The following is a 220,777-nucleotide window of genomic DNA, read 5'->3' as shown; positions in this document are numbered from 1 at the left end:
GCGCGAAGACTTCACCGCCGAAGGCGAGCGCACCCGCGAGGAACTCGCCGCCTTCCTCGACGAGCTCGAAGCCGCCGCCGTCAAGTTCGAGGAGATGCGCGACCGCTCGCTGGCCCGTGAGGCCGCGAAGCGCGAGAAGGCCGGACTGGCCGTCTAGTACCGACGCACACCGGAACCCGTCGCGCCTCGCCGAGGCCCGGCGGGTTTCTTCTCGTTCGAGGCCGCCGCGGTTTGCCGGAACCGGCCGCCGCCAGCGATCATGGAATGAACGACCACGGGAGAGCACTGATGACCACAGCCACCACGACGCAGCCCAAGCTGCGCATCGGGCGGTTCGAGCTCGACTCCCCCGTCGTGCTCGCACCGATGGCCGGCGTCACCAACGTCGCCTTCCGCAGCCTGTGCCGGGAGCTGGAGCGCGCGCGCACCGGCACCGTCGCGGGGCTGTACGTGTGCGAGATGGTCACGGCCCGCGCCCTCGCCGAGCGGCATCCGGTGACGATGCACATGACCACGTTCGCCCCCGACGAGGACCCGCGCAGCCTGCAGCTGTACACCGTCGACGCGAAGTGGACCTACGAGGCCGCCCGGATGATCGCCGAGGAGGGCCTGGCCGATCACCTCGACATGAACTTCGGCTGCCCCGTCCCCAAGGTCACCCGCCGCGGCGGCGGCTCCGCGCTGCCCTACAAGCGGAACCTGTTCGCGAGCATCGTCGACGCCGCGGTGCGCGGCATCGCCGACGGCTCCCCCGCGGGCTCCCCCGAGATCCCGGTGACGGTGAAGTTCCGCATCGGCATCGACGACGAGCACCACACCCACCTCGACGCCGGCCGGATCGCCGCCGAGCAGGGCGCGGTCGCCGTCGCGCTGCATGCCCGCACCGCCGCGCAGCGCTACTCGGGCCAGGCCGACTGGGACGAGATCGCCCGCCTCAAGGAGCACGTGCACCACCACTTCGGCGACACCATCCCGGTGTTGGGCAACGGCGACATCTTCGCGGCGGAGGACGCCGTGACCATGATGGAGCGCACCGGCTGCGACGGCGTCGTCGTGGGCCGCGGCTGCCTGGGCCGGCCGTGGCTGTTCTCCGAGCTCTCCGCCGCGATCAACGGCACCCCGATGCCGGTCCCGCCGCACCTGGGCGAGGTCACCGACATCATGTACCGGCACGGCGAGCTGCTGGCCGCGCACCACGGCGAGGACAAGGGCATGCGGGAGATCCGCAAGCACGTCGCCTGGTACCTGCGCGGCTTCCCCGCCGGCGGCGAGCTGCGTACGCGGCTCGCCACGGTCAAGACCCTCGCCGACCTGCGCGCACTGCTGGACACACTGCCCCAGGACGTGCCCTTCCCCAAGGACGCCGAGGGACCGCGCGGCCGGCAGGGCACGCCCGGCAAGGTGGTCCTCCCCGAGGGCTGGCTGGACGATCCGTGGGAGTCGGACGCCGCGGCGATGCCGGGCGCCGAGGTGGAGACGAGCGGCGGTTAACCGTCGTTCACCCGTCGTTCATCCAACGCTGCGGTCGTGTATGAAAAGGCCGATATACTGCGCACATGCGTAACGCGTACATCCAGCAGATGGCTGCTTTCAACGACATCCTCGGCGACATCTGCGACAAGTCGGGCATCGCCATGGAGAAGGCCACCAACTCGCTGCTCCAGGCCGACCTCGCCCTCGCCGAAGAGGTCATCACCGAGCACGACGAGATCGTGCGGCTGAGCCGCCGCGCCGAGGAGGAGGCCTTCTCCCTCCTCGCGCTGCAGGCGCCGGTCGCCAGCGACCTGCGCGTCGTGGTCTCCGGCTTCCAGATCGTGGCCGACGTCGACCGGATGGGCGCGCTCGCCCTGCACGTCGCCAAGGTGACCCGCCGCCGCTTCCCGAACAAGACCCTCCCCGAGGAGGTCAACGGCTACTTCGCCGAGATGGGCCGCCTCGCGGTCGAGCTCGCGAACTCCGCCCGCGAGGTCCTGGTCACCCAGGACCCGAAGCAGGCCGCGGAGATCGAGGAGCAGGACGACGCGATGGACGACCTGCACCGCCACCTGTTCACCGTGCTCATGGACCGCGAGTGGAAGCACGGCGTCGCCGCCGCCGTCGACGTGACGCTGCTGGGCCGCTACTACGAGCGCTTCGCCGACCACGCCGTGGAGATCGGCCGCCGCGTGATCTTCCAGGCCACCGGCAGCCCCGAGCCCACCGCCGACATCTCGAAGTAGCACGCGCACGCACGGCCGCCCTCCGGGGCGGCCGTTCCGCTGTCCGAGGTCAGGCCGGGCCCGCGCTCAGGAACCCACGCCGTCCTGCAGCTGCAGGATCCTGCCCCCGAGATGGATGTCGGAGCCCACGCCGAGCGGCACGGGCTGCCCCGGCGGGAGACGCAGGGGCTGCGCCGCGCCCGGCGGCCGCACCCACGTGCCGTTCGCCGAGCCCACGTCGACGGCGAGCACCTGCCAGCCGTCGATGCGGATCTCCAGGTGGGCGCGCGACAGTGCGCCGCTGCGGTCCGGCAGGACGACGGGCGCGAGCCGCCCGGAACCGTCGAGCGAACGACCGGCGCGCTGCGCGACGAACGCTGCGGGGTCGCGCCCGATCACCATGTCGTTCTCCACGACGAAGGCGGTGCCGTCGTCGGCGACGAGCAGCCCCAGCGGCGGCCGCGGGCCGCTTTCCAACGGAGCCCGTCGATCGACGAGGGCGCCGCAGCGGGTGCAGTACGCGGCGACGGGCGCGTTGAGGTGCCCGAAGGCGCAGCGCCGGCCCTCGACCGTGGGCCCGGCCGCCACGGCAGCGCTCACGTCGCCGACGTCCACCTCGTAGTCGGTGGCCGCGAAGAGCGGGCTCACCCCGGTCGGCTCCTCGTTGGTGGGCGCGTCGGCGGGGAAGACGTCCGTCGCGATCTCGCCCTCCGCCTCGGGCTGCACGGACTCGTCCGACCAGATCACGACGCCTGCGCCGGGCACGGCACCGTCGTCGAAGTGGAGCGCGCCGGGCACGCACACCGGGGCGGGCGGGGGCGGCGGCCCGACGGTGACCGTGACCACCGAGCCCGGGGCCAGGGGCGCGACGCGCTCCGCGAAGTCGCCGCCGGCGTGCAGCACGTGACCGGGCGTCGCCGCCGCGGCGGACGGGAAGATCGCGACGGTGATCGCGAGCTCGACGTCCGCCCCCGCGATGCCGCGCAGCATCGCCCGCGCCGTGCCGTTCCTCAGCTCGACGACGGCGAAGGCCGGGCCGGTGATGGCGCTCAGGACGGGGGCGACGTCACCGTCGACCTCGAGCGCCGCGCGCAGTTCCGCGACCGCGGCGGGCCCGCCGACGGCCGGCGCGTCCACGAACAGGAACCGCTCGCGCGCGCGGGCCACCACGCGGTCGCCGGGCAGCACGGTGCTGTACCGGTCGCCGGTCCGGGGCTGCGATGTCATCCCCATAGGATACGGCCGATATCCGACGACGCCGTATCGGTGTGACCCGTCAGCCGAAGCGGCCCGAGATGTAATCCTCGGTGGCCCGCTCGTCCGGGTTGGAGAACATCTTCTCCGTCGGGTTGATCTCGATGAGCTTGCCGGGCTTGCCGGTGGCCTCGAGGTTGAAGAAGGCGGTCTGATCGGAGACGCGGGCCGCCTGCTGCATGTTGTGGGTGACGATGACGATCGTGTACTTCTGCTTGAGCTCGCCGATCAGGTCCTCGATGGCGAGGGTCGAGATCGGGTCGAGGGCCGAGCAGGGCTCGTCCATGAGCAGCACGTCGGGGCTGACGGCGATCGCGCGGGCGATGCACAGGCGCTGCTGCTGGCCGCCGGAGAGGCCGCCGCCGGGCTTGTTCAGGCGGTCCTTGACCTCGCCCCAGAGGTTCGCGCCGCGCAGCGACTGCTCGGCGACCTCGTCGAGCTTCGACTTGCTGCGGATGCCCTGCAGCTTGAGGCCGGCCACCACGTTGTCGCGGATCGACATGGTGGGGAACGGGTTGGGCCGCTGGAAGACCATGCCGATGGTCTTGCGCACGCCCACCGGGTCCACGCCGGTGCCGTAGATGTCGGTGCCGTCGAGCGTGATGTGCCCGTCGACGCGCGCGCCCGGGGTCACCTCGTGCATGCGGTTGATCGACCGGAGCACCGTCGACTTGCCGCAGCCGGACGGTCCGATGAACGCCGTGACCGAGTTCGGCGGCACCGTCAGCGAGACGTCCTGCACCGCGTGGAAGGCGCCGTAGTAGATGTTGAGGTCCTTGATGTCCAGGCGCTTCGCCATGTCGGTTCTCCTTGTTACTTCGTCTTGGGGGCGAGCAGCCGGGACATGAGGGCGGCCAGGCCGCTCGCGATGCCCACGAGGATCACCAGGGTGAGGGCGGCGCCCCACGCCCGGTACTCGCCGACGGCGCCGGGGTTGTTGCGGTACTGGTCGTAGATGAACAGCGGCAGCGACGACATGTTGCCGTTGAACAGGTCGTAGTTCATCCGGTCGCTGATGCCCACGAGCAGCAGCACGGGCGCGGTCTCGCCGACCACGCGGGCGATCGCCAGGAAGACGCCGGACACCATGCCGGACGCGGCCGTCGGCAGCACGATCCGCACGATCGTCTTCCACTTGGGCACGCCGAGCGCGTAGGAGGCCTCGCGCAGCTCGTTGGGCACGAGTTTGAGCATCTCCTCGGTGGAGCGCACGACGACGGGGACCATGAGCAGGATCAGCGCGAGGCTCACCGCGAAGGCGGACTGGGGCATGCCGAAGGTCGTGATCCAGATGCCGAAGATGAACAGCGTCGCGACGATCGACGGGATGCCGGCGAGCACGTCGACCATGAAGGTGGTGACCCTGCCCAGGCGGGTGCCCTCGGCGTACTCGACGAGGAAGATGCCGACCATCACGCCGATCGGCACGGAGAACAGCGCCGCGATGCCGGCCTGCACGAGCGTGCCGTAGAGGGCGTGCCGGATGCCGCCGGCGTAGGAGTCGGGGGCCACGCGGACCATCGACTTGGTCCACCACTCGGGATGGATGATCGCCGGGACGCCGTTGGCGATCACCATGTACAGCAGCGAGATCAGCGGCGCGAGGGCCAGCAGGAAGCACGCGCCGAAGATGATCGCGGCGGCGTTGTTCTTGATCCGGCGCGCCGTCGACGTGCGGTGGAAGACGGTGCCGCTCTTGGCGACGTCGTCGAGCTCGGTGGCGGTCATCCGTTCACCCGTCCCCCGCCGATCCAGCGGGCGACCGCGTTCACCACGAAGGTGAGCACGAACAGCACGAGGCCGGCGGCGATGTAGGCGCCGCGCTGATCGACGTTGTCGAACTCAGCGGCGGCGGAAGCGATCTTCGAAGCGAAGGTGTAGCCGCTGTCGAACAGCGACCAGATGGAGGTCTTGGTGGCGGCGAACAGGATGATGAGCACCGCGATGGTCTCGCCCAGGGCGCGGCCGAGGGCCAGCATGGAACCCGCGACGATGCCGGACCGGCCGTAGGGGAACACCGTGAGGCGGATGACCTCCCACTTGGTGGCGCCCAGGGCCAGCGCGGCCTCCTGGTGCGCGACGGGGGTCTGCCGCAGCGACTCGCGCGTGATCGACGTGATGATCGGCAGGATCATGATCGCGAGCACGATGCCGGCGGTGAAGACCGTCGAGCCGAGCGACAGCTCGACGTTGCCGGTCTTGAACAGGAAGAACCAGCCGAGGTTCTCGTTGAGCCACTTCTGGAGCGGCACCAGGAAGGGCGCCAGCACGAAGATGCCCCACAGGCCGTAGATGATCGACGGGACCGCGGCCAGCAGGTCGATCACGGCGCTGAGCGGCCGCGAGAGCCGCTGCGGCACGTACTGCACGAGGAAGGTCGCGATGCCCACGGCCACCGGGACCGCGATGATCAGCGCCATCACCGACGAGAGGACCGTGATCTTCAGCAGCTCGAGGATGCCGAACCGCATGTTCGACGGGGTCGTCTGCCACTCGGAGCTGGTGAGGAAGTTGACGTTGTTCTTGGTGAGCGCCGGGACCGCCTGCACCACGAGCTGCAGGAAGATCAGCGCGATCACCACGACGAGCAGGACGCCCGAGGCGTACGCCGCCCACTTGAAGATCTTCTCCATGCGGTCGTGACCGCCGGCGAAGGTGGTGCGGGTGGGAGCCCCGTCGGTGGCCGCTACGGCGCCGTCGGCGTCGCGGTCCGTCGAATCCTCAGTCGCCATGTTTCCCCGTTGTTCGGCCACGCGAAAATCGTCCTTCCGGCTGAGCCGGACGTCGTGCGAGTGCCATTGTGCCTGGCCGCCCGCACGACGCCCGGTGGTTCAGCAGTGTCTTACTGGATCGAGTCGATCGACTCGGTGAGCGTGGTGCGGAAGGACTCGGGGATCGGGGCGTAGCCCTGGCCCGCGAGCTGGTCCTGCGCCGGCTTGCTGGCGGCGACCTTGAGGAAGGTCTTCAGGCCCTTGCCGACCTCGGCGTCCGCGTACTTGGAGCACACGATCTCGTAGGTCGCGAGCACGATCGGGTAGGCGCCGGCCGCCGACGGCTTGTAGAAGCCCTCGGTGTCGATGACCAGGTCCTTGCTGCCCGGGGTCTTGAACTTGGCCGACTCGATGGTCTTGGCGACCGACTCGCTCGAGAGCTTCACGGCCTCGGGACCGGCCGAGGTGATGATGTTGGCGACCTGCAGCTTCTGCGCCTTGGCGAAGCTCCACTCGGCGTAGGTGATGGTGCCCTCGGCCTTGTTCACGGTCGCGGCAACGGCGGCGTTGCCGCTCGCGCCCTGGCCGGTGCCGCCCTTGAAGGCCTTGCCCTTCTTGTCGGCGGACCACTCGGCCGGCGCGGCGGAGCCGAGGTACTTCTGGAAGTTCTCGGTGGTGCCCGACTCGTCGGAGCGGAAGACGACGGTGATCGGCAGGTCGGGCAGCGCGGTGCCCTTGTTCTCGTCGGCGATCTCGGGGGCGTTCCACTTGGTGACGACGCCGCTGAAGATCTTCGCCAGGGTCGGGGCCGAGAGGTTCACGGCGACGTCGCCGGGCAGCTTGTAGGCGACGGCGATCGGGCCGAAGACGAGAGGGAGGTTCAGGGCGGGAGCGCCGCACTTCTCCTCGGCCTTCTTGGCCTGGTCGGCGTTGAGCGGCGAGTCGGAGCCGCCGAAGTTGGTCAGGCCCGAGGTGAACTCGGTGATGCCCTGGCCCGAGCCGTTGCCGCTGTAGTCGACGTTCGCGCCGGAGCAGTCCTGGGCGAAGGTGTTCTTGAAGACGGTCATGGCGTTGGCCTGCGCCGTCGAGCCGCTGCCCTTGAGCTGCAGCTTGCCGTCGCACTGCACGCCGGAGCCGCCGGCGGACGAGCTGCCCGCGGCCTCGCTCGACTCCTCGCCGCCACAGGCGGACAGGGTCAGGGACAGGGCGGCCACCATGGCCAGGGCCGATACGGATCCACGCTTGAAGTTCACCGAGATTCCTCCGGGTCGAGTCAGGACTGATCACCCCGGCACTTTGCGGGTGTCATCCAGCAACATAGGGAGGCCGGGTGTCCGAATCGGGTGTCCCGGGTGAACGGACGGGAAACTCGCCCGGTCGAGTGGATTACCGTAGTGCGTACGCGACGTGTCTTTCGCTTTCCTCAAAACCCAGCCGGGTATAGGTCCGCAGGGCCGCCTCGTTGTCGCCCTCCACGTACAGCTCCACCTCCGCGAGGCCGCGACCGGCCAGGTACTCCAGCCCGGCGGCGGTCAGCAACCGCCCCAGCCCGCGTCCCTGACCTGCGGGGGCGACCGCCACGATGTACACCTCGCCAAGGCCCGCGGCCGGATCGGCGACCTTCGTCCAGTGGAAGCCCAGCAGGCGGTCCTGCTCGTCGACGGCCAGGAACAGACCCGCCGGGTCGAACCAGTCGGCGCCGGTCCGCTCGTCGATCTGCTCGCCCGTCCAGCCGCCCTGTTCGGGGTGCCAGGAGAAGGCGGCGTTGTTCACCGCGAGGATCGCGGCGTCGTCGGCCGGGCCCGCGTAGGTCCGGACGGTCACCCCCGCGGACGGGGCCGGAACCGGGTCCAGCCCGGCGAGCGGGCGACGCAGGTTCAACAGGGTGCGCACCGCGGTCAGGCCGAGGCTCGCGGCGAGCGCGCGGGCGGCAGGGAGGTCCCCGTGCGCCCACACCGTGCCGCCGTCGCCCACGAGGTCGAGAGCCCCGGTCACCAGGGCGCGGCCCAGGCCCCGTCGGCGCTCCGACGGTGCGACGACCACCTCCGCCGCGCCGGGCCCGCCGGCCGGCGGCACCACGACCCCCGCGTAGCCCGACGGTGCGCCGCCCGCGCCCCGCGCGAGCACGTGCGGGCCGTCGCCCGCGATGCCGAGGCGGAACTGCTCCGAGAGCGGGCCGATGCCATCGGCGGCCTCCGCGGCGCCGGCGATCCCGAGCACCGCCTCCGCATCGGCGATCGGACCGCGCACCACGTCGACCATCTACATCTCCTCGAGATCCTCGTCCGTCGGTTCCATGTCCTCGACGGGGCGCTCGCCCTTGCCGCGCACGGGCCGCACCGCCTTGTAGCCCACGTTACGGACCGTGCCGATCATGCCCTCGTGCTCGGCGCCGAGCTTGGCGCGCAGGCGCCGGACGTGCACGTCGACGGTGCGAGTACCGCCGAAGAAGTCGTAGCCCCACACCTCCTGCAGCAGCTGGGCGCGAGTGAAGACGCGGCCCACGTTCTGCGCCAGGAACTTGAGCAGCTCGAACTCCTTGTAGGTGAGGTCGAGCGGCTTGCCGCGCAGGCGGGCCGTGTAGGTGCCCTCGTCGATGACCAGCTCGCCGAGGGTGACCTTGTCGGCCACCTCGTCCTCGCCGCCGGCGTCGCGCCGCGCGGCGACGAGCCGCAGCCGGGCGTCGATCTCGGCGGGCCCGATCGTGGGGAGGAGGAAGTCGTCGAGGCCCCAGTCGGCGCTGGCCGCGACGAGCCCGCCCTCGGTGAGCACCGCGACCACGGCCATCCGGCCCGCGCCCGTGCTGCCGAGCAGCCGGCAGAGGCCGCGCGCCGTCACCAGGTCGGTGCGGGCGTCCACGAGGGCGACCTCCGCCGGTCCGACCTCCAGCAGCGACGAGACGTCGGCGGGCAGCGTGCGCACCGTGTGCGGCAGCAGCGACAGCGACGGCAGCACCGTGTCCGGCTCCCGGTCGGACGTGAGCAGGATCAGATCCACATGCCCTCCCCACAGTGCGCGGCGGTCTCGAAGAAAATGTCGAATGTCAGAATAGCGGTGGTCAGAACGCCGCGCGTGACGGCGTCGGTGTCGACGAGAGGGTGCGAGCGTGGCGCAGGGGCAGGGACGGGCGTGGATCAGGCGGGTTCTGATCGCCCTAGCGACGCTCCTCACGGTCGCGCTGCTCGCCGAACTCGGATCCGCGGCGACGGCCGAGTACCGCCTGTCGCGCGAGCTGCGGGCGGCCGCGGGCCTGTCCGACGACCCCGAGGTGACGATCGGCGGGTTCCCCTACCTGACCTCGGGCGGGGAGCACCCGAAGCTGACGATCGCCGTCCCGGCGACGGTGCACGATCGCTCCGCCCGGCTCGAGACCGAGATGGCCGACGTCCGGATCCCGGGCGGCCTGCTGCCGACGTTCGCGCCGGACACCCCGATCGCCGCGGGGCACGTGGAGGCGCGCGTGCGGCTGGACCAGAAGACGGTGGGCCGGTACATGGACATCGTCGACCTGCAGGTGCACACGCCCGCCCCGAAGCGCGCCGGCGCGGGCAGCCCCGCCGACGGCTACGTGAAGGCGTCGAAGGGCATCGTCCTCACCGGCACCGTCCCCCTGCCCACCCCCGCCGAGCCGAAGCGCACCGTCCTGATCTCGGTCGCCGCGGACTTCACCAACGAGGGCGACGCGATCTCCGTGCGCGCCACCGGGATCTACTCGGGTCCCGAGGATCACGCGTCGGCGGACCTGCTGCCGGGCGAGGACCGGACGGTCCTGGCCGCCTTCACCCGGGTGCTGCCGCGGATGGCCCTGCCCTTCGGCGTCGCGCCCACGGGCGCGCGGGCGGAGAACGCCGACGTGGTGCTGCTCGGCGAGGCCGACGGGGTCACCGTCACCCCCGGCGCCTTCTACCGGCCGCTGGCCTGAGGCCCGCGCGCCGCTGAGGGCCCCGTGACCCTCCCGTGACGGAACCGCGCGGGTTGGGTATTCTCGGTCTCATGCGCAACCGCTGTGAGCTGCTGCTCACCCGCCGTCTGGCGGTCGATCTGTGCCGTATGGCCGGTTGTTGCTGTCTGGGCTAGTCCCGCCTCTCCCCGGGCCGGGTGCCCGATCCTCGGTGCATCCCCATGCCCTCCCAGCGCATCCGCGCACCCCTCGAAGTAGCGATTTCGCTGTCACTTCACGTCCATTAGGAATCAACGAAAGGGATCCTCATGGCTCGCTCCGACGTCCTGGTCTCCGCAGACTGGGCTGAGCAGAACCTCGACACCCCGGGTGTCGTCTTCGTCGAGGTCGACGAGGACACGTCGATCTACGACGACAACCACATCCAGGGCGCCGTCCGCCTCGACTGGCGCAAGGACCTGCAGGATCCGATCCGTCGCGACTTCCTCGACCAGGAGGGCTTCTCGAAGCTGCTCTCCGAGCGCGGCATCGGCAACGACGACACCGTGGTGCTGTACGGCGGCAACAACAACTGGTTCGCCGCCTACGCCTACTGGTACTTCAAGCTGTACGGCCACCAGGACGTGAAGCTGCTCGACGGTGGCCGCAAGAAGTGGGAGCTCGACGCCCGCCCGCTGTCGACCGACGCGGTGTCCCGCCCGGCCACGAGCTACCAGGCCAAGCCCGTCGACCTGTCGCTGCGCGCCTTCCGCGACGAGGTGATCGACTCGATCGGCAAGAAGAACCTCGTCGACGTGCGTTCGCCCGACGAGTTCTCCGGCAAGATCTCCGCGCCGGCGCACCTCCCGCAGGAGCAGGCGCAGCAGCGCGGCCACGTCCCCGGTGCGATCAACATCCCGTGGTCGACCACCGCGAACGAGGACGGCACCTTCAAGTCGGACGAGGACCTCGCGACGCTGTACGCGGAGAAGGGCTTCGACGAGTCCAAGGAGACCATCGCGTACTGCCGCATCGGCGAGCGCAGCTCGCACACGTGGTTCGTGCTGCAGGAGCTCCTCGGCAAGAAGAACGTCAAGAACTACGACGGCTCGTGGGTCGAGTACGGCTCCCTCGTGGGCGCCCCGATCGAGAAGTAAGGAAGACCATCATGTGTGGAGCACCGAAGCAGGGCCAGGTCCTGCCCGCAGGCGTCGACGTCGAGAAGGAGACCGTCCTGACCGGTCAGGTCCTCGACGGTGCCGGTAACCCCGTCGCGGGCGCGTTCGTGCGCCTGCTCGACGGCACCGGCGAGTTCACCGCCGAGGTCGTGGCCTCGGGCACCGGCGACTACCGCTTCTTCGCGGCGCCGGGCACCTGGACGCTGCGCGCGCTGTCCTCCGTGGGCAACGGCGACATCCAGGTCTCGCCCGAGTCGAACGGCGTCTACAACCAGGACATCACCGTCGCCAAGTAGGCCGGACAGGTGAGGGGCGCGCATCCGGATTCCGGGTGCGCGCCCTTTCCGTTTTCCGCTACCCGGCGGAAATCGGACGGGTAGCGTCGGGGATCAGTACCGATTCGGTACTACGTCGCGAATCCGCTACCCGAGGAGTCCCATCGTGCCCGCTCCCTCCGACGCCGAGTACTTCGAGCTCGGCGACGTCACGCTGCAGTCCGGCCACACCCTGCGCGGCGCCCGCCTCGCGTACAAGACCTTCGGCACGCTCAACGCCGACAAGTCGAACGTGATCGTCTACCCCACCTGGTACTCGGGCTGGCACACCGACAACGAGTGGCTCGTGGGCACCGACAAGACCCTGAACCCGGACGAGTACTTCATCGTCATTCCCAACATGCTGGGCAACGGCCTCTCGACCTCCCCGTCGAACGCCGCCTCGCCGTACGACCACGCCCGCTTCCCGCTCGTCACCTTCTACGACCAGGTCGAGGCGCAGCACCGCCTGCTCACCGAGAAGTGGGGCATCTCGACGATCGCGTTGGTCACCGGCTGGTCGATGGGCGCGGGCCAGACCTATCAGTGGGCGGTGAGCCACCCCGAGATGGTGCAGCGCGCGGCCCCGTTCTGCGGTTCCAGCCGCACCGCACCGCACAACCAGGTGTTCCTCGAATCCCTGCGCGAGGCGCTCCGGGCCGACGCGGCGTGGGCCGACGGCGACTACGAGCCCGCGCGCCCGCCGATCAAGGGCCTGCGCGCGTTCGCCCGGATCTACTCGGGATGGGGCTTCTCCCAGGCCTTCTACTGGAACGAGACCTGGCGCGAGCTGGGCTTCACCTCGCTCGACGACTTCCTCTACGGCTTCTGGGAGCAGTTCTTCCGCGACGGCCGCGACCCCAACAACCTGATCGCGATGATCGGCACGTGGCACGCCGGGAACGTCGGCAACACCCCCGGGTTCGACGGAGACCACGAGGCCGCGCTGCGCTCGATCAAGTGCCCGGTGCTGGCGATGCCCGCCGAGAAGGACCTCTACTTCCCGCCGGAGGACGAGGCGTGGGCCTCGCAGTTCATCGAGCACGGCGACGTGCGGGTGATTCCCGGCGTGTGGGGCCACTTCGCGGGCGGCGGCAAGAACCCCGTCGACACGGCCTTCATCGACGCCGGACTGCGGGAGCTGCTCGCCCGCCCCGGCTACACCGGGTAGCCCCTCGATTCTCCTGGAGATCCGGATCTCACGTTCCGCCCGCCCGCGGCGTCTACAGGGCAGGATCGAGACGAGGAGAGATCATGAGCACCAGGCACATCGTGGCGGAGACCACCCTCGGCGAGCTGACGCTCGTCGCCGAGGGACGCGCCGTGACCGGCGTGTACTTCCGCCACCACATCCGCCGGCCGGCGGAGTCGTCGTTCGGGGAGCGCGTCGCCACCGATGTCCTGCTCGACGAGGCGGCGCATCGGATCCGCGCTTACCTCGCCGGGGACCGCCGCGACTTCGACCTGCCGCTCGCCACCCACGGCAGCGACGTCCAGGAGGCCGTCTGGGCCGCCCTGCGGGAGATCCCGTACGGCACCACCACGACGTACGGCGCCCTCGCGGAGCGGCTCGGCTTCGTCACGTCGGCGTGGGGCGTGGGGCAGGCCGTCGGCGCGAACCCGCTGTGCGTGCTGATCCCGTGCCACCGCGTGCTCGGGTCGAACGGCACGCTCACGGGGTACGCGGGCGGCCTGCGCCGCAAGCGGATCCTGCTCGACGTCGAGGCCGCCGCCGGCGAGCCCTGGCTCCCGGGCATGGGCGCCCACACCCCGGGGGCGGCGTGAAACCACCGTTCGAGCGCCTCGTCGACGAGCACGCCGGCACGGTGCTGCGCGTCTGCCGCGCGATCCTCGGCCCGCACGACGCCGAGGACGCGTGGTCCGAGACCTTCCTCTCCGCGCTGCGCGCCTACCCGGACCTGCCGGAATCGGCGAACGTCGAGGCCTGGCTCGTGACCATCGCGCACCGCAAGGCCATCGACCAGGTCCGGGCGGCGCAGCGGCGCGCCGTCCCCGTCGACACCGTCCCGGAGCGCCCCGTCACCTCCGCCCTGCCCGACGGTGACCTCTGGGTCGCCGTCGCGGCCCTGCCGGACAAGCAACGGCAGGCCGTCGCGTACCGCTACGCGGCGGACCTGCCCTACGCCGAGATCGCCGAGATCCTCGGCGGCACCGTCGACGCCGCGCGCCGCGCGGCCGCCGACGGCCTCAAGAAACTCCGAACCACTCGCACCAGGGAGGAACTCTCATGAGCGAGAAGATCACCGACACCCTCTCGGCCCCGGCCGATACCGACGCCCTCGCCCGGCTCCGCGCCCGCCTCGCGGCGAGCGCCGAGGCGGACGGCCTGCTCGACATCGCCTACACCGTCGTCGACTCCCCCGTCGGCGGTCTGCTGCTCGCGGCGACCGAGCGCGGCCTGGTCCGGGTCGCCTACGCCCGCGAGGACCACGACGCCGTCCTGGAGACACTGGCGCAGAAGGTGAGCCCGCGGGTGCTGCGCGCGCCGCGACGGCTCGACGCGACGGCCCGCGAGCTCGACGAGTACTTCGCCGGCCGGCGGACCGCGTTCGACCTCCCGCTCGATCACGCCCTCTCGCACGGCTTCCGGCAGCTGGTGCAGAGCCGGCTGCCCGACATCGGCTACGGGACGACGCTGAGCTACAAGCAGGTGGCCGAGCTCGTCGGCAGCCCGGCGGCGGTCCGCGCCGTCGGCACCGCGTGCGCCACGAACCCGCTGCCCGTGGTGGTCCCGTGCCACCGCGTGGTGAAGTCCGACGGCGGCATCGGGCAGTACGTCGGCGGCGTGGAGGCGAAAGCCGCCCTGCTGGAGCTGGAGTCGGCCGCATGAGCGCCGCCCCGGGGCTCGACTCCGCCGACTGGGGCGCCGTCTCCGCCGAGCTCGACGCGGTGGGCGGGGCGCTCCTGCCCCGCCTCCTGTCCGACGAGCGCACCGTCGAACTGCGGGAGCTGTACGGGCGGGAAGAGCTGTTCCGCAGCACGATCGACATGGAGCGGTACCGGTTCGGCGCCGGGGAGTACCGCTACTTCGCCCGGCCGTATCCGGAGCCGATCGACGAGCTCAAACACGCGCTGTATCCGCACCTGCTGCCGATCGCGCGACGATGGTGGGAGCGGCTGGGCCGCGAGGCGCCGTGGCCCGACGACCTCGACGAGTGGCTCGCGATGTGCCACGAGGCGGGCCAGCGGAAGTCGACGGCGATCCTCCTGAAGTACGGCGCCGGCGACTGGAACGCGCTGCACCGGGACCTGTACGGCGACCTGGTCTTCCCGCTGCAGGTGGTGATCGCGCTCAACGATCCCGGTGTGGACCACGAGGGCGGCGAGTTCCTGCTGCTCGAGCAGCGGCCCCGCGCCCAGTCCCGCGGCACGTCCTTCACGCTGCCGCGCGGGCACGGCTTCGTGTTCACCACCCGCGATCGCCCGGTCCGCTCCGCGCGGGGCTGGTCCGCGGCGCCCGTGCGGCACGGGGTCTCGACGGTCCGCTCCGGCGAGCGGCACACGCTGGCCCTGGTCTTCCACGACGCGGCGTGACATGGGCTCCGACATGCTGTTCCCGCCCGACCGAGCCGTGGTCGACCTCGCGCCGGGCGCGTACCTGATCCGCGGCTGGCTCGACCTCGCGCAGCAGGAATGGATCGTCCGCCGGTTCCGGGAGTGGTCGACCGGGCCGGTGCCGATCCGCGCGGCGACGGTGCGCGGGCACCCGATGTCGGTGCGCACGGTGTGCCTGGGCTGGCACTGGCAGCCCTACCGCTACTCGCGGGAGGCCACCGATGTGAACGGCGCTCGCGTCCTCCCCTTCCCGGACTGGCTGGTGCTGGCCGGCCGGAGCGCGCTCGCCGACACCGGGCACGACGCCGGCGAGGTCGAGCGGTACACGCCCGACACCGCGCTGGTGAACTTCTACGACGAACGAGCCCGCATGGGCATGCACCAGGACAAGGACGAGGTCTCCCGCGCGCCGGTGGTCTCCCTGTCGATCGGCGACAGCTGCACCTTCCGGCTCGGCAACACGGAGAACCGGAACCGCCCCTACGCGGACGTGACGCTCGAATCCGGCGATCTCGTGGTCTTCGGCGGCCCGTCCCGGCTGGCCTTCCACGGCGTCACCGCCGTGCAGCCCGGGACGGCGCCGCCCGGCTGCGGCCTGGAGACGGGGCGGATCAACCTCACCCTCCGCGAGACCGGCATGGAGGGCTGACCTCGCAGCTAGGCCCCGTCGACGATGCGGTCCGCGCGCGGCGCCGTGGATTCGATGAGCCGGGCGTTGGTCTCGTCGGTGCCGTCGGCGCGTGCCCGGGCCTCTTCGGGGCCGCGGCCGAAACGCATGTGCCGCTCGATGAGTCGCTGACGACGCAAGGCGGGATCGATACGCAGGAACCACACCTCGTCGAGCGCGGCCCGGGCGCGGGGCCACGCGCCGGTCTCGGCGAGCAGGTAGTTGCCCTCGGTCACCACGAGCGGGACGTCCGGCGTCACCTCGATGGCGCCGCCGATCGAGGCCTCGAGTGCGCGGTCGAACCGCGGGGCGTAGACGGTGCCGTCGGCCGCGCGCAGGCGGTGCAGCAGCTCGGCGAAGCCGGCATCGTCGAAGGTGTCGATGGCGCCCTTGCGCCCCCAGCTGTCGTGCCGGCGCAGGACCGCGTCGTCGAGGTGGAAGCCGTCCATGGGGACCAGCACCGCGTCGTCGCCGAGCGCAGCCACCAGCTGCTCCGCCAGCGTCGACTTGCCGGACGCGGGCGCCCCGGCGATGCCGAGCAGAGCGCGCCCCGGCCGCGCGATCAGTTCCCGTGCGCGAGCGAGCAGCTCGTCCGTCACAGCGTCGCCAGCCACGCCCTCACCCCCGGGTATCGGCACTTCGCGGAGGCGTGAGCCGCCGCGAAGCGCAGTGCGTCGGCGACCGCCTCGCCCCGCGCGATCGCGAAGGCGTACGCGCCGTGCAGCACGTCGCCCGCCCCGAGCGTATCGACCACCGCCACCGCCGGAACGTCGACGGTGCCGTCGACCCCGCGGTCGCGGTACCGGATCGGCCCGGCACCGTCGGTCACGGCGAGGACGGGCGGCGTCGGGACATCCCCGGGCAGAACGAAGTCCGCGGAGCAGACGGCGTGCCCGGCGAGCGGCAGCAGGTCCGCGAAGACGGGGCGCCAGCGGCCGGCGTCGAGGATCGTCGTGACGCCCGCGGCTACGGCGCTGCGCATCGCGGACCGCGCGGAGGCGGTGCCGTGCCCGTCGAGCAGCACCACGTCGAAGCCCTCGGCGTGGATCGGCGGCACGGCGTCGGGGTACCCGGAACCGTCGAAGGAGACCACCTGCCGGTCGCCCGACGGGGCGTGGACCGTGACCGACGAGACGGGCGGCGCGAAACCCGGTGGGGCGAGGTCGAGGAGCTCGACCCCGCACGCGTAGAGGTCCTCGCACACGAGGCGGCCGAGGGCGGTGTCGCCGACCGGCGCGGCGAGCACCGCGCGCCCGCCGAGCGCGGCGAAGACCGCCGCGGCGTTCAGGGCGGGGCCGCCCCCGGAGACGTCCTGCCGGACCGCAGTGACCTTCCCGTTGCGGGGCGGCGATTCGTCGACGCGGGAGATGACGTCGACGGTGGCGAGCCCCACGAACAGGGCCCGGGGCCCGCTACGGCCCACCGCCCGCCTCCTCGTCGGTCGGCGCCAGCGCGCCCGTCATCAGCGCCACCACCTCGGACATGCTGCGCTGCTTCGGATCCACGACGGCGGCCCGTCGGCCGAGGCGGTGCACGTGGATGCGGTCGGCCACCTCGAAGACGTGCGGCATGTCGTGGCTGATGAGGATCACCGGCGTGCCCCGATCGCGGATCTGCCGGATGAGGTCGATGACCTGGCCCGACTCGCGAACGCCGAGGGCGGCGGTGGGCTCGTCCATGATGATCACCTTCTTGCCGAAGGCGGCCGCCCGCACCACCGCGACGCCCTGCCGCTGCCCGCCGGAGAGGGTCTCCACGGCCTGCGTCGGCGACGTGATGCCGATCTGCAGGTCCGCGAGGTACCCCGCCGCGGCGTCCCGCATGGCCCGCCGGTCGAGCTGGCGGAACACCGAGCCGAGGACGCCCGGCTTACGGATCTCCCGCCCCAGGTAGACGTTCGCGGCGATGTCCAGCGCGGGGATCACGGCGAGGTCCTGATACACGGTCTCGATGCCGGCGTTGCGGGCGTCCAGGGTGCTGCGGAAGTGGACCGGCGCACCGTCGAGCAGGATCTCGCCCTCGCTCGGGACGAGCGCCCCAGACAGGGCCTTGATGAGGCTGGACTTGCCGGCGCCGTTGTCGCCGATCACGGCCAGCACCTCGCCCGCCCGCAGCTCGAAGTCCGCGCCCGCGATGGCCCGGACCTGCCCGTAGTTCTTCACCAGGCCGCGGGCCTGCAGCACCGGCGTGCGATCGGCGGTGGTCACTGCTGCCTCCTGCGCGAGATCTGGTCCAGCGTGACGGCGGCGATGACGAGGACGCCGGTCGCGATGTTCTGGTACAGGTTGTCGATCCCCACCAGCGTGAGCCCGTTGCGCAGCACGCCGACGATGAGCGCGCCGACCAGCGTGCCCAGCACCGAACCGCGGCCGCCGAACAGGCTGGTGCCGCCGATCACGACCGCCGTGATGGTGTCGAGATTGGCCGTCTGGAAGGCGTTCGGATCCGCAGTCGGTATGCGGCCGAGCGCCGCCCACGCCGCGATCGCGGCGATGAGGCCGGACACCAGGTAGACGCCGAAGACCGTCTTGGAGGTCTTGATGCCGGCGAGCGACGCGGAGACGGGGTTGCCGCCCACCGCGTAGACGTGCCGCCCCGTGGCGGTGCGGTTGAGCACGTACCAGGCGGCGGCGTACACCACGAGAAGGGCGAGCAGGCCGAGCGTGAGCGGGAAGCCCGCGACGTCGAACCCCTTGCCCAGGAAGGTGAGCGGGCCGTCGGCCACGCGGTAGGTCTGCGAGCCCGCGTACAGCTGGGTCGCGGCCGCCACGATGGTGAACATGCCGAGCGTGACGATGAACGGCGGCAGCTTGAGCAGGGTCACGAGCGCCCCGTTGACCGCGCCGATCAGGAGGCAGACGCCGAGGGCGGCCACCATCGCCAGGATCGGGTCGGTGCCCGCCACCTTCGCCAGGACGACGGTGCCGAGCACACACGTCGCGCCGATCGACAGGTCGATGCCCGCGGTGAGGATGATGAGCGACTGCGCGACGGCGAGGATCCCGATCACCATGGACTGCTGCAGGATCAGCGAGATGTTGTAGCCCGTCGCGAACTGCGGGGTGAGGATGAAGAAGACCACGCAGGCGACGACGAGGGCGGCGAGCGGCCCCGCGAGAGGCTCCCGCAGGACGCCCGCCAGGGACGGCCGGGCCAGGCTCACGCCTGTCCCCAGCAGTTCTGCGCGCCCCACGCGGTGTCCTTCGACTCGACGCCGGCGACCGGCTTGTCGGTCACCAGTTGGGATCCCGTGTTGGTGAAGCCGGTCGGCTTGGTGCCGTCCTTGGCGAAGGCGACCACCGCGTCCACGCCCTGCTCGGCCATCTTCGCCGGGAACTGCAGCACGGTGGCGCCGATGACGCCCTTCTTCACGTTGTCCACGCCCGTGCAGCTGCCGTCGATCGAGCCGATCGCCAGTTGCGCCGCCTTGCCCGCCTTCTTCGCCGCCTCGTACCCGCCGGCCGCCGCGGGCTCGTTGATCGTGTAGAGCGCGTTGGCGTCCGGGACGCGCTGCAGCAGGTTCTCCATCGCCGTCTGCGCCTTGGTCTGGTCGCCGTTGGTGGTCTCCTTGCCCGCCACCTCGGGCGCGTTCTCCGCCAGCCCGATGCCCTGCAGGAAGCCCTGGTGCCGGAACTCGGAGACGGTGCTGCCCGGGGTGCCGTCGAGCATGAGCAGCTTCGCCGGCTGACCCGCGAGCGCACCCTTGACCCACGCGCCCTGCAGGCGGCCGGCCTCCTTGTTGTCGGTGGCGAAGGTGGCGTCCACGGCGCTCTCGGGGTCGGTCGCGGTGTCGAGGGCGATGACGACGACGCCCGCGTCGCGGGCCTTCTTGATCGCCGCGAGGATGCCCGTCGACGAGTTCGGGGTGATGAGGATGCCCTTGACGCCCTGGCTGACCAGGTTCTCGATCGCGGCGACCTGGCCCTCGTTGTCCCCGTCGAACTTGCCGGCGAGCGCGACGAGGCTCGCGCCCTTCGCGTCGGCCTGCTTCTTGGCGGCCTCGCGGATCTTCACGAAGAACGGGTTCGTATCGGTCTTGGTGATCAGGCCGACCTTGACGTCGCCCGACGAACCGCCGTCGCGGTTGCAGGCGGCCACCGAGGTGAGGCTGACCGTGAGGGCGCAGCACACCGCCGCGATGCGCAGGCTCTTCCGATTCGACATGAGGACTCCATTCGACTGTGTTGCGGATCACACGACTGACGAGTGGCTGCGACGCTATACCCGCAGCTGAAACCCGCGCAAGGGTTTGCGCAAACGCTTGCGCCACCGAATCGCGTGCGGGCAGACTGGGCCGATGGGAAACATGGCCGACGTCGCCGCCGCCGCCGGCGTGTCGATCAGCACCGTCTCCCACGTCATCAACGAGACCCGGCGCGTGGACCCCCGCACCCGCGACGCGGTGCTCGCCGCGATCGCCTCCACGGGCTATCGGCGGAACGCCCTGGCGGCCGCGCTCGCGACGTCGCGGTCGGGCGTCCTCGCGCTGAGCATCGCCGCCGGACGCAACCCGTACTTCGGCCCCCTCATGCGCGCGATCGAGTCGCGCGCCAGCGAGCTCGGCTACACGCTGATGATGGGCGACTCCCACGACGACACCGAGATCGAGCACCGCCTCGTCGGCTCGCTGCTCGATCGCCGTGTGGACGGGCTGATCATGGCGCCGTCGCCGGGATCCGAGGAGCGGACCATCCCGACCGTCCAAGCGGCAGGGACGCCCCTGGTGCTCATCGACCGACTCTCCCCCGCCGACGTCGACCAGGTCGCGTCCGAGGGCGCCGAACCCGTCGTCCGGCTCACCACCCACCTCGCCGAACTCGGCCACCGGCGCATCGGCGTCCTGACCGGCCGGCCCGGCATCCAATCCACGGAGGAGCGGACCGAGGGCTTCGTCCGCGCCATGGACGCCGCGGGGCTGCGCGCCGCGCCCCGACACGTGCGCTGCGGCGACTCGCGCGCCGACGAGGCCCGCGTCCAGACCCTGGCCATGTTCCGCGCGCGGGCGCCGCGGCCCACCGCCCTCGTCGTGCTCAACAACGAGATGACGGTCGGCGCGATGCGGGCTCTGCGCGATCTGGACCTGCGCGTTCCCAACGACGTCGCGCTCGTCGCCTACGACGACTTCGAGTGGTCCGACCTGTTCTCCCCCGGCCTCACCGCCGCGGCCCAGGACGTCGAGGCCATCGGACGGCGGTGCGTCGACCTCCTCGTCGAACGGATCGAGGGATTCGACGGTCCGCGGCGGGTCGAGAGATTGCCCACAGCCTTCCACCACCGCGACTCGTGCGGTTGCGAGCGGCCGCACGCCGGGGGTTAGTATCGAGGCCATGGTCATCTTCTTCGAGATCCTCATGGCGGTGGCGTCGGTCGCGATCTTCGCGTTCGCGATCTTCGTGATGTACCGCGTCCTCACCGACGGGCAGTAAGCCCGCCGTGACCGACGAGGCCACCCCCGACGCCTCCGTCTCCGCCGGTACCGGTCAGGAGGCGCTGGACGCCGCCGTCGAGCGCGCCGAGACCACCTCGTCGCGCAACATCTCGAACCTCCCCGGGCTGCCGCTCGCCGACGACACGGCGAACCTGCGGCAGGGCCCGGACCTGCATTCCGGCCTGCTCGGCCTGCTCCCCCTCGTCGGCATCTGGCGCGGCGAGGGCGAGGGCCACGACGCGGCCGGCGACTACCACTTCGGGCAGCAGATCGTCGTCAGCCACGACGGCCAGAACTTCCTCTCGTGGGAGGCGCGGTCCTGGAAGCTGGACGACAAGGGCGAGTTCTCGGAGCCCGACCTGCGCGAGGCCGGCTTCTGGCGCATCGGCGAGGACGACGAGATCGAGTTCGTCGTCACCCACGCCAGCGGCATCGTCGAGCTCTACTACGGCAAGCCCGTCTCCCAGACCGCGTGGGAGCTCGAGGCCGACGTGGTGATCCGCTCCAAGTCGTCGCCGCTCGCCGGCGCCGCCAAGCGGCTGTACGGCCTCGTCGAGCAGGGTGGCGCGCTCGCCTACGTCGAGGAGCGCATCGACGCCGACGGCGAGCTCATCCCCCGCCTGAGCGCCAAGCTCAACCGCTACGCGGGCTAGTCCCCCGGCGCGATCCCCTCGGGATCATTCGGCGCCGCAGCCCCCGGCGCGGGCGGAACCCCCAACCGACGCAGGGTGTCGATCGCGCCCGCGATGTGCGCGTGCCAGTCGTCCCCACCGCCGGCCTCGTGCCAGTTCCGCAGTGCGGCGACGAGGGACCACAGGATCGCGTTCGCGATCACCCGCGCCTCGTAGCGGTCGTACCGCCCTCCGGCGACCACGGATTCCGCGAGATGCTCGGTCGCCTCGTCGATCATGAGGAACGCCGCAGCGCGCACCGAGGGGATCTCGAACCAGAGCCGCGCGCGGATCGGGGCCGTCTCGTCGAGCTCGTCCTTCGTCTCGACCGACATGTCGATGACCGCCTTCGTCACCGCCTCCCAGGGTGGGACCCCTTGCGCAAGAAGATGTCCCATCGTCGCGAGCGATCGCGAGTCGAAGGCGTCGGTGAGGATGAGCCCCTCTTTCGTGCCGAAGTACCGGTAGACGGTGCTCGGTGAGACCTCCGCCTCGGCCGCGATCTTCTCGACCGTGACCCAGTCGAAACCCCGCTCGTCGATCATCCGCAGCGCCACCCGCTGGATGTGGACCATCGCGGCCATCTTCTTGCGCTCGCGGAGAGTCGGCTGCGGCGCCGGGCCGTCCGCGTGCCCGGCGGCATCGCGCACCGCGGTGTTCATCGGCTCCGGCATCAGGACCCCTTCCTTCGATCACCATCCATTCTGACAGTCACTCGCAGAATCATCTTCCCAAGGGCGGACGAAAGTCGTACAGTCACTGTCATGAGCAAGTCACTGTCAGTTTCCGCATCAGGCCTCCGCAAGAACTTCGGCCGGTCCGTCGCGCTGGACGGACTGGACCTCACCGTCGAGGAGGGCGAGGTGCACGGCTTCCTCGGCCCGAACGGCGCGGGCAAGTCGACCACCATCCGCGCGCTGCTCGGGCAGTTGCGGCTCGACGGCGGCGAGGCCCGGGTCTTCGGTCTCGATCCGCGCGCGGACGCGTCGGCGGTCCACGACCGCCTCACCTACGTGCCCGGCGACGTCTCGCTGTGGCCGGGCCTGAGCGGCGGCGAGTGCATCGACGTGCTCGGTGGCCTACAGGGACACCTCGACCCGCGTCGCCGCGACGAGCTGATCGAGCGCTTCGAACTGGACCCGCGCAAGAAGGCCCGCACCTACTCCAAGGGCAACCGGCAGAAGGTCGCGCTCATCGCCGCCCTCGCCTGCGACGCGGACCTGTACGTCCTGGACGAGCCCACCTCGGGGCTCGACCCGCTGATGGAGGCGCACTTCCAGGACGCGGTCCGCGAGCGCAACACCGAGGGCCGGACGGTCCTGCTGAGCAGCCACATCCTCGCCGAGGTCGATGCGCTGTGCCACCGCGTGACCATCGTCCGCGCGGGCGTCACCGTCTCCACCGGCACGCTCCGGGAGTTGCGCGCCGGCACCCGCACCGCGATCGACGCCGTCACCCCCGCGCCGCCCACGGGCCTCGAGGGCCTGCCCGGCGTCGCCGACCTCCAGACCGCCGGCACCGCCGCGGGGATCCGCACGCGGCTCACGGCCTCGCACGCCGGGCTGGCCGGCGCCGTCGCCGCGGTCGCGGCCGCCGGGCCCACCGAGCTCGCGGTGCACCCTCCCAGCCTGGAGCAGCTCTTCCTCGGTCACTACCGCGACGAGGCGGACGGCGCTGAGGCGGGCAGCGCCGAGACCGCGGGGAGCAACCGATGAACGGCCTCGTCACCGTGATCAGGCTGCGCCTGCGCTCCGGGCGGGTGGGCCTGCTCGCCGCGCCGGCGGCGATCGCGGGCCTGGTCGCGGTGACGGCCGTGAGCATCGCCGGCCTCTACGGCACCGCGGAGGCCCGCGCCGGGTACGCCGCCTCCATCGGCGACTCCGCGGCGGGCGCGGCCTTCAACGGCCGCGGCTACGACCTGGACACCGCCGGCGGCATCACCGCGCTGGAGGTCGGCCTGTTCGGCCAACTGCTGGTGGCGGCGTGCGGCATCGGCCTGGCGATCCGGCACACGCGCCGCGAGGAGGAGTCCGGCCTCACGGAACTCATCACCGCGACGCGCATCGCCCCGCTCGCGCCCCTGGCCTCCGCGGCGATCGTGATCGGCGGCGCGTGCACGGCCGCGGGCGTCCTTTCAACGCTCGCCACCGGAAGCGCCGGCTACGGCGCCGGGATCGGGCTGCTGATGGCGGCGTACGCGGGCGTCGGCCTCGTCGCCGGACAGCTCGCGCAGACCGCCCGCACCGCGTGGGCCCTCGCGCTGGGCTTCCTGCTCGCGACCTTCCTGGTCCGCGCGACGGTCGACGGCCGCGGCCTCGACGCCACCTGGCTGAGCCCACTCGGCTGGCCCGCCGAGATCCGCCCGTTCGGAGCCGCGCCGCAGCTGTGGCCGCTGGTGGCCCTCGCCGCGATGACGGCGCTGACGACGGCCGGCGCGGTGGCGATCGCGCGGCGCCGCGACCTGGGCGCCGGCGTGGTGGCGCCGCGGCTCGGTCCGCCGCGGGCGCGAGCGCGGCTCGCCTCGCCGCTGGGCTTGGCCGCCCGGCTCGCGGCCGGAACGCTGGTCGGTTGGGCGGCGTTCGCCGCCGTCTGGGCGGCGGTGTTCGGCGCCCTCTCGCACGAGGTGACCCGCCTCATCGACGCGAATCCCGCTCTGCTGGAGGCGATGGGGGTGCGGTCTGCGACCGACCTCGTGAGCAGCCTCGCGCTCCTGTTCATCGCGCTCAGCGCGGGCGCCGCGGGGCTCAGCACCGCCGGCACCCTCTCGGCGGAGGAATCGGAGGGCCGGCTCGGCCTCGTCGCCGCGACGCGCGTCCCGCTCCGGACCTGGTGGCCCTCCTGGGGCGCGGTCGCGCTCGCGGGCGCGGGCGCTGTCCTGCTCGGCGGCGCCGCGGTCCTGGGCGTCGCGACGGCGCTCGCGACCGGGCGCGGAGCGGAGGTGGGCTCGGCCCTCGCGGCGGGCGCCGGCTACCTGATCCCCGTGGCCGTCATCGTCCTCGTCGGGCTCGCCTCCCGGGCGGCAACCGTGCGCCCCGTCCTCCTCGGGTGGGTCGCGCTCGCCTGGGCGGGCGTCGTCGGACTGCTCGCGGAGACGCTGCGGCTGCCCGGCTGGGCGCGGGACCTGTCCCCGCTGCACGCGGTGGGGACCCTGCCGATCGACGCGCCGGACCTGACCGCCACCGTCGTCCTCGGGGCGCTCGCCGTCGTGCTCGGCGCGGCGACGCCGGCCCTCGCCGCGCGGCGGGACCTCGCCGCGGGCTGAGCCGCGCCGGCCCCGGAACGGAAACAGGCCCCGGGTGCGTGAACATCACGCGCTCCCGGGGCCTGCCGTATTCCAGGTGGGTGGCCGCCTAGCGGTCAGCCACCTCCTTGATCCTGAAATTCACCATTTCTTGGATCACCTCCTTTCCGTTGACGTCTTCGACGCTACGCCCGCTCCTGGGCGTCGGCAACGGAATTATCCGGAGGGCGAACATGCTGGTCAGGCGCCGTACCAGCCGGCGATCTGCTGCGAGGACGCCCATCCCGAGTAAGTCTCCTTCTGCGGCCATCCCTCGGGGGCGTCCTGCCACTTCTCCTGCCGGCCGTAGGGCAGCGCGTCGAGGATGCCGAACAGGTAGCTCAGCTGCTCCGAGCCGCGGCCCTCGGTGCCCCAGACCCGGTAGACGGTGTCGCCGTCGCGGACGAAGGTGTTGAGCCCGAAGCCCTCGCCGGGCCCCGCGCCCACGTCGGCCCCGAAGGTGCTCCCGGCGCTCGAGTACCAGGTCATGGTGTTGCCGACGCGCTGCTTGTACGCCAGCACCTCGTCGATCGGGCCGTTGGTGACGATCACGAAGCGCGCGTCCCAGTTCGCGAGCGAGTCGAGCCGCGTGAATTGCGAGGTGTACCCGGTGCACCCCGGGCACTGCCACTCGTTCCCGTCGGTCCACATGTGGTGGTACGTGAGCAGCTGCGAGTGGCCGTCGAAGACGTCGGCGAGGGTCACCGACGATCCGTCCTCGGCGATCAGCCGGTACTCGGGCAGCTCCACGGCGGGCAGGGCGCGCCGCTGCGCGGCGATGGCGTCGAGCTCGCGGGTGGCGGCCTTCTCGCGGATGCGGAGTGCGTCGAGCTCCTTCTGCCAGGTCTCGCGGTCGACGACGGTGGGAATGGCGTTCATGACGGGTTCCTCTCTCGGGGTGGGAGTCTCGGGACGGACATGGCGGGGCTCAGGGCCGGAAGCGGGTCTGAGCGAAGTGATCGCCGCGGGAGAACGACAGGACCTTGTCGGGGCGCACGCCGAAGACGGGGAGCGAGGCGGCGTCCGGGTTGGGCGCGAGCCCGTCGGCGTGGTGGCGGAAGCCGTCGTCGTCGACGTCGTAGGGCCAGTCCAGCCGGTCGCGCCACATCCGCGCGAGGGTCTCGAGCACGGCGCGATCGGTGCAGCGCTCGACGCGGCCCTCGACGACGACGTCGAGCCCGTGGCGGTACGCGTCGGTCCCGGTGGTGAGGACGCAGCGCTGATCGTGCACGAGGTTCCGCGCCTTCTGCTCCTCCCAGCCGGTCACGAAGTACAGCGCGCCGTCGAGCCACATCGCGGGCAGCGGGCACACGTGCGGCCTCCCGTCGGCGCGGACGGTGCTGAGCCGGAACATCTCGGCACCGTCGAGCGCCGCGGCGACCTCCGCCCACGACGTGGCGACGGCCCCGGGGCTGCTGAACTCCGGGTGCAGGACCGGCTCGGGCGTCGTGCTGGTGGTCATCGCGCCTCCTGGCATGTTCACAGCGTCCACATCTGTTATGTTCACACCGTACACTTGAGGGACGGGGGACACAAGGGCATGGCGTACCACCACGGTGACCTGGCGCAGGCGCTGGTCGACGCGGGCCTCGAGGTGACGCGCGCCGGCGGACCGTCGGCGCTGACCATCCGTGAGGTCACCCGCCGGGTCGGGGTCAGCCCCAACGCCGCGTACCGCCACTTCCCCGACCGCCTCGCGCTCCTGCGGGCCGTGAGCGCCGCGATCGAGCAGCGGATGGCCGACGCGATGCCCGTCAGCCCTGGCCAGGGCCCCGTCGAGCGCCTGCGGGCCGTCGGCCTCGGCTACATCGCCTTCGCGCTCGCCGAGCCGGGCTGGTTCTCGGTGTGCTTCTTCGGCGACGAGGCACCGGACCCGGAGTCGCTCAACGGGATCCCGCCGTACGTCGCGCTGTCGGAGGCCCTGGACCTCCTGGTGCACGCGGACCTGCTGCGCCCGGAGGCCCGACGGTCCGCCACCTGGTCCTGCTGGTCGATGGTCCACGGCTTCGCCGAGATGGCCCTGCGCGGCCCGCTGCACCACCTGCCGGGCGATCAGCAGTGGCCGCTCGCCGAGGCCGCGGTCGACGCGGCGATCGCGGGAATCCTGCGCGACTGAGCGCGGCGGAGCACCATGGGGTCATGAGCGACTCCCCCGTGTGGCTGGTGACCGGAGCGTCCAAGGGCATCGGCCTCGAGGTGGTGAAGGCAGCGCTCGCGAGCGGCGCCCGCGTCGCCGCCACCACCCGCAGCCCCGAGAAGCTCACGGCCGAGATCGACGACCCGAACCTCCTGGCCCTGCCGATGCGGGTCACCGACGAGGCGGACGTGCGCCGCGCCGTCGCGCGGATCGAGCAGGAGCTCGGCCGCATCGACGTGCTGGTCAACAACGCCGGCTACTCGCTGCTCGGCGCGGTCGAGGAGGTCGCGCTCGACGACGTGCGGGCGAACTTCGACGTCAACGTCTTCGGCGTCCTCGCGGTCACGCAGGCGGTGCTGCCGGGCATGCGGGCGCGCCGGTCGGGACGGATCCTCAACCTGGCGTCGATCTCCGCGAGCGTCACCGGCCCCGCGCAGGGGATCTACAGCGCGACCAAGGCCGCGGTCCTCCTGCTCACCGAGGCCCTCGACGCCGAGGTCGCGCCGCTCGGGCTGCACGCCGTCGCGATCTGCCCGGGCGGAGTGCGCACCGACTTCCTCGACGCGTCGTCGAGCCGCCGCCCCGCGACCGCCATCGACGACTACGCCGCCGTCGCCGGCACCCTCGCCGCGCTCGACCGGCTCAACCACAACCAGGGCGGCGACCCCGCGCTCCTGGCGCGGGCGCTCGTCGCGGTCGCGGCGATGCCCGACCCGCCGACGCGCCTCCACCTCGGGAAGGATGCGCTGCACGCGATCCTGCGCGCGACGGAGGCCCAGCACGCGGAGGCGGAGCGCTACGCGGACCTGAGCCGGTCCATCTCCCACTGACGCACGCCCGCGGGTGGCTCCGCGTGCCCCGCCACGACGACGGTGCGCCCGGGGAACAGCCCGGCGGGGTCGAGGATCTCGGCGAGGAGCCGCACCGCGTCGGCGGCGTCCAGGTGCTCGGTCGGCTCGTCCAGCAGGACGACGCCCGCGGGGCTGAGCAGCGCCCGCGCCAGGAGCAGCCGGCGACGCTGGCCGCCGGAGAGCGAGTCGGCGCCGTCCTCCAGCGGGGTCCGCACGCCGTCCGGCAGGCCGTCGATCCACTCCCCCAACCCGACCCGGCGCAGGGCCGCGTCGATCTCGGCGTCGGTGGCGTCGCCGCGCGCCACGCGGCAGTTCTCCGCCACCGTCGTCGCGAAGACGTGGGCGGCCTCGCCGAAGAAGCCCACCGACGCGGGCAGGTCCGCGCAGTCGCGCGCGGGCGTCCCGTCGACGAGGACCTCGCCGCCGCGGTCGTCGAGACCCGCGAGGGCGAGCAGCAGGGTCGTCTTGCCCGCCCCGGAGGCGCCGCGCACCGCCAGGCGGTCGCCGGGGTCGAGCGCCAGCGCGCCCAGCTCCAGCCGCGGGTGCGGGGCGACCGGGACGGTGCCGGCCGGCACCGAGGGCAGGATCAGCAGGGGCGCGAGCCGGCCCGCGGCGTCGGCGGAGCGCACGTACTGCCGCGCCGCGTCGGGCAGCACGGAGACGGCCTCGAAGGCGCTGAGCGGCAGCAGGATGAGGATGCCGAGGGTGGTCGCGGCCGCCGAGTCGATCCGCGCGACGGCGACGAGCAGCGCGGCGACCACGGCGACGCCGACGGCGAGCGGGATCGCCGCGTCCGCCAGCGCGCCGGTGCGGGCCGCGCGGTCGACGGCGGACCGTCGGGCGTCCTCGGCGCGGGCGGCGCGGGCCCGCACCTCGTCCAGCCGGCCCGCGACGGCGAGCTCTCCGGCGTGGTCGAGCACGGCCGAGGCCGCGGCGCCGAAGGCCTCGCTGCCCGCGGCCTCCGCGGCCGCGCGGTCGCGGGTGGCGCGCGCGGTCAGCCACGGCGCGACGAGCCCCGCCACCAGCAGGCAGGCCGCGAGCGCGATGCCGGCGCGGGGATCGAGGAACCACATCCAGCCGGTCGCCGCGACCGAGACCGTCGCCGCGACCGCGGCGGGGATCACGGTGCGCACCAGCGCATCGCCGACCGCGTCGACGTCGGCGCCGGTGCGGGCGAGGAGTTCGCCGCCGGAGAGCCGCACGGACTCCGCCGGCGCGGCCCCGGCCAGCCGCAGGTACAGCGCGGCCCGCAACTCGGTGAGCCCGCGCAGCGCGAGCCGGTGGCTCGCGAGACGCTCGATGTAACGCATCAGCCCGCGGGTGATACCGAGCCCGCGCACGGAGGTCACGGCGAGCGAGAGCACCAGCACGGGCGGCATCGTCCACGCCTTGGTGATGAGCCACGCGGAGAGCCCCGCCAGAGCGAGGGCGCTGGCGGCCGTGAGCACGCCCGCGCCCACCGCGCCGAGCACGGCGAGCGGACGGGTCCGCATGGCCCGCAGGCAGATCAGCAGGTCACGCACGCGTCACCTCCAGCGCCTCGTCGGCGGCGGCGAGCACCTGCGGGTCGTGCGCCGCGACCACGACGGTCGCGCCGGCGTCCGCGCGGGCGCGCAGCTCGGCGAGGACGCGCGCGGCGAGCTCCTCGTCGAGGTGCGCGGTGGGCTCGTCGAAGAGCAGCACGTCCCGGCCGAGCGCGAGGGTGCGGGCCAGCGCGAGCCGCTGCCGTTGCCCGGCGGACAGCCCGGCCCCGCCGGTGCCGACGGGCCGCTCCCAGCCGCGCTCCGCGACCACCTCGTCGAGGCCCGTCGCGGCGAGCACCTCGGGCACGGAATCCGGTGCGGGGGCGCCCAACAGCGTGAAGTTGTGTGCCAGGGTGCCGGGCTCCAGGTACGGGTGCTGCGGGCACCACGCCACGTGCGCCCACCACTCCGGGCCCCCGGCGAGCGGCGCACCGTCGACGGTGACCACCCCCGCGTCCGGCACCGCGAGCCCCGCCAGGACGGTGAGCAGCGTGGACTTGCCCGAGCCGTTGGGCCCGGTGAGCACGGTGAGCCGGCCGGGGGCGAAGGCACCCTCGAAGCCCGACGGTGCCGCCCCGTCCCGCCCGTCGACGGTGACGCCGCGGGCGACGAGCACGCCCGGGCGCGCGGTGCCGCGCACCGGCGCGGGCGCGGGCGCGTCGAGCAGGGCGAAGACCCGGCCGGTGGCCTCGAGCCCCTGCTCGGCGGCGTGGAAGCCGGCGCCGACGGCGCGCAGCGGCCGGTACACCTCGGGCGCGAGGATCAGCGCGAAAACACCGGCGAACAGGGTCATCTCGCCGTAGACGAGCCGCAGGCCGATGCTCACCGCGACGAGGGCGACGCACAGGGTGGCGAGCAGTTCCAGGGCGAAGGAGGAGAGGAAGGCGATCCGCAGCGCGCCCATGGTCTCGGTCTCGTTGCGCGCGCCGAGCTCGCGGACCGTGCGCTCGGGTCCGCGCTCGCGGCCCAGGGCCCGCAGCGCGGGCAGGCCGGCCACGAGGTCGAGCAGCCGCGCGGAGAGCCGCGACATCGCGTCCAGGCGGCGCCGCGTGCGGTCGCGGGTGAGCAGGCCGATGAGCACCATGAAGATCGGCAGCAGCGGGAGGGTGCCGAGCGCGATGGCGCCGGAGACCCAGTCCGCGAGGAACATCGCGAGGATGAGGACCGGCGTCGCGATGGCGCTCAGCGCGAGGGCGGGGACGTAGCCGGTGAGGTAGGGCGGAAGGTCGTCGAGGCCGCGGGTGAGCGCGGTGCGCAGCTCCTCCCGGTCGACGGGGGTCCGGCCCGGACCGACGGCGTCCAGTGCGGCGGACCGCAGTTCGGAGACCACCCGGTCGGCGGCGCGTCGCTCGATGCGGGATCGCAGGTGGCTCACCGCGACCCGTACCGTCACGGCGGCCACCGCCAGCACGACGGGCTGCGTCACGTCCGCGTTGCCGGTCACCAGGCGCGCCAGCGCCGTCGCGAGCGCGAAGGCCAGCGCGATCACCGCGGCGGTCTCCACGACGCCGCAGGCGATCACGGTCACCATCAACCCGCGCGAGCTGCGCGCGTACCGGAGCAGCCGCGGGTCGACGGGGGCCCGGGTGTCAGGCACGGGGGCTGAGGCCGATCGACGGCGGGATCTGCGCGACGGAGATCCGCTGGCGGAACACCCAGTAGGTCCACGCCTGGTAGATCATCACCAGCGGCAGCAGCACGACGGTGCACCAGGACATCACGACCAGGGTGTAGTGCGAGGACGCGGCGGCCTCGATGGTGATCGTGCGGGCCGGGTCCGTCGCGTTGAGCACGTTCGGGAACAGCGAGCCGAAGAGCAGGACGCTCACGCCGATGACGGTCAGCGAGGTCGCGAGGAACGCCGCGAGCTCCCGCCCGGCGCGGACGAGCGGCCCCGCGGCCAGCAGGCCGGCGGCGGCCAGGACCACCATCGCCCAGGTCCACGGCTTGCCGTGCTCGAGCTGCGTCCACACCGCGAAGACGGCGCCGATCGCGGTGACGGGCAGCCACATCCGCACGGCGAGGCTCCGGGCATCCACCCGGACGTCACCGTCGGACTTGAGCGCGACGAAGATCGCGCCGTGCAGGAGGAACAGGCCGAGGGTCGCGATCCCGCCGAGCAGCCCGTACGGGTTGAGCAGGTCCCAGACCTCGCTGGTCATGCCGCCGCGCTCGTCGAGGTCGACGCCGTGCACGATGTTCGCGAAGACCAGGCCCCACGCGAAGGCGGGGATCCAGGAGCCGAGGCCGATGCCGACGTCCGCCCAGCCGCGCCACCGCGGCTCGTCGATCTTGCCGCGCCACTCGATCGCGCAGACCCGGGTGATGAGCCCCACCAGGATCGCGAGCAGCACGAGGTAGAAGCCGGAGAAGACCTCGGCGTACCAGACGGGGAAGGCGGCGAACATCGCCGCGCCCGCGGTGATGAGCCACACCTCGTTGCCGTCCCAGACGGGGCCGATGGTATTGAGCAGCACGCGGCGGCGCTCCTCGGCGTCGGCGTGGGAGCGCTTGCGGCCCAGGATCGGCATGAGCATGCCGACACCGAAGTCGAAGCCCTCCAGCACGAAGTAGCCGGTGAACAGGAAGCCGATGGCGAGGAACCAGTAGTCGGGGAGAGTCATGGCGGCCTCCTAGTACGCGAAGGAGAGGTGGTCCGACGATGCCTTCCGGCCCGGCTCCGCGCCCTCGGGGGCGTCGGTGTCGGCGGGCGGATCATCGTCGTCGTGCGGCGGGTCCAGCGGACTGTGCAGGTTCGGGCCCTTGATCACGTACCGCCGGAGCAGGAAGAACCACAGCAGGTAGAGCGTGCCGTACACGGCGGCGAAGGTGACGAGTGAGAAGGCCATCATCGTCACGGAGTGGCCGGAGACGGCCTGCCCCACGGTGAGCCGGATCGTCGGGTCGCCGTTCGGGTTGGGCACCACCACCCAGGGCTGCCGGCCCATCTCGGTGAACACCCAGCCGGAGGTGTTGGCGAGGAAGGGCGTGGGCAGCGCGATGAGGCAGATCCGGCTGAACCACTTCTGGTTCGGGACGCGGCCGCGGCGGGTTACCCACAGGCCGGCCAGCGCCAGCACGCCCGAGCCGATCGACCAGCCCATCATCGCGCGGAAGGCCCAGTACGAGACGAAGAGGTTGGGGCGGTAGTCGCCCGGGCCGAACTTCTCGACGGCCTCGGCCTGCAGCTCGGTGACGCCCTTGAGCGTCGAGTTGGGGTCGCCGTTGGCGAGGAAGGAGGTCACGTACGGCACCTGCAGCACGTGCGTCACCGACTCGCAGTTGTTGTGCGTGCCGATGGTGAGCAGGGAGAAGCTGGCGCCGGTCTCGGTGTGGCAGAGCGATTCCGCCGAGGCCATCTTCATGGGTTGCTGCTCGAACATGAGCTTGGCCTGCGCGTCGCCGGTGATGCCCAGGCCCACGGCCGAGACGATCATGACGCCGAGACCGAAGCGGGTGACGGGACGCATCGACTGCGCCAGCTCGATCGCGTCGGGGTCGCCCTTGCGCATGCCCCGCACCATCCACCAGCCGCCGATCGCGGCGACGAAGGTGCCGGCGGTGAGCCACGCGCCGAAGACGGTGTGCGGGAACGCCGCGAGGGTGGTCGAGTTGGTGAGCACCTCCCAGATGCTCGTGAGCTCGGCGCGGTTCTTCTCCGGGTTGAAGGTGGCGCCCACGGGGTGCTGCATCCAGGAGTTCGCGGCGATGATGAAGAAGGCGGAGGCGTTCACGCCGAGCGCGACCATCCAGATGCAGCCCAGGTGCACGAGTTTCGGCAGCCGCGTCCAGCCGAAGATCCACAGGCCGAGGAAGGTCGACTCCATGAAGAAGGCGACGAGCCCCTCGAGCGCGAGCGGTGCGCCGAAGACGTCGCCGACGAACTTGCTGTACTCGCTCCAGGCCATGCCGAACTGGAACTCCTGCACGATGCCTGTGGCCACGCCCAGGGCGAAGTTGATGAGGAAGAGCTTGCCGAAGAAGTTCGTGGCCTTGAGCCACGCCTGCTTCCCCGTCACCAGCCAGAGGGTCTGCATGGTGGCGACCATCGGCGCGAGGCCGATCGTGAGCGGCACCAGGATGAAATGCATCACCGTGGTCATGCCGAACTGCCAGCGGGCGATGTCCAACGCGGTCATGCGTACTCCCTGGGCCGAGGGGTCGGGCCGGCATCGTCGCCAACCCTTCTACTACGTTCAGTAGTAATTACTACCGATGGTAGTAGAGATCGCCTCCGATCCCAAGTGTTGAGACACAGCCCACGTCCGCGCGCCCTGGCCAACCCGTTGTGTCCACCGTAGGCCCGCCGCGCCCCGCCCGCGGGGCGCACGGCGGATTCACCGACGCCCCTCCGCGCTCAGCGCGAGGTGACGGAGGACCGTCGTTCCATGCGCTTCTGATGCGCGACGCTGGCGGCGACCACGATCACGGCCAGCGCCGTCGACAGGCCGACCGCGCTGCGCTGGTCCGGGTCGACGATCATCGCGACGATGACGAAGACGATGAAGGCGATCACCGCGTACGTCGCCCACGGGAAGAACCACATGCGCAGCGGCGACGGGGTGCTCTCCCGGCGGCGCAGGGCGATCTGGCTGATCGCGATGACCAGGTAGACGAACAGGGCCACAGCGCCCGTCGTGGCCAGGAGGTAGCCGAACAGCTTCTCGGGCAGCACGTAGTTGCCGATCACCGCGAGGAAGCCGAGGATCATCGACGCCAGGACCGCGACGGCGGGGACGCCCCGCTTGGTGGTCCGGCCCGCGGCCCGGGGAGCGTCGCCGCGGCTGGCGAGCGAGTACAGCATCCGCGAGGCGGTGTAGAGCGCGCTGTTGAGGCACGACGCGACGGCCACGAGGACCACGACGTCCATGATCCCCGCTGCGGCCGGGATGTTCATGGCCTGCAGGACCGCCTGGTACGACCCCGTCGCCGAGTCGAGCGTGTTCCACGGGACGAGCGCCACCACCACGAAGATCGAGCCGATGTAGAACAGGCAGATCCGCCAGACCACCGAGTTCACGGCCTTCGTGATGCCCTTGGCCGGCTCGGGCGATTCGGCGGCGGCGATCGTCACGATCTCCGAGCCCATGAACGTGAACATGGTGGTGAGCATCGCCGCGATCACCGCACCGGCCCCGTTCGGCATGAACCCGCCCGTGTCCCACAGGTGGCTCACGCCGGAGACCCCGGAGCCCGGCAGCAGCCCGAAGATCGCGAGCGCGCCCAGCACCAGGAAGGCCGCGATCGCGAGCACCTTGATCAGCGCGAACCAGAACTCGAACTCGCCGTAGTTGCCGACGGAGAACAGGTTCGTCACGGTGAGGAGCACCACCACCAGCAGTGCCCACGACCACTGCGGGCCGCCGACCGTCTTCGACAGGATCACCGCGGCGGCGGTCGCCTCGACGGGGATCACCAGCACCCAGAAGAGCCAGTACAGCCATCCGATGCTGCAGCCCGCCCAGCGGCCCAGCGCCCGCTCGGCGTAGGTCGAGAAGGAGCCCGTGTCCGGGTGCGCCGTCGCCATCTCGCCGAGCATCCGCATCACCAGGATCACGAGCAGCCCGGCGAGGCTGTAGGAGATCAGCACCGCCGGCCCCGCCAGCTTGATCGCGTTCGCCGAACCCACGAACAGGCCCGCGCCGATGACGCCGGCGATCGAGATCATCGTGATGTGCCGGGGTTTGAGACTGGTGCCGAGCTGATCGCCCTCGGTGCCGGTGTCCTCGCGCGTACTCATCCCGCGACGCTATGCCCGTCGCGGCGCCGCCGCAGGCCGTGCCCGGATTGTCCGGAAGCGCTAGGGGGTGTTCGCGATTCCCGCCTCGATGAGGGAGCGGACCGTCGCGTCCATGGGCGCGTCGGGCAGGGCGCGGCCGTCCAGCGTGTGCACGCGCGCGCACAGCGTGATCGACGAGACCAGCCACACCCCGTCGTTCATGACCAGGTCCACGGGGAAGAGCGGCTCCACCGCGGTGGCGACGCCCTTGTCCTCCGCGGCGTCGAACAGGGCGCGGGCGGTGGTGCCGGGCAGGATGCCCTGCTCGGCGGGCGGGGTGACGAGGGTGCGGCCGCGGGCGACCACGACGGTGGCGCGGGGCGCCTCGAGGACGCGGCCCTCACTGGAGGTGAAGATCACGTCGTCGGCGCCCTGCTCCTCCGCGTACCGCGCGGCGGCCATGTTCACGGCGTAGGAGAGGGTCTTCGCGCCGAGCAGGAGCCACGGCGCGTCGGTGCCGAGCCCCGTCGAATAGCCCCGGCCGAGCGTGATGGCCGAGATCCCCTCGGTCCGCGCGCGCCGCGCCCGGTCGGGCAGCGGCGAGACCGAGACGTAGGCGGTGGGCGTGCCGGGCGCGGACTCGCGGCCCCGCGTGTAGACGAGCCGCAACGCGCCCTCGGCGCTCCCCGCCTCCTCGCCGTAGAGCATCGCGGCGCGCTGCATCGCAGCCCACCAGGCGCCGTCGTTGGGCGCCGGGAGGCCGAGCGCGGCGGCCGAACGGCCCAGCCGGTCGAGATGGGCGCGGCCCTTGAGCGGGGCGCCGTCACGGACCAGGACCGTCTCGAAGCAGCCGTCGCCGCGGACCGCGCCGAGGTCGTCGGCGTACAGCAGGGGCGCGTCGGGAGCGCGCACGGAACCGTCCAGGGTGACCACCACGGATGCCATGGCGGCAACAGTATTCGACGCCCCGAAGCGCCGCGCGGCCAGCGGGGTAGGCTTGAGGAGTGTCGACTGAAGAACATTCCACGTCCGGCATCATGAACCCCGAGGACACGCCGGACACCGGCGTGACCTGGCATTTCGGGGATCCGTTCGGGGAGCAACGCGCGGCCGAACGCGGCGCCGCGGTGATCGACCGCTCGCACCGCCGCGTGATCACCCTGACCGGCCCCGAGCGCCTGTCCTGGCTGCACTCGATCACCAGCCAGCACCTGACGCACCTGCCGGATCGCACCGCGACCCAGAACCTCAACCTGGACGGCAGCGGTCGCGTGCTCGACCACTTCCACCTCATCGACGTCGACGGCACGACCTACCTCGACACCGAGCCCGCTGCGCTCGCGCCGAAGGAGGCCCCGCTCAGCCCGGACCTCGCGACGTACCTGCAGCGCATGGTCTTCCGGGCCGACGTGCAGGTGCAGGCGCGGGACGACCTCGCGGTGCTCACCGTGATCGGACCCGAGGCCGAGACCGTCGCAGCGCAGGTGGAGGGCGTCCGCCGCACCGATCCCGGCGAGGTGAACCTCATCGTGCCGCGCGAGCGGCTGGGCGCGGACTTCGCCGCCCTCGTCGCCGCCGGGGCGCGCCCCGCCGGCACCTGGGCCTACGAGGCCCGACGGGTCGCCGCCGCCCGCGCCCGGCAGGGCGTCGACACCGACGAGAAGACCATCCCGCACGAGGTGGACTGGATCGGCACCGCGGTGCACCTCGACAAGGGCTGCTACCGCGGGCAGGAGACCGTCGCGCGCGTGCACAACCTGGGCCGGCCCCCGCGCCGCCTCGTGCTGCTGCACCTCGACGGCTCCGCCGACGCGCGGCCCGCGACGGGCGACCCCGTGACGCTGGACGGGCGCACCGTCGGGCGGCTCGGCACCGTCGTCGAGCACGCCGATTACGGGCCCATCGCCCTCGCCCTGATCAAGCGCTCGATCCCCGACGACGCGAAGCTCGACGCCGGCGGCGCCGCCGCCGCGATCGACACCGACGTCACGCCCTCCGCGGACGCCGGGCAGCAGGCCGGACGGTCCGCGGTCGACCGGCTGCGCGGCCGGTGACGCCGACCAGGGTCGTCGCGGTCTGCGTCGTCGGCGAGGAACGACGGCTCGACCCGCGCAAGCCGGAGCAGCGCACCGCCATCGACAAACGGCCGGCCGACGGCCCCGTCGACGTGGGCCCGCTGGGCCCGGTCACCGACCACGTCTGCGACACCCGGCACCACGGCGGCGAGGAGCAGGCCGTCTACGCCTACTCCGAGCACGAGGCGCGGCGCTGGGCCGACGAGCTCGACCGCGACCTCCCGCCCGGCTGGTTCGGGGAGAACCTGCGCCTCGACGGCGACACCACCGACCTCGTGGTCGGCACCCGGCTGCGGGTCGGGGCGACGCTCGAGCTCGAGGTGACGATCCCCCGGACCCCGTGCCGCACGTTCGCGCTGTGGTCCGGCGAGGACGACTGGCTGGCGCGGTTCATGGCCCGCGGCGATTCGGGCGCCTACTTCCGCGTCGTCACGCCCGGCCCCGTGGCGGCGGGCGACCCGATCGTCGTCGCGGAGGTCCCGGAGCACGGAGCGACCGTGCGGGACCTGTTCCGCGCGACGCGGCCGGACCGGCTGCGGGCCCTCCTCATGGCCGGTGACCTGCCCCCGAAGGTCGAACGGGACGCCGCGAAGGCCCTCAAACGCGCCGACTGACACCCAGGCGGCAGCACCATCGGCGCGAGCACGCTAAACTGGGCGTCAGGAAGAATTACTAAACGGAGAAAGGGGCCGCCACCCGCCGGGCAATCCGGTAGCTGGCCGCCCCTTCATTGCGCAAGGGGGTCCCCCATGGGCCGCGGCCGGGCAAAGGCGAAGCAGACGAAGGTTGCACGCGAGCTCAAGTACAGCTCGCCCAGCACTGACCTGAAAAGGCTGCAGGACGAGCTGACGACGGGTGAGAGCGACGAGGCGGACGTGATCGCCTCGCACCCCGAGTGGAGCGACGTCGCGGGGGAGCCGTATCGCGAAGAGGAGTGGCGCCGCGCCTGACGCGTCGCGCCTTCTCGTTTCGTACCGGAGCCGTTGGGCACCGTGACCGTGGGTCACGGTGCCTACGGCGTTCCTAGAACTTCGGGTGCGAGCCGCTCAGTACGGCCCGATCTCCCGCACCGTCGGACTTCTTGATCGTCCCCAGGACCCAGCTGTCGATGTGGCGTGCCGTGAGCACGGCCAGCGCGCGGTCCACGTCCTCGGGCGCGACGATCGCGACCATGCCGACGCCCATGTTGAAGGTCTTCTCCATCTCGGCCTGCTCCACGCGGCCGCGCTGGGCGATGAGCGCGAAGACGGCCGACGGGCTCCACGTGTTGCGGTCCAGTTCGGCGACGAGGCCCTCGGGGATCACGCGGCCGAGGTTGGCGGCGAGCCCGCCTCCGGTGACGTGGCAGAAGGTGCGCACCTGCGTCTCCTGCGCGAGGCGCAGGCAGTCGAGGGCGTAGATGGCGGTGGGCTCGAGCAGCTCCTCGCCCAGCGTGCGGCCGAACTCCTCGACGTAGCCGCCGAGGTCCATGTGGCCCCAGTCGAGCAGCACCTTGCGCGCCAGGCTGTAGCCGTTGCTGTGCAGGCCGGAGCTCTTCATGGCGATCACCACGTCGCCGGCGCGCACGTTGTCCGGGCCGAGCACCTCGTCGGCCTCGACGACGCCGACGCCGGTCGCGGAGAGGTCGTACTCGCCCTCCGCCATGAGGCCCGGGTGCTCGGCGGTCTCGCCGCCCAGCAGGGCGCAGCCGGCGCGGACGCAGCCCTCGGCGATGCCGCCGACCAGCTCGGCGACGGTCTCGGGGACCACCTTGCCGACGGCGATGTAGTCCTGCAGGAACAGCGGCTCGGCGCCCGTCACGACGAGGTCGTCGACCACCATGGCGACGAGGTCGATGCCGACGGTGTCGTGCTTGCCCATGGCCTGGGCCACCGCGATCTTGGTGCCGACGCCGTCGGTCGACGCGGCGAGCACGGGCTCGCGGTACTTCTTGAGCGCGAACAGGCCGGCGAATCCGCCGAGGCCGCCGAGGACCTCGGGGCGGGTCGCGCGCTTGGCGTGCGGCTTGAAGAGCTCGACGGCCCGGTCACCGGCCTCGATGTCGACTCCGGCAGCGGCGTACGAGGCACCCTGAGGCGGGTGGGTGTTGGAATCCGTCACGGATCCATAGGCTACCGGACCGGGAGCCCTCGGGCGCCCGGCGGAGTCGACGACCCCGCCGGGACGAGCGTGCTCAGGGGCGACGCAGCGCCGAGGCGTTGTCGTTGTCGGCCTGCAGCGGGTCGCCCTGCGTGCCCGCCTTGAGCATGTTCTCCAGGACCGCCTTGCCCATCGAGGTCGACTCGGGCAGCGGGATCGGGTAGACGCCGTCGAAGCAGGCACGGCACATCGATTCGCCGGCGTGCTCGGTGGCGGCCGTCATCTCGTCGAGGGAGATGTAGCCCAGCGAGTCGGCGCCGATCGCGGCGCGCACCGACTCGACCATGGCCTCCATGGAATCGGCGCCGCCGCCGTTGGCGATGAGCTCGGCCGGGGACGCGAAGTCGATGCCGTAGAAGCAGGGCCACTTCACCGGCGACGAGGCGATGCGCACGTGGATCTCGGCGGCGCCGGCCTCGCGGAGCATCCGGATCAGCGCGCGCTGGGTGTTGCCGCGGACGATCGAGTCGTCGACCACGACGAGCCGCTTGCCGCGGATCACCTCGCGCAGCGGGTTGAGCTTGAGCCGGATGCCCAGCTGGCGGATGGTCTGGCTGGGCTGGATGAAGGTGCGGCCCACGTAGGCGTTCTTCATCAGGCCCTGGCCGTACGGGATGCCCGACGCCTGCGCGTAGCCGACGGCCGCGGGGGTGCCCGACTCCGGCACCGGGATCACCAGGTCGCCGTCGGCGGGGTGCTCGCGGGCCAGGCGGCGGCCGATGTCGACGCGGGTCGAGTGCACGGACCGGCCGTGGATCACCGAGTCGGGGCGTGCCAGGTAGACGTACTCGAAGATGCAGGTCTTCGGAGTGGGCTCGGCGAACCGGGTGGAGCGCACGCCGTCCTCGTCGATGGCGAGCAGCTCGCCCGGCTCGATGTCGCGCACGAAGGAGGCGCCGACGATGTCGAAGGCCGCGGTCTCGGAGGCGACGACCCAGCCGCGATCGAGGCGGCCCAGGCTCAGCGGGCGCACGCCGTGCGGGTCGCGCGCCGCGTACAGCGTGTGCTCGTCCATGAAGGTGAGGCAGAAGGCGCCCTTCACCGTGGGCAGCAGCTCCATCGCGGCCTGCTCCAGGGTGCGGTCGGCCGCGGCGTGCGCGAGCAGCGCCGTGAGGATGTCGGAGTCGGACGTGGCCGCGCTGCGCGGGCGCCCGCCGGCGACGCCGAGCTCGACGGCGCGCTCCGCGAGCTCCGCGGTGTTCACCAGGTTGCCGTTGTGGCCCAGCGCCACGCCGTTGCCCGCGCTGGTGGTGCGGAAGATCGGCTGGCTGTTCTCCCAGGTGGTGGAGCCGGTGGTCGAGTAGCGGCAGTGGCCGATGGCCACGTGGCCGGGCATCGAGCTCAGCGTCTGCTCGTCGAAGACCTGGCTGACCAGACCGAGGTCCTTGAAGACCAGGACCTGCTGGCCGTCGCCGACGGCGATGCCGGCGGCCTCCTGGCCGCGGTGCTGCAGGGCGTAGAGGCCGTAGTAGGAGAGCTTCGCCACATCCTCCCCGGTGGCCCAGACGCCGAAGACGCCGCACTCCTCCCGGGGCTCCTGCTCCTCACCGTCATCGAGCGGGGCGTTGTTGACGACGCTGAGCGGAAGCTGCTGCACGGCTGACTCCTGGGGCTGGGGGCGTGGCCTGATCCGATTGTAGGACCGATCCGCCAGCGGAAACGAATCGCCGAGTAGGTTTCTTCCCGGAGACAGGGGGTTCGCGTGGCAAAGGCGATCGATCCGGCGGAGATGCGGGCCGCCGTACTGGCCGTCCGGGACTGGATCGTCGACGAGGACGCGCCCGCTCCCCCGCGCGCCGCGATCGCCGCCGCGGTCCGGTCGACGGCCCGCACCCTGGCCCAGGACGCGCCGGGCGGATCCGTCGAGGTACGGGTGCCGCCCTTCGTCGCCGTGCAGTGCATCGAGGGCCTGCGGCACACCCGCGGGACGCCCCCGAACGTCGTGGAGTGCGCGCCCCGCGTCTGGCTGCGGCTCGCGACGGGCCTCGTCACCGTCGACGAGGCGACGGAGGCCGCCGACCTGGCCGCCAGCGGCTCCCGCGCGGGCGAGATCGCCCGCTACCTGCCGATCCTGCGCCTGTAGATCCCGAGGCTGTGGATCCCGCGGCGGTAGCGCCTCAGCGCGCCGTCGAGCCGCGGGGCACGAGTCGCCCGACGCCGCCGGACGGACCGGGGGCGTCCGTGCCGCGCAGCGCCGCGACCAGCGTCGTGACCGCCCGCCGGGCAAGCTCCTCGGGCTGCAGGTCGACGGCGGTGATGTCCGCGGCGCGTGCCTCCTCGGCGTCGGAGCCCGCCGCGATCCGCACCGCGCCCGGCACCTCGTGGCCGAGTGCGCGCAGCCGGTCGGCCGCCCCGACGGCGGGCGCGGCGGCGAGGCAGTACACCGCGTCGGGCACACCGTCGACGCCCGGCACGGAGCCCTCCGGGAACCAGCGGTCGACCGCGTCGACGCCCGCCAGAGCGCCGAGCGCGTCGGCGTGCACGATCACGGTGGCGGGCATCCCCCGGTCCGCGCACCAGGCGCGGTACACCTCGATCGAGCGCAAGGACCACTCGTCCTGCTCGTCGGCCGCGAGGAAGGCGATCGCCCGGCTGCCGGCGGCCGCGAGGTGCTCGAGCACGTCGCGCGTGATCCGCTCGGTCTCGATCCCCACGTGCCCGGGCGCACCGTCGTCCCAGGTCCCGTCGGCGCGCGGCGGCAGTCCGACGGTCACGCACGGCGTCCCGATGCGCTCGCACAGGTCGATCAGCGGGTCGTCGCGGGTCGGTTCGGTCAGCAGGATCCCCTCGGCGGCGAGGGCGGCCGACGGGGCGTCGTCCCGCGCGGGGTCGCCGACCAGCATGAGGCAGTAGCCCGCGTCGAGCGCGGCCATCGCGGCGGCGCCGGCGAGCCGGAGGAAGTAGTCGACGCCGTGGAGGTCGCCCGGGTCGATCCGGTCAAGCGGGCGGACGACGAGCGCGAGCACGCTGAGCCGGTTGCGGCGCAGGCCCTGCGCGAGCACGTCGGGTCGGTAGCCGAGCTCGTGCGCCGCGGCGCGCACGCGCTCGCGGGTCTCCGCGGCGACGACGCCGTTGCCGCTGAAGGTGTGCGAGACCGTGGTGACCGAGACGCCCGCGCGGCGGGCGACGTCGGCGATCCGCGGGCGGCTGCTCATGACCCCCACGCTAGCCCCGCGAAGAATTCTCGCCCGCTCCCTTGTCCAAATCGATTTGGCTACCTAGCGTGATCCGCGCCACACAGCGCCGCCGCCCCGCGCGGCGCGACCGATCCCCGTGGAGGCCCGATGACGCCGATCCCGAAGCCCGCCCCGTCGGGAACGCCCGTGCCCGCCGCACCGCCCGCACCCGCCGCGGCCCCGTCCCGGCCCCGAGTCGAGGCGCGCGGCATCGACGTCATCCCCGCCGCCGAGCGACACGGCCGCGCCCGCGACCTGTTCACGCTGTGGTGCGCGCCCAGCATCAACTACCTGTCCGTCGTGGTCGGCGCGGCGCTCGTGCTCATGGGCCTCGAGCTGTGGCAGGCCATCGCCGTCGCGGTCGTCGGCTGCCTGTTCTCCGTGGTCACGGGGATCGTCGCGATCCCCGGGCCGGTGTCGGGCACGCCGAGCCAGGTCACCACCCGCGCGATGTACGGCGTGCGCGGCAACCGGGTCGCGATCGCGGTCAACGGCTGGTTCGTCTCGGTCTGCTACATCGCCATCAACTGGGCCGCGGCGGCCGCCGTCGGCTACACCCTGCTGCAGTACTTCGGGGTACCGCTCGGCACGCCGGCCGAGCTCGTCGTCATCGCGGCGATCGCCACGGCGACGGTGACCGTCGCCGTCTTCGGGCAGGGCGTGATCAGTCGGCTGTACCCGCTGCTGTCGCTGCTCCTCGGGGTCGTCTTCCTGGTCATGTCGGGTTTCGTGGCGGCCCGGGCCGACCTCGGCTTCGCGCAACCCGCCCCGCTGCACGGCTTCGACCTGTGGGTCGCCGTCCTCGGCGGTCTCACCCTGGTGGCCGCCGCCCCACTGTCGTACACGATCAGCTCGGACTTCGCCCGCTACCTGCCCGCGGACACCGGCCCCGTCTCCGTCGCCGCCGCGACGGCCCTGGGCGGCGCGATCCCCGGCGTCGTGCTCGTCGCGGTGGGCGCGCTGGCCGCGACCGCGATCGACATGTCCGACCCGCAGGCGGGCCTGATCTCGCTGATCCCGTCGTGGTTCGTGCCAATCTTCCTCGTCGCCGTGATCGTGAGCACCGTCTGCAACAACGCGCTCACCTCGTACAGCGCCGGCCTGGCCCTGCAATCCGTGGGGCTGCGCCTGAGCCGGGCGCGGGCGGTCGCGCTGACCGGCCTCCTCGGCGCACTGCTGACCCTGTACGCGCTGTTCGTGTCCGACTTCCTCGGCGCCATCAGTAGCGCCCTGTCGATGCTCGTCGTGCTGGTCGGCCCGATCATGGCGGTGTACGTCACCGACATCGTGCTGCGCCGCGGCCGCTACGACGGCGTGGCGCTCAGCGACGTCACGCCCGCCTCCAAGTTCTGGTTCACGGGCGGCGTGAACGTGGCCGGCGCCGTCTCGGTCCTCGCCGCGGCGGGCCTGGCCCTGCTGTGCGCGCACACCGTCGAATTCCGCGGACCGATCGCCGTCGCCCTCGGCGGGATCGACCTCTCGCTCCCGGTCGGCGTCCTCGTCGCCGCGGGCCTGTACGCCCTGCTCACCCGAGTCCTCTACGGATTCCCCACCCCTGCAACGGAGTAGACCATGACCACCACCCTCTACCGCGGCGGCCGGATCTTCACCGCCGACCCGGATCAGCCGTGGGCCGAGGCCCTCGTCGAGTCCGCGGGCGCCCTGACCTTCGTCGGCGCCGACGCCGCCGCCAACGAGCACTCCCGCGGCGTCGCCGACCTCCGGATCGTCGAGCTCGACGGTGCCGTCGTCCTGCCCGGCTTCGTCGACGCGCACACGCACCTCGTCCACCTCGGTGCCTCGCTGGGACACCTCGACCTGCTCGGCGCGCGCGACGCGGCGGACCTGCAGGACCGGCTGCGCGCCTACGCTGCGCAGCACCCCGACGCGCCGCGCCTGATCGGCGGGCAATGGCTGTTCGAGCCGCTCGCCGGGCGCGCCCCCGACCGGCACCTGCTCGACGAGGCGGTCGCCGACCGTCCCGTCTACCTGCACTCGAACGACATGCACTCGATCTGGGTGAACACCGCGGCTCTGGCGGAGCTCGGGATCGACGACGCCACCCCGGATCCCGTCGGCGGCACCATCGGTCGCGACGCGGCCGGCGCGGCGACGGGCATGCTCTACGAGACCGCGGCGCTGGGCCTGGCGGAGGATTTCCTCGCGAGCCTGGTCACCGACGCCGATCGGGACCGCGCCCTCGACGCCGCGGTGGCCGCCTACCTGGAGGCGGGCGTGACGGGCGCCGTCGACATGGGGATGCGCGGCGACGACCTCGCCGCCCTCGAGCGCGCCGCGGCCGACGGCCGGCTGGGGATCCGGGTCGCCGCGCACTGGCTCATCGCGCCGACCGGCGACCCCGCGGCGGACCTGGCGCAGGTCGGCGAGGCCCGCGCGCACGCCGAGCGGCTGGCCGACGGGCCGATCCGGATCGCGGGCGTCAAGATCATGGTCGACGGCGTCATCGACAGCTGCACCGCTGCGATGCGGGCGCCCTTCGCCGACGGCAGCCGGCCCGGCCCCATCTGGCCGCTGGACGCCCTGGAGCCGGTGGTCCGGGCCGCCGACGCCGCGGGCCTGCAGGTGGCGATGCACGCCATCGGCGACGAGGCCTCCGACATCGCGCTCACCGCGCTCGAGCGGGCGATCGCGGCCAACGGCCCGCTCGATCGGCGGCACCGCCTCGAGCACCTGGAGACGGTGGCGGAGGAGAACGTCGCGCGGCTCGCCCGGCTGGGCGCGGTCGCGTCGATGCAGCCCGTGCACGCCGATCCGGCGATCCAGGCGACCTGGCGCGCCAACCTGGGCGATCACCGGGTGGAGCGGGGCTACCCGTGGCCCGAGTTCACCGCCGCGGGCGCCGTGCTGGCCTTCGGCTCCGACGCCCCCACGGCGCCGCACCCGCCCCTACCGAACATGTTCGTCGCGTCCACCCGGCGGTCGGCGATCGACCCGGCGCTGCCGGCGAACCTCCCTGAGCTGGCGCTGCCGCTCGCGGAAGCCCTCGGGCACGGCACCCGCGACGCGGCGTACTCGTGCCGGTGGGAGGACGTCGCCGGGACGCTCCGGGCCGGCCTGGCCGCGGACTTCGTCGTGCTCGACGCCGATCCGTTCGTCGCGGGCGAGGCCGCCCTGCTCACGGCGAAGGTCGCGCGGACCGTCGTGGGCGGCCGGACGGTGGCCGGGCGCTGAGCCCCGGCAGGGCCGTCTACTTCGCGGTGCGGACCTTGTTCGTCGCCGCGGCGAGCGCCTGCGTGAAGCCCGCGCGGTCGGCGCGGCCGGTGTCGCTCACCGTGGTCGAGACCAGGAGCACGGCGTAGCCGCGGACCTGCTCGCCGCCGATGAGCTGCTCCTGCGCGAAGCGGGTGTCCTTGCCGTCGACGGTGACGGTGCCCGTGGCCCGGGTGAACACGGCACGCGCGCCCTTCGGGGCGCCCGGCAGCGCGACGGGCGCGGACGTGGCGTTCATGACGACCCGGTCGGCCGAGCCGGGCTTCGGGTTCATCTCGATGCGGATGTTCTCGCAGCCGGCGGGGATGCGGAGCGCGTTGTCCAGCGAGCCGGCGGAGGAGAGCGTCTCCGACAGAGCGGTCCGCTTCGCCTCGTTGACCGCCACGACGATCGGCATGCCCGCGGCACGGCCGAGGGCCGCCCGGTCGATCGTCGGCGCACAGTGCGCCGGGGTCACGCGGGCGCCGGAGATGCCGGTGCCGACGGAGTCGGTGATCTCGGACAGCTCCTTCGGGCTCACCTTCTGCACCTGGTAGCCGGCGGGGAACTCGCCCTGGGTCAGCAGGAGCTGCGCCGCGGGCGTGGTCGGCTTCGCGGGCGCGGCGGACGCGATGCCCGACGGGGCCAGAGCCGCGGGGGCGCCGAGGGCGAGGGCCGTGACGGCCAGGGCGGAACGACGGACGGCGCGCATGAGGATCCCCTATCGGTTCGACGTCAACGATGTCGAGAATAGTTCATCCCCCATCCGCGCCGGTGAAGACCCGACACCGCGGGCGGGCCCGATGACTCCATTCGCCCCCGCGCTCCGCGCCGCTTCTGCAAAGCTGCGAGCCATGGGTGCCGATGTCGATGCCAGGGTGTTCACACGCGAGGACCGCATGCGGTTCCGCCGTCAGGTCCAGCGCGGAACGGACGCCATCGCGCGCATGCTGGCCGAGGGCCTGTTCACGGACGACGGTGCGCCGCCGGAGCCGCTGCTCGGCATGGAGGTCGAGCTCAACCTCGTCGACGACGAGATGGAGCCGGCCATGGCGAACGCCGAGGCGCTGGACGCCATCGCCGACCCGGACTTCCAGACCGAGCTCGGTCAGTTCAACATCGAGATCAATGTCGCGCCAAGGCCGTTCGTCGACCAGAGCACCGAGAACCTGGAGGACTCGCTGCGGGACTCGCTGAACCGGGCCGACGAGCGGGCCCGGGCGGCGGGCTCCAACCTCGTCATGATCGGCATGCTCCCGACCCTCGAGGAGGAGCACTTCGGCAAGCAGTGGTTCTCCGCGAACCCGCGGTACGACCTGCTCAACGAACAGGTCTTCGCCGCCCGCGGCGAGGACATCGAGATCGACATCGAGGGCGCCCCGCTGCCCGGCGCGGTGGTCGGCGAGCGGCTCGACATCACCTCGGACACCATCCTGCCCGAGGCGGCGTGCACGTCGCTGCAGCTGCACCTGCGGGTGGCGCCCGAGGACTTCGCGGCGCACTGGAACGCCGCGCAGGCCATCGCGGGCGTGCAGGTGGCGATCGCCGCGAACTCCCCCTTCCTCGCGGGGAAGGCGCTGTGGCACGAGACCCGCATCCCGCTGTTCGAGCAGGCCACCGACACCCGGCCCATCGAGCTGCGCAATCAGGGTGTGCGGCCGCGGGTCTGGTTCGGCGAGCGGTGGATCACCTCCACCTTCGACCTGTTCGAGGAGAACACCCGCTACTTCCCCGCGTTGCTGCCGGTGTGCAGCGACGTGGACCCGCTCGAGGTGGTCTCCCGCGGCGAGTCGCCGGAGCTGCCCGAGCTGCGGATGCACAACGGCACCGTCTACCGCTGGAACCGCCCCGTCTACGACGTGGTCGACGGGCACGCCCACCTGCGGGTGGAGAACCGGGTGCTCCCCGCGGGCCCGACGGTGGTGGACACCATGGCGAACGCCGCCTTCTACTACGGCGTGGTCCGCGCGCTGGTGGAGGCCGACCGCCCCATCTGGACCCAGATGAGCTTCGACGCCGCCACCGAGAACCTGCACTCCGGCGCCCGCGACGCCTTCGACGCCGGCCTGTACTGGCCCAACGTCGGCTGGATCCGGCCCGATGAGCTGGTGCTGCGCCGCCTGCTGCCGCTCATGGACGCCGGCCTCAAGTCCTACGGCGTCGGTTCGAAGTCGCGCGAGCGGTACATGCAGGTGCTCGAGGGTCGCTGCATCCAGCGCCAGACCGGCTCGTCGTGGCAGCGGCAGGCCGTCGCGAACCGCGAGGCCGCGGGCGAGTCCCGCGAGCGGGCGCTGCGCGGCATGCTCGCCGACTACGTGCAGCTCATGCACGAGGGGAACCCGGTGCACACCTGGGAGGTGTGATCAGGACTCAGCGGCGCAGCACGAAGAAGAACGGCGGCACGTCGCGCAGGTCCATGACGCCCAGCAGGGTGGCGTCGTCGACGCGGCGGAAGTGATCGTTGATGGGCAGCGCGTCGTAGCTCATCGTCGCGGTGACGACGCCGCGGTGCTCCATCATCCGCAGCCGCGCACGGGGTTTCGACGTGCGCACGAGCCGCAGTCCGCGGCGGGCCAGGGGCGCCGTCGCGGTGAGCAGCGCCCGCGGCAGCCGCATCGACGCGCCCAGCGGCATCGCGGCGGGGTTCACCGGGTAGGGGCCGCGCGGACCGTCGAAGACGAGCGGCTGGACGTCGTTCGCGGAGGCGAAACGCTTGCCGTGCCAGCCGTACAGCTCGAGCAGCCCGTCCATGGGGTGGCCGGTGTCGAAGCCCTCACCCCGCCAGTCGCCGAGGATGTCCGCCACCTGCACCGCGGGCAGCGCGTCGTAGAGCGCGAAGGCCTCGGTCGCGGTGCCCGCGGCCTGCAGGCGGGCCAGTTCCGCCGCCGGTGCTCCGGGTGTCGTGGTCATCGGTCCTCCTCGTCGGCGCCGTCGACCCGACGGTACGCGCTCAGCCGCCGAGCAGGTGCGAGAGTGCGTCGTCGACCGCGGGGTACCGGAAGGAGTGGCCGCGTTCCTCCAGCACGGCGGGACGCACCCGCTGGGAGGCGAAGGCGAGGTCGTCCGCGCCCTCGCGACCGAGGAGGAGCGCCGGACCGAACGCCGGGACCGGGAGCAGGGTCGGCCGGTGCACGGCCCGGCCGAGGGCGCGGGTGTACGCGGCATTGCGAACGACGCCGGGCGCGACGGCGTTGACGGGCCCCGACAGGCCGGTGTCCCACAGCGCGCGGTGGTAGACGTCGACGAGGTCGTCGATCCCGACCCACGGCTGCCACTGGCGGCCGTCGCCGAGCCGGCCGCCGAGTCCCGCGCGGAACAGCGGCAGCAGCAGCTTGAGCGTGCCGCCCTGCGGCGCCTGGACGATCCCGGTGCGCACGGTGACCACGCGGGTCCCGTCGCCGGCCCCGTCGTGCGCCGCGGCCTCCCAGCGGCGCACCACATCGGCGAGGAAGTCGGGCTCCGCGGGCGCCGCCGACCCCTCGGTGAGGATCTCGTCGCCGCGGTCGCGCCCGTACCAGCCGACGGCGGACGCACTGACGAAGACGGGCACGCCGGCCCGAGCTGCGGCGCGGGCCAGGAGCCGGGTCGGCTCGATCCGGCTCGCCGCGATCCGCTCCTTGTGCGCCGGCGTGAACCGTCCGGCGATGCTCGCGCCCGCGAGGTGCACGACGGCGTCCACCCCGTCCAGGGCGGCGGGGTCCGGCGCAGCGGGGTCCCAGCGACGTTCGTCGTCGGACCGCGGTTCGCCGCGGACCAGCCGCAGCACCCGGTGCCCGCCGGTGCTGAGGAAGGCAACCAGGTCCGTTCCGACCAGTCCGGACGCGCCCGTCACGGCGATCGTGGACGGCCCCAGGCCCGCGTCGGCCGCCCGACGGTGTGCGGCGAGGTCCCCGGCGAGGCGCCGGTAGCGGAAGGCGATGACCTCGGACAGCAGGCGTTCGGGGACCGGGGTGTGCACCTCATCGGTCACCAGGGTGCGGGTCGCGTCGACGGGCTCGAAGCCGTGGACGTGCCGCCACGGGAACAGGCCCGCGGGCAGGGACCGGGCGCCGCCCGCGGAGACCTCGTCGACGAATCGCCGCCCGGCCACGTACTCCGACGGGACGTGCACCGCGCGCCACTGCAGGCCGCCGGGGAGGTCGATCACCGTCACCCCGTCGGCGAGCGACGTCGCCTGCGATCGGAGCCGCATCGGCAGCCAGGGCGCCTGGAGGCGGGCGAACGCCCCGGGGCGGGAGAACCAGTCGAAGACCTCGTCGACGGGGGCGTCGACGACTGCGGATCCGTGAATTCCCATGGCTCCACGCTAACCGCGCCGCGCCGGACGCACACGGTGAAAAATCTCTCCGCGCCCGGCCCCATCCGGCGGCGCCACGGCTCCGAATGACGGTCATGAACGATGCGAACAAGCGCTTCGCGGTGATCGGCAGCGGGGTCGGCGGACTCGTCGCGGCGCACGAGCTGAGCCGGTCGGCCCGCGTCACGCTCTACGAGCGGGACATCCGTCTGGGTGGGCACGCCCACACCCACGCGGTCGACCTCGGGTTCGCCGATCCGGTGCAGGTGGACTCTGGGTTCCTCGTGCACAACGACCACACGTATCCGGTGCTGTGCGGCCTGTTCGAGGAACTCGGCGTCGCCACGCGGGACGCCGAGATGAGCATGTCGATCCGCGACGACGCGCGCGGCGTCGAGTTCGCGGGCGGCAAGGGGATCCGCGGCCTCCTGCCCACGCCGCGCCACCTGATCGACACGGGTCACCTGCGGCTGCTCGCGGAGGTGCCGCGGTTCCACCGCCGCGCCCGCGACCACCTCCACGGCGACGCGACCGACCTGCCCCTCGGCGCGTTCGTCCTGCGCGAGGGCTTCAGCCAGCGTCTCGTGGAGGGCTTCCTCCGCCCGCTGGTCGCGGCCGTGTGGTCGTGCCCGCCCGACGACGTCGACGCCTACCCGGCCCGCCACCTGTTCCGGTTCCTCGACAACCACGGCATGCTCACCGTCGGGCGGTCCCTGCAGTGGCGCACCGTCGTCGGCGGGTCCGCCCGGTACGTCGAGAAGGTCGCTGCGGGCGTCGCCGACGTCCGGACCGGCACCGGGGTCCGCAGTCTGGCACGCACGGACCGGGGCGTGCGGATCGTCGACGATGCCGGGACCGCGGAGGAGTTCGACGGTGCCGTGGTCGCGGTCCACCCGCACCAGGCACTGGCGCTCCTCGACCCGCCGACCGCCCTCGAGCACGAGCTGCTGGGCGCGATCCGGTACACCCCGAATCCCGCTCTGCTGCACACGGACACCTCGCTGCTGCCGCGAACCCAGAACGCCCGCGGTTCGTGGAACTACCTCGCCACCGGCGACGGACGGCCGGTCTCGGTGACCTACGACCTGACCCGCCTCATGGGCCTGCCCCGCGGCCGCGAGACCGCGCTGGTGACGCTCGGGGGCGAGGACCTCGTCGACCCCGCGCGGGTGCTCGCCGAGCTGCCGTACGAGCATCCGTCGTTCACCACCGAGTCGGTGGCGGCGGCCCGGCGCCTGGACGAGATCTCCGGCCCGGGGCTCGCTTTCGCGGGGGCCTACCACGGCTGGGGCTTCCACGAGGACGGCGCGGCGTCGGGCCTGCGCGCCGCCCGCCGCGTGGCCGGGGTCGCGCCGTGACCCGCCCGCCCGCGATGTACGACACCGAGATCGGCCACCTGCGGCGCTCCCCCGTCGAGCACGGCTTCCGGCACCGGAGCGCGAGCTGGTTCATCGACGTCGACGCTCCGCCGACCGTGCCGCGGTGGCTGCGCCCGCTGGTCTCCTTCCGGGCCGCCGACCACCTGTCCCCCGTCGCCGACGGGGCTGACACCCTCCGCCGCCGGGTCGAGGAGACACTGCGCGCCAACGGCGCCGACGTTCCCGGCGGCCCGATCACCGCCCTCCTCAACGCGCGCTGCCTGGGCTACGTCTTCGACCCGTTGACGGTCTTCTGGTGCCACGACGCCGCCGGGGAGGTCCGGGCGATCGTCGCCGAGGTGCACAACACCTACAGCGGACGGCACGCCTACGTGCTGGGCCCCGGGGCGCGGGACGGCGCGTCGGTCGCCAAGGAGTTCTACGTCTCCCCGTTCCAGCCGGTCGACGGCGTGTACCGCCTCCGGATGCCCGAACCCGACGGGGAGCTGTCCATCGACGTGGTGCTCGAACGGCCCGGACGGGCCCCGTTCACCGCCCAGTGGCGGGGAACCCGCCGAGCCGCGACACCGGGGCGGATCCTGTTGTCGCAGCTGCGCGCCCCACTCGTGCCGCTGCTCGTCGCCGTCCGGATCCGCCGGCACGGCATCCGGTTGTGGGCCTCCGGCCTGCCGCTCGTCCCCCGTCCCGACACCACCGACCAGAAAGCGCATCCGTGACAGTCGAACTCGCACCCCGCAGCTCCCGCGCCGGCCACCGCGGCGCCCCCGTCCCCACCGGGCTCCGCGCCCGCGTCCTCGGCCGCGCGGCCCGCACCCTGCTCGCGCGCGCCGCCGCGCGCAGCGGCGTCGCAGTCACGACGGCGGGCGATCCCGCCCCCGGAGACCCGACGATCGTCCTCCATGCGCCGGATGCCGTGCACCGCAGGATCGGGACCTCCCGGCTCATCGGGTTCGGTGAGGCCTACGTAGCCGGGGAGTGGGACTCCCCGGACCTGGTCGCGGCGCTCACGGCCCTGGCGGAGCGGATGCCCGAGCTGGTGCCGCGGTGGCTGCAGTCGCTGCGCCGCCTCGCGGCCACCGCTCGGCCCCGCACGGAGATCGGCACGCCCGAGCATGTGCGGGACAACGTCTCCCACCACTACGACCTCTCCAACGAGTTGTTCGCGACGTTCCTCGACGAGACCCTCACCTACTCGAGCGCGCTGTTCTCCGCGGTGGAGATCCCCGACGGCGACCCCGGCACGACCCGCGCCGGGGACGCGGGCGAACCCCGTTGGGCGGCACTGACGGAGGCGCAGCACGCCAAGATCGACCGCCTCCTCGACGCCGCGGGCGTCGGCCCCGGCACGCGCCTGCTGGAGATCGGGACCGGCTGGGGCGAGCTCTGCCTGCGCGCGGCGGCGCGGCGCGCGACGGTCCGCTCGGTGACGCTGTCGACGGAGCAGCGCGCGCTCGCGCTGGAGCGGATCGCCGCGGCCGGACTGTCCGACCGGGTGCGCGTGGACCTGCTCGACTACCGCCGCGTCGACGGGACGTACGACGCGGTCGTCTCCGTGGAGATGATCGAGGCCGTCGGCGCCGCGCACTGGGACGAGTACTTCGCGACGCTGGCCCGGCTCGTGGAACCGCACGGCCGGATCGCGTTGCAGGCGATCACGATGCCGCACGACCGGATGCTCGCCACGCTGCGCACGTACACGTGGATCCAGAAGTACGTCTTCCGGGGCGGGATGCTGCCCTCCACCGAGGCCGTCGCGGCCGCCGCCGGAACCGCCGGCCTCGCCGTCCGCGCTCGGCACCGCTTCGGCCCGCACTACGCGCAGACGCTGCGCCTGTGGCGCGAGCGCTTCCTCGCGGATCCCGACGACCTGCCGCCACCGGCGGACGCACCCGAGTTCCGGCGGCTGTGGGAGTTCTACCTCGCCTACAGCGAGGCCGGCTTCCGGTCGGGCTACCTCGACGTGCAGCAGATCGTGCTCGCACCGGAGGCGGCGCGATGAGCGACTTCCTCCTGGTCACCGCCGCCTCGCTCGCGGCCCTCGCCGCGGTCCAGGCGATCACCTTCCTCGTGGGTCACCGCATCGGCCGGTACAACGTGGTGGACGTCGCCTGGGGCGCGGGCATCGTGGCCGTCGCGTGGATCGCGGCCGCGCTGGGCGACGGCGACGCGACGCGCGCCCTCCTCCTCGCCGCGCTCATCACGGTCTGGGGCGTGCGCCTGTCCTGGCACATGTGGGTGAAATCCGCGGGCAAGGGCGAGGACCCGCGCTACACCGACATGCTGAATCGAGCGGGTGGCGGCACCGCGACCGTGATCCGCAAGGTCTTCGTCGTCCAGGGCGCCGCCCAGTGGTTCGTCTCGCTCCCCGTCCAGGTCTCGGCCACCGCCGGGCCCACCACCGGCCCGTGGACCGTCGTCCTGGCGGCGGGACTCCTCCTCGCCCTGACGGGGATCGGCTTCGAGGCCGTCGGCGACCACCAGTTGCGCGCCTTCAAGGCCGATCCAGCGCACCGCGGGCTGATCATGGACCGCGGCCTGTGGGCCTGGACCCGGCACCCCAACTACTTCGGCGACGCCTGCACCTGGTGGGGGATCTGGCTCATCGCGGCCAGCGCGTGGCCGGGTGTGCTGACAGTTATCTCCCCCGTCCTCATGACCTACTTCCTGGTGTACGCCACGGGCGCCCGGCTCCTGGAGCGCTTCATGAGCGAGCGCCCCGGCTGGGCCGCGTACGCCGACCGCACGTCCTTCTTCGTCCCCCGACCTCCCCGAGGAGAGAACCGATGATCCGCACCGCCCGCTCCGCCGCCCTCGCCTGCACCGCCGCCCTCGCCGTCGCGACAGCCGTCGCGGGTCCCGCCGCCGCGGCGCCCCTCGGCCCCGTCGCGAAGGTCGACGTGGCCCGCTACGTCGGCACCTGGCACCAGCTGGCCACGATCCCCGCGCCGTTCAGCGCGCAGTGCGCGCGCGACACCTCGGCGACCTACCGGATCGTCGACGCGACGAACGTCTCGGTCCACAACACGTGCACCACGTGGACCGGGTCGACCTCCTCGATCCGGGGCAACGCCCGCGTCACCGACCCCCGCACCACGGCGCAGCTCCACGTCTCCTTCCCCGGCGTGCCGACCCAGGAGGCCCTCGACGGTCCGCCCAACTACGTGGTCGCGGCGCTGGCTCCGGACTACTCCTGGGCGTTCGTCGGCGATCCGGCGCGACGCAGCGCCTTCGTCCTGTCGCGGACGGCGGCCGTGCCGCCCGCCCGGTGGGCGCAGGTGCGCGCCACCGCGGAGCGGCTCGGCTACAACGCGTGCACGATCCTCAGCACGCCGACCACCGGGGGACTCGAGCGGATAGCGCCGCTGTGTGCGCTCCCCTGACGGTGTCGCGCCCCGCGGTCGGGGGCGGAATCCGGTCCGGTGTGCCGGGAACCGGTAACGTACCGCGGGACGAAGGAGGCACCCGGATGACCCGTGCGCGAACCGAGGCCGACGACCTGCTCGAACGCACCGCCGCCGGCGACGTCGGGGCCTTCCGCGAACTGTACGAGCGTACCGGTCGCCTCGTCTTCGGCACGGCGCTGCGGGTGATCGGCGACCGCGGCTACGGCGAGGAGGTCGCGCAGGAGGTCTACCTCGAGGCGTGGCGCAAGGCCGCCGATTTCGACGCCGCCCGCGGATCCGCCGAGTCCTGGCTCGTGACGATCGCGCACCGTCGGTCCGTCGACCGGGTCCGCGCCGAACGCTCCCGCGGGGAGCGCGAGAACAGCTTCGCCCATGCGAGTTACCAGCGCCCGCACGACGTGGTGGCCGAGACCAGCGAGCAGCGGGAGGACTCCGGTGCGGTGGTCGACTGCCTCGACACGCTCAGCGAACCGCAGCGCGACGCCCTGACCATGGCCTACTACGGCGGCCACACCTACCGCGAGGTCTCGGAGCGGCTGGACGCCCCGCTCGCCACGGTGAAGAGCCGCATCCGCGACGGCATCGCGCGCCTGCGCCGCTGCCTCGAGCCCCTCGGAGTGCTGTCATGAGCGACGTGCCGGCAGGGACCGGGAGCGGGGACGCGCTCCTCGACGATGCGGAGGTCTACGCCCTGCACGCCCTCGACGCCGACGAGCGGTCGGGCGTCGAGGCGGCGCGCGAGGCCGCGGCCGCCGACGTGCGCGAGGAGTTCGACGCCCGGGTCGATGCGGTGCGCGAGACGATGGCGGCGCAGGCCGCCCAGTACGGGGTCGAGCCGCCCGCGGAGGTCTTCGAGCGCGTCCTGGCCCAGGTGGTCGACGATCCCGGGGTCACGCCGATCCGCCGGAACCGCCGGCCGTCGCGCACGGCGCTGCGCGCGGTCGCCGCGGCGGCCGTCGTGGTGGTCGCCGTCGCGGCCGGCGTCGTCCTCGGCCGCTCCGTCCTCGCCGGACAGGACGGGCGGGCACCGTCGGAGACCGAGATCGTGCTCGCGGCGCCCGACGCCCGGACCACGCAGGCGCGGGTCGGCGACGCGACCATCTCGTTCATCTACTCCCGCGAGCGCAACGCCGGCGTGGTGCTGATGAACGACGTCCCGCCGCCGCAGGACGGCACCGTCTACCAGATGTGGCTGATGGACCCGGGCGGCGGCGCCCGCTCCCGCGGCACGATGACGCAGGCCGACGTGCGCCCCACGACGACGGCGGCGGTCACGTCGATCGACGGCGCGGTGACGTTCGGCATCTCGATCGAGCGCCCGGGCGGCGCGGCCACCCCGTCGGACCGGATCGTGACGACCCTGCCGATCGCGCCGCGCTGATCGGCGCCGGCCGGGCGCCCGCGGCGGTGCGGCGCGGGCGGCCCGGGCTAGTCGCGCCAGGGGTCGGTACGTCGCCACGGCGTCGGAAGGTACAGGGACACACCGTCCTCGGCCGCCAGCCGACTGAGCGCCGCCATCGATACGTCGAGGTCGTCGCCCGCGTAGGGCAGGGCGCGCAGCCCGCGGTCCAGCGGCCGGAAGAAGTCGTCCCAGTGCGTCAGGACCACCCGCCGGGCGCCGACGGTCCGGACCGTCTCGGTCCAGTACTGCTCGATGTAGGCGCCGGACTGCAGGCCCAGCTGGCCGATGCCCAGGTACACGACCTCCGCGCTGCGCCCCGTCAGCGCCCCGGGCACGAAGCCCGCGCTCCCGACGACGAGGGCCGTGCGCTCCGACGCGCGGTGGCGCACCAGCATCGACCACGCCTCCCCGCAGCGGTAGGCCGACGCGCGCACCGGCGGGACGACCGGGCGGGTGATCTGCCCCGGGTACCGGTCGGGCGGGCAGTGGTGGCCCTCGATCAACGTGAGGTCGAAGCCGCCGAAGCCGCGCGGCGCGGTGTCGCGCACCACCTGCACCTGTGCGGCGGGCAGCGCGTGACCCAGGTGCGCGACGGATGCGCCACCGACCAGGACCGCCCCGGTCCGCTCCGCGATCACGGCGGAATCCATCGCGTGGTCGAAGTGCGTGTGCACCGGCACCACCGCGTCGAGGCGCTCGACGCCCAGCCTCCCCAGCCCCGCGTCGATCCGCGGAACGGACGGCTCCAGGCGGCGCACCCCCACCGACACGAGCGACGGCCGCGAGAAGAAGCCGTCCGTCATGATGGCCGACGCGCCGTCGCTGATCAGCAGGGTGGTCACGCCGGCCCACGTCACGGTGACGGGCGCCGCAGGCGCCGCCGTGGAGTCGTCGACCAGGGCCGCGTAGTCCGACAACCTCGGACGGCCGGGCTTGATCCTCATCGGCCCATGATGGCACTGCCGCCCGTCACACGATCCGGCCCACGCCGACGTAGCCGTAGTCGCAGCGCAGCTGCGCCTCGGTGAGGGGGTACTCGGGACGCCACCGGCCGTAGCGCACCAGTCCCGGCTCGAGGATCTCCGTGCCCTCGAGCCAGGAGAGGATCTCCGCGCGCGGACGGACGTTCAGCGGCGTACTGGTGTGCTCGTAGCGCCGCCGCACCCACCGCAGCTCGGCCGCGATCTCCGGGTGGGCGGAATCGTCGGAGACGTGCGACAGGGCGATCATGCTGCCCGGGACGGCGGGCTCCCGGTACCGGCGGAGCAGCCCGGCCGGGTCGTCCCCGTCGCCGACGAAGACGAAGGTGCCGACGGCGAGCAGACCGATGGGCCTGCCGAAGTCGATGAGCCCACGGGTCACGGGGTGGTTCAGAACGGCGTCGGGGTCGCGGATGTCGACCTTGAGCACCCCCGCGTGCGGATCGTCGCCGACGAGTTGGCGCCCGAGCTCGAAGGCGATCGGCTCGCGGTGGACGAAGACGGTCCGCGCCTCGGGGTTGACCAGCCGCGCCAGCTCGTGGACGGTGCCGCCGGCCGTGATGCCCGAGCCGAGGTCGAGGAACTGGTCGATGCCCGCGTTCGCCATCGTCTGCACCGCGCGGCGGGCGAAGGTCCGGGTGAGCCGAGCGCCGAGCGCCCAGTGCGGGGCCTCCCGGGCGATCTCCTCGCCGGCGTCCCGGTCGACCGGGAGGTAGCTGGTGCCGCCCAGGAAGTAGTCGTAGAGCCGCGATCCGTTGGGGCGGTCCATGTCCAGCGGGATCGTCGACGGTGCGTCCGGCGGTTCGAGATTCGTCATTGCAACGTCGAATCTAACCGAACTCGGCGCCCCGCGTAGAGTGCTCGGACAGAACCGGGATCGAGGAGGGGCAGTGGGGGAATCCTCGTCACCGCTGGGCTTCCTCGCGCGCGGTGAGTCCGTCGTCGCGCTGCTGGTGGACGAGTTCCTCATGTCGATCGCGGACGACGTCTACCTCCCGCTGCCCGCCGCCGTCGTGCGGGCGGAGCTGCTCACCGCGTTCCAGTCGGTGATCGCCGCGCTCGGCGCCGACGACTTCGACCCGGCGGTGGGTCGCGACGTGGGCCGCCTCCTCGTCGCCCTGCAGATCACGGTGCCCGCGGGCGCCGCCGCCGGCGGACGGGCGATCGCGACGCTGCCCGACGCGCTGGTCCGGGAGCCGACGGCGGAGGTGCGGCGCCGGACCGCCCTCATCCTCGCGGAGTACACCGCCGGCTACGCCGAGGCCCTGACGCGCCGCATCATCGACGGGCAGGCCGTGGTGCACCGGGCGGCGCAGTTGGCCCGACGGTCCGCCGAGGAGGGCGAGCGGCAGGCGCAGGCCCGGCTGCGGGTGATGTTCGAGCACGCCCGCTCCCCCGTCTTCGTCGCCGACGAGCGGGGCCGGCTCCTCGAGGCGAGCTCCGCGATGACCCGCATGATGGAGTCCAATCCGAAGCTCCTCGGGGCGTCGGGCGACGACGTGCGGCCGCTCCTCGCCGACGACCCGGCCGACGTCGAGCGGGTCCTGCGGGAGCTGGCGGACGCGAACGACGAGGGGGTCACCCGCTTCCTCGAGCACCGGCGGCTGCGCTTCCTGGGCGACACCAGCGTCGGGCGCTGGGCGCTGAGCCGCGTTCCGGCGCAGGGCGACCGGCCGGCGCTGCTCGTGGGCGTGGGGCACGACGTGACGGAGCTGCGGGCGACCCACGCGGAGCTCAGCCATCTCGCCCATCACGATGCGCTGACGGGGCTACCGAACCGGCGCAGGCTGCGCGAGGACCTCTCCGACGCGCCCGCCGGCAGGGTCGGCTTCTGCCTCATCGACCTCGACGGCTTCAAGGCGATCAACGACCGGTTGGGGCACGCGGTGGGCGATCGGCTCCTCGTCGCGACGGCCACGCGGATCCGGACCGCGCTCGCCGGCGTCGGCACCCTGTACCGCGTCGGCGGCGACGAGTTCGCGGTGCTCGTCTCCCCGCCCTTCCGGCCCGACGACGCCGCGCAGCTGGTGCACCGCGCGCTGGCCACGCCCATCGAGTTGCCCGCGGCGGGCGGCGCCGAGGCGCACGCGGTACGGATCGGCGCGAGCATCGGCACCACCACGACTGCGGAGGCCGGCTCCTCGGTGGAGTCGCTGATCGTCGGTGCGGACGCGGGTCTCTACCGCTCCAAGGACGCCCGGCGGGCCTGAGCTCGCGCGTGCACGGTGCCGGCGATCCACAGCAGCGCGACGACCAGTGAGGTCGAGAGCACCTGGTACCGCACGTCGTCGTTGGCGATCGCGAGGACCACGATGCCCAGCAGCACCACGAGCACGGCCCACGAGAGGTACGGGTAGCCCCACATCTTCAGCGGCAGCCGGGTCCCGTCGCGCTCGGCGCGGCGGCGCAGCACGATCTGCGAGGCGATGGTGGCGAGCCAGGTGACGATGAGCGTCGACCCGACGACGGCGAGCAGCCGGTCCAGCACCTCGGAGCCCCAGATGTACGTCGCGGGCACGGCGAGGAAGCCGATGACCGAGCTCGCGAGCACCGCGAGGACGGGCACGCCCGACGGGTTCGCGCGCCCGAAGCCGGCGGGCGCCATCCTCCGCTCGGCGAGCGAGTAGAGCATCCGCGAGCTGCCGTACAGGTTCGCGTTGAGCGAGCTGAGCAGCGCCACCACGATGACCACGCCGAGCGTGGTGCCCACCGCGGGCAGCCCCGCGGCCTTGAGCACGGCGACGAAGGGTTCCTTCGCGACGGCCGGGTCGTCCCAGGGCAGCGCGAGCAGGATCACGGCGACGCTGCCGACGTAGAAGACCAGGATCCGCCAGACCGTGGCGCGGATGGCCCGCCCGACGGTGCGCTCCGGGTCCCGGGTCTCGGCCGCGGCGACGGCGACGATCTCGATCCCGCCGAAGGCGAAGGCCACCACCAGCAGGGCGGCGACGACGCCGCTGATGCCGTGCGGCGCGAAATCGGTGAGGTTGCCCAGCCCGGGCGAGGGCGCCGACGTCCAGCCGAGCAGGTAGCCGACGCCGATGACCAGGAAGAGCGCGACGAAGACGACCTTGATCAGCGAGAACCAGAACTCGAACTCGCCGAAGCCGCGGACCCCGGCCAGGTTCAGCGCGGTCAGCGCGACCATGAAGACCAGCGCCCACACCCACACCGGCGGCCCGCCGGGCAGCAGTCCGTTGAGGATGGCCGCCGCGGCGACGGCCTCCGCGGCCACCACCAGGCACAGCTGCACCCACCACAGCCAGCCCACGGCGAAGCCGGCGCCGGGCCCGAGGGCACGCCCGGCGTAGTAGGAGAAGGCGCCGGGGTTCGGGTCGGCGGCGACCATCTCGCCGAGCATCCGCATCACGGCGATGACGACGAGCCCCGCCACGGCGTAGGCGATGAGCACCGCCGGTCCGGCCAGCGCGATCCCCTTGCCGGCGCCGACGAAGAGCCCGGCGCCGATCGCGGAGCCGAGGCTCATCATGATCAGGTGCCGGGCGCGGAGCCCTGCGTGCAGCCCCTCCTCGGCGGGCGCGGCGGTGTTCTCGTCCGACGGTGCCGCCATCAGGCGAACAGCGCGGGCAGCGTGCCCTCGTGCGCGGCGCGCAGGTCGGCCAGCGTCACGCTGAACCGGCCCTGGACCTCGACGGAGTCGCTGCCCTGGTCGACCACGCCGATGCGGACGGCCGGGAGCTCGCGGGCCGCGCACATCGCGGCGAACCGGGTCTCCTCGGTGCGCGGGACGGCGACGAGGACGCGGCCCGTCGACTCCGAGAACAGCTGCACGAACGCGTCGGAGCCCTCGGGCAGCAGCAGGCGGCAGCCCGTCTCGCCGGCCAGCGCGGCCTCGGCGACGGCCTGCCACAGGCCGCCCTCGGACAGGTCGTGCGCGGCGGACACGAGGCCGTCGCGGGACGCGGCGGTGAGCACGTCGGCGAGCAGCTTCTCGCGGCCCAGGTCCACGCGCGGCGGCACGCCGCCGAGGTGATCGTGCTCGACCTGCGCCCAGATGGAGCCGTCGAACTCGTCGTGGGTGTCGCCCAGGAGGTAGAGGGTCTCGCCGGGCTCGGTGCCGAGGCCGGTCGGGATGCGGCGCCGCACGTCGTCGATCACGCCCAGCACGCCGATCACCGGGGTCGGGAGGATCGCGGTGCTGCCGGTCTGGTTGTAGAAGCTGACGTTGCCGCCGGTCACGGGGATGCCGAGCTCGACGCAGCCGTCGGCGATGCCGTGCACCGCCTGCTGGAACTGCCACATCACGCCCGGGTCCTCCGGCGAGCCGAAGTTCAGACAGTCGGTGACGGCCTTCGGGGTGGCGCCGGTGACCGCGACGTTGCGGTAGGCCTCGGCGAGCGCGAGCCGGCCGCCCTCGTACGGGTCGAGGTAGGTGTAGCGGCCCGAGGCGTCGGTCGACAGGGCGATGCCGCGCTGGGTGCTCTCGTCGATCCGGATGACGCCGCCGTCGGCGTGCTCGGCGAGCACGGTGTTGCCGCGGACGTACCGGTCGTACTGCTCGGTGATGAACTTGCGCGAGCACAGCGCGGGCGAGGCCAGCAGCTTGAGCGCGGTGGCGCGCAGCTCGTCGTCGGAGGCGGGGCGGCGCAGGCCCGACGTGGTGTCGGCGATGAGCGCGTCCATGAACGCGGGCCGCTCGACGGGCCGGGTGTAGACGGGGCCGTCGTGGGCGATCGTGCGCGCGGGGGCGTCGACGACGGTCTCGCCGTGCCAGTCGATGACGAGGTGCTCGCCGTCGGTGACCTCGCCGATGACGGTGGCCAGGACGTCCCACTTGGCGCAGACGGCCATGAACGCGTCGACGTTCTCCGGGGTCACCACGGCGCACATGCGCTCCTGCGACTCGGAGGAGAGGATCTCCGCGGCGCTCATGCCCTGGGCGCGGCAGGCCACCTGGTCGAGGTCGACGTACATGCCGCCGTCGCCGGCGGCCGCCAGCTCGGAGGTGGCGCAGGACAGGCCGGCCCCGCCGAGGTCCTGGATCCCGACCACGAGCTTCTCGCGGTACAGGTCCAGGCAGCACTCGATGAGCACCTTCTCCATGAACGGGTCGCCCACCTGCACCGACGGCAGCTTCTTGGGCTTCTCGTCGGCGTCGAAGCTCTCGGAGGCGAGCACGGAGACGCCGCCGATGCCGTCGAGGCCGGTGCGGGCGCCGAACAGGATGATCTTGTTGCCCTTGCCGGAGGCGAAGGCCAGGTGCAGGTCCTCGGTGCGCAGCACGCCGGCACACAGCGCGTTGACCAGCGGGTTACCCGCGTAGGAGGCGTCGAAAACGGTCTCGCCGCCCACGTTCGGCAGGCCCAGGGAGTTGCCGTAGCCGCCGACGCCGCGCACGACGCCGTCGAGCACGCGCCGGGTGTCGGGGGCGTCGGCCGGGCCGAAGCGCAGCTGGTCCATCACGGCGATCGGGCGCGCGCCCATCGCCATGATGTCGCGGACGATGCCGCCCACGCCGGTGGCCGCGCCCTGGTAGGGCTCCACGTAGGACGGGTGGTTGTGCGACTCGACCTTGAAGGTCACCGCCCAGCCGTCGCCGATGTCCACGACACCCGCGTTCTCGCCGATGCCCGCGAGCATCGTCGACCGCATCTCGTCGGTGGTGGTCTCGCCGAAGTACCGCAGGTGCACCTTGGAGCTCTTGTAGGAGCAGTGCTCGGACCACATCACCGAGTACATGGCGAGCTCGGCGTCGGTGGGTCGGCGGCCCAGGATCTCGCGGATCCGCTGGTACTCGTCGTCCTTGAGTCCGAGCTCGCGGTACGGCTGGTCGACATCGGGCGTGGAGGCGGCGTGGGAGACCGTGTCTACGTGCACCAGCCCAGTTTAGACGGGTGATTCACGGCCGGAGTTTCAGCCAGCGGTCCAGCACCACCAGCGCCTGTTCCGCGAGCTCCCCGTCCTCGGGCCGCAGCACCAGCTCGGGCCGTTCCGGCGCCTCGTAGGGCGCGCTGATCCCGGTGAACTCGGGGATCTCGCCGGCCCTCGCCTTGGCGTACATGCCCTTGGGGTCGCGCTGTTCGCACAGCTCGACGGGGGTGTCCACGAACACCTCCACGAAGGGCAGGCCCGCCTCCTCGTGCTGCGCGCGGATCCGGTCCCGATCCTCGCGGTACGGGCTGATCAGGGAGGCGATCGCCACCGTCCCGGCGTCGGCGAGCAGCTGCGCGACGGCACCCACGCGCCGCACGTTCTCGGCCCGGTCGGCGGCGGAGAAGCCGAGGTCGGCGTTGAGGCCGTGCCGCAGGTTGTCGCCGTCGAGCCGGTACGCGGGCACGCCGCGCGCAACCAGCAGGCGCTCGAGCTCGCACGCCACCGTCGACTTGCCCGACGCGGAGAGCCCCGTCAGCCAGACGGTGCCGCCCCGCGTCGCGCGGTCCTCGCGCCGCACGGCCGCGCCGTGCCAGACGACAGCGGTCGACTTGAGGGTGGGGCCGGTGATCATCCCCGCGGCGACGGTCTCGTTGGTCTGCGGATGCACCAGCACGAAGCTGCCGGTGGTCCGGTTGCGCCGGTACGGGTCGAACAGGACGGGGCGGCGCGCGGTGAGCTGCACCCGGCCGATGTCGTTGAGCCCGAGCTCGGCGGCGTCCTGATCGCGGTGCAGGGTGCTGGTGTCCAGCCGGTAGTCCAGCGCCTCCACCCGCACGGGCTCGGCGGTGTGGGCGTGCAGCATCCGGTACTCGGCGCCGACGGTGAGCTTCGCGGTGTCGGAGAACCAGCAGAGCGTCGTGTCGAGGTCCGTGGCGGACTGCGGGCGGTTCGCGGGCCGGCACAGCACGTCGCCGCGGCCCACGTCCAGGTGGTCCGCGAGCCGGACGCACGCGGCCTCCCCCGCCTCCAGCCGGTCGGCCTTCGCGCCGCCGGGCCGGTAGAGCTCGGCCACCGTCGTGGTGAAGCCCGACGGGAGCGCGACCACCTCGTCGCCGACCGCGAACGCCCCGGAGGCGACGGTGCCGGCGACGCCCCGGAAGTCGCTGTCGCGGGGCCGGATCACGTACTGGACCGGCAGGCGCGCGTCGATGAGGTTGCGGTCGCTCACCACGTGCACGTTCTCCAGGTGGTAGAGCAGCGACGGGCCGTCGTACCAGGGGGTGTTCGCCGAGCGCTCGGTGATGTTGTCGCCGAGCAGCGCGGAGACCGGGATGGCCTCCACGTCGTGCACCTCGAGCTTGGCCGCGAATTCGGCGAACTCGGCGCGGATGGCGTCGAACCGGGCGCGATCGAAGTCGACCAGGTCCATCTTGTTGACGCACAGCACGATGTGCTCGACGCCGAGGAGCGAGGTGAGGAAGGTGTGCCGGCGGGACTGCCGGGTGAGGCCGTGCCGGGCGTCGACGAGGATCAGCGCGACGTCGGCCGTCGACGCCCCGGTGACCATGTTGCGGGTGTACTGCTCGTGCCCGGGGGTGTCGGCGAGGATGAACTTCCGCGTGGCGGTGGCGAAGTAGCGGTGGGCGACGTCGATCGTGATGCCCTGTTCCCGCTCGGCCCGCAGGCCGTCGGTGAGCAGCGCCAGGTCGACGCCCTCCTCTCCCCGGGCGGCGGTGGTGGCGGCGACCGCGCTGAGCTGGTCCTCCAGCACGGACTTGGATTCGAAGAGCAGCCGTCCGATGAGCGTCGACTTGCCGTCGTCCACGCTGCCGGCCGTCGCGATGCGCAGGATCTCCATCAGAAGTACCCCTCTTTCTTCCTATCCTCCATGCCCGCCTCCGAGATCCGGTCGTCGGCGCGGGTCGCGCCGCGCTCGGTGATCCGGGTGGTGGCGACCTCGGCCACGACGGCGTCGGGGGTGGTGGCGTCCGATTCCACCGCGCCGGTGCAGGTCGCGTCGCCGACGGTGCGGAACCGCACGGTCCGGCGCTCGGGCGTCTCGCCGGGCAGGGGCGCGACGAGCGGCCCGGTGGACAGCAGCATCCCGTCGCGCTCGATCACCTCGCGCTCGTGCGCGTAGTACAGCGCCGGCAGGGCGATCGCCTCGGCGGCGATGTACTGCCAGATGTCGAGCTCGGTCCAGTTCGAGAGCGGGAACACGCGGATGTGCTCGCCCTTCTGGTGCAGGCCGTTGAAGATGTTCCACAGCTCGGGGCGCTGCGCGCGGGGGTCCCACTGCCCGAAGCGGTCTCGGAAGCTGAAGATCCGCTCCTTGGCGCGGGCCTTGTCCTCGTCGCGGCGCGCCCCGCCGAAGGCGGCGTCGAAGCGGTGCTCGCCGAGGGTGCGCAGCAGCGTCGCGGTCTGCAGCCGGTTGCGGGTGGCGCCCGGGCCGGTGGGCTCGACGACGGCGCCGGAGTCGATGTCGTCCTGGACGCTGCCGACGACGAGCCGGAGCCCGCGGTCGGCGGCGAGTTCGTCGCGGAAGGCGAGGACCTCGTCGAAGTTGTGCCCGGTGTCGATGTGCAGCACCGGGAACGGGATCGCCGCGGGCCAGAAGGCCTTGGCGGCGAGGTGCACCATGACCACCGAATCCTTGCCACCCGAGAACAGCAGCACGGGCCGCTCGAAGGTGGCCGCCACCTCACGGAAGACGTACACCGCCTCCGCCTCGAGGAGCCGCAGATGATCCGCGGCGACCGTCGTCTCCACCACTCCAACCTCCGGTTCATATTTGGACCATTGCGGTCCATTCTTGTTCCGAAGATTAGAACCTGTTCTCGCCGACTGTCAACACCTCAGCGCCGCGGCTTGCTACCCCCGATCCGGACGGTGATCCGGTCGGCGGCGGCGACGAGCGCGGCCGCCCGCTCCGCGATCCCCCGTTCGTCGAGCTCGGCGCTCACGTAGATGCTCGCGACCATCGCCTGCGCGCCGTCGCCGTCGAAGACCGGCGCCGAGATCACGCTGACGTTCTGCGCCGCGCCACCGTCTTCCGCCTCGCCCCGCAGGTGAACACGGTCGCCGATGCCCGCGACGACCTCCCCGATCAGAGCCCGCAGCTCCGCGGGGATGTCGCCGGGCACGCCGGCCATGAGCCGGTACAGCTGCTGCCCCGCGGGGGTGAGCAACTCGACGAGGTAGCCGTCGGCACGGCAGGTCTCGATGACGCGGGCGAGCCGGTCGCCGTCGGCGCGGACGTGATCACGCGCGAGCCACCGCTCCAGCCGGCCGGTGCGGTCCCAGAGCACGTACATGAGCCCGATCGGCGGGGTGAACGGGTAGCTGTCGCCGACCGTGACCATCGCCGGGCGCCCCGGGTCGACGGCCACGTCGAGCACCGTCACCCGGTCGCCGACGACGCCCGACAGCGAGACCGGGTGCCCGAAGGCCTCCCACAGCCCGGCGAGCACGTCGCCGCCCGCGGGGTCGGCCCGCAGCGAGGTACGAGCGGCCCGCCCGAGGGGGATCAGCGCCGGCCCGAGACGGTAGGTCTTGTCCCGGTCGTCCCGGATCAGATATCCCGATTCGACCAGCGTGGCGGCGATCCCGAGGCAGGTCGGCTTGCTCAGGCCCACCCGCCGCGCGAGCTCCGAGATGCCGAACCGCTCCCGCTCGTGCCGCGAGAGGAAGTCGAGCACCGCCACCACGCGCTCGGTGGGCGGCGAGGTCCGCCCCGCCGCCACGGCCCGCTCCGCCGATTCCACCGACTCCGTCATCGCCACTCCTTGACACTCGCCGACACCTGCGCCTACGGTCTGGAACAGGTTCTACCACATTGGTCCACATTTGTACCACTATCGGAGGTGGGATGTACAGCGATCCGCTCGTCGCGGCGATCACCGAGGCCGAGGGCCTCGTCGCCGCGGCACCGCACATCGAGACCGAGGCCGACCTGCTGGAGGGGCTGCAGTACCTCGCGCAGGGCGTGGCGGCCTGCGTGCACGGCGCCTTCCACTTCGACAAGGACCACCCGTTCCTGCTCAGCGGCACGGGGCCGTTCACGAAGATGGGCCTCGACAACCCGGACACGCTGTACTTCGGTGCGCGGGTCGACGGCGCGCACGAGTACGTGGTCACCGGCCGCCGCGGCACCACGTGCGACGTCAGCTTCCAGGTGCTGGGCGGCGGCGAGTACACCGACGACAACGTGCCGGCCAGCACCGTCGCCTTCGACGACCGCGAGCTGAACGTCGACGCCGACGGCCGGTTCGAGGTCCGCTTCGGCCCGGGCGAGGCCGTCCCCGGCTCCTACTACCGGCTACCTCCCGGCAAGGCGCAGTTGGTGATCCGCGAGGTCTTCGACGACTGGTCGGCGGAGCGCAGCACCTTCGCCATCGCGCGCGCCGATACCGCGGGCACCGCCCCGCCCCCGGTCACCCCCGAGCTCATGGCCAAGCGCTACGCCGCCGCGGGCAAGCAGCTGGTGAACCGCGTGAAGACCTGGCTTCAGTTCCCCAAGTGGTTCTACGACCCGCTCCCGGTGAACACGCTGACGGCGCCGCGGCTCACGCCCGGCGGCCTCGCCACCCAGTTCTCGTCGGTCGGGCACTACGACCTCGCCGACGACCAGGCGCTGATCATCACGGTCCCCCGCGGCGACGCGCCGTACCTGGGCTTCCAGCTCGGCAGCCTCTGGTACATCTCCCTCGACTACATCCACCACCAGACCTCGCTCAACGGGTCTCAGGCACAGGTGGACCCGGACGGCATGATCCGGATCGTGGTGTCGAACAACGATCCCGGCGTCGCCAACTGGATCGAGACGCTCGGGCACCGCCGGGGCTACCTCCAGTTCCGCTGGCAGCGCACCGCTTCCCCGCTCACCGCCGCCGACGGCCCCACCGCGCAGGTGGTCCCGCTCGCGGAGGTCGCGCAGCACCTCCCCCACCACGCGGCCAACCGCATCGAGGGCGCCGCGTGGCGCGCCCGCATCGCGGAGCGCGCGCGGCTCATCGGCGAAAGGATGGTCGGCTGATGGCCGGACTGGGCCTGGACGGCAGGGTCGTCGTCATCGCGGGGGCGGGGCCGGCCCTCGGCGCCGTGCTCGCCCGACGGTTCGCGGACGAGGCCGCGCAGGTCGTGCTCGTCGCGCGGACAGCGGAACGCCTCGAAGCGATGGCCGCTGAGATCGACGGTGCCGTCGCGATCCCCGTGGACATCACCGACGAGGACTCGCTCGCCGCGCTGGCGACGCAGGTCCAGGAGCGCTTCGGCCGGGTCGACGCGGTGGTCAACAACGCGTTCACGTACCCGTCGATGCAGCGCCTGGTGAAGACCGATCCCGCGCACATCCTGCAGAGCGTCGACCTCATGGCGCTCGGCGCGCTGCGCACCGTGCTCGCCTTCCGCGAGGCCCTGGCCGCCGCGGACGGCGGCGGCGCCGTGGTCAACGTGAACTCGATGGTGATCCGCCACTCCGACCTGCGCTACGGCGGCTACAAGGCCGGGAAGACGGCGCAGCTCGCGCTCGCGCAGTCGCTCGCCACCGAGCTCGGCCCCGAGGGCATCCGGATCAATTCCGTGGTGCCGGGCTGGATCTGGGGCGACACGCTCAAGGCCTACTTCGAGTACCGCGCCAGCACCAAGGGCGTCACGGTCGAGGAGGACTACGCCGACGCGGCGAAGAACTCCGACCTGCGGCGCCTGCCCACCGAGGACGAGGTGGCCTCGGCCGTCCTGTTCCTCGCCTCACCCCGCGCGTCCGGCATCACCGGCCAGACGCTCGACGTCAACTGCGGAGAGTTCCATGTCTGAGATCACCACGTCCGTCGGCACGGTCGACGATCTGCACGAGTCCGCGATGCGGCGCACCGGGCTGAGCGACTTCGGCGACCCGTCGGACGGCTATCGCGAGGCCCTGCAGGTCCTGCTGGACTCCTACCGCGACGAAGCGGCGCTCACCGAGCTCGGCTCGAAGCTCTCGCGCGTCTTCCTCCGGGGCGCGCTCTCCGCGCGCCTCATCAGCGAGGCGGCGTTCGCGGCGAACCCCGGCCACGCCGACGTCGCCGTCGAGCGGCCGATGTTCGTCACCGGCCTCCCCCGCTCCGGCACGACGGCCCTGCACCGCCTGCTCGACGCGGACCCCGGCAATCAGGGCCTGCAGATGTGGCTGGCGGAGGTCCCGCAGCCGCGACCCCCGCGCGCGACCTGGGCGGAGAACCCCGTCTACAAGCTCCTCGACGAGCAGTACGCACAGCACCACACCGAGCACCCCGAATTCATGGGGCTGCACTACATGTCGGCGTCGGAGGTCGAGGAGTGCTGGCAGCTGCTGCGCCAGTCCGTGCACTCCGTCTCCTACGAGTGCCTCGCCCACGTCCCGTCGTACGCGGCCTGGCTGGCCGAGCAGGACTGGACGCCCGCGTACCGCCGGCACAAGCGGAACCTGCAGCTGATCGGCATGAACGATCCCGGCAAGCGGTGGGTGCTCAAGAACCCGAGCCACCTCTTCGCGCTCGACGCGGTCCTCGAGGTGTACCCGGACGCCCTGATCGTCCAGTGCCACCGGCCGGCCGAGACGATCATCGCCTCCGTCTGCTCGCTCGCGCAACACGCGACCGAGGGCTGGTCGACGGCCTTCACCGGCGCGACCATCGGCGCCGATCAGCTCGACACCTGGGCGCGCGGGCTCGACGCCTTCGACGAGGCCCGCGCCCGGCACACCGCCGACGGCCGCGGCGATCAGTTCGTGGACGTGGACTACCCCGACCTGGTCGCCGACCCGCTCGGCACCGTCGGGAACATCTACGAGGGGTTCGGGCTGGAGCTGACCGATGATGCGCGGCAGTCGATGTCGGCGATGCACGACGCCAGCCGCTCCGGCGCCCGCCGCCCCAACCACACCTACTCGCTCGAGGACTACGGCCTCACGGAGGATGCGGTCCGCGCGCGCTTCGCCCGCTGACGCAATTGAACGACGTTTTGGAGAGCGAACCCGCAGGTCGGACTCTCCAAAACGTCGTTCAATTCAGGCGTTGTGTCAGTGCGCGGCGGCGACCTTCGCGTCCGGGGCGGGCGGGGCCTCGGTGCCGTGGTCGTCGACCATCGTCGCCTCGTCGAACGGGTCCTGCTTGTCGAGCACGCGCTGGGTCTGCGCCAGGTCGACGGTGGACGTCCACTTGCCGATCAGCAGCGTGGCGATCGCATTGCCGGAGAAGTTGGTGAGCGCGCGGGCCTCCGACATGAACCGGTCGATGCCGACGATGACGCTGACGCCGCCGAGCAGCTCCGGGCGGTGGCTCTGCAGGCCGCCGGCCAGGGTCGCGAGGCCGGCGCCGGTGACGCCAGCGGCGCCCTTCGAGGCGATCATCATGAACAGCAGCAGCGAGAACTGCTCCGCGTAGCTCAGCGGCGAGCCCATCGCGTCGGCGATGAACAGCGAGGCCATGGTCAGGTAGATCGCGGTGCCGTCGAGGTTGAACGAGTAGCCGGTGGGCACCACGATGCCGACGGTGGTCTTCTCGACGCCCGCGTGCTCCATCTTGGCGATGAGCCGGGGCAGGGCCGACTCGCTCGACGACGTCGCGACGATGAGCAGGTACTCGCGGCCCAGGTAGCGGGCGAGCTTGAACACCGAGAGGCCCGTCACGAGGCGCAGCAGCGTCCCGAGCACCACGAAGACGAACAGCGCGCAGGTGATGTAGAAGGCGAGCATCAGCCAGCCGAGCTGGATGACGGCGTCGAAGCCCGTCGCCCCGACCACGGCCGCCATCGCCCCGAAGGCGCCCACGGGAGCGAGCCACAGCACCATCACGAGCACGCGGAAGACCAGCTTCTGCAGCACGCCGATCGCGCGCACCACTGGCTCGCCCGCGGGGCCCATGGCCTGCAGCGCGAAGCCCACCAGAAGCGCCACGAAGAGCGCCTGCAGCACGCTGCCGGCGGTGAGCGCCGAGAACAGCGTCTCGGGCACGATGCCCTGGATGAAGCCCCAGGTGCCGCCGGCGGCGTGCGCCTGGTCCGCGTACTTCGCGCCGACGGCCGGGTCGGCGTGGATGCCGAGGCCGGTGCCCGGCTTGAGCAGATTGCCGACGACGATGCCGATGCCGAGCGCGAAGGTCGACATGCCGATGAAGTAGCCGAGCGCGAGGCCGCCGATCTTGCCGACGCTGGCCGCGGCCCGCACGGAACCGATGCCGAGCACGATGGTGCAGAAGATCACCGGGCTGATCATCATCTTGATCAGGCTGACGAAGAGGTCGCCGAGGGGTTTGAGCCCCTTGCCGAACTCGGGGGCCACCAGGCCCACGATCACGCCGGCCACCACGGCGATGATCACCGCGATGTAGAGCCAGTGCGTCCGGTCGCGTTTTCCTTGAGCCGCCACGGCGTCCTCCTTGATCGATGGGCCTGAATCGGCCTGAATCGATACTGCGAGAAGTGTGACTTGCAGCACAGCTTGTGTTCATTGTGTAAACGTCTTCATCGTGAGGAACAGAACCCGCAGCGTCGCCGCCCAGTCCTTCCTGGCGCAGGTGGCGATCCTGCTGACGATCGCCGTGGGCGCGTCGTGGCTGGTCGTGACCCAGGCGCGGGACGACGGTGACCGCACCGCCCGGGCCCAGACCCGGGCCGCCGCGGTCGCGCTCGCGGCCTCCCCGTCGACGGTGGCGGCGCTCGCCGCACCCGATGGGGCGGCGATGATGCAACCCGTGGCGGAGAACGTCGGGGCGCTCGGCGGCCTCGATTTCGTCGTGGTGATGCGGCCCGACCGCACGCGCCTGAGCCACGCCGACCCCGAGCTGATCGGCGGGAAGTTCACCGGCACCATCGACCGGGCGCTCGCGGGCGAGACGTTCACGGAGACCTACGCGGGCAGCCTCGGCCCGTCGATCCGCACCGTCACGCCCGTCCACGACGCCTCCGGCGCGCTGGTGGGGCTGGTCTCCGCCGGGGTGACCCGGGCCCGGCTCGGGGACCAGGTGCGCGACGCGCTGCCCCGCATCCTCGCGGTCGTCCTTGGCGCGCTGCTCGTGCTGGTGGCGCTCTCCGCGGTCGCGCAGCGGCGGCTGCGCCGCCAGACCCTCGGCCTCTCCGCGCACGACCTGCGCGGGCTCTACGAGCACCACGACGCGGTGCTGCACACGCTCTCCGAGGGCCTGCTCGTCTTCGACGCCGACGCGCCCGACGGCCCCGCGCGCGTGGTCAACGACGAGGCGCGCCGCCTCCTCGAGCTGCCGGACGGCGACGTCGAACAGGACGACCTGCCGGCGTCACTGCGGGGCGCCGCCGACCTCGACGACGAGCTGCACGTGACCGGCAACCGCGTGCTCCTGGTGAATCGCCGACCCGTCACCGGCCCGACCGGCCCGATCGGCACCGTCCTGACGGTCCGCGACCGCACCGAACTGCAAACGGTCCTCGGCGAACTCGACACGGCCCGCTCCCTCGCCGACGCGCTGAGCGCCCAGGCGCACGAGCACGCCAACCGGCTGCACTCCGTGGTGACCATGATCGAGCTCGGCGAGGACGAGGCGGCGGCGGATCTGGCCGTGGCCGATCGGTCCGCCTCCCAGGAGCTCATCGACCGGCTCGCGGGCGATCCGGCCCCGTCGGCGGTCGCGCTGCTCGTGGCGAAGACGGCCGCGGCGTCGGCGCTCGACGTCGAGCTCACCGTGGCGGAGGGCACCGACCTCGCCCGCGCGCCGCTCCCCGACGCGCAGCTGCTCACCCTCCTCGGCAACCTCGTGGACAACGCGGTCGACGCCGCCGGACCGGGTGGCTGGGTGGAACTCTCGGCGGCCAGCCCCGGCGGTGCATGGGAGCTGCGGGTCGCCGACAGCGGCCCCGGCATGTCCGCCGACGAGTTCGCCCTCGCCCGGACACGCGGCTACTCGACCAAGGACCGCAGCGGCCGCCTGCACGGCGGCGGGCTCGGCCTCGCCCTGGTCGATCAGGTGGTGCGGCAGGCGGGTGGCACGATCGAGGCGGAGCGCGCGCCGTCGACGGTGACGGTGCGCCTACCGGAGGGAGAGCGATGACGATCCGAGTGCTGGTGGTCGACGACGAGCCTCAGATCGCCCGCGCGCACGCCGAATACGTCCGGCGCATGGACGGTTTCGAGGTTGCCGGGGTCGCCGGCACGGCCGCCGCCGCGCTCGGCGAGGTCCGGCGGTCCGCCGTCGCCGGCCCGCCCGTCGACCTCGTGCTCGCCGATGTGGGGCTGCCGGATCGCAGCGGCCTCGACCTCGCGGCGGACCTCGCCTCCGTCCGGCCGCGGCCCGACGTCATGGTGATCACCTCGGCCCGCGACATGGAGACCGTCCGGGGCGCGATGGCGAGCGGCGCGATCCTCTACCTGATCAAGCCGTTCACCTTCGCCGCCTTCGCGGACCGGCTGCGCCGCTACCTCTCCTTCCGGGACGCGCTGGGCGGCGGCGACGTGGGCCAGCGGGAGGTGGACGCCGCCTTCGCCGCGCTGCGCGAGGCGCCCGCGGCGACGACGGCTCCGAAGGGGCTGGCACCGTCGACTCTGGAGGCCGTGACGGGCGCGCTGCGCCACGCCGACGAACCGCTCGGCGCCGCCGACGTGGCCGCCCGCACGGGAATGTCGCGCGTGACCGCCTGGCGCTACCTCGAGCGCCTCGCGGACGACCGGTTGTGCGAGCGGGTCACCGAGTACGGCGGGCGCGGACGCCCCGAGGTGCGCTACCGCTGGCTGTGATCAGCGGATCGTGACGCCGTGCAGGTCGATGTACTTGTAGAGGTTCCAGTCCAGGCCCTTGACCCGTGCGGGTGAGACGTAGGTGGCGGGCGAGACCACGAGGTCGATGACGAACTGCTGATCGAGCAGGTAGTCCGTGTACTCCCGCAGCACCGCCGGCCGGCCCGGCCCCTCCTCCGCCAGACGCGCGACGAGGCCCGTGTACTCGGGCGCGGAGAACCCCGACAGGTTGCCCTTCGGCTTGAAGGGCGCGGCGCCGCTCGCCAGGGTCAGCGGGTCGGACTGGCCGAAGCCGTGCGGGCCCACCCACAATTCGTGCTTCCCGGACTTGAGGAAGGGCGAGAAGGCGGCCTGCTCCCGGGGATCCAGGTCGACGGTGACCCCGACCTCCGCCAGGTCGTTCTGCACGATCGCCGCGATCGCCGGTGCCGCGGCCAATCCGGTCGGGTAGCTCAGGGCCAGGCGTCGGGGACCGCCGGCCGCAGCGAGCAGCGCGCGGGCCCGCTCATGATCCTTCCGGTAGTGGGACGCGGCCGCACCGTCGTACCCGGGCGAGCTCGCGGCCCACGGCGCCGAGCTCGGCAGGGCCGCGCCCGCGAACACCTCCGCGGCGATCCGGTCCCGGTCGACGGCGTACGAGATCGCCTGCCGCACCTGCTTGTCCGCCAGGGCGGGCGCGGCGACGTTGGCGCCCACGTAGTACGCGGCGTCGTGGACGTCACCGGTCGTGATCCGGTACAGCGACTGGTCCCGGAACTGCCGCAGCGCCCGCGGCGCGGCGTCGAGATCGAGATCGGACTGTCCCGCCCGGATCGACGTGAGGAGCGCACCGGCGTCGCGGACCACGCGCAGCGTCACGCCGTCGAGGCGAGCGGGCCCTCGCCAGTACCCGTCGAAGCGGCGGAAGCGGGCGCTCGCCGCCACCTCGCGGCCGTCGAACCGGAACGGCCCGGTGCCCACGAAGCTCGTCCCCGCACGCAGCTCCGCGGCCGATTCGGAATCGACGAGCAGCATGAACTCCAGCAGGTCGAAGACGTTCGGCACGGGGGCGGCGAACCGCAGGACGGCGGTGTACGGATCCGGGGTGTCGACCGCAGTCACCGCTTTCGCCGCCGACTGCAATTGGGAACCCGCGGCGTCGGATGCGTAGACCGACACGGCGTACGCGACGTCCTTCGACGTGAGCGGGCGACCGGTGTGGAAGCGGACGTCGTCCCGCAGGTGCAGGGTCAGGCTCCGGCCGTCGGGTGCGGCGTCCCATGACCGGGCCACCGCGGGGCGGGGTGTGCGCGTGCTCCGGTCGTACCGGATCAGGGTGTCCCACACCAGGAGGCCGATCGCCATCGTCGTGACCGACTGGCTGTAGATCGACTTCGGGTCGATGTCGGCCAACGAGCCGAGCACCAGTGTGCCGCCGGCGCCGCCGGGCGCGGCGTTCGCGTCCCGCGCCTGCTGGACGGCGGACGTGCACCCCGACAGCGCGCCCGCCGCGCCGATTCCCAACGCCCCCAGCAGAACCGATCGTCGCGTGACGCCGTTCATCGCCGCTCCTCCCGCCGCGCCCGTTGGACCTCCGGGTCGGGCACCGGCACCGCGGCCACGAGCTCCTGCGCGTACTCCGATCGAGGCGCCGCCAGCAGGGACCTCGCCGGTCCCTCCTCGACGACGCGGCCGTGCCGCAGCACCACCGCCCGATCCGCGACCTCGCCCACCACGGCGAGATCATGGGTGATGAACACCGCGGCGAAACCGAACTCCGCGTGCAGTTCCCGGAACAGGTCCAGGACGCCCGCCTGCACGGACACGTCCAGTGCACTGGTCGGCTCGTCCGCCACTACGAGGTCGGGCGAGCCCGCCAGGGCGCGCGCGAGGGCCACGCGCTGCCGCTGACCTCCGCTGAGTTCGGCGGGCCGCCGACGCAGCACGTCCGCCGGGAGCCGGACGGCGTCGATCAGGTCGGCGGCGCGTTCCCGCAGGATCCGGTTGTCGCGCTGACCGGCGATGTGCAGCGGCTCCACCACGATCCGGCCGACGTCCCAGCGCGGGTCGAGCGCGGCGTACGGGTCCTGGTGGACGAGCCCAAGTTTCGTCGCGCGCACGTCGACGAGGCCCGCATCGGCGCCCTGAAGGCCGACGAGGACGCGCCCCAGCGTCGTCTTCCCCGAGCCCGATTCGCCGACGAGCCCCACCACCTCACCGCGACCCACCGTGAGATCGACGCCGTCGAGCGCGGGCGCACCGTCGAACACCACGCGAAGTCCCTCGACACGCACGACCGGTTCCGGCGCCGGGGTGTCCCCCGCCTGCCCGGCCCCGGTGGGGAGACGAGGAACGGCGCCGAGCAGCTCCCGGGTGTACGCGGCCCGTGGGTGCGCGAAGATCTCGTCGACCGGCGCGGCCTCGACGGTCTCGCCCGCGCGGACGACGGTGACGGTGTCGGCGAGGTCGGCGACGACGCCCAGGTTGTGCGAGATGAGCAGGACCGCAAGGCCCTTCCGGTCGCGCAGGTCGCGGAGCAGCGCGAGGATCTGCGCCTGGACGGTGACGTCGAGCGCGGTCGTCGGCTCGTCGGCGATGAGGAGCGCGGGCTCGGCGGCGAGGGCGAGGGCGATGACCACGCGCTGCTTCTGCCCGCCGGAGAGCTGGTGCGGGTACCAGTCGGCGCGGACGTCGGGTTCGGGGATGCCGACGTCGGTAAGCAATTCGATCGCCCGGCGCCGACCGTCGGCGCGCCCCACCCGCCTGTGGGCGCGCAGGACCTGGAGGATCTGCCGCCAGATCCGCTGCGACGGATTGAGTGCCGACTGCGGTTCCTGGAAGACCAGTGCCGCGCGCGTCCCACGCAGTGGTCGCAGTTCGCGCTCGCTGCGCCCGATCACCTGCTCCCCACCGAGCTCGATGCTGCCCGTGGCGGAGAGCCCCGCGGGCAGGAGGCCGAGGATCGCGAGGCCCGTGAGCGTCTTGCCTGAACCGGACTCGCCGACCAGGGCCGTGACGGAGGCCGCCGAGACGGTCAGGTCGAGGCCGTCGACGAGTACCCGACCGTCGGGGCCGGTGACCGTGAGACCGGAGATGGTCAGCGGCGCGGTCATCGGCGGGCCCCCGCGAATCCTCGGGCGATGAGCAACAGGGCGAGCGAGAGGGCGACGATCGCGACCAGCGGCCCCCAGGCGTACGCGGCGTTGGCGTCCCAGTTGTTCACCGCTCCCGCCAGCACCGAGCCCAGGGACGGCGTCGGCGGGCGCACCCCGACCCCCACGAAGCTCAGCCCGGACTCGACGAAGACGCCGAGGGAGAGGGCGAGCGCCACCTGGACTGCGAGCGGCTCGAGCGCGTTGGGCAGCACGTGTTTGGCGAGGACGGTGCCCGGCGACGCGCCGGCGACCCGGGCCGCCTCGACGTAGGCGGTTCCCCGCAGACGCAGGATCTCGGCGCGGGTCAGCCGGAGGAAGACCGGTGCCTCGGCGACGGCGATCGCGAGCACGACGGTGACGATGCCCGGGCCCCGCAGCGCAGTGAGCAGGATCGCGAGGATCAGCGCGGGGAACGCCAGGACGACGTCGGAGGCGCGGGCGAGGACGGTGTCGATCGCCCGATGGGCGGTGCTCGCGACGCCCAGCCCGACGCCGATCAGCGCGGCGATCGGAACCGCGGTGAAGATCACGAGCAGACTGGTCCGGATCCCGTACAGCACGCGACTGAGGACGTCCCGGTTCAGATCGTCGGTGCCCAGCGGGTGGCCGGCTACCGGAGGCAGCAGGTTCGCTCCGGGGATCTGCCGGAGGGGATCCTCGGGCGCCAGCAGCGGTGCGGCGACGCCGAGAAGCCCGAGGAGAAGGAGCAGTGCGGCCCCGGCGAGCAGGGTGCGCGAGCGCGTCATGCCGGCCTCCGGGTGGGGTCGAGGAGGCGGTACGCGGCGTCGGTGAGCAGCGCGATGACGACGAACACGGTGACCGCGAGCAGAAGCACCGCCTGCACCACCGGATAGTCGCGCGCCGCGATGCCCTGCCCGAGGAGTTGCCCCAGACCGGGCCACGCGAAGATCGCCTCGACCAACACCGCCGAACCGAGCAGCTGGCCGGCCTGGATGCCGAACACCGTGACCACCGAGGGCAGCGCGTTGCGGGCCGCTCCCCGCAACAGGATCCGGCCCGCCGGAACGCCCGCGGCGCGCGCGGTCAGCACGTAGGGCCGTGCCCACTCGGTGCGGAGCGCCTCGGAGAAGAACCGGGTGAAGGTCGAGGCCACCGGGATCGCGAGGCAGACGGCGGGCAGCAGCAGGTACTGGAGCGTGATCCCCACGTCGTCGGTGTAGCCGCGCGGCGGCGTGCCGCCCGCGGGCAGCACCGGCCATACGACGGCGAAGAACTCGACGAGGAGGACGCCGGTCACGAAGGGCGGTACCGCGATCCCGATCACCTCGAACCCGGCGATCGCCGACCGCACCCACGTCCTGCGCGAGGCGACGGCGACGAACGACAGCGCCGCGGCGGCCACGACCGCGATCACCAGGGCCGTGAGCCCCAGGGCAGCGGTGTTGCGCAGGCCGTCGGCGAGGAGCGCGTCGATCCTGCCCCCGATGACGTAGGACCGACCGAGGTCACCCGTGAGCGCCCCGCCGAGCCACTGCAGGTACTGCACGACCAGCGGCCGGTCGAGGCCCAGCTCGTGGCGGAGCGCCTCCAGGGTCGCCGGCGACGCGTCCGCACCGGCGAGTGCCACCGCGGGATCACCCGGAACCGCGTGCAGCACCGAGAAGATGACGATGGACGCCAACAGCAGGGTCAGTACCGCGATACCGACACGCCGCACCACCGCCACCCATCCCACCGCTCCAGTGAACACCGGAGCCGTGTCGGGCGCGAGCGTTCGAGTCGAGCTGAGCGCAAACGCCCGCTCCGCACCTACGCCGACACGCCCTTCGCCGCGGCCGAGTCGCGCGTCGTGAGGTAGTCCTGGTGGAGCATCCGCCGGGTGATCCGCGGGGTGAAGGTGCGGCCCAGCGCGCCGACCACGCCGAGCGGCGTGTTCACCCGTGTGGGCCGCTCGCGCATGGCGCGGATGATGATCCGGGCCGCCTTCTCCGGGCTGATGACGTGCGCATCGTCGTAGGCCTCGGTAGGGGCGATCATCTCGGTCCGGACCAGTGGCATGTGGACGTTGGTGAAGGTGACGTGATCCGACAGGGTCTCGGTGGCCGCGATGTCGGTGAACGCGTCGAGGGCCGCCTTGCTCGCGACGTACGCCGAGAACCGCGGCCCCCGCGCGAGAACGCCGATGCTGGAGATGTTCACGACGTGGCCGAAGCCCCGCTCCCGCATGTGCGGGAGCAGCGCGAGGATCATCCGCACGGCGCCGAAGTAGTTCACGTCCATGGTGCGCTCGAAGTCGTGCATCCGGCCGGTGGAGGCCTTGACGGACCGCCGGATCGACCGGCCCGCGTTGTTGATCAGGTAGTCGACGTGGCCGTGGTCCGCGAGGACCCGGGCCACGGTCGCGTCGACGACGTCGCCGTCGGTCACGTCGCACACGTACGTGGCGGCCTCTCCGCCGCTCGCCCGCACCTGCTCCGCCGTGGCCTCGAGTTCGGCGGCGTTGCGCGCCAGCAGGATCACGCGCGCGCCCCGCTCGCCGAGCTCGATCGCCGTCTGCCGGCCGATGCCCGACGAGGCGCCGGTGATGACCACATGGCGCCCGGCGATCGGGTCGCGGCGGCGGAGCCGCGCGGGGTCGAGCTGCTCGCGCCAGTACTGGAAGAGCCGGGGCCCGTAGTCCTTCAGCGGCGGGACCTCGATCCCGGTGCCCTGCAGCGCCCGCTGCGTGGGCTGCGAGGTGTAGGTCGCCGTGAAGCCGAGGTTCTCGAAGGCCTTCGGCGGGATGCCTGCCTGCTTGAGGGCGGTGTCGCGCAGGACGCCCACCTTGCCCGCACCGCTCGCGCGCAGGGCGGGGTCCACCACGCGGCGCGGCACCCTGCCCACCGCGCGGGGCGCGCCCGCGGGCCGGGCGATGGCCCGGTACAGCTCCAGCACGCTCTGCGGTTCCGGGTTCACCAGGTGGTACGTCCGACCCGTTCCGTCCGGCCGGAGCAGGAGCTCGACCAGCGCCGCGGCGACGTAGTCGACCGGGACGACGTTCGTATCACCGGTGTCCGGCAACACCATCGGGATCATCGACGGGACGCGCCGCAGGGCGTCGAAGGTCGGGAAGAAGTAGTACGGCCCGTCGATCTTGTCCATCTCGCCGGTGCGCGAGTCCCCGACCACGATGGCGGGCCGGTAGACGCGCCAGCGCAGGTCCTCGGCCTCGCGCACCAGCTTCTCGGACTCGAACTTGGTGCGGTGGTACGGCGAGGGGAAGCCCTGCCCGAGGTCGAAGTCGTTCTCGCCGAAGCTTCCCCGGTAGTCCCCCGCGACGGCGACGGAGGAGACGTGATGCAGCTCGGCGCCGGCGCGGCGCGCCAGATCGATGACGGCGCGGGTGCCTTCGACGTTGACCCGGTCGTTCGCCTCCGCGCTCGCGCCCATGTCGTAGACCGCACCCAGGTGCAGGACGGCGTCGACGCCCTCGGGCTCCGCGGCGAGGCCCAGGCCGGGCGCGCCGAGGTCGCCGAGCAGCGGGCGGACGCGGTCCTCGCCCCATCGGGCGCGCCATTCGTCCAGCTTGGACGCGGAGGACGGGCGCACGAGCAGGTGCACCTCCGCCTCGGGCTCGCGCTCCAGCAGCAGGGGGACGATCCGGCGGCCCAGGAAACCGGTGGCGCCCGTGATCAGGTAGGTACTCATGTGCGACTCCTCGGGGAGGCTCTCAGCAACTGACTTTGAAGTAACCTTACTCAGAAGTCAGTTCTGCGCAATGTCGCCACGGTCACTTGTCGGACCCGGGCGCGATACTGCGGTCATGAGCATGGACGCGCGGGCCGAGGCGTCGATCCTGCATGCCGATCTCGACTCGTTCTACGCCTCGGTCGAGCAGCGCGATCACCCCTGGCTGCGGGGCCGGCCCGTGCTCGTCGGCTCGGGCGTCGTGCTGGCCGCCAGCTACGAGGCGAAGGCGAAGGGCGTCCGCTCCCCCATGCCGCACCGCGAGGCCCTCGCGCTCGCGCCGTTCGCGATCACCCAGCCGCCCCGGTTCGACGCGTACATGGAGGCCAGCCGCCGGGTCTTCGAGATCTTCCGGGACACCACGCCCGTGGTGGAGGGTCTGTCGGTCGACGAGGCCTTCCTGGACGTGGGCGGCCTCCGCGCCATCCGCGGCACCCCGGTGCAGATCGCCGCCCGCCTCCGGGATCGGGTGGCGAAGGAGGTCGGGCTGCCGATCACCGTCGGCGTCGCACGCAGCAAGTTCCTCGCCAAGGTGGCGAGCGCCGTCGGCAAGCCCGACGGTCTGCTCGAGGTCCCGCCCGGCACGGAGCTGCAGTTCCTGCACCCGCTCCCGGTTCGGCGGTTGTGGGGCGTGGGCCCGAAGACCGAGGCCCGGCTGCACGAGGTGGGGATCGCCACCGTCGGGCAGATCGCCGAGCTGGGCGAGCACCGCCTCGCCGCCTTCCTCGGGCGCGGCACCGCGCGACACCTGTACGCCCTCTCCATGGCGCACGACCCCCGCCGCGTCGACACCGGCCGGCGCCGGAAATCCATCGGCGCGCAACGCGCCCTCGGCCGCCGGACGAAGTCGGAGGCCGAGATCGAGGGCACGGCCCTGGCGATCGTGGATCGCCTCGGCGAGCGACTCCGGGCCGCCGGGCGCGTCACGCGCACCGTCGAACTGAGGCTGCGGTTCGACGACTTCTCCTCCGTCACCCGCTCCCGATCCCTGCGCGAGCCCACCGACGCGACCGAGGTCGTGCTCGCCACCGCGCGCGCCCTGCTCGACGAGGCGATGCCCCTGGTGCGCGATCGCGGGTGCACCCTGATCGGGCTCTCCCTGGCGAACCTGGAGAACCACGGCGCCGTCCAGCTCGCGCTGCCCTTCGACGGCGGCGAGCACGATGCGGACCTGGACCTGGCCATGGATTCGCTGCGCACCCGGTTCGGCCGGGCGGCGGTGACCCGCGGCTCGCTCCTGCACCGCCCGCTGGGCCCGGACGCGCCGATGCTCACCGAACAGGACTGAGAACGTTCATTCACATAATGGCACCGGAGGCGCGCCTTTGCGATTACCGTGGGCGGGGCAGACCGAGGAGGAGCCATGCCCGCCACCACCCGTCCCACCCACTGCTGCCTGTGCGAGGCGCACTGCGGGATCCTGGTCACCGTCGACGAGGACCAGCAGGTCACACGCGTCACCGGCGACCCCGACGACGTGCTGTCGAAGGGGTACATCTGCCCGAAGGCGACCGCGATGGGCGGGCTGCACCACGATCCCGACCGGCTGCGCACGCCGATGCGCCGCGTGGGCGAGACGTTCGAGCCGGTGGACTGGGACGAGGCCTTCGACGAGATCGGCCGGCGACTGCGCGCGATCCGCAAGGAGCACGGCTTCCGCGCCCTGTCGATGTACCTGGGCAACCCGGCGGCCCACAACACCAGCGTCGCCAACGGGCTGACGCTCCGGGTGGCGCTGGCGACGCCGAACTTCTACACCGCCTCGTCGATCGATCAGTATCCGCACGAGTTCACCGCGTGGCGCATGTTCGGCTCCAATGCGCTGGTGCCCGTGGTCGATATCGACCACAGCGATCGCCTGGTGATCGTCGGCGCGAACCCCGCGGTCTCCAACGGCTCGCTGTCGACGATGCCCGGCGCGCCCCGGCGGATCAAGGCGATCCGCGAGCGGGGCGGGAAGGTCGTCGTGATCGACCCCCGCCGCACCGAGACCGCGAAGCTGGCCGACCAGCACGTGGCGGTGGAACCGGGCGGCGACGTCTACCTGCTGATGGGGATGCTGCACGTCCTGTTCACCGAGAACCTGTGCGACGACGCCTTCCTCGCCCGCTCGGCCCGCGGTCTCGATGCACTCCGCGACCTCGTCGCCGACGCGACCCCCGCCGCCATGGCGCCGCTCGCCGGGGTCCCCGCGGAGACGATCACCGAGCTGGCGCGCGAGCACGCGGCCGCGCGGTCGGCGGCGATCTACTGCCGGATCGGCATCTGCCAGCAGCAGACCGGAACGCTGGTCACGTGGCTGATCTCCGCGATCAACATCGTCACCGGGAACCTGGACCGGCCCGGCGGCATGATGTTCCCGACCCCGCCGGTCGACATCCCGCGGCTCGCCAGGTTCATCCCCGTGGCCTACGGCCGGTGGACCGACCGGTCGGGTCGCTATCCCTCGTTCCGCAGCGAGCTCCCCATCGCCGCCCTCACCGACGAGCTCACCACACCCGGCCGGGGCCGGATCCGCGCGATGGTCACCTACGCCGGCAACCCCGTCTCGTCGGTACCGAACCGCGGTCGCATGGACGCCGCGCTCGCGGGCCTGGACCTGATGGTCTCCGTCGACATCTACCTCACCGAGACCACGCGGCACGCCGACTTCGTCCTGCCCCCGATCTCGCACCTGGAACGGGGCGGTTTCAACCTCCTGGTCTCGGCGTTCAGCGTGCGGAACAACGCGCGGTACACCCACCAGATCCTCGACAAGCCCGCCGACGGCTTCGACGACTGGCAGATCCTCAACCGCCTGATCCTCGAGGTGCTACCGATACCGGCCCGGCGCCTCCTGAGCCGCCCCCTGCGCCGCCTGACGGACCTGTTCACGCCCGAGCGGATGCTGGTCCTGCCGATCGCCCTCGGCCCGTACGGGGTGCTCCGCCGCGGGCGGCGCGGCCTCACGCTCAAGCGGATGCGCGAGAGCGTCGGCGGCATCGACCTCGGCGCCCTCGAGCCCCGGTTGCGCGAGGTGATCGCCACCCGCGGGCGCCGGATCGAGTTGGCACCGGCATCGTTCCTCGAGGAGGCCCGCCGGATCCTTCCGGACGCCCTCGCGGGCCGGTCTCACACGACGGCGAGCGACGGATACGACCTCAAGCTGATCGGCCGCCGCCGCCAGCGCAGCAACAACTCGTGGCTGCACAACGTGCCCACGATGGTCACCGGATCGAACCGATGCACGGTGCTGATGCACCCCGCGGATGCGGAACGCCTGGGCATCGCGGCGGAACAGGACGTCACCGTCGCCTCGACGACCGGGACCATCGACGTGGCGCTGGAGATCTCCGACGAGATCCGTCAGGGCACGATCGCCATCCCCCACGGATGGGGCCACGGCGGGACCGGCTGGCGCGTCGCGGACGAGCTCGCGGGCCAGAACGTGAACCTGCTGCACGATCCCGCGCGCGTGGACCGGCTCTCGGGCAACTCCGCGGTCAACGACACCTGGGTCCGGGTCACCCCCGTCGGCGCCCCCGCCGTACGCACCGCACCAACGGCCGAGTCCCGCACGGCGACCCGCGCCTGACTCAGCCCCGCGCGGCCCGCCACTGCGCGGCGGCCTTCTTCTCCTCCTCGACGCGAGCGGCGAAGGCCCGTCGCGCGGCGAGGTGCTCGGGGTTGCGGCGCAGCACGAGGTACGCGGCGCCGACGATGAGGAACCAGATCGGCGTCACGAGCATGGCCTGCAGCGTGTCGGTCTCGCGGGTGAAGGCCCACAGCAGGAACAGGAAGAAGGCGAAGATCACCCACGGCATGACGGTGCCGAGCGGCATCTTGAAGGCGCTCTCCGCGTGCGCCTGCGGGCGCCGCGAGCGGTACACCAGGTAGCTGACCAGGATGATCGTCCAGACGAACATGAAGCACAGCGACGAGACCGTGGTGACCACGGTGAAGCCTGCGGACTTGTCCAGGCCGAAGCCGAGCAGCACGACCGAGGACAGCATCATCACGCCCGTGAGGAAGAGCGCGTTCTGCGGCACCTTGCGCCCGGACAGCTTGGCGAAGACCTTCGGGGCGTCGCCCTCGGTGGCGAGGCCGTAGACCATGCGCGAGGTGGAGTAGATGCCCGAGTTCGCCGACGACATGGCCGACGTGAGCACGACGGCGTTGACCAGGTGCGCGGCGGCGCCCAGCCCGGCGAGGGTGAAGAGCATGACGAACGGGGACTCGTCCTTGCTGAACCGGTCCCACGGCACGACCGACATGAGGATCACCAGCGAACCGACGTAGAAGAGCAGGATGCGGATCGGGATGGCGTTGATCGCGCGGGGCAGGTTCTTCTCGGGGTTCTTCGTCTCGGCGGCCGCGGTGCCCACGAGCTCGATGCCGACGAAGGCGAAGACGGCGATCTGGAAGCCGGCCACGAAGCCCATGAAGCCCTGCGGGAAGACGCCGCCGTGCTCCCAGAGGTTGGCGAGCGAGGCGCGGGCGCCGTCGTGCTCGAAGCCGGTGATGATGAGCACTGCGCCGACGACGATGAGCGCCACGATCGCGACGATCTTGATCATGGCGAACCAGAACTCGGTCTCGCCGAAGGCGCGGACCGTCGGCAGGTTGAGGCCGATGAGCAGCACGATCACGACGACCGCCGGGATCCACGGCGGAATGTCCTTCGCCCAGAACGTGATGTAGACGGACGCGATGACGACCACGTCGGCGACGGCGGTGACCACCCAGCAGAACCAGTAGGTCCAGCCGGTGAAGTGCGCCGCCCACGGGCCGAGGATGTCGCCGGCGAAGTCCGAGAAGTTGCGGTACCCGGTGCGGCTGAGCAGCAGCTCGCCCATCGCGCGCATGACGAAGTACAGCATGAAGCCGATCACCATGTACACGACGATCACCGACGGCCCGGCCACCGAGATGGTCTTGCCGGAGCCCATGAACAGGCCGGTGCCGATGGCGCCGCCGATCGCGATGAGCTGGATGTGGCGGTTACTCAGGGCTCGGGTGAGCTGCTCACCCTCCTCCGGGTCCGACGGTGCCGCGGGCGAGGTGGTCATGCTTCGGGACACTAATCGATCCCGGTGAGTCGCAGTTCACTCGGGAGGCGCGACGGGGGCTCCCCGGCCGATCCCGCGGCGCACCGTCGACCTCGATTTCGTTCAGCTGGTTGTACACCGTTCGATCTAGTGTTAGCTTCGAGGCATCGGATGTGACGCCGGTCACGAGCCGATGGTTCGAAGGAGACGCTGTTGTCGACCACCACCACCTCGCCCGAGCAGGACCCCGAGTACGCCGCCAACCTCAAGCGCGCGACCCTGGCCTCCAGCATCGGCAGCGCCCTCGAGTACTTCGACTTCGCGCTGTACGGCCTCTCCACGGCCCTGATCTTCAACGTGCTGTTCTTCCCGCAGGGCGATCCGGCGATGGCGACGGTGGCGGCCTTCGCGACGTTCGGCGTCGGCTTCGCCGCCCGCCCCTTCGGCGGCCTGTTCTTCGGCCGCCTCGGCGACAAGGTCGGCCGCAAGGCGGTGCTGGTCATCACGATCATGCTGATGGGCGGCGCCTCCACCCTGATCGGCCTGCTGCCCACCTACGAGTCGATCGGCATCTGGGCGCCCATCATGCTGGTCACGCTGCGCCTCCTCCAGGGCTTCGGCGCCGGCGCCGAGCAGGCGGGGTCGACGGTGCTCATGGCCGAGTACGCGCCGGTGAAACGCCGCGGCTTCTTCTCGGCGCTGCCGTTCATCGGCATCCAGGCCGGCACGCTGCTCGCCGCGCTGGTCTTCACGCTGATCAGTCAGTTGCCCGAGGAGGCGATGCTGAGCTGGGGCTGGCGCGTGCCCTTCCTCTCCTCGTTCCTGCTCATCCTGCTGGCCGTGGTCATCCGGATGAAGCTGCAGGAGACGCCGACCTTCGTCGAGCTGGAGAAGCACGAGCAGGTGGCTGACAAGCCCGTCCGCGAGCTGTTCAAGCACGGCTTCCCCGGCGTCCTCGTGGGCATCGGCCTGCGCATGGCGGAGAACGGCGGCTCGTACATGTTCCAGGCGCTGGCCCTGTCCTTCTTCGTCACCGTCACCGGACCAGGCGCCGACAAGGGCGTGCTCACCTGGGGCGTCACGATCGGCTCGCTCATCGGAGTCTTCTCCGTCCCGTTCACCGGGCACCTCTCCGACCGGTTCGGCCGCCGCATCGTCTACCGGGCCGGGGCCCTGTTCCTGCTCGTCTACGCGCTGCCCGCCTGGTGGGCGCTGACGCTGCACAACCACGCGATCGCCGTCGCGGTCATCGCGATCGGCATCGGCGTGGGCGTGAACTCCATGCTCGGCCCGCAGTGCGCGCTCATCCCCGAGATGTTCGGCGCGCGGCACCGCTACCTGGGCGTCGCCATGGCGCGGGAGATCTCCGCGGTCCTCGCCGGCGGCGTGGCGGGCGTGCTCGGCGCCTACCTGATCAAGGTCACCGACGGGAACTGGCTCGTCCTCGGCCTCTACATGGTGGCGCTGTGCACCATCACCACCGCGAGCACCTTCCTGGTGCCCGAGACGGTGGGCCGCGACCTCACCCGCACCGACGACGCCGTGAAGATCTCGGACGCCGAGGCCGGCCCGGGCTACGCGGTGCCCGGTACCGCCGCGCTGAGCACCCTCGACTTCCCCTCCCCCGCCGCGGTCTCCGCCCCGTCGGCGCCGATTTCGTCCGCCGCTCCGGCCGCGCACTGAAAGGCCCCCATGCCCAGCGACACCTCCGCCTTCGCCCTGACCGGCCGCACCGCCCTCGTCACCGGCAGCACCCGCGGCATCGGCCGCCGCCTCGCCGAGGGCCTCTCCGCGGCCGGCGCCACCGTGATCGTGCACGGCCGTGACCCGGAGGCGGCCCGTCGGGCGGCCGGGGAGATCACGACGGGGAATCCCGTGTACTCCAGCGCCTTCGACGTGACCGACGAGGCCGCGGTCGACGCGGCGATCGGCGCGATCGAGGCCGAGCACGGCACCCCGGACGTCCTGGTCAACAACGCGGGCATGCAGATCCGGCACCCGCTGACCGAGTTCCCCGTCGCCGACTGGAACGCCCTGGTGTCGACCAACCTCACCAGCGCCTTCCTCCTCGCCAAGCGGGTCGCGCCGGGCATGATCGCGCGCGGCAGCGGCCGCATCGTCAACGTCGGCTCGGTGCAGTCGCAGCTGGCGCGGCCGAACATCACGCCGTACGCGGCGACCAAGGGCGGCATCGTCATGCTGACCAAGGGGCTGTGCGCCGAGCTCGCGCCGCACGGCGTCACCGCCAACGCGATCGCCCCCGGGTACTTCGCCACCGAGCTGACGCAGGCCCTCGTCGACGACGCGGAGTTCTCCGCGTGGGTGGCCGGCCGCACCCCGGCCGCGCGGTGGGGCGACGTCGCGGACCTGGTGGGCCCGTTGGTCTTCCTCGCCTCCGAGGCGTCCGCGTTCGTCAACGGGCAGGTCCTGTACGTCGACGGCGGCATGACGGCCGTCGTATGAAGGAGAGCACTGTGAACCTGGGTGTCGTCGCGCACGCGGCCGAGGACCTGCGGGTGGAGGCGCTCCCCGAGCCGGTGCCCGCCGGCGACGAGGCCGTGATCGCGATCTCGTACGGCGGGGTCTGCGGCTCCGACCTGCACTACTGGCTGCACGGTGCCGCCGGGGCCTCGATCCTGCGCGCCCCGATGGTGCTCGGGCACGAGGTGGTCGGCACCGTCGAGCGGGCGGCGGCGGACGGGTCCGGGCCCGCGGCGGGGACGCCCGTCGCCGTGCATCCAGGTACGCCGCACGGGGTCGACGGGGTGCCGTACCCGCCCGAGCGCCCGAACCTCGCGCCCGCGTCCACGTATCTCGGCTCGGCCGCGCACGTCCCGCACTGCGACGGGGCCTTCGCCCGCCGGGTGGCGCTCCCGGCGCGGATGCTGCGCGTCCTGCCCGCCGGGATCGACCCGCGGGACGCCGCGCTCATCGAGCCGGCCGCGGTCGCCTGGCACGGCGTGGAGCGGGCCGGGGACGTCGCGGGCAAGCGGGTCGCGGTGATCGGCGCCGGCCCGATCGGGCTGCTCGCCGTCGCCGTCGCGCTGCACCACGGCGCCGCCGAGGTGGTGGCCACCGACATTGCGGCCGAGCCGCGGGAGCGCGCGCTGGCGCTGGGCGCCGCGACGGTTCTCGACGCCCGCGAGTCCGCTGCGATCGCGGCGCTGCACGCCGACGTGGTGATCGAATCCTCCGGCACGGTGCCGGGCCTGCACGCTGCCGTCGACGCGGCGGCGCGCGGCGGCGTCGTCGTGCTGCTCGGGCTGCAGCGCGCGGGCGACATCGACTTCCCCGCGGCGCAGGCCATCACCCGCGAACTGGACCTGCGCGGTGCGCTGCGGTTCAACGACGAGATCGACGACGTGATCGCGGCGCTCGCCGACGGCACGCTGGACGTGCGCGGCGTGGTGACCCACGTGCTGCCCGCCGCGGACGCGCTCGAGGCCTTCGCGATCGCCCGCGACTCCGCCGCGTCCGGCAAGGTGCTGCTGGACTTCCGGGGCTGAGCCCGGTGCAGGTCGGCCCGACTCAGGCGGGCGCGAGGAAGGCGGCGAGGGCCGCGGAGTAGTAGCCGATGTCGGCGGAGCCCATGAGCTCGCGCGCGCTGTGCATCGCGAGCTGTGGGGCGCCCACGTCGACCGTGGTCAGGCCCGTGCGCGCCGCGGTGATCGGGCCGATCGTCGAGCCGCAGGGCAGGTCGGCGCGGTGCACGTAGCGCTGCAGCGGCACGCCCGCCTGCTCGGCGGCGAGGGCGAACAGCGCCTCGCCGTCGGAGTCCGACGCGTAGCGCAGGTTCTGGTTCACCTTGAGCACGGGGCCGCCGTTCACCGCGATGTGGTGCGCGGGCTCATGCCGGTCCGGGTAGTTCGGGTGGGTCGCGTGCGCCATGTCGCCCGACGCCACCGCGGACAGGCTCAGCGTGCGCAGGAAGTCCTCGCGGCTGAGGCTGTGCGACAGGCCGATCCGCTCCAGCACCGTGATGAGGAAGTCGGACGCGGCGCCGCGATCGGAGCCCGAGCCCACCTCCTCGTGGTCGAACAGCGCCAGCACGGGCACGATCCCGTCGACCGGGGTGACCGCCAGCAGCGCCTCGGTGCCCGCGTAGCAGGTGCCCTGGTTGTCGAGCCGGGGCGCGGAGACGAGGGCACCGTCGGCCCCGACGGTGCGCGACGGCGCCAGGTCGTGCGTCATCAGCTCGAAACCGAGCACGTCGTCGGCGGCGTAGCCCTCCGAGGCGGCCACCCGCGCGAGGAAGCCGCCGGCGCCGGCGGTGCCCCAGATCGCGTGCAGGTGCCGCTGCGGATCGAGCTCGACGCCCTTGCGGTTCTCCGAGAGGTGGATCGCCAGCTGGGGCACGCGCAACAGCGGCTCGTCGATGCGCACCAGCGTGTGCACGACCCTGCCGCCCTCGCGCACCGCGATCCGCCCGGACACGCCGAGGTCGCGGTCGAGCCAGGAGTTGAGCCACGCCCCGCCGTAGGGCTCCAGGAGCACCTGCGCCAGCCCCGCCGATTCCGCGTCGTGATGCTGCTTGACGCGCAGGTTCGGGCTGTCGGTGTGGCCGCCGACGATGCGGAACGCCGGGAGCTCGCCGTGCTCGCAGTGCGAGGAGTCGAAGGCGATGATCGAGCCGCCGCGCACCACGAAGTACTTGCCGGGGCCCGGCCACACGTCGTGCTCGACGAGCTCGGTGTACCCCGCGTCACCGAGCCGGCGGGCCACCGTCTGGCAGACGTGGAAGGGCGACGGGGAGGCGTCGACGAAGGCGCACAACCCGTCCGCGGTGGCTCGGCCGGTAGCCATCAGGCCGACAGCACCGCGTCCAGCGCGGAGTAGAAGATGCCCAGGCCGTCGTCCGACGGTCCGGTGAGCGCCTCGGTGGCGTGCTCCGGGTGCGGCATGAGGCCGACGATGCGGCCGTCGGCCGAGCTGATCCCGGCGATGTCGCGCTGCGAGCCGTTCGGATTGCCGCCCACGTAGCGGAAGGCGACGCGGCCCTCGCCCTCCAGCTCGTCGAGCACCGCCTCGGACGCCTGGAAGCGTCCCTCGGCGTTCTTGACCGGGATCAGGATCTCGGCGCCGGACTCGTAGCGCGAGGTCCACGCGGTGTTCGTGGCCTCGACCCGCAGCCACTGGTCGCGGCAGACGAAGTGCAGCCCCTCGTTCCGGGTGAGCGCGCCGGGGAGCAGGCCCGCCTCGCACAGGATCTGGAAGCCGTTGCAGATGCCGAGCACCGGCATGCCCTTGCCCGCGGCCTCGACGACCTCGGTCATGACGGGGGCGAGGGAGGCGATGGCGCCGGCGCGCAGGTAGTCGCCGTAGGAGAAGCCGCCGGGCACGACGACCGCGTCGACGCCCTGGAGGTCGTGGTCCTTGTGCCAGAGGGCGACGGCCTCGCCGCCGGCCCGCTCCACCGCGCGCGCCGCGTCGACGTCGTCGAGCGTGCCGGGGAACGTGATGACGCCGACGCGGGTCATGCGTCGACCCGGGTGACGGTGAAGTCCTCGATGACGGTGTTGGTGAGCACCTCGGCCGCGATCTTCTCGAGCTGGTCGTCGCTCAGGTCGCCGTCGACCTCGAGCTCGAACCGCTTGCCCTGCCGCACATCCGCGACACCGGCGAAGCCGAGGCGGTCGAGTGCGCCGACGATCGCCTTCCCCTGCGGGTCCAGGATCTCGGCCTTCGGCATCACGTCCACCACAATCCGTGCCACGTTGCGGCTCCCTCTCGATTCGACCGCGCGCTCGGGTGTCGATCGCGCTGTGATGACAGTTTACGTCCGCTCGGAACCGAGCGGCGGAGCGCGTCGCGACAACCGCCGTGGCCCCGCGGAAACTGAGCGATACTGGCGACATGCGACTCACCCACTTCCACCATTCGTGCGTCCTCGTGGAGATGTCCGAGACGCGCGTCCTCTTCGACCCGGGCACGTTCTCGCACGGCTTCGAGGGCCTCACCGGGCTGGACGCGATCGTCGTCACCCACCAGCACCCCGATCACATCGACCCCGCCCGGATCGACGCCCTCGTCGACGCCAATCCCGACGCCCAGCTGTTCGCCGATCCCACCACCGCGGCCGCGCGCGGCGGGCGCTGGATCGCGGCGCTCCCCGGCCACGACTACGGGATCGGCAACCTCATCGCGCGGGCCGTGGGCGGCACGCACGCGGTGATCCACCCCGACCTGCCGACGATCGACAACACGTCGATCCTGCTGGGCGACGAGGAGCGCATCGGCCGCTTCTACCACCCCGGGGACGCGCTCTTCGTGCCCGACGTCCCCGTCGAGGTGCTGGGCCTGCCAGTGAACGCACCGTGGTGCCGGATCAGCGAGACGGTCGACTTCTTCCGGGCCGTGAACCCCACCGTCGCGGTGCCCATCCACGACGCCCTTCTCTCCGCGGAGGGCTCGGGCATCTACCTCGGCCGGCTCGCGGACATGCGCCCCGACGGTGCCGACTTCATCCCGTGGGGCGCGGAGGAGACGCGCGAGTTCTGACCGGCGGCCGCCGATCCGGGCGGGCGGCCCCGCCACCCCTGCACACCGTGGTATGACCTAGGTCACATCCTTCGGAAGGGGAACTTCACAGTGTCACCCGAGGTGATCGCGCTCGCCGTCCTCGTCGTCGTCTTTCTGATCGCGACGGTCCGCGGCGCCAACATGGGCGCGCTCGCCCTCGTCGCCGCCTTCGTCGTCGGCCTGGCGGTGTTCGGCGTCGACTCGAAGGAGGTGCTCAAGGGCTTCCCCGCCGAGCTCTTCGTGATCCTCGTCGGCGTCACCTATCTGTTCGCGCTGGCGAAGAACAACGGCACCGTCGACTGGATCGTGCACGGCGCGGTGCGGGCCGTCCGCGGCCGGGTGGCGCTGATCCCCTGGGCGATGTTCGCGGTGTGCGCCGTGGTGACCGCGATCGGCGCGGTCAGCCCCGCCGCCGTCGCCATCGTCGCGCCGGTGGCCGCCGGCTTCGCGGTGCGCTACCGCATCCACCCCGTGCTCATGGGGATGATGGTGGTGCAGGGCGCCACCGCGGGGAGCTTCTCCCCCATCGGCATCTTCGGATCGATCACCAACGGCGTGGTCGACGCCAACCACCTGCCGGGCAGCCCGCTCTTCCTGTTCGGTTCGACGTTCCTCGCCTGCGCGGCGATCGCCGTCGTCGCGTTCGCCGCCTTCGGCGGGCGCGAACTGGTCGCACGCGGAGCGGACGCCGACGCCATGGCAACGCTGGGAACGACCGCCGAGGCCGCCTCCCACGCCGCGACGTCGGCCGCCCGCCCGACGACCGAGCCGCACTCGGCCGTCGAGGTGCAACGCCTCGCCGCGGACAGCGCCGACGACCGCGGCGATGACGCGACGCGGCTCGACGCACAGCGGATCGGCACCCTCGCCGGTCTCGTGGCCCTCATCGTCGGCGCCCTCGGCTTCGACCTCGACGTCGGCTTCACCGCCCTGGGCATCGCGGTCGTCCTCACGCTCGCCTTCCCGGACTCCGCGAAGGACGCCGTGGAGAAGATCAGCTGGAGCACGGTCCTGCTCATCGCCGGCATCGTCACCTACGTGGCCCTGCTCCAGAAACAGGGCGTGGTCGACTGGCTCGGCGACGGGGTGGCGAAGGTCGGTTCGCCGCTGGTCGCAGCCCTGCTGATCTGCCTGATCGGCGCCGTGGTCTCCGCGTTCGCCTCCACCACCGGCATCATCGGCGCGCTGATCCCGCTCGCCGTGCCCTTCCTGCTCACCGATCAGGTAAGCGCCGTCGGACTGATCGCCGCACTCGCCATCTCGAGCTCGGTCGTCGACTGCAGCCCGTTCTCCACGAACGGCGCCCTGGTGGTCGCGAACTCCGAGCCCGATCGCCGCGACATGGTCTTCCGGCGGCTCATGCAGTGGGGGATGTCGATCGTCGTACTCGGTCCGCTCATCGCCTGGGCGGTGCTGGTCGTGCCGACCGCCTGACCCGCGGTCGGCCGCGGGTGAATCAGGCGGCGACGAGGATCCGGGCGCGGTGCTCGTAGACGGTGGCCGCCGCGCCGTGGTGCAGGGCGAGGTCGACGGCGTCGAGCATCGTGCGCGAGACGGTCGACGAGGCGAGCCGGCGGGCGTCGACCGCCAGACGGAGCGTGCCGCCCCGTCGGGCGATGCGGTTGGCCTGCGCGAGCAGCGCACGGCACCACCAGGGCTCGCTGAGGAAGCCGTCGCCGATGCCGAGCACGCGCGCCTTCTCCTCCTCGCCGGTGACGAGGTCGGTGATCGCGGTGTAGCCGAGGTTCGTCCGGAACCCGGCGTTCGGCAGCGCGAGCACCGCGCCGGTGGAGGCGTTCCAGCGGGGCGCGGCGAAGACCCGGGTGCGCAGGCCGACGGTCTCCAGGACGCGGTCGGCGGCGGCGAGCCGCAGCCCCGCCTCGTGCGCGCCGAGGGTCGAGAACTCGGCGCGGCGCCGCTTCGTCGCTGCCTGGTCGTAGCCGTTGAGCACGATCGCATCGCCCCCGGCCCGGCGCTCCCGCAGGAAGGACTGGGTCGACGGGTCGTCGAGCAGCTTGTACTTGCCCTTCAGGCGGGGCGCCACGAGCAGCGAGACGGGCACGCCGCGCTCGTCCATCCGGGCCGCGAACCGTTCCGCGTCCGCGCGGGTGGCGTCGGAGAGGGCGGAGACGGAGACGTACAGCGGCGAGCTCATATCCGCAGTGTGCGCGCCCCAGGTGTCCCGTTCGGGGATGGAAGGTTACGTGTCGCCCAACTGGCCGGTCAGGCGGGGAGAACGGCCTCGATCGCGCCGACGACCTCGTCGGACTCGGGCTCGGTGCGCGGGCGGAAGCGCTGCACGCTCGCGTGGTCCGGCGCGATCAGGAACTTCTCGAAGTTCCACTGGATGTCGCCGGCCTCGCCCTCGGCGTCGGCGGTCTTCGTCAGCTCCGCGTAGAGCGGGTTCCGGTTCTCGCCGTTGACCTCGGTCTTCTCCAGCAGCGGGAAGGTGACGCCGTAGCTCGTGGAGCAGAACGTCGCGATCTCCTCGGCGGTGCCGGGCTCCTGGCCCGCGAACTGGTTGCAGGGCACGCCGAGCACCGTCAGGCCGCGGTCGGCGTAGCGGGTCGCGAGGGCCTCCAGGCCGGCGTACTGCGGGGTCAGGCCGCACTTGCTGGCGACGTTGACGACGAGCACGGCCCGGCCGGCGTAGTCGGCGAGGGAGGTGGCGGCACCGTCGAGCGTGGTGAGGGCGATGGAGTCGAGAGCGGTCATGCGCCCGAGCCTACGCGGAGGTGTAACGCAGGACACATCTATCTCGATTGCGCAATGGTTGCGCGAGAGTTATCGTTTTTAGGTGCAAGCAACCTCCACGGACGTGACTCCCGAGGACCTCACCGCGGTCTTCGGCGAGTTCATGGGCCGACTCATGTGCAATGTCACGCAGGAGAGTCTGGGCACGATGCTGTCGTCGGACATCACCGCGCACCAGTTCCACATCCTGCTGCAGCTCACGGCCGCCGAGGCCCCGCTCCCGATCAACCGGCTCGCCGATGATCTGGGGCTGTCCGTCGCCGCCACGGGACGCAACGTGGAGAAACTTGTCCAGCTCGAGATGGTGGATCGGCGTGAGGACGCCTCGGACCGCCGGATCAAGAACCTGACCATCACCGACCTCGGGCGAAAAACAGTTGCGTCCGCGGTCAGCGACAAGCACCGTGAGGTGCTGAGTTTCGCGGAGCGGCTCCCGCTCGCGCTGCGCATCAGGCTGCACGACGTGATGGTCGAGATCCTCGACGAGGGCCTGATCCCTCCGAACCCCTTCTTCACCGCAATGAAAGAGAACGCATGAGTACCGAGAACACGCTCGACAAGAGCGAGATCCCGCACGCGGGTGAGGGCCTCGACCGTCGCGTCCTGATGGTGGCCGGCGTGGTCGTCCTCGGGTCGATCATGGCCATTCTGGACATGACGATCGTGGCGGTCGCGCAGAACACCTTCCAGTCGCAGTGGGGCGCATCGCCCGCCACCGTCGCCTGGACGATGACCGGCTACACCCTGGCGCTCGCCGCCGTGATCCCCGTGACCGGATGGGCCGCAGACCGATTCGGCACCAAGCGGCTCTACATGACGGCCACGGCGCTGTTCGTGGCGGGTTCGGCGCTGTGCGCCACCGCGACCTCGATCGACCTGCTGATCCTGTACCGGGTCCTCCAGGGCCTCGGCGGCGGCATGCTCATGCCGCTCGGCATGATGATCCTGACCCGGGCCGCCGGCCCGGAGCGCATCGGCCGCGTCATGGCCGTGCTCGGCATCCCGATGCTGCTCGGCCCCATCGGCGGCCCGATCCTCGGCGGCTGGCTGATCGAGTCCTTCTCGTGGCACTGGATCTTCCTGATCAATGTCCCGATCGGCGCGATCGCGATCATCTACGCCTGGTTCGTGCTCGACAAGGACGAGCCCGTCAAGGGCCAGAAGTTCGACCTCGTCGGCTTCGTCCTGCTCTCGCCCGGCCTCGCCCTGTTCCTGTTCGGCATCTCCTCGATCCCCGAGGCGCAGTCGGATTCGTCGATGTACACCGAGCGCGTCATTCCGGCGACCATCGTCGGCCTCGTGCTGATCGTCGCGTTCGTGTTCTGGGCGCTGCGCGCCAGGCTGCCGCTGCTCGACCTGCGGCTGTTCAAGAACCGGAACATGACCGTCGCCATGATCACCTTCGCGATGTTCGCGATGGCCTTCTTCGGCAGCTCGATCCTGTACGCGCAGTACTTCATCGGCATCCGCGGCGAGTCGACCCTGATGGCCGGCCTGCTGCTCGCCCCGCAGGGCCTCGGCGCCATGCTGACCATGCCGATCGCCGGCGTGCTCACCGACAAGATGGGCCCGGGCAAGTTCGTCATGACCGGCCTCGCGCTGATCACGGGCGGCATGATCGCCTTCACGCAGCTCACCGCGGAGACCCCGTACTGGATCCTGCTGGGCTCGCTGCTCATCCAGGGCCTCGGCATGGGGATGACGATGATGCCGACCATGTCGGCCGCGATCCGCACCCTGGCACCCGAGTCCATCTCCCGCGGTTCCACGCTGACGAACATCGTCCAGCAGATCGCCGCGTCGATGGGTACCGCGATCTTCTCGGTGCTGTTCACCAACTGGCTCACCAACGCGGGCCCGGCGATGCAGACCCCGCAGGGCGAGAAGCACACCGGCGCGCTGGCCTTCGGCCTGAACTCGAGCCCCGAGGCCCGCGAGGGCGGCATCGCGATGTTCCAGGGCGAGAGCGGCTTCTCGAAGTTCCTGCACGACAACCTGCCGTTCGCGGCGGAGGCGTTCGGGAACACCTACTTCGTGGCCGCGATCCTGGTCGCGCTGTGCATCATCCCGGCGTTCTTCCTGCCCCGCACCCACGAGGCGGACACCGAGGCCGCCGAGCGCCAGATGGTCATGCCGCACTGATCATCGCCTGATACGACGAGTGCCCGGTCCCCGATGGGGGCCGGGCACTTCTCGTTTCCGCGGGAGCGCTACCGGGTGACGGTGAAGGTCACGCTCGGCAGCACGGTGAAGAGCGTGTCCACCGGGGCCGTGTAGCGGCTGATCGCCGCGGCGTCGCCCCGATCACCGGCGGCGCAGGTGTAGGCGACGGTGCGGCGTGGCGCAGCGCCGGCCGCCCGGTACGTCAGGCGGGTGGTCGACGCGCCGGGGCAGGGCGTGCCCGTGGCCGGCGCCGGCAGCGACGCCGCGTTCTGCACGAGCGCCCGCTGCGTCGCGTAGTCGAGCCGCTTCGTCTCCGTCTTCGCGGGATCGGCCGTCCCGTCGACGGTGCCGTAGCCACCGACCTTCGCCGTGGCGACGCCGCCGCGCACCGTGATGACGTACTCGACGTGGTACTCCGGCGCCGTGGACGGCCCGACGTGCGAGTAGGTCACCGTCGGGCTGCCGGCATCGGGTTCCGCCTGGACCGGGGCCACAGCTACGAGCGGGAGCGCGGCGCACGCGACGCCCGCGACGAGCTTCTTCATGACTGCAAGCTACTGCGCGGCGCCCAGCCTGTCGAGGACCCAGGCGTACTCGAACGCCGTCTCGCGCCACTTCGCGTACCGCCCGCTGACGCCGGCGTGGCCGGCGACCATCTCGGTCTTGAGCAGGATCTGGTCGCCGGACGTGCTGTGGTCGAGGAGCTTCGCCACCCACTTCGCGGGCTCCGTGGGGAGCACGCGGGTGTCGTTGAGCGAGGTGGTGGCGAGGATCGCCGGGTAGGGCTTCGCGGCGACGTTCTCGTACGGCGAGTAGTCGCGCATGTACCGGTACACCTCGGCGCTCTCGAGCGGGTTGCCCCACTCGTCCCACTCCCCCACGGTGAGCGGCAGGCTCGGGTCGAGGATCGAGGTGAGCGGGTCCACGAAGGGCACGTCGGCGACGATGCCGGAGAACAGCTCCGGCGCCAGGTTCGCGACGGCGCCCACGAGCAGGCCGCCGGCGCTGCCGCCCATCGCCACCAGCCGCCGCGGCTCCGCGCGGCCGGTGTCCACGAGATGTCGTGCGACGTCGACGAAGTCGGTGAAGGTGTTCCGCTTCTCCAGCTGCTTGCCATGGTCGTACCAGGCGCGCCCCATCTCGCCGCCGCCGCGCACGTGCGCCACGACGAACGCCACGCCGCGGTCCATGAGCGAGAGCCGGGCGACCGAGAACCACGGGTCGAGCGTGGCCTCGTACGAGCCGTACCCGTACAGCAGGGTGGGGGCCGGACCGTCGCCGGTGTCCTTGCGACGCACCACGGACACGGGGATCCGCGCACCGTCGCCGGCGGTCACCCAGAGCCGCTCGGCGGTGTACAGCGAGGCGTCGTAGCCGGGGACGTTGGCCCGCTTGAGCACCGTCTGCTCCCCCGTCGCCGGGTCGAGCTCGAGGACGGTGCCCGGGGTCACGAAGGACTCGTAGGCGAGGCGCAGCCGCGGCGCGTCCCACTCCGGGTTCGCGGCGGGACCGAGGTTCACCAGCTCCTCGCCCGGGTCCCACTCGGTGAACTCCGGCGCGGCCGTGGCCGCGGCGAGCGCGAGGCGGGGCAGGCCGCCCCGTCGGTACCCGAGGGCGAGCCGTCGGGCGTAGGCGTCCACGTACTCGAGCCGCACGTCGTCACGGTGCGGAACGAGGACCGTCCACTCCTCGGGAGCGTCGACGGAGGCCGACGCCAGTTCGAAGTTGATGCCGGTGCGATTGTGCAGGAACAGGAACCGGTCCTCGCCGCCGAGGACCGCGTGCTCCACCGAGTACTCGACGTCCTCCTCACGGGGCCGCAGAACGCGGAACTCGCCCGTCGGATCGGTGGCGTCGAGGACGTGCGTCTCGGAGCTCAGCGTCGACGAGGCGGCGATCATGAGGTACTTCTCGCTGCGGGTCAGCCCGATGCCGACGCCGAAGCGCTGGTCCGTCTCGTGGAAGACCTTCACGTCAGCTGCGGTCGAACCGATCTCGTGTCGCCAGATCGTGTCGGCGCGCCACGCGTCGTCGACGGTGGTGTAGAACAGGTGCCGCCCGTCGAGGGCCCAGGTGGCCCCGTAGAAGGCGTTCTCGACCGTGTCGGGCAACAGCTCGCCCGTGTCGATGTTCCGCACGCGCAGCGTGAACCGCTCGTCGCCGTCGGTGTCCAGCGAGAAGGCGAGGAGGGCACCGTCGGGCGAGACGGAGGCGGCGCCGACGGCGATGTACTCGTGCCCCTCGGCCTCGACGTTGAGGTCGAGGAGCACCTGCTCGCCGGGCAGCGGCTCGTCGGAGAGGACCGGCGGGGTCCAGTCGTCGGGTCCGGTGATCGGTGCGCGGCAGTGGATCCCGTACTGCTTACCCTCGACGGTGCGCGCGTAGTACCAGTATCCCTTGCGGCGCTGCGGGACCGACATGTCGGTCTCCTGGGTGTGCGCCTTGATCTCACCGAAGATCGCCTCGCGCAGTGGCTCGTGGGCCGCGGTGGCCGCCTCGGTGAAGGCGTTGTGGGCGCGGAGGTAGTCGAGCACCTCCGCGTCGGAGGTGTCGGCGAGCCAGGCGTAGTCGTCGATCACGGTGTCGCCGTGGAAGGTCCGCGGGGCCGGAACCTTCTTCGCGACGGGCTGGGCCGGGGCGCTCATGCCGCTCCGCCCGGCCAGTCGGCGAAGCTCAGGCCCGAGATGCGCTCGTAGGCCTCGATGTAGCGGGCGCGGGTGCGCTCCACCACGTCGGCGGGCAGGGGTGGCGGCGGGGTGCCGGTGTCGGTGGACCAGCCGGATTCCTTGGTGAGCCAGTCGCGCACGATCTGCTTGTCGAAGCTGGGCAGGGCCTTGCCGGGCTCGTAGAGCGCGCCGTCCCAGTAGCGGGAGGAGTCGGGCGTGAGCACCTCGTCGGCGAGGAGGAGGTCCCCGTCGGAGCTGCGACCGAACTCGAACTTGGTGTCCGCGAGGATGATCCCGCGTTCGCGGGCGATGTCGGCGCCGCGCGCGTAGACGTCGAGGGTGAGCTCGCGCAGCCGCGTCGCCAGCTCGAGGCCGACGTCCTCGGCGACGCGCTCGAAGGAGACGTTCTCGTCGTGGTCGCCGACGGCGGCCTTGGTCGCGGGGGTGAAGATCGGCGGGTCGATGCGGCTGCCGTCGACCAGGCCCTCCGGGAGGGGCACGCCGCACACCTCGCCGTTCGCGCGGTACTCCTTGAGGCCGGAGCCCGTGAGGTAGCCGCGGGCGACGCACTCCACCGGCACCATGTCGAGCCGGCGCGTGACGAGCGCGCGGCCCAGCACCGACTCGGGGATGCGCGGATCATCGGCCGGCCCGGCCAGATGGTTCGGCACGCCGAGCGCGTCGAAGAAGAAGACCGACATCGCCGTGAGCACGCGCCCCTTGTCGGGGATCGCGGTGTCCAGGATGTAGTCGTAGGCGCTGATCCGGTCGCTCGCGACGAGCAGCAGGTGCTCGTCGTCGATCTCGTACAGCTCGCGGACCTTGCCCGAGTAGATCGGCGTGTATTCGCTCAGTTCAGGACGCACTCCGCCACCCTATCGCCTGACGGTTCCCCGCGGATTCGGCGGGCGAATCGCAGGTCGCGGCCGCCGGAACCGCAGGGAACCGGTGGGTCAGAGGATGGGGGCGGGGGTGTAGCCGGCGGCGTCGGGGTACTTCGCGACCAGTTGCTCGACGTCGGCGACGACCTGGGCGACCTGGGCCTCGGCGGCGCCGGTGAAGGCGGCGCGGTCCGCCAGCGCCGCATCGAGATCCGCGCGCGACAGGCCGAGGCGGGAGTCACCGGCGAGGCGATCCAACAGGTCGGGCTCCTTGCCCTCCTCGCGCATCGCCAGCGCGACGGCGACGGCGTGCTCCTTGATCGCCTCGTGCGCGACCTCGCGGCCGACGCCCGCGCGCACCGCGGCCATGAGCACGCGGGTGGTGGCGAGGAAGGGCAGGTAGCGGTTCAGCTCGTTCTCGATCACGGCCGGGTAGGCGCCGAACTCGTCGAGGACGGTCAGGAAGGTCTCGAAGAGGCCGTCGATCGCGAAGAACGAGTCCGGCAGGGCCACGCGGCGGATCACGGAGCAGAAGACGTCGCCCTCGTTCCACTGCGAGCCCGCCATCTCGGCCGCCATCGAGCCGTAGCCGCGCAGGATCACGGTGAGGCCGTTGACGCGCTCGCAGGAGCGGGTGTTCATCTTGTGCGGCATCGCGGAGCTGCCCACCTGGCCGGGCTGGAAGCCCTCGGTGACCAGTTCGTGCCCGGCCATGAGCCGGATCGTCGTGGCCATCGACGACGGTCCCGCCGCCACCTGGACCAGGGCGCTCACCACGTCGTGATCGAGCGAGCGCGGGTACACCTGGCCGACGGAGACGAAGGACTGCGAGAAGCCCAGGTGCTCCGCCACCCGCGACTCCAGCTCGGCGAGCTTGGCGGCGTCGCCGCCGAGGAGGTCGAGCATGTCCTGCGAGGTGCCCATCGGGCCCTTGATGCCGCGCAGCGGGTAGCGGCCGATGAGGTCCTCGAGGCGGGCGATCGCCACCAGCAGCTCGTTGGCGGCGGACGCGAAGCGCTTGCCCAGCGTCGTGGCCTGCGCCGCGACGTTGTGCGAGCGGCCCGCCATCACGACGGACGAGTACTGCGCGGCCCGCTCGGCGAGCCGGGCCGCCACGGCCACGGCGTGGTCGCGGACGTACTCCAGCGAGCGCAGCACCTGCAGCTGCTCGACGTTCTCCGTCAGGTCGCGCGAGGTCATGCCCTTGTGGATCTGCTCGAAGCCCGCGAGGTCGCTGAACTCCTCGATCCGCGCCTTCACGTCGTGCCGGGTGATCCGCTCGCGCTCCGCGATCGACGCCAGGTCCACCTGGTCGACGACCTTCTCGTAGGCCTCGACGGCACCGTCGGGCACGTCGATCCCGAGGTCGCGCTGCGCCTTGAGCACCGCGATCCACAGCTGGCGCTCCAGCACGATCTTGTACTCCGGCGACCACAGCTCGCGCATGCGCGGGCTGGCGTACCGGTTGGCGAGGACGTCGGGGATGCGGGGAGTGCTCACCCCGCGATTATCTCATGCACGGATGACACACCCGACCGTGGAAGGAACGGGGCTCCGCTCAGGGATGCAGGGGCGCGAGATCGTCGACGACGGTGCCGAGCGCCTCGCGCACGGCGCGGGGCACGTCCGCCCCGTGGGTGGTCAACGCCGCGAGGACGGCGCCGTCCTCGATGGCCATCAGCCGATCGACGCCCGGCCCCGTCGCCCGGCGACCCGAGCGGGTGAGCACCTCGACGTGCAGCTCCGCCAGGACGTTCCGGACCTGCGCCTGCAGGCGGGTGAGCTCGGGATCCCGCGTGCACAGCACCATCCGCTCGTACCGCGAGACCAGCGCGCCGCGCTCGGCGGCGGTGTCGCAGGCGAAGAAGACCGAGGTGAGGAGCTTCGCGAGCGCCGAATCGCCGCGCTTGCGCCGGCTCACGGCCTCTACGCGGCCGCGGACCGCGGCGAGGTCCAGCTCGCCCGCGTACGCGACGGCGTTGGACAGCAGGTCGCCCAGCGACTCGAAGTAGTAGGTCGTGGCCGCCAGGGGGATGTGCGCACGGTGCGCCACCGCCCTGTGCCGCACCGATTCGAAGCCGCCCTCGACGAGGAGCTCCCCGGCCGCCGCCACAAGGGCCGCGCGCCGGCGCTCACCCTTGGGCGTGGTCGCGGCTGTCATCTGGGACATGCTGCCAGCACGTCCCGCCCGGCCTGAGGGTTTCGACCAAATCGTCGGCACCCATCCGCGCCGACATCGGACAAAAGCGCTACTGCAAGGCCTGGTGACCGATGTCCGTGCGGAAATGACTGCCCGGCAGCTTGATCCGCTCGAGCTTGGCGTAGGCGTCCGCGCGGGCCGCTCCCAGGTCGTCGCCGACACCGACCACGTTGAGCACGCGGCCGCCGTTCGAGACGAGGCGTCCGTCGGCGTCGACGGCCGTCCCGGCGTGGTAGATCCCCGCGCCGTCGGCGCCGGTGATGACGTCGCCCTTGCGCGGCGTCGCCGGGTAGTTCTCGGCGGCGAGCACCACGGTGATAGCCGCACCGTCGCGCCACCGGAGCGGGGGCAGCGCGCCGAGCGCGCCCGTGGCGGTGGCGTTCAGCGCCTCGCCGAGCGGCGACTCCAGGAGGCTCAGCACGGCCTGCGTCTCGGGGTCGCCGAAGCGGCAGTTGAACTCGACGACGGCCGGCCCCTCGGAGCCCATGGCGAGGCCTGCGTAGAGCAGGCCGGAGAACGGGGTGCCGCGGCGCACCATCTCGCGCGCGACGGGCCGCACGACGGTCTCGACGATCTCGTCGACCGCGCCGTCGGCGAGCCAGGGCAGCGGGGCGTAGGCGCCCATGCCGCCTGTGTTGGGGCCGGTGTCGCCGTCGCCGACGCGCTTGTGGTCCTGCGCGGGCAGCAGCGGGACGACATCCTCACCGTCGACGAGGCAGAACAGGGAGACCTCGGGGCCGTCGAGGAAGGACTCGAGCAGCGCGGGCCGGCCGGACTCGATGAGGTCGGCGGCGTGCGCCCGGGCCGCGGCGCGGTCCGCGGTGACGACGACGCCCTTGCCAGCGGCCAGGCCGTCGTCCTTGACGACCCAGGTGGGTCCGAAGCGGTCGAGCGCGGCGTCGATCTCCGCGGGGCTGTCGACGATCTCGCTGCGCGCGGTGCGCACGCCGGCGGCGTCCATGACGTCCTTGGCGAAGGCCTTCGAGCCCTCGATCTGCGCCGCGGCGGCGGACGGGCCGAAGACGGCGATGCCGCTGGCCCGGACCGCGTCGGCGACGCCGAGGACCAGCGGGACCTCGGGGCCGATCACCACGAGGTCGGCGCCGAGGCGCTCGGCGAGCGCCGCGACCTCGTCGCCGGAGGAGGCGTCGACGTCGTGGTTCGTCGCGATCGCCGCGGTGCCCGGGTTGCCCGGGGCCGCATGGAGCTCGGTGACCTGCGGGTCACGGGTGAGCGCGTCGAGGAGGGCGTGTTCGCGGCCGCCGGTGCCGATGACGAGTACTCGCACGGCCATGACACTACCGGGCACCTCCACTAGCCTGGCCCCATGGCATCCGTCTTCTCGAAGATCATCGCCGGCGAGCTCCCGGGCCGGTTCGTGTACCAGGACGATTCGGTGGTGGCGTTCCTGACCATCGGCCCCCTCACGCAGGGCCACGTGCTGGTGGTGCCGCGCGAGGAGGTGGACCACTGGGAGTCGATCGACGACGAGCTGTGGGCCCACCTCAACGACGTCGCACGCAAGATCGGTCGGGCGGTCAAGCGCGCCTTCGACGCGCCGCGCGCGGGCCTGATCGTCGCCGGCTTCGAGATCCCGCACCTGCACCTGCACGTCTTCCCGGCGTACGGGCTCACCGACTTCGACTTCACCAACGTCGACCCGAACCCGAGCGCCGATTCGCTCGACGAGGCCCAGACCAAGATCGTCGAGGCGCTCGCCGCGGAGTGACCGCGGTCAGCGGGGCAGGCGCACTGTGAACGTCGCGCCCTCCCCCGGCGCGGTGTCGACGGTGACGGTGCCCCCGTGCCGCTCGACGATGCCGTGGACGATCGACAGGCCCAGGCCCGCGCCGCCGCTGCCGCGGCTGCGGGAGGAGTCGGTGCGGTAGAAGCGTTCGAAGACGCGCGCGGCCTCGTCGGGCTCCATCCCCGGCCCGGTGTCGGCGACGGACAGCACCACCGCGCCCGGCTCCTCGGCGAGCCGGACGCGCACCGTCGCCTCGTCGGGCGTGTGCCGCAGCGCGTTCGAGACCAGGTTGGTGACCACCTGGTGCAGGCGGTCCCGGTCGCCGGTCAGTGCGACGGGGCCGGCACCGTCGACCTCGAGCGCGATGTCCCGGCCCGGCTCGCGTGCCTGCGCGGCGTGCACCACGTCGTCGGCGACCGCGGTGAGGTCGACGGTGTCCGAGGCCAGCGGCCGGCGGGCGTCCAGGCGCGCAAGCAGCAGGAGATCCTCCACGAGCAGGCCCATCCGCTCCGCCTCGGACTCGATGCGCGACATGACGAAGCCGGTGTCGTCGGTGGCGCCCTGCCGGTACAGCTCGGCGAAGCCGCGGATCGACGTGAGCGGGGTACGCAGCTCGTGCGAGGCGTCGCCGACGAAACGGCGCATCCGCTCCTCGTCGGCGCGCGCCCGCTCCTCCGACGATGCGACGCGGTCGAACGAGTCCTGGACCTGGTGCAGCATCGTGTTGATCGACGTCGAGAGCCGGCCGACCTCGGTGTGCGGCGGCGCCTCGGGGACGCGGCGCGTGAGGTCCCCCGCCGCGATGGCCTCGGCGGTGGCCTCCACCTCCTCGAGCGGGCGGAGCGAGCGCCGCACCACGAGGTAGCCGAGGCCGCCCGCGATGACGAGGACGCCGCCGCCGATGAGCAGTTCCAGCACGATCATGGCGCGCAGGGTCGAATCGACGTCCGAGAGCGTGACCGCGACGAAGGCCACGCCGTACTGCGAACTCGACTGCACGACGCGCCACTGCGGCCCCTTGCCGCCGACGGAGCGCACGGTGACGGCGTCGCCGTGCAGGTCGCCGAGGCCGGACAGGTCCGGCTGCTCGGTGAAATCGGGGTTGCTGATCCGCAGCTGGGTGCCGTCCGGCAGGAAGACCGCCTGGTAGAAGCGGGTGGGCGGAGGCTTGCTGCCGCGCACCGGCTCCGGCAGGCTCGGCTTCGGGCGGGCCCAGGTGTCGGCGGCCTGCCGCAGCGTCTGATCCTCGCGGGAGAGGAGCTGATCCTTCATCGCCGCGGTCAGTGCGGTGCCGGAGGCGAGCAGGCCCAGGAAGACGAGGCCGACGACCAGCGCAACGAGCGATAGGCGCAGCGGCACGCGGGACGCGAACGAGGTGTTCGGGGTCGAACCCATGCGGGCCTACCGGGGTTCGCGGAGTACGTACCCCACGCCGCGGAGGGTGTGGATCAGCCGCTTCTCGCCCGTGTCGACCTTGCGGCGCAGGTAGGAGACGTAGGACTCGACGACGTTGACGTCGCCGCCGAAGTCGTAGTGCCAGACGTGGTCGAGGATCCTCGGCTTCGACAGCACCACCCCGGCGTTGACCATGAAGTAGCGCAGCAGCGTGAACTCGGTGGGTGAGAGCGAGACCAGCTCGCCCGCCTTCCACACCTCGTGCGTCTCGTCGTCCAGCTCGAGGTCGGCGAAGGTCAGGCGGGTCGAGGCCTCGTCCTCGCCGAAGCCGTGGCGCCGCAGCAGCACGTTGATCCGGGCCACGACCTCCTCGAGGCTGAACGGCTTGGTGACGTAGTCGTCGCCGCCCAGCGTGAGGCCGGCGACCTTGTCCTCGACCGAATCGCGCGCCGTGAGGAACAGCGCGGGCGCCTCGATGCCGTCCTGGCGCAGCCGCTTGAGCAGGCCGAGGCCGTCCATGCCCGGCATCATGATGTCGAGCACCATGACGTCGGGCCGGAAGGTGCGCATGCGATCGAGCGCGGCGGGGCCGTCCGGGGCAACCGCCACGTCGAAGCCCTGGAACTTCAGGCTGACCTGCAGCAGCTCCCGGATGCTCTGCTCGTCGTCGACCACGAGCACGCGGGGCATCGATTCGTCTTTCGCACTGGACACACCGCCATAGTGCACCGTCGGGCGTCCGGGACTCTGACGACTCGCTGTCAGTTCCCTGTGAACGTCGCGCTCGCGCCTCGCCCGCTACAGGGAGGCGAGGATCTCCGGGGTCACCGGGTCGACGATGTCCTGCACCTCGGGGTGCTTGGACACGTACCGCTTGACCAGCGGGCACACCGGGACCACGCGCTTGCCCGCGGCGCGGGTGTCCTCCAGCGCGTCGTGCACGAGGATGCCGCTCAGGCCGCGGCCGGAGAACTTCTCGTCGAGCTCGGTGTGCGGGAAGATGCGCTGCTCACCGCGGTCGATGAACACGGTGAAGCCGGCGAGCTCCCCGTCGACGGTGATGTCGTAGCGTCCCTCGGCGTCGTTGCGGGCGACGGCGACGGTCTCGGTGTTCTCGGTCATTGCGGGTTCCTCCTGCGGGGCTTGAGCCGGGTGGTCGGAAGCGGGGGCGCCGGCAGGTACTGATCGTCGCGCCATCCGCTCACACTGCCGAAACGCGCGGCACGCGCCTGCCATTCCTCGCGGTACTCGACGATCTCGTCGTGGGTGCGGCCGACGAAGTTCCACCACATGACGATGTCCTCGTCGAAGGGGACGCCGCCGAGCAGGACCACGCGCGCGTCCTCCTCGGTGGGGTTGTGCAGGCGGAGGCCGCCGAGGCCTAGCCCGGCGTAGCCGAGGTCGCCCCAGGCGAGGGCGACACCGTCGAACAGCAGCTTCTGCGTGTCGAGCAGGACGCCGTGCTCGAAGGTGGGGTCGACGGCGAGGCTGACCCGCGCGCCGGGGCGCAGGATCAGCTCCGCGCCGAGCAGCGGGGTGGCCGTGAAGACCGGCGAGGTGCTGTCGGCGAGCTCGCCGATGAAGACGCGGGCGGTGCCGCCCGGGCCGCCGGGCCGCACGTCGGGCAGGTCGACGGCGGGTGGCGCGTAGTGCTGGAAGCCGTTGGGCGCATTGCGCGCCCGGTCCGGGAGGGCGAGCCACAACTGGACGCCGTGCAGGCGCCGGGTCTCCGGGGTGGAGACCTCGGAGTGGCTGATGCCGTAGCCGGCGGACATGAGGTTGATCTCACCCGGCAGGACCGGCGCCTCGACGCCGGCGCTGTCGCGGTGCTCGATCTCGCCCTCGAACAGCCAGCTCACGGTCTGCAGGCCGGTGTGCGGGTGGGGCGGGACGTTCATGCCGCCGGAGCGGTCCACCTCGTCGGGGCCGTAGTGATCGGCGAAGCACCACGCCCCGATCATCGAGCGCTCGTGCGTGGGGAGGGTGCGGCGCACCGTCATCGCGCGGGGGCCGCCGAGCGGGACCTCGCGGGCCTCGATCACCTCCACGCCGGCGGCGGGGGCCGGCCCGTCCACCGTGGCCCCGCACTCGACCTCTTCGGGCTGTCGGTCGACGTTGCTCATGACCGCTAGCCTAGTGCCATGCCAGCCCAGCGCGTGCGGATCGACAAGGCCTCCCCTCGGATCTACAAGCAGTTGATCGCGGTCTCGACGGAGGTGGCCGAGGCGGCCGCCGCCGTCGGAATCGGCCGTGACGTGGTCGAATTGGTGAACCTGCGGTGCTCGCAGCTCAACGGCTGCGCCTACTGCCTCGACCTGCACGCGCGCGCCGGGCGCGCGGCGGGGCTCTCCGACCAGCAGCTCGACGTGCTGGCCGCCTGGCGCGAGGCGCCCGTCCTGTTCGACGACGTGCAGCGCGCCGCGCTCGAGATCGCCGAGCTGGTGACGCAGCTGCCCCCGCACCACGCGGCGGACATCGCGTACGACCGCGCCACCGATGTGCTCGACGAGGCCCAGACCTCCGTGCTCATCTGGGCCGCGGTCACGATCAACGCGTTCAACCGGGTATCCGTGATCAGTGGGTACGAGGTGCGGCACCGCGTGTGAGCGCGGCACCGCATGCGCTCTAGAGCGCCGGCTCGTAGGAGATCTGGTAGCCGTTCGGGGCGATGACGGCGAGGCCGCGGCCCACGTCGACGCGGTAGGTGTAGCCGTTGTTGACGGCGCTGTACGACGCGCCGTTCGACCACACCACGGGCGCGGTCACGGCGAGGCCGTTGCCCTTGCCGAAACCGCGGTACTCCGTGCGGCCGTCGCCCTGCCAGCGGCAGATCGACACACTGGAGCTGGGGGTCTCGAGGTGCGTGACCGTCCATTGATGCACGTCGCAGCCGTTCGGCGACGCGTTGGCGGCCCCCGGCGCAACGGCGGCGATCCCTGCAGCTGCCGCCAGGGCGGCGGTGGCGGCGACGATCTTCTTGCGGATGATCATGACGACTGCTTCTCCGTGGACGTTTGCTGACCTCCCCATCGTCGCGCGCAGGTCTTGAGCCCTGCTCAAGAGACACTTAAGAGCCAGGTCAGCGCACGCAGCACGGCAAGCGATGCCGCGCACCCGGCACGTGCGCAGATCCGCGCGGACCTCCGCCCCTGGTCGGATGCCGCGCACCGTCGGGCGTGGTTGGCTGAGGGCATGACGGAACGGATCACGGAGTTCACGCGCTCGGGCCTGACCTTCCCGGTGGTCGACAGCGGGCCGATCGACGGCGAGATCGTCGCACTGCTGCACGGCTTTCCGCAGACCCCCACCTCCTGGGCGGCGACGGCCGAGCACCTGCACGAGCAGGGGTACCGCACCGTCGTGCCGTGGCAGCGCGGGTACACGCGGACCGCCAGCCCGGCGCGGCGCTGGCAGTACCGCAGCTCCGAGCTGGCCGCCGACGCCGCGGCGCTGCTGGAGCGGACGGGGCCGGCACATCTCGTCGGGCACGACTGGGGATCGTCGACGGCGTGGCTCACGGCCGCCACCTACCCGCACCTGGTGCGCACGCTGACCGCCGTCTCCGTGCCGCACCCCTTCGCCTTCCTGCGGGCGTTCCTCCGCTCCGACCAGGCGCTGAAGTCGTACTACATGTACCTGTTCCAGATCCCCGCGGTGCCGGAGCTGCTGGCCCGGCGGTTCCCCGGGCGCTTCGAGGCCTTCCTCCGCGGGAGCGGCATGCCCGACGATGCGATCCGCACCGTCGTGGACGAGGTGCTGACGCCCGGGCTGCTGGGCGGCGGCCTGAACTACTACCGCGGGATGCCGTTCACCACGGTGAAGCCGGGACAGAACACGCGGATCACGTGCCCGGTGACCTACATCTGGAGCACCGACGACGTCGCACTGACCAGGGCCGGAGCCGAGCTCGCGGGTGAGTACGTCGACGGGCCGTACCGGTTCGTGGTGCTCGACGGGGTGAGCCACTGGATCCCCGACGAGCGGCCGGAGGAGCTCGCGGCGGAGATCGTGGGCACGGCCGCGCTGGCCTGAGCGGGATTCCGCCGTGGCCGCCCTCCCACGACCAACAAGTTGTTCGAACATCATTCGATTTCGTTATAGTTTCGTGATGTTGTGATCGAACGTCGGTGGTAGACTGGAGGCATCACCGAACGCGGGGGTGCGTCATGAACGGCAGCGCAGGGAACGACCACATCACGTGGCTCGAGGCTGCCGAGAGGAGCATCGCGGAATTCGCTCTCGCGACCGCGATCGCCGACGAGATCGCCGAACTCGACGCCGCGGAATCCGCTGCGTACGAGGCCTCATCGATGTCGGACGAGGTTCTTGAGACCTCGCCGTGTCGGATCAACACTGCCGCGCGAGTGCGGCCCACTGGGGCCGCCGTCCGTTCGACGCTCCGCCCGGGGGAACGCCCCGTCGGCCGGCGGCGCCGAACCGCCGCGGATCCCGTCGCGGCCCGCTCCCCGTAGGCGCGGGTGTTCGAGCGATCCCGCTAGAGGATCCGCTGCATCAGGACCAGGTCCAGCCAACGACCGAACTTGATCCCCACCTGGGGCATCTGACCGGTCACACGGAAGCCGAGCTTGCGGTGCAAGGCGACCGAGGCGTGGTTGGACTCCTCGATCGCCGCGACGACGACGTGCACGTCGGACTGCTGCGCGCGCTCGATGAGCGCGTTCATCAGGGCCTCGGCGATGCCACGCCGGTAGAAGCCGTCGGCCACGTACACCGAGTTCTCGACGGTGTGCCGGTATCCCGACTTCGCACGGAAGGGCCCGTACGAGGCGTAGCCGCCCAATTCACCGTCGACGAGGGCGACGAGGACCGGGAAGCCACCGGCCCGACGCTCGGCGAGCCATGCCTCGCGCTCGGCGAGGTCGGCCTTCTCCTCGGACCAGATGGCGGTCGAGTTCTCCACGGCATCGTTGTGGATGACGAGGATCGCCGGCAGGTCGGCCGGCTGGGCGTCGCGGATCTCCATGCGGCCAGCTTATTGCTCGGCCACGAAGATGCAGAACGGGTGCCCGTCGAGGTCGGCGTAGACGCGCAGCGGATCCTCCGGGTCGTCGAGTCGGTCCTCGATGAGCGTGCCGCCGAGTTCCAGGACGCGGCGGTGGTGCTCCGCGAGTTCGGCGTCGTCGCGGGCGGCGAAGTCGAGGTGCAGCTGCTGCGGCACGTCCATGGACGGCCACGTCGACCGGGCGAACGCCGGCACCGTCTGGAAGCCGAGCAGGCGGCGGCCGTCGGTGCCGAGCAGCACGATGAAGGTGGGATCCGCCGCGCCGTCGCGCGGCTCGTCGCCGGGGAGGTACGCGAGACCGAGGAGGGCGCGGTAGAACTCCGCGGACCGTCGTGCGTCCGCGGCGTCGATGACCAGCTGCCGGAAGCGGGGAGGTGCCATGCGCCCAGGGTAGGCGCGCTCCCCGGCCCGGCGCCGGTCCTCGCGACAGCTAGTCGGCGACGATGCGGGGCGTCTCCGAGGCCTTGGCCGTGAACTCGGGCGCGCGCTTCTCGAGGAAGGCGGCCACGCCCTCCTTGCCGTCGCCGATCGACGAGTAGTACATCGCCAGCGAGTCGGCGAGGTGCGCGTCGAGCGGCTTCGCGGAGCCGAGGCCGCGGTAGATCAGCTGCTTGTTGAGCGCGACGCCGGCGGCGGAGCGTCCCTTCACCCACGAGCGCGCGAGCTCCTGCGCGGCGGGCACGAGTTCGTCGGGTTCGTGCAGGCTGCGGACGAGGCGGCCCTCGCGCGCCTGCTCGGCGGTGAGGATGTCGGCGGAGTAGACCCACTCCAGCGCCTGCGCGGGGCCGACGATGCGCGGCAGGAACCAGCTGGAGCAGGCCTCCATGACGATGCCGAGCCGGCCGAAGACGAAGCCGATGCGCGCCTTCGTCGACGCGAGTCGGGTGTCCATGGCGAGGGTCATCGTCGCGCCGATGCCCACCGCGGGGCCGTTGATCGCGGCGATCACGGGCTTGGGCAGCGAGTAGATCGCCAGCGTGAGCTTGCCGCCGGTGTCGCGCACGCCGTCCTGATACGGGCCTGGTCGTACGCGGCGGCGAACTCCTCGGGGGTCGGCTGCACGGACTCGTCGAGCCCGAAGACGTTGCCCTCGCCGGTGAGGTCCATGCCGGCGCAGAAGGCGCGGCCGGCGCCGGTGACGACGACGGCGCGCACCTCGTCGCGCCGGGCGTGGACCTCGAAGAACTCCGTCAGCTCCCGCGCCATCGTGACGCTGAAGGCGTTGAGCTGATCCGGGCGGTCGAGCACGAGGGTGGCGATGCCGTCGTCGTCGAGCGTCCAGCTGATGGTCTCGAAGGAGTCAGTCATGCTGGTCACGATATGCTGGCGCCGCGGCCGCGAGGCCGCGCGCCTCCCTAGCTCAGTGGTAGAGCACCGCTCTTGTAAAGCGAAGGTCGTCGGTTCAATCCCGACGGGGGGCTCCGCGAAAGGAGCGACGATGTCCACCACCGTTCAGGTCGTCCTGATCACCGCGCTGGTACTCGGCCTCGTCGCCGTGGTCTTCGGGCTCGTGTACCTCTGGAACTCCAAGGTCGAGGGCACCGCCCGCGAGCAGAAGATCGACGGCTTCTTCGACCGGCTCAGCGATCGGTTCTTCGACCGTTGATGTGAAAGATCGACGCCGCTGCGCCGTTTCGCGGACATGAGGTCGGCGGGTCGCGGCGATGCGGCGTCGATCTTTCACTCGGCGGTCAGCCGCGCAGGGCGGAGGCGAAGATGCCGGGCAGCTTCAGCCACGAGGGCTTCGCGGCGAACTCGGTGAGCCGGCGGCCCGTCGTCGCGCCGGTGCGGTTGGTGACGAACCACGGCGGCTTCGGCGACATCGACAGCTCGCCGCCCGCGAACGAGCGGGGCGACGGGCGGAAGGGACCGCGCACGACGGTCCGCTCCACGTCGTCGAGCAGCAGCGCGTTGTGGACGACGCCGATGCCGCTCTGCACGTCGTCGATGGTGTGGCCGGGGAAGGCGCCCCACGACGCGCGGGCGGTGAGGTAGCCGACGCCGGTCCAGGCGTTCACCGCGATGGTGCCGTAGCGCAGGTCCGCGATCGCGCGATCGAACACCGAACCGAGGCCCTTGATGGTCGCGGGGTCGGCGACGATGTTCACGCCGAGGGTGCCCTCGAAGTCCTCGTTGGCGGCACGGACCGCCGTCGCGAGGAAGCCAGCGGCGTCGCCGGGGAGCTCGAGCACGCCGTATACCGGCGCGAAGTACTCGGTGTGCAGCGCCTCCTCGGTCCGGTCGGCCTGCAGGCCGAAGACGAGGGTGCGGGCACCGTCGGGCCCGACGGCCTGCGCCCGCTCGCCGTACCCGGCCCGGGCCGCGGCGACGCGATCGGCCGAACCCGGGTAGTAGTCGCGGCGCGACGGTGCGCGGTCGAAGGCCTCGCGCAGCTCGCGGAGGAACTCCTCCTTCTGCGGCCAGTCGGCGCTGATCACGGCCACCTGCGAGGCGACGCAGTTGTAGCCGTTGTTGTGCAGGCGCTGCGTGGCGAGGTGCTCGGCCTGGAACCGCAGGTCGGCGGCCGACCACTCGCCCGGCACGACGATGGTCGGCGAGACGCCGCCGAGCTCGCTGGTGATCGTCTTGTCGAGCAGCGGCCGGTTCTCGGCCTTGCGCTGCGCCCCTTCGGAACCCGTGCCGAAGACGATGGCGTCGTGGGTGCGGGCACTGCCGGTCATGTGCACCGTCGTGATGCCGGGGTGGTTGACCAGGGCCCCGCCCACGTCGGCGCCGCCGGTCACGATGCGGACGACGCCGTGGTCGATGAGCGGCGCGAAGGCGGCGCTGTAGGTGTCCAGCAGCGGGTCGGTGATCGGGTTGAGCTTGAGCAGCACCACGCGGTTGTCGGCGTAGAGCTGGTACAGCGTGTCGAGCGGCGGGATGGAGAAGATGTTGCCCGCGCCGAGCACCCCGGCGATGCCGTGGGTCACCGTCGGATCGAGGGAGCCGAGGCCGGCGCGGTCGCGGACCGACGCGGCGTCGACGCCCGGGACGGTCCAGACCTGCGCGCTGAACCCGCTGAGCAGGAGCTGGTCGAAGGCGCTGTGCGGCAGCACCTCGACGGCCGAGCGGCCGCCGGGCGCGGGGCTGATGGTGAAGCCGTCGACGGGGCTGCGGCCCTCCTCGAGCGCCGCCAGCGAGGTCGCGAGGGCCTCGCAGGCGGTGATCACCGAATAGGGGCCGGAGAGCCACTCCTCGCCGAGCAGCGTGGAGTCGGCGGGCAGGCCCTTGATGCCGGCGGCCGCGTCGACCCACTGTTGCGCGACGGCCGCGGTGGCCGCGCGCACCTCGTCGAGCAGGGCGCGGCGCCCCGCGAGGGTCGTGGCGGCCCAGGTGCGCTCGCCCTGCTGCAGGTCGGCGACGGCGGCGTCGAGGACTGATTCGGTGGTGGTCATGGGCTCTCCGGTCTCCGTACGGCCCCGGGGTGAGCCGGGTCACTGTTCCCCTTCGAGTCTGACCGCCCACGGCGCCGCGGGCATCGTGCCGGAGTTCCGCCTGCACACGGGCGGTGTTGTGCTAACGCACAACGACCGGGCGGGGACGGGCGGCTACCATCGAGGGGTGTCGACGATCACAGCACCGTCCGGTGCCTCCCCGGCGGAGTTCGCCCGGCTGCTGGTGGACGACGTGGACGCGCTCACCGACGAGCTGGTCGAGCGGATCCTCACCGGCGAGCACGCCTACGCCGAGAGCACGCTCATCACCCCGGACGAGCTGCGCGAGGCTGTGCACGCGAACCTCGACTCGGTGCTGCGGCAGCTGGGCGGCGGCCCCGAGGAGGACCTGCACGCCGCCCGCGCCACCGGCCGCCTCAAGGCCGAGTACGGCTTCCCGCTGGCCGCCCTGCTGCACGCCTACCGGCTGGCCGGGCGCCTCGTCTGGGACCACATGCGCGCCGCGTGCGTCGACCACCCCGAACTGCTGCCCGACATCGGCGGCGACGTCTGGCGCATCATCGACGACTACTCGACCGCCGCCGCCGAGGAGTACGGGCGCGCTGTCGCCGATCGCACCACCCGGCACACCGAGCTCCTTCGCGTGGAGCTGCGCGCCCTGCTCGACGGGGTGCTCGAGCCCGGCCGCCTGCACGCCGCGGCGCAGACGCTGCAGCTCCCCGCGACCGGGACCTTCCTCGTCGTCTGCGCCGAGGCCGGCGCGGACCCCGCGGCCACAAGCGGCGAGCCGTACGCCGGCATCGACCGCCGGCTGCGGGACAGGCTCGTCGCCGCGCACTGGATGTCGGACGTGCAGACCCGCATCGGGCTGCTGAGCCTGAGCACCCCGCACGTGCTGCCGCAGGTCCTGGAGTTGCTGCGCACCGAGGCGACCGGACGCGTGGGCATCAGCACCCCCTTCGCCGCGCCGCTCGACGCGCGCGACGGGCTGCGGCAGGCGGAGCTCGCCATGACCAGCCTGGTCCCCGGCGCGGCGGCGACCGAGACCTACGGACAGTCGGCGCTGCCGCTCGCGCTCGCGCACTCCCCGGCCGCGGCGCGGGAGCTGCGGGACGCGGTGCTCGGCCCCGTGCTCGCGCTGCCGGAGGCCGACCGCGACGCCCTCATCGCCACCGTCCGGGCCTGGTTCGACTGCGGCGGTTCGCTCGTCGCCACCGCGGAGCGGCTGCACTACCACCGGAACACGATCAACCACCGGCTCCGCCGGATCGAGCAGCTCACGGGCCGGGACCGCTCCGACCCGCGGGCCGCCGCGGAGCTGTACGCCGCGGTCCTCGCGGACCGGCTGTTCGGCCGCAGCTAGGCACCGGATCAGGCGAAACGTCCCGCGGGCGTCGGACCATCCCTATAATCAGTCATACGACCGACTTTATTGCGGCGCTCGCCGCGGAACGGAGACGCCATGACGGACCGGCCCGAGGCGCACCCCCAGGCGCAACCCGACGAGCACACCGTCGAGGAGCGCACCGTCGTCGTGGTCGGGGCGGGCGTCGCCGGCCTGCGCACCGCGCTCGACCTGCACGACCGCGGCGTCGACGTCCTCGTCCTCGAGGCCGCGCCCCGCGTCGGCGGCCGCGTGCTCACCGAGACCACCGCGCTCGGCAGCCACGTGGACCTGGGCGGGCAGTGGATCGGCACGGGCCACCACCGGTTCACCGCGCTCGCCGCCGAGTACGGCGCGCAGGTCTTTCGGATGGAGACGCCCCGGCTGCCGAGGCTCGTCGACGGCCCGCGGACCGTCGGCGTCACGAGCCCCACGTTCCTGCTCGCCGGCGCCGCGCTCGCCGCCTGGGAGGGCCTCGTCCGCCTCGGAGGGCCGCACGTCGGGCGCGACGTCCTCGTCGCAGACCTGCTGCGCCGCGTCCCGGGCCGCGCCCGCCGGCTCCTGCGCGTCCTCTTCGAGATCGCCTCCACCGCCGACCCGGAACGCCTCACCCTGCGCGACTTCGCCGCCACCGTCCGCGCCATGGAGGGCCTGACCACCGCCATGACCACGCGGGGCGGTGCGCAGGACTCCCTGGTGGTCGACGGTGCCGGCACCCTCGCGGTCCGCATGGCCGAGCGGCTCGGGGACCGCGTCCGCACCGAGAGCCCCGTGCTCGCGATCCACCGCGACGACGCGGGCGCGACGGTGCACACCGCCACGGGCGCCGTGCGGTGCCGCCGCGTCGTGGTCACCGCACCCCCGCCGATCGCCGCGGCGATCGAGCACCGTCCGGCCCTGCCCGCCGAGCGCGCCCGCGCCGAGCGGGGCATGTACATGGGCTCGGTGTACAAGGCCCTCGCCGTCTACGAGCGCCCCTTCTGGCGCGAGCGCGGCCACGCCGAGCTGATCGCGATCGACGACCCGGGGGTGGGCGTCTTCGACACCTCGCCCCCGACGGCCGACGGTCCCGGGCACCTGTGCCTGTTGGTCGGCGGCACCGACGCCCGCACGCTCGACGGCCTGAGCCCGGCGGACCGTCGGGACGCGCTGCTCGGACGTCTCGCCCACCACCTCGGCGACGACGTCCGCACCCCGGCGGGCTGGCACGAGAAGTCCTGGCACCTCGACGAGTACGTCGGCGGCGGCTACCTCGCCTTCCCCGACCCGGCCGCGGGCGGGATGCCCTTCCCCCTCGGCCACGCGCCCGCGGGCGCCGTGCACTGGGCCGGGACGGAGACCGCCGGCGAGCACGCCGGGTACATCGAGGGCGCCCTCGAATCGGGCGAGCGGGCGGCCGCGGAGGTGCTCGCCGCACTGGGCTGAGACGGGCGCGGGCGCGGCACGGATCCGACGCGGATCACAGCGCCGCGAGGGGGCCGGAAACCGGCGTGATCTGGCACAGTAACGAACGAGGTCCGTGCCACGACACCGACGTGTTACCCCCGAGGAGGTGCCCCACCGTGAAGCCCGCGTTCCGCGATCGCCTCGCGCACGCAGTCCAGGCCCTGACCGGCCGGAACGCTGCCACCGTCGACACCGCCGGAATGCCGGTCCTGACGCCGCTGCAGCCCGTCGACCTCCGCGACAACGAGACCGTCGGCGAGGTCCTCGAGGTCGCGATGAAGGTCGGCGAGGTGCTGCTGGATTCCGGGACCGGCGCCGTCGACACCGAGGCGCAGGTGCGGTACGTCGCCGCGACCTACGGCATCGACGACGTGACCGTGAGCGTCACCTACAACGCGATCACCGTCTCCGTGCAGCGCGGGCGCGGCCTGCCCCCGTCGACCTACATCCGGATGGTGAGCCACCGGTCCCTCGACTACACGCGGCTCTCCCAGGTCGACACCCTGGTGCGGCGGATCGGCCGCGGGCGCATTCGCCCCGACCAGGCGCTCGCCGCCCTCGAATCGATCATGACCGCCGGGCACCCCTACCCGCGCGCCGTCGCGACCTTCGGCTGGGCGCTCATGGCCGGCGCGCTGACGCTGCTCCTCGGCGGCGCCCCCGCGCTCGCGGCGGTCGCCTTCGTCAGCACCGCGCTGATCTACGCGGTCAACGTGCGGCTGAGCCAGTGGGGGCTCCCCTACTTCTTCCAGCAGGTCGTCGGAGGCTTCCTCGCGACGCTGCCGGCCGCGCTGATCTACCGGCTGTCCGTCGAGTACGGGTGGGACGTGCAGCCCTACCGGGTGATCGTCGCCGGGATCATCGTGCTCATGGCGGGGCTGTCGCTGGTCGGCTCGGTGCAGGACGCGATCACCGGGGCGCCGGTGACGGGCGCGGCCCGGTTCTTCGAGGTCGTCGTGTTCACCGGCGGCGTCGTGGCCGGCGTCGGCATGGCCCTGAGCGTCACCGCCCAGCTCGGCGCGACCCTGCCGCCGCTGCAGCAGCAGCCCTTCGACTACGCGCCGCTGCCGATCTTCGTCGCCTCGTCGGGCGTGGCCGCGGCCGCCTTCGCGCTGGCCGGGTACGCGCAGATCCGGGCGCTCACCGCGTCCTTCCTCGCGGGCTGCGCGGGCGCCGGCGTCGCGGGGTCCGTCCTCAACCTGGGCCTCGGGCCCATCGTCTCGTCGACGGTGGCCGCCACCGTCGTCGGCCTGGCCGGCGGTCTCCTCGCCCGACGGGCCGTGGTCCCCCCGCTCATCGTCGCCGTCGCGGGCATCACGCCGCTGGTCCCGGGCCTCGCGGTGTACCGCGGACTGTCGGAGCTGATGGAGGGGCAGACCACCTCCGCGCTGACCAACATGGCGACCGCGCTCACCGTCGGCTGCGCGCTGGCCGCGGGCGTCACGCTGGGCGAATGGGTGGCCCGCACACTGCGCCGGCCGCACCTCCCGCCGACCCTGCGACCGCACATCGGGGGCATCACGTTCCGCCGGGTCCGCGACTGAAACGTTTCGCAGGTAAACTGTCCTTGCTCGTCAATTCCCGAACGAAGGTGCGTTCATGCCCCCGAAGACCACGCAGGACATCAGCGAAGACGAACTCGAGCCCGTAGCGGACGAGACGGCTTACCAGGCCCAGCGGGTCGTCGCTGCGTACGCGGAGGACGCCGACGAGTGCCGCATGCTGCTGTCGATGCTGGGCATCGGCCCCAAGGAGGCGTAGCCCACTCATGGCCGCTGCGGCGTTCGGATCATCTGATTTCATCGTCGTGGCGAACCGGCTTCCGGTCGACGTCGAGAAGGCGCCCGACGGGACGCTGACCTGGAAGGAGGCCCCCGGCGGCCTCGTGACCGCCCTCAAGCCGATCCTCAGCGCCCGCAACGGCGCGTGGGTCGGCTGGCCCGGCGCCCCGGACGTCGGCGGCGAGCCGATCGAGGGCGAGGACATGCTCCTCGTGCCGGTCAAGCTCAGCGCCCAGGAGGTCGAGGAGCACTACGAGGGCTTCTCCAACGGCAGCCTGTGGCCGCTGTACCACGACGTCATCGTCAAGCCCGAGTACCACCGCGAATGGTGGAACACCTACGTCGAGGTCAACCGGCGCTTCGCGGAGGAGACCGCCAAGGTCGCGGCCGAGGGCGCCACCGTCTGGGTGCAGGACTACCAGCTGCAGCTGGTGCCCAAGATGCTGCGGATGCTGCGGCCCGACGTGAAGATCGGCTTCTTCCTGCACATCCCCTTCCCGCCCGTCGAGCTGTTCATGCAGATGCCGTGGCGGCGCGAGATCATCGAGGGCATCCTCGGCGCCGACCTCGTCGGCTTCCACCTGCCCGGCGGCGCGCAGAACTTCCTCTACCTCGCCAGCAAGCTCGCGGGCTACGCGACGAGCAAGAACTCGATCGGCGTGCGCTCGAAGTTCGGGGTGGTCACCGTCGGCTTCCGGTCCGTGCGGGTGGGCGCCTTCCCCATCTCCATCGACTCCGCCGACCTCTCCGCGACGGCGAAGCTGCCCGAGACGAAGCAGCGGGCGCGGGCCCTGCGCAAGGAACTCGGCAACCCCGAGAAGATCCTGCTCGGCGTCGACCGGCTGGACTACACCAAGGGCATCGACGTGCGGCTGCGCGCGATCGGCGAGCTGTACCAGGAGGGCCGCCTCGATCCGGAGCGGCACGTCTTCGTGCAGCTGGCGACCCCGTCGCGCGAGCGCGTCGAGTCCTACAAGGTGATGCGCGACGACATCGAGCGGCAGGTCGGCCGCATCAACGGCGACTTCGGCCGCATCGGCCGGCCGGTGATCCACTACGTCCACCGCCCCGTGCCGCGCCGCGAGCTGCTCGCCTTCTTCGCCGCCGCCGACGTCATGCTCGTGACCCCGCTGCGCGACGGCATGAACCTGGTGGCCAAGGAGTACATCGCCTGCCGCAACGACTCCACGGGCGCACTGGTGCTCAGCGAGTTCACCGGCGCCGCCGCCGAGCTCCGCCAGGCCTACCAGTGCAACCCGCACGACCTCGAGGGCGTCAAGAACGCCATCGACGAGGCCGTGCACCAGGAATCCGAGGACGGCAAGCGCCGCATGCGCACCATGCGCCGCCAGGTCCTGCAGTACGACGTCGACCGCTGGGCCCGCTCCTTCCTGCAGACCCTCGCCGGCACCGTCGACGAGACGCCCGCGTGAGCCTGCCCGCCGAGCTGTCGCAGGCGCTGACGCGGTTCGCCGGGCTGCCGGCGGTGCTCGTGGCCACGGACTACGACGGGGTCGTCGCGCCGATCGTCGCCGACCCCGCCGCGGCGTTCCCGCTGCCGGGGACCGTCGCCGCGCTGGAGGGCCTAGCCGTGCTCCCGGGGGTGACGGTGGCGCTCGTCTCCGGCCGCGACCGCGCAACGCTGGGGCGGCTGTCCGGCGCGTCCCCGTCGCTCGTGACCGTGGGCAGCCACGGGGCCGAGTGGGACGAGGGCTTCGAGGGGGCGCTGACCGCCGACCTGGTGGAGCTGCGGGCGACGGTGCTGTCCGGCCTCACCGCGATCGCCGAGCGTTTCCCCGGCGCGGCCGTCGAGCCCAAGCCGCTGGGCGCGGCGCTGCACGTGCGCAACGTCGTCAATCAGTCCGCGGGGCCGGTCGCGTTGGAGGAGGCCCGACGGGGCCCCGCCGCCCTGCCCGGCGTGCACGCCACCGACGGCAAGGCCGTCCTGGAGCTGACGGTGCTCGACGCGTCCAAGGGCCGCGCGCTGCAGACGCTCCGCGAGCGCACCGGCGCCGCCGCTGTGCTGTACCTCGGCGACGACGTCACCGACGAGAAGGCCTTCGCGGTGCTCACCGAGGCCGAGGACGTCTCCGTGAAGGTGGGCGACGGTGCCACCGCCGCCCGCTTCCGCGTCGACGGGCCCGCCGACGCGCGCGCGGTCTTCGAGGAGCTGCTCGCGCTGCGTCGCGGCTGAGTCTCGTCGAAGCTCCTCCGGAGGCGGGTGCGTCTCCGCGGCAGGCCATGCGTGGGACGCATGCCCTCTGATTCAGAAACACCGCGTGAACTGCGAATTCATCAGGCATGCGTGGCGCGCATGGCTCTCGCGCAGCAACACCGACCCGTCGAGCAGCGGGTAGGTGCGGCTCAGGCGATGGGGATCAGCGCATGGGGGTCGTCGTAGGGCAGGGGCGCGGCGGACTCGGCGGTCACCGTCAGGCGGTCGAAGCGGATGGAGCCGCCGTGGTTGTCGAGGAAGGCGATGTCGGCGGCGTCGCGGCCGGTGGCGATGCGCACCATCGCGCCGCGCGGGGCGAGCCCGGTCCCGTCGAGCACCCACCAGCGGCCGTCGACCATCACCTCGGCCACGGCGTGGAAGTCCATCGGGTCGCAGCCCGGCGCGAAGACCGCGCTCATCCGGGCGGGCAGCTTCAGGGCGCGGAGCAGCGCGATCGTCAGGTGGGCGTAGTCGCGGCAGACGCCGGCGGACGCGAGCAGGGTATCGGAGGCACCGTCGACGGAGCGGCTGGCGCCGGGCAGGTAGTCGAGCCGGCTCGCCACGAACTCCCGCACCGCCACAGCACGTTGTGCATCTCCGACCACGCCCGCGAACTGCTTCGCGGCGTAGCCGTAGAACCGGTCCACCTCGCAGTAGCGCGAGGGCCGCAGGTACAGCGACCGCAGGTACGCATCGCCGGGCTCCGGCGCCGCGAAGCCCGCGACCTGCGCGTGGTACTCCAACAGCACGATCCCGGGCCCGGCGTCGACGCGGTGGATGCGACCGCCGTGCGGCCCGACGACCTCGTGGACCGGCAGGGGCGCACCGTCGAGCGTGACGGCGAGCGACTCCTGCACCTGCAGGCCCGGCACCCGCGCGACGGTGGCCTGATACTCCAGCACGGTGGGGGCGAGCACGGTGCACGCCACCCGCGCGGACATCCTCCGCGCGCCGGGGATCACTAGTTCTTCGACAGCGCCGACATCGATTGCCACGTCGGCCAGTCTAGGGTCCAGTCGTAGATGTCCCCGTCCGCCTCCGAGAGCTCGATCGACGTGCCCGTGACCTCGACCGGATCGCCGAACAGCGCGCTCTCGAAGTAGCGCTGCGCGTCCTCGAGCGAGAGGTTGATGCAGCCGTTGGTGACGTTCGAGGCGCCCTGGTTCCCGACGGTGTTCGGGTTGGCGTGGATGAACTCGCCGTTGTTGGAGATCCGCACCGCCCAGCGCTCGCGCACGTTGAAGTACCCGGCGGCGGGGTTGGACATGGCGAAGTCCTCGTGCTTCTCGCTCACCACGTGGATGCCCGAGCGGGTGACGTTGCGCGGCAGGTCGCCCTCGCCGTACGAGCAGGGCAGGTCGAGGTGCACCTGGTCGCCCCGCATCACCCGGATCCGGTGCGACGGCGCCGAGGCCTTGACGATCTGCGACCGCCCGACGACGAAGTCGCTGGTCACGTCGCTGGCGCCGTACTGGCCGCCGCCGTGGTCGAGGCCGTAGAGCTTGGCGTTCATCGCCACCTTGGTGCCGGGCGCGAAGTACGCGCGCGGACGCCAGTGGGCGCGGGAGCCGTTGTCCTCGGGCAGCCAGGCCCAGGCGCCCTCGGTGTGCGGGGTCGTGGTGACCTCGAGGGCCTTCTCGACGGCCGCCTTGTTCTCGACGGTGCCCGCGAACTTGAGGATGAGCGGCGCGGCGATGCCGACCTCGGCACCGTCGGCGATGTTGACCTGAACGGACATCGTCGCGTCGGGCGAGACGACGGAGACCTCGCCGTCGAGGCTCGACCAGGTGCCGCCCTCGCCGTCCGCGGCGCCGGACCAGCGGTAGGTGGCGCCGAAGCCGAGGGGCTCGCTCGTCGAATAGGTCACACCGTCGGGCGATGCGGTCAGTTCGACCTTTTTGCCCGATTGGGTGTTGGTCAGCGCGACGCCCGGACGGAAGGTGCCGCCGCGGACCCGCACGGAGACGGTGTCGCGGGGGCCGATCTTCTTCCCGGCCCCGGGGGCGTACTCGAAGGTGGGGGCATCGGCCCTGGTCTCACCGATGCCGCCGTCGCGGGTGCAGGCGGTCGCGGCGACGGCCACCGTCGCCGCGGCACCGCCGAGGAAGGCACGCCGACGCACGGGCGCGCGAAACATGTCGAACACCGTATGAATTCTACTGGCGCAGCGGGGGAAGCTCCGCACCCACGAGCACGGGCTCGGGCCGCAGCTCGACGCCGAACCGGGCGAACACCCCATCCCGGACCTCGCCCGCGAGGGCGAGCAGTTCGGTCGTCGTACCGGTGCCGCGGTTGGTCAGCGCGAGGGTGTGCTTCGTCGACAGCGAGACTCCCGTGCGGCCACCGTCGTAGCCCTTGCCGAAGCCGGCCCGCTCGATCAGCCAGCCCGCGGAGAGCTTCACGCCGTCGGGCGCGGGGTACTGCGGCGTGCTCTCCCCCGTCGCCTCCTCGATGCGCCGCACCGTCGCGGCGGCGGCCGCGGCCGGGACGACGGGGTTGGTGAAGAAGGAGCCGACGCTCCAGGTGTCGTGGTCGGCCGGGTCGAGGACCATGCCCTTGCCGCGGCGCAGCGCCAGCACGTGCTCGCGCGCGAATGCCGGGTCGACGGTGGCACCGGGCTCGGCGCCCAGGGCCCGCGCGAGCTCGCCGTACCGGACGGGGGCCGACGCACCGTCGGACAGGGCGAACCGCACCCGGAGCACGACGTCCGCCGGGCCCGAGGTCGCGTCGTGCTGCTTGAGGCGCGACGTGCGGTAGGCGAGGCCCAGCGTCTCGGGCGCGACCCACTCGGTCTCGCCGGTGGCGCGGTGGAACAGCTCGACGGCGTCGAGCCACGCGGACACCTCGACGCCGTACGCGCCGACGTTCTGCACCGGCGTCGCGCCCGCGGACCCCGGAATGCCGGAGAGGCACTCGAGGCCGCCGAGCCCCGCGTCGACGGACGCGGCGACGACGTCGTCCCAGACGGCGCCGGCGTCGGCGGTGAGCAGGGTCCCGTCGATCGTGATCGCGTCGTGCGCCAGGTGCACGACGGTCCCGTCGAAGCCCGCGTCGGAGACCACCAGGTTGGAGCCGCCGCCGACCAGCAGCACCGGCTCGCCCGCGGCGTCGCAGCGCGCGACCGCCTCGGCGACCGCCGCGGCGGAATCGCAACGCAGGTAGGCGCGGGCGGGGCCGCCCAGGCGCAGCGTGGTCAACTCCGATAGCAGTTCAGGCACCCCGCAACGGTAACGTGTCCGGCTATGACCACCCGTCTCGAGCGCTCGCTCGACTACGCCACCAGTCCGGCCGCGCTGCACGCCGCGTTCACCGACGATGCGTACTGGCCCGCCCGTGTGGCCGAGGTCGGCGGCGAGGGCGCCCGCGTCGCGGAGCTGTCCATCACCGGCGAGGGCGCCGCGCGCTCCGTGCGCGTGCTCGTGGTGCACGTGATCGGCGAGGACAAGCTGCCGCCCGTCGTCACCGCGGTCCGCCCCGGCGGCCTGGAGATCCACCGCGTCGAGGAGTGGGGCCCGTTCGACGGCACCCGCTGCGAGGGCCGCTTCTCCGCCGACATCCAGGGCGTTCCCGCGCAGCTGTCGGGCACGGCCGTCCTGGAGGCGGGCCCCGAGGGCGCGCGCATCACCGCCGACGGCGAGGCCAGCGTGTCGATCCCGTTCGTCGCGAAGAAGGTCGAGTCGCTGGTCGTCGAGAACCTGCAGGAGCTCATGGAGAGCGAGCGGGAGTTCACCCTGCAGTGGATCGCGGAGCATCCCTGACCGGTAAGGTTCCCCCACATGGCACGACGTCTCAGCTATTCGGCGCGCTTCCCGTTCCCCGCCGACGTCTTCTACAACGCGTACTCCACCAAGGAGTACTGGACCGAGAAGATGACCGACTTCCGGAACCTGACCCCGCTGTCGGAGCTCTCCGAGTTCGACGTCGACGACGAGGGCATCACGGTCGTCCAGAAGCAGAACCTGCCGCACGAGTACCTGCCGCCGATCGCGCAGGGCGTCGTGAAGAAGGACATGATCATCACGCGCGAGGAGTTCTACGGCGCGTGGGACGGCGAGAGCTCGATCGGCGACTACAAGGCGTCGATCCCCGCGGGCCCCGGCTCGCTCAAGGGTGAGGCCTCGCTGTTCAACACCGAGACCGGCTGCACCATGCGCTACACCACCGTGGTGAAGGTCTTCGTGCCGTTCGTGGGCACCAAGCTCGAGCAGCTCATCCTCATCAACCTCGTGGACCTGTTCCGCGCCGAGGCCGAGTACCTCAAGTACTGGGTCGACAAGAACAACTGACCTCGTGCCCTCCCCCGAGGGTCGGATCACGCGCGGCACGACCGGACTCAATCGGCTGCGCCGCAGCGACCGCTGGTCGGTGCACTCCCCCGCGGTGACCGCCGCGCTGGGCGGACCGTCGCCGCTGGCCGTCGACGTGGGCTACGGCGCCCGCCCGAACACCACCCTCGAGTGGGCCGCCTGGCTGCGGCGCGTGTCGCCGGCGGTGCGCGTGACCGGCCTCGAGATCGACCCCGACCGCGTGGTGCCCGGCCGCGACGGCGTGCAGTTCGCGCGCGGCGGCTTCGAGCTCGCGGGGCTGCGCCCGAACCTGGTGCGCGCCTTCAACGTGTTGCGGCAGTACGACGAGTCCGAGGTGGCCGACGCCTGGGCGATGGTCACCTCCCGCCTCGCGCCGGGCGGCGTCTTCGTGGAGGGCACCTGCGACGAGCTGGGCCGACGCTGCTGCTGGCTCACCCTCGGCGCCTCCGGCCCGGGCGCGACGCCGGTGCCGCGGGCGCTCACGCTGGCCTGGCACCCCGGGTACACCGACCACCCGTCGGACCTGGCCGAGCGGCTGCCGAAGGCGTTGATCCACCACAACGTCCCCGGCGAGAAGATCCACACCCTGCTCACGCTGGCGGATCGCTGCTGGGACGAGGCCGCCGGTTACGCGCCCTACGGCAACCGGATCCGCTGGCGCGCGGCGGGGATCGCGCTGGCCGAGCGCACCGGCGGCGCCGCCCGCCCGCCCCGTCGCCCGGTCCGCGACAACCTGCTCACGGTCGACTGGTCCTTCGTCGCGCCGTAAGCGACTCAGGATGTCGAGGTCTGCGGCATCGGAGGTGGTCTCACGCACGTCCGAGTGCGCAGGAGTCGACATCGTGAGGCAGGAGTCGACATCGTGAGGCGCGGTCACCTATCGAGCGCGAGTCAGTAGTGTGGTGCGCATGACATCGCTGACCGTCGCGCTGGCGCAGATCGAGGCCACGACCGACCCGGCGGCCAACGCCGCGCTGGTCGAGGACGATCTGCGGCGCGCGGCCGACGCCGGCGCGGCCCTGGCGGTCTTCCCCGAGGCCACGATGTGCCGGTTCGGGGTGTCGCTCACGCCGGTCGCCGAGCCGCTCGACGGGCCGTGGGCCACGCGCATCGCCGAAGCCGCGCGGGCCACCGGCGTGCACGTCGTCGCGGGCATGTTCACCCCCGCAGCCGACGGTCGCGTCCGCAACACGCTGCTCTCCGCCGCCCCCGACGGCACCCGCACCGCGTACGACAAGATCCACCTCTTCGACGCCTTCGGCTTCGCCGAATCGCGCACCGTCGAGCCCGGCGAGCACGCGGTGCTGATCGACGTCGGCGGGGTCACCGTGGGGCTGAGCACCTGCTACGACCTGCGCTTCCCCGGCCTCTACCAGGGGCTCGCCGACGCCGGCGCGCAGGTGATCGTCGCGCCCGCGTCGTGGGGCGACGGCCCCGGCAAGCTCGACGCCTTCACCACGCTCGCCCGCGCGCGGGCGCTCGACTCCACCACCTACGTCGTCGCCGTCGACCAGGCGCGACCGTCCGACCCAGAGCCCGGCACCGCGCCCCGCGGGGTGGGCGGCTCGCTCGCCGTCGGGCCCGACGGTGCCGTGCTCGCCTCCGCCGGCGACGGGCCGGAACAGATCGTCGTCGACCTGCCGCTCGCGCGCGTCGACGAGGTGCGGGCCGCGCTGCCCGTGCTCGCCAACCGCAGGGACTTCACCGTCGCCACCCAGGGATGAGGAACAATCTAACGCCGATGGACACGAACCCGAACGCCCCGCAGAACCCCGGCCCCCCGAACGGCCCGCAGAACGGCCCACAGGATCCGAACCTGACGCGGCCGATGACCCCGGCCGACCGCCAGCCGCCGCAGGCACCGCAGCAGCCGCAGGCGCCCCAGCAGCAGCCCCAGGCGCAGCAGGCCCCGCAGGGCCCCGGCCCGCAGGACGGCCTGACCCGGCCGATCGAGTCCGCGGCGCGGCCGTCGGGCGCGCACGCGCGCCCGGAGCCGGGCCAGCAGCCGCCCGTGCCCCCGGTGCCGCCCACCCAGATCCCGCCCGGCGGACCGTCGGGCCAGGGCGGCCAGGGCGGACCCGCCAAGCCCGCCAAGCAGCGCTCCACCGGCAAGCTCATCGGCCTCGCGGCCGCGGGCCTCGTCGCGGTGCTCGTGATCGTGCTCGTCGGCTCCGAGCTGTACATCCGCAACCACGTGCAGAACTGCCTCGCGGACAACATCAAGAAGGGCACCAGCGCCACCGACGTCAAGGTCAGCTTCGAGAAGACGCCGATGCTCATCCAGAACGCGAGCGGCAAGATCCCGTCGATCGACATCCAGGTCGACGGCATGCAGGGCACCGCCGGGCTGAACGCGCACCTCCTCCTCAAGGGCGTCGAGCCGAGCGGCGACAACAAGATCGACGACGCGACCATCCTCGGCACGTTCACCGCCGACGGCATCAAGAACAAGGTCGTCAGCTCGCAGGTCATCTCGGACCCGAAGGTCACGCTGAACACCGCCGCGAACCAGATCGAGATCAGCGGCACCGCCGTGATCCTGCCGGTCACCGTGAACCTCAAGCCCACCATCAAGGACAACAAGGTGGTGCTCACGGCGAGCAAGGCGTCGGTCTTCGGCATCGGCGTCCCGGACGACCTGGCGCAGCAGCTGATCACCGCCGTCGCCGACATCCCGACCCCGAAGGGCCTCACCGCGAGCGACCTGAAGATGACCGACGAGGGCATCTCGCTGCGCTACTCGGGTCAGAACGTCCTGCCGAAGGACATCGAGAGCGGCTCCGACGTCGGCGCCACGAACTGCTCGGTCGTCTAACGACGATGGCCATGGACGCCCCGGTCGGCCAGGTGGTGCACGTCGTGCGTGAGTTCAGCACGGATCCACCTGCCGCACTGGGGCTGCCGACCCGGCTGACCGCGACCGCGAAGGCGGTCCTCGGCGCCGGGCTGGCGCTCGCCACCCTCGGCGTCGCCGTCCTCGTACACCAGCTCTGGGCGGCCGACGATCCGCCCGGCCTCTGGTTCCAGCTGCTGTTCACCGCCTTCCCCGGCCTCGTCCTGGCCGGGTTCTGGTTCGGTTACCTCTCCTCCTTCGGGGACGCGGCGAAGGAACGGGACGTCGAGCGGCGGTGGGCAGACCTGCGCGGCACCGCCCGGCTCGGCCACGGCACCGTCGACGACCGGCGCGTGCGCACCTCGGACACCGGGGGCGTCACCGCGTTCGTCCTCGAGATCGTCGGCGACGGTGCGCCCTTCTCCGCGCAGTGGCGGTCGACCGGCGAGGAGCTGCTCCAGCCCCAGGTCCCGGGCGTCGGCTCGCCGGTGCGGGTCTGGCGCACCACGCCCGACGGTCCGCTGCTGGCCGAGGTCCTCGACCCGACGGTGGTGCGGCCGTGAGGGCGCCGCGGCCGGACCTGAAGCTGCGGGTGCGCTGGGCGGTGCTGCACGGGCTGCCGCGCTACGCGCTGCCCCGCCGCGCGGCCCGCGGCGACACCATGGCGGAGATGCTCCTCGGCTACAGCGGCGCGCCCGGCGGCCAGTACGAGCGGCTCGACCGGATCCGCGAGCAGGGCCGGATCATCGGCACCGAGGCCGGCGCGGCGACGGCGGATCACGCGCTGTGCCGGGCCGTGCTGCGCGACCCGCGGTTCGCGACCATCCAGCCGAAGGACTTCGGCTTCCCGCGGCCGCTGATCCCCGTCCTCGAGCGGTCCGACCCGCACCTGCCCAACCCCGTCGAGCCACCGTCGATGCTGGTGACCGAGCCCCCGGCGCACACCGCCTACCGCCACCCGATCGCGCGGACCTTCACCCCGAAGGCGATCGCGACGCTGACCGATCGCGCGCGGACCGTCAGCGAGGAACTCCTCGACGAGCTCGCCGCGGCGCCCCGCCCCGACCTGGTCACGGGCTACGCCGCGCGGCTGCCCGTCACGATGATCGGGCGGCTGCTGGGGCTGCCCGAGGCCGACGACGAGTACATGCTCGAGTGGGGCGAGGCCGCCGCGCCGCTGCTGGACCCGGGCCTCGACTGGCCCGTCTACCGGCGCGCCCAGCACGCGCTGCGCGGCCTCGACGAGTACCTCACCGCGCACTTCGCGCGGGTTCGCGCGAACCCCGCCGCGGACGATCCCTTCGCACTCCTCGCAGCCTCCGGCGAGCTCACCGACCGCGAGCTGGTGACCAACGCGGCGCTGCTGATCGGCGCGGGCTTCGAGACCACGGTGAACCTCATCGGCAACGGCGTCGTCGCGCTGCTCGAGCACCCCGCGCAGCTGGAGCGGCTGCGCGCCGAGCCCGAGCTGTGGCCGAACGCCGTCGAGGAGATCCTGCGCTACTCCAGCCCCGTCCAGCGCACCGCCCGCGTCGCGCGGGAGGCCGGCGAGATCGAGGGCTTCGCCTTCGCCGAGGGCACCGTCGTCTCGCTGCTGCTGGCGGGCGCGAACCGCGACCCCGCCGTCTTCGACCGGCCGCACGAGTTCGACGTCGCGCGGCCCGAGGCCAAGAAGAACGTGGCCTTCGGCTACGGCATCCACGCCTGCATCGGCGCGGCGCTGGCCCGGATGGAGGGCGTCGTCGCCCTGTCCGCGCTGTTCGAGCGGTATCCGGGCCTCGCGCTCGACGGGCCCGGCACGCACCGTGGGCTCTCCACGCTGTACGGCTGGGCCTCGCTGCCCGCGAAGCTCGCCTGAGCCCGACGGGGCCGGGCGGCACCGTCGGGCAGGCGGACCGAGCGCTACTCGGGGAAGCCGGCGAGCACCGCGCGGCTGCCGGAGAGGCCGAGGCGGCTGGCGCCGGCGTCGATCATCTCCTGCGCGGCCTCGGCGGAGCGGATGCCGCCCGAGGCCTTGACACCCACGTCGGGCCCGACGGCCGCGCGCATGAGCGCCACCGCCTCCGCGGACGCGCCGCCCGACGGGTGGAAGCCGGTGGAGGTCTTGACGAAGGTCGCGCCGCCCTTGACGGACCGCTTGCACACCTCGGCGAGCAGGTCGGCGTCGCCGAACTCGAGCAGCGCCGCGGACTCGACGATCACCTTGAGCACGGGGTCGGCGCCGATGGCCTCACGGACGGTCAGCACATCGGAGAAGACGCGGTCCAGCTCGCCGGCCAGCGCGAGCCCGACGTCGATCACCATGTCGACCTCGTGCGCGCCCTCCTCGATCGCCATCCGCGCCTCGGCGGCCTTGATCAGGGTGTGGTGCTTGCCGGAGGGGAAGCCCGCGACGACGCAGACCTTGGGCGCGCGGCGATCCGCCTCGTGCGCGTCGATCGCGGCGCGCAACGGCAGCATCGACGGGGAGAGGCAGACGGCGTAGACGCCCAGGTCCAGCCCCTCCGCGTAGGCCGCGGCGGCGGCGGCCTCCGTGGCCTCGGGCTTGAGCAGCGTGTGATCGACGAGGGCGGCGACTTCGGAGCGTGTGAGCACGTCTGAGACGATACCGGGCGTGACCCGCGATACACGCTATGTGCTCACGCTCGGCTGCCCGGACACCACCGGCATCGTCGCGCGCATCTCGACCTTCCTCGCCGACGTGGGCGGGTGGATCGTCGAGGCGGGGTACCACTCCGACGCCGATTCCGGCTGGTTCTTCACCCGTCAGGCCGTGCGCGCCGACAGCGTCGCGATCCCGCTCGACGAGTTGCGGGCGCGGTTCGAGGCCGAGGTCGTCGCCGAGCTCGGGCCCGAGACCGAGTGGCGGCTGACCTCCAGCGCCGAGCGCAAGGACATCGTCGTGCTGGTCAGCAAGGAGGGGCACTGCCTGCACGACCTCGTCGGCCGGGTGGCGACGGGCGAGCTCAACGCGCGGATCGCCGCGGTGATCGGCAACCACGAGGACCTGCGCGACTTCGTGGAGCGCCTCGACATCCCCTTCCACCACGTGCCCTTCCCGGGCGCGGGCGAGGACAAGTCGGCGGCCTTCGCCCGCGTCGCGGAACTCACCGACGCGCTGAACCCCGACGCGGTGGTCCTGGCGCGGTTCATGCAGGTGCTGCCCGCGGACCTATGCGAGGCGTGGGCCGGGCGGGCCATCAACATCCACCACAGCTTCCTGCCGAGCTTCATCGGCGCGCGCCCGTACCACCAGGCCTTCGCGCGCGGCGTGAAGCTGATCGGCGCGACCTGCCACTACGTGACGGCGGACCTCGACGCGGGCCCGATCATCGAGCAGGACGTCGCGCGCGTCGACCACGCCGACGCCGCGGCCGACATGGTGCTCCGCGGCCGCGACATCGAGAAGGTCGTGCTGGCCCGCGGCCTGCGCTGGCACCTCGAGAACCGCGTTCTGGTGCACGGCCGCAAGACCGTCGTCTTCTCCTGACCCGCTCCCCGCGCCCCCGCGATTGAACGATGTTTTGGAGATTCCGACCTGCGGTTTTCCTCTCCAGAACGTCGTTCAATTCCCGACGGGGTGCTACTCCAACGGGGTGCTACTCCGGCGCCCCGGAGGCGACGGGGCGGCCGTCGAGGATGGAGTCCAGGAGGGCGTTGAACTTCTCCGGCTGCTCCAGCGGCAGCATGTGGCCGGAGTCGCGGATCACGGCGAAGCGGTCCAGCTTGCCGGCGACGCGGAGCTCGCCGGCGATGATGTCGGCGTCCGCGGGCGGGGTGAGGTGGTCGAACTGGCCGACCGCGACCGACGTGGGGATCGTGATCTTGCGCAGGCCGGCGGTGACGTCGACGTTCGCGAGCACGTGGCCCCACTCGGCGCGCACGTCCGACGGGCACGAGGCGACCATGTCCTCGGTGTACTTGACCGCGCCGTAGGAGGCGTAGCCGCACAGCGCCGTGTAGCGGATCACGGCCGTGTGCGCGCGGTTGTGCCGCACCTTGACGTTGGCGCCGAGGACCCCGTCGCCGACCTTCTGCGTGAGCCGGGGCGCGACGCGCGGGAGCGCGGCGAGCGGCGTGGCGCCGGCGAACCCGGCGACGGCGTCGCGGGCGTAGGTGGAGGCGAGCACCGCGTGGTGGGCGCGCTCGGCGACCTCGTCGGTGTACTTGTCGGCCCAGGCCATGATGGTGATCGCGCCCATGCTGTGCCCGACGAGCAGCGCCTTCTTGCCCGCCGGCACGTGGGCGGCGAGGACGGCGTGCAGGTCGTCGGCGAGGACGCCGGCGGAGAACGCGAAGGCCCCCGCCTCGGACTCGCCGTGGCCGCGCTGGTCGTAGGCCACGACGCGGTGGCCGCGGCCGACGAGGTGCTCGACCTGCCGCGGGAAGTTGGCCAGGTTGCAGGTCCAGCCGTGGATGAGCACGGCGATCGGACCGTCGGCCGGACCCCACACCCTGGTGTGCAGGCGGGTGCCGTCGCCGGAGACGACGACGCCGTCCTCGTGCGGGCCGTCGTAGTCGTCGATCAGCTTGGCGTTCGCCGGCTCCGCCGGGGACGACAGCGCGTAGGCGGCGACGCTCGCGGCGATCGCGGCGGCACCGGCGCCGAGGGCGCCCGCGGCGCCGACGACGAGCTTCCTGGAGATCTTCATGGGAGCAACCTTACTAACTAATACTCAATAGCGCGGGCGGCGGATCTCGTCGAGCTTGGGCTTCACGTCGAGGAGGTAGACCAGGATGCCGACCGCGCCGATCACCGTGCCCATGTAGTTCAGGCCCGCCAGCACGAGCAGCAGGCTCGCGACCAGCGTGATCACCCAGTAGTTCTTCTGCCACTTCCCCGCGGCCGTGAAGGCGTCGGCGGGAGCGCGCAGGGCGTGGATGAGGCAGAAGGCGCCCGTCGCGAGCAGCGCGACCGTGATCACGAGCGACGCGAGCAGGCTGAGGGTGCCGAATCCGTAGAGGAGGACGTCCATGACACCAGCCTAAAGGTCGGGGGGGCCGGGGGGCGGGGGCCCGGGGCCCCCGCGGGGGGGGGCGCCCGGGGTGGAGCTTTCAGTGACGCGGATTACGCGTCGGTCTTCTTCGCGGCGGCCTTGGGGGCGGCCTTCTTGACCGCGGTGGCGGCCTTCGCGGTGGTCTCCTCGACGGCGGCCTCGGCCTTGTCGGCGGCGGCCTCGACCTCGTCGCCCGCGCGGCCGACCAGCTTGGCGGCGCGCTCGCCGACCTGCTTGGTGGCGGTGGCGACCTGGCCCAGCGAGGACTCGGTCAGCTCGACGGCCGAGTTGTAGGCCTTGGTGGCCTGCTCGGTGGCGTCCTCGATCACGGAGCCGGACTTGATCCGCTCGAAGGCGGTCTCGCCGCGCTCGGCGAGCGAGTCGTAGATGTCGGTGGCGACCTGGATGTAGGCGGCGGCGACCTTGCGGAGCTCGTCGGCGGTGAACTTGGCGCGCAGCTCGTCGACGTCCTTGGGCAGGCCGTCCTTGGCCTCGGTCAGCTTGGTGGTGGCGGTGCCGGTGGCGTCCTCGAACTTGGCCTTGGCCTCGGCCACGCGGGCGTCGAAGTCCTTCGAAGCGTCGGTCGCGGCGGCGCGCAGCTTCTCGATCACCTCGGACACGGCCTCGTACGCGTAATCGCCGGCGCCGATGGTGGCGAACAGCGGGGTCTTCAGGGTCTGCTCGGTCATGGGGTGATCTCCTTCAATGCAGTCTCGTTCTCGCGGCGGAAGCTCTCGTAGATCTCGAGAAGTGCCTGCTTCTGCCGCTCGGTGATGGTCGTGTCCGCGATCAACGCGTCGCGCACCGGGGATTCCGGACGCTCCTCGAGGATCCCGGCCTGTACGTAGAGCACCTCCGCCGAGAGCCGCAGCGCTTTGGCGATCTGCCCGAGCACGTCGGCCGACGGTCGTCGGAGCCCCCGCTCGATCTGGCTGAGATACGGGTTGGAAACCCCCGCCCGCTCGGCCAGCTGCCGGATGGACACCTCCGCCGCAAGACGTTGCGACCGAATGAACGCTCCGATGTCAGATCCCGAATTCTCTACGGTCTCTTCGTCGCTCGACATTTCCGGTCTCCCGTCTGCGCGGCTGACACCACGCTAACAGCTAGTGCTAGCTCTTGCAAGCAGTTTGCTAGCAGGGTGATTTCAATCAGAAGAAGATCTGGGTGATCGAGTAGATGACCAGGCCCGCGATGGAGCCCACGACGGTGCCGTTGATCCGGATGAACTGCAGGTCACGCCCCACGGCGAGCTCGATCTTGTCGGAGGCCTCGTCGGCGTCCCAGCGCGCGACGGTGTCCGTGATGATCGATGTGATCTGGCTCGCATAGTTCTCGACGAGGTGCCGCACCGACCGGTCGACCCAGAAGTCGACCTTGTCGCGCAGCCCCTGGTCGTCGCGCAGCCGCACGCCGAACCGGGCCGCCGACTCGCTGAACTTCTCCCGCAGCGTGGAATCGGGGTCCTCGACCGAGGCCTCGATCATCCGCTTCGCGGCCCGCCACGCCGCCTGCGCCGCCGTGCGCACCTCCTCGCGGCCCATCAGCTCGGCCTTGACGTCCTCGACCTTGGCGATGGTGCGCGGATCGTGCTGCAGGTCCGACGCGAAGTCCCACAGGAAGGTGCTCATGGCCTGCCGCACCTCGTGGTCCGGGTCGCTGCGCACCTTCCACGTGAACTCGACGAGCTCGCGGTAGATCCGCTCCCCCAGCAGCGAGTTGACGAACTTGGGCGACCACTGCGGACCGTCGGTGTCGACGATCTTGTCGATCACGCCCTGGCTGCCCAGGGCCCAGTGGTGGGCGCGCTCGGCGAGCAGGTTGATCAGCGGCAGCTGGCGCTGCTCCTGCAGCAGCGTCTCCACCAGACGCCCGATGGGCGGGCCCCATTCGGGCTCCGCCAGCCGCTTGATGATCGTCGAGTTGAGCACCGCCTCGACGTCCTCGTCGCGCAGCACCTCGCTCATCACCTTGACCAGCTTGGCCGCCTCGCCGCCCAGCTTCTGCGAGTTGTCCGGGTCGGCCATCCAGTTCGCCACGCGGCCGCTCAGGTCGAGCGAGCCGACCTTCTCCGCGATCACCTCGGGGGTGAGGAAGTTGCTCTCCACGAAGCCGCCGAGAGCGTCGCCGAGCTGGTCCTTCTTGCGCTTGATGATCGCGGTGTGCGGGATCGGCAGGCCCAGGGGGTGCCGGAACAGCGCGGTCACGGCGAACCAGTCGGCCAGGCCGCCGACCATGCCCGCCTCGGCCGCCGCCTTGACGTACCCGACCCACGGGCCGGCGATGGGAAGGTTCGCGCCCTTCGTGTCCAGGTACTCGCAGAACAGGTAGACGATCGCCGCGCCGATGAGGAAGGAGAGGGCGAGCGCCTTCATCTTGCGCAGGTCGCGCTTCTTCTGGTCGTCGGGCGTGCCGCCGAACGGACTCGCCGGAATGCGGGACGTCGAACTCGTCCCGGACGACTGCGGGGTTCCCGCGGGAGATGACACCGTCACGAGTCGATCTTGCCCGAAGATCGGCGCCGCGCGCCGGATAGGGTGACTCCATGGCGAACGACAACGGTTGGTCCGGTTCCGCGTCCGCAGCTCTGCGGTGGCAGCCGGGGTCCACGGTCCAGGACATCGACACCTCCGGCAAGCCGGGATTCGACGGTGACAAGGCCCTCGGCGAGCAGCTCCTCGCCGAGCGCGGGGCCCGGCTCTCGGAGCTCCAGGAGCTGCTCTACGCCAACGGCCGCGCGGGCGATCACCGCTCGGTCCTGCTGGTGCTGCAGGGCATGGACACCGCCGGCAAGGGCGGCATCGTCCGGCACGTGATCGGCATGGTCGACCCGCAGGGCGTGAAGACCGCGTCGTTCGGGAAGCCGACCGAGGAGGAGCTCGCGCACGACTTCCTGTGGCGCATCCACAAGCAGACCCCGAAGGGCGGCCAGATCGGCGTCTTCGACCGCTCGCACTACGAGGACGTGCTGGTGGTGCGCGTGCACGACCTGGTGCCGCCGGCCGTCTGGGAGCCGCGCTACGAGATCATCAACGACTTCGAGGAAGACCTCATCGCCGCGGGCACGACGATCGTCAAGTGCGCGATGTTCGTCTCGCTCGACGAGCAGAAGAAGCGTCTCGCGGAGCGGCTGGACCGCCCCGACAAGTACTGGAAGTACAACCCCGCCGACATCGACGAGCGCGGCTACTGGCCGAAGTACCAGGAGGCCTACCAGGCCATGCTCGACCGCACCAGCGTCGACGGTGCGCCGTGGCACATCATCCCCGCCGACCGGAAGTGGTTCAGCCGGCTCGCGATCACCGAGCTGCTCATCGAGGCCCTGGAGGCCCTGAACCTCGACTGGCCGCCCGCCGACTTCGACGTCGAGCACGAGAAGGCGCGGCTCGAGAAGGCCTGACCACTCCGCCCCGTCGGGTCCGACGGTGCCGGGCCGCTCGGTCCGACGGTGCCGGGCGGCGTCGACTGGGGGAGGAAAGGTCGCGCGGGGACGACCGCTCCCCCACAGCGCGTAGCGGGGGACCAGACGTCGCGCGGGGGACCACCGCTCCCCCACTGGAAGCGCGGCTTCTCGTGGGGGCTCGAACGCCGGAGCCGCGGATCGGCGCGGCGCGGGAGACGACGGTGCGGCAGCTTCCGCCTGCCGGGTCCGCGGACGCCGCGGTGCCTGGATCGCCGCACTAGGCGCCCTAGGCGGGTATGCATCGGATGCATACCCATCCCCCCGGAAACTGCCCTGAACTGCATCGATAGGGGTATGCGCGGCGCGCATAGCTCACCGACGCGACTTGGTCACCGATGGCGCGCGCCCGGCGCACCCGGACACCGGGGCCAAACCGCCCCGGCACCGTCGGGCCTACGCGAGGCGCTCGGCCCGGCGCTTGCCGGACCACAGCTCCTCGACGACGACCTGCACCAGCAGGGCGATCGCGCTCCACACCAGCGCGGCCAGCGGCGTGGCCCCCGCGGCGACGGCCGCGACGCCGGCGCCGAGCAGGGCCAGGGTGATGCCGACGGTGACGGCGCGGTGGCCGTCGAACCCGGTGAGGTAGGCGTCCATGATCTCGATCCCGAGCACCGCGACGGCCAGCGGGATGACGAACGCCGACGCGACCACCACGTTGCTCACGTGCGCCTCGTGGGAGATGCCCAGCGCCTCGACGTGCAGCCCGGCGCCGAAGGCGGCGATCGCCATGAAGATCGCGATGTGCCCGTAGCCCCACGCGAAGCACTTGTTGGTGTTGCGGACCAGCGCGTGGCCGACGGGGATCGAGAAGTAGATCCACCAGATCGACAGGTTGAGCACCATCGCCGCGACGCCGAGCACGGCGATGTCGAGGCTCCAGCCCTGCGCCTTGAGCAGCGCCTGCAGCGCGATGACGGTGCCGACCACGCCCTCGCCGAGGGTGATGATGGTGAGCAGGCCGTAGCGCTCGGCGATGTGGTGCGGGTTCCACGGGGTGCGCTGACGCCGCTCCGCGATGTACGGCCCGCCGAGCTCCACGACGTACAGGACCAGGCCGGCCGCGATGATCTGCCCCAGCGTCAGCGGCGCGAACGCCGTGATCAGCCAGCCGATCTGGGCGATCGTGATCGCGATGATGTAGGTGATCGCGGCGGAGCGGTACTGCGGCGAGGAGACGGCCACGCGGGCCCATTGCGCGAGCAGCGCCACGCGCATCACGACGTAGCCGATGACGAGCACCGTGTTGTTCGGCCGGTCGCCGGCGGTCACCGAGGTGAAGAAGGGCTCGATGCCGAGGGCCATGATGCAGACGCCGATCATCTGCAGCATGGTGACGGCGCGGAAGAGCCAGTCGTCGGTGTCGAAGGCCGAGGCCATCCAGGTGAAGTTGATCCACGCCCAGATCGCGGCGAAGGCGCAGAACCCGAAGCCCAGGAAGGCCGTGAAGTAGTGCGCCTCCGCGATCGCGTCGGCGAGCTGCACCCCGGCGAGGGAGAAGACCACCACGAAGGTGAGGTCGAAGAACAGCTCCAGCGTGGTGGCCGTCCGGCCCTCCTCGTGGGGGTCGCGCCCCGCCATCCGGGTCAAGCGGCGGCGCACCGCCGACGGTCCATCGGTCACAGAAGATCTCCTGCTCGTCGTCGTATTCGTGATCGCACGAAACGTCGATCATCGTAGGCCCGCCGGACCGCCGGCGCGCGCCGTTGTCAGCGCGTGGTGTAGCCGCCGTTCGCGAACAGCGTCTGGCCGGTGATCCAGTGGCCGTCGGTCGAGAGGAAGTCGACGATCGGCGCGATGTCCTCGATGAACGTCAGGCGGTTGCCCATGCCCTGCGACTTGTGGAACTCGACGCGCTCCGGCGTCTCCTGGCCGTAGAAGAAGGGCGTATCCATCGGGCCGGGCGCGATGGCGTTGACGCTGATCCCGCGGACGCCGAACTCCTTCGCCGCGGCGCGGTTGAAGTGCTCCACCGGCGACTTGCCGCCCGCGTACGTGGAGTAGCCGTCGGTGAAGGCGCCGAGCAGCGCGGTGACGATGGTGATGAGCGTGCCGTCGTCGTTCAGCGTGCGGCCCGCCTCCTTGATGAAGAAGTAGGCGGCCTTCGCGTTGATGTCCAGCATGGAGTCGTACTCCTCCTCGCTGGTCTCGAGGATCGGCTTGCGCAGCACCTTGCCGACGGTGTTCACGGCCACGTCGACGCCGCCGAACTCGGCGACGGCCGCGTCGAACAGCTCGGTGACCTTCGCGGGCGCGGTGAGGTCGCCCTGGAAGAGCAGCGCCTTGCCGCCCGCGGCCTCGACGGCGGCCGCGGTCTCGCGGGCCTCCGCCTCCGACGACGGGCTGTTGTAGTGCACGACCACGTTCGCACCGAGGCCGGCCAGGTGACGGCTGACCAGGCCGCCGAGGTTCTTGCCGCCACCGGCGACGACCGCGGTCTTCCCTGCGAGCTTCGTCATGGATGTCTCTCCTTCGTCGAGTTGGGATACCCTTTGCAATACCCAACGTACGCAGCAAACACACAAGCAACAATCGAATCTTTCCGAAGGATTCACCAATACTGCTTGTGGAATGCTGGTGGGGTGACCACGCCCGATCTTCGCCGCCTGGAGCAGTTCGTCGCCGCGATGGAGGAGCCCTCCCTCGCCGCCGCGGCCGCACGCCTGCACCTGAGCCAGCAGGCCCTCTCCGCCGCGCTCCGCCAGCTCGAGCGGGAGCTCGGCACGCCGCTGTTCACCCGCTCCGGGCGCCGCCTCGCCCCGACCGCCGCCGCCCGCTCCCTGTACGACGGTGCGCCGTCCGTCCTGTCCGGCGCCCGCCTTCTCGCGGCGCGGGCCCGGGCCGCGGGCGCGGACCGCCCGCGGGTGTTCGTCGTGGGGCGGAGTCCGGCGGTGACCGCCGAGGAGGCCTACGAGCTGCTCGAACCGCTCATCGATCGGCCGGAGTCGCCGTCGATCACCGTGCGGGAGCTGTTCCCGTCGGCGATGGTCGACGAGCTGGAGGCGGGCACCGTCGACCTGGTGCTGCGCCGGGGTGTCGCCCTCCCGGACCGGCTGGCGGGGGTCACGCTCACGTACCACCGGATGCGGGTCGCGCTGCACCACGACCACGACCTGGCCGGCCGGGAATCGCTGGCGCTGGCGGATCTCGCCGGCGCGCCCATCGTGGTGTGGGCGCCGCCGCACGCGTCGTTCTACACGGACTTCCTCGTCGCGCAGTGCCGGCGCGCGGGCTTCGAGCCGGACCTGCTGGTCAACCGCGTCCAGGGCACGCCGCCCGCGACGGCCGTCCTGACCTCGCCGCACGCGGCGGCCTTCGTCACCGGTCCCGCCGGACCGCGGTTCGGGGGCCGGGTCACCGTCGTCGAGCTCGACGACGCCCCGCAGGTCCCCGTCCAGGCGCTGTGGGCGCCGCACACGACGGACCCGCTGCGCGCGGAGCTGCTCGCCGCCTATCCCCCGGCGTGACCGCCCCGCCGGGTCACTGCGGCTTGCGGGCCGTGACGAACTGCCCCTGCCCGCTGACGGTCTGCTGCACGTCGACGAGGCCGTAGTCCCGCAGCCAGCCGGTGATCTCGTCCTTGCCGAACCAGCGGAAGCCGGAGACGCGTTCCGCGGTCGACGAGCCGAGGACCGACGTGAGCGGCGTCTGCAGCGAGGTGAACAGGGCCACCCGGCCGCCCGGCTTGGCGACGCGGCAGATCTCGCGGACCGCGAGCCGCGGCGCCGGGATCAGGTAGAGCGCGGCGAGGCACACCACGGTGTCGAACGTGTCGTCCGGGAAGGGCACCTCGAGGGCGCTGCCGCGCACATAGGCGACGCGGTCGTCGGTGTTGTCGCGCACCGCGCGCTGCAGCATGGCCTCGGAGACGTCGAGCCCGACGACGACGCCCTCGCCGCGCAGCTTGCGGGCCAACGGCTTCGTGTAGAGGCCGGGCCCGCAGGCGACGTCGAGGACCTTCTGCTCGCCCCGGCCGGTGAGCTCCTCGAGCAGCACGTCGGTGCGGCTGAGCGTGCCGCTGCCGCCGAGGCTGAACAGCCGGGTGAAGGCGGGCCGCCACGCCTTCTCGTACACCGCGGCCAGCGCCGGGTTGTGCATCAGCGCGTTGCTCAGGCCCGTCGGCTTCGCGCTGTCGGGGCCGAGGACGTCGAGGTAGCCGTGGCTGCGGTCGGGCTCGCGGCCGAGCCGGCCGGGGTCGAGGAGTGCCTCCACCCGGTCGAGTGCGCTGGTCATGCGGCCACGCTAGCGCGCCGCCCTCCCGGGCCGGGTCAGATCGCGGGCGCGACCCGGGCGAGGTCCGCTGCGATGTCGCGCTCGAGCAGGTGTGCGCTGATCGCGGTCGCGGCGACGGAGCCCGCTCCGGCCGCGACGATGACCTGCGCCATCGGGTTCACGACGTTGCCGGCCGCCCACACGCCCGGCTGCCCGGCGACCGCACCCATCGGGTCGACGGGGACCGTCGGGAAGGGCCCGGCGGCGCCGCGCTCGGCGCCCAGCTGCAGGAGCAGGTCGTCCTGCGGCACGAATCGCGGGCCGACGAAGACGGCCTCGCGCGGGATCTCGGTTCCGTCGGCGAGGCGGACGGCGCGCAGGGTGTCGTCCTCGACGACCAGGCCGGCCACGGCACCGTCGACGATGCGGGTCCCGCGCGCCTCGATCCGCGCCCGGTCGGCGTCGTCGATCTCCAGGCCGTTGGTGAAGAAGATCAGATCGCGGGACCACTGCGGGATGAGCAGCGCCTGGTGCACCGACATGGCGGGGTTGTCGCCACCGAGCACGGCGAGTGGCCGGTCGCGCACCTCGTAGCCGTGGCAGAAGGGGCAGTGGATGGCATCGCGGCCGAAGCGCTCGGCGACGCCGGGGACGTCGGGCAGTACGTCGGTGAGGCCGGTGGCGACCAGCAGGGTGCGGGCGCGCAGCACCTCGTCGCCGACGGTGACCTCGATCAAGTCTCCGTCCCGGCGCACGCCGGTCGCGGCGCCGGCGAGGATGCGCACGCCGTAGGCCTGCGCCTCGCGCCGGCCGATGGCGAGGAGCTCGGCGGGGTTCAGTCCGTCGTGGCCGAGGTAGCCGTGCATGTGCTCGGCCGGGGCGTTGCGGGGCGCGCCCGCGTCGACGACGGTGACGGCCCGTCGCGCCCGGCCGAGGACCTGCGCGGCGGTGAGGCCGGCGGCCCCGCCGCCGACGATGACGGTGTCCAGGATCTGCGTTGCGTTCATGGCTCCACCGTGCGCCGGAAACGACTGAACCGGCAAGTTCCCTTGCCGGTTCAGCAACGTTTTCGCTCGGGGCGAACCTACTTCGCGGGGTACTCGTAGATCCCGCGGCCCGACTTCTTGCCGACGTAGCCGGCCTCCACCAGGCGCAGCAGCAGCGGCGGCGCGGCGTAGGTGGGCTCCTTGTACTCGGCGTACATGGCGTCGGCGATGAACTTCACCGTGTCCAGGCCGACGAGGTCGGCCAGCTTGAGCGGGCCCATCGGGTGGGCGCAGCCGAGCATCATGCCCTTGTCGATGTCCTCGGCGGTGGCGAAGCCCGACTCGTACATGCGGATCGCCGAGAGCAGGTACGGCACCAGCAGCGCGTTGACGATGAAGCCGGAGCGGTCCGTCGCGCGCACGACCTGCTTGCCCAGCACCTCGGACGCGAACTGCTCGGCGCGCGCCGCCGCGGCCTCCGACGTCGACAGCGAACTGATCACCTCGACCAGCGGCAGCACGGGCACCGGGTTGAAGAAGTGCAGGCCCAGCACGCGGCCGGGGTTCTTCGTGGCGGTGGCGATGCGCTGGATCGGCAGCGACGAGGTGTTGGACGCGAGCACGGCGTCGGGGTCGGTGATGACCGCGTCGAGCTTGCCGAAGATCTCGGCCTTGACGGCCTCGTTCTCGACGATCGCCTCGACCACCAGCTGGCGGTCCGCGAAGTCGGCGAGGTCGGTGGTGAATTTCAGCCGCTCGGCGGCCTGGTCGCGCTCACGCTCGGTGATCTTGCCGCTGGACACCGCGCGGTCCAGCGACTTGAGGATGCGGGCGCGGCCGCCGGCCGCGAGCTCCTCGGTGGCCTCCCAGACCAGCACGTCGGCGCCCGCGCGCGCGGACACCTCGGCGATGCCGCCGCCCATCTGGCCCGCGCCGACGACGCCGACCCGCGAAACTGCTTCGCTCATAAGAACTTCCTAACGTAACAACGACTAGAGGTGAGACGGAGGTAACTCTGCAGGGGTACGCCCAGAACGTACCCACATACGCCACAGGCGGCCCGCGACGAAAGTCACGGACCGCCTGCGATCGGCTAGATTCCCGGAGAGGCGGGCCTGCCAGTTCCTAGTGGAACTGGCCCTCTTCGGTCGAGCCCTTGAGCGCCGCGGTGGACGTGTTGGGGTCGACGGTGGTGGCGATGCGGTCGAAGTAGCCGGCGCCGACCTCACGCTGGTGCTTGGTGGCGGTGTAGCCACGCGCCTCGGACGCGAACTCGCGCTCCTGCAGGTCGACGTAGGCGGTCATGCCCTCGCGGGCGTAGCCGTAGGCCAGGTCGAACATCGAGTGGTTGAGGGCGTGGAAGCCGGCCAGCGTGATGAACTGGAAGGTGAAGCCCATCGCGCCCAGCTCCTTCTGGAACTTGGCGATGGTCGCGTCGTCCAGCGCCTGCTTCCAGTTGAAGGACGGCGAGCAGTTGTAGGACAGCAGCTGGTCCGGGAACTCGGCCTTGACCGACTCGGCGAACTTCTTGGCGACCTCGAGGTCCGGAACGCCGGTCTCCATCCAGATCATGTCCGCGTAGGGCGCGTAGGCCTTGGCGCGGGCGATGCACGGCTCGATGCCGTTCTTGATGTTGTAGAAGCCCTCGGCGGTGCGCTCACCGGTCACGAACGGCTTGTCGCGATCGTCGACGTCCGAGGTGATCAGGGTGGCGGCCTCGGCGTCGGTGCGCGCGATGACGACGGTGGGGGTGTTCGCCACGTCGGCGGCCAGGCGGGCCGAGGTCAGGGTGCGGATGTGCTGCTGGGTGGGGATGAGCACCTTGCCACCGAGGTGGCCGCACTTCTTCTCCGAGGCGAGCTGATCCTCCCAGTGGGTACCGGCGGCACCCGCTGCGATCATGGCCTTCTGCAGCTCGTAGACGTTCAGGGCGCCACCGAAGCCGGCCTCGCCGTCGGCCACGATCGGCACGACCCAGTTGTCGACGGACTTGTCACCCTCGACGCGGGCGATCTCGTCGGCGCGGAGCATGGCGTTGTTGATGCGACGCACGACAGCCGGCACCGAGTTGGCCGGGTACAGCGACTGGTCGGGGTAGGTGTGGCCCGAGAGGTTCGCGTCACCGGCGACCTGCCAGCCGGAGAGGTAGATCGCCTTGAGGCCGGCGCGCACCTGCTGCACGGCCATGTTGCCGGTGAGGGCACCCAGGGCGTTGATGTAGGAGCCGTCACCCTTGGTGACGCCGTCCCACAGGATCTCCGCGCCGCGGCGAGCGAGGGTGTTCTCCTCGACGACGCTGCCCTGCAGCTCGGCGACCTGCTCGGCGGTGTACTCGCGCGTGATGCCCTTCCAACGCGGGTTGGTGTCCCAATCCTGCTGGATCTCGGCGGCGGTCCGCGGCTGTCCGACGGTGCTCATTGGCTCCCCGTTCTTCTCTGCGTCGATGTGGATCTGATCGGCCACCGGGAGGCTGAGCGAGGGCTATCGCTAACCCGATTCGCTGTCCCGGCGTTGCGCCTTCGCCTACTGTGCCACACCTAAAGCCGCAGGCCAAGGCGGTCGGCGATGCCAAAGCAAGCCATGAAATCACACCGATCCTGCTAATCCTGCGAAGGTCCGCGGCGGGCGTCGGCGAAAAAAGTACGCCCGTACTGGGAGTTTGTCGGCGCGAGGCGCCGGGCCTCTCGACCCCATTCCCGACGGTCCGCCGCCGCGCACCGCTCGTCGCCGGTCCATCGTTGTGACACACCTCACTGCAAAGCTCCGCCCGAACGCTCGTAACCCGTCGGTAGCTGCGGCTCCGCGACTAAACTTCGCCGCATGTCCAAGACCTTCGTGGGGGCACGACTCCGCGGCCTGCGCAAGGAGCGCGGGCTGTCGCAGGCGTCCCTCGCGGAGGCGCTGGAGATCTCGCCGTCGTACCTGAACCAGATCGAGCACGACGTGCGGCCGCTCAGCGTCCCGGTGCTGCTGAAGATCACCGACGTCTTCGGCGTCGACACCTCCTTCTTCAACTCCCAGGACCAGACGCGGCTGATCGCGGAGCTGCGCGAGGTCACGATGGATGTCGACGCGCCCACCAGCACCGACGAGCTGTCCGAGCTCGCGCGCGACCACCCCGGCTTCGCCCGCGCGATGGTCGCCCTGCACCGCCGCTACCTCGGCGCCGCCGATCAGTTGGCCCAGGTGACGGACGGCCGCAACGATCCGGGGGCCCGCGGAAGCATCCCGAATCCGCACGAGGAGGTGCGGGACTTCTTCTACCAGCGGCAGAACTACTTCCATGAGCTCGACGTCGCCGCCGAGGAGCTCACCGCGCGGATGCGCATGCACAACGCCGACGTGCGCACCGAGATCGTCACCCGACTCGAGGCCGTGCACAACGTGTCGATCCGGCGCCGCGTCGACCTCGGGGAGACGGTGCTGCACCGCTACGACCCCCGCACCCGCGTGCTCGAGATCAACCGCCACCTCTCGAGCGGGCAGCAGGTCTTCAAGATGGCGGCCGAGCTCGCCTACCTGGAGTGCGGCCGGGAGATCGACGCCCTGGTCGACGGTGCCGGCTTCGGCTCCGACGAGGCCCGCGCCCTCGCCCGGCTGGGTCTCGCGAACTACTACGCCGCGGCCGTCGTGCTGCCGTACACGCAGTTCCACGGTGCCGCGGAGGAGTTCGAGTACGACATCGAGCGCCTGTCGGCGTTCTTCTCGGTGAGCTACGAGACCATCGCGCACCGCATGTCGACGCTGCAGCGGCCCAACCTGCGCGGCGTGCCGCTGTCCTTCGTCCGCGTCGACCGCGCGGGCAACATGAGCAAGCGGCAGAGCTCCACCGGTTTCCACTTCTCCGCCTCCGGCGGCACCTGCCCGCTGTGGAACGTCTACGAGACCTTCGCGTGGCCGGGCAAGATCATCACGCAGATCGTCGAGATGCCCGACGGCCGCAACTACCTGTGGGTCGCGCGCACCGTCGAGCGGCGGGCGGCGCGGTACGGCCAGCCCGGCAAGACATTCGCGATCGGCATCGGCTGCGAGCTGCGGCACGCGCACCGCCTGGTCTACGCCCGCGGACTCGACCTCTCCGACGCCAACGCCACCCCCATCGGCGCCGGCTGCCGCGTCTGCGAGCGCGCCGGCTGCCCCCAGCGCGCCTTCCCCGCCATCGGCAAGGCCCTCGACATCGACGAGCACCGCTCCACCATCTCGCCGTACCTCGTCCGTTGAGGACGTGTCCTCGACATCCCCGCCGACCGCTCCACCAACTCCCCCCTCCCTCGTCCGCTAGCTCCGCCCTCCCAGCCCCGGCCCGGAAGTGAACTTCGTTCATATCTCTCTCCCGGCGGCGCTCCGCAGGCGGTAGCGTCGAGTCATGACACCCCGCGTGACTCCCGGCGGACTCCGCCAGCTCGGCCCCATCAACTACGCCATCGCCAAGATCGGTGCGAAGGCGATCCGCGCCGACGACATGCACCTGTTCTCCACCCTCGGCCGCACCAAGCGGCTGTTCGTCGGCTGGCTCGGCTACTCCGGAATGCTCATGCCCTTCGGTGCGCTCAAGCGCTCGGAGTCGGAGACGGTCATCGTCCGCGTCGCCTTCCTGCGGGAGAACGCCTACGAGCTTGGCCACCACCGCCGCATCGGCGCGCAGGCCGGCCTGACGGACACGCAGTTCGAGCGCATCTTCGACGGCTCGGGCTGGGACGAGCGCAGCGCCGCGCTGCTCGACGTGGTCACCGAGCTGGTCGAGGACAAGGCGGTCACCGACGAGGCCTGGGCCCGCCTCGCCGCGTTCTACGACGAACGCAAGCTGGTGGAGATCGTCATGCTCGCCACCAACTACGACGGCCTCGCGACCGCCATCGACGTCCTCGGCATCCAGCCCGAGAAGGCCTGATCATGCGGGTGCACAAGGTGATCCCGAACATCGCCGTCGACGACATCGCCGCCGCCCGCGGCTTCTACGCGGACTTCCTCGGCCTCGGCGACGAGGAGTTCAACCTCGGCTGGGTCGCCCGCTTCTCCTCCCCCGACCACGGCGCCAGCGTGCAGCTCGTGACCGGCGACCGGACCGCGGAGATCGACTCGGACCTGTCCGTGATGACCGACGACGTCGAGGCGGCCTACGCCGAAGCGCAGCGCTCCGGCTACGAGATCGTCCACCCGCTCACCAGCGAGGAGTGGGGCCCGCGCCGGTTCTTCGTCCGCGCCCCCGACGGCACCGTCGTCAACGTCGTCGGCCACCCGCACTGACCGCTCACGATGTCGAGTTCTGCGGCACCACAGGTGCTCAGGAGCACACGTGACGCCGCAGAACTCGAATTCGTGAGCTACTCGCGCGCCGCCAGGTAATCCGGTCGATGGGCGTCGGCGGCGAACGGCTCACCCAGCCCGTTCGACACCGCGTTGAACACGACGAACAGGTTCGACCGCGGGTACGGCGAGATGTTCCCCGCGGACGCGTGCAGGCAGTTGCAGTCGAAGTACAGCGCGCTGCCCGCGCCGCCGGTGACCTGCTCGATCCCGTACTCGTCGGCCATCGCGGCGATGTCGCGCTCCTCCGGCGTGCCGAACGGCGGCCGATAGGACTTGAGCGACTCGCGGTGGTACTCGCCGGGCGTGCGCCCCACGCAGGAGACGAACCTGCGGTGCGAGCCGGGCATGATCATCAGCGAGCCGTTGAACGGGGTGTTCGGCGTGAGCGCCAGCGAGACGCTCACCGCCCGCGGCGTGGGCATGCCGTCCTCGGCGTGCCAGGTCTCGAAGTCGCTGTGCCAGTAGAAGGGTCCGCCGGCGAAGCCGGGCTTGAGGTTGACGCGGCTCTGGTGCACGTAGACGTCGTCGCCGAGCAGCTGCCGGGCGACGCCGGCGATCTCCTCGCGCGCGATGATCGACGCGATCCTCTCGCTCAGCTCGTGCACCGCGAAGACCGACCGCACGCTGCCGTCGGAGGTCTCCCGGATCACCCGCTCGTCGGAGCCGAGCCTGGTCGTCACCGCATCGATCTCGGCGCGCACGTCGCGGATGTCGCCGGCGTCGAGCACGCCCTCCACGCTGCGGAAGCCGTGTGCGGCGAAGTCGTCGACGGCACCGTCGGGCCAGGGCCCGGACCGTCCGGGCCAGACGACGGGGTCGGGTCGGTCGTGGATCTCGCTCCGGTCGACGCGCGTCGGGTAGTGGTCGGTGAGCGTCGCTGCGTGGGTCATCTATTCCTTCCGTCCGGGCAGTGCGTTCCACTGCGTGCCTCACGGCGCGGACGTCCCCGACGGTGACCGATGCCCCTTCTCGACCCGGCGCCGTGGCAACGCCACGCCGCGGTCCCGACCCTGCCAGGGTCCGGCACGAGTGTCCAACTCGGCTGGAAGCGCACGGCGGCCCGGCACCGTGGATCGGTGCCGGGCCGCCGGGAAGCGCGATGCCTAGAGGTTGATCATGTGCCCCGCGAGGCCGTGGATCGACTCCTGCAGCGCCTCCGACAGCGTCGGGTGCGTGTGGACGTTGCGGGCGAGCTCGTTGACCGTGAGGTCCCACTTCTGCGCGAGGGTCAGCTCGGGCAGCAGCTCGGAGACGTCGGGGCCGATGAGGTGGCCGCCGAGCAGCTCGCCGTACTTGGCGTCGGAGACCAGCTTGACGAAGCCGACGGGCTCGCCGAGGCCCTGGGCCTTGCCGTTCGCCGAGTACGGGAAGGTCGCGGTCTTGACGTCGTAGCCCTCGTCCTTGGCCTGCTGCTCGGTGAGGCCGAACGAGGCGACCTGCGGCTGGCAGAAGGTGGCGCGCGGCATCATGCGGTAGTCACCGAGCGCCTGCGTCTCCGCACCGGCGATGGTCTCGGCGGCCACGACGCCCTGCGCCTCGGCGACGTGCGCCAACTGCAGCTTCGCGGTGACGTCGCCGATGGCGTACACGCCGGGCACGTTGGTCCGCATGAAGTCGTCGATGGCGATGGCGCCGCGCTCGGTGAGGGCGACGCCCGTCTTCTCCAGGCCGAAGCCCTCGACGCGCGGCGCGAAGCCGATCGACGTGAGCACCTTCGAGACCGTGATCTCCCCGGCGCCCTTCGGGCCGGTGTACTTCACGACGACCTGCGAGCCCTGGTCGTCGACCGACTCGACCTTGGTGGAGGTCAGGATGTTCACGCCCAGCTTCTTGTACTGCTTGGCGATCTCCTTGGAGACGTCCGCGTCCTCGTTGGGCAGCGCGCGGTCCAGGAACTCGATGATGGTGACGTCCACGCCGTAGTTCTTGAGGACGTACGCGAACTCCATGCCGATGGCGCCGGCGCCGACGATGGCGATCGACTCGGGCAGGTCGCGGGTGAGGATCTGCTCCTCGTAGGTGACCACGTTGTCCGACAGCGTGACGCCCGGAAGGAGGCGCACCGTCGAACCGGTGTCGATGATGATGTTGTCGCCCGTCACCGTCTGGTCGCCGACCTGGATGGTCTTGGCGTCGACGAAGGTGCCGTAGCCGTTGATCTCGGTGATCTTGTTCTTCTTCATCAGGAAGTGAACGCCCTTGACGATCCCCTCCGACACCTTGCGGCTGCGGTCGAACGCCGCCCCGAAGTCGAACGAGACGTCACCGGAGATGCCGAACAGCTGCGCCTTGTGCGTGAAGGTGTGCGCCAGCTCGGCGTTCTTCAGGAGCGCCTTCGACGGGATGCAGCCCACGTTCAGGCACACACCGCCCCAGTACTTCTCCTCGATGACCGCGACCTTCTGCCCGAGTTGGGCGGCGCGAATAGCGGCGACGTAGCCTCCTGGGCCGGCGCCGAGTACAACAGTGTCAAAGTGATCAGCCACGGCTTTCAGCCTAGCCCTAGTGTGGAGTCCATGGACCAGTACGCATGGCTCGAAGAAGTGGAATCCGCCACTGCCCTGGATTGGGCCCGGGAACGCAACGCCGCGAGCACCGCGCGCCTGACCGGACCGAGGTTCGACGAGCTCGAGGCGGGCGTGCTCGCCATCCTCGACACCGACCAGCGCATCCCCTACCCGGTGCGCCGCGGTGAGTACCTGTGGAACTTCTGGCGCGACGCCGACCACCCGTACGGCCTGTGGCGCCGCACCACCCTCGAGTCCTTCCGCACCGACAGCCCCGAGTGGGACGTCGTCATCGACGTCGACGCCCTCCGCGAGGCCGAGGGCGAGAACTGGGTCTGGGGCGGGGCCGCCGTCCTCCGCGCGGAGTCGCCCGACGGTGCGCGGTACGACCGCGCGCTCGTCTCCCTCTCGCGCGGCGGCGCCGACGCGACGGTGGTGCGGGAGTTCTCCATCTCGCGCCGCGAGTTCGTCGACGGTGGCTTCTCCCTCCCGGAGGCGAAGAGCCGGATCTCGTGGATCGACAAGGACACCGTCTACGTGGGCACCGACTTCGGGCCCGGCTCGCTCACGGATTCGGGGTACCCGCGGCTGGTCAAGCGGTGGCGCCGCGACACCCCGCTGGGTCACGCGGACCTGGTCTACGAGGGCCATCACTCGGACGTCTCGATCGGCGCGGGTTACGACGACACCCCCGGCTACGAGCGGCATTTCGTCTCGCGCGCGATCGACTTCTACAACAGCGAGATCTACCTGCTCTCGCCGGACACGCTGGCGCTGGAGCGGATCGACGTGCCGACGGATTCCGATGCGGACGTGCACGAGTCGCGGCTGCTGGTGCGCCCGAAGTCCGCGTGGGAGCTGCCCACCGGGACGGTGCCCCCGGGTGCGTTGGTGGCCTTCGACTTCGAGGCCTATCGGGCGGGCTCGCGCGAGTACAGCACCGTCTTCACCCCCGACGCGCACACGGCCCTCGCGGGGTATTCGTGGACCAAGTCGTACCTGCTGCTGTCGACGATGCGGGATGTGCGCTCGGAGCTGCACACGCTCGAGCCCGGCACGTGGGAGAAGCGGGAGACCCGCGGCTTCCCGGAGCTGGCCGAGATCGGCGTGTACTACACCGATCCGCGCGAGGGTGACGAGATCTTCGCCACCGCCAGCGGTTTCACCCTGCCGCCCACGCTGCTGCACGGGACGGCCGGCGGCTCGGTGGAGCCGCTGAAGTCCGCGCCGGCGTTCTACGACGCCACGGGCGTCACGGCCGAGCAGTTCTTCGCCGCCAGCGACGACGGCACGCAGATCCCCTACTTCGTGGTGCGCAAGCCGGCTGAGGGCCCGCAGCCGACGCTGCTGTACGGCTACGGCGGCTTCGAGGTCTCGCTGACCCCGGACTACACGGCGGTGTCCGGGACGTCGTGGATCGAGCGCGGCGGCGTCTACGTGCTGGCGAACATCCGCGGCGGCGGCGAGTACGGACCCGACTGGCACACGGCCGCTTTGAAGGAGCACCGGCTGCGCGCCTACGAGGATTTCGCCGCTGTCGCGAAGGATCTCGTGGCCCGCGGCATCACGACGCGCGAGCAGTTGGGCGCGCAGGGCGGCTCGAACGGCGGGCTGCTCATGGGCGTGATGTACACGCGGTACCCGGAGCTGTTCGGCGCCATCGTCTGCCAGGTGCCGCTGCTCGACATGCGGCGCTACCACCAGCTCCTCGCCGGCGCGTCGTGGATGGCGGAGTACGGCGATCCGGACGATCCCGCGCAGTGGGCGTACATCAGCGAGTACTCGCCGTACCAGAACCTGCCGGACGGCCCGGGCGATCTGCCCGCGCTCCTGGTGACCACGTCGACCCGCGACGACCGTGTGCACCCCGGCCACGCCCGCAAGTTCGTGGCGGCGCTGCGGGAGCGCGGCATCGAGGTGGACTACTACGAGAACATCGAGGGCGGCCACGGCGGCGCGGCCGACAACAAGCAGGCCGCCTTCAAATCCGCCCTCGCCTACGAATTCCTGTGGCGCGAGCTGGGAGGCGAATGATGCTCGCAGCATTCTCGATCAGCTCGATGGGCGGGGACCAGAGTGCCGACGGTGGCGTCGCCGCCGCCGTCGCGGAAGCTGTCGCCATCGTCCGCGCGTCCGGCCTACCCAACGAGACGACCTCGATGTTCACCACCATCGAGGGCGAGTGGGACGAGGTGATGGGCGTGATCAAGGCGTGCGTCGACCGCCTCGCCGAGAGCGCCCCGCGCGTCTCCCTCGTGGTCAAGTGCGACATCCGGCCCGGGCACACCGGCCAGCTCACGGCAAAGCTGGAGCGGGTCGAGCAGCACCTCCGGGATTCCGGGCGATGACGCTCCGCTCCGTCGAGCCGCAGCTGTTCGTCGCCGACGTCGTCGCCGCGGTCGCGTACTACGTCGACCGCCTCGGCTTCGAGGCGCGGTTCGTGCACGGCGAGCCCGCGTTCTACGCGCAGGTGGCGCGGGACGGGCTGGCGCTCAATCTCCGCCATGTCGACGAGCCGGTGATCCCGCCGGAACTCCGGGACCGCGAGCACCTGCTCGCGGCGACCTTCGGCCTCGCCTCCGCGGCGGATCTCTCCGCGCTGGCGGACGAGTTCGCCGCGCGGGGCGCGGAGATCGCCGAGCCGCTGACTCGGCAGCCGTGGGGCTCCGACACCGTCACCGTCCGCGACGCGGACGGGAACCTCTTGCTGTTCGCGGCCCCGTCGGACTGATCCGGCGGACCGTCACCGGCGTTGCAGTCGGGCCTCGATGCCGAACGGCTCGTCGAGGGCGAAGCGGCCCGGGCCCGCGCCCGCGAGGGCCAGCAGCACCAGGAGCAGCAGCCACTCGGGGCTGTAGAAGAACCGGCTCAGGAATCCGGTGACCGTGGTGGACGCCTCGGTCGCCGCGGGCCAGACCGAGTAGTAGATCGCGCCCACCATCGTGACCGCCAGCCCCGCGGCCGCGAACCGAGTGAGCAGCCCGAGCACCAGCAGGGCGCCGAGGACCAGCTCCGCCCACGCCGTCACGGTCGACGCGAGGTCGGGTTCGGGGATCCTCCACGCGGCGAAGTCCGCGGCGAACCGCTTCGGGTTCGCAACCTTCCCCCATCCGCTGAGGAAGAACATCACCCCGACGCTCGCCCGCGCCACCAGCAACCAGATGTCCCTCGTCGTGTTCACGCCCCCGAAGGTACGGAAGACGAGCCCCCATCGCAGCGCGCCATGCGGCAGTGGACTCGCCGGCTTCACGTGAAACCCCAGCTCGTGCCATACTGTGACGCATGTTGCTCAAGAGGCGTCAGGTGCTGGTGGGACTTGCTGCGCTGCCCGCCGCCGCGGTCGCCACGTCGCTGACGGTCCCGCACGCCGCCGCAGCGGACGCCGACAAGGCGCTGCTCGACGCCGCCGTCGCGGCCGCGCCGACGGCCCGCGAGGTCATCACGGTGGCGGCACCGTCGTTCTCCTCGACGGACGTCCAGGTCTCGGCGTGGGCACTGCTCGCGCAGGGCTGGACCAAGGTCTACGGGCCGGTCCCCGGCAAGGTCGGGCAGCAGGGCATCGGCGAGGGCAAGGACGGCGTGCCCCGCACCCCGTTCGGCGTCTTCAAGCTCGACCTCGCGTTCGGCCGCCAGGACAACCCGGGCACTACCCTGCCCTACACGAAGGTGACGAATCAGCACTGGTGGGACGGGAACGTCAACTCCCCCACCTACGACCGCATGGTCGTTCAGGCCGCCAGCCCCGGGCCCGAGAGCGAGAACCTCTACGACATCGGCCCCGTCTACGACTACGCCGTGCACTTCGACAACAACCCCACCCACACCCCGGGCAAGGGCGGCGCGATGTTCCTGCACGTCACCGACGGCAAGCCGACGCTCGGCTGCGTCGCGATCAGCCGCGACGGCATGATCACTCTGCTGAAATGGCTGGCGCCCGCGCACAACCCGGTCCTGGTCACCGGTCTCGCCGGCTGATCCGCGGTACCCGGCCGGCGCACAACCTCGGACGGTGGGCCGGCGAGGCCACGGAGTAGGGCCATAGGCGTGGGGTGTAGTCGCGCAGAGAAGTGATGCGCCCCGCGCATACCCTGGAAAGCCCTGGTCGAAGGCAGAATTCGACGATCGGGCTATGCGAAAACTGCATACCCACCACGGATTTCCTCGCACGATCACCGATTCCGTCCCGAACGACGTCCACGCGCGAGGCTATGCAGTTCTTGCATAGCCCGATCGTCGAGATACAGCGCTGACCAGCACATTCACAGGGGATGCGCGGGGCGCATCACTTCCGTGCGGGACTACCCACCGGCGCCGCGGACTCGGAGCCGATGGCCCTCAGCCGCGCGGCACGGACTGCGCGATCCACCCCGACAGCGCGGGGATCACCGCACCGGGCGAGAGGATCCACTGGTTGTGCCCCAGCGGATCCGCGATCCGCCGGTGCACCGACGACGGGAACTTCTCCCCCACGAACCGCGACTGCCGATCCGAGACGAGCTCGTCGCCGGCGATCGCCACGGTGAGCACGGGCGTCCTCGTCCCCGCCAGACGCGCCTCGTAGTCCACATCCGCGCCGGCGACGTTGAAGTCGCCGGTCTGCACCAGGTGATCGAAATCGGCCACGATCCCGGCGGGCACCTCGCCGAGCCCGTCCGGGCCGGACCAGTGGCCCCGTCGGGCGGCGGCGCGCGCGGCGACGGACGTCCCGATGCGGCGCGCGGTCCCCGACAGCCCGTCGAGCTTGTAATACCCCGTGCCGCAGGCGATCAGGATCACCCCGGCGAGATTCCGGCGGGCCCGCGCCGCGTACATGGCGCCCATCAGCCCGCCGAGGCTGTGTCCCAGCAGGATCCGCGGCGCGCCGGGGAACTTCTGCCGGGCCAGCGCGGAGACGGCCGGGTAGTCCTCGACCACCACGTCCTGGAAGCCGTGCTTTCCCCCGGCGCCGCGGGGCCGCGAATCGCCCTGTCCGCGCAGCTCGGCGACGACGGCGTTGAACCCGGCGTCGATGAGCCCGCGTCCGAAGTCGTCGAAGTAGCCGGCGGGCACGTTCACGCCGGGCCAGATCATCAGCACGGGCGCCGTGGGATCGGGGCCGCGGAAGATCCGGACGGGATTGGTGGTGCCGTCCTTGTAGGTGAGCGTCGCGACGGTGGGCCGCGCCGTCGACGTCACCAGGCGCGCCGTTCCGCCCGCCGCGCGGCCACGGCGCCCAGCCCGCCGAAGATCAGCCCCAGCAGGGCCAGCGCACCGCCGACCGCGGCCTCGGTCGCGATCCACGGCGTCAGGCTCTTCGTCACCTGCGCGAGCGCGGCGTCCACCACGGGGCTGAGCCCGCCGGTCCCGCTGCGGCTCGACACGTACGACGGTGCCGCCACGCACAGCATCCAGGTCACGCCCGCGGCGACGGCGACGCCGAGCCCCAGGTAGAACATCATGAAGCCGCGGCGATGCGCGGCCAGCAGCGCGAGCAGGGCCGCGGCGAGCGCGGCCAGGGGCGCGATCCACGCCGCCGACCGGATGGTGTCGGCGACGGACGCGTACCGTCCGGCCCGGAACAGGTCCCGGTTGGCGCCGGTCCCGGACAGGTCGATGGTGACCCGCTCCGGCACGGTCACCTTCACGTTGTTCGCGGCCGCGACGTCGCGGATCATCGGCGCGAGGTCGATCTCCGCGGTGGTCGCGCCGCGCAGCCGCTGCTCGGCGGTGGGCCGCACCAGCAGCCAGGTGTGCACCTGGCCCACGGCCTCGGTGAAGGCGCCCGGGAACTGCGGGCCGTGCACGTAGGTCGAGACGTAGGGCGTGATCGCGTCGAGCGGCGGCCGGGCGTCGCCCTGCTCGGTGAGCAGCCGCTGCACCTGCTGGGCGATCTCCTGCGCCATCGCGTCCTGCACGGCGCTGTCGCGACCCAGCGGCTCCATGAGCTTCATGAACTCGGCGCGGTCGAGCACCGTGTTCTTCGCCCACGCCGCGGGGACCGCCACGAACGTGGCCGCGATCGCCACGAGAACGAGGAGGAAGGCCGTCAGAGAACGCACGGCGACAACGGTACTCGACGGTGCCGTCGGCCCCGGTCGACTCGGGTCACCGTCAGTCGCTGATCAGGTCGCGACCGCGCCCGACGATGAGCGGGTCCGGGCCGGCGGCCAGGACGTCCATGTCCTTGTTGTCGTAGTCGAACTTGTCGAGGATGTAGCGCATGGCGTTGAGGCGGGCGCGCTTCTTGTCGTTGCTCTTCACCACGGTCCACGGCGCGTAGTCGGTGTCCGTCGCGGTGAACATCTCCTCCTTCGCCGCGGTGTAGCCGTCCCACTTGTCCAGCGAGGCGAGGTCCATCGGCGAGAGCTTCCACTGCCGCACGGGGTCGATCTGGCGGATAGCGAAGCGGGTGCGCTGTTCGAGCTGGGTCACGGAGAACCAGAACTTGGTGACATCGATGCCGTCCTCGACCAGCATCTTCTCGAACAGCGGGACCTGATGGGTCCAGCGCTCGTGCTGCTCGTCGGAGCAGAAGCCCATCACCCGCTCGACGCCGCCGCGGTTGTACCAGGAGCGGTCGAACAGGACGATCTCGCCCTTGGTCGGGAAGTGGTCGATGTAGCGCTGGAAGTACCACTCGCCGGCCTCGCGCTCGGTGGGCTTGACCAGCGCCACCACGCGCGCGCCACGGGGGTTGAGGTGCTCCATGAAGCGCTTGATGGTGCCGCCCTTGCCGGCGGCGTCGCGGCCCTCGAACACGATGACCAGCCGCTGCCCGGTGTCCTTGACCCAACGCTGCAGCTTGAGCAGCTCGATCTGCAGCAGGCGCTTGTCCCGCTCGTACTCGGACCGGGCGAGCCGCTCCGAGTACGGGTAGCCCTCGCGCCAGGTGTCGACGACGTGCCGCTCGGGGGTGAGCAGCACCGGATCGTCGTCATCGTCGTCGTTCACGGAGAAGCCCTCGGTCGCCCGCAGGTCGACGATCTTCTGCAGCGCCTCGCGGCCGCTGACCGCGCTCAAGTCGATGCCCACGGGCAGGTCGAGATCCATCACGCGCCGAAGGCTACGGGCAGGCGCGGACCGGCGGGTGAACGTCGCGTGAACGCGCGGTGCCCTGTGATCGGTAAACTGTGCGGAATGCCCACCACCGCCAACCGCGGACGCCGGCGCGCCGAACACCTCGGGCCCGAGCGCCGCCGCCCCCAGGTCCTCGACGCCGCGCTGGAGATCGCCGCGCGCGACGGGCTGGCCGCCGTGACCATCGGCACCGTCGCCGACCGTCTGCAGGTCACGCGCCCCGTCATCTACTCGTGCTTCCCGGACCGCGTCGCGCTCATCACCGAGCTGCTCGACCGCGAGACCGAGACGATGATGACCTACGTCCTCACCTCGCTGCACAACGCGCACGGCGAGGACCCGGAGACGGCGTTCATCATCGGCATGCGCGGCCTGCTGGCCGCGGTCAACGAGCGCGCCGACACCTGGCAGCTGCTGTTCTCCGGCGTCACCGACCCCGAAGTCGTGCACCGCGTCCGCGGCGCCCGCGCGACCCTGGCGAAGCAGGCCGAGGAGTGGATCCGGCCCGCCCTCATCCGCTGGTGGGACATGCAGGACCTCGACGAGAAGCTGCCCATGCTCATGGAGCTGTTCGTCTCGGCGTGCGAGGCCGCCGTCCGGTCCATGCTCGCCGGCCGCCCCGACGACGCCGGGACGCAGTGGCGCGGCGACTCCGAGGGGATCGGGAAGTTCTACGGCTCCGCCGTCTACCGCGCCTTCCACGGCGCCTGACGGTCCGCCGTCACCTCACCGGTGACGGCTCCACGCCGCCCAGAGGGCGGCGTACCGTCCGCCCGCGCTGCGGAGTTCGTCGTGCGTGCCCTGCTCGACGATGGCGCCGCGCTCCATCACCAGGATCCGGTCGGCCCGGGCGGCCTGGCTGAGACGGTGTGCGACGACGAGGGCGGTGCGCCCGGCGAGCGCGGCCTGCGCGGCCTCCTCGAGCAGGTCGGCGTCGGCGCTGTCGGCGTCGGCGGTGGCCTCGTCGAGGATCGCGACGGGCGGGTCGAGCAGCACGAGGCGGGCCAGCGCGAGCTGCTGCTCCCGCTGCGGGGTGAGCGCCTGTCCGCCCGCGCCGACGACCGTGTCCAGCCCGGCATCGAGCAGGGACACCCACTCCCGCGCGCCCACCCGCTCCAGGGCGGCGTGCAGCTCCGCGTCCGACGCCGACGGCGCCGCCATCCGCAGGTCCTCGGCGAGCGTGCCGGCGAAGACGTGGACGTCCTGCGTGAGCAGCACCGGTGCAGCGGAATCCGGCAGCGTCGCGAGGTCGGTGCCGCCGATCCGCACCGCGCCCGCGTCGGGCACGTGCACGCCCGCGATGAGCGCGGCGAGGGTCGTCTTCCCCGCGCCCGACGTGCCGACCACGGCCACCGTCTCCCCCGGTTCGAGGCGCACGGTGACCCCGTCGAGCACGCGGCGCCCGCCGCCGTACCCGAAGGCGACGCCGTCGACCTCGACGCTGGGCGGCCCGGCGCTCGTGTCCACCACGCCCGACGGTGCCGGTCCCGACGCCTCGTCGTCGGCCACCCCGATCACCCCGACGATGCGGGCGAGAGAGGCCCCCGCGGACTGGATGTCGTCCATCACCAGCAGCAGCGCGCCGATCGGCCCGAACAGGCGTAGGAACAGCAGCATCGCGGTGGTGACGGCGCCGACGGTGACGAGGTCCCCGTCGACGAGGGCGAAGCCGAGCACGAGGATCGCGGCCATGCCGACGAACTCGGCGAGGTTGACCCGCCCGAAGAGCCGGTTCTGCACGACCCGCGCGCGCATGGTCCAGCGCACGACGCGCCACGAACCGTCGCTGACCCGCAGGCTCGCGCGGTCCATGAGGTCGTAGGCGTGCACGGTGGGCAGGCCGCGGATCGACCCGAGCATGTGGTGCGCCCGCTCCGCCATGGCCGCCCGCTCGGAGCGGTAGACCGGCGGCGCGACGCGCACGTACATCCGCGCGCCGAGCACGTAGACCGGCAGCACCACCACGACCACCAGGAGGAACCGCCAGTCGAGCGCGGCGAAACCGGCGACGGTCACGGCGACGGAGAAGCCGGACCGGGCGAGCGCGGGCACGCCGCGGGAGATGGCCTGGCTGACCGCGCCGACGTCGTCCGTCGCGCGGGAGACCAGGTCGCCGGACCCGGCCTCCTCGACCCGCGACTGGGAGAGTCGCAGCGCCGCACCGACCATCGACTCGCGCAGCCGGGCGAGCGCGGTCTCGAAGACCTGCGCGGAGAGGGCGATACCGAGGCCGGTGAACACCGCCGAGGCGATCGCGGCGGCCGCCATGAGACCGCCGATCCGCAGTACGTCGGGGTAGCCGCCGCCGTCGATCGCGACGTCGACCATCGCGCCGAAGCCCCACGGCACGGCCAGCCCGAGGGCGGCGCCCACGAGCAGGACCACGAACACGAGGGCGAGGGCGCCGCGCTTCCCCGCGAGCAGGCCGCGGGCGAAGCGGAAGGTCTCCGCCCCGTCGGCGATCGGCAGGGCTCCGGTGGCGCCGGTCGTGGTGGGGGCGCTCATGCGCGGACCTCCGCTCCGGCGGGGCTGACGGTGAGCACGGTGTCGGCCGCGGCGATCAGCGTCGGGGAGCCGGTGAAGACGACGGTGGCGAGGCCCTCGCGGGCCGCGCCCAGCCGGTCGGCGATCGCGGCCTCGGTGACGGAGTCGACCGCGCTGGTCGGGTCGACGAGCACCAGGGTGCGGGTGTCGGTGGCGAGTGCGCGGGCCAGCGCGACGCGCTGGCGCTGGCCGCCCGAGAGCAGCCGGCCGGCCTCGCCCACGGAGGTCTGCAGCCCGTCGGGCAGGACTTCCAGGACGTCGTCGCAGGCGGCCGCGAGGAGCGCCGCCGCGACCCGGTCGGGGGCGCCGCCGGCGGCGACGTTCTCCTCGACGGTGCCCTCGAACAGGGTGGTCGCGTGCGGCGCGACGCGCACGGTCCGCAGCGCCACGGGCTGGGTGAGCGTGTACAGGTCGGTGCCGCCGACGGTGACCCCGGCGCCCGGCCGCGGCGCCCCGGACCGCGCGAGCAGCGCGGTCGCGGCGGCGGTGGTCTCGGCGCCGCACACCACGGCGGTGACCCCGGTGGGCGGGAACTCCAGGTCGACGACGCCCTCGCCCGCGGGGACGCCGGAGAGCCGCACGGGCACCTCGTCCCCGTCGTGCGCGTGCAGCACGCCCTCGTCGCGCGCGAAGGGCGCCTGCAGCACCATGAGCACGCGCTTGGCGGAGGCGTTGCCCGCCACCCAGAACTTGCCGAAGTTGGTGCCCATGGCCTGCAGCGGCGCCATCACCACCTGGGTCAGGCCCACGACGGTGATGAGCTGGCCGACGGTGAGGTCGCCGTGCACGGTCTGGACGCCGGCGAGCACGCCCACGAGCACCACGAAGGCCGCGGCGACGGCCTCCATCGCGCCCACGTAGGCGCCCTCGGAGCGGCGGGCCTTGATGACGGCCGCGAGGGCGCGGGCGCTCGCCGCCCGGTACCGACGGTCGGCCTCTGCCTCGGCGTGCATGCCCTTGACCACGCGGAATCCGGCGACCAGGTCGGCCGCGGACCCCGCTGCCTCGCCGGCGGCCCGCTGCTCGGCCTCGCTGCGGGCGCGCAGGGCGCCGCCCGCCTTGTCGAGGCACCACAGCATCGCGGGCGCGCCGAGCAGCACGAGCAGGCCCAGCTGCCAGGAGATCGACAGGAGCACGACGCCGCAGAAGACGATCGCCGCGAGCTCGCCCACCGGGTAGAGGCCGAGCGCGACCGACATGGCGAGGCGCTGCACATCGGAGGTGGCGATGGAGAGCAGCACGCCGGGCGAGTGGCCGCCGCCCAGGCCGCGCGGGTCCAGGATCCGGTCGGTCACCTGGGTGCGCAGCCGGTGCTGCACGGTGTTCATGCCGAGGAAGCCGATGCGCGAGCCGAACCGGAAGCTGAACGAGAGGAAGGCGAACAGGACCGCGAGCACGAGGACCCAGCGGATCGTCGCCGCCCAGTCCCCGGTCTGGATGGCCCGGTCGATCGCGAGGCCCATCACCACGGGCACCAGCGCCTCGCCGACCTGGTGGCCGATGATGAGCAGGCCCGCGGGCAGCGTCCGCGACGGGTTGCCGAACATGGTGCGCAGCACCAGCTGCCGCGGCGTGGTGCCGGCGTCGACCGCGAGCGGCCGGTGGTCGGGCTGCTGCTCGGGCGCCTCGAAGAACACCGGCAGCCGGCTGCCGGTCCAATCCGCCACCCTCAGCTCCGCGCGGACTCGGTGAGCCGGAACGGGCCCAGCACGGTGCGCAGCTTGTTGCGGGTCTCGGCCAGCTCGGCCTGCGGATCCGAGGCCCCGACGATGCCGCCGCCCGCGTAGGCGCGCAGCCGCGCACCGTCGAGCTCGGCGCACCGGATGCTGACCCGCCAGTGCCCGTCGCCGTTCGCGGCGGTCCAGCCGACGGCGCCGGCGTAGAAGCCCCGCTCGCCCTCGATGTCGGCGATCGCGCGGGCGGCGGTCCGCCGCGGGAAGCCGCAGACGGCGGGGGTGGGGTGCAGCGCGAGCGCGAGGTCGAGCGCGCTGGTCGCGGGGTCGGCGAGCCGGCCCTCGATCTTGGTGCCGAGGTGCCACACGGGCCCGGCCCTCGTCACCGACGGTGCGGCGGGCACGTCCAGTTCCGCGCACAGCGGCGCGAGCGCGGCGGCGATCTCGTCGACGACGTAGGCGTGCTCCTCGCGGTCCTTCTCCGAGTCCAGCAGGCCCTCGGGCGTGGTCGCAGTGCCGGCGAAGGGATGGCAGAAGACGGTGTTGCCCATGCGCCCGACGAGGATCTCCGGGCTGGAGCCCACGAGCCAGCGGCCGCGGTAGGCGTCGCCGGCGGCGGCCAGGTCCACGGCGAAGGCGTTGCCCTCCAGGTCGCGCTGCTCGAGCGCGGCCGCCACGGCGAGCGGGTCGAGCGGCGCGGCGGCCTCGAAGTCGACGGCGCGCGCGAGCACCACCTTCTGCAGCTCGGAGTCGTCGATGAGCGCGATGGCACGGCGCACCCGGTCGACGTGCTCGGCCGGCTCGGGGTGCTGGGCGGTCTGCGTCAACGTCGGCAGCTCGGCGGCCGTCCCGGCGGGAGCCGCGGCCACGTCGCCGAAGTGCTCCGGCACCGTCAGCGCGGCGGGATCGGCCAGGTCGAAGGGCAGCGCGCCCACCACGGCGGGGACCGTGCCGGCCCGCAGCGCGGCGGCCGCGGCGTGCGGGTCGGTGAACGCCCCCGCGCTGCCGCGCGCCGCGAGGCGCTGCCCGGCGGCGGTCAGCAGGAAATGCGGATGGTCGCTCTCCCCGCTCGTGCTCGCCGTCATCGCAGTGCCTCCAGAACCTTGTCCGTAGTCTCCACTCTGCCGCATCGGCCCGCCACATAGGTGAGCGCGTTGGCGTGATCCTCGGCGGAGAAGTCGGCGACGGCGTCGCGGACCACGTAGGGCTGCACGTCGCGCATGAAGGCGTCGAGCGCCGTGGTCATGATCCCGATGTGGGCGTAGATGCCCGCGATGACCAGCTGATCGCGGCCCCATGCCCGCATCCGCTCGGCGAGATCCGACTTGGCGAAGGCGCTGTAGCGCCACTTGGTGAGCAGAACGTCGTCGTCGGCCGGAGTCAGCTCGCCGATGATGTCCTGGTTGGCCGTCTTGAGGCCGGGGCCCCAGAAATCGGTGAGCAGCGCGCGCTCCTCGGGGTCCTGGTCGCCGGGCTGCGCGGTGTACACCACGGGCACCCCTGCGGCGCGGGCCGCGGCGCGCAGCGCCACGATGTTCGGCACCACGGTGCGCAGCGGCTCCGCGTCGCGCTCGAACGGCCCCACGAAGTGCTCCTGCATGTCGTGGATCAGCAGGACGGAGCGCGCCGGGTCGACGGTCCAGTCGACGGTGTCGGGGCACTCGATCTCGGGCAGGTCGTAGACGACCGTCTTCGGCAGGCTCACAGCTTCTCCTCGTCCTTACGCCCGACGAGGTCCGCCAGCGCGCGCCGCAGTTCGCGGCGACTGATCTTTCCGACGCCCGTCGTGGGGAATTCGTCGACGAACTCCACCCGGTCGGGCACCTTGTACTCGGCCACGCCGCGGGCGCGGACGAACTTCTTCAGCTCGGGCACCGTGGGCCGCTCGCCCCCGGTCAGCACCACCGCGCACGTGCGTTCCCCGAGGAACTCGTCGGCGACGGCCACGACGGCCGCGTCGATCACCAGGGGGTGGGCGATGAGGTGGTTCTCCACCTCCTCGGCGGCGATCTTCTCGCCGCCGCGGTTGATCTGATCCTTGGCGCGGCCCTCCACCACGAGGTGCCCGCTCGGCAGCCGCCGCACGATGTCGCCGGTGCGGTAGAAGCCCTCGGCGTCGAAGGACTCGGCGTCGACGCCGCCCAGGTAGCCGCGGATCGTGTACGGCCCGCGGGTCCACAGCAGCCCGGCCTCGCCCTCGGGGACGGGCGCACCGTCCTCGTCGAGGACGCGCACCTCGTCGTCGGGCGAGATGGCGCGGCCCTGCGTGCCGAGGACGAGCTCCTCGGGGTCGTCGTCGCGGGTGTAGTTGACCAGGCCCTCGGCCATGCCGAAGACCTGCTGCAGGCGGCAGCCGAGCTCCGGGGTCACGCGCCGCGCCGCCTCGGGCGGGAACTTCGCCCCGCCCACCTGCAGCACGTCCAGGCTGCCCAGGTCGGCGGTCGAGCCGGGCACGGCCTGCAGCCACAGCATCGCGAGCGGCGGGACCAGCGAGGTCATGGTCACCTTCTCCGCCTCGATCAGCGGGAAGGCCTTCGACGGTGCCGGGTCCGTCCCGAGCACGACGGTGCCGCCGGCCCACAGCACGCCGAGGATGCCGGGGCTGCTCATGGGGAAGTTGTGCGCCACGGGCAGCACCACGAGGAACCGTGCGCCGGGCCCGAGCCCGCAGATCTTCGCGGACTCGCGGACGGAGTACAGGTAGTCGGCGTGGGTGCGCGGGATCAGCTTCGGCACACCGGTGGTGCCGCCGGAGAGCTGCAGGAACGCCAGCGATTCCGGGGCGACGGTGACAGGTGCCCCGTCCGCGACGTCACCCGCGAAGGGCAGGTCGTCGACGACGAGGATCTCGGCGCCGGTCTCCGCAGCGACCTCGGCGGCCAGCGCGCGGTGGTCGAAGCGGTTGATGGTCGCCGCGGTGATCATGGCCTTCGCGCCCGACGTCTGCACGAAGTGCACGAGCTCGCTGCGGCGGTGCGCGGGCAGCGCGAACACGGGGACGGCGCCGATCCGGAAGAGCCCGAACAGCACGGTGACGAACTCGGCGGTGTTCGGCAGCTGCAGTACCACCCGATCGCCTGCGGCGATTCCCGTGGCGCGCAACCCTGCGGCGGTCACGGCGGCCGCCGTGTCCAGCTCGCGGTAGCTCAGTCGCACCGCGGCACCGGCGACGTCCTGCGCAACGAGCGCCTCGGCGTCGCCGAAGCGTTCTGCTGCCTCGGCCAGGAAGGACGCGAAGGTCTCGTCGGTCCAGTGGCCCGCCGCGCGGTAGCGCGCGGCGAACTCCTCCGGGAAATAACGGGTCTCGGTGCTGGTCATACGGTGGCGCCTCCGTCGACGGTGAGTACCTGCGCGGTCACGTGCCGCGCATCGGGCGAGAGCAGGTAGTCGATCGCACCGGCGATGTCGTCGGCGTCGGCGATGCGCCCCAGGGGGATCCCCAGCCGGTGCCGCGCCAGGTCGCCCGCGATCGCGGCCTCCGCGGCGGCGGCGCCGCCGAAGGCGGTCTGCATGGGCGTGGCGGTGGAGCCGGGCGCGACCACGTTGATCCGCACGCCGCTGCCCGCGAGCTCGAGGGCGAGGGTCAGGGTCGCGTTGTGCGCCGCGGCCTTCGACGCCCCGTAGGCGCCGAGGCCGACGCGCGGGCCGTTCCCGGCGTTGGAGCCGACGACCACGGCGGCGCCGGCGCCGCGCTCCGCCATCCGTCGGGCGGCGGCGGTGAGCACGTGCACGGTGCCGGTGAGGTTCACGGCCAACGCGGCGGCCCAGTCCTCGGCCGCGGTGTCGAGAACCGGTCCGGCGACGAGGATTCCCGCGCAGTGCGCGAGCGCGTCGACGGGGCCGCCCGCCTTCTCGGCGGCGTCCAGCGCCGCGGCGACGGCGTCGGCGTCGGTCACGTCGAGGACGTGCGAGGTGGCGGTGCCGCCCGCGTCGGCGACGGCGCGGGCGGTCGCGACCAGCCCGTCGGCGTCGCGGTCCGCGAGGGCGACGGGGCCCCGCCGCGCGAGCCGCAGGGCGGTCGCTGCGCCGATCCCGGAGGCTGCGCCGGTGATGAATGCGTGCATGTCTGCGTCCCCCGGGTCAGCCGAGATAGGCGCCGGAGTCGCCGAGGATCTTGGCGGCGGGATGCTCGGCACCGTCGGCGGTGCGCACCGTCTCGACGATCAGCGCGGGGTTGCCACCGCGCCAGGAGTCCTGCCCCGCCACCACGGCGATGCCGTCACCGTCGGGCACGCAGACGCGGCCCGGGGTGCCCCCGTACCGCTTGGTGGACACCGAGGCGCCGGTGATCGCGAGCCGCTCGCCGCGGAAGACGGTGTGGGCGTTCGGGTACGGATCGGACTGCGCGCGGATGAGCCGCTCGATCGCATCGGCGGGCCACGACCAGTCGATGGCGCTGTCCGCGTCGGAGCGCTTGTGGAAATACGTGGCGGCGGCCGGGTCCTGCGGGATCGGCTGCGCCGTCCCGGCTTCCAGCTCGCCGAGCGACCGGGCCACGAGCGGGCCGATCAGGTCGACGGTGCGATGGAACAGGTCGACGGTGCGGTCGTTCGGGCCGACGGCGACGGACTCCTGGGCGATGATGGGCCCGGTGTCGAGGCCCTCGTCCATGAGGTGGGCGGTGACGCCCACGTGGGTCTCGCCGTTGATGAGCGCCCAGATCAGCGGCGAGAAGCCGGCGTACTTCGGGAGCAGCGAGTCGTGGATGTTGAGGGTGCCCAGGCGCGGCATCGAGTAGATCGACTTCGGCAGCCAGGTCCGCCAGTTGTTGGCGACGATGATGTCGGGCTCGGCGGCCGAGACCGCCTCGAAGAGGGCCTCGTCGGGCTTCTTGGCGAGGTGCACGGGCACGCCGCGTGACGTGGCGAGCTCCTCGACCGAGTCGTTCCACATCATCTCGTACGGGTTGTTCGAGACGGGGTGGGTCACGGCGAGCGCGACCTCGTGGCCGGCATCGAGGACGGCGGACAGTGTGCGGTGGCCCCAGGTCTGGAAGCCGAAGGTGACGACGCGCATCATGCTCCCTTCGCGACGGTGGTCAGGCGGGTGTCGGCGGCGAGCCCGTCGAGGATCTCGCCGGCGCGGACGGCGACGTTCGACAGCAGCGTCGATCCGAGGCCGTGGGTGGATTCGGTGGCGCCCTGGACGTACAGGCCGTCGAGCGGCTCGCCGTCGATGGCCAGCACGTAGTCGCGGCCGACCTGCATCCGCTCGGGCGCGACGTCCCAGCCGGCGAGCACGTCGGAGACGCCGATGGAGCGGAAGCCGGTGGCGCACACGACGGCCGAGTAGTCCTCGCCGGTGGTCTCGCCGGCGATCCGGTCGCGCAGCGTGACCCGCACGCCGGTGTCGGACGCGACCGCCGAGGTCACGACCGTGGCGGGGCGCATCAGCAGCCGACGATGGCCGCTCACCTTCTCCTGGTACTCGACGGCGTAGAGCTCGTTGATCAGCTCGATGTCGACGCAGCCGTAGTTGGTGGTCGCGTGCCGGGCCATCAGCTCCTCGCGGACGTCCGCGGGCGCGTCGTAGAAGTCGTCGACGGCGTCGGGATCGAAGACCCGGTTGGCGTACGGGCTGTCGTCGGCGGGCTGGAAGCCGTAGGAGTTGTAGACGCTCTCCACCACGGCGTTCGGGTAGCTCCGGTGCAGGTACTGGGCGACCTCGGCCGCGCTCTGCCCGCCGCCCACGACGAGGAAGCGGTGCGGCGCTTCGACATCCAGGTCGGCCGCGGCGAGGTGCTCGAGCAGCCGGTGGTTGTGGAACAGGCGCGGGCCGGCGGCGGCCCACTCGGGCAGCCGCTCGCGCAGTCCGGTCGCCACCACGACGGACCGGGCGCGCAGGGCGCCGTCACCGTCGGGACCGGTGAACCGGACGAGCCATCGCGCACCGTCGACGGCGCCGTCCACGCGCTCGACGGCGGTCACCGTCGTGCCGTAGTCGATGCGGGCGGCGACGCTCTCGGCCACCCAGGAGAGGTAGTCGGTGAACTCCACCCGGGTCGGGAAGAAGGTCTGGTGGTTGATGAAGTCGACGAGCCGGCCGCGGGCCTCGAGGTAGCTCAGGAAGGTGAACGGGCTGCGCGGGTTGCGCAGCGTCACCAGATCCTTGAGGAAGGCGATCTGCATCGTGGCGCCGTCGAGGAGCATGCCGGGGTGCCAGGCGAAGGCGGGTTTGCGTTCGAGGATCGTCATCGACAGCGGCGGCAGGCCCGTCCGGTTCCGCTCATCGAGGGCCGCGGCGAGCCCCAGATTCGACGGTCCGGCCCCGATCCCGACCACATCGGCGATCGCGTGCTGCTGTCCCATGTATCTCCCTCGTCGACTATCTAGATAGGATAGGCATACCTGAAAGTAGAGACCATTCGCCAGTCGTGCGAACGTCTGTGTCCATCGACACAGGCGCCCTTCGAAGAGGAGAAACCGTGTTCGGGTCATCCCGCATCACTCGCACCGCCCTTGCCCTTGCCGCCGCTACCGCCCTGGTCACGGGCGCCGCGGCGTGCGGATCCGGCTCGTCGACCGACGAGCACGCACAGCACGACGCGGGCTTCCCCGTGTCGATCACCTCCGCGCTGGGCACCACCGAGATCAAGGCCCGCCCGGAGCGCGTGGTCACGCTCGGGTGGGGCAGCACGGAGGCCGCGATCGCGCTCGGCGTGACGCCCGTGGGCATGCGCGACATGTCCTCGGAGCTCGGCAAGGACGCCGGCGGGATCATGCCGTGGGTGCAGGAGAAGCTCGGCGACGCGAAGCCGGTCCTGCTGCCGGAGTCGAGCAAGTCGCTCCCGCTGGAGCAGATCGCGGCCCTCAAGCCCGACGTGATCCTGTCGGTCCAGGCGGGCCTGACCGCGGACCAGTACGCGCAGCTGAGCAAGATCGCGCCGACGGTCGCGCAGCCCGGCCGCAACTGGCAGACCTCGTGGCAGGACCAGACGACCCTGGTCGGCAAGGCGCTGGGCCGCGAGGCCGAGGCGAAGACGCTGATCGCGGACACCGACAAGCGCATCGCCGAGGTCAAGGCCGCGCACCCGGAGTTCACCGGGAAGACCGTGGCGGCCGCCAGCGGCACCACCCCCGAGAGCCTCAACTTCTACTTCGACACCGACCCGCGGGTGATGCTGCTGCAGAGCTTCGGCTTCACCGTGCTGCCCGAGCTGACCGCCCTGCGCGAGGCCACGCCCCCCGGCAAGTTCGCCGCGCCGGTGAGCTGGGAGAACGTCCCGAAGTACAACGCCGACGTGCTGACCTCGTGGTACCTCGACCCCGCCAAGCGCGAGGCCACCGAGGCCAACCCGTCGTTCGCGAGCCTGAAGGCCGTGCAGCGCAAGTCCTATGTCGCCCTGACGGATCCGCCGCTCGTGTACGCCGTCAGCTCGCCCAACGTGCTCGACCTGCCGTGGCTCCTCGACCGCTACGTCCCCGCCCTGTCGGCCGCGGCGAAGAACGCGGGCTGATCCCGCGCGGCGCCGCCGGGCGGCTCCGTCCGGCGGCGCCACCGCGTCACAGCCCCGCGGCCTCGAGGGCCTGCTCGTAGAGGTCCGTCGCCTCGTCGCGGGACTTGCCCGCGGCGAGGGCGTCGGCGAAGACGGCGCGTAGCTTCTCCTCCCCCGCGGCCTCGAAGCGCTTGGTCCACGCCTCGGCGTCGTGCCGCCAGTACCCGACGACGTCGGCGCGGTCGCGCGCCCACCCGAGGCCGCGCACGTGCTTCTTCGCCGCACGGGTGTCGGCCGCCTCCCCGGCCAGCCAGAGGTAGCCGTCGGCCGGCAGGTCGACGGTGCGGAGCACCTCGGGCAGGCGGCTGAGCGCGGCGCCGTTGCCGCTGCCGATCACCTCGATCACCTCGGTACCGGGACGCTCCGGAAGGTAGGCGATCTCGCTGCGGTCGAGGACCTCGGCGATGACGGTGACGTCGACGCCGGCGGGGGTCCCCTCCAGGATCCGGGCGAGCGCGGGCAGCGCCGCGAGGTCGCCCGCGAGCACGTGCCGCGTGGCCTCGGAGGCGGGGTCGTACCAGGAGCGGGGGCCGGCGGCCAGGAGCCGCCAGCCCGGGCGGGCGGCGCGGAACCAGTCGATGGCGGGACCGTGGCCGTGCTCGGCCACGTCGACGAGCATGCGGCGGGTCGCCGGATCGTAGGCGCGCACCGAGTAGTTGCGGTGACCCAGGCTGCGCTCGGGATCGGCGACCTCCCAGCCCCCGAGCGCGCCGGGGTCGTCGGAGGGGCGGGCCGTCAGCTCGGTGCCGTCCGGCGAGAAGTAGAAGGCGATGGACTCGTCACCGGGCGCGATGGGGACGTAGCCCCCGGCGGTGCCGTCGCCCACCTCGAACTCGAGGCGCAGCAGGTTCTCCGCGACCTGCGCGGTCGCGGTGAGGGTCAAGACGAAATCGTTCCACTTCATGGGTCACTCCGATAGGTCGGGCAGCGGCGCGAAACGCGCTCGCTCCGCGGCGAACAGGACGGCGGTCTTGTGCGGGAGCTCGATGACGCCGAGCCTGGTCATGCCCAGCGCGGCGCTCACGCCGACGGCGGCGGTGTTGCGCGCGTCGGGTTCGGTGAGCATCCGGCGACAGCGCGGCTCGGCGCGGAAACCCGCGTCGATGAGGGCCGCGCCGATGCGGGCGCCCCAGCCGTGGCCGCGGTGGGCGGGCGAGCCGATGGCGAGGTGCACGCCCACGTCGTACGGGTCGGACTCGTAGCACCGCGCGACCACGTCGGCATGGGCGCGATACAGCTCCACGTAGGCGATGTCGACACCGCCGTGCGCGACGATCGCGGGAGCCGTGTGGCCACCGTCGAGCTGCCCGATCAGGTGGGTGCGCCAGCGCTCGCGGGGCCACGCCTGTCCCCACGCCGCCGCCACGGCCGGGGTGTTCATCCAGCCGTGCACGAGGTCGACGTCGGCGGAATCGGGGTCGACGACCCGCAGGTCGAAGCCCGGCAGGTGCAGCGCGGCGAGGAAATCGCCGATGGGCGGATGCTCGCGGCCCTCGAGCCGGCGGCCGACCGCGGCGTGGTCCAGCATGCACAACCCCCAGTAGCGAAGTGTAGGCTTACCTACCTGATCGCACCGCAGATTACCCCAAGGAGACGGTTTCCGATATGTCCACCTCCCCGCTGACCGCAGACCGCGTGCGCGCCGACGTCGCCGAGTTGCTGCAGGTCCCCGCGCAGTCGATCGCGGACGACGACAACCTCTTCGACCTGGGTCTGGACTCGGTCCGCGTGATGACGCTGATCCAGCGCTGGCGCGACGCCGGCGCCGCCGAGCTCGAGTTCCCCGACCTCGCCGAGCAGCCCGAGCTCGCCCATTGGCAGCGGCTCGTGGTCGGCGAATGAACCCGTTCGACGAGCCCGACGCGGGCTTCCTCGTCCTCCGCAACCACCTCGAGCAGCGCTCGCTGTGGCCCCGTTTCGCCGAGATCCCGGCGGGCTGGACCGTCGAGTTCGGCCCGTCCTCGCGCGAGGACTGCCGCACGCACATCGAGGCCGCGTGGACGAACCTCCGCCCACAGCGCGCCGACCTCCCCCGCTAGCCACCCACCGCCCAGGAGCCCCCGACGTGACCCTCGCAGAGGCCGCCCCCTCCCCGGCATCGGCCGGCACCGACGCACCGATCCTGCTGCCGCTCACCGCGGCCCAGCACGGGATCTGGAACGCGCAACGGCTGGAACTGGACTCGCCGTACTACGTGGTGGGCGACGTGCTGGAGATCGTCGGCGACCGCGCGGTCGACCTCGGCGCCCTGCGCACCGCGATCACGCGCACCGTCGCGGAGGCCGGCAGCCTCCGCCTGCGGGTGGTCGAGACCGAGGACGGCCCGCGGCAGTGGATCGACGACGGTACCGTTTCCGAGCCGATCGTGGTGGACCTGCGCGGCGAGCCCGACCCGCGGGCCGCGGCCGAGGCCGCCGTGGCCGCGGAGCGCGCGCGACTGGCGGCGCACTGCACGGCGATGACCGACCGCGACCTCTTCGCCTTCCGCATCCTGCGCCTGTCGGACACCGAGGTCTGGTACACCCAGCTCGGGCACCACCTCGTCTTCGACGGCTACTCCGCCGCGATGCTCTCCCGCCGTGTCGCCGCGCACTACACGGCGCTCATCGGCGGGGCGGAGCCGCCGAAGTCCCCGTTCGGCTCCTTCGCCGAGTTCGTCGCGGCCGATCAGGAGTACCGCGCGAGCGAGCGGCACGAGGCCGACCGCGCCTACTGGCGCGACGAGCTCACCCCGCTGCCCGAACCGCCGGAGCGCCCCGGCTTCGACGGCCCGGCGAGCGAGGTACTCACCGCCCGCACGGAGCTGTCCCCCGAGATCTTCGACGCCCTGCGCCGGGTCGCCGACGAATCCGGCACCACCTGGGGCGAGGCCCTCATCGCCTGCTACGCCGCCTTCCTGCACCGCTCGCTCGGCGAGTCCGACGTGGTCTTCGCGATGCCGCTCATGTGCCGCAGCGGCGGGGTCGCCCTGCGCACCCCCGCGATGGCGGTGAACGTGCTGCCCCTGCGCCTGCCGGTGCGCGCCGACGACCGGTTGGCCGACCTCAGCGCCCGCGTCGCGGAGACCATGCGGCGCATGCGCGCCCACCAGCGCTACCGCGGCGAGGACCTCCCCCGCGACCTGGGCTCCCCCACCGTCGGGGCGCTGCTGCACGGACGGGGCATCAACCTCAAGGCCTTCGACCTCACCCTCGACTTCGCCGGCTCGGCCGGCACGATGCGCAACGTGGCGGGCGGCCCCCCGGAGGACTACGGGCTGAGCGTCATCCCCACCGGCAACGGTGGGCTCCTGGTGGGCTTCGAGGTCGACGCGCGTTCCGCGACGCACCAGCAGGTAGAGGGCCGGCTCGACGCCGTCGTCACGCTCATCACCGAGCTCGCCTCCCCCGCCGCGCCCGCGCTCGGCGAAGTGGAGCTGCTCCCCGCCGGCCTGCGCGAGACGCTGATCGAGCGCTCCCGCACACCGGAATCCGCGCACCCCGTCCAGGACGTCCCGGCCGCGCTGGAGGCGCAGGCCCGCCGCGATCCCGCTGCCCTCGCCCTCGTCCACGGCGACGACCGGCTCACCTTCGGCGAGCTCGCCGATCGGGTGCACCGCACGGCCCGCCTGCTCCGCGCGGAGGGCGCGGGTGCCGACGACGTGGTCGCCCTGGCGTTGCCGCGCGGCGTCGACCTGGTGGTGGCGATCCTCGCGGTCCTCGACGCGGGCGCCGCCTACCAGTACCTCGACCCGGCGCACCCCGCCGCCCGGCACGCCGAGCTGGTCGCGGACTCGCGGCCCGTACTCCTGGTCGGCGTCACTGGTTCCGCTGCGCCCGAGGGGATCCCGCAGCTTCGGCTCGACGATCCGGCGATCGGCGCGCGGCTCGACGAGCTGTCCGGCGCCCCGCTCAGCGAGTCGGAGCTCGCCGCGCCGCGGGACCCGGACCACCTCGCCTACGTCATCCACACGTCCGGCTCCACCGGTCGGCCGAAGGGCGTCGCGGCTCGCACCGGCGGGCTCACGAGCCTGCTGCGACACCACCGCGCGACGCTGGCCGATCTGGCGACGGCCCGCGACGCCGAGCGCCGCCTGCGCTGCGCGCACACCTATTCGTTCTCCTTCGACGCCTCCCTCGACCAGTTGCTGTGGCTGCTCAGCGGCCACGCGCTGCACCTGTACTCGACCGAGACCGCCCGCGACGCCGACGCCCTGCTGGCCGCGTACCGCGCCGACCGCATCGACGTCGTGGACACCACCCCGTCGATGGCGGCGCCGCTCATCGACGGCGGGCTGCTCGACGGCGAACACCGGCCGTCGCTGCTGATCCTGGGCGGCGAGGCGACCGGGCCCGCGCTGTGGCGCCGGATCGCGGCCGCCGGCGTGCCCGCGGTGAACGTCTACGGGCCCACCGAGGCCGCCGTGGACGCCACCACCGCGGTCGTGGCCGGGGAGACCCCCGTCATCGGGCGCGCCGTGCCCGGCACCGCCGCCTACGCGCTCGACGGTGCGCTGCAACCGGTCCGGGACGGAGAGATCGGCGAGCTGTACCTCGCCGGACCGCACCTGGCACGCGGCTACCTGAACCTGCCCGCGGCGACCGCCGAGCGGTTCGTCGCGGACCCCTTCGGCGAACCCGGCTCCCGCATGTACCGCACCGGCGACCGCGTGCGGTGGGCTGGGGACGGTGGCTACGAATACCTGGGACGCGGCGACGGCCAGGTGAAGATCCGCGGCTACCGGATCGAACTGGCCGAGGTCGAGACCGCTCTGGCCGCCGTGTCCGGAGTGACCAGCGCCGCCGCCGTGGTCCGCACCGACGCCGGCCGAGACCGCCTCGTCGGCTACGTGACCGGCTCGGTGACCGCCGACGGCGTCCGCGCCGCACTCGGCGAGGCCGTGCCCGACCACATGGTGCCCTCCGCCGTGGTCGTGCTGGACGAGCTGCCGGTGACGATCAACGGCAAGCTCGACCGCGCCGCCCTGCCCGCGCCCGCCGTGCAGACCGCCGGCCGGGCGCCCCGCACCGACCGCGAGCGGCTGCTCTGCGCGGTGGTCGCGGCCGCCTTCGACGTCCCCGAGGTGAGCGTCGACGACGACTTCTTCAGCCTGGGCGGCGACAGCATCAGCGCCATCACGGTGTGCAGTGAGCTCCGGACCCAGGGGCTCGACGTGCGACCGCGGGACTTCCTCTCCGGCAGCAGCTTCGCGACGCTGGCCGCCGGCGCCGCCGAGACCGCCGCGCTGGACGAGGGCCCCGTCGTCCCCGCCGAGGGCGAATTCCCCGCGCCGCCGATCGTCGCCGCACTGCTGGATCTCAACCCGGACTCGCGAGACATCGCTGGCTACGCGCAGTGGATCGCCCCCGAGCTGCCCGTCGGAGCCACGCTCGAGACGGTCCGGACGGCACTGCAGGCCGTCGTCGCGGCGCATCCCGCACTGCGGCTGCGTCTCTCGGGCCCATCGATGCTCACGATCGACGAGGCGGCCCCGCCCGTCGAGGTCACCGCGGGCGACGGCACCGTCGACTCCGCGGCGGCCGAGCTCGCCGCCGAACTCGACCCCGCCGCCGGTGCCGTGCTGCGCGCGCGGATCGTGCGCGGTGACGACACCCCGGACCGGCTGGTCCTGGTGATCCACCACCTCGCCGTCGACGGCGTCTCCTGGCGGGTGCTGCTGCAGGACCTCCCGCAGGCGCACCGGGACGCGGCCGCGGGCCGCGCGCCCGCCGTCCGCGCCGAGGCGACGCCCTGGCGCGCGCACGCCCTGGCCCTCGCCGAACAGGGCGAGAGCGGCACGTACCGAGGCGAAGTCGACCTGTGGCGGGCGACGCTGGACGACGCCGAACGGCTCGGCGGGCGGCTGCTCGACCCGGCCGTCGACCGCGTCGCCACCGCGGCGGTCACCCGAACCCGGACCCCCGCGCCCCTCGCCGAGCCGGTGACCTCCGGGCTGGCACGGGCGTACCGCGCCAATGCCGAGGAGACGCTCCTGGCGGCCCTCGCCCTGGCGCTCCGACTGCGGCGCCGCCGCGCCGGGCTCGCCCCGCGCGCGGCCGCGGCGGTCACCGTCGAGGGGCACGGCCGCGAGCAGGTGCTGCGCTCCGCGGATCTCGCCCGGACCGTGGGCTGGTTCACCGTGGAACACTCCGTCCGCCTTCCCGTCCCGCTCGACGACGCGGAGCTCGACGACGCCCTCGCGGGCGGCGCCGCGGCCGGGCGGCTCGTCCGCGCCGTCAAGGAGGCCCGCCGCGGCGTGCCCGGGCAGGGCATCGGCTACGGCGTCCTCCGGCACTTGGACTCCGAGGCGGGGCCGCTGGGCGCCGCGCCGGACGTGGTCTTCAACTACCTCGGCCGGTTCGCCGCGCCCGACGACGGCTGGCGGCTCCCCGGCGACACCCCGTTCGCGGTGCTCGACCCGGCCACGAAAGCGCTCGAGCAGGTGCTCGCCATCAACTGCTTCGACGGCGCCGACGGGCTCACCGTCGAGTGGACCGCCGCGGGCGGCGTGCTGGACGCCGCCGCGGTCGCCGAGCTGCAGGCCTGCTGGGCCGAGGCCGTGGGCGCGCTCGCCGCGCACGCCGCGCGGATCGGGCCCGACGGTGGCGGTCTCACCCCGTCGGACCTGCCGCTGGTGACGCTGGACCAGGCCGACATCGATCACCTGGAGCAGGACGGCCCGATCGCCGACGTGCTGCCGGCGACCGCGCTGCAGGTGGGTCTCGCGTACCACTCGCAGGTGTTGGCCGAGGGCGAGCCCGACGTCTACACGGTGCAGGCCGCGACGTACCTCGACGGCCCCGTCGACCCCGACCGGATGGCGGCCGCGGCGGCGGAACTGCTGCGCCGAGTGCCCTCGCTGCGCACCCGGCTGGGCTACACCGCCTCGTCGGACGTGGTGCAGGTGATCCCGGAGACGGTGCGCCCCGACTTCACGTTCGTCGACGTCGCGGACCGCGAGGATCCGGCGGCGGCGTTCGCCGCGGTCGCCGCGGCCGAGCAGGCCCGCCGCTTCGACCCGTCGACGGCGCCGCTCATCCGGTTCCTGCTGTGCCGCACCGGCCCCGACCGGCACCGGCTGGCGCTCACCAATCACCACTCGCTACTCGACGGCTGGTCCATGCCGATCGCGGGCCGCACCCTGCTCGCGATCTACGCGGAGCTGGGCGGCGGCCCGGCCGCACCGGCGTCGGCGCCACTCGACGGCTATTACCGCTGGCGCGCGGACCGGGACGTCCCCGCCGCCCGCGCGGCGTGGGCCGACGAGATGGCCGGCCTGGAGGCGCCGACGCTGCTGGCGCCCACCGGTTCCGGTGCCGCCGACGCCGCGCCGGAGCGCATCCTCGTCGAGCTCGACGACGACCTGACCCGCGGCCTCGCCGAGCTGGCGCGCACCCGCGGCGTCACGCTGACCAGCGTGCTGCACACCGCGTGGGGACTGCTCTTGGGCCGGCTGACCGGCCGCCGCGACGTGGTCTTCGGCTGCCCCGTCTCGGGCCGCCCGGTGGAGGTGCCCGACGTGGGCACGATGGTCGGGCAGCTCGGCGAGTCCATCGCGATCCGCGTGCGGGCCACGCCGGAGCAGCCGGTCGGCGAGGTCCTCGCCGACGTGCACCGCCGCGCCCTCGCGCTCTCCGACCACCATCACCTCGGCCTCGTCGAGATCACCCGCGCCGCAGGGCTCGGCGATCTCTTCGACACGATGGTCGTCACCGAGAACTTCCCGCTCTCCGACCGCAGCGTGCAGCCGGTCGAGCCCGGCCTCGACCTCACGGGCGTCGACATCACGGACGCCACCCACTATCCGCTCACCGTGGTCGTCCTCCCCGGCGAGCGCCTCACGCTGGGCCTGGGCTACCGCACCGACGTGCTCGCCGAGGACACCGTGCGCGCCTACGGCCGGTGGCTCACCGCGGTGCTGCGCGCCGTGGTCGCCGCGCCGGACACCCCGGTCGGGGCGATCGGCACACTGCCGGCCGACGAGCGGGCCGCGATGCTGGCGCTGGGCGACGTGCCCCTGCGCGGCGCGTACGGGCCGCTGCTCGAGGAGTTCGGCGCGCACGTCGCCGCGACGCCCGACCACCCCGCCGTGGTCTGCGACGACGAGCAGCTGACCTACCGCGAGCTGGACGAGGCCGCGAACCGGATCGCCCACCGCCTGCTGGCCGACGGGGTGCGGCAGCAGGACGTGGTGGCGGTCTTCGCCGAGCGCGGACTGCCCTGGTACGTCGCGGTCTTCGGCGTGCTCAAGGCGGGCGCGGTGTACCTGCCGCTCGATCCTTCGTATCCCGCAGCGCGGCTGCAGTTCCTCCTGGAGGACGCGGCACCGTCGGCCGTGCTGACGTGCGGCGCGATCCCGGAGGCGACCACGGCCTCCGTGCCCGGCGGGGTGCCCGTGCGCGCGGTGGACCCGTGGGACGTCGCCGGCGAGGCGACCGATCCGGCGCACGCGCGGGAGGGCCTCACGCCGGACGCCCTGGCGTACATCATCTATACCTCCGGAACCACCGGCCGGCCGAAGGGCGTCGCGGTGAGCCACCGCGGCCTGCCCGATCTGATGGCCTTCGTGATGGAGGCGCTAGGATTCCGCGCCGATGAGCGGGTGCTGCAGACCGGTTCGCCCAGCTTCGACATCTCCGTGCTGCAGGTCCTCGGCCCGCTGATGGCGGGCGCCACCTCCGTGATCGCGCCCGACGCCGTGCGCGTTCCCGGCGACGAACTGCTGGAGTACATCGAGCGGCAACGGGTCTCGGTGATCAACCTGCTGCCCTCCTTCCTGGCGGCGATGCCGGACCACGCCGAGGTCGACCCGTCGGTGATCTTCATGGTGGGCGCCGAGCGCCTCGACCCGGAACTCGCTGACCACTGGGGGCGGGGCCGGCGCGCCCTGTTCAACTGCTACGGCCCGACCGAGGCGACGATCAACGCCGTCACCTGGCGGTACGAGCCCGACGACCCGGGCCCCCTGCCCATCGGCCGGCCCGACCCGAACCTGCCCTGCTACGTGCTCGACGAGGGGCTCAACCCAGTGGGGACGGGCGTGCTCGGCGAGCTGTACCTCGCGGGCGACTCGTTGGCCCAGGGCTACCTGCACCGCCCGGACCTCACCGCGGCGACCTTCGTGGCGAACCCGTTCGGGGAGCCCGGATCCCGGATGTACCGCACGGGCGACCTGGTGGCGTGGCGGGAGGACGGCAATCTCTCCTTCCACGGCCGCGCCGACCACCAGGTGAAGATCCGCGGCCTGCGGATCGAGCTGGGCGAGATCGAGACCGCCCTCGCGCAGCAGCCCGGCGTGCGCGCCGCGGCCGTGCTCGTCCGCGGCGACCGGCTCGTCGGCTACCTGGTCCGCAACGACGGCGCGCACCCCGATCCCGAGGCGATCCGCACCGCGCTGGGCGCGGAACTCCCCGCGCACATGGTCCCCGCGGCCTACGTCGTTCTGGACCGGCTCCCCCTGGGCCCCACCGGCAAGCTGGATCGGGACGCCCTCCCGGAGCCCGCGGCCCGGGCCGACACCGGCCCCGACCGGGAGCCCGCGACCGCGGCCGAGGCGGCGCTCCTCGCCGTCTTCCGCGAGCTGCTGGACACCGAGGAGGTGCGGCTGTCGGACGACTTCACCGAGCTGGGCGGCGACTCCCTCGTCTCCCTGCAGGTGGTCTCCCGGGCGCGTCGCCTCGGCTTCGAGCTCAGCGCGCGCGACGTGCTGGAGGGCCGCTCGATCGCCGGGATCGCCGCGCGTGCGGTGGAATCCGCGGCGCCGGACGCCCCGGCGGGCAGCGATTTCGAGCAGTTCCTCGACGTGCTGCGGCTCGGCGGGACCGACGCTCCGGACGTCTTCACCGGGCGGCATCCCGCGAAGGTCGGCGTGCACACCTTCGGCGGCCAGATCCTGGCGCAGGCGATCGTGGCCTCGGCAACGACGCTCTGCGCCGCGGCCCTGCCGCTGCACGCGGCGCACACCCACTTCGTCGAACTCGGCACGGTCACGGAGGATCTCACCTACCGGGTGACCCGCCTGCGGGACGGCCGGACCGCCGCGAACCGGCAGGTCACCGTCGAACAGGACGGGCGGATCCTGGCGGTCATGACGCTCGCCTACCAGGCGGACGCCTCGAACCCGCTGGAGCACACCGAGGCCGCGCCGGCGGCCGGCGACCCGCTGGCCCTGCCCACGATGGAGGAGCTGTTCGCCGGGCACGAGTCGCGGCTGCGCGCCCTCGTCGACGCGTCCCACCCGATCGAGATGCGGTTCGCGTCGGAGCCGGTGTGGGACAAGCGGGACGCCGACGGCGCCGACAGCCGGAACCTGGTGTGGATGCGCGCCGACGGTGCGCTGCCCGACGATCAGGTGCTGCACGACGCCGCCCTGGCGTGGGCGTCCGACCTCACGGTGCAGGACCCGATCATCGCCCGGCACGGCCTGGCGTGGGGCTACGACCGGGTCGGCGCGGCGACGCTGAACCAGTCGCTGTGGTTCCACCGGCACACCCGGTTCGACGAGTTCCACCTGCTGGTCGTGGACTCCCCCGTCGCCCGCAGCGGCCGGGGCCTGTCCACCGGGCACTTCTACGCCGGCGGCGAGCTGGTGGCCACGGTGACCCAGGAGGCGATGGTGCAGGTGCTCCCGGACTGACCTCGGGAGTGGGAACGCGAACAGCCGCGGCCGGAAGTGATATCCGGGCCGCGGCTGTTCGCGTTGTGGAGCGGGTGGAGCCGTTACTTCTTGAACATCTTCTCGACGACGTCGAGCGTGGCGATGGCCTTGTCGAAGTCGGGGCGCTGCACCCAGTAGGGCAGGTCGAAGGCCCGGTTCGCGGCGAAGGCCGGGAGCGAGGCGTAGACCGGCTGCGAACGCAGCGAATCCGCGGTGAAGGTCTGGCCGCTGAAGCCGACGATGAAGACCGAGGGCTGCGTCACCGTGCTGGGCAGCGCCTCTTGGGTGATCTCGTAGGAGTCGCCACCGGCGGTGTACGGCTTGAACTTGCCGCTCGCGAAGATCGGCGCGGCCTCGATGCCCAGCTTGGCGAACTCGGCGGGGACGCCGCGGTTCTCGATCAGGCCGTAGGCCTTGCCCTGCGCGGTCATCGACAGGAAGGCCACGGGGCCGGGGGGCGGCGTGATGCCGGCCTTGACCTGCGCGACGCGGTCGTCGTACTTCTTCACGGCGTCCTGGTAGACCTGCGGCTGGTCGAAGGCCTTGGCCAGGAACTCGAACTGCTGGTTCCAGCTCTCCAGCTTGTTGTCGACCACCAGCGTCGGCGCGATGGCCTTGAGCCGGTCGTAGGCGTCGCCCGTCTGCTTGAACGGGAAGCCGAGGCCGCCGCCGACGATGAGGTCGGGCTTCTCCGCCGCGATGGCCTCGATGTCGTAGCCACCGGCGGGCCAGTGCATGAACTTGGTGCCGGCCTTCGTGAAGTCGTCCTTCCAGGCGTCGAAGGGCTGGGCCTTCGCGGGATCACGATCGGTGTACTCGGTGACCATCGCGGTCACGGGGAGGCCCAGGTCGTAGAGGTAGCCCGCGAGGTTGTAGTTGAGCAGCACGACGCGCTTCGGCTTGACGGGGATCGTGATGTCCCCCTTCACCGTGCTGACGGTGCGCGTCGCGGACGCCTCGGTGCCGGAGTCGGTCGAACCGCCCCCGCAGCCGGCGACCAGGCCGACGGCGCACAGGATGGCGACGAGGTATCGCACGTGCTTGGCCATGAACTAGCCCTTTCTCAGGATATTTAGGACAGGCTTATCAAAGCACATGAAGGCGCTGACGCGGCACCCCGCCCCACTCATCGATGAGGTTAGGGTAACCAAAGCTTGATCGGTACGGTGGTGCCATGAGCCGCGCAGAGTCCCCCACCCCCGCCGGCACGGTCGCCCGCACCGTCGCGCTCGCCGTCGCCGGCCTCGTCCTGGTCCTGTTCACGGCCGCCGTCCTCCTCTCCCAGATCTTCGCCGCGGTCTCCGCGGCGTCGGTGTTCACACCGGTCTGGCGGGCGATCGGCACCGTCGGAGCCCTGGTCACCGGCAGCGACCCAGCCCCCGTCGACGTGGCCACCGGCAGCGATCTCGCCTGGGCCTGGCAGTTCCACGCGGGCGCACTGGTCATCGGCATCGTCGCGGGCCTCGTCTGGGGCGCGCTCGCCGTGCGGTCCGGCACGCGGGGAGCGGCGGGCGTCGACCGCGCCGCCCGCGTGCTCCGCGCGATCGCCTGCGCCGTGCTCGCGGTCGCGATGCTGCTCTACGGCCTGGCCAAGGTGATCCCCGCGCAGATGGGCCACATGAACCTGCCCGCGTACCAGCTGCAGGCCGTCGGCGATACCGAGCCCTTCTCCCTGCTCTGGGGGTACATGGCCGCCTCGACGCCCTACACGGTGGTCACCGGCGCGATCGAGCTCACCGCCGGCCTGCTGCTGATCGTTCCCCGCACCCGCCTCGCCGGGGCGCTGCTCTCGGTCGTCGCGCTCACCCAGATCGTTCTCCTCAACCTGTTCTACGACGTCCCGGTCAAGCTGCTCGCCGCCGAGCTCCTGGTGATCGCACTGGCCCTGGTGTTCCCGTACCGCCGCGCGCTGCTGCGCGCCGTCCTCCCCGCCACGGCCTCGCCCGCGCGGCGCACCGGAACCGTGGCCGCCGCCGTCCTCGCCGTGGTCCTCATCGCCGCCACCGTCGCCGGGAACCTGGCGCGGGTGGACGCGATGAACACCCCGCGCGACCCGCGCGACGGGGTCTGGCGGGCCACGGCCCTCACGATCGACGGCGCGCCCGCCCTCGCCACGGGCGATGCGGGCCCCGTCTGGACGTCGATCGCGATCACCCTGCGCGGCACCGCGGACCGTCCGGCGAAGGGATCGGCGCAGGACAGCCTGGTCACGCAGACCCCCGACGGTGCGGTCACCGCCTGGGGGCTGCGGGCCGACGGCGACCGGTTCACCGTGCGCCGGGGCGCCGGCGCCGCACCCGTCGATCTGCAGGTCACGACAGTGCCTGACGGGCTGCGGCTGTGCGGCACCGTCGACGGACGGCGGCTCGACGCGCGGTACGAGCGGCGCTCCCTGGAACGGCATCACGACATCCGCTTCGTGCAGGCCCCCTTCGATCGCACGCGCCCTCGGCTCTAGTGGCACAGTGGTCTTCCATGGAGCTACGCATCTTCGTCGAACCCCAGCAGGGAGCCACCTACGCCGACCAGCTCGCCGTCGCGCGGACCGCGGAGGAGACCGGATTCGGGGCCTTCTTCCGGTCGGATCACTACGTGGCGATGAACGTCGACGGGGCGCCCGGCCCCACCGATTCGTGGATCACCCTCGGCGCGATCGGCCGTGAGACCTCCACCATCCGCCTCGGCACGCTGGTCACCTCCGCCACGTTCCGGTTCCCCGGACCGCTGGCGATTTCGGTCGCGCAGGTCGACGAGATGTCGGGCGGGCGCGTCGAGCTGGGCCTGGGCGCCGGTTGGTTCGCGGAGGAGCACGCCGCGTACGCGATCCCCTTCCCCGACGTGAAGGAGCGCTTCGACCGCTTCGAGGAGACCCTCGAGATCGTGACCGGCCTGTGGGAGGCGCAGGGCCCCTACACCTTCCGCGGCGAGCACTTCTCGCTCACCGACTCCCCCGCTCTGCCCAAGCCCGCGCAGAAGCACGTGCCGATCGTGCTCGGCGGCGCCGGCAAGAAGCGCAGCGCCGCCCTGGCCGCGCGCTTCGCCGATGAGTACAACACGCCCTTCGTGCCCGTCGCCGAGGCCGCCGCGGTGTGGGCCCGGGTCGACGCCGCCGCCGTCGCCGCGGGGCGGGACCCGCAGTCGATCATCAAGTCCGCCGCGCAGGTGGTGTGCGGCGGTTCGGACGAGGCGACCGTCGCGCGGCGGGCCGCGACCATCGGCCGCGAGCTGCCCGAGCTGCGGGAGAACGGGCTCACCGGCTCGGCCGGCGAGATCGTCGACAAGCTGGGCACCTTCGCCGAGGCCGGCGCCTCGCGGGTGTACCTGCAGGTGCTGGACCAGAGCGACCTCGACCACGTCGAGTGGATCGGCGCCGAGGTGCTGCCGCAGGTCGCCGACCTGTAGCCGCTACGCCACCGAAACCGGCCCTCAGCTCGGTCGCGCGGAAGTATTTCCGTCGAGGACGAGCTGAGGGCCGGTTTCGGTACGCAGATCAGGCGCCGGCGGCCAGGAGGTTGGTCGCGGTGCGGCGCGCCAGCGCCATCGTGGTGATCATCGGGTTCACGCCGGAGCAGGTGGGCATGCCACTGGCGTCGGCGATCCAGACCCCGCGGGTGTCGTGCAGCTCGCCCGACGGATTCGCCACGGACGTGACGGGATCCGCGCCGAGCGGGGCGCTGCACATCTGGTGCGCGCTGAACACCGGGGTGCCGCCGGGTCCGATCGGAATCTCGTTCACCTGCGCGATGAAGGCGTTGAGATCGTCGCCGCGGGTCCACGGCGCGAAGCGCTGGCCGGCCACGTAGATCTGCCGCGCGCCGGCGGCCTCCTGCATCCGGATCGAGGCGGCGATGCCCTCGCGGAAGTGCTTGCGGTCCAGCTCGTCGTCGAACGGGTAGGCGTGCACGGCCTCGCCGTCCTCGCCGATCGTCACCGAGCCGACGCCGCGGTCCTTGACGAGCACGACCCAGTCGGCGCGGTTGCGGTACTGCGCCGTGAGCTCCTTGTGCGCGGCGCCGCCGAGCCACGGGACGACGCTGGTGAAGAGGCCCGACAGGTGCTGCACACACTCGACGAGGAAGCCGTAACCCGAATCGGCGTCGGCGAACTCGGTCATCACGCCCGCCATCGCCGGGCCGTGCCACGGGTCCTGCGGCTCGTCGTAGATGCCGCTCACCAGGGTGGCGGGGTGCAGCCGCAGCGTCGTGCCGACGGCCGGGCCTCCGATCCCCGAGCGGAGCAGCAGCGCGGGCGATTCCAGGCTGCCGGCGGAGACGACGACGGTGGGCGCGTCGATCCGGACGGCGGTCTGCACGCCGGTCGCCGGGTCGGTGTACGTCGCATCGACGCCGGTGGCGGTGCCGTCGGCCGTGGTGATCCGCTGCACGCGAGTGTTCGGTAGCAGCCGGGCGCCCGCGTCGGACGCGTCCTGCAGGAAGGTGCGCAGGGCGCCGTTCTTGGCTCCGGTCTGGTCGCCCATGCCGCTGTACGCGCTGCGCACCGGGTCGAACCGATCGGGGTTCACGTTGAGATCGACCTTCTTGTAGGAGTAGCCGAGCCCGGCGGCGCCGTCGGACAGCCGCTCGTGGGGGCCGTTCTGCAGCGCGACGTCCTGGTTGCAGCCCATCCGCGCGAAGACCGCGTCCAGGTGCTCGTCGAACTCGGGGCCGAGGGCGTCGTCGAGACCCGCGCCGGCCCACTCCTTGCGGACCGTCTCCGGGGTCCTGAGCGAGTTGGACCAGTTCACGGTGCTGCCGCCGCCGACGGTGCCACCCGCGGCCAGCATCACCATGCCGTCCGCGGAGGGGAAGAAGCCGCCGCGCAGGAACAGCGTCTGGTAGGCGAACAGCTCGTTCTGCACGAAATCCGCCTCGTTGCGGTAGCTTCCGCCCTCGACCACGATCACCCGCTTACCGGCCTGGGCCAGCATCGCCGCGGCGACCCCACCGCCGCTGCCGCTCCCGACGATCACCACGTCCGCGGCGAGAGCCTCACCGCCGGTGGGAGTGATCGTGGTGATGGTCTTGGGTGTCGCCGGCGGCGCGGAGACCGGTCCCGGGTAGCCCATTCCCGCCCACAGCGGGTTGCGGCCCTGCTCGTCCATGAGGCCGTAAGCGATCATCGTCGACAGCTGGCACAGGCTCGCGATCGCCAGCGCCGCCTCGGCCCCCGACGCCGCCAGACCCGCGAGGATCGCCTCACGGGCGTCCTGTTCGCCCTCGGCCAGCCCGGCGTCCGCGGCGGCACCGAGCAGTCCGGCCAGACCGGCGAGCTGCTCGTCGGACATGTGCCCGAGCAGGTACTCCTCCACGGCGGCGTCGACCTGGAGGTCGCTGCCCTTGATCGCCCAGAAGTCGGTCGGGTCGTCGTCGCGGGGGACGGAGGCGACGAAGGTGTCGACAACGGCGGTGAGTGCGGCGCGCTGGCGAGGATCGAAGGCGAAGGTCATCTCGGTGCTCCCTGGGTGTGCGGCATTGTTCGGGAGTTCCAATACTCACTGTGATGCACGTCATAGTCTTGGCGTCATGAGCAAGATTCGCGACGACATTTGTCCGCCGGAACAAAGCGGGCCGTCGTGGCGGGGCTGACGCCGCCGGCCCGGGGGTGGCTCGCGGAGTTCGCGCGGGCGGGCGAGAACGAGCAGGCCCTCGACGCCATGGTCGGCGAGGTCGACGACGCGATCGTCGCGGCGCTGCCGGAGATGGACGAGCCGCTCCTGCGCGCCGAGCTGGACGCCAGCACTCGGGCGCACTGGCGCGGCGTCCTCGGCAACGCCATCCGCGAATCCATCGTCGTGCGCCCCGGCGAGGAGACGCACGATCTCGCGCGGACGATGGCGCGGCGCGGCTTCGAGCTGCGCGTGCTGCTCGCGGTGTACCGGGTGGGGCAGAACGCGGCGTGGGACCTGTTCACCGCGCGCGCCGCCGCCGAGATCGCCGACGCCGAGGTGCGCTCGCAGGTGCTGCTGCACTTCTGGCCGCGTGTGACCAAGTGGCTCGACGCCTCGATCGAGGAGATGATCGGCACCTTCGTCGCCGAGCGCGAGCAGTGGCAGCGGGGCGCCCTGGCGCGGCAGGCCGCCACCGTCGACGCGGTGCTGGCCGGGCAGGACGTCGATCCCGGCGAGGCTACCGCCGCCCTGAACTACCCCGTCGCGGCGGCGCACACCGCCTACACGCTGTGGGTGGACGAGGCCGTGGCCGACGCCGACGTGCAGCGGCTCCTCGAGCGCGCCGCGACGGCCGTGCATCGGGAAGTCCGCGGCGAGCACCGCCTGGCGCAGCGGACCGGCGCACGCTCGCTGCGCTGCTGGAGCGCGGGATCGGGCGTACCCGGCGCTCTCGACCTGCCGCCGACGGTGCGCTGCGCGCTCGGCACCGCGCATCCCGGGCTCGACGGCTTCCGCCGCAGCCACGCGGAATCCGCGGCGGCGCTGACCGTCGCGCGGCGGACGGGGCGCGGCGTCGTGGCCTATCGGGACGTGGAGCTCGCCTGCCTCGCGCACGGCATCGCCGGGCCGGACGGGCCGTCGACGCTGGTGGAGCGCGAGCTGGGCGACCTCGCCGCCGACACCGCCGCTGCGGCGCGGCTCCGCGAGACGGCGCTCGCCTACCTCGGCGCCGGGGGCGACGCGCGCGCCGCCGGCGCGGCGCTGATGCTGCACCCGAACACCGTGCGCTACCGGATCCGCCAGGTGGAGCAGGTACTAGGGCATCCCATCGATGAGCGCCGCGTGTACGTCGAGCTGGCGCTGCACGCGGTGCGCGCCTTCGGCGTCAATCCTGCAGCGCACCCTTGAGATACGCGGCGGCGCCGAGATGCTGGGCGCAGTCGTCGACGATGCTCACCAGCCGCACCGCGACGGTGACCGGCGGGTCCCAGGCCGCGTCGATCACGCGGGCCAGCTCGTCCGGCGTGACGCCGTCGAGGTAGCGGGTCGCCATGGCATCGACGTCGCGGAAATAGCCGATGAGCAGCGCATCGCTGCCGTGCACCTCGGCCGCCTCGGCACGGGTGTGGCCGTAGCCCGTCGACTCCGGCGGCAGGTCGAGGCCGAACCGGCCGTACCAGTCGTTCGCGGTCCAGACCTCCGGGACGCCGGCGATCGGCGCGAGCTGGGCGTCGATCACCCGGGCGCTGTGCCACACGAGCCATGCGATCGTGTTGGCATCCGGCACGATCCGTCTGTTCGCGATGTCGGGGTCGAGTCCCTCGGTGACGTCCTCCACGTGCTCGCGGATCCGGGCGAACGCGTCGATCAGCAGGTCCCGTGCAGCGGCTGAGTCCATGTCTCCGACGGTACGCCGCTACCGCCACAGGCAGGGCCCATCAGGAACCCACGAGCAGGAGAAGACAGAAGCCGATGATGAGGAGCAGGAAGGCGCCGCAGAGCGACAGGATCGCGATCTGCGCGATCTTGACGCCGTTGACCGGCGGTGGGGGCGGCGGAGTGAAGCTGAAGCGCCCGGGCGTCCCGATACCGTTCGGGGCGGCGTGAAGACGGTGACCGTCTGTCCTGCGGCCACCCTGAGCGGGATGCTCGCGGTGCCGAACTGCGTGTTGAGCACCGCGCTGCCGGGAGTGCCGCCGAAACTCCCGAAGGCACCCAACTGAACGCTGAGTACGTGGTCCCCAGGGGTGACGGGAAGGAAGCTCTCGCCCCAGTTCGACATCCGGGCGACGCTGTCGACGAAGGCGCTGACGTTCACGCCGTGCTCGTACTTGATGAACGCGTTCGCCGAGTCACCCGGCACGCAGATCAAACGGATCCACCCCTGCGCGGGCACCGCTGGAAACGCCACATCCACTCCTTCGTCCTCGGCGCCGATCGGCGCGTCGAGTACAGAGTGTCGGGAACGTCTTTCGCGATACTTGCGCCGGGCTGAAGGCGGCACACCTGCGCAGCGACCCGCCCCCGTCCATCAGCCCAGGCTGCGGCCGAGCTGGCGAGCGAGGACCGCGGCGAAGGCGGCGGGATCGGCGACCGAGCCGCCCTCCGCGAGGAGGGCTGTGCCGTAGAGGATCTCGGCGGCATCGGTGAGCGCCTCGTCCTCGGCGGGCGCCTCCGCGGCGGCGACCCGGTCGCGCAGGCTCTTGACGAGCTCGTTCTCCGGATTCAGCTCCAGTGTGCGACGCGTGCGGGGCACCTCCTGGCCGCTCGCCCGGTACATCTGCTCGAGCTGCGGGGTGAGGTCGAACTCGCCGCCGACCAGGCAGGCCGCCGAGGTCGTGAGGCGCGACGTGAGACGCACGCCGGCCACGTCCTCGTCGAGAGTCGTCGCCAGCCACTCCGTCAGCTGCTCGAAGCCCTCCGCTTCCGGCGCCTCGTCGCCGAGGTCGGCCTCGCCCTTGGCGACGGAGACGAACCGCTTACCGTCGAACTCGGCGCCGGTTGTCCACAGCTCGTCGACCTGATCGGTGAGGAGCAGGACCTCGAAGCCCTTGGCGGCGAAGGCCTCCAGGTGCGGCGAGGACTCCAGCCGGGCGCGGGAGTCGCCGGCGGCGTAGTAGATGACGTCCTGCCCCTCGGGCATGCGGGCGACGTAGTCGGCGAGTCCGGTGGTACCGGTCTCGCTGAACGTCGACTCGAACGACGATGCCTTGAGCAGGGTTTCGCGGTTGTCCTGATCGTCGAGCAAGCCCTCCTTGAAGACCGCGCCGAACGCCGACCAGAAGGTGTCGTACTTCTCCCGCTCGTTCTCGCGCAGCGCGGTGACCGTCTGCAGGACCCGCTTGACGAGGCGCTTGCGGATCATGACCAGGTGCCGGTCGTTCTGCAGGATCTCGCGGGAGACGTTGAGCGACAGGTCCTGCGCGTCCACGACACCGGCGACGAACCGCAGGTACGGCGGCAGCAGGGCCTCGCAGTGGTCCATGATGAAGACGCGCTTGACGTACAGCGCGGGGCCGGACTTGGTGTTGCGGTAGAACATGTCGAACGGCGGCATGGTCGGGATGAAGAGCAGCGCCTGGTACTCGAAGGTGCCCTCGGCGCGGACCGAGATGGTCTCCAGCGGCTCGTCGAAGGCGTGGCTGACGTGGCGGTAGAAGTCGGCGTACTCCTCGTCGGAGACCTCCTCCTTCGGGCGCGCCCACAGCGCCTGCATGGAGTTGAGGGTCTCCGGGCCGGGCGCCTCGGCATCGTCGGCCTCGGCGTCTTCGGCCTCGGCGTCGTCGGCCTCGGCGACCGGGGCGGGGGCCAGGCGGATCGGGAAGGCGATGAAGTCGCTGTAGCGGCGCACGACCGAGCGCAGCACGTGCTCGGAGGTGTAGTCGTGGAGGCTCTCGTCGCCGTCGCCGTCGGCGGCGCGCAGGTGCAGCGTGATGGTGGTGCCGTGGCCCGCGGGGACGTCGTCGCCGGTGAGGTCGGTGACGGTGTACGTGCCGTGCCCCTCGGATTCCCACCGGGTGGCTGTGTCCTCGCCCGCCCTGCGGGTCACCAGGGTCACGCGGTCGGCGACCATGAACGCCGAGTAGAAGCCGATGCCGAACTGGCCGATGAGCTCCGCGGAGGCGCCCTGCTCCTTCGCCTGCTTCGCGGCCTCGAGCTTGCGCCGGAGCTCGCCGGTGCCGGACTTGGCGAGGGTGCCGATGAGGTCGACGACGTCCGCGCGGCTCATGCCGATCCCGTTGTCGGAGATCGTGAGCGTGTGCGCCTCGGGGTCCGTGCGCAGCTCGATGTGCAGGTCCGAGGCGTCGGCCTCGAGGTCCTTGTCCCGGTATGCCTCCAGCCGCAGCTTGTCCAGGGCGTCCGAGGCGTTGGAGATCAGCTCGCGCAGGAAGACGTCCTTCTCCGAGTACACGGAGTGGATCATCAGCGACAGCAGCTGATCGGTCTCGGCCTGGAACTGGAGGGTCTCTGCGGTCACGTCGTCGCCTTTCTCATCACGGACGGTGCTGGGATCGATTCTGCCAACCGGGTGAGGCGGGCTCACCACGGCCTCACCCCTGCATGGTCGGAAGGACGATCATCGAGGCGACGTTGACGGCGGAGGGCAGCGATGCACTCCAGACAACGGCGTCGCCGATCGCGGACGCCGGAATCGGCGGGTTCTCGACGGCGTACCGCTTTAGGGCCACGGCGGCGTGCGGGTCCGTGACGCCCGCCGCGAGCTCCGACTCGACCATGCCGGGTTCGATGACCCGGACTCGGACACCGCGGGGGCCGAACTCGGCGCGGAGGTGGTTCGTCAGGTGCGCGACGGCGGCCTTTGTCGCGTTGTAGACGGAGTAGCCCGGCAGCACCATGTGCGCGCCGATGGAACCGACCAGGACCAGGTCGGCGGGTCCGCTCTCCGCCGCAGCGACGAGGTCATCGATCGTCGCGCGGACAGTGGTGAGCAGGCCTGTGATGTTGGTGGACACCATGCGGTCCCAGTCGCCCTCGGCCGCGGTGTCGAACGCCGCGGGAAGCATGGCGCCGGCGTTGGCGACGACGAGGTCGAACCGGCCAACGCGGTCGCGGAGCTGGTCGACGGCGCCGGCGAATCCCGCGCGATCCGTGACGTCCGCGGCAGCGTGGGCGGCGCCGGTCGCGGCGGCGACCTCGGCGAGGCGGTCGGCACGGCGGCCGATCACCGCCGTTCGCGCTCCGGCCGCGCCAAGGGCGGCGGCGGTGGCAGCACCGATGCCGCTTCCGGCGCCGGTGATGAGGGCTGTGCGTTCAGTCAACGAGGTCATGCCCATGACGCTGCCCCGTCTGGGCGGGGCACGACAGGCCGTGACGCTGCGGGGTAGCCGCACTACCTGGCTGGACCTGGGCCGATGGGTAGCGTGGGACGAGTGGACGTGAACCTCCTCGGCGAATTCCTACGCGCCCGGCGCGAGCGCGTCGACCCGGCGACGCTCGGGCTGCGCACCATGGGGGTGCGTCGAACCCCCGGGCTGCGACGGGAGGAGGTGGCCGCGCAGGCGGGGATCAGCGTCGAGTACCTCGTGCGGCTGGAAAGAGGCAGGGACCGTAGGCCGTCGCCCGCCGTGGTCGCCGCGCTCGCGGAAGTCCTCCACCTCGACCCCGACGCTGCGGCGCATCTCGCGCAGTTGGCCGAACTCCCCGACGGCCGGGGAGGCGAGGTGGTCGACGAGATGTCCGGTGTCGTGCGACGCCTCCTCGACTCGTGGCCGAACCCGACCATCGTCACCAATTCCCTCCTGGACCTGATCGGCACCAACGCCGCCGGCGAGGAGCTGCACTGCGGGATCGGACTCCGTGTGGGGGACAACATGGTGCGGTCCTTGTTCCTCGATCCGCGGTCCCGTGAGGTCTTCCTCGATTTCGACACCGTCGCTCGGGAGTCGGTCGGGAATCTTCGGGCGCTGTCGGGCCCGAATCCCTCGCACCCGCGGCTGATGGCACTGGTGGGCGAACTCTCGGTGCGGAGCCCGCACTTCGCGCGGCTGTGGGGTGACGGCGAAGTGCAGGCGAAGACGAACGGCGGCAAGGTGATCGCGCACCCGGACCTGGGTGTGGTCGAGCTGGAGTGGTCGACCTTGGAGGTGGCGGCGGCACCGGGGCAGCTGGTCGTGGCGTACCAGGCGCAGCAGGGCTCTGCGTCGGAACGAACCCTGGCCGAGCTCATCGCCCGCGTCGCGCACTCGTCCTAGCCCGCGCTTTCGAAAGTCGAGTTCTACGGGCATCACCGCCGTGTACTGCCGCGGCGGCTCGTACGACTCGACTTTCGGAAACCGGGAAACAGGAAGGGCCCGGCACCGTCGAAACGACGATGCCGGGCCCTGAATTCCCTAGCCGAGTGGCAGGACTTAGAAGTCCATGCCGCCCATGCCGCCGGTCGGATCGACCGGGGCACCGGCCTTCTCCGGCTTGTCGGCGACGACGGCCTCGGTGGTGAGGAACAGAGCCGCGATCGAGGCCGCGTTCTGCAGCGCCGAGCGGGTGACCTTCACCGGGTCGTTGATGCCGGCGGCCAGCAGGTCCTCGTACACACCGGTGGCGGCGTTGAGGCCGGTGCCGGCGGGCGAGTTGCGGACCTTCTCGGCGACGACGCCGGGCTCGAGGCCGGCGTTGACGGCGATCTGCTTGACGGGGGCGTCGAGCGCGACCTTGACGATGTTCGCGCCGGTGGCCTCGTCACCCTCGAGCGCGAGGCTGTCGAAGACGGTGCCCGACTGCGCGAGAGCAGCGCCACCACCGGCGACGATGCCCTCCTCGACGGCGGCCTTCGCGTTGCGCACGGCATCCTCGATGCGGTGCTTGCGCTCCTTGAGCTCGACCTCGGTGGCGGCACCGGCCTTGATGACGGCGACGCCGCCGGCCAGCTTCGCGAGGCGCTCCTGCAGCTTCTCCCGGTCGTAGTCCGAGTCGCTGTTCTCGATCTCGGCGCGGATCTGCGAGACGCGGCCCGCGATCTGCTCCTTGGAGCCGGCACCGTCGACGATGGTGGTCTCGTCCTTGGTCACGACGACCTGGCGCGCCTGGCCCAGGACCTCGAGGCCGGCGGTGTCGAGCGACAGGCCGATCTCCTCGGAGATGACCTGGCCGCCGGTGAGGATCGCCATGTCCTGCAGCATCGCCTTGCGACGATCGCCGAAGCCGGGGGCCTTGATGGCGACCGACTTGAAGGTGCCGCGGATCTTGTTGACGATGAGCGTCGACAGGGCCTCGCCCTCGACATCCTCGGCGATGATCGCGAGCGGCTTGCCCGACTGGATGACCTTCTCCAGCAGCGGCAGCAGGTCCTTGACAGTCGAGATCTTGCCCGAGACGAGCAGCACGTAGGCGTCCTCGAGCACGGCCTCCTGACGCTCGGCGTCGGTGGCGAAGTAGCCCGAGATGAAGCCCTTGTCGAAGCGCATGCCCTCGGTGAGCTCCAGCTGGAGACCGAAGGTGTTGCTCTCCTCGACGGTGATGACGCCTTCCTTGCCGACCTTGTCCATGGCCTCGGCGATGAGCTCGCCGATGGCGGGGTCGCCGGCCGAGATGCCCGCGGTAGCAGCGATCTGCTCCTTGGTCTCGACCTCCTTGGCGGCCTTCAGCAGGTGCTCGGTGACGGCCTCGACGGCCTTCTCGATGCCCCGCTTGAGGCCCAGCGGGTTCGCACCCGCGGCCACGTTGCGCAGACCCTCGCGCACGAGCGCCTGGGCCAGAACGGTGGCGGTGGTGGTGCCGTCGCCCGCGACGTCGTCGGTCTTCTTGGCGACCTCCTTGACGAGCTCGGCGCCGATCTTCTCGTAGGGATCCTCGAGCTCGATCTCCTTGGCGATGGAAACACCGTCGTTGGTGATCGTGGGGGCGCCCCACTTCTTCTCCAGCACGACGTTGCGGCCCTTGGGGCCGAGCGTCACCTTGACGGCGTCGGCGAGGGCGTTCAGGCCCCGCTCGAGACCGCGGCGGGCCTCTTCGTCGAACGCGATGATCTTGGCCATTGCGAAGTGATTCCTCCAGATAGGGGCCGGTTCGGCCCTACTTTGGACACGTCTTCTAGGTCGATTCGATGCCCGCGACGGACGACCCGGCGTGTCACCTGCGCGGGTTGCGCACAGGGCCCGGTCTCACCTCTTCGACCTAGCACTCACGTAATCCGAGTGCTAAGTCGTTTCTAGCACTCGGCAGGGTCGAGTGCAAGGTCGTTCGCCGTGGGCTGGACGGACCCTTCCTACTCCTGGGTAGGATCCGGTCATGGCAACCCCCGTTCTGGAGTCGAGCGTCGTGATCGACGCGCCCGTGGAGAAGGTCTGGTCGGTCGTGTCCGACCTCGAGGCGATGGGCCGTCGCAGCCCGCAGTGCAAGAAGGTGTTCGTGTTCGGCGGCCCGCTCAAGGTGGGCACCCGCATGCTGAACATCAACCGTCAGGGCTGGAAGGTCTGGCCCACCAACACCCAGGTCACCGAGTTCACGCCGAACGAGCGCGTCGCGTTCCGCGTGGCCGAGAACCACACCACCTGGAGCTTCACCCTGGTGCCCGACGGCGACAAGACCACCGTCGTCGAGCGCCGCGAGGCCAAGGACGGCAAGACCACCGCGCTGAGCAGCGGCCTCATCGCCGCGCTCCTCGGCGGCAACGAGGACTTCGAGCGCGGCCTGCTGGTCGGCATGAAGCAGACGCTCTCGCACATCAAGACCGAGTCCGAGGCGAAGTAACCTCCCGAAATCGAGAAAGGGGCGCACCCGGTGGGTGCGCCCCTTCGTCGTCTGCGGAATCCCGTGCGGCTACGCGGCGCTCTTGAGGATCAGATAGGCGGCACCGATGGCCTGGACCGCCTGCTGCCGCTGCGACGAGGTGAACTCCGTCGCGTACCGCCCGACGGCGACCGAGCACCAGGTGAGCCTCGAGGTCGCGCCCTCGTAGGTGGCGAAGGTCAGGCAGACCCCGCCCGGCACGCCCTTGATCTTCTCCTCCTCGACCTTCGTGAAGGCCTTCCGGGTCTCGTCGGTGAACTCGTCCACGACGTGCTGCGCGCCTTTCGCGTCCTTCGCCCTGTAGACGGTGCTGCCACCGATGCCGACGACGTCGACGCCCGCATCGGCGAAGGTCTTCACCGATCGCGAGACGTCGGTCTGCCGTAGTACGGCGGACCGGGCGGGCAGGGAGTAGCCGCCATCGCCCTTCGACGGCGCGAGGGTCAGCTTCGCGACGCCCTCGGGATCGAGCTGCAGTGTGCTCACCTTGTCGAGCGGCGTCGGCTGGAAGCCGTCGAGCGCCTTGGTCTGCCGGTCGAAGTAGGTGCGCAGCTGATCCACGGAGAGGTCGCCGAAGGCGCCGATCACGTACTGCTTGTACGCGAGGAAGCCCACCGTCGCGGTGCCGACGGGGGCGCCGTACGTCTGCGTGTAGGCGACGGCTGCGTCGTAGCCGGGAATCCTTGTCTCCACCTTCGCCGGCAGATCCTCGCCGGAGGAGTCCTTCTCGCGCGCCCGCAGCGCCTGGCCGACAGCGGCCGAAGCGTCGGCCGGGCTCGCCATGCGGACCAGGACGACGGTCTCGCCGCGTTCCTTCCTCTTCGAGTCGTATTTGGTGCCCTGCTGCGTGTCACTGGCGCCCACCGAAGCCGCGACCTCGGCCTTGGTGCCCAGTACATCTCCCGCCGCTTGACCGAAGACGCCCTTGACCATCCCCTGAATGGCCGACCGGGACGTCGCGCGCGCACTGCCGCGGAAATGCATGGCCGCATCGATCTCGTAGAGGTACGGCACGGTCTCCGCCATCCGGTATCCCTCGAGCGTCTCCCCGTCGGCCTGAGTCGTCGAGCCGATGGTCCGGGACGCGGTCGCGAACGATCCGGTCTCCGGCTTGGGCACGCCGGACGGATCGGCGACGGGGGTGCCGGCCACCGTCGAGGAGCATCCCGCCAGGAACAGGGCCGACACCGCGAGCGCCGCCAGGGACTTCTTCATGTTCATCCTCACTTCGCCTGCTGCAGAATCAGATACGAGGCACCGAGAGCCTGCTTCGCCCGTGCATCCTGCATGTCGCTGACCTCGGCCAGATAGCGCCCCACCGGCACGACGCAGTACGTCCGCTTGTCCTTCGAGCCCGTGTACTGCGGGAACGACCGGCATCGGCCTCCCGGAACGCCCCGCACCGTAGAGGACTCACCTCCGGGATAGAAGCGCGTGTTCTCCGCGATGAATCTGTCCGCGAGTTGCGATGCACCAGCGGCGTCGCGCGCCCGGTAGACGACGTTGTCCGCGTTCGCGATCCGGTCGACGCCCGTGGCGGCGAAGTCCGCCAGCGCGCCCGTCGTGTCCGAGGCGAACGGGGCAAAGCCCCGCGGCGAGTAGGTCGTCTCGAACACCGTCGGCGACTCCTCCACGAGCGTGTACCGCAACAGGTCCTCGTCCGCGCGGGTGAGGGTCGAGAACTTGTCGACGGGCGTCGGCACGAAGCCGGCGAGGGACTTGACCTGCAGGTCGAAGTACTTCTTGATCAGGTCGACGGAACTGTTCGTCCAGGCGCCGATCACGTACCGGCCGCTCGCGAGGAGCCCGACCCGTGAGGTCGAGTCCCCCGCGGACTTGGAGTACGCCGTCGCCTCCGAGTAGCCGGGTACGGTCTCCGCCTTCTTGGGGCGCGGTGTCTCGGAACCGAACGCCTTGTCGGGCGACAGGACCGCCGGGTTCGCCACCGCCGCCCGCGCCGCGGCCTCGTCCTTGAACCGGAACAGGCCGGTGATCAGGCTCCTCGAGGACTTGGCATCGGACCCGGGTGCCTTGTCGTCCGCCGAGATGTAGGCGCCGACCTCCATGCCGCCGACCGCGGTTGCGACCCCGTCACCGAACGCCATCTTGACGGTGCTCTCGATCCGTCCCACGGACGGTCGCCCGCCGTACCGGAGCGCAGGGTCGACCTCCGACGCCAGCGGGATGATCTCGACCATTCGGAACGCCTCCGCCGCGATGTGCATCTTCTCCGTCATGGCACCGAGCTGGCGCGGCGCGGTCGCGTAGGACCCCGTGTCCGGCTTCGGCACCCCCGACGGGTCGGCGACGGGCGAGCCCGGCACCGTCGTCGAGCATCCCGCGAGCAGCACCGCGGCCCCCACCACGCACAGCGACTTACGCAGCATGGATTCCTCCTCCAAGAGTTCACACAAGTGAACCACGACCGGCCTGCCGCGTACTTATGCCGCGCTAAGGTGAGCCGATGACCGCGCGCAGCCTGCAGGACACCGTCGAGAACCTGATGGACAGGGCCAGGTCGGACCTGGCGGAGCTGGTCGCGCACCCGTCCGTGCACGACTCCCCCGAGTTCGGCGCCGAACCCAACGCGGCGTCGGCGGCGTGGGTCGCGAAGGCCTTCACGGAGGCCGGGATCGCGGGCATCGAGCAGGTCACCACGTCCGACGGGTCGATCGCGATCGTCGGGCACACGCCCGCGCCGGAGGGCGCCCCGACGGTGCTGCTCTACAGCCACCACGACGTGCAGCCGCCCGGGCCGCGTGAGGCCTGGGAGTCCGATCCGTTCACCCTCACCACCCGTCCCGGCCCCGACGGCGCGGACCGCTGGTACGGCCGCGGGTCCGCCGACTGCAAGGGCAACCTCGTCGCGCACCTGACCGCGCTGCGGGCGGTCCGCGGCGAGGACGGGGCCTTCCCCGTCGGCGTGCGGATCATCATCGAGGGCTCCGAGGAGGGCGGCGGCGCGGGCCTCGAGGACCTCGTCGCCGAGCGCCCCGAGCTGGCGCAGGCCGACCTCATCGTCATCGGCGACACCGGCAACGTCGCCGTCGGCCGCCCGACCCTCACCACCTCCTTGCGCGGCGTCGCGAGCGTGCGGGTCGAGCTCAGCACCGGCACCTCCGACCTGCACTCCGGCGCCTTCGGCGGTGCCGCCCCCGACGCGATCGCCGCCCTCATCGCGCTGCTCGCGACGCTGCGGGACGGCTTCGGCAACACCACGATCGACGGGCTCGACAGCTCCGCGCGCTGGGCCGGCGAGCCCTACGAGCCGGCGCAGTTCGCCGCCGACGCCGCGATCTACGACGATGCCGCGATCCTCGGCTCCGGCGCCATCGCCGACCAGCTGTGGGCGCGGCCCGCGGTCACCGTCATCGGCCTCGACGCCCCCGCGACGGCGACCGCCGCCGCCGCGATCCAGCCCCGCGCCGCGGCCCTGCTGAACCTGCGGGTGCCGCCGGGCACCGACCCGCACAACGCCGGCGCGCTGCTCGTCGCGCACCTGACCAACCACGCCCCGTGGGGCGCGCACGTTGACGCGGTCGTCGAATCCGTGGGCGAGCCCTTCGCCGCCGAGACCACCGGCCCCGCCTACCGGGTGCTGCAGGAGGCCCTCGTCGAGGCGTACGACGGTGCCGAGGTCGCCTTCAGCGGCCAGGGCGGCTCGATCCCGCTGTGCACCCAGCTGCGCAAGGCCGCCCCGACGGCCGAGATCGCGCTGCTCGGCGTCGAGGAGCCGCAGTGCCGCATCCACGCGCCCAACGAGTCCGTCGACCCGTCCGAGCTGCGGCGCACCGCGCTGGCCGAGGCGCTGCTGCTCACCCGGCTGGCCGGCGCGTGAGGCCCGTCGACGAGCACCGCGCCGCGGTCGCCGCACTGATCCCCGCACCGCGGACCGTCGACCTGCCGGTGGCGGACGCCCTGGGCCTCGTCCTGGCCCGCGACGTGCCCGCGCCGCTCTCGCTGCCGCCGTTCACCAACTCCGCGATGGACGGCTACGCGGTCCGCGCCGCCGACGCCGTCGCGGGCGCCGTGCTGCCCGTCGCCTTCGACGTGCCCGCCGGCCGCACCGACGTGCCCGCGCTCCCGCCGGGGGCCGCGTGTCGCATCATGACCGGCGCCCCCGTGCCCGACGGTGCCGACGCCATCGTCCCCGTCGAGCGGACGGACGGCGGCGTCGAACGCGTCCGGATCGACGAGACGCCCGAGCCCGGACGGTTCTTCCGCGCCGCCGGCAGCGACATCGAGGCCGGGGAGACCGCGCTGCGCGGCGGCGAGACCGTCGGGCCCGCCGTCGTCGGGTTCGCGGCGGCCCTGGGCCTGACGACGGTGCCCGTGCTGGCCCCGCCCCACGTCGCCGTGCTGTCCACCGGCTCCGAGCTGGTGGAGCCGGGCACGCCGCTGCGGCCCGGGCAGATCTACGAATCGAACGCCCCGATGCTGGCGAGCGCGATCCGCGAGGCCGGGGCCACCGCGGAGGTCGTGCGGTTCGTGGCGGACGACGCCGATGCCTTCCTCGCCCGGCTCGCCGAGCGGATCTCCGCGGGCGGCGTCGACCTGGTCGTCACCAGCGGCGGCGTCAGCGCCGGCGCGTTCGAGGTGGTCAAGGACGCCCTCGCGTCGCGGGGCGTCGACTTCGTCAAGGTCGCGATGCAGCCCGGCATGCCGCAGGGCTCCGGCACCGTCGACCTGGGCGGCGTGCGAGTGAAGTTCGTGACCTTCCCCGGGAACCCGGTGAGCGCGCTCGTCTCCTTCGAGGTCTTCCTGCGGCCGGCGCTGCGGGCCGCCCTGGGACTGCCCGACCGCGCCCGTCGCGTCGCGAGGCTCGCCGAGCCCGTCGACTCGATCCCCGGGAAGCGCCAGTACCTGCGCGGACTCCTCACGAGGAACGACGACGGTACCGATTCGGTCTCGGTTCTCGGCGGGCCGGGTTCGCACTACCTACGATGGCTGTCACAGGCGGATTGCCTGCTGGACGTCCCCGCCGAGGTCGAGCATCTGGCCGCGGGAACCCCGGTGGAACTGATCCTCTTGACCCACTAACGAGGAGATTCTCATGGTCGCGCAGTACGCAGACACCGTCATGCTCGCATCGGCCAACTTCAGCCCCGGCTGGTTCGCGTGGATCATCATCGGCGGCCTCGCCGGCTGGATCGCCAGCAAGATCATGAAGTCCGACGGCCAGATGGGCATCATCAAGAACGTCCTCGCGGGCATCATCGGCGGTTGGCTCGGCGGCTACGTGCTACGCCTGGCCGGCGTCGACACCGGGACCTTCGGTTGGGTCCTCACCTTCGTCACCGCGCTCGTCGGCGCCTGCGTGGTGATCGGAGCAGTGAAGCTGGTCACCGGACGCAAGTGATCACACCCTCGGGTGAGAAGATGTCACCCGATATGACAGCGAACAGTAAGGACGATTAGGTGGCACGCCGACCTCGCACGCCGGTCGACGGCCATCTGACCGAGCACACCTCCGGCATCGAGCACATCACCGAGCTCATCCGGCACACCGTTCCTCCGCTGCACCCCGCGGGGACCCCGTTCATCGCGGGTTCCCTCGGGGTCGCCGCGGCGGGCTACCGCAAGAGCTGGATCCGGGTTCCCGCCCTGCTCACCGCGGCCGCGTGCGCCGGCTTCTTCCGGCACCCCGCCCGCGTGGTTCCGGAGACCGAGGGCATCGCCGTGGCCCCCGCCGACGGCGAGGTGACCCTCGTCGACGAGCACGTCCCGCCCCGCGAGCTGGGCCTCGGCGACGCGCCGCTGCCCCGCGTGTCGATCTTCCTGTCGGTCTTCGACGCGCACGTGCAGCGCGCGCCGCTGGCCGGCGTCGTCGACTCCGTGGTGCACACCGACGGCAAGTTCCTGCCCGCCGACCTCCCCGAGGCCAGCGACCGGAACGAGCGGAACTCGGTGCGCCTCGCCACCGAGCACGGCCCCGTGGGCGTCGTGCAGATCGCCGGCCTCGTGGCGCGGCGTATCCGCACCGACTGCGCCCCCGGCGACACCCTGGAGCTGGGCGAAACCTACGGGATCATCCGCTTCGGCTCCCGCGTAGACACGTACTTCCCCGCCGGCACCGAGCTGACCGTCTACAGCGGCCAGCGCGCGGTGGCGGCCGAGACCGTGATCGCGCGCCTGCCGTGACCGACTCGTCCACCGCGCCGCACCGCCCCGTCGGGGTCATGATCCTGCCGTCGATGCTGACGGTGGCCGCGCTGTGCGCGGGCCTGACGGGCGTGCGGTTCGCGGCGGACGGCAAGGTCGATCTGGCGATCATGCTGGTCGTCGTCGCCGCGATCCTCGACGGGCTCGACGGCCGCGTCGCGCGGCTGCTGGGCGCCTCCACCCGGATCGGCGCCGAGCTGGACTCCCTCGCGGACGCCATCAACTTCGGCGTCACGCCCGCGCTGATCCTGTACTTCGTGTGCTTCCCCGGCTCGCCCGCCGGCTGGATCGTCGCGTTGCTCTACGTGGTGGCGATGGTGCTCCGGCTGGCCCGGTTCAACACCCTCGCCGCCGACTCGACGGCCCCCGCGTACACCAAGGACTTCTTCGTCGGCGTGCCCGCGCCCGCCGGCGCGCTGCTGGTCCTGGCTCCGCTGGCCGCCCAGCAGGAGTGGGGCGACGGCTGGTGGGTCAGCACCCCGATGGTCGCGGCGTGGACGCTGTTCGTCGCCGCACTCACCGTCTCCCGCATCCCCACCTCCAGCTTCAAGACGATGACCGTGCAGCCCGCGAAGGCCGCCGGCGTGCTGGTCGCCGTCGCAGGCCTCGCGGCGCTGATGCTGACCTACCCGTACATCGCGCTGCTCCTGGTGATCGCGCTGTACCTGCTGCACATCCCCTTCGCGTGGCGGTCGAAGCGGTGGGTCACCGCTCGCCCCGAGGCCTGGGACAACAAGCCCGCCGAGCGCCGGCAGATGCGCCGCGAGCAGCGCCGCGCGGTGCGCCCGCACCGTCGCGCCGCCACCGCCGGCCGCGGTCCCCGGCGCTCCACCGCCCGCCTGGGCCTGCGCCGCCCGACGCGCGAGGACTGAACCGGTCGCGTCGCGGCCCGCCGCCGTCCGGCGACGCGAACTAGGGTGGATCGCGTGTCGAACCTCTCGCTCACCGTCCGCCTGCAGACCTCGGCCCTCGAGGCGCGACGGGGCATCGTCCGGATCCACCCCGAGGCCCTCGCGGCGCTCGGCCTGCGCGAGTGGGACGGGATCGAGCTGCTCGGCGCGCGCCGCACCGCCGCGGTCGTGGCGGCGGCGCCGGCGGGCAGCGCTCCCGGCGTCGCGCTGCTGGACGAGCTGACGATCACCAACTGCGGCCTCCGCGAGGACGCGACCGTCGTGATCACGCCCGCCACGGTCTACGGCGCGAAGCGGGTCCTCCTGCGCGGCAGCGCACTCACCCGCAACGCCCTCGACGGCGCGGCGCTACGGCAGGCGCTGCTCGGCAAGGTGATGATGCCCGGCGACAGCGTCTCGCTGCTGCCCCGCGACCTGGGGCCGGGCACGTCGACCGCGGAGGCGGTGCAGCAGCTGTCGCGGCTGGTCGGGATCACGTGGACGAACGAGCTGCTCACCGTGGTCTCCGTCGACCCGTCGCCGGGGCCGGTGTCGATCCAGCCGAACTCCGCGGTGCTGTGGGCCGACGATTCCGGCGCTCCGGCCGCGCCGGCCGTCGCGTCGTCCGCCACCGAGGTCGTGACCTTCACGGAGGAGGTCCCGGACGTCGAGACGCCGGCCGTCCGCCCCGTCGCCGACCTGGTCGGGGCCGACGGCGCGGTCCGCCGCCTCACCGAGTGGCTGTCCCTCGCGCTCGACGAGCCCGAGCTGTTGGAGAAGCTGGGCGCGCCCGCCCGGCTCGGCGTGCTCATCACCGGCCCCACGGGCGGCGGCAAGGCCACCGTGGCCCGGTCCGTCGTGGCGCCGCGGCCGATCGTCGAGCTCGACGGTGCGCTGACCGGCGCCCTGGAGCCGCAGGCGCGGCTCGAGCGCGTGCGCTCCGCGGTCGCGCGCGTCCGCGAGGCGGTCGACGGCTCGGGCGCGGCGCTGCTCGTCCGCGACGTGGAGGCCCTGCTGCCGGCGACCCGCGAGCCCGTGTCGACGATGATCCTCGACGAGCTGCGCCGCGCCGTCGCGACGCCGCGGGTCGCGCTGCTCGCCACCACCTCCGCGCCGGGCGAGCTGGACTCGCGGCTGCGCGAGCCCGACCTCGCCGAGCGGACGGTCGCCGTCGACCTCCCGGACGCGAAGCAGCGCGAGCAGCTGCTGGACCTGCTGCTGCGCGACGCGCCGACCCTGGACCTGGACCTGCACGAGGTCGCGCTGCGGGCCCCGGGCTTCGTCGCCGCCGACCTCGCGGCGCTGTGCCGGGAGGGCGCGCTGCGCGCCGCGGCGCGGGTGGTCGGCACCGACGAGCGGATCGCCATCACCCAGCCGGACCTGCTCGGGGCGCTCGGCGTGATCCGGCCCGTGTCGCGGTCCGCCACCGAGGAGGTGTCCGTCGGGTCGATCACCCTCGACGACGTGGGCGACATGGTCGAGACCAAGCAGGCCCTCACCGAGACGGTGCTGTGGCCGCTGCGTCACCCGGACACCTTCGCGCGGCTCGGCGTGGAGCCGCCGCGCGGCGTGCTGCTCTACGGCCCGCCCGGCTGCGGCAAGACCTTCGTGGTCCGCGCGCTCGCGGCGTCGGGGCAGCTGTCGGTGCACGCGGTCAAGGGCGCGGAGCTGATGAACAAGTGGGTCGGCGAATCGGAGAAGGCCGTCCGCGACCTGTTCGCGCGGGCGCGGGGCAGCGCGCCGTCGTTGATCTTCCTCGACGAGGTGGACGCGCTCGCGCCGCGGCGCGGGCAGTCGAGCGATTCGGGCGTCGGCGACAAGGTGGTCGCCGCGCTGCTCACCGAGCTCGACGGCGCCGAGCCGCTGCGCGACGTGGTGGTCCTGGGCGCGACGAACCGCCCCGACCTCGTGGATCCCGCGCTGCTGCGTCCGGGCCGGTTGGAGCGGCTGATCTTCGTGCCGCCGCCGGACGCCGAGGCCCGCGCGGAGATCCTCAAGACCAGCTCGCGCTCCATCCCGCTGGCCGACGACGTGGATCTCCCGGCGCTGGCCGAGCAGCTGGACGGCTACTCCGCCGCCGACTGCAGCGCACTGCTGCGCGAGGCCGCGCTCACCGCGATGCGGCGCGACATGGACGCGGCCACCGTGACCGCGGCCGACGTCGAGGCCGCGCGGCTGGCGGTGCGGCCGTCGCTGGACCCGGTGCAGGTCGCGGACCTGCAGGCGTACGCGGACCGTCGGGCGACGTAGGCCTAGGCCTTGCTGACCGAGTAGAAGACGGCGTTGGGGACGGCGCCGGCCTGGACCGAGCTGACGGTGACGACGTAGCCCTTGCCCGAGAACTGCGCGGACCGGGTGGCGTTGTCGGGCGTGCCGGCACCGGCGCCGAGTGCCAGGTAGCCCGCGTCGGTGAGCTTGCGCGTCGCGGCGTCATAGCCACCGTCGCCGGCCTGTACCGTCACGTTGTAGACGGTGACGCCGCCCTGCGAGCGCTCCCCGGCGTCGATGAGATTGCCGTCGACGATCGGCACCTCGGCCTTCGGGAAGGACGCGGGCAGGGTGACGGTGGCGGCGGGCGTGTCCTTGGTCTCGTCCCCGCAGCCCGCGGCCCCGAGGAGCAGCGCCGCCGCGGTCAGCGCGCCGAAGACGCCCCGCGCGACCCGCGCGATCGAAGTGGTCGGACGATCCGTCGACTGGTCCATGCAGCTCCCGACATGCCTACCGGTAGAATTCCAAAAGAACGACACCCCGCTCACAAAAGGACGGAGTGCCCTTGCTTGTCATCCTTGTCTGTTTGTCACTGGCGACCTTAGCCGCACCCATCGTGGTCGGTCGCTTCGGCGCGCGCGGATTCCTGGCGCTCGCCCTGGCGCCCGCCGCGGCCCTGGTCTGGATCGTCACCGTCTGGCCCGTCTCCGGCGAGCCCGACCGCACGGAGTCCCTGCAGTGGGTCCCGGCACTGAACATGAACGTCGACCTGCGGCTCACGCCGCTCGCCGCGGTCATGTCGGTCCTCGTGCTCGGTATCGGCGCGGTCATCCTCGTCTACTGCGCGGGCTACTTCACGGGCGTCACCAACACTCGCAAGCTGCCCACCTTCGCGGCCGAACTGGTCGCCTTCATGGCCGTGATGTTCGGCCTCGTGGTCAGCGACAACATGCTGGTCATGTACGTCTTCTGGGAGCTCACCTCGGTGCTGAGCTTCCTCCTCGTCGGCTACTACGCCGAGCGCGCCACCAGCCGCCGCGCCGCGACGCAGGCGCTGCTCGTGACCACGCTCGGCGGCCTCGCGATGCTGGTCGGCATCATCGAACTGGGCGAGCACTACGGCACGTACCTGTTCTCCGAGGTCATCGCCCGCGCCGTCGGCGACCCGTCGACGATCTCCATCGGCGTCGAGGTGGGCGTCGTGCTCATCCTCATCGGCGCGATCAGCAAGTCGGCGATCGTGCCCTTCCACTTCTGGCTCCCCGGCGCCATGGCCGCGCCGACGCCCGTCTCCGGTTACCTGCACGCCGCCGCCATGGTGAAGGCCGGCGTCTTCCTCGTCGCGCTGCTCGCTCCCGCCTTCGCGCACCTCACGTCGTGGCGGGTCATCGTGCTGGGCCTCGGCATCCTCACGATGATCCTGGCCGGCTGGCGCGCCCTGCGGGAGTTCGACCTCAAGCTGATCCTGGCCTTCGGCACGGTCAGCCAGCTCGGCATGCTCATGGTGCTCGTCGGCACCGGCGAGCGGAACGTCGCGCTCGCGGGCATGACGATGCTCACCGCGCACGCCCTGTTCAAGGCGACGCTGTTCATGGTGGTCGGCATCATCGACCACGCCACCGGCACGCGCGACATCCGGCGCCTGGCCCGGCTCGGCGACCGCCAGAAGGTGCTCGCGGTGATCGCCGCGCTGGCCGCCGCGTCGATGGCCGGCATCCCGCCGCTGTACGGCTTCGTCGGCAAGGAGGCGGCGCTCGAGACGATGCTGCACGCCTCGCTGCCGTCGCCGCTCCCGCTCATCCTGCTGGTGGGCATGTGCGCCGGCTCCGCGCTGACGGTGGCCTACAGCATCCGCTTCCTGTGGGGCGCCTTCGGCCGCAAAGGCCAGGCCAAGCCCACCAGTGCCGTCGAGAACATGCACGCGATCAGCCCGCTCTTCCTGGCCGGCCCCGCGCTGCTCGCCGTCCTCAGCCTGATCGACGGGATCTTCTCGCCCTGGCTCGACCACGTGCTGGCCGAGTACCCGGACCGGTCCTTCCCGCCCGCCGAGGACCCGTACCACCTCGCGCTGTGGCACGGCTTCACGCTGCCGCTGCTGCTGACCGTGCTGATCATCGCGACGGGCATCGTCATCGTGCAGCCGCACAGCCCGTTCTCGCGGCTGCGCCAGCGCAACAGCGTCCTGCTCGGCAACGCGGACCGGCTCTACGACGCCACGCTCCGCGGCGCCGACGTGCTGTCGCTGCGCATGACGCAGAGCACGCAGCGCGGTTCGCTGCCGCTCACCCAGGGCACGATCCTGCTGACGCTGGTGCTGCTGCCACTCGTGGCCCTGGCCTTCGGCACCCGCGCGCGACCCGACATGCGGATCGAGGCCTCGCCGCTGTTCCTGGCGATCTCGCTGCTCATGTGCGCCGCCGCGCTCACCGCGGTGCTGCTGCGGAACCGCCTGGCGACGGTGCTCGTCGTCGGCGTCACCGGCTACGGCACGGGCGTGATCTTCGCGATCTACGGCGCCCCCGACCTGGCGCTCACGCAGTTCCTGGTCGAGACGTTGACCCTGGTGATCTTCGTGCTGGTGCTGCGCAAGCTGCCCGCGGAGGCGCCGATCACCGGCAGCCGTCCGTCGCGGGTGGCGCGCGCGCTGCTCGGCGTCGCCGTGGCGGCGATGGTGGTCGTGGTGGCGATCGCGGCGCGCGCCGCGCGAGTGGCCGCCCCCGTCGCGGACCGGCTGCCGGAGCAGGCCTACAAGTTCGGCTACGGCCACAACACGGTCAACGTGATCCTGGTCGACATCCGCGCCTGGGACACCTTCGGCGAGATCTCGGTACTGCTGGTGGCGGCGACGGGCGTCGCCTCGCTGGTCTTCCGCAACCGCCGCTTCGGCTCGGCGCCCCGTGTCAGCGCGGAGGCCGCCGCCGCGGCCGCCGCCGCTCCCGGCACCACCTGGCTGCGGGGCAGCGCCCTCCGCGACCCGCGGCACCGCTCGCTGGTCCTGGAGATCACCTCCCGCATGGCCTTCCCCACGATCATGGTGGTCTCGGTCTACTTCTTCTTCGCGGGCCACAACGCGCCCGGCGGCGGCTTCGCCGGCGGCCTCACGGCCGGACTCGCGCTGGTGCTGCGCTACCTCGCGGGCGGCCGGTACGAGATCGGCGAGGCCCTCCCGCTCGACGCGGGCCGGATCCTCGGCACGGGCCTGCTGCTCGCGGCGGGCGGCACCATCGTCTCGCTGCTCGCGGGCGCGCCGGCCATGTCGTCGGTCGCCTTCGAGTTCACCCTGCCGGTCTTCGGTGACGTCAAGGTGGTGACTGCGCTGATCTTCGACGCCGGCGTGTACCTCATCGTCGTGGGCCTGGTGCTCGACGTCCTGCGCAGCCTGGGAGCACGACTCGACCTGGAGGGATCCCCCGCCGACATGACCTCGCCCCTGCCCGTCCAGACGGGGGGTGGCGCGCGATGATCGTCGACATCGGTCTCTTCGCCGTGATCGCCGTCATGGTCGCCACCGGCGTGTACCTGCTCCTGGACCGCAGCCTCACCCGCATGCTGATGGGCATCATCCTGTTCGGCAACGCGGTGAACCTGCTGATCCTCGCGCTGTCCTCCCCGCCCGGGAACCCGCCCATCGTCGGGTACTTCTCGGAGGGACGCCTGACGGACGCGGATCCGTTGGCGCAGGCGATGATCCTCACCGCCATCGTCATCACGATGGGCATGGCGGCGTTCATCCTCGCGCTGGCCTACCGCTCCTTCACCATCAACACCGACGACGAGGTCGACGACGACCCCGAGGACACGAAGGTCCTCGAGCGCGACGTCGACGTCGCGGCCGACGATCCCGACTACGACGCCTCCGACGATCCGATCACCGGCGCACCGTCGGCCCTGGGCGACGCGTACGGCCCCGACGGCGAGCTGCTCTCCGCCGAGGAGCTCAAGCGGGCCCGCGTCGACGTCGTCGACACCGGGGCGCTGCCGCTGCCCGCCGTGCCGCGCGAGAAGCAACTCCCGCCGGGCGAGAAGAGCGAGCAGGAGGGCGAGCGATGACCGAATCGATGATGCTCGCCCTCATCCCGCTGCCCACGGTGCTGCCGATCGTGGCGGCCGCGATCACCATGGTGATGGGCCGGCACCCGCGGCTGCAGCGCCTGATCTCGCTGATCTCCCTCGTGGCGATCGTCGCGGTCGCGGCGCTGATGCTCTACTACACCGACCGGCACGGCACCGTCGCGCTGCACGTCGGCGGCTGGGGCGACCGCGACGGCAAGGGCGGGCCGCTGGGCATCACCCTCGTCGCCGACCAGCTCGCGGCACTCATGGTGCTGGTCTCCGCGATCGTGCTGCTGGGCGTCCTCGTGTACTCGGTGGGACAGGGTATCCGCGACGGCGACGAGCACCAGCCCGTCTCGATCTTCTACCCCACATACCTGATCCTCGCGGCGGGCGTGTGCAACGCCTTCCTGGCGGGCGACCTGTTCAACTTGTTCGTCTCCTTCGAGATGCTGCTCGCGGCATCGTTCGTGCTCCTGACGGTCGGCGGCAGCGCCGACCGGATCCGGGCGGGCGTCTCGTACGTGATGGTCTCGATGGTCTCGTCGGTGGTCTTCCTGCTCGGCATCGGCTACGCCTACTTCGCGACGGGCACGCTCAACCTCGCGGACATGGCGATCCGGCTGCAGGACCTACCGTCGGGCACGCGGACCACGCTGTTCGCCGTGCTGCTCGTGGCCTTCGGGATCAAGGCGGCGGTCTTCCCGCTCTCGACCTGGCTGCCCGACTCCTATCCGACGGCGCCCGCCCCGGTCACCGCGGTCTTCGCCGGCTTGCTCACCAAAGTCGGTGTGTACGCGATCATCCGCGCGCACACGCTGCTCTTCCCGGGCGGCTCGCTCGACGACGTGCTGATGATCGCCGGCCTGCTCACCATGATCGTGGGTATCCTCGGCGCGATCGCCCAGACCGACATCAAGCGCCTGCTCTCGTTCACGCTGGTCAGCCACATCGGCTACATGATCTTCGGCATCGGTCTCTCCACGCCACTGGGCCTGAGCTCGACGATCTACTACGTGGTGCACCACATCCTCGTGCAGACGACGCTGTTCCTCGTGGTGGGCCTCATCGAGCGGCAGGCGGGCGCGGCCTCGCTGCGCCGCCTCGGCGGGCTCGCCGCGGCCAGCCCGGTGCTCGCGATCCTGTTCTTCCTGCCGGCCCTGAACCTCGGTGGCATCCCGCCGTTCTCGGGCTTCGTCGGCAAGGTGGGCCTCCTCGAGGCCGGCGTGCGACAGGGCTCGGTGCTGGCGTGGGTGCTGGTCGCGGGCAGCGTGATCACCAGCCTGCTCACCCTGTACGCGGTGATCCGGGTGTGGACCAAGGCCTTCTGGCGCCCCCGCTCGGACGCTCCCGAGGGAGAACTGGCGGTCGCGCACCCGGAGGCCCTGCTCGACGACGCCGACGTCATCGAGTTCGCCGACCGCGAGGACCCGGGCCGCATGCCGATGAGCATGGTCGCGCCCACCGCCGGCCTGCTCGGCGTGGGCCTGATCCTCGCGATCTTCGCGGGCCCGATGTTCGACGTCACGGACCGCGCCGCGGACCAGCTCATCGGCCGGGCGGACTACATCGAGGCCGTGCTCGGCCCCGAGGCCCTGGAGAAGCTCAAGACGCCCGACGGTGCGCCCGTCACCGTCGGGCCACAGGGAGGCGCGCATGGCTAGGCGACTCGTGACGAGGGTCCTGCCGGACCTGCGCGACGGCCGCGCCGTCGGCGTCAAGGTGGCGCAGCTGATCTGGCTCGACGCGGTGTGGGTGATGCTGTGGGGCAGCGTGACCTGGGGCAACATCGCCGGCGGCCTGCTGGTGGGCCTCGCGATCCTGCTGCTGCTCCCCCTACCGCCGGTCCCGGTCGAGGGCCGCGTGCACGTCGGCTCGCTGCTCAAGCTGATCGGCGTCTTCCTCGTGGAGATGTTCCGCTCGTCGATCGAGGTGGCCTGGCTGGCGATCCGGCCCGGCGGGATGCCGCTGAGCGCGGTGCTCCGCGCCAAGGTCTCGATCAAGTCCGACCTGGTGCTCACGCTGCTGGTCGACATGATGAACCTGATCCCCGGCACGATGGTGCTGGAGATCGACACCAAGCGGCGGCTGCTCTACGTGCACGTGGTCGACGTGAGCAGCGAGAAGGCGGTGCGGCAGTTCTACCGCAGCACAGCGCGTCTCGAGCGGCTGTTCATCAACGCCTTCGAGCGCGACAACGAGTGGCACGCCAGCCCGATGCACGGCATCGACGACGACGATTTCCACCACGTCACGCCCGGCGCCCGCGGCCTGGCGGGCGACGCCCGCCGCATGGCCGCGCCGGAGATCGCCTACCGCAAGGCACAGAGCACCGAGGGAGAGGAGAAGTCGTGACCGTCGTCTTCGTCATCACCGGCGTGATCCTCATGACCGCCGCCTTCCTCACGGCCTACCGCCTGCTGCGCGGCCCGAACACCCTCGACCGCGTCGTCGCGGTGGACGCGCTCGTCGCGATCGCCGTCGGCGGGCTCGCCGTGTGGGCGGCGTACAGCCGCAACTCATCGGTGATCCCCGGGATCGTGGCGCTCTCGCTCGTCGGCTTCGTCGGCTCGGTCTCGGTGGTCCGGTTCCGGGTGCCCGACGATGCCGGGACGGCCCCGTCGCCGCCGGACGAGACGCCGGACATCGCGCCGCGGAACGGGGGCCTGCGATGATCGTCGACGTCGTCTCCTCGATCCTGTTCCTCACCGGCGCCGTCTTCGCCGTGACCGCCGCGATCGGCATCATCCGCTTCCCGGACACGCTGACCCGCATGCACGCGGCGACGAAGCCGCAGACCCTGGGCATGCTCCTGCTGCTGGCCGGCGCGATCGTCCGGATGACCGACTCGGTCGACGTGTGGATGCTGGTGCTGGCCGGGCTGTTCACGATGATCACCGCGCCCGCGGTCGCGCACCGGGTGGGCCGGGTGGCCTACCAGGAGCAGCGGCTGCGCGACAGCACCATCGACCCGGACCAGATGGAGACGGGCAGCCGCGACTAGCGGCTCCTCCGGGCCGTCAGGCTCCGGACCGCCCGGACCAGCGCATTCGCGACCACGGCAGCGCGATCTCCGCCGGGTCGTCGACGAGCCGCGGCCCCACCGGTTCCGCCGTGTCGACGTGGTCGGCCAGCGCGCGCAGGTAGCGGTGCCCCGTGTCGGGCAGCACCTGGACGGTGGCGTCGACCGACGTGCCGTGTTGCCGTTCGTAGCCGGCCGCCACCTGCCCGGCGCCGGAGGACAGGCCGGCGAAGAGCGCCGCCTCACGGAGCAGCCGGTGGGTGCCGGCGCGGGCGACCTCGAACGACACCCAGTGGATCACGTCGTAGAGCCCGTGCCGCACGTTGTCGAACGGGATCGACGAGCCGATGCCGGCGATGAGCATGGCGGGATCCTCCACGTGCTCGGCGCCGAAGGTGACGCTGCCGAAGGGCTGCACGCCGACCAGCTCCACCGCCAGGCCCGCCTCCTCGAAGCCGAGTCGCAGTGCGCCGCTGGACACCCCCGAGCCGACGGGCGCGACGAGCCGCACCGCCGCGACTCCCTCGGCCGCCAGCTCCGCCGCCACGCCGCGGGCGATGTCGCGGTAGCCGAGGTAGTGCACCGGGTCGTGGTACTGCCGCATCCAGTGCAGCGACGGGTCCTGCGCGAGCAGTTCGGTGATGCGCCGGACGCGGCGGTCCTGGTCGAGTTTGAGCGACGCCGACGGCGGCATCTGTTCGAGTTCGACTCCCAGGGCGAGGAGTTGGACCCGTAGGCCCTCGTCGATCGTGGTCGATCCGACGATGCGGCAGCGCACGCCCGCCTCGTGGCAGGCCAGGGCCAGGGCGTAGGCGTAGATGCCCGACGACGAGTCGATGACGGTGCCGCCCGGCCGGACCCGCCCCGCGTCGAGGGCGGCGCGGAGCGCGGCCCGCGCCGAGGCGACCTTCATCGATTCGAACCGCAGGAGGTACCGGTCGTCCGTGGCGCGGAGCAGGGCGGGGCGGCTCAGCGCCTCGGCGATGTGGCCGTCGATCCTCATGCGGCGCCGCCGATCACGATCGGGGCGTCGGACACGCGGAAGCCGACGGCGCGCACACGGGCGCACGCCCGCCGCAGGCGCTCCCGCGGGTGCTCGCGCTCGAACAGCAGCCCGGCCACGTTCCCGGAGTGGGCCACCTGCACGCCGAGCGCTCCGCCGCGCTCGGCCGCCGCGATGAGGCGATCGAGACCGGGCTTGTGGTGCCGACTCTGGTTGAGCAGCGCGCTGCGGGTCGCGACCGCGCCGACCCCCGCCGCGTCGCCGGCGGCGACCGCGCGACGCAGCAGACCGCGCAGCTCCTCGTACTCCGCCACGTCGCCGGATCCCGTCGGGGGCAGTGCCAGCGTGTCGACGGGACCGCCGAGCACGCATCGCACCAGCAGCATTCCCGGCAGCGTCGCCCCGAGGTCCTCGATGACGTGGCCGTGGCGGTGGGCGAACAGGATCGGGCGGTCGGCCCACAGCGGGTCCGAGGCCCCCTCGGCGGCGACGGCGAGGCGGGCGACGGTGTCGGCGTCGAGCTCGACGTCCGCGCAGTCGGCGACCGCCCGGACCGCGGCGAGGACGTCGGCGGTCGAGGAGCCCAGCCCCAGGCCCACGGCCGTCGTCCGCGCGATGCGGAGCTCGCCGCCGGTGCAGCCGAGCGCGCCGCGCTCCCGCAGGTGGGCCAGCGTCGCCACGGCGGCGCGCCGTGCCTTGTCGAGATCGCGCTCGCCGCCGGTGGTCCGCGCCCGTACCGCGCCGGAGGCGTCCGGGGCGAAGACCGCCACGGATCCGACGGTGCCGATCGGCACCGTCACCAGGCCCGGGCACTCGCCCTCAACCGGGCAGCGGAACCGGCCCTGGAGGAACTCGCCGTGGTGGCCACTGCTGCTGCCCACCCCGCGACCGCGGGAGGTGTTGCGCGGTGCGCTCATCCGATGCGCTCCTCCGCGCGGGCCCCGCGCAGCGCGCGCCGGGCGAAGAAGGCCGAGAGCGCGGTGGCGCCGCCGAGGACGAGGCCGACGCCGGTCCAGCCGGCGAGCGCGAGGGCCCCGCCGGCGAGGGAGGCGCCCGCGAAGACGCCGACGCTCTGCGCCGCCCCGTTGAGCGAGAGGACGGTGCCGCGCACCGGTCCCGCCCCGCGGACCAGCGTGGTGGTCACGGCGGCGGCGATGACGGCGTGCGAGGCCGAGACAAGGGCCACCATCGGCCAGGCGACGGCGACGTGCGGCGCGGTGTAGAGCGCCACCATCGCGACGGAGGCGACGAGGATCGCCGCGAGCACCGTGCCGAGCAAGCGGTCGGCACCGCGGTCCTGCATCACCCTGCCGCCCAGGAAGTTCCCGAGGAAGAAGGCCAGCCCGGAGGTGGCCCACACCAGGGAGAACCAGCCCGTCCCGATGCCGAAGCGCTGGCCGAAGGCGGCGGCGATGTACGCGAGGGAACCCATGAACGCGAGCGTGCGCAACAGGGAGACCGCCAGGGTGTCGAGGGCGCCGGGGATCGCCCGCACGGTGCGGAAGGCCTGGAGGTAGCTCACGGAGGTGTTCCCGCCGCGCGGATCGCGGCGGCGGGCGATGAGCGCCGCAACCACGAGCAGCACCACGGCGGTCGCGGCCATGTCGGCGCGCCAGCCCCACAGCACGGCGGGCAGGGCCAGGACCGGGGCCGCGAGGACCGCGGTCAGCGTCATGGTCGACGAGACGAGGGTCGCGGCCCGCGCGGAGGCCGCCGGGCTGTCGAACCGGTCGGCGGCCATGGCCGACACCGCGGGGTTGAGCACGGCGGTGCCCGCGCCGATCAACAGGCAGAAGGCGATCCACGCGACGGTGCTGCCCTGCAGCGCGAGCCCGCACCCCAGCGCGAGCACGAGCAGGGCCAGCGCGGCCACCGACGAGCGCGAGAGCCGGTCCAGCAGCGGCGCGGCCGCGACGCCGACCAGGAGGGCGGCGACCCCGCCGAGGCCGCGCAGGCCGCCGATGAGGTCGACGCCCGCGTTCGCGTCCGCGGCGATGGCGACGAGGAAGTTCGCCATGACGGTGAACGGGACGAGGCCCAGCGCGGCGGCGGCGAGCATCGGCCAGATCGCGCGGACCAGCACCCGGTCCGGCACGGGGCGGTCCCCGGGTGCGCTCATGCCCGGCCCCGGTACAGGTACATGGGCGAGGCGTCGGCGGAGAACTGCGAGAACGGGAAGTGCTCCGCGGAGAGCGCGCTCAGGCCCGCCCCGAGGAAGGCGCGGGCGACGGCCGACCCGCTCTGCGCGTACACGGCGAGCGGCACGTCGCGCTCCCGGCAGGTCGCGAGGATCTCGTCGAAGCTGCCGTTGCCCAGGGTCATCCCGGTCGCGAGCACCGCGTCGGCCTCGGCGAGCACCGCACGATGATCGTCCGCGACGGGGTCGCCCCAGTGGGTGCGCTGCAGGTTCCGGTCCGCGAGCAGGGGCTCGCCGCCGCGCTCGCGGATGGCGGCCACCAGGGGGTTCACCACGCCGATCAGCGCGACCCGAGCGCCCGGGGCGACCGACAGGAGTTCCGCCACCGCGGCGTCGCGGGCGATCGCGCGGACGTCGGGGGTGCCGGTGGGCAGCGTCCGGAGCTCGGCGCGGGGGTCCTCGCGGTGCGGCGCCGCGGCGCCGAGCGCGGCGTCGGCCGCGGCGATCCGCAGGGGCTGCGCGGCGTGCTCGAGCAGGGCGGCGACCGGCTCGCCGGACAGGTCCGCGATATCGGGGTCGAGCTCGCCCTCCTCGAAGGCACACGCACCGAAGGAATCCCCGACGCGGACGAGAACGTACCGGTTGCGGTAACGCTGCTCGCTCCCGGCGAGGCGGGTGCCGTGCGCGACGAAGAAGACGCTGCGGGCCACCTCGTCCTGCGCGACCTCGCGGGCGAGGTCGAGGACGTCGGCGACGGAGCCGGGGGCGGTGTCGGGTGCGATCATCGGGCGGCTCCGCTCTGCTCCAGGTAGTCGGCGAGCACCGCCGCGGCGTCGAGGTTGCGCGGTCCGGCCACCAGCTCGGCGTAGTCCACCACGCGGATCCGGTTCTCGCGCACCGCCGGCGAGTCCTTGATGGGCGACGACTGTCGCAGGTAGTCGATCTTCTGCTGCGCGGGCTGCTTGTCGTAGTCGACGATGACGATCACCTCGGGCTGCGCCTGCACTACGGACTCCCATCCGACGGAGGTCCACCGGCCGTCCACGTCGTGCGTCACGGAGCGGCCGCCCGCGAGGGAGACCACCTGGTCGGCCGCGGCGCGGCGACCGGCGGTGTAGGGCTCCGCGGTCCCGGAGTCGTAGACGAACACCGACGGCTTCACCGTCTTGCGGTCGGCGCGCTCCTGCAGCGCGCGCTCGCGGGCCCGCAGGTCATCGACCAGCTTCGTGGCGCGGTCCGGGACGCGGAAGATCGCGCCCAGGTTGGTGAGGTCGGTGTACGTGTCCGCCAACGGATTCACCTCCCGCACGGCGGGCTTGTCGCCGTAGTTGTAGCAGGTCTCCTCCTGCATGTAACTGTCGATCCGCAGCTTGCCCAGCGACTCCGGGGTGACGCCGCGGGCGGGGCTGAAACCCGCCTGCCAGCCCGCGAACACCCAGTCCGCCTTGGCGGCGACGAGCGGCTCCTGGGTCAGCACGCCGTCGCTGAGGATCGGGACCTTGGCGTACTCGTCGCGGTACGGCGACTTCGCGATCACGCCGTGCACCGTCTTCGGCAGGACGATGCCCTTGATGCGGTCGGTGAGGCCGAGCGCGAACATCTTCTCGATCGCCGAGACGTCGTACGGCACCGCGGCGGTGGGCGACCGGTACTGCTGGTGCACACCGCAGTTGGTGACATCGACGAGGTCGGTCGTGGTTTCGGCGGGGCGCGCACCGCAGGCGGTGCCGGCGAGCAGGGTGCTCGCCGCGAGGGCCGCGGCGAGCAGGGGACGGGGGTGCATCGGTCGATCCTTTCGATCGGTCGGTTTCTACAGTTCGAAGCGGATGCGCGGCGGACCCGTGTCGGCCGCGGCGACCACGGGCCGCACGCCGTAGACCTCGGCGATCCGGTCGGCCGTGAGCACCTCGCCCGGGGTGCCGGTGGCGACCACCCGGCCGCGGTCGAGGAGCACCAGGCGGTCGCAGCTCTGGGCGGCGAGGTCGATGTCGTGGATGGCGGTGACGGTCGTCTTGGTCGTCGCCCGGAGCAGGCGCAGCAGGTCCAGCTGGTGCCGCACGTCGAGGTGGTTGAGCGGCTCGTCGAGCAGGAGGACCGGTGTGTCCTGCGCGAGGGCGCGGGCGATGAGGACGCGCTGCCGCTCGCCCCCGGAGAGTCCCAGCACGCTGCGCCGCCGGAGCGCGGTGGCGTCCACCGCGACGAGGGCCGCCTCGCAGGCGTCGATCGCGGCGGCGCTGCCGGCGTCGCCGTGGGCGAAGCGCCCCAACATCACCGTCTCCTCCGCCGTGAACCCCAGATGCCCGGTCTCGCTCTGCGTGACGGCGGAGACCAGGCGCGCACCGTCGCGCCGGCGCAGCGCTGCGAGGTCCCGTCCGCCCACGCGCACCGTCCCCGCGGCGGGGGCGATCGCCCGGTACAGGCAGCGCAGCAGCGTCGACTTGCCGCTGCCGTTCGGCCCGATCAGCCCGACGTGCGCACCCGCGGCGATGTCGAGCGAGATGTCATGGAGCACTCGGGTTCCGCCGAGCTCCACGGTGATCCGATCCAGTTCGACCCTCACGCCGCGCCGCCCAGCAGTCCGCCGCGGCGCCGCAGCAGGACGATGAAGACGGGCACGCCGACCAGCGCGGTGACGATGCCCAGCGGTAGCTCGCGCGGCGCCACCACCAGGCGGCTCAGCAGGTCCACCCACACCAGCAGCAGGGCGCCGACGAGCGGGGCGAGCAGGAGCACCGCCCGGTGCGCCGGGCCGACGATCATGCGGACCGCGTGCGGGACGACGAGCCCGACGAAGCCGACCGTGCCCGCGATCGCGACGAGCACCGAGGTCATGACCACGATGACCAGGAAGAGCATTCGGCGCGCGCGGTGCGGGTCGAGGCCGAGCGCCGCGGCGGCCTCGTCGCCCTGCGCCAGGACGTCGAGCACGCCCGCGAGGCGCCCGGTGATGGCGGCGCACGCCGCCACCGTCACGGCGACCAGTGGGAGCACGGACCACTGCGCTCCCCCGAGACCGCCAAGCAGCCAGAACATCACGGACCGCGCGGCGTCGCCGACGGGGTCGAAGAAGACGATCGCGCCCGCGAGGCCCTGGAAGGCGAAGGCGAGCACCACGCCGGTGAGCACCAGCCGGACCGGGCTGAGGGCACCGTCGGCCGTCCGGCTGAGCAGGTAGACCAGCAGCGAGGCGAGCACGGCGGTCGCAAACGCCGCCCCGGCCGTGCCGGCGATGCCGAGGCCCGCCACGACGCCGGTGGTGACGACGAAGCTGGCGCCCACGGACGCACCGCTGGAGATTCCGAGGATGAAGGGGTCGGCGAGCGGATTCCGGACGAGGGCCTGGCAGGCGACCCCCGCGATGGCGAGGCCGGCGCCGACGAGGGCCGCGAGCAGCACCCGCGGCACGCGCAGGTCCCAGAGGATCGAGTAGGTGGACTGGTCCTCGCGGGCGAGGGGGCCGCCGGTCAGGGCCGCCCAGAGCAGGCGCCGGACGTCGCCGAGCGGCACCGTTGCCGCGCCCTGCGACACCGCGATGCCCATCGACACGACGAGGACCGCTGCGAGCACTCCGGCGAGGAGCAGCGGGGAGGCGCCGGCGCGACGGCCGAGCGAGGTGGTGAGCACGCGATAAAGTTAACGAGAATCATTTTCGTTAACAAAGACGCATGCGGCTATGCGTGCATCGACACGCGGCTACGGCAGGACGAGCTCGCTCGTCACCGACCGCACCACGTCGCGGTAGGTGTCCACGTTGCAGACGCCGCCGGCGACGGCACGCTGCCGCTGATAGGAGGCGCCGCGGCGGGCGATGTCGGCGACGGCGGCCAGCTCGCGGGAGCAGCCGAGGCGGGCCGCGACGGGCGCGAGCTGCTCGAGCAGGTCGTCGAGGTCCTCCGTCACCAGGCGCTCGTTGTTGTCCGCGTCCTGAATGATGATGGCGTCCAGGCCGTACCGGGCGGCGCGCCACTTGTTCTCCTGCACGTGCCAGGGCGGCAGCGTCGGCAGGGTCTCCCCCGCGTCCAGCCGGGAGTCCAGCCACACGACGAGGCAGTGGATGAGGGCGACGATCGCCTCGAGCTCCGCGAACGACGACATGCCGTCGCAGATCCGCACCTCGATGGTGCCGAGGTGGCACGCGGGGCGGATGTCCCAGCGGATCTCGTTGAGGTGGTCGATGATCCCGGTGGTCTTCTGGTCGTGCACGAACCGCTCGAACTCGCTCCACTGCTCGAACTGGAAGGGCAGGCCCGCGGTCGGCAGCTGCTGGAACATCATCGCGCGGGTGCTGGCGTACCCGGTGTCGTGCCCGCCCCACATCGGGGAGCTGGCCGACAGCGCCAGCAGGTGCGGGTAGTGGTTGAGCAGCGCCGAGATGATCGGCAGCACCTTGTCGCGGTGGTTCACCCCGACGTGCACGTGCACGCCCCAGATCAGCATCTGCCGGCCCCACCACTGGGTGCGGGCGATCAGCTCGTCGTAGCGGGGATTCTCCGTGAGCTGCTGCGCGTTCCACTGCGCGAACGGGTGGGTACCCGCGCCGAACAGGTCGACGCCCATCGCGTCCGACGTCTCCCGCACCGCCGCGATGATGCGCGCCAGGTCCGCCATCGCCTCCGCGGTGTTCTCACAGACGCCCGTCACCACCTCGACGGTGTTGCGCAGCATCTCCGAATGCACCTGCGGCGCGATGTCCGGATGGGTGGCGCGGATGCCGTCGAACAGTTCCCCGGCCCGACTGACCAGGTCCGCGGTCTCCCGGTCGACGAGGGCGAACTCCCACTCGACGCCGATCGTCGGCCGCGGCGACGCCTCGAAGGCGACGGGCTCGATGATTAACCGACCTTGATCACGCCGCAGGCGATCCGCCCGCCGGCGTCGCCGGTGTTGAGGGTGGTCTCGTCCGGCACGGGCTGACCCGGGACGATGTTGGTGTAGCGCGCCGACGGGATGTTGCCGAAGTTGTCGGGGCCCGCGTGGATCATGAGCGCGTTGCCCTCGGTGTTCTTCTTGATGTCGGCGAGGGTGAAGGCGCCGGTGCTGGTGACGGTCTGGCCGGTGCCGTTGGCGTTGACGTAGACCGAGACGAGGTCACCCGTCATGGGGTGGCCGGAGGCGCCGGGCTTCTGCCAGTGGCCGCCGGCGGAGCCGAAGTTGGTGGCGGAGCCGGGGGCGCCGTTCTTGGCGACCGAGTTCGCCTCGCACTTGCCCACCTCGTGGATGTGCATGCCGTGGAAGCCGGCGGGCAGGCCGGTCACGCGGACGTCGATCACCACGACGCCGTCCTTCTCCGAGAAGGTGGCCTTGCCGGCGCTGCTGCCGTCGGGCTTGACGAGCGAGGCCTCGGCGGCACCGGCCGACGGCGAGCTCTCGCCCGGCTTGTCCTCGCCGTGCGCGGCGTTCGGGTCCAGGCTGCGGACGGGGCCCTGCGCGGGCACCGTCGCGCCGGTGACGACCGCGGGGTTCGTTCCGGGCGTGTCCGAGGGCTTCTCGTTGGTGGTACAGCCGGCCAGGGCGATGGCCGCCACCGGAAGGATCGCGATCGGGGCGAGGAACTGACGCTTCGTCATCGATGACTCCTTATGCGACGGCTACCGGGGCTGGGCCGCCCTGGGGCTGGTGTTGCCCGAAATCATATCGGGGCCGCTCTCGCAGCGAGGGACAGGACCCCGCTCCGCCCGTCGCCGGCTACTTTTTCACGACGGCGACGGCGAGCGCGCCCTCGCACGCCTCGAGCCCGGCGGGGCGGGCGGCGGTGGCGGAGCCGGGGAGGGCGGTGGAGACGGTCTTGGCGGCGTCCTCGCCGCCGTCCGCGAAGTACACGGTGGTGGCGCGCGGCGCGGCGGGCCGGTTCGGCCAGGCCGCGGCGGCCTCGCCCTGCACGGTGAAGCCGGCCTTCGTGAGCTTGTCGCGCGTGTCGGCGACCGGCGCCTTGGCCACGGAGATCAGGCACACCGTCGGCTTGTCGGCGGCGGGAGCCGCGGTCTCGGTGGCGGCGGCCTTGATCTTGGCCTCCTGCGCGTTGAGCGCTGCCTGGGGATCGTCGTTGCGGGTCACGAGCCCGTGGACCCCGACCGCCGCGAGGATGATCGCGGCCGAGATCAGGATCATGATGATGGTCCGGATCGGGACGGCGCGGGTGTTCTGAGTGCTCACGACACCCGACTGTATCGGATCACGTGATCTCGAAGCCGAGCTTGCGGGCGGCGCGGGCCTTCTGCCGGCCGGCGCGGACGCGGCGCAGGCGCTTGACGAGCATGGGGTCCGCGGCCAGTGCCTCGGGCGTGTCGACCAGGGTGTTGAGCACCTGGTAGTAGCGGGTCGCGGAGAGCCCGAAGAGCTCCTTGATCGCGTCCTCCTTGGCGCCCGCGTACTTCCACCACTGGCGCTCGAAGGCCAGAATGTCGTGCTCGCGCCTGGTCAGGCCGTCGTCGCCGCGCTCGTCGACGGGCTGCGCGTCAGTTCGGACCGTCTTCTGCGCGGCCGCACCGGCGCCCTCCATGCGTTCCCCTCGCATTCGAAATAACACTTCTGTAGTTCGCGTCAATCTAACCACGGCCGGCGGCGCCGTCGCGGGGCTACGGGCGCGTGTCGCGCAGCTCCCGCGCCGCCGGGCCCCCACGACGCCCGGTGCGCCGGTGCGGCCCGCACCGCCCCCGACTACCGTGTATGCCATGTCCGTTCTCCCCATCGTCATCGTCGGCGACCCCGTGCTGCACTCCCCCACGACGCCCGTCGAGCTGGACGCGGGCGGCAAGCCGTCGGACGAGATCGTGACCCTCCTGGACGACATGTACGAGACCATGGACGTCGCCAACGGCGTGGGACTCGCCGGCAATCAGGTGGGCCGAGGCCTGCGCCTCTTCGTCTACGACTGCCCGGACGAGGAGACCGGCGAGCGCCGGCGCGGCGAGGTCATCAACCCCGTCCTCACCACCTCGGACATCCCCGAGACCATGCCGGATCCGGACGACGACTGGGAGGGCTGCCTCTCCGTCCCGGGCGAGTCCTTCCCGACGGGCCGCGCCGACTGGGCCAAGGTCGTCGGCACCGACCGCAACGGCGAGAAGGTCGAGATCGAGGGCACCGGCTTCTTCGCGCGGATGCTGCAGCACGAGACCGGCCACCTCGACGGCTTCCTCTACACCGACGTCCTCACCGGCCGGTACGCGCGGCAGGCGAAGAAGTTCATCAAGAAGCAGGGCTGGACCGTGCCGGGCCTGACCTGGATGCCCGGCACCGTCGAAGATCCCTTCGGTCACTGACGTGCCCGCGCCCGGCGACCGGGTGGTGGTCCGGCGGCTGCTGCCGTCCGGGCAGGCCTCGGACGTCATCGGCACCCTGCTGTCCGACGGTGACCCGCTGCTCGTCCGCGCCGACCGCGACGGCGCCGAGCACGCCGTTCCCCGTGCCGAGATCATCCGGTGGAAGACAGTGCCGCCGCGCCCCGTCCGGGCGAGCGAGATCCGGTCCTTGGACCTGGCGCGCGCCCGGTCGTGGTGGTCCGTGGAACGCGAGTGGATCGACGGCTGGCTGTGCCGCGCCGCGGTGGGCCTGCCCGGGCACCGCGCGAACGCCGCCGCGCCCCTGCACCCCGACGCCGCGCTCGACCGGCTCGACGGGGTGCGCGCCTGGTACGCCGCCCGCGACCTGCCGCTGCGCCTGACGCTGTCCGACCGCGTACTGCCGGGAGCATCCGGCCTCGCGCCCGTCGTGCAGCCGACG

At 72.2% G+C, this 220,777-nt stretch carries 211 protein-coding genes, 1 tRNA gene and 2 pseudogenes (1 of these 214 running past the window's edge); 102 read left to right on the top strand and 112 right to left on the bottom strand.

Going from position 1 to position 220,777, the window contains the following annotated elements; translation table 11 throughout:
* The 3 genes and pseudogenes from WFK95_RS14040 to phoU form a co-directional block, all read left to right on the top strand.
* Positions 1–157 (top strand): annotated as a pseudogene (locus WFK95_RS14040) (acyl-ACP desaturase); the annotation flags it as partial.
* Positions 158–288: 131 nt separating this feature from the next.
* Positions 289–1,491 carry a tRNA dihydrouridine synthase DusB gene (gene dusB / locus WFK95_RS14035; RefSeq protein ID WP_224649346.1) on the top strand — a complete coding sequence of 401 codons (1,203 nt, stop codon included), beginning with the start codon at positions 289–291 and terminating at the stop codon, positions 1,489–1,491.
* Positions 1,492–1,556: 65 nt separating this feature from the next.
* Complete coding sequence (phoU, locus tag WFK95_RS14030; RefSeq protein ID WP_212553810.1) at positions 1,557–2,219, top strand: phosphate signaling complex protein PhoU; 663 nt, start codon at positions 1,557–1,559, stop codon at positions 2,217–2,219.
* Positions 2,220–2,285: 66 nt separating this feature from the next.
* On the opposite strand, the gene WFK95_RS14025 is transcribed toward phoU, so the two are convergent.
* The 7 genes from WFK95_RS14025 to WFK95_RS13995 form a co-directional block, all read right to left on the bottom strand.
* Positions 2,286–3,425: an FHA domain-containing protein gene (locus WFK95_RS14025; RefSeq protein ID WP_224649344.1), complete on the bottom strand. Its 1,140-nt coding sequence runs from the start codon at positions 3,423–3,425 to the stop codon at positions 2,286–2,288.
* A 49-nt stretch (positions 3,426–3,474) separates the two neighbouring features.
* Entirely contained in the window at positions 3,475–4,251 is a 777-nt protein-coding gene (gene pstB, locus WFK95_RS14020; RefSeq protein WP_224649341.1) for a phosphate ABC transporter ATP-binding protein PstB, read from the bottom strand.
* Positions 4,252–4,265: 14 nt separating this feature from the next.
* Entirely contained in the window at positions 4,266–5,180 is a 915-nt protein-coding gene (gene pstA, locus WFK95_RS14015) for a phosphate ABC transporter permease PstA (RefSeq protein WP_224649339.1), read from the bottom strand.
* Positions 5,177–6,184 (bottom strand): phosphate ABC transporter permease subunit PstC, encoded by a 1,008-nt coding sequence (pstC, locus tag WFK95_RS14010; protein WP_374201346.1) that lies wholly within the window; start codon positions 6,182–6,184, stop codon positions 5,177–5,179. The genes pstA and pstC overlap by 4 nt, the downstream gene beginning before the upstream one ends.
* Before the next feature lie 110 nt (positions 6,185–6,294).
* On the bottom strand, positions 6,295–7,380 hold the full coding sequence (gene pstS, locus WFK95_RS14005; RefSeq protein ID WP_255603900.1) for a phosphate ABC transporter substrate-binding protein PstS: 1,086 nt from the start codon (positions 7,378–7,380) through the stop codon (positions 6,295–6,297).
* Positions 7,381–7,549: 169 nt separating this feature from the next.
* A complete protein-coding gene (mshD, locus tag WFK95_RS14000; protein ID WP_224649337.1) occupies positions 7,550–8,425 on the bottom strand; it encodes a mycothiol synthase in 876 nt (291 codons plus the stop codon).
* On the bottom strand, positions 8,426–9,160 hold the full coding sequence (locus tag WFK95_RS13995) for a winged helix-turn-helix domain-containing protein (protein WP_224649335.1): 735 nt from the start codon (positions 9,158–9,160) through the stop codon (positions 8,426–8,428). It abuts the gene before it with no gap.
* Between the two features lie 109 nt (positions 9,161–9,269).
* Between WFK95_RS13995 and WFK95_RS13990 the strand changes: the two genes are divergently transcribed.
* The 10 genes from WFK95_RS13990 (at position 9,270) to WFK95_RS13950 (ending at position 15,760) form a co-directional block, all read left to right on the top strand.
* Entirely contained in the window at positions 9,270–10,085 is an 816-nt protein-coding gene (locus WFK95_RS13990; RefSeq protein ID WP_336671050.1) for an LmeA family phospholipid-binding protein, read from the top strand.
* 71 nt (positions 10,086–10,156) lie between these two features.
* Complete coding sequence (locus WFK95_RS24755) at positions 10,157–10,240, top strand: putative leader peptide (protein WP_369123335.1); 84 nt, start codon at positions 10,157–10,159, stop codon at positions 10,238–10,240.
* 132 nt (positions 10,241–10,372) lie between these two features.
* A complete protein-coding gene (locus tag WFK95_RS13985) occupies positions 10,373–11,200 on the top strand; it encodes a sulfurtransferase (RefSeq protein WP_224649331.1) in 828 nt (275 codons plus the stop codon).
* Positions 11,201–11,211: 11 nt separating this feature from the next.
* A complete protein-coding gene (locus WFK95_RS13980; RefSeq protein WP_068522737.1) occupies positions 11,212–11,517 on the top strand; it encodes a DUF1416 domain-containing protein in 306 nt (101 codons plus the stop codon).
* A 145-nt stretch (positions 11,518–11,662) separates the two neighbouring features.
* A complete protein-coding gene (locus WFK95_RS13975) occupies positions 11,663–12,706 on the top strand; it encodes an alpha/beta fold hydrolase (RefSeq protein ID WP_336671049.1) in 1,044 nt (347 codons plus the stop codon).
* 83 nt (positions 12,707–12,789) lie between these two features.
* Positions 12,790–13,320, top strand: a complete 531-nt coding sequence (locus WFK95_RS13970) for a methylated-DNA--[protein]-cysteine S-methyltransferase (RefSeq protein ID WP_336671048.1) — start codon at positions 12,790–12,792, stop codon at positions 13,318–13,320.
* Complete coding sequence (locus WFK95_RS13965) at positions 13,317–13,787, top strand: RNA polymerase sigma factor (protein WP_336671047.1); 471 nt, start codon at positions 13,317–13,319, stop codon at positions 13,785–13,787. Before WFK95_RS13970 ends, WFK95_RS13965 begins: the two co-directional genes overlap by 4 nt.
* Positions 13,784–14,386, top strand: a complete 603-nt coding sequence (locus WFK95_RS13960; RefSeq protein ID WP_336671046.1) for a methylated-DNA--[protein]-cysteine S-methyltransferase — start codon at positions 13,784–13,786, stop codon at positions 14,384–14,386. The genes WFK95_RS13965 and WFK95_RS13960 overlap by 4 nt, the downstream gene beginning before the upstream one ends.
* Complete coding sequence (locus tag WFK95_RS13955; RefSeq protein ID WP_336671045.1) at positions 14,383–15,090, top strand: 2OG-Fe(II) oxygenase; 708 nt, start codon at positions 14,383–14,385, stop codon at positions 15,088–15,090. Before WFK95_RS13960 ends, WFK95_RS13955 begins: the two co-directional genes overlap by 4 nt.
* A gap of 1 nt (position 15,091) precedes the next feature.
* On the top strand, positions 15,092–15,760 hold the full coding sequence (locus WFK95_RS13950) for an alpha-ketoglutarate-dependent dioxygenase AlkB family protein (protein WP_336671044.1): 669 nt from the start codon (positions 15,092–15,094) through the stop codon (positions 15,758–15,760).
* Between the two features lie 8 nt (positions 15,761–15,768).
* Here WFK95_RS13950 and WFK95_RS13945 read toward each other — a convergent pair whose 3' ends face one another.
* The 5 genes from WFK95_RS13945 to WFK95_RS13925 are packed head-to-tail and all read right to left on the bottom strand — an operon-like array spanning position 15,769 to position 19,942.
* Complete coding sequence (locus WFK95_RS13945; protein ID WP_224649313.1) at positions 15,769–16,392, bottom strand: nucleoside/nucleotide kinase family protein; 624 nt, start codon at positions 16,390–16,392, stop codon at positions 15,769–15,771.
* Complete coding sequence (locus WFK95_RS13940; protein ID WP_336671043.1) at positions 16,374–17,201, bottom strand: PfkB family carbohydrate kinase; 828 nt, start codon at positions 17,199–17,201, stop codon at positions 16,374–16,376. The genes WFK95_RS13945 and WFK95_RS13940 overlap by 19 nt, the downstream gene beginning before the upstream one ends.
* Entirely contained in the window at positions 17,191–17,985 is a 795-nt protein-coding gene (locus WFK95_RS13935; RefSeq protein WP_336671042.1) for an ATP-binding cassette domain-containing protein, read from the bottom strand. Before WFK95_RS13935 ends, WFK95_RS13940 begins: the two co-directional genes overlap by 11 nt.
* Positions 17,982–18,971 (bottom strand): ABC transporter permease, encoded by a 990-nt coding sequence (locus WFK95_RS13930; protein WP_336671041.1) that lies wholly within the window; start codon positions 18,969–18,971, stop codon positions 17,982–17,984. Before WFK95_RS13930 ends, WFK95_RS13935 begins: the two co-directional genes overlap by 4 nt.
* The gene (locus tag WFK95_RS13925) at positions 18,938–19,942 is read right to left on the bottom strand and encodes a substrate-binding domain-containing protein (RefSeq protein ID WP_224649305.1); all 1,005 of its coding nucleotides are present in this window, start codon (positions 19,940–19,942) and stop codon (positions 18,938–18,940) included. Before WFK95_RS13925 ends, WFK95_RS13930 begins: the two co-directional genes overlap by 34 nt.
* Before the next feature lie 133 nt (positions 19,943–20,075).
* Here WFK95_RS13925 and WFK95_RS13920 point away from each other — a divergent pair, with 133 nt between their 5' ends.
* Both WFK95_RS13920 and WFK95_RS13915 read left to right on the top strand, forming a co-directional pair.
* Positions 20,076–21,095: a LacI family DNA-binding transcriptional regulator gene (locus WFK95_RS13920; RefSeq protein WP_336671040.1), complete on the top strand. Its 1,020-nt coding sequence runs from the start codon at positions 20,076–20,078 to the stop codon at positions 21,093–21,095.
* Positions 21,096–21,211: 116 nt separating this feature from the next.
* Positions 21,212–21,859 carry an FABP family protein gene (locus tag WFK95_RS13915; protein ID WP_224649300.1) on the top strand — a complete coding sequence of 216 codons (648 nt, stop codon included), beginning with the start codon at positions 21,212–21,214 and terminating at the stop codon, positions 21,857–21,859.
* Here WFK95_RS13915 and WFK95_RS13910 read toward each other — a convergent pair.
* On the bottom strand, positions 21,856–22,551 hold the full coding sequence (locus WFK95_RS13910; RefSeq protein WP_336671039.1) for a TetR/AcrR family transcriptional regulator: 696 nt from the start codon (positions 22,549–22,551) through the stop codon (positions 21,856–21,858). The two genes, WFK95_RS13915 and WFK95_RS13910, sit on opposite strands and share 4 nt — an antisense overlap.
* 90 nt (positions 22,552–22,641) lie before the next feature.
* Between WFK95_RS13910 and WFK95_RS13905 the strand changes: the two genes are divergently transcribed.
* Entirely contained in the window at positions 22,642–23,592 is a 951-nt protein-coding gene (locus WFK95_RS13905) for an ABC transporter ATP-binding protein (RefSeq protein ID WP_224649296.1), read from the top strand.
* Positions 23,589–25,139 carry a hypothetical protein gene (locus WFK95_RS13900; protein ID WP_224649294.1) on the top strand — a complete coding sequence of 517 codons (1,551 nt, stop codon included), beginning with the start codon at positions 23,589–23,591 and terminating at the stop codon, positions 25,137–25,139. Before WFK95_RS13905 ends, WFK95_RS13900 begins: the two co-directional genes overlap by 4 nt.
* Before the next feature lie 219 nt (positions 25,140–25,358).
* Here WFK95_RS13900 and WFK95_RS13895 read toward each other — a convergent pair whose 3' ends face one another.
* Positions 25,359–26,036 (bottom strand): DUF899 domain-containing protein, encoded by a 678-nt coding sequence (locus WFK95_RS13895; RefSeq protein WP_224649292.1) that lies wholly within the window; start codon positions 26,034–26,036, stop codon positions 25,359–25,361.
* Positions 26,037–26,085: 49 nt separating this feature from the next.
* Positions 26,086–26,619, bottom strand: coding sequence for a pyridoxamine 5'-phosphate oxidase family protein (locus tag WFK95_RS13890; protein WP_336671038.1), 534 nt, complete (start codon positions 26,617–26,619; stop codon positions 26,086–26,088).
* A gap of 78 nt (positions 26,620–26,697) precedes the next feature.
* Between WFK95_RS13890 and WFK95_RS13885 the strand changes: the two genes are divergently transcribed.
* Entirely contained in the window at positions 26,698–27,273 is a 576-nt protein-coding gene (locus WFK95_RS13885) for a TetR/AcrR family transcriptional regulator (protein ID WP_224649287.1), read from the top strand.
* Positions 27,274–27,296: 23 nt separating this feature from the next.
* Positions 27,297–28,124, top strand: a complete 828-nt coding sequence (locus tag WFK95_RS13880; RefSeq protein WP_336671037.1) for an SDR family NAD(P)-dependent oxidoreductase — start codon at positions 27,297–27,299, stop codon at positions 28,122–28,124.
* On the opposite strand, the gene cydC is transcribed toward WFK95_RS13880, so the two are convergent.
* From cydC to WFK95_RS13850, 6 genes are all read right to left on the bottom strand, one after another.
* Entirely contained in the window at positions 28,091–29,668 is a 1,578-nt protein-coding gene (gene cydC, locus WFK95_RS13875) for a thiol reductant ABC exporter subunit CydC (RefSeq protein ID WP_336671036.1), read from the bottom strand. The genes WFK95_RS13880 and cydC overlap by 34 nt on opposite strands.
* Positions 29,661–31,265: a thiol reductant ABC exporter subunit CydD gene (gene cydD / locus WFK95_RS13870; protein ID WP_336671035.1), complete on the bottom strand. Its 1,605-nt coding sequence runs from the start codon at positions 31,263–31,265 to the stop codon at positions 29,661–29,663. Before cydD ends, cydC begins: the two co-directional genes overlap by 8 nt.
* Positions 31,258–32,292: a cytochrome d ubiquinol oxidase subunit II gene (gene cydB, locus WFK95_RS13865; RefSeq protein WP_224649278.1), complete on the bottom strand. Its 1,035-nt coding sequence runs from the start codon at positions 32,290–32,292 to the stop codon at positions 31,258–31,260. Before cydB ends, cydD begins: the two co-directional genes overlap by 8 nt.
* A 9-nt stretch (positions 32,293–32,301) precedes the next feature.
* Positions 32,302–33,807, bottom strand: a complete 1,506-nt coding sequence (locus WFK95_RS13860; RefSeq protein ID WP_224649265.1) for a cytochrome ubiquinol oxidase subunit I — start codon at positions 33,805–33,807, stop codon at positions 32,302–32,304.
* A 218-nt stretch (positions 33,808–34,025) separates the two neighbouring features.
* Positions 34,026–35,408 carry an amino acid permease gene (locus WFK95_RS13855; protein ID WP_336671034.1) on the bottom strand — a complete coding sequence of 461 codons (1,383 nt, stop codon included), beginning with the start codon at positions 35,406–35,408 and terminating at the stop codon, positions 34,026–34,028.
* Between the two features lie 60 nt (positions 35,409–35,468).
* A complete protein-coding gene (locus WFK95_RS13850) occupies positions 35,469–36,332 on the bottom strand; it encodes an aminodeoxychorismate lyase (RefSeq protein ID WP_336671033.1) in 864 nt (287 codons plus the stop codon).
* A gap of 92 nt (positions 36,333–36,424) precedes the next feature.
* On the opposite strand from WFK95_RS13850, the gene ygfZ reads away from it, so the two are divergent.
* From ygfZ to WFK95_RS13835, 3 genes are all read left to right on the top strand, one after another.
* Positions 36,425–37,441 (top strand): CAF17-like 4Fe-4S cluster assembly/insertion protein YgfZ, encoded by a 1,017-nt coding sequence (gene ygfZ / locus WFK95_RS13845; protein ID WP_224649350.1) that lies wholly within the window; start codon positions 36,425–36,427, stop codon positions 37,439–37,441.
* A complete protein-coding gene (locus tag WFK95_RS13840; protein WP_224649259.1) occupies positions 37,438–38,076 on the top strand; it encodes an MOSC domain-containing protein in 639 nt (212 codons plus the stop codon). The genes ygfZ and WFK95_RS13840 overlap by 4 nt, the downstream gene beginning before the upstream one ends.
* 135 nt (positions 38,077–38,211) lie before the next feature.
* The gene (locus WFK95_RS13835; protein ID WP_224649256.1) at positions 38,212–38,412 is read left to right on the top strand and encodes a DUF3073 domain-containing protein; all 201 of its coding nucleotides are present in this window, start codon (positions 38,212–38,214) and stop codon (positions 38,410–38,412) included.
* A gap of 73 nt (positions 38,413–38,485) precedes the next feature.
* Here the strand turns inward: WFK95_RS13835 and purM are convergent, their stop codons facing one another.
* Entirely contained in the window at positions 38,486–39,562 is a 1,077-nt protein-coding gene (purM, locus tag WFK95_RS13830) for a phosphoribosylformylglycinamidine cyclo-ligase (protein ID WP_224649253.1), read from the bottom strand.
* Positions 39,563–39,635: 73 nt separating this feature from the next.
* Positions 39,636–41,198, bottom strand: coding sequence for an amidophosphoribosyltransferase (gene purF / locus WFK95_RS13825; RefSeq protein ID WP_224649251.1), 1,563 nt, complete (start codon positions 41,196–41,198; stop codon positions 39,636–39,638).
* A 132-nt stretch (positions 41,199–41,330) separates the two neighbouring features.
* Here purF and WFK95_RS13820 point away from each other — a divergent pair, with 132 nt between their 5' ends.
* The gene (locus WFK95_RS13820) at positions 41,331–41,684 is read left to right on the top strand and encodes a sterol carrier family protein (RefSeq protein WP_224649348.1); all 354 of its coding nucleotides are present in this window, start codon (positions 41,331–41,333) and stop codon (positions 41,682–41,684) included.
* A 34-nt stretch (positions 41,685–41,718) separates the two neighbouring features.
* Here the strand turns inward: WFK95_RS13820 and WFK95_RS13815 are convergent, their stop codons facing one another.
* Positions 41,719–42,756 (bottom strand): LacI family DNA-binding transcriptional regulator, encoded by a 1,038-nt coding sequence (locus WFK95_RS13815; RefSeq protein ID WP_224649249.1) that lies wholly within the window; start codon positions 42,754–42,756, stop codon positions 41,719–41,721.
* 129 nt (positions 42,757–42,885) lie between these two features.
* Between WFK95_RS13815 and WFK95_RS13810 the strand changes: the two genes are divergently transcribed.
* Together WFK95_RS13810 and WFK95_RS13805 are read left to right on the top strand one after the other, a co-directional pair.
* Complete coding sequence (locus WFK95_RS13810; RefSeq protein ID WP_336671032.1) at positions 42,886–44,346, top strand: purine-cytosine permease family protein; 1,461 nt, start codon at positions 42,886–42,888, stop codon at positions 44,344–44,346.
* 3 nt (positions 44,347–44,349) lie between these two features.
* Positions 44,350–45,969: an amidohydrolase gene (locus WFK95_RS13805; RefSeq protein WP_336671031.1), complete on the top strand. Its 1,620-nt coding sequence runs from the start codon at positions 44,350–44,352 to the stop codon at positions 45,967–45,969.
* 16 nt (positions 45,970–45,985) lie between these two features.
* Here the strand turns inward: WFK95_RS13805 and WFK95_RS13800 are convergent, their stop codons facing one another.
* Positions 45,986–46,699, bottom strand: coding sequence for a hypothetical protein (locus WFK95_RS13800; protein WP_224649148.1), 714 nt, complete (start codon positions 46,697–46,699; stop codon positions 45,986–45,988).
* Between the two features lie 142 nt (positions 46,700–46,841).
* Between WFK95_RS13800 and WFK95_RS13795 the strand changes: the two genes are divergently transcribed.
* Positions 46,842–48,350, top strand: coding sequence for a glutamate-cysteine ligase family protein (locus WFK95_RS13795; protein WP_224649150.1), 1,509 nt, complete (start codon positions 46,842–46,844; stop codon positions 48,348–48,350).
* Positions 48,351–48,357: 7 nt separating this feature from the next.
* On the opposite strand, the gene WFK95_RS13790 is transcribed toward WFK95_RS13795, so the two are convergent.
* Both WFK95_RS13790 and WFK95_RS13785 read right to left on the bottom strand, forming a co-directional pair.
* Complete coding sequence (locus WFK95_RS13790) at positions 48,358–48,897, bottom strand: DUF4334 domain-containing protein (protein WP_224649152.1); 540 nt, start codon at positions 48,895–48,897, stop codon at positions 48,358–48,360.
* Positions 48,898–48,937: 40 nt separating this feature from the next.
* Positions 48,938–50,284, bottom strand: coding sequence for a TIGR01777 family oxidoreductase (locus WFK95_RS13785; protein WP_224649154.1), 1,347 nt, complete (start codon positions 50,282–50,284; stop codon positions 48,938–48,940).
* Positions 50,285–50,379: 95 nt separating this feature from the next.
* On the opposite strand from WFK95_RS13785, the gene WFK95_RS13780 reads away from it, so the two are divergent.
* The 7 genes from WFK95_RS13780 (at position 50,380) to WFK95_RS13750 (ending at position 56,448) form a co-directional block, all read left to right on the top strand.
* Complete coding sequence (locus tag WFK95_RS13780) at positions 50,380–51,642, top strand: NAD(P)/FAD-dependent oxidoreductase (protein ID WP_224649157.1); 1,263 nt, start codon at positions 50,380–50,382, stop codon at positions 51,640–51,642.
* Between the two features lie 14 nt (positions 51,643–51,656).
* Positions 51,657–52,379, top strand: coding sequence for a DUF1365 domain-containing protein (locus WFK95_RS13775; RefSeq protein ID WP_224649247.1), 723 nt, complete (start codon positions 51,657–51,659; stop codon positions 52,377–52,379).
* The gene (locus WFK95_RS13770) at positions 52,376–53,662 is read left to right on the top strand and encodes a class I SAM-dependent methyltransferase (RefSeq protein ID WP_336671030.1); all 1,287 of its coding nucleotides are present in this window, start codon (positions 52,376–52,378) and stop codon (positions 53,660–53,662) included. The genes WFK95_RS13775 and WFK95_RS13770 overlap by 4 nt, the downstream gene beginning before the upstream one ends.
* Complete coding sequence (locus WFK95_RS13765; protein ID WP_224649162.1) at positions 53,659–54,450, top strand: DUF1295 domain-containing protein; 792 nt, start codon at positions 53,659–53,661, stop codon at positions 54,448–54,450. Before WFK95_RS13770 ends, WFK95_RS13765 begins: the two co-directional genes overlap by 4 nt.
* On the top strand, positions 54,447–55,043 hold the full coding sequence (locus WFK95_RS13760) for a lipocalin family protein (protein ID WP_224649164.1): 597 nt from the start codon (positions 54,447–54,449) through the stop codon (positions 55,041–55,043). The genes WFK95_RS13765 and WFK95_RS13760 overlap by 4 nt, the downstream gene beginning before the upstream one ends.
* 86 nt (positions 55,044–55,129) lie before the next feature.
* A complete protein-coding gene (gene sigK / locus WFK95_RS13755; RefSeq protein ID WP_224649166.1) occupies positions 55,130–55,696 on the top strand; it encodes an ECF RNA polymerase sigma factor SigK in 567 nt (188 codons plus the stop codon).
* A complete protein-coding gene (locus WFK95_RS13750; RefSeq protein WP_336671029.1) occupies positions 55,693–56,448 on the top strand; it encodes an anti-sigma factor in 756 nt (251 codons plus the stop codon). The genes sigK and WFK95_RS13750 overlap by 4 nt, the downstream gene beginning before the upstream one ends.
* Positions 56,449–56,495: 47 nt before the next feature.
* Here WFK95_RS13750 and WFK95_RS13745 read toward each other — a convergent pair whose 3' ends face one another.
* Together WFK95_RS13745 and WFK95_RS13740 are read right to left on the bottom strand one after the other, a co-directional pair.
* The gene (locus tag WFK95_RS13745) at positions 56,496–57,413 is read right to left on the bottom strand and encodes an MBL fold metallo-hydrolase (RefSeq protein WP_224649171.1); all 918 of its coding nucleotides are present in this window, start codon (positions 57,411–57,413) and stop codon (positions 56,496–56,498) included.
* Positions 57,414–57,438: 25 nt separating this feature from the next.
* Positions 57,439–58,266, bottom strand: a complete 828-nt coding sequence (locus WFK95_RS13740) for an SAM-dependent methyltransferase (protein ID WP_224649173.1) — start codon at positions 58,264–58,266, stop codon at positions 57,439–57,441.
* Positions 58,267–58,339: 73 nt separating this feature from the next.
* Between WFK95_RS13740 and WFK95_RS13735 the strand changes: the two genes are divergently transcribed.
* A complete protein-coding gene (locus WFK95_RS13735; RefSeq protein ID WP_224649175.1) occupies positions 58,340–59,659 on the top strand; it encodes a sensor domain-containing diguanylate cyclase in 1,320 nt (439 codons plus the stop codon).
* Here the strand turns inward: WFK95_RS13735 and WFK95_RS13730 are convergent.
* The 5 genes from WFK95_RS13730 to WFK95_RS13710 all read right to left on the bottom strand — a co-directional run bounded on the left by WFK95_RS13730 (position 59,629) and on the right by WFK95_RS13710 (position 67,060).
* Positions 59,629–61,020, bottom strand: a complete 1,392-nt coding sequence (locus tag WFK95_RS13730; protein WP_224649177.1) for an amino acid permease — start codon at positions 61,018–61,020, stop codon at positions 59,629–59,631. The genes WFK95_RS13735 and WFK95_RS13730 overlap by 31 nt on opposite strands.
* Complete coding sequence (gene purL / locus WFK95_RS13725; protein ID WP_224649189.1) at positions 61,020–63,287, bottom strand: phosphoribosylformylglycinamidine synthase subunit PurL; 2,268 nt, start codon at positions 63,285–63,287, stop codon at positions 61,020–61,022. The genes WFK95_RS13730 and purL overlap by 1 nt, the downstream gene beginning before the upstream one ends.
* Positions 63,288–63,309: 22 nt before the next feature.
* Entirely contained in the window at positions 63,310–65,142 is a 1,833-nt protein-coding gene (gene cysC, locus WFK95_RS13720) for an adenylyl-sulfate kinase (protein ID WP_336671028.1), read from the bottom strand.
* Positions 65,142–66,056, bottom strand: coding sequence for a sulfate adenylyltransferase subunit CysD (gene cysD / locus WFK95_RS13715; protein WP_374201344.1), 915 nt, complete (start codon positions 66,054–66,056; stop codon positions 65,142–65,144). Before cysD ends, cysC begins: the two co-directional genes overlap by 1 nt.
* 83 nt (positions 66,057–66,139) lie before the next feature.
* A complete protein-coding gene (locus WFK95_RS13710; protein WP_224649195.1) occupies positions 66,140–67,060 on the bottom strand; it encodes an IclR family transcriptional regulator in 921 nt (306 codons plus the stop codon).
* 92 nt (positions 67,061–67,152) lie between these two features.
* Between WFK95_RS13710 and WFK95_RS13705 the strand changes: the two genes are divergently transcribed.
* The 3 genes from WFK95_RS13705 to WFK95_RS13695 are packed head-to-tail and all read left to right on the top strand — an operon-like array spanning position 67,153 to position 70,248.
* Entirely contained in the window at positions 67,153–68,319 is a 1,167-nt protein-coding gene (locus tag WFK95_RS13705) for a hypothetical protein (RefSeq protein ID WP_224649197.1), read from the top strand.
* Positions 68,319–69,098 (top strand): SDR family oxidoreductase, encoded by a 780-nt coding sequence (locus tag WFK95_RS13700; protein WP_336671027.1) that lies wholly within the window; start codon positions 68,319–68,321, stop codon positions 69,096–69,098. Before WFK95_RS13705 ends, WFK95_RS13700 begins: the two co-directional genes overlap by 1 nt.
* Positions 69,091–70,248 carry a sulfotransferase family protein gene (locus WFK95_RS13695; RefSeq protein WP_224649201.1) on the top strand — a complete coding sequence of 386 codons (1,158 nt, stop codon included), beginning with the start codon at positions 69,091–69,093 and terminating at the stop codon, positions 70,246–70,248. The genes WFK95_RS13700 and WFK95_RS13695 overlap by 8 nt, the downstream gene beginning before the upstream one ends.
* 75 nt (positions 70,249–70,323) lie before the next feature.
* Here WFK95_RS13695 and WFK95_RS13690 read toward each other — a convergent pair whose 3' ends face one another.
* Positions 70,324–71,670 carry a cation:dicarboxylate symporter family transporter gene (locus tag WFK95_RS13690; protein ID WP_224649203.1) on the bottom strand — a complete coding sequence of 449 codons (1,347 nt, stop codon included), beginning with the start codon at positions 71,668–71,670 and terminating at the stop codon, positions 70,324–70,326.
* A 100-nt stretch (positions 71,671–71,770) separates the two neighbouring features.
* Between WFK95_RS13690 and WFK95_RS13685 the strand changes: the two genes are divergently transcribed.
* Both WFK95_RS13685 and WFK95_RS13680 read left to right on the top strand, forming a co-directional pair.
* Positions 71,771–73,324: a sensor histidine kinase gene (locus WFK95_RS13685; protein ID WP_224649205.1), complete on the top strand. Its 1,554-nt coding sequence runs from the start codon at positions 71,771–71,773 to the stop codon at positions 73,322–73,324.
* Entirely contained in the window at positions 73,321–74,007 is a 687-nt protein-coding gene (locus WFK95_RS13680) for a response regulator (RefSeq protein WP_224649208.1), read from the top strand. The genes WFK95_RS13685 and WFK95_RS13680 overlap by 4 nt, the downstream gene beginning before the upstream one ends.
* On the opposite strand, the gene WFK95_RS13675 is transcribed toward WFK95_RS13680, so the two are convergent.
* From WFK95_RS13675 to WFK95_RS13655, 5 genes are all read right to left on the bottom strand, one after another.
* Positions 74,008–75,549, bottom strand: a complete 1,542-nt coding sequence (locus tag WFK95_RS13675; protein ID WP_336671026.1) for an ABC transporter substrate-binding protein — start codon at positions 75,547–75,549, stop codon at positions 74,008–74,010.
* Positions 75,546–77,099 carry an ATP-binding cassette domain-containing protein gene (locus WFK95_RS13670; RefSeq protein ID WP_224649213.1) on the bottom strand — a complete coding sequence of 518 codons (1,554 nt, stop codon included), beginning with the start codon at positions 77,097–77,099 and terminating at the stop codon, positions 75,546–75,548. The genes WFK95_RS13675 and WFK95_RS13670 overlap by 4 nt, the downstream gene beginning before the upstream one ends.
* Entirely contained in the window at positions 77,096–77,887 is a 792-nt protein-coding gene (locus WFK95_RS13665) for an ABC transporter permease (protein WP_224649215.1), read from the bottom strand. The genes WFK95_RS13670 and WFK95_RS13665 overlap by 4 nt, the downstream gene beginning before the upstream one ends.
* The gene (locus tag WFK95_RS13660; RefSeq protein ID WP_336671025.1) at positions 77,884–78,837 is read right to left on the bottom strand and encodes an ABC transporter permease; all 954 of its coding nucleotides are present in this window, start codon (positions 78,835–78,837) and stop codon (positions 77,884–77,886) included. Before WFK95_RS13660 ends, WFK95_RS13665 begins: the two co-directional genes overlap by 4 nt.
* Positions 78,838–78,911: 74 nt before the next feature.
* Complete coding sequence (locus WFK95_RS13655; protein WP_224649219.1) at positions 78,912–80,789, bottom strand: SDR family oxidoreductase; 1,878 nt, start codon at positions 80,787–80,789, stop codon at positions 78,912–78,914.
* Positions 80,790–80,904: 115 nt separating this feature from the next.
* Here WFK95_RS13655 and dinB point away from each other — a divergent pair, with 115 nt between their 5' ends.
* Positions 80,905–82,116, top strand: coding sequence for a DNA polymerase IV (dinB, locus tag WFK95_RS13650; RefSeq protein WP_224649233.1), 1,212 nt, complete (start codon positions 80,905–80,907; stop codon positions 82,114–82,116).
* A gap of 75 nt (positions 82,117–82,191) precedes the next feature.
* Positions 82,192–84,402: a molybdopterin-dependent oxidoreductase gene (locus WFK95_RS13645; RefSeq protein ID WP_224649235.1), complete on the top strand. Its 2,211-nt coding sequence runs from the start codon at positions 82,192–82,194 to the stop codon at positions 84,400–84,402.
* Between the two features lies 1 nt (position 84,403).
* Here WFK95_RS13645 and WFK95_RS13640 read toward each other — a convergent pair whose 3' ends face one another.
* Positions 84,404–85,876, bottom strand: a complete 1,473-nt coding sequence (locus WFK95_RS13640; protein ID WP_224649238.1) for an amino acid permease — start codon at positions 85,874–85,876, stop codon at positions 84,404–84,406.
* A 192-nt stretch (positions 85,877–86,068) separates the two neighbouring features.
* Here WFK95_RS13640 and WFK95_RS13635 point away from each other — a divergent pair, with 192 nt between their 5' ends.
* From WFK95_RS13635 to WFK95_RS13625, 3 genes are read left to right on the top strand one after another with little or no spacing between them, the layout of a single operon-like run.
* Complete coding sequence (locus WFK95_RS13635) at positions 86,069–87,538, top strand: MFS transporter (protein WP_224649240.1); 1,470 nt, start codon at positions 86,069–86,071, stop codon at positions 87,536–87,538.
* A gap of 9 nt (positions 87,539–87,547) precedes the next feature.
* On the top strand, positions 87,548–88,318 hold the full coding sequence (locus tag WFK95_RS13630; protein ID WP_224649242.1) for an SDR family oxidoreductase: 771 nt from the start codon (positions 87,548–87,550) through the stop codon (positions 88,316–88,318).
* 11 nt (positions 88,319–88,329) lie between these two features.
* The gene (locus tag WFK95_RS13625; RefSeq protein ID WP_336671024.1) at positions 88,330–89,361 is read left to right on the top strand and encodes a zinc-binding dehydrogenase; all 1,032 of its coding nucleotides are present in this window, start codon (positions 88,330–88,332) and stop codon (positions 89,359–89,361) included.
* Positions 89,362–89,383: 22 nt separating this feature from the next.
* On the opposite strand, the gene WFK95_RS13620 is transcribed toward WFK95_RS13625, so the two are convergent.
* The 3 genes from WFK95_RS13620 to purS are packed head-to-tail and all read right to left on the bottom strand — an operon-like array spanning position 89,384 to position 91,568.
* Entirely contained in the window at positions 89,384–90,661 is a 1,278-nt protein-coding gene (locus WFK95_RS13620) for a M18 family aminopeptidase (RefSeq protein WP_374201350.1), read from the bottom strand.
* Positions 90,658–91,332 (bottom strand): phosphoribosylformylglycinamidine synthase subunit PurQ, encoded by a 675-nt coding sequence (gene purQ / locus WFK95_RS13615; protein WP_224649714.1) that lies wholly within the window; start codon positions 91,330–91,332, stop codon positions 90,658–90,660. The genes WFK95_RS13620 and purQ overlap by 4 nt, the downstream gene beginning before the upstream one ends.
* On the bottom strand, positions 91,329–91,568 hold the full coding sequence (gene purS / locus WFK95_RS13610) for a phosphoribosylformylglycinamidine synthase subunit PurS (protein WP_224649716.1): 240 nt from the start codon (positions 91,566–91,568) through the stop codon (positions 91,329–91,331). The genes purQ and purS overlap by 4 nt, the downstream gene beginning before the upstream one ends.
* 140 nt (positions 91,569–91,708) lie before the next feature.
* On the opposite strand from purS, the gene WFK95_RS13605 reads away from it, so the two are divergent.
* Positions 91,709–92,353 (top strand): MBL fold metallo-hydrolase, encoded by a 645-nt coding sequence (locus tag WFK95_RS13605; protein ID WP_224649718.1) that lies wholly within the window; start codon positions 91,709–91,711, stop codon positions 92,351–92,353.
* Between the two features lie 90 nt (positions 92,354–92,443).
* Positions 92,444–93,808 (top strand): SLC13 family permease, encoded by a 1,365-nt coding sequence (locus WFK95_RS13600; protein ID WP_224649720.1) that lies wholly within the window; start codon positions 92,444–92,446, stop codon positions 93,806–93,808.
* 22 nt (positions 93,809–93,830) lie between these two features.
* On the opposite strand, the gene WFK95_RS13595 is transcribed toward WFK95_RS13600, so the two are convergent.
* Both WFK95_RS13595 and WFK95_RS13590 read right to left on the bottom strand, forming a co-directional pair.
* Positions 93,831–94,529: a DUF2334 domain-containing protein gene (locus WFK95_RS13595; protein ID WP_224649722.1), complete on the bottom strand. Its 699-nt coding sequence runs from the start codon at positions 94,527–94,529 to the stop codon at positions 93,831–93,833.
* Between the two features lie 68 nt (positions 94,530–94,597).
* The gene (locus WFK95_RS13590) at positions 94,598–95,089 is read right to left on the bottom strand and encodes a glutathione peroxidase (RefSeq protein WP_224649725.1); all 492 of its coding nucleotides are present in this window, start codon (positions 95,087–95,089) and stop codon (positions 94,598–94,600) included.
* 82 nt (positions 95,090–95,171) lie between these two features.
* Here WFK95_RS13590 and WFK95_RS13585 point away from each other — a divergent pair, with 82 nt between their 5' ends.
* A complete protein-coding gene (locus WFK95_RS13585; RefSeq protein ID WP_224649728.1) occupies positions 95,172–95,666 on the top strand; it encodes a MarR family winged helix-turn-helix transcriptional regulator in 495 nt (164 codons plus the stop codon).
* Complete coding sequence (locus WFK95_RS13580; RefSeq protein WP_224649730.1) at positions 95,663–97,270, top strand: DHA2 family efflux MFS transporter permease subunit; 1,608 nt, start codon at positions 95,663–95,665, stop codon at positions 97,268–97,270. The genes WFK95_RS13585 and WFK95_RS13580 overlap by 4 nt, the downstream gene beginning before the upstream one ends.
* Positions 97,271–97,338: 68 nt before the next feature.
* On the opposite strand, the gene WFK95_RS13575 is transcribed toward WFK95_RS13580, so the two are convergent.
* From WFK95_RS13575 to purD, 6 genes are all read right to left on the bottom strand, one after another.
* Complete coding sequence (locus tag WFK95_RS13575) at positions 97,339–97,836, bottom strand: hypothetical protein (protein ID WP_336671023.1); 498 nt, start codon at positions 97,834–97,836, stop codon at positions 97,339–97,341.
* A gap of 9 nt (positions 97,837–97,845) precedes the next feature.
* Positions 97,846–99,936: a S9 family peptidase gene (locus WFK95_RS13570; protein WP_224649734.1), complete on the bottom strand. Its 2,091-nt coding sequence runs from the start codon at positions 99,934–99,936 to the stop codon at positions 97,846–97,848.
* The gene (locus tag WFK95_RS13565) at positions 99,933–100,823 is read right to left on the bottom strand and encodes a phosphoribosylaminoimidazolesuccinocarboxamide synthase (RefSeq protein ID WP_224649736.1); all 891 of its coding nucleotides are present in this window, start codon (positions 100,821–100,823) and stop codon (positions 99,933–99,935) included. The genes WFK95_RS13570 and WFK95_RS13565 overlap by 4 nt, the downstream gene beginning before the upstream one ends.
* 87 nt (positions 100,824–100,910) lie before the next feature.
* Complete coding sequence (gene purB / locus WFK95_RS13560; RefSeq protein ID WP_224649738.1) at positions 100,911–102,338, bottom strand: adenylosuccinate lyase; 1,428 nt, start codon at positions 102,336–102,338, stop codon at positions 100,911–100,913.
* Between the two features lie 58 nt (positions 102,339–102,396).
* Complete coding sequence (locus tag WFK95_RS13555) at positions 102,397–102,999, bottom strand: TetR/AcrR family transcriptional regulator (protein ID WP_224649740.1); 603 nt, start codon at positions 102,997–102,999, stop codon at positions 102,397–102,399.
* Between the two features lie 88 nt (positions 103,000–103,087).
* Positions 103,088–104,326: a phosphoribosylamine--glycine ligase gene (gene purD / locus WFK95_RS13550; RefSeq protein ID WP_224649742.1), complete on the bottom strand. Its 1,239-nt coding sequence runs from the start codon at positions 104,324–104,326 to the stop codon at positions 103,088–103,090.
* Positions 104,327–104,365: 39 nt separating this feature from the next.
* Here purD and WFK95_RS13545 point away from each other — a divergent pair, with 39 nt between their 5' ends.
* The gene (locus tag WFK95_RS13545; protein ID WP_224649745.1) at positions 104,366–104,767 is read left to right on the top strand and encodes an HIT family protein; all 402 of its coding nucleotides are present in this window, start codon (positions 104,366–104,368) and stop codon (positions 104,765–104,767) included.
* Between the two features lie 6 nt (positions 104,768–104,773).
* On the opposite strand, the gene WFK95_RS13540 is transcribed toward WFK95_RS13545, so the two are convergent.
* The 4 genes from WFK95_RS13540 to WFK95_RS13525 all read right to left on the bottom strand — a co-directional run bounded on the left by WFK95_RS13540 (position 104,774) and on the right by WFK95_RS13525 (position 108,303).
* On the bottom strand, positions 104,774–106,180 hold the full coding sequence (locus WFK95_RS13540; RefSeq protein ID WP_224649747.1) for a sensor histidine kinase: 1,407 nt from the start codon (positions 106,178–106,180) through the stop codon (positions 104,774–104,776).
* 6 nt (positions 106,181–106,186) lie between these two features.
* On the bottom strand, positions 106,187–106,870 hold the full coding sequence (locus WFK95_RS13535; RefSeq protein ID WP_224649796.1) for a response regulator transcription factor: 684 nt from the start codon (positions 106,868–106,870) through the stop codon (positions 106,187–106,189).
* 108 nt (positions 106,871–106,978) lie between these two features.
* Positions 106,979–107,302 carry a GNAT family N-acetyltransferase gene (locus WFK95_RS13530; protein ID WP_224649749.1) on the bottom strand — a complete coding sequence of 108 codons (324 nt, stop codon included), beginning with the start codon at positions 107,300–107,302 and terminating at the stop codon, positions 106,979–106,981.
* Positions 107,299–108,303: a pirin family protein gene (locus WFK95_RS13525; RefSeq protein ID WP_336671022.1), complete on the bottom strand. Its 1,005-nt coding sequence runs from the start codon at positions 108,301–108,303 to the stop codon at positions 107,299–107,301. Before WFK95_RS13525 ends, WFK95_RS13530 begins: the two co-directional genes overlap by 4 nt.
* A gap of 18 nt (positions 108,304–108,321) precedes the next feature.
* On the opposite strand from WFK95_RS13525, the gene WFK95_RS13520 reads away from it, so the two are divergent.
* Positions 108,322–108,786: a carboxymuconolactone decarboxylase family protein gene (locus tag WFK95_RS13520; RefSeq protein ID WP_224649754.1), complete on the top strand. Its 465-nt coding sequence runs from the start codon at positions 108,322–108,324 to the stop codon at positions 108,784–108,786.
* A gap of 19 nt (positions 108,787–108,805) precedes the next feature.
* Here the strand turns inward: WFK95_RS13520 and WFK95_RS13515 are convergent, their stop codons facing one another.
* Complete coding sequence (locus tag WFK95_RS13515; RefSeq protein ID WP_224649756.1) at positions 108,806–109,171, bottom strand: hypothetical protein; 366 nt, start codon at positions 109,169–109,171, stop codon at positions 108,806–108,808.
* Between the two features lie 201 nt (positions 109,172–109,372).
* On the opposite strand from WFK95_RS13515, the gene WFK95_RS13510 reads away from it, so the two are divergent.
* Together WFK95_RS13510 and WFK95_RS13505 are read left to right on the top strand one after the other, a co-directional pair.
* On the top strand, positions 109,373–110,212 hold the full coding sequence (locus WFK95_RS13510) for an alpha/beta fold hydrolase (RefSeq protein WP_336671021.1): 840 nt from the start codon (positions 109,373–109,375) through the stop codon (positions 110,210–110,212).
* A 134-nt stretch (positions 110,213–110,346) separates the two neighbouring features.
* A complete protein-coding gene (locus WFK95_RS13505) occupies positions 110,347–110,652 on the top strand; it encodes a hypothetical protein (RefSeq protein ID WP_224649760.1) in 306 nt (101 codons plus the stop codon).
* Between the two features lie 23 nt (positions 110,653–110,675).
* On the opposite strand, the gene WFK95_RS13500 is transcribed toward WFK95_RS13505, so the two are convergent.
* From WFK95_RS13500 to WFK95_RS13490, 3 genes and pseudogenes are all read right to left on the bottom strand, one after another.
* The gene (locus WFK95_RS13500) at positions 110,676–111,164 is read right to left on the bottom strand and encodes a GNAT family N-acetyltransferase (protein WP_224649762.1); all 489 of its coding nucleotides are present in this window, start codon (positions 111,162–111,164) and stop codon (positions 110,676–110,678) included.
* A gap of 9 nt (positions 111,165–111,173) precedes the next feature.
* On the bottom strand, positions 111,174–111,584 hold the full coding sequence (locus tag WFK95_RS13495; RefSeq protein ID WP_224649765.1) for a VOC family protein: 411 nt from the start codon (positions 111,582–111,584) through the stop codon (positions 111,174–111,176).
* A gap of 49 nt (positions 111,585–111,633) precedes the next feature.
* A pseudogene (locus WFK95_RS13490) lies at positions 111,634–112,511 on the bottom strand (crotonase/enoyl-CoA hydratase family protein).
* 41 nt (positions 112,512–112,552) lie between these two features.
* Here WFK95_RS13490 and WFK95_RS13480 point away from each other — a divergent pair.
* Both WFK95_RS13480 and WFK95_RS13475 read left to right on the top strand, forming a co-directional pair.
* Positions 112,553–112,624, top strand: a tRNA-Thr gene (locus WFK95_RS13480).
* A 17-nt stretch (positions 112,625–112,641) separates the two neighbouring features.
* Positions 112,642–112,809 carry a hypothetical protein gene (locus WFK95_RS13475; RefSeq protein WP_224649769.1) on the top strand — a complete coding sequence of 56 codons (168 nt, stop codon included), beginning with the start codon at positions 112,642–112,644 and terminating at the stop codon, positions 112,807–112,809.
* 85 nt (positions 112,810–112,894) lie between these two features.
* Here WFK95_RS13475 and WFK95_RS13470 read toward each other — a convergent pair whose 3' ends face one another.
* A complete protein-coding gene (locus tag WFK95_RS13470) occupies positions 112,895–114,601 on the bottom strand; it encodes an aldehyde dehydrogenase family protein (protein ID WP_336671018.1) in 1,707 nt (568 codons plus the stop codon).
* A 166-nt stretch (positions 114,602–114,767) separates the two neighbouring features.
* On the opposite strand from WFK95_RS13470, the gene WFK95_RS13465 reads away from it, so the two are divergent.
* The 6 genes from WFK95_RS13465 to otsB all read left to right on the top strand — a co-directional run bounded on the left by WFK95_RS13465 (position 114,768) and on the right by otsB (position 121,406).
* Positions 114,768–115,964 carry a PucR family transcriptional regulator gene (locus WFK95_RS13465; protein ID WP_336671017.1) on the top strand — a complete coding sequence of 399 codons (1,197 nt, stop codon included), beginning with the start codon at positions 114,768–114,770 and terminating at the stop codon, positions 115,962–115,964.
* 99 nt (positions 115,965–116,063) lie between these two features.
* Positions 116,064–117,410: a flavin monoamine oxidase family protein gene (locus tag WFK95_RS13460; RefSeq protein ID WP_336671016.1), complete on the top strand. Its 1,347-nt coding sequence runs from the start codon at positions 116,064–116,066 to the stop codon at positions 117,408–117,410.
* A gap of 137 nt (positions 117,411–117,547) precedes the next feature.
* Positions 117,548–118,975 (top strand): threonine/serine ThrE exporter family protein, encoded by a 1,428-nt coding sequence (locus tag WFK95_RS13455; protein ID WP_224649778.1) that lies wholly within the window; start codon positions 117,548–117,550, stop codon positions 118,973–118,975.
* Between the two features lie 55 nt (positions 118,976–119,030).
* A complete protein-coding gene (locus tag WFK95_RS13450) occupies positions 119,031–119,192 on the top strand; it encodes a hypothetical protein (RefSeq protein WP_170181081.1) in 162 nt (53 codons plus the stop codon).
* 7 nt (positions 119,193–119,199) lie between these two features.
* A complete protein-coding gene (locus tag WFK95_RS13445) occupies positions 119,200–120,645 on the top strand; it encodes an alpha,alpha-trehalose-phosphate synthase (UDP-forming) (RefSeq protein WP_224649780.1) in 1,446 nt (481 codons plus the stop codon).
* Positions 120,642–121,406 (top strand): trehalose-phosphatase, encoded by a 765-nt coding sequence (gene otsB, locus WFK95_RS13440; RefSeq protein ID WP_224649782.1) that lies wholly within the window; start codon positions 120,642–120,644, stop codon positions 121,404–121,406. The genes WFK95_RS13445 and otsB overlap by 4 nt, the downstream gene beginning before the upstream one ends.
* Positions 121,407–121,576: 170 nt before the next feature.
* Here otsB and WFK95_RS13435 read toward each other — a convergent pair whose 3' ends face one another.
* From WFK95_RS13435 to WFK95_RS13425, 3 genes are read right to left on the bottom strand one after another with little or no spacing between them, the layout of a single operon-like run.
* Positions 121,577–122,422, bottom strand: a complete 846-nt coding sequence (locus WFK95_RS13435) for a transglutaminase-like domain-containing protein (protein ID WP_224649784.1) — start codon at positions 122,420–122,422, stop codon at positions 121,577–121,579.
* Positions 122,389–123,564 (bottom strand): L,D-transpeptidase, encoded by a 1,176-nt coding sequence (locus tag WFK95_RS13430; RefSeq protein WP_224649798.1) that lies wholly within the window; start codon positions 123,562–123,564, stop codon positions 122,389–122,391. Before WFK95_RS13430 ends, WFK95_RS13435 begins: the two co-directional genes overlap by 34 nt.
* Before the next feature lie 19 nt (positions 123,565–123,583).
* On the bottom strand, positions 123,584–124,645 hold the full coding sequence (locus WFK95_RS13425) for a UDP-N-acetylmuramate dehydrogenase (RefSeq protein WP_336671015.1): 1,062 nt from the start codon (positions 124,643–124,645) through the stop codon (positions 123,584–123,586).
* A gap of 24 nt (positions 124,646–124,669) precedes the next feature.
* On the opposite strand from WFK95_RS13425, the gene WFK95_RS13420 reads away from it, so the two are divergent.
* The 7 genes from WFK95_RS13420 to WFK95_RS13390 all read left to right on the top strand — a co-directional run bounded on the left by WFK95_RS13420 (position 124,670) and on the right by WFK95_RS13390 (position 130,425).
* The gene (locus WFK95_RS13420; protein WP_224649788.1) at positions 124,670–125,185 is read left to right on the top strand and encodes a DUF2505 domain-containing protein; all 516 of its coding nucleotides are present in this window, start codon (positions 124,670–124,672) and stop codon (positions 125,183–125,185) included.
* 18 nt (positions 125,186–125,203) lie between these two features.
* Positions 125,204–125,713, top strand: coding sequence for a DUF2505 domain-containing protein (locus WFK95_RS13415; protein WP_224649790.1), 510 nt, complete (start codon positions 125,204–125,206; stop codon positions 125,711–125,713).
* Between the two features lie 4 nt (positions 125,714–125,717).
* Positions 125,718–126,503: a class I SAM-dependent methyltransferase gene (locus WFK95_RS13410; protein WP_336671014.1), complete on the top strand. Its 786-nt coding sequence runs from the start codon at positions 125,718–125,720 to the stop codon at positions 126,501–126,503.
* A 148-nt stretch (positions 126,504–126,651) separates the two neighbouring features.
* Positions 126,652–127,458, top strand: coding sequence for a carbon-nitrogen hydrolase family protein (locus WFK95_RS13405; RefSeq protein ID WP_336671065.1), 807 nt, complete (start codon positions 126,652–126,654; stop codon positions 127,456–127,458).
* Between the two features lie 17 nt (positions 127,459–127,475).
* Positions 127,476–128,549, top strand: a complete 1,074-nt coding sequence (locus tag WFK95_RS13400; RefSeq protein WP_336671013.1) for an LmeA family phospholipid-binding protein — start codon at positions 127,476–127,478, stop codon at positions 128,547–128,549.
* Positions 128,550–128,560: 11 nt separating this feature from the next.
* Entirely contained in the window at positions 128,561–129,130 is a 570-nt protein-coding gene (locus WFK95_RS13395) for a hypothetical protein (RefSeq protein ID WP_336671012.1), read from the top strand.
* Positions 129,127–130,425, top strand: a complete 1,299-nt coding sequence (locus WFK95_RS13390) for a cytochrome P450 (RefSeq protein WP_336671011.1) — start codon at positions 129,127–129,129, stop codon at positions 130,423–130,425. Before WFK95_RS13395 ends, WFK95_RS13390 begins: the two co-directional genes overlap by 4 nt.
* A 44-nt stretch (positions 130,426–130,469) precedes the next feature.
* On the opposite strand, the gene deoC is transcribed toward WFK95_RS13390, so the two are convergent.
* Positions 130,470–131,174 carry a deoxyribose-phosphate aldolase gene (deoC, locus tag WFK95_RS13385; protein WP_224651775.1) on the bottom strand — a complete coding sequence of 235 codons (705 nt, stop codon included), beginning with the start codon at positions 131,172–131,174 and terminating at the stop codon, positions 130,470–130,472.
* A gap of 7 nt (positions 131,175–131,181) precedes the next feature.
* Here deoC and purU point away from each other — a divergent pair, with 7 nt between their 5' ends.
* Positions 131,182–132,057 carry a formyltetrahydrofolate deformylase gene (gene purU / locus WFK95_RS13380; RefSeq protein WP_224651766.1) on the top strand — a complete coding sequence of 292 codons (876 nt, stop codon included), beginning with the start codon at positions 131,182–131,184 and terminating at the stop codon, positions 132,055–132,057.
* A gap of 109 nt (positions 132,058–132,166) precedes the next feature.
* Here purU and WFK95_RS13375 read toward each other — a convergent pair whose 3' ends face one another.
* From WFK95_RS13375 to WFK95_RS13355, 5 genes are all read right to left on the bottom strand, one after another.
* Positions 132,167–133,219 (bottom strand): alpha/beta fold hydrolase, encoded by a 1,053-nt coding sequence (locus tag WFK95_RS13375; protein WP_336671010.1) that lies wholly within the window; start codon positions 133,217–133,219, stop codon positions 132,167–132,169.
* 24 nt (positions 133,220–133,243) lie between these two features.
* The gene (locus tag WFK95_RS13370; RefSeq protein WP_224651762.1) at positions 133,244–133,543 is read right to left on the bottom strand and encodes a DUF2516 family protein; all 300 of its coding nucleotides are present in this window, start codon (positions 133,541–133,543) and stop codon (positions 133,244–133,246) included.
* A 92-nt stretch (positions 133,544–133,635) separates the two neighbouring features.
* Positions 133,636–134,253, bottom strand: a complete 618-nt coding sequence (locus WFK95_RS13365; protein WP_224651760.1) for a heparin-binding hemagglutinin — start codon at positions 134,251–134,253, stop codon at positions 133,636–133,638.
* Positions 134,250–134,630 (bottom strand): helix-turn-helix domain-containing protein, encoded by a 381-nt coding sequence (locus WFK95_RS13360; protein ID WP_224651758.1) that lies wholly within the window; start codon positions 134,628–134,630, stop codon positions 134,250–134,252. The genes WFK95_RS13365 and WFK95_RS13360 overlap by 4 nt, the downstream gene beginning before the upstream one ends.
* An 85-nt stretch (positions 134,631–134,715) precedes the next feature.
* Positions 134,716–135,939 (bottom strand): DUF445 domain-containing protein, encoded by a 1,224-nt coding sequence (locus WFK95_RS13355; protein ID WP_336671064.1) that lies wholly within the window; start codon positions 135,937–135,939, stop codon positions 134,716–134,718.
* A gap of 170 nt (positions 135,940–136,109) precedes the next feature.
* On the opposite strand from WFK95_RS13355, the gene WFK95_RS13350 reads away from it, so the two are divergent.
* A complete protein-coding gene (locus tag WFK95_RS13350; RefSeq protein WP_336671009.1) occupies positions 136,110–136,964 on the top strand; it encodes a polyphosphate kinase 2 family protein in 855 nt (284 codons plus the stop codon).
* Positions 136,965–137,420: 456 nt separating this feature from the next.
* Here WFK95_RS13350 and WFK95_RS13345 read toward each other — a convergent pair whose 3' ends face one another.
* Together WFK95_RS13345 and WFK95_RS13340 are read right to left on the bottom strand one after the other, a co-directional pair.
* On the bottom strand, positions 137,421–138,650 hold the full coding sequence (locus WFK95_RS13345) for a low temperature requirement protein A (RefSeq protein WP_224651754.1): 1,230 nt from the start codon (positions 138,648–138,650) through the stop codon (positions 137,421–137,423).
* Positions 138,651–138,736: 86 nt separating this feature from the next.
* On the bottom strand, positions 138,737–139,486 hold the full coding sequence (locus tag WFK95_RS13340) for an SDR family oxidoreductase (RefSeq protein WP_068626462.1): 750 nt from the start codon (positions 139,484–139,486) through the stop codon (positions 138,737–138,739).
* Between the two features lie 123 nt (positions 139,487–139,609).
* Here WFK95_RS13340 and WFK95_RS13335 point away from each other — a divergent pair, with 123 nt between their 5' ends.
* Positions 139,610–140,494 carry a LysR family transcriptional regulator gene (locus WFK95_RS13335; protein ID WP_336671008.1) on the top strand — a complete coding sequence of 295 codons (885 nt, stop codon included), beginning with the start codon at positions 139,610–139,612 and terminating at the stop codon, positions 140,492–140,494.
* Between the two features lie 13 nt (positions 140,495–140,507).
* On the opposite strand, the gene WFK95_RS13330 is transcribed toward WFK95_RS13335, so the two are convergent.
* The 4 genes from WFK95_RS13330 to aceA form a co-directional block, all read right to left on the bottom strand.
* Positions 140,508–141,260 carry a class I SAM-dependent methyltransferase gene (locus tag WFK95_RS13330; RefSeq protein WP_336671007.1) on the bottom strand — a complete coding sequence of 251 codons (753 nt, stop codon included), beginning with the start codon at positions 141,258–141,260 and terminating at the stop codon, positions 140,508–140,510.
* A 35-nt stretch (positions 141,261–141,295) separates the two neighbouring features.
* The gene (locus WFK95_RS13325; RefSeq protein WP_336671006.1) at positions 141,296–142,246 is read right to left on the bottom strand and encodes an NAD(P)/FAD-dependent oxidoreductase; all 951 of its coding nucleotides are present in this window, start codon (positions 142,244–142,246) and stop codon (positions 141,296–141,298) included.
* Between the two features lie 77 nt (positions 142,247–142,323).
* Positions 142,324–143,193 (bottom strand): 3-hydroxybutyryl-CoA dehydrogenase, encoded by an 870-nt coding sequence (locus WFK95_RS13320; RefSeq protein ID WP_224651746.1) that lies wholly within the window; start codon positions 143,191–143,193, stop codon positions 142,324–142,326.
* Positions 143,194–143,350: 157 nt separating this feature from the next.
* Positions 143,351–144,643: an isocitrate lyase gene (aceA, locus tag WFK95_RS13315; RefSeq protein WP_224651744.1), complete on the bottom strand. Its 1,293-nt coding sequence runs from the start codon at positions 144,641–144,643 to the stop codon at positions 143,351–143,353.
* A gap of 402 nt (positions 144,644–145,045) precedes the next feature.
* Between aceA and ramB the strand changes: the two genes are divergently transcribed.
* The 3 genes from ramB (at position 145,046) to WFK95_RS13300 (ending at position 147,472) form a co-directional block, all read left to right on the top strand.
* Positions 145,046–146,446 carry an acetate metabolism transcriptional regulator RamB gene (gene ramB / locus WFK95_RS13310; protein ID WP_336671005.1) on the top strand — a complete coding sequence of 467 codons (1,401 nt, stop codon included), beginning with the start codon at positions 145,046–145,048 and terminating at the stop codon, positions 146,444–146,446.
* Positions 146,447–146,591: 145 nt separating this feature from the next.
* On the top strand, positions 146,592–147,116 hold the full coding sequence (locus WFK95_RS13305) for a carboxymuconolactone decarboxylase family protein (RefSeq protein ID WP_336671004.1): 525 nt from the start codon (positions 146,592–146,594) through the stop codon (positions 147,114–147,116).
* Positions 147,117–147,118: 2 nt separating this feature from the next.
* Positions 147,119–147,472 (top strand): VOC family protein, encoded by a 354-nt coding sequence (locus tag WFK95_RS13300; protein WP_336671003.1) that lies wholly within the window; start codon positions 147,119–147,121, stop codon positions 147,470–147,472.
* A gap of 77 nt (positions 147,473–147,549) precedes the next feature.
* Here WFK95_RS13300 and thpD read toward each other — a convergent pair whose 3' ends face one another.
* Together thpD and lpdA are read right to left on the bottom strand one after the other, a co-directional pair.
* Positions 147,550–148,425, bottom strand: coding sequence for an ectoine hydroxylase (gene thpD, locus WFK95_RS13295; RefSeq protein WP_336671002.1), 876 nt, complete (start codon positions 148,423–148,425; stop codon positions 147,550–147,552).
* A gap of 213 nt (positions 148,426–148,638) precedes the next feature.
* Positions 148,639–150,021, bottom strand: a complete 1,383-nt coding sequence (lpdA, locus tag WFK95_RS13290) for a dihydrolipoyl dehydrogenase (protein ID WP_336671001.1) — start codon at positions 150,019–150,021, stop codon at positions 148,639–148,641.
* On the opposite strand from lpdA, the gene WFK95_RS13285 reads away from it, so the two are divergent.
* Genes WFK95_RS13285 through WFK95_RS13275 form a run of 3 tightly spaced genes read left to right on the top strand, consistent with a single transcriptional unit; the run spans position 150,010 to position 152,773 of the window.
* Positions 150,010–152,076: a prolyl oligopeptidase family serine peptidase gene (locus tag WFK95_RS13285; RefSeq protein WP_336671000.1), complete on the top strand. Its 2,067-nt coding sequence runs from the start codon at positions 150,010–150,012 to the stop codon at positions 152,074–152,076. The genes lpdA and WFK95_RS13285 overlap by 12 nt on opposite strands.
* Positions 152,076–152,390: a thiamine-binding protein gene (locus tag WFK95_RS13280; RefSeq protein WP_336670999.1), complete on the top strand. Its 315-nt coding sequence runs from the start codon at positions 152,076–152,078 to the stop codon at positions 152,388–152,390. The genes WFK95_RS13285 and WFK95_RS13280 overlap by 1 nt, the downstream gene beginning before the upstream one ends.
* A complete protein-coding gene (locus WFK95_RS13275; RefSeq protein ID WP_336670998.1) occupies positions 152,387–152,773 on the top strand; it encodes a VOC family protein in 387 nt (128 codons plus the stop codon). Before WFK95_RS13280 ends, WFK95_RS13275 begins: the two co-directional genes overlap by 4 nt.
* A gap of 12 nt (positions 152,774–152,785) precedes the next feature.
* On the opposite strand, the gene WFK95_RS13270 is transcribed toward WFK95_RS13275, so the two are convergent.
* A complete protein-coding gene (locus tag WFK95_RS13270) occupies positions 152,786–153,223 on the bottom strand; it encodes a DoxX family protein (protein ID WP_336670997.1) in 438 nt (145 codons plus the stop codon).
* 101 nt (positions 153,224–153,324) lie between these two features.
* On the opposite strand from WFK95_RS13270, the gene WFK95_RS13265 reads away from it, so the two are divergent.
* Positions 153,325–154,017: a L,D-transpeptidase family protein gene (locus tag WFK95_RS13265; protein WP_336670996.1), complete on the top strand. Its 693-nt coding sequence runs from the start codon at positions 153,325–153,327 to the stop codon at positions 154,015–154,017.
* Positions 154,018–154,377: 360 nt separating this feature from the next.
* Here WFK95_RS13265 and WFK95_RS13260 read toward each other — a convergent pair whose 3' ends face one another.
* Genes WFK95_RS13260 through ppk2 form a run of 3 tightly spaced genes read right to left on the bottom strand, consistent with a single transcriptional unit; the run spans position 154,378 to position 157,071 of the window.
* Positions 154,378–155,217: an alpha/beta fold hydrolase gene (locus tag WFK95_RS13260; protein ID WP_336670995.1), complete on the bottom strand. Its 840-nt coding sequence runs from the start codon at positions 155,215–155,217 to the stop codon at positions 154,378–154,380.
* Positions 155,214–156,080, bottom strand: a complete 867-nt coding sequence (locus tag WFK95_RS13255; RefSeq protein ID WP_336670994.1) for a hypothetical protein — start codon at positions 156,078–156,080, stop codon at positions 155,214–155,216. The genes WFK95_RS13260 and WFK95_RS13255 overlap by 4 nt, the downstream gene beginning before the upstream one ends.
* Positions 156,081–156,132: 52 nt before the next feature.
* Positions 156,133–157,071 (bottom strand): polyphosphate kinase 2, encoded by a 939-nt coding sequence (ppk2, locus tag WFK95_RS13250; RefSeq protein ID WP_224645384.1) that lies wholly within the window; start codon positions 157,069–157,071, stop codon positions 156,133–156,135.
* A gap of 87 nt (positions 157,072–157,158) precedes the next feature.
* On the opposite strand from ppk2, the gene WFK95_RS13245 reads away from it, so the two are divergent.
* On the top strand, positions 157,159–157,809 hold the full coding sequence (locus WFK95_RS13245) for a TetR/AcrR family transcriptional regulator (protein WP_224645213.1): 651 nt from the start codon (positions 157,159–157,161) through the stop codon (positions 157,807–157,809).
* A 15-nt stretch (positions 157,810–157,824) separates the two neighbouring features.
* Here the strand turns inward: WFK95_RS13245 and WFK95_RS13240 are convergent, their stop codons facing one another.
* From WFK95_RS13240 to WFK95_RS13205, 8 genes are read right to left on the bottom strand one after another with little or no spacing between them, the layout of a single operon-like run.
* A complete protein-coding gene (locus WFK95_RS13240) occupies positions 157,825–159,603 on the bottom strand; it encodes an ABC transporter ATP-binding protein (RefSeq protein ID WP_336670993.1) in 1,779 nt (592 codons plus the stop codon).
* Positions 159,600–161,309 (bottom strand): ABC transporter ATP-binding protein, encoded by a 1,710-nt coding sequence (locus WFK95_RS13235; RefSeq protein WP_336670992.1) that lies wholly within the window; start codon positions 161,307–161,309, stop codon positions 159,600–159,602. The genes WFK95_RS13240 and WFK95_RS13235 overlap by 4 nt, the downstream gene beginning before the upstream one ends.
* Positions 161,310–161,311: 2 nt before the next feature.
* Positions 161,312–162,400 carry an isochorismate synthase gene (locus tag WFK95_RS13230; protein WP_336670991.1) on the bottom strand — a complete coding sequence of 363 codons (1,089 nt, stop codon included), beginning with the start codon at positions 162,398–162,400 and terminating at the stop codon, positions 161,312–161,314.
* The gene (locus WFK95_RS13225) at positions 162,397–163,020 is read right to left on the bottom strand and encodes an isochorismatase family protein (RefSeq protein ID WP_224645217.1); all 624 of its coding nucleotides are present in this window, start codon (positions 163,018–163,020) and stop codon (positions 162,397–162,399) included. The genes WFK95_RS13230 and WFK95_RS13225 overlap by 4 nt, the downstream gene beginning before the upstream one ends.
* Positions 163,017–164,633: a (2,3-dihydroxybenzoyl)adenylate synthase gene (locus WFK95_RS13220; protein ID WP_336670990.1), complete on the bottom strand. Its 1,617-nt coding sequence runs from the start codon at positions 164,631–164,633 to the stop codon at positions 163,017–163,019. Before WFK95_RS13220 ends, WFK95_RS13225 begins: the two co-directional genes overlap by 4 nt.
* A complete protein-coding gene (locus WFK95_RS13215; protein ID WP_336670989.1) occupies positions 164,630–165,379 on the bottom strand; it encodes an SDR family oxidoreductase in 750 nt (249 codons plus the stop codon). The genes WFK95_RS13220 and WFK95_RS13215 overlap by 4 nt, the downstream gene beginning before the upstream one ends.
* Before the next feature lie 16 nt (positions 165,380–165,395).
* Complete coding sequence (locus WFK95_RS13210) at positions 165,396–166,331, bottom strand: methionyl-tRNA formyltransferase (RefSeq protein ID WP_336670988.1); 936 nt, start codon at positions 166,329–166,331, stop codon at positions 165,396–165,398.
* Positions 166,331–167,623, bottom strand: a complete 1,293-nt coding sequence (locus WFK95_RS13205; protein ID WP_336670987.1) for a lysine N(6)-hydroxylase/L-ornithine N(5)-oxygenase family protein — start codon at positions 167,621–167,623, stop codon at positions 166,331–166,333. The genes WFK95_RS13210 and WFK95_RS13205 overlap by 1 nt, the downstream gene beginning before the upstream one ends.
* A 116-nt stretch (positions 167,624–167,739) precedes the next feature.
* Here WFK95_RS13205 and WFK95_RS13200 point away from each other — a divergent pair, with 116 nt between their 5' ends.
* A complete protein-coding gene (locus tag WFK95_RS13200; protein WP_336670986.1) occupies positions 167,740–168,771 on the top strand; it encodes an iron-siderophore ABC transporter substrate-binding protein in 1,032 nt (343 codons plus the stop codon).
* 46 nt (positions 168,772–168,817) lie between these two features.
* Here WFK95_RS13200 and WFK95_RS13195 read toward each other — a convergent pair whose 3' ends face one another.
* Both WFK95_RS13195 and WFK95_RS13190 read right to left on the bottom strand, forming a co-directional pair.
* The gene (locus WFK95_RS13195) at positions 168,818–169,714 is read right to left on the bottom strand and encodes a siderophore-interacting protein (RefSeq protein ID WP_336670985.1); all 897 of its coding nucleotides are present in this window, start codon (positions 169,712–169,714) and stop codon (positions 168,818–168,820) included.
* 3 nt (positions 169,715–169,717) lie between these two features.
* The gene (locus tag WFK95_RS13190) at positions 169,718–170,338 is read right to left on the bottom strand and encodes a GNAT family N-acetyltransferase (RefSeq protein WP_336670984.1); all 621 of its coding nucleotides are present in this window, start codon (positions 170,336–170,338) and stop codon (positions 169,718–169,720) included.
* A gap of 77 nt (positions 170,339–170,415) precedes the next feature.
* Between WFK95_RS13190 and WFK95_RS13185 the strand changes: the two genes are divergently transcribed.
* From WFK95_RS13185 to WFK95_RS13175, 3 genes are read left to right on the top strand one after another with little or no spacing between them, the layout of a single operon-like run.
* Positions 170,416–170,652: a phosphopantetheine-binding protein gene (locus tag WFK95_RS13185; RefSeq protein WP_224645225.1), complete on the top strand. Its 237-nt coding sequence runs from the start codon at positions 170,416–170,418 to the stop codon at positions 170,650–170,652.
* Positions 170,649–170,849 (top strand): MbtH family protein, encoded by a 201-nt coding sequence (locus tag WFK95_RS13180; RefSeq protein WP_336670983.1) that lies wholly within the window; start codon positions 170,649–170,651, stop codon positions 170,847–170,849. Before WFK95_RS13185 ends, WFK95_RS13180 begins: the two co-directional genes overlap by 4 nt.
* Positions 170,850–170,875: 26 nt before the next feature.
* Positions 170,876–179,425 (top strand): amino acid adenylation domain-containing protein, encoded by an 8,550-nt coding sequence (locus tag WFK95_RS13175; RefSeq protein ID WP_336670982.1) that lies wholly within the window; start codon positions 170,876–170,878, stop codon positions 179,423–179,425.
* Between the two features lie 83 nt (positions 179,426–179,508).
* On the opposite strand, the gene WFK95_RS13170 is transcribed toward WFK95_RS13175, so the two are convergent.
* Complete coding sequence (locus tag WFK95_RS13170) at positions 179,509–180,495, bottom strand: Fe2+-enterobactin ABC transporter substrate-binding protein (protein WP_336670981.1); 987 nt, start codon at positions 180,493–180,495, stop codon at positions 179,509–179,511.
* 125 nt (positions 180,496–180,620) lie between these two features.
* Here WFK95_RS13170 and WFK95_RS13165 point away from each other — a divergent pair, with 125 nt between their 5' ends.
* Both WFK95_RS13165 and WFK95_RS13160 read left to right on the top strand, forming a co-directional pair.
* Complete coding sequence (locus tag WFK95_RS13165) at positions 180,621–181,904, top strand: hypothetical protein (RefSeq protein WP_336670980.1); 1,284 nt, start codon at positions 180,621–180,623, stop codon at positions 181,902–181,904.
* A 17-nt stretch (positions 181,905–181,921) separates the two neighbouring features.
* Positions 181,922–182,848 (top strand): LLM class F420-dependent oxidoreductase, encoded by a 927-nt coding sequence (locus tag WFK95_RS13160; RefSeq protein ID WP_224645230.1) that lies wholly within the window; start codon positions 181,922–181,924, stop codon positions 182,846–182,848.
* Positions 182,849–182,936: 88 nt separating this feature from the next.
* Here the strand turns inward: WFK95_RS13160 and WFK95_RS13155 are convergent, their stop codons facing one another.
* On the bottom strand, positions 182,937–184,892 hold the full coding sequence (locus tag WFK95_RS13155) for a GMC family oxidoreductase N-terminal domain-containing protein (protein WP_336670979.1): 1,956 nt from the start codon (positions 184,890–184,892) through the stop codon (positions 182,937–182,939).
* A 126-nt stretch (positions 184,893–185,018) separates the two neighbouring features.
* Here WFK95_RS13155 and WFK95_RS13150 point away from each other — a divergent pair, with 126 nt between their 5' ends.
* Positions 185,019–186,242: a PucR family transcriptional regulator gene (locus WFK95_RS13150; RefSeq protein ID WP_224645232.1), complete on the top strand. Its 1,224-nt coding sequence runs from the start codon at positions 185,019–185,021 to the stop codon at positions 186,240–186,242.
* Here WFK95_RS13150 and WFK95_RS13145 read toward each other — a convergent pair.
* Entirely contained in the window at positions 186,220–186,732 is a 513-nt protein-coding gene (locus WFK95_RS13145) for a mycothiol transferase (RefSeq protein WP_336670978.1), read from the bottom strand. The genes WFK95_RS13150 and WFK95_RS13145 overlap by 23 nt on opposite strands.
* On the opposite strand from WFK95_RS13145, the gene WFK95_RS13140 reads away from it, so the two are divergent.
* Complete coding sequence (locus WFK95_RS13140) at positions 186,731–187,057, top strand: hypothetical protein (RefSeq protein WP_336670977.1); 327 nt, start codon at positions 186,731–186,733, stop codon at positions 187,055–187,057. The genes WFK95_RS13145 and WFK95_RS13140 overlap by 2 nt on opposite strands.
* A 308-nt stretch (positions 187,058–187,365) precedes the next feature.
* Here WFK95_RS13140 and htpG read toward each other — a convergent pair whose 3' ends face one another.
* Positions 187,366–189,312: a molecular chaperone HtpG gene (gene htpG, locus WFK95_RS13135; RefSeq protein WP_336670976.1), complete on the bottom strand. Its 1,947-nt coding sequence runs from the start codon at positions 189,310–189,312 to the stop codon at positions 187,366–187,368.
* Positions 189,313–189,385: 73 nt separating this feature from the next.
* On the bottom strand, positions 189,386–190,123 hold the full coding sequence (locus WFK95_RS13130; RefSeq protein WP_336670975.1) for an SDR family oxidoreductase: 738 nt from the start codon (positions 190,121–190,123) through the stop codon (positions 189,386–189,388).
* 102 nt (positions 190,124–190,225) lie between these two features.
* Here WFK95_RS13130 and WFK95_RS13125 point away from each other — a divergent pair, with 102 nt between their 5' ends.
* Positions 190,226–191,047 carry a helix-turn-helix transcriptional regulator gene (locus WFK95_RS13125; RefSeq protein WP_336670974.1) on the top strand — a complete coding sequence of 274 codons (822 nt, stop codon included), beginning with the start codon at positions 190,226–190,228 and terminating at the stop codon, positions 191,045–191,047.
* Positions 191,048–191,203: 156 nt separating this feature from the next.
* Here the strand turns inward: WFK95_RS13125 and groL are convergent, their stop codons facing one another.
* Entirely contained in the window at positions 191,204–192,826 is a 1,623-nt protein-coding gene (groL, locus tag WFK95_RS13120) for a chaperonin GroEL (RefSeq protein WP_224645236.1), read from the bottom strand.
* A 253-nt stretch (positions 192,827–193,079) separates the two neighbouring features.
* Here groL and WFK95_RS13115 point away from each other — a divergent pair, with 253 nt between their 5' ends.
* A complete protein-coding gene (locus WFK95_RS13115; protein WP_224645237.1) occupies positions 193,080–193,541 on the top strand; it encodes an SRPBCC family protein in 462 nt (153 codons plus the stop codon).
* Positions 193,542–193,610: 69 nt separating this feature from the next.
* On the opposite strand, the gene WFK95_RS13110 is transcribed toward WFK95_RS13115, so the two are convergent.
* Entirely contained in the window at positions 193,611–194,795 is a 1,185-nt protein-coding gene (locus tag WFK95_RS13110) for a DUF7373 family lipoprotein (RefSeq protein WP_336670973.1), read from the bottom strand.
* Between the two features lie 8 nt (positions 194,796–194,803).
* A complete protein-coding gene (locus WFK95_RS13105; RefSeq protein ID WP_336670972.1) occupies positions 194,804–195,967 on the bottom strand; it encodes a DUF7373 family lipoprotein in 1,164 nt (387 codons plus the stop codon).
* A 77-nt stretch (positions 195,968–196,044) separates the two neighbouring features.
* On the opposite strand from WFK95_RS13105, the gene WFK95_RS13100 reads away from it, so the two are divergent.
* From WFK95_RS13100 to WFK95_RS13075, 6 genes are read left to right on the top strand one after another with little or no spacing between them, the layout of a single operon-like run.
* On the top strand, positions 196,045–197,418 hold the full coding sequence (locus WFK95_RS13100; RefSeq protein ID WP_336670971.1) for a M20/M25/M40 family metallo-hydrolase: 1,374 nt from the start codon (positions 196,045–196,047) through the stop codon (positions 197,416–197,418).
* Positions 197,415–198,620: a molybdopterin molybdotransferase MoeA gene (gene moeA / locus WFK95_RS13095; RefSeq protein WP_336670970.1), complete on the top strand. Its 1,206-nt coding sequence runs from the start codon at positions 197,415–197,417 to the stop codon at positions 198,618–198,620. Before WFK95_RS13100 ends, moeA begins: the two co-directional genes overlap by 4 nt.
* 13 nt (positions 198,621–198,633) lie before the next feature.
* The gene (locus WFK95_RS13090) at positions 198,634–198,939 is read left to right on the top strand and encodes a GlsB/YeaQ/YmgE family stress response membrane protein (RefSeq protein WP_374201266.1); all 306 of its coding nucleotides are present in this window, start codon (positions 198,634–198,636) and stop codon (positions 198,937–198,939) included.
* Positions 198,940–198,998: 59 nt separating this feature from the next.
* Complete coding sequence (locus WFK95_RS13085) at positions 198,999–199,721, top strand: phosphatidylserine decarboxylase (protein WP_336670969.1); 723 nt, start codon at positions 198,999–199,001, stop codon at positions 199,719–199,721.
* 38 nt (positions 199,722–199,759) lie between these two features.
* Positions 199,760–200,614 carry a CDP-alcohol phosphatidyltransferase family protein gene (locus WFK95_RS13080; RefSeq protein ID WP_336671063.1) on the top strand — a complete coding sequence of 285 codons (855 nt, stop codon included), beginning with the start codon at positions 199,760–199,762 and terminating at the stop codon, positions 200,612–200,614.
* A gap of 54 nt (positions 200,615–200,668) precedes the next feature.
* Entirely contained in the window at positions 200,669–202,882 is a 2,214-nt protein-coding gene (locus WFK95_RS13075) for an AAA family ATPase (protein ID WP_336670968.1), read from the top strand.
* A 2-nt stretch (positions 202,883–202,884) separates the two neighbouring features.
* Here the strand turns inward: WFK95_RS13075 and WFK95_RS13070 are convergent, their stop codons facing one another.
* Positions 202,885–203,334: a hypothetical protein gene (locus WFK95_RS13070; protein ID WP_224645245.1), complete on the bottom strand. Its 450-nt coding sequence runs from the start codon at positions 203,332–203,334 to the stop codon at positions 202,885–202,887.
* Between the two features lie 71 nt (positions 203,335–203,405).
* Here WFK95_RS13070 and WFK95_RS13065 point away from each other — a divergent pair, with 71 nt between their 5' ends.
* From WFK95_RS13065 to mnhG, 6 genes are read left to right on the top strand one after another with little or no spacing between them, the layout of a single operon-like run.
* Positions 203,406–206,303, top strand: coding sequence for a Na+/H+ antiporter subunit A (locus WFK95_RS13065; protein WP_336670967.1), 2,898 nt, complete (start codon positions 203,406–203,408; stop codon positions 206,301–206,303).
* Positions 206,300–206,890, top strand: coding sequence for a Na(+)/H(+) antiporter subunit C (locus WFK95_RS13060; RefSeq protein WP_224645247.1), 591 nt, complete (start codon positions 206,300–206,302; stop codon positions 206,888–206,890). Before WFK95_RS13065 ends, WFK95_RS13060 begins: the two co-directional genes overlap by 4 nt.
* An 11-nt stretch (positions 206,891–206,901) precedes the next feature.
* The gene (locus WFK95_RS13055; protein ID WP_224645387.1) at positions 206,902–208,557 is read left to right on the top strand and encodes a Na+/H+ antiporter subunit D; all 1,656 of its coding nucleotides are present in this window, start codon (positions 206,902–206,904) and stop codon (positions 208,555–208,557) included.
* Positions 208,550–209,248 carry a Na+/H+ antiporter subunit E gene (locus tag WFK95_RS13050; protein WP_224645248.1) on the top strand — a complete coding sequence of 233 codons (699 nt, stop codon included), beginning with the start codon at positions 208,550–208,552 and terminating at the stop codon, positions 209,246–209,248. Before WFK95_RS13055 ends, WFK95_RS13050 begins: the two co-directional genes overlap by 8 nt.
* Positions 209,245–209,568 (top strand): monovalent cation/H+ antiporter complex subunit F, encoded by a 324-nt coding sequence (locus WFK95_RS13045; RefSeq protein ID WP_224645249.1) that lies wholly within the window; start codon positions 209,245–209,247, stop codon positions 209,566–209,568. Before WFK95_RS13050 ends, WFK95_RS13045 begins: the two co-directional genes overlap by 4 nt.
* Entirely contained in the window at positions 209,565–209,897 is a 333-nt protein-coding gene (mnhG, locus tag WFK95_RS13040; protein ID WP_068522911.1) for a monovalent cation/H(+) antiporter subunit G, read from the top strand. Before WFK95_RS13045 ends, mnhG begins: the two co-directional genes overlap by 4 nt.
* A gap of 16 nt (positions 209,898–209,913) precedes the next feature.
* Here the strand turns inward: mnhG and WFK95_RS13035 are convergent, their stop codons facing one another.
* The 11 genes from WFK95_RS13035 to WFK95_RS12985 form a co-directional block, all read right to left on the bottom strand.
* Positions 209,914–210,918: a pyridoxal-phosphate dependent enzyme gene (locus WFK95_RS13035; RefSeq protein ID WP_224645250.1), complete on the bottom strand. Its 1,005-nt coding sequence runs from the start codon at positions 210,916–210,918 to the stop codon at positions 209,914–209,916.
* Positions 210,915–211,835, bottom strand: coding sequence for a GHMP family kinase ATP-binding protein (locus WFK95_RS13030; protein WP_224645251.1), 921 nt, complete (start codon positions 211,833–211,835; stop codon positions 210,915–210,917). The genes WFK95_RS13035 and WFK95_RS13030 overlap by 4 nt, the downstream gene beginning before the upstream one ends.
* Entirely contained in the window at positions 211,832–213,037 is a 1,206-nt protein-coding gene (locus WFK95_RS13025; protein ID WP_224645252.1) for an MFS transporter, read from the bottom strand. Before WFK95_RS13025 ends, WFK95_RS13030 begins: the two co-directional genes overlap by 4 nt.
* Positions 213,034–213,840, bottom strand: a complete 807-nt coding sequence (locus tag WFK95_RS13020) for a Rossmann-like domain-containing protein (protein ID WP_224645253.1) — start codon at positions 213,838–213,840, stop codon at positions 213,034–213,036. The genes WFK95_RS13025 and WFK95_RS13020 overlap by 4 nt, the downstream gene beginning before the upstream one ends.
* Positions 213,837–214,838 carry an ABC transporter substrate-binding protein gene (locus WFK95_RS13015; RefSeq protein ID WP_224645254.1) on the bottom strand — a complete coding sequence of 334 codons (1,002 nt, stop codon included), beginning with the start codon at positions 214,836–214,838 and terminating at the stop codon, positions 213,837–213,839. Before WFK95_RS13015 ends, WFK95_RS13020 begins: the two co-directional genes overlap by 4 nt.
* Positions 214,839–214,865: 27 nt before the next feature.
* Entirely contained in the window at positions 214,866–215,615 is a 750-nt protein-coding gene (locus tag WFK95_RS13010) for an ABC transporter ATP-binding protein (RefSeq protein WP_224645255.1), read from the bottom strand.
* Complete coding sequence (locus WFK95_RS13005; RefSeq protein ID WP_224645256.1) at positions 215,612–216,679, bottom strand: FecCD family ABC transporter permease; 1,068 nt, start codon at positions 216,677–216,679, stop codon at positions 215,612–215,614. Before WFK95_RS13005 ends, WFK95_RS13010 begins: the two co-directional genes overlap by 4 nt.
* Before the next feature lie 69 nt (positions 216,680–216,748).
* The gene (locus WFK95_RS13000) at positions 216,749–217,885 is read right to left on the bottom strand and encodes a glutamate--cysteine ligase (RefSeq protein ID WP_224645388.1); all 1,137 of its coding nucleotides are present in this window, start codon (positions 217,883–217,885) and stop codon (positions 216,749–216,751) included.
* Positions 217,886–217,887: 2 nt separating this feature from the next.
* Positions 217,888–218,622 (bottom strand): superoxide dismutase[Cu-Zn], encoded by a 735-nt coding sequence (sodC, locus tag WFK95_RS12995; protein ID WP_224645257.1) that lies wholly within the window; start codon positions 218,620–218,622, stop codon positions 217,888–217,890.
* 118 nt (positions 218,623–218,740) lie between these two features.
* Complete coding sequence (locus WFK95_RS12990; protein WP_308011414.1) at positions 218,741–219,208, bottom strand: LytR C-terminal domain-containing protein; 468 nt, start codon at positions 219,206–219,208, stop codon at positions 218,741–218,743.
* 19 nt (positions 219,209–219,227) lie between these two features.
* Positions 219,228–219,554 carry a DUF3263 domain-containing protein gene (locus WFK95_RS12985; protein WP_224645258.1) on the bottom strand — a complete coding sequence of 109 codons (327 nt, stop codon included), beginning with the start codon at positions 219,552–219,554 and terminating at the stop codon, positions 219,228–219,230.
* A 172-nt stretch (positions 219,555–219,726) separates the two neighbouring features.
* Between WFK95_RS12985 and WFK95_RS12980 the strand changes: the two genes are divergently transcribed.
* The gene (locus WFK95_RS12980; protein ID WP_224645259.1) at positions 219,727–220,317 is read left to right on the top strand and encodes a peptide deformylase; all 591 of its coding nucleotides are present in this window, start codon (positions 219,727–219,729) and stop codon (positions 220,315–220,317) included.
* 1 nt (position 220,318) lies between these two features.
* Positions 220,319–220,777, top strand: partial view of a GNAT family N-acetyltransferase gene (locus WFK95_RS12975; RefSeq protein ID WP_224645260.1) — the 5' portion only. It continues 432 nt past the right edge of the window; the window shows 459 of its 891 coding nt (coding positions 1–459); the start codon lies at positions 220,319–220,321; the stop codon falls past the right edge of the window.

Origin of the sequence: Tsukamurella sp. USMM236 (genome assembly GCF_037148755.1) — a bacterium.
In the GTDB taxonomy this organism is placed as follows: Bacteria; Actinomycetota; Actinomycetes; order Mycobacteriales; family Mycobacteriaceae; genus Tsukamurella.
The sequence above is the reverse complement of the archived record's forward strand: the minus strand, read 5'-3'. Positions and strand labels throughout refer to the sequence as shown.

Coding starts and splice junctions, on each gene's coding strand:
- WFK95_RS13020 (WP_224645253.1), bottom strand. CDS start 213,840: ATGATCGCACCCGACACCGCCCCCGGCTCCGTCGCCGACGTCCTCGAC.
- WFK95_RS13750 (WP_336671029.1), top strand. CDS start 55,693: ATGAGCGACGTGCCGGCAGGGACCGGGAGCGGGGACGCGCTCCTCGAC.
- WFK95_RS13535 (WP_224649796.1), bottom strand. CDS start 106,870: ATGCCCCGCGTGCTCGTGGTCGACGACGAGCAGAGCATCCGGGAGCTG.
- WFK95_RS13265 (WP_336670996.1), top strand. CDS start 153,325: ATGTTGCTCAAGAGGCGTCAGGTGCTGGTGGGACTTGCTGCGCTGCCC.
- WFK95_RS13495 (WP_224649765.1), bottom strand. CDS start 111,584: ATGGCACCTCCCCGCTTCCGGCAGCTGGTCATCGACGCCGCGGACGCA.
- WFK95_RS13360 (WP_224651758.1), bottom strand. CDS start 134,630: ATGTCGAGCGACGAAGAGACCGTAGAGAATTCGGGATCTGACATCGGA.
- WFK95_RS13300 (WP_336671003.1), top strand. CDS start 147,119: ATGCGGGTGCACAAGGTGATCCCGAACATCGCCGTCGACGACATCGCC.
- WFK95_RS13570 (WP_224649734.1), bottom strand. CDS start 99,936: ATGAGCGCCCCGGCCCAGCCCGTCGCGAAGAAGGTTCCGGCCCCGCGG.
- WFK95_RS13025 (WP_224645252.1), bottom strand. CDS start 213,037: ATGAGCGCACCCGGGGACCGCCCCGTGCCGGACCGGGTGCTGGTCCGC.
- WFK95_RS13630 (WP_224649242.1), top strand. CDS start 87,548: ATGCCCAGCGACACCTCCGCCTTCGCCCTGACCGGCCGCACCGCCCTC.
- WFK95_RS13765 (WP_224649162.1), top strand. CDS start 53,659: ATGAGCGACTTCCTCCTGGTCACCGCCGCCTCGCTCGCGGCCCTCGCC.
- sodC (WP_224645257.1), bottom strand. CDS start 218,622: ATGACGAAGCGTCAGTTCCTCGCCCCGATCGCGATCCTTCCGGTGGCG.
- WFK95_RS13760 (WP_224649164.1), top strand. CDS start 54,447: ATGATCCGCACCGCCCGCTCCGCCGCCCTCGCCTGCACCGCCGCCCTC.
- thpD (WP_336671002.1), bottom strand. CDS start 148,425: ATGACCCACGCAGCGACGCTCACCGACCACTACCCGACGCGCGTCGAC.
- WFK95_RS13515 (WP_224649756.1), bottom strand. CDS start 109,171: ATGATCATCCGCAAGAAGATCGTCGCCGCCACCGCCGCCCTGGCGGCA.
- WFK95_RS13605 (WP_224649718.1), top strand. CDS start 91,709: ATGCGACTCACCCACTTCCACCATTCGTGCGTCCTCGTGGAGATGTCC.
- cysC (WP_336671028.1), bottom strand. CDS start 65,142: ATGGAGATCCTGCGCATCGCGACGGCCGGCAGCGTGGACGACGGCAAG.
- WFK95_RS13145 (WP_336670978.1), bottom strand. CDS start 186,732: ATGGACTCAGCCGCTGCACGGGACCTGCTGATCGACGCGTTCGCCCGG.
- WFK95_RS13895 (WP_224649292.1), bottom strand. CDS start 26,036: ATGAACGCCATTCCCACCGTCGTCGACCGCGAGACCTGGCAGAAGGAG.
- WFK95_RS13220 (WP_336670990.1), bottom strand. CDS start 164,633: ATGACCAGCACCGAGACCCGTTATTTCCCGGAGGAGTTCGCCGCGCGC.
- WFK95_RS13795 (WP_224649150.1), top strand. CDS start 46,842: ATGGGTGCCGATGTCGATGCCAGGGTGTTCACACGCGAGGACCGCATG.
- WFK95_RS13540 (WP_224649747.1), bottom strand. CDS start 106,180: ATGGGTTCGACCCCGAACACCTCGTTCGCGTCCCGCGTGCCGCTGCGC.
- WFK95_RS14025 (WP_224649344.1), bottom strand. CDS start 3,425: ATGACATCGCAGCCCCGGACCGGCGACCGGTACAGCACCGTGCTGCCC.
- WFK95_RS13445 (WP_224649780.1), top strand. CDS start 119,200: ATGGCCGCTGCGGCGTTCGGATCATCTGATTTCATCGTCGTGGCGAAC.
- WFK95_RS13190 (WP_336670984.1), bottom strand. CDS start 170,338: ATGCTGGACCACGCCGCGGTCGGCCGCCGGCTCGAGGGCCGCGAGCAT.
- WFK95_RS13790 (WP_224649152.1), bottom strand. CDS start 48,897: ATGACCACGACACCCGGAGCACCGGCGGCGGAACTGGCCCGCCTGCAG.
- WFK95_RS13030 (WP_224645251.1), bottom strand. CDS start 211,835: ATGAGCGCACCGCGCAACACCTCCCGCGGTCGCGGGGTGGGCAGCAGC.
- WFK95_RS13365 (WP_224651760.1), bottom strand. CDS start 134,253: ATGACCGAGCAGACCCTGAAGACCCCGCTGTTCGCCACCATCGGCGCC.
- WFK95_RS13525 (WP_336671022.1), bottom strand. CDS start 108,303: ATGAGCAACGTCGACCGACAGCCCGAAGAGGTCGAGTGCGGGGCCACG.
- WFK95_RS13130 (WP_336670975.1), bottom strand. CDS start 190,123: ATGACCTCGTTGACTGAACGCACAGCCCTCATCACCGGCGCCGGAAGC.
- WFK95_RS13920 (WP_336671040.1), top strand. CDS start 20,076: ATGGGAAACATGGCCGACGTCGCCGCCGCCGCCGGCGTGTCGATCAGC.
- WFK95_RS13275 (WP_336670998.1), top strand. CDS start 152,387: ATGACGCTCCGCTCCGTCGAGCCGCAGCTGTTCGTCGCCGACGTCGTC.
- WFK95_RS13910 (WP_336671039.1), bottom strand. CDS start 22,551: ATGCCGGAGCCGATGAACACCGCGGTGCGCGATGCCGCCGGGCACGCG.
- WFK95_RS13970 (WP_336671048.1), top strand. CDS start 12,790: ATGAGCACCAGGCACATCGTGGCGGAGACCACCCTCGGCGAGCTGACG.
- dinB (WP_224649233.1), top strand. CDS start 80,905: ATGAGCATGGACGCGCGGGCCGAGGCGTCGATCCTGCATGCCGATCTC.
- WFK95_RS13590 (WP_224649725.1), bottom strand. CDS start 95,089: ATGACCGCTCTCGACTCCATCGCCCTCACCACGCTCGACGGTGCCGCC.
- WFK95_RS13060 (WP_224645247.1), top strand. CDS start 206,300: ATGATCGTCGACATCGGTCTCTTCGCCGTGATCGCCGTCATGGTCGCC.
- WFK95_RS13640 (WP_224649238.1), bottom strand. CDS start 85,876: ATGACCACCTCGCCCGCGGCACCGTCGGACCCGGAGGAGGGTGAGCAG.
- WFK95_RS13745 (WP_224649171.1), bottom strand. CDS start 57,413: ATGAGGATCAAGCCCGGCCGTCCGAGGTTGTCGGACTACGCGGCCCTG.
- WFK95_RS13110 (WP_336670973.1), bottom strand. CDS start 194,795: ATGAAGAAGTCCCTGGCGGCGCTCGCGGTGTCGGCCCTGTTCCTGGCG.
- WFK95_RS13305 (WP_336671004.1), top strand. CDS start 146,592: ATGACACCCCGCGTGACTCCCGGCGGACTCCGCCAGCTCGGCCCCATC.
- WFK95_RS13670 (WP_224649213.1), bottom strand. CDS start 77,099: ATGACCGCGCCGCTGACCATCTCCGGTCTCACGGTCACCGGCCCCGAC.
- WFK95_RS13985 (WP_224649331.1), top strand. CDS start 10,373: ATGGCTCGCTCCGACGTCCTGGTCTCCGCAGACTGGGCTGAGCAGAAC.
- ramB (WP_336671005.1), top strand. CDS start 145,046: ATGTCCAAGACCTTCGTGGGGGCACGACTCCGCGGCCTGCGCAAGGAG.
- WFK95_RS13545 (WP_224649745.1), top strand. CDS start 104,366: ATGGCATCCGTCTTCTCGAAGATCATCGCCGGCGAGCTCCCGGGCCGG.
- WFK95_RS13580 (WP_224649730.1), top strand. CDS start 95,663: ATGAGTACCGAGAACACGCTCGACAAGAGCGAGATCCCGCACGCGGGT.
- WFK95_RS13165 (WP_336670980.1), top strand. CDS start 180,621: ATGAGCCGCGCAGAGTCCCCCACCCCCGCCGGCACGGTCGCCCGCACC.
- ppk2 (WP_224645384.1), bottom strand. CDS start 157,071: ATGGATCTCGACCTGCCCGTGGGCATCGACTTGAGCGCGGTCAGCGGC.
- WFK95_RS13105 (WP_336670972.1), bottom strand. CDS start 195,967: ATGCTGCGTAAGTCGCTGTGCGTGGTGGGGGCCGCGGTGCTGCTCGCG.
- WFK95_RS13955 (WP_336671045.1), top strand. CDS start 14,383: ATGAGCGCCGCCCCGGGGCTCGACTCCGCCGACTGGGGCGCCGTCTCC.
- WFK95_RS13820 (WP_224649348.1), top strand. CDS start 41,331: ATGCGGGCCGCCGTACTGGCCGTCCGGGACTGGATCGTCGACGAGGAC.
- WFK95_RS13950 (WP_336671044.1), top strand. CDS start 15,092: ATGGGCTCCGACATGCTGTTCCCGCCCGACCGAGCCGTGGTCGACCTC.
- WFK95_RS13500 (WP_224649762.1), bottom strand. CDS start 111,164: ATGGAGATCCGCGACGCCCAGCCGGCCGACCTGCCGGCGATCCTCGTC.
- WFK95_RS13730 (WP_224649177.1), bottom strand. CDS start 61,020: ATGGCGGCACCGTCGGACGAGAACACCGCCGCGCCCGCCGAGGAGGGG.
- WFK95_RS13355 (WP_336671064.1), bottom strand. CDS start 135,939: ATGAAGGCGCTCGCCCTCTCCTTCCTCATCGGCGCGGCGATCGTCTAC.
- WFK95_RS13215 (WP_336670989.1), bottom strand. CDS start 165,379: ATGCACGCATTCATCACCGGCGCAGCCTCCGGGATCGGCGCAGCGACC.
- WFK95_RS13375 (WP_336671010.1), bottom strand. CDS start 133,219: ATGAAGATCTCCAGGAAGCTCGTCGTCGGCGCCGCGGGCGCCCTCGGC.
- phoU (WP_212553810.1), top strand. CDS start 1,557: ATGCGTAACGCGTACATCCAGCAGATGGCTGCTTTCAACGACATCCTC.
- WFK95_RS13280 (WP_336670999.1), top strand. CDS start 152,076: ATGCTCGCAGCATTCTCGATCAGCTCGATGGGCGGGGACCAGAGTGCC.
- WFK95_RS13860 (WP_224649265.1), bottom strand. CDS start 33,807: ATGACCGCGTTGGACATCGCCCGCTGGCAGTTCGGCATGACCACGGTG.
- WFK95_RS13240 (WP_336670993.1), bottom strand. CDS start 159,603: ATGAGCGCCCCCACCACGACCGGCGCCACCGGAGCCCTGCCGATCGCC.
- WFK95_RS13780 (WP_224649157.1), top strand. CDS start 50,380: ATGAACGATGCGAACAAGCGCTTCGCGGTGATCGGCAGCGGGGTCGGC.
- WFK95_RS13160 (WP_224645230.1), top strand. CDS start 181,922: ATGGAGCTACGCATCTTCGTCGAACCCCAGCAGGGAGCCACCTACGCC.
- WFK95_RS13230 (WP_336670991.1), bottom strand. CDS start 162,400: ATGACGGCGAGCACGAGCGGGGAGAGCGACCATCCGCATTTCCTGCTG.
- WFK95_RS13100 (WP_336670971.1), top strand. CDS start 196,045: ATGACCGCGCGCAGCCTGCAGGACACCGTCGAGAACCTGATGGACAGG.
- WFK95_RS13890 (WP_336671038.1), bottom strand. CDS start 26,619: ATGACCACCAGCACGACGCCCGAGCCGGTCCTGCACCCGGAGTTCAGC.
- WFK95_RS13015 (WP_224645254.1), bottom strand. CDS start 214,838: ATGCACCCCCGTCCCCTGCTCGCCGCGGCCCTCGCGGCGAGCACCCTG.
- WFK95_RS13340 (WP_068626462.1), bottom strand. CDS start 139,486: ATGACGAAGCTCGCAGGGAAGACCGCGGTCGTCGCCGGTGGCGGCAAG.
- WFK95_RS13115 (WP_224645237.1), top strand. CDS start 193,080: ATGGCAACCCCCGTTCTGGAGTCGAGCGTCGTGATCGACGCGCCCGTG.
- WFK95_RS13450 (WP_170181081.1), top strand. CDS start 119,031: ATGCCCCCGAAGACCACGCAGGACATCAGCGAAGACGAACTCGAGCCC.
- pstS (WP_255603900.1), bottom strand. CDS start 7,380: ATGGTGGCCGCCCTGTCCCTGACCCTGTCCGCCTGTGGCGGCGAGGAG.
- mshD (WP_224649337.1), bottom strand. CDS start 8,425: ATGGTCGACGTGGTGCGCGGTCCGATCGCCGATGCGGAGGCGGTGCTC.
- WFK95_RS13470 (WP_336671018.1), bottom strand. CDS start 114,601: ATGACCACCACCGAATCAGTCCTCGACGCCGCCGTCGCCGACCTGCAG.
- groL (WP_224645236.1), bottom strand. CDS start 192,826: ATGGCCAAGATCATCGCGTTCGACGAAGAGGCCCGCCGCGGTCTCGAG.
- WFK95_RS13370 (WP_224651762.1), bottom strand. CDS start 133,543: ATGGACGTCCTCCTCTACGGATTCGGCACCCTCAGCCTGCTCGCGTCG.
- WFK95_RS13675 (WP_336671026.1), bottom strand. CDS start 75,549: ATGAACGGCGTCACGCGACGATCGGTTCTGCTGGGGGCGTTGGGAATC.
- WFK95_RS13520 (WP_224649754.1), top strand. CDS start 108,322: ATGCCAGCCCAGCGCGTGCGGATCGACAAGGCCTCCCCTCGGATCTAC.
- WFK95_RS12985 (WP_224645258.1), bottom strand. CDS start 219,554: ATGGAGGGCGCCGGTGCGGCCGCGCAGAAGACGGTCCGAACTGACGCG.
- WFK95_RS13350 (WP_336671009.1), top strand. CDS start 136,110: ATGGCGAACGACAACGGTTGGTCCGGTTCCGCGTCCGCAGCTCTGCGG.
- WFK95_RS13320 (WP_224651746.1), bottom strand. CDS start 143,193: ATGAGCGAAGCAGTTTCGCGGGTCGGCGTCGTCGGCGCGGGCCAGATG.
- WFK95_RS13705 (WP_224649197.1), top strand. CDS start 67,153: ATGTACAGCGATCCGCTCGTCGCGGCGATCACCGAGGCCGAGGGCCTC.
- WFK95_RS13785 (WP_224649154.1), bottom strand. CDS start 50,284: ATGGGAATTCACGGATCCGCAGTCGTCGACGCCCCCGTCGACGAGGTC.
- WFK95_RS13530 (WP_224649749.1), bottom strand. CDS start 107,302: ATGACCGAGAACACCGAGACCGTCGCCGTCGCCCGCAACGACGCCGAG.
- WFK95_RS13070 (WP_224645245.1), bottom strand. CDS start 203,334: ATGGACCAGTCGACGGATCGTCCGACCACTTCGATCGCGCGGGTCGCG.
- WFK95_RS13330 (WP_336671007.1), bottom strand. CDS start 141,260: ATGACCAGCGCACTCGACCGGGTGGAGGCACTCCTCGACCCCGGCCGG.
- WFK95_RS13430 (WP_224649798.1), bottom strand. CDS start 123,564: ATGTTTCGCGCGCCCGTGCGTCGGCGTGCCTTCCTCGGCGGTGCCGCG.
- WFK95_RS13210 (WP_336670988.1), bottom strand. CDS start 166,331: ATGCGCGTCGTCACCTTCGGCTTCCAGACCTGGGGCCACCGCACACTG.
- WFK95_RS13905 (WP_224649296.1), top strand. CDS start 22,642: ATGAGCAAGTCACTGTCAGTTTCCGCATCAGGCCTCCGCAAGAACTTC.
- WFK95_RS13655 (WP_224649219.1), bottom strand. CDS start 80,789: ATGAGTACCTACCTGATCACGGGCGCCACCGGTTTCCTGGGCCGCCGG.
- WFK95_RS13050 (WP_224645248.1), top strand. CDS start 208,550: ATGGCTAGGCGACTCGTGACGAGGGTCCTGCCGGACCTGCGCGACGGC.
- WFK95_RS13775 (WP_224649247.1), top strand. CDS start 51,657: ATGTACGACACCGAGATCGGCCACCTGCGGCGCTCCCCCGTCGAGCAC.
- ygfZ (WP_224649350.1), top strand. CDS start 36,425: ATGAACCCCGAGGACACGCCGGACACCGGCGTGACCTGGCATTTCGGG.
- WFK95_RS13645 (WP_224649235.1), top strand. CDS start 82,192: ATGCCCGCCACCACCCGTCCCACCCACTGCTGCCTGTGCGAGGCGCAC.
- WFK95_RS13055 (WP_224645387.1), top strand. CDS start 206,902: ATGCTCGCCCTCATCCCGCTGCCCACGGTGCTGCCGATCGTGGCGGCC.
- WFK95_RS13665 (WP_224649215.1), bottom strand. CDS start 77,887: ATGACGCGCTCGCGCACCCTGCTCGCCGGGGCCGCACTGCTCCTTCTC.
- WFK95_RS13420 (WP_224649788.1), top strand. CDS start 124,670: ATGACCACCCGTCTCGAGCGCTCGCTCGACTACGCCACCAGTCCGGCC.
- WFK95_RS13170 (WP_336670981.1), bottom strand. CDS start 180,495: ATGGCCAAGCACGTGCGATACCTCGTCGCCATCCTGTGCGCCGTCGGC.
- WFK95_RS13395 (WP_336671012.1), top strand. CDS start 128,561: ATGGACGCCCCGGTCGGCCAGGTGGTGCACGTCGTGCGTGAGTTCAGC.
- WFK95_RS13195 (WP_336670985.1), bottom strand. CDS start 169,714: ATGAAGTGGAACGATTTCGTCTTGACCCTCACCGCGACCGCGCAGGTC.
- WFK95_RS13710 (WP_224649195.1), bottom strand. CDS start 67,060: ATGACGGAGTCGGTGGAATCGGCGGAGCGGGCCGTGGCGGCGGGGCGG.
- WFK95_RS13855 (WP_336671034.1), bottom strand. CDS start 35,408: ATGAGTACGCGCGAGGACACCGGCACCGAGGGCGATCAGCTCGGCACC.
- WFK95_RS13815 (WP_224649249.1), bottom strand. CDS start 42,756: ATGAGCAGCCGCCCGCGGATCGCCGACGTCGCCCGCCGCGCGGGCGTC.
- WFK95_RS13080 (WP_336671063.1), top strand. CDS start 199,760: ATGATCCTGCCGTCGATGCTGACGGTGGCCGCGCTGTGCGCGGGCCTG.
- WFK95_RS13185 (WP_224645225.1), top strand. CDS start 170,416: ATGTCCACCTCCCCGCTGACCGCAGACCGCGTGCGCGCCGACGTCGCC.
- WFK95_RS13885 (WP_224649287.1), top strand. CDS start 26,698: ATGGCGTACCACCACGGTGACCTGGCGCAGGCGCTGGTCGACGCGGGC.
- WFK95_RS13695 (WP_224649201.1), top strand. CDS start 69,091: ATGTCTGAGATCACCACGTCCGTCGGCACGGTCGACGATCTGCACGAG.
- pstA (WP_224649339.1), bottom strand. CDS start 5,180: ATGACCGCCACCGAGCTCGACGACGTCGCCAAGAGCGGCACCGTCTTC.
- WFK95_RS13140 (WP_336670977.1), top strand. CDS start 186,731: ATGTCTCCGACGGTACGCCGCTACCGCCACAGGCAGGGCCCATCAGGA.
- pstB (WP_224649341.1), bottom strand. CDS start 4,251: ATGGCGAAGCGCCTGGACATCAAGGACCTCAACATCTACTACGGCGCC.
- WFK95_RS13035 (WP_224645250.1), bottom strand. CDS start 210,918: ATGAGGATCGACGGCCACATCGCCGAGGCGCTGAGCCGCCCCGCCCTG.
- WFK95_RS13800 (WP_224649148.1), bottom strand. CDS start 46,699: ATGCGCGCCGTCCGTCGTTCCGCCCTGGCCGTCACGGCCCTCGCCCTC.
- WFK95_RS13400 (WP_336671013.1), top strand. CDS start 127,476: ATGGACACGAACCCGAACGCCCCGCAGAACCCCGGCCCCCCGAACGGC.
- WFK95_RS13900 (WP_224649294.1), top strand. CDS start 23,589: ATGAACGGCCTCGTCACCGTGATCAGGCTGCGCCTGCGCTCCGGGCGG.
- WFK95_RS13980 (WP_068522737.1), top strand. CDS start 11,212: ATGTGTGGAGCACCGAAGCAGGGCCAGGTCCTGCCCGCAGGCGTCGAC.
- aceA (WP_224651744.1), bottom strand. CDS start 144,643: ATGAGCACCGTCGGACAGCCGCGGACCGCCGCCGAGATCCAGCAGGAT.
- WFK95_RS13805 (WP_336671031.1), top strand. CDS start 44,350: ATGACCACCACCCTCTACCGCGGCGGCCGGATCTTCACCGCCGACCCG.
- WFK95_RS13205 (WP_336670987.1), bottom strand. CDS start 167,623: ATGGGACAGCAGCACGCGATCGCCGATGTGGTCGGGATCGGGGCCGGA.
- WFK95_RS13700 (WP_336671027.1), top strand. CDS start 68,319: ATGGCCGGACTGGGCCTGGACGGCAGGGTCGTCGTCATCGCGGGGGCG.
- WFK95_RS13835 (WP_224649256.1), top strand. CDS start 38,212: ATGGGCCGCGGCCGGGCAAAGGCGAAGCAGACGAAGGTTGCACGCGAG.
- WFK95_RS13155 (WP_336670979.1), bottom strand. CDS start 184,892: ATGACCTTCGCCTTCGATCCTCGCCAGCGCGCCGCACTCACCGCCGTT.
- WFK95_RS13810 (WP_336671032.1), top strand. CDS start 42,886: ATGACGCCGATCCCGAAGCCCGCCCCGTCGGGAACGCCCGTGCCCGCC.
- dusB (WP_224649346.1), top strand. CDS start 289: ATGACCACAGCCACCACGACGCAGCCCAAGCTGCGCATCGGGCGGTTC.
- WFK95_RS13925 (WP_224649305.1), bottom strand. CDS start 19,942: ATGTCGAATCGGAAGAGCCTGCGCATCGCGGCGGTGTGCTGCGCCCTC.
- purQ (WP_224649714.1), bottom strand. CDS start 91,332: ATGACCCGCGTCGGCGTCATCACGTTCCCCGGCACGCTCGACGACGTC.
- WFK95_RS13555 (WP_224649740.1), bottom strand. CDS start 102,999: ATGACAGCCGCGACCACGCCCAAGGGTGAGCGCCGGCGCGCGGCCCTT.
- WFK95_RS13460 (WP_336671016.1), top strand. CDS start 116,064: ATGACGGACCGGCCCGAGGCGCACCCCCAGGCGCAACCCGACGAGCAC.
- WFK95_RS13850 (WP_336671033.1), bottom strand. CDS start 36,332: ATGGCATCCGTGGTGGTCACCCTGGACGGTTCCGTGCGCGCTCCCGAC.
- WFK95_RS13575 (WP_336671023.1), bottom strand. CDS start 97,836: ATGAAGAAGCTCGTCGCGGGCGTCGCGTGCGCCGCGCTCCCGCTCGTA.
- WFK95_RS13325 (WP_336671006.1), bottom strand. CDS start 142,246: ATGAACGCAACGCAGATCCTGGACACCGTCATCGTCGGCGGCGGGGCC.
- sigK (WP_224649166.1), top strand. CDS start 55,130: ATGACCCGTGCGCGAACCGAGGCCGACGACCTGCTCGAACGCACCGCC.
- WFK95_RS13415 (WP_224649790.1), top strand. CDS start 125,204: ATGGCACGACGTCTCAGCTATTCGGCGCGCTTCCCGTTCCCCGCCGAC.
- WFK95_RS13505 (WP_224649760.1), top strand. CDS start 110,347: ATGAACGGCAGCGCAGGGAACGACCACATCACGTGGCTCGAGGCTGCC.
- WFK95_RS13595 (WP_224649722.1), bottom strand. CDS start 94,529: ATGAGCTCGCCGCTGTACGTCTCCGTCTCCGCCCTCTCCGACGCCACC.
- mnhG (WP_068522911.1), top strand. CDS start 209,565: ATGATCGTCGACGTCGTCTCCTCGATCCTGTTCCTCACCGGCGCCGTC.
- WFK95_RS24755 (WP_369123335.1), top strand. CDS start 10,157: ATGCGCAACCGCTGTGAGCTGCTGCTCACCCGCCGTCTGGCGGTCGAT.
- WFK95_RS13740 (WP_224649173.1), bottom strand. CDS start 58,266: ATGACGAATCTCGAACCGCCGGACGCACCGTCGACGATCCCGCTGGAC.
- cydB (WP_224649278.1), bottom strand. CDS start 32,292: ATGACTCTCCCCGACTACTGGTTCCTCGCCATCGGCTTCCTGTTCACC.
- WFK95_RS13680 (WP_224649208.1), top strand. CDS start 73,321: ATGACGATCCGAGTGCTGGTGGTCGACGACGAGCCTCAGATCGCCCGC.
- WFK95_RS13960 (WP_336671046.1), top strand. CDS start 13,784: ATGAGCGAGAAGATCACCGACACCCTCTCGGCCCCGGCCGATACCGAC.
- WFK95_RS13245 (WP_224645213.1), top strand. CDS start 157,159: ATGCCCACCACCGCCAACCGCGGACGCCGGCGCGCCGAACACCTCGGG.
- pstC (WP_374201346.1), bottom strand. CDS start 6,184: ATGGCGACTGAGGATTCGACGGACCGCGACGCCGACGGCGCCGTAGCG.
- WFK95_RS13090 (WP_374201266.1), top strand. CDS start 198,634: ATGGTCGCGCAGTACGCAGACACCGTCATGCTCGCATCGGCCAACTTC.
- WFK95_RS12980 (WP_224645259.1), top strand. CDS start 219,727: ATGTCCGTTCTCCCCATCGTCATCGTCGGCGACCCCGTGCTGCACTCC.
- WFK95_RS13475 (WP_224649769.1), top strand. CDS start 112,642: ATGTCCACCACCGTTCAGGTCGTCCTGATCACCGCGCTGGTACTCGGC.
- WFK95_RS13180 (WP_336670983.1), top strand. CDS start 170,649: ATGAACCCGTTCGACGAGCCCGACGCGGGCTTCCTCGTCCTCCGCAAC.
- WFK95_RS13510 (WP_336671021.1), top strand. CDS start 109,373: ATGACGGAACGGATCACGGAGTTCACGCGCTCGGGCCTGACCTTCCCG.
- WFK95_RS13880 (WP_336671037.1), top strand. CDS start 27,297: ATGAGCGACTCCCCCGTGTGGCTGGTGACCGGAGCGTCCAAGGGCATC.